The sequence below is a fragment of the Saccharopolyspora sp. NPDC049426 genome, assembly GCF_040676935.1.
GTDB lineage: Bacteria > Actinomycetota > Actinomycetes > Mycobacteriales > Pseudonocardiaceae > Saccharopolyspora.
The window spans coordinates 1-226,083 of the sequence record NZ_JBFAPZ010000004.1 but is presented as its reverse complement, the minus strand read 5'-3'; the positions used below and the strand labels follow the sequence as shown (position 1 = coordinate 226,083).

Sequence of the window (226,083 nt, the reverse complement as noted above, 5' to 3'; positions counted from 1 at the left end):
CTCTCAACGCCGAGCACGGGCGCACCTACTTCCTCGCGACCCGCCTGCTGCCGCCGGATCGGCGGCCCGCGGTGCACGCGCTCTACGGTTTCGCGCGCTGGGTCGACGACATCGTCGACGAGCTGGGCGAGGACTCCCCCGAGCTGCGGGCCGAACGGCTCGACCAGCTGGAGGAGCGGCTGCGCGCGGCGCTGAAGTCGGGGACCAGCGAGCACCCGGTGTTGGCCGCGCTGGTCGACACCGTGGAGCGCCACCAGGTCGATCCGGTGTTGTTCGAGGACTTCCTGGCCTCGATGCGGATGGACCTCACCGTCACCTCCTACCCCACCCGCACCGACCTGGAGAACTACATCCACGGCTCGGCCGCGGTCATCGGCCTGCAGCTGCTGCCGGTGCTGGGCACGGTCGGTCCACCGGCCGAGGCGCGCGCTGCCGCCGCCGCACTGGGCGTGGCGTTCCAGCTGACGAACTTCCTGCGCGACGTCGGCGAGGACCTGGACCGGGGGCGGGTCTACCTCCCCGCCGACGAGTTGGCGGTGTTCGGCGTGGACCGGGAGCGGCTGCTGCGGTGCCGCGCACGGGGGCGCGCTGACGGGCCGGTGCGGCGCGCGCTGGCCGACCAGGTGGCGCGGACCCGGGCGCACTACCGGGCCGCCGAGCCGGGGATCGGGCTGCTCGCGCCGGACTCGCGTCCCTGCGTGCGCACGGCGGCGGTGCTCTACGGGGAGATCCTCGACCACGTGGTCGCTTCCGGCTACGACGTGTTCGCCAGGCGCATCGCCGTGCCCGTCTCGCGCCGGTGGGCGGTCGCCGCGCGTGCGGCCGGTGTGGTGCTGGCCTCGCGGGCGGTGCGCGGAGGCGTGACCTCCCGGTTTCGCGGGTAGTCGAGGGTTGCCCGGGCAAGGCACCGGGCCGGTATTCGCCGCCTGCCTGTTCGACACCGGGGAGCCCGATGATGAACGCACGATCCACGAGTTGGCAGGACGTCAGCGCTACCGCGGACATGGTCACCGTCGCTGGTCAGCGCTTGCACGAGGGGACCCGCGCGATCGCGGGGACCCCGGCGGAGGCGGCGAGGGCGCGGGATGCGCTGCTGGACCTCAGCGCGGCCAGCGCCCGCCTGGCCCGGCAGCTCGACCTGCTCGCGGCCGACAGCGGCGGTGGCGGTTCCGAACCGCCCGAGGTGCACGTGGCGCTCGACCAGGCCGCCGCCGCGGCCGAAGACCTCGGCAACTGCACGCGGGCGGCGGCACGGGCGATCGAGGACGAGCTGAACGGCGAGCGCTGACGGCGCCCGACCTCACCTGGTCAGGGCGCCTGCACGAGCCCGGCGCCGACGTCGGTGGCCGGAAGCGGCAACCGGCGGGCCGACTGCGTCAACCGCGTCCACAGCGCACGCGCGCGATCCGGCGACTGCTGCGCGTGCAGCGCGGCGATGCCGGAGACGTGCGGGGTGGCCATGCTGGTGCCGCTGAGCTTGCGGTAGTGCTCGGCGCCGGGCCAGCTGGAGTAGACGTCCACCCCGGGTGCGGCCAGGTCGACCTGCCCGACCTGGTCGACGGTGCCGCACGAGAAGTCGGCGATCTGCATCTGCGAGTCCACCGCTCCCACCGCCATCACCGACGGGCAGTTGGCCGGGTGACCGACCGGGGCGATGATGCCCGCCGAGCGCTGGCTCTCGTTGCCGGCGGCGGCGATGATCAGCGTCCCGCGCTCCAGCGCGCGACGCGCGACGCGCTCGAACGCCTCCGAGTACGGCGCACCGGGTTCGGTGGGCGAGCCCAGCGACATGGACACGATCGAGCAGCTGTTGGAGATCGCCCACTCGACGCCGGACAGGATCCCGCTGTCCGAGCCCGATCCGTCGTCGCCGAGGACCTTGCCCGCGTAGATGCTGGCCTCGTGCGCGATGCCGTAGCCGGGTCCGGCCTGCGAGGTGCGCGGTCCGCACGCGGTTCCGATGACGTGGGCGCCGTGACCGTGACCGTCGTGGGCGCTCTGGCCCTCGACGAAGGCACCGGTGACGATGTCGCGGCCGGCGAAGTCGGGGTGCTGCTCGTCCAGACCGGTGTCGAGCACGGCCACCCGCACTCCGGCTCCGGTCGCCGCGGCGGCGTCGGCGCGCACCGCCTGAAGTCCCCAGGTGAACTCGCCTTCCGGCGGTGGCGTCGGCTCGCCGATGGCGAAAACTCTGCGCTCGGCCTCGATCCCGGCGATCGGGCCGGTCTCACCCGCCGCCCGCTGCAGGTTGGCGAACTGCTCCTCGTCGGCGTCGATCAGGGCGATGCCGAGCTGGTGCAGCACGATTCCGCCGGCACCGCTGAACAGTTCGCCCGGTGCCGCGCCCGCCGCGTCGGCGGTGTTGGCGCAGCGGATCCCGGTTAAGCGGGTCACCTCTCGGGTGCCGATGATGGTCGAGTCGTCTTCGAGCAGGACCAGGTATCGCCCGGTCTGGCTGGAGGTCATGTCGCTCCTCGTCGGTGGTTGGCGCGGGGATGCGCCTCATCGGTAACCGACCGAGATCGACGATCTCAACGGATTCCCATCCCCTAAACCCGTTCGTGTTAACCGGTGCGGGGATGGCGGGGCCGACACGCCGCGTGAACAGCGTCGGACTGGACGCGGATCAGTCTCCCGTACTTCCATGGAGACAGGGCCAACGCGGGAGGTCGTCATGACGGAGCACGGCAGGATCGTCGTCGGCGTGGACGGATCGGAACCCTCGAAGTGCGCGATGCGCTGGGCGCTCGAACAGGCCAAGCTCACCGGTTCCACGGTGCGCGCGATCAGCGCCTGGGAGTTCCCCGCGTTCTACTCCTGGGAAGGCGGTCCGATGCCGCCCGACGACTTCGAGGACTCCGCCCGGCAATGCCTGGACGACACCGTCGCGGAGTTCAAGCAGGCCACGCCGGAGGTGACCATCGAGCGCGAGCTGGTGCACGGCCACGCAGCGCAGGCCCTCATCGACGCCTCCGCCGACGCCGACCTGCTGGTCGTGGGAAGCAGGGGCCACGGCAGCTTCTACGGCGCGCTGCTGGGATCGGTGAGCCAGCGCTCCGCGCTGCACTCGAAGTGCCCGGTGGTCATCGTCCGGCGCTGATCCCAGCTCGGCTGCGCAACGCATCGGAGACGCGGAAGCCGAGGTGGTCCTCCCGCGAGCAGGAGTACCACCTCGGCTTCGTGCTCCGCGCACTCCGTCAGGCGGTGTGGCCGAGCCTTTCGGACAGCGCGGCGGCACCGTCCCGGACGAGGTCGCGCAGCGCGGCCTCAGTCTCGTCGTTCCAGCGCAGGATCGGCACCGAGATGCTCATGGCCGCGACGACCTCACCGCTGGTGTCGCGCACCGGCGCGGCCACGCACGCCACGGACTCGTTGGACTCGCAGTACTCGCGGGCCACGCCGTCCTCGGCGATCTCGTCGAGCTCTTTGCGCAGCGCCTTGCGGTTGGTGATGCTGTGCTCGGTCATCGCGTCGAGCTTGTGGCCGCTGTAGATCTCGTCGACCTCGGCGCGGGGCAGCGACGCCAGCAGCGTCTTGCCCAGCGCCGTGCAGTGCGCCGGGAGCCTGCGCCCGACGGCGGAGACCATCCGCACCGGGTGGCTGCTGTCCACCTTGGAGACGTAGAGGACGTCGGCGCCTTCGCGCACGCCCACGTGGACGGTCTCCTGGCAGCGCTCGGCGATCTCCTCCGCGACCAGCTGCCCCTCCCGGGCCAGGTCCAGCCGCTCGGCGTAGGCCGACCCCAGCTGGAAGCTGCGCACGCCCAGCCGGTACTTGTTGGTGGCGCGCCCGGTGGGCATCAGATAGCCGCGCTCGTTGAGCGTGCCGACCAGCTCGTGCACCGTGGTGCGCGGCAGCCCGAGCTGCGCGGTGATCTCCGGCGCGCTGAGTTCGTCGGCCTCCAGGAACAGTTCGAGGACGTCGAATGCCCGTTCCACGGCCGGTACCGCTCGTGCCAACGCTGGCGCTCCTTCCGCTTCGAGGCCAACCCCTAGTTGACCGGTATTTCGAACATCGTACCTGATTTCGACGGCGTATTGACCTTCGCTTCATTCCGACCATACGATTTTACGAACGTTGTTCGGAATATCGAACGGAGATTTCACTGGTGCGCCAGACACGTGACTTCCTGCGATCCCTGGGTCTGCCCACCGACGACACCGCGGTCACCAGCGACAAGAGATTCCCCGACGGCGCCCAGTACCGGGTGGAGATCCCCAGCACCGAAGGCCCCGATGTGCTCGACGCGGTGCTGGCCGAGGCCGACGCCCGCGGCGTGCTGGTGCACCGGATCTCCCAAGGCAGCGGCGGCATGCTGCTCACCGACGACGAACTCGCCGCCATGGCCTCCACCGCCGCCGGGCGGTCGGTCGAGCTGAGCCTGTTCGCCCGGCCGCTGGCCGGCTGGGACACCAGCGCGATGGCGGTGTCCTCGGGCGGGGCCCCGGTGGCCGCGCAGGCGCGCGGCACCGAGCAGCTGGTGCACGTGCTGGAGGACATCCGCCGCACGGCCGAATCCGGCATCCGCAGCGTGCTCGTCACCGACCTGGGCGTGCTCAAGGTCGCCTCCGCGATGCGCGAGGCCGGCGACCTGCCCACCGACCTGCAGTTCAAGATCAGCGTCCAGATGGGCCTGTCGAACCCGGCGGCCGTGCGCATCGCCGAGGACCTGGGCGCCGACACCTACAACGTGCCCACCGATCTCAGCCTCGGTCAGCTGGCCGCGATCCGGGCCGCCACGGACCTGCCGCTGGACATCTACGTCGAGGCGCCCGACGACATGGGCGGATTCGTCCGGCACTTCGAGATCGCCGAGATCGTGCGCGTCGCGGCCCCGGTCTACGTCAAGTTCGGACTGCGCAACGCGCCGAACATCTACCCCAGCGGCAGCCACCTCACCCCCACCGCCGTCGCGCTGGGCCGCGAACGGGTGCGTCGCGCGCAGCTGGGTCTCGGGCTGCTCGCGCGCTACTCCCCCGACGCGATCGCCTCGGTGCTGCCCGCCGAGGGCCTGGCCGTGCCCACGGCCGGGTAGCGGCCTATCGTCGGCGCGTGTCCACCGCCGTCGCTCTTCGGTCCGGTTCCGGTCGCTGGATCCTGCTGGCCACGATCCTCGGTTCCGGGGTGGCGTTCCTGGACGGTTCCGTGGTCAACGTGGCGCTGCCGGCCATCGGCCGCGACGTCGGGGGCGGACTGCGCGTCCTGCAGTGGGTGCTGGACGCCTACCTGCTCACGTTGAGCGCGCTGCTGCTGCTCGGCGGTGCGCTGGGCGATCGCTACGGCCGACGCCGCGTGTTCACGATCGGGCTGGTGGTGTTCACCCTCGCTTCGCTGGGCTGCGGGCTGGCCCCCACCGGCGAAGCGCTGATCGTGGCGCGGCTGGTGCAGGGCGTCGGCGGGGCGCTGCTGGTCCCGGGCAGCCTGGCGCTGATCAACGCCTCCATCGACCCGGACGACCGCGGCGAGGCCGTCGGCCGCTGGGCCGGGTTGACCGGCGTGTCCTCGGCGATCGGGCCATTCGTGGGCGGCTGGCTCGTGGACGCCGCGTCGTGGCGGTGGGTGTTCTTCATCAACGTGCCGATCGCCGCGGCCGCGCTGCTGGCGCTGCGCCACGTTCCCGAGACGCGGGGCCCGAACGCCACTGGACGCCTGGACATCGGCGGCGCGGTGGCCGTCACGGTCGGGCTCGCCGGAACGATCTTCGCGCTGATCGAGGTCCCCTCCGCCGGCTGGGACGCGGCCTCCACCACGGCTGCGGTGGTCGGAGTCACCGCGCTCGTGGTGTTCCCGTGGCTGGAAGTGCGCCACCCGAGTCCGCTGCTGCCGCTGTCGCTGCTGCGGTCCTCGCAGTTCACCGGCGCGAACCTGGTGACCCTGACGGTCTACGCGGCGCTGAGCGGTGCGCTGTTCCTGCTGTCGTTGCAGCTGCAGCAAACGATGGGCTACACGGCCTTGGAGACAGGCATCGCCACGCTGCCGATCACGATCATCATGCTGCTGCTGTCGGGCCGGGTGGGTGCGCTGGCGCAGCGCACCGGCCCGCGCGTGCCGATGACGGTCGGGCCGTTCGCCTGCGCGGCCGGGTTGTGGCTGCTCACCCGCGCCGAGGCCGGTGCGAGCTACCTGGGCGGGGTGCTGCCGGGCGTGCTGGTGTTCGGACTGGGTCTGTCGATCACCGTCGCTCCGCTGACCGCGGCCGTGCTGGGCTCGGTCGGGCCGGAACGGGGCGGCGTCGCCTCGGGGGTCAACAACGCGGTGTCACGCCTGGCCGGGCTGCTGGCGGTGGCGGTGCTGCCGGTCGTCGCCGGGCTGGCCGGCACCGGTGACGGCGCACCGCTGGGGCCCGGGTTCGCGACCGCGCTTTACATCTCGGCGGGCATGTGCGCCGCGGGTGGGGTGATCGCGGCGCTGACCATCGACCGCGGGGACCGGGTGGAGACTCCTCCGCTGCCCGGCCTCAACCACGCGTGTCAGGACCCGGCCTGCCAGTGCCGCGACTGATTCGAACGCCTCGTGTCGTGTTCACCCCGCCGAAGCTACGGGCGCCCCGATGCGGAGCGTAAGGTACAAAGTCACCGTTTCAGCGGTGCTTTTCACTGCACCGCGCAGCGCCGATGTGGTGAGATCGAGCCATGAGACGAGGTCGGCGCGGCCATCCGTGCGAGGTGCCCACCCAGATCGGGTTGTACCGGTGCCCGGAGTGCGGCCAGCAGTGGGAGATCCACGGCATCGAGGGCAACCCGCAGGTCCGCAAGGTCAGCCGCGTCGGCTGGTTCTTCGCCAAGCTCCTGGGATGAGGCGCGCGCCCGAGGAGATCCTGGTGGGGACGACGAAGTACCAGGTCTGCCAGGCGTCCCTCGACGACCTCGCCGGAACCGTCGGGCTGCTCGTCGACGACGTGCTCGCCCGCGAGGGCTTCAAGATGCACCTGTGACCTCTGGTTATGCTGGCCGGACCATGCGCCGCAAGCTCCGCTCACCGCTGCCCCAGCGCGACGGCCTGGACCCGGTCCGGCTGCACCTGCCCACCGACGGGCGGTGGGCGACCGTCCGGGACTTCCTCGTCGAGCGGATCCCCAAGCTGGCGGCGGACCGCATCGACGGGATGCTGCGCGCCGGCCGGTTCGTCACCCACGACGGTCCACTGGCACCGGATTCCCCGTACCGGCCGGGCGGTTTCGTGTGGTTCCACCGCGACGTGGCGCCGGAGACCCCGGTGCCGTTCGAGCTGGAGATCCTGCACCGCGACGAGGACATCCTGGTCGTGGACAAGCCGCACTTCCTGGCCACCACACCACGCGGCGGGCACATCACCGAGACCGCGCTCATCCGCCTGCGCAGGCAGCTGGACCTGCCGGACCTCTCCCCCGCGCACCGCCTGGACCGCGCCACGGCGGGCGTGGTGCTGTTCGTGGTCGACCCCGCGCTGCGCGGCGCGTACCAAACCCTCTTCCACGACCGGCGGGTGGACAAGACCTACGAGGCCATCGCCGGCTACGACCCGGACCTGACGCTGCCCCGCACCGTCCGCAGCCGGATCATCAAGCACCGAGGCGTGCTGGCCGCCGTCGAGGAACCGGGCACCCCGAACGCCGAAACCCGCGTCGAACTCCTCGAACGCCGCGACGGCCTCGCCCGCTACCGCCTGCACCCCCGCACCGGACGCACCCACCAGCTCCGCGTCCACCTCAACTCCCTGGGCCTGCCGATCGTCGGCGACGACCTCTACCCCGAGGTCCGCGCGAAGTCCCCGAACGACTTCACCGATCCCCTCCGACTCCTGGCCCGCTCCCTGGAGTTCACCGACCCCAGAACCGGCGAACACCGCCACTTCCACTCCCTCCGAAACCTCGACTGGCCCTAATCCCCACTCCCCTCACCACGAAGGTGCGGTACGCGCATTACCGGGGTCTTCCAGGGACAGCACCGTCCAGACGCGTGGTGGTCACCCACCTTCCGATTTCCACTGAAGCCCGACACCGGATTTCCACTGAAATCCGGCCCTCTGCGCGTCGGGGCCGGGTTCTTCTTGTTCGCCTCAGCATTGATTTCGGTCGGCACTGAAGGGATAGGTGTCAGTAACGGGTGTATGGGGTGTGCGCTGGGCGGATAGAATCCGAGGTGGCTTCCCCCATCACCCGATCCGGCGAGTTCCGCCGGTTGCGCGGAAGGCGAGGGCAGACGATGCAACTTCCGCTGACCACCGAACGGCTCGTGGTCCGGGACTGGACCGCCGACGACGCCGACGTGCAGGCCGCGCTGGACCTCTACGGCCGCCCCGAGGTCACCGAATGGCTGACCCCGGTGATCTCCAACGTCGCCGACCTGGCCGCGATGCGCGCCGTGGTGCACTCCTGGATCGAGTCGCAGCCCAACCTCGTGCCACCGACGGGCCGCTTCGCGATGCACCGCCGCGAGGACTCCCAGGTCGTGGGCGGACTGGTGCTGCGCATGCTGCCGCCCTACGACCACGACCTCGAACTGACCTGGCAGCTGCGGCCCGACGAGTGGGGGCACGGCTACGCCACCGAGGCCGCGATCGCCCTGCTGCACTGGGCGTTCACCTTCGACATCGACGAGATCTTCGCGCTGGCCCGGCCGGACAACACGCGCGCGATCGCCACCGCGCAGCGCATCGGCATGGACTGGGCGGGCGAGACCACGAAGTACTACGACACCTCGCTGCAGGTCTACCGGGTCAGGTACAGCGATCTGCCCGACGTCCCGGGCGTCGGGGACACCGAGGACTGAGCCGGAAACATCACTATCCGTGGCGAAATAAGCCGCCATCGGGTGATCACAACAGGCCCGGACGGCGGTTTCAGGATGTAATCCTGGAGTAGTCGCTCGAGCGCCGAGAGTGGCGCACCCGACGGAGGAACCTTGCCACGGCCACACGACAGGAATCCGGTCCCGCCCCGGCGCCCCAGGGGGCGGCAGCCGGCCAGACCGCTCCCGCCGCGTCGGCGCCGCAAGCCGATCGGTCCTCGGGTCGTCGCCACGATCATGTCGCTGGTGATCCTGCTGGTCACCGGCTACGGCTGGAGCAACTACCGGCACCTGCTCAACGGCCTGGCCACCAGCGACGTCGCCGACGGCGGCGGTGCGGACGGTGCCGTGGACATCCTGCTGGTGGGGATGGACAGCCGCACCGACGCGCACGGCAATCCGCTGCCCGAGGAGGTGCTGCGCGAGCTGCACGCGGGATCCAACGACGCGTCGCTGACCGACACGGTCATCATGCTGCACATCCCCAACGACGGGACCAGCGCGGTCGGCTTCTCCTTCCCCCGCGACTCCTACGTGTCGATCCCCGGACAGGGGAACCACAAGATCAACTCGGCGTACGGGCGCGGCAAGGAAACCGAGATCGCCAGTCAGCAGCAGAGCGGCGTGACCGACCCGGCGGCGCTGGACCGCGCCGGCAACGAGGCCGGCCGCAAGACGCTGCTGCGCACCGTGGAGAACCTCACCGGCTCCTCCATCGACCACTACGCCGAGGTCAACCTGCTGGGCTTCGCCAAGATCACCGAGTCGGTCGGCGGCGTTCCGGTGTGCCTGAACTCGGCCACCAGCGACACCTACTCCGGTGCGGACTTCCAAGCCGGCCAGCAGACCATCGCCGGCCCGGCGGCCCTGGCGTTCGTGCGGCAGCGCCACGGCCTGCCGCGCGGCGACCTCGACCGCGTGGTGCGGCAGCAGGCCTTCCTCGCCGGGCTCACCCAGACCGCCCTGTCCGGCGGCGTGCTGGCCAACCCGAACAAGCTGCGGGAGCTGATCAACTCGGTGCAGGACTCGGTCGTGCTCGACCTGGGTGACGACACCGACGTGCTGTCGTTCGCCGAGCGGCTGCGCGGGCTGGCCGGCGGTGCCATCAAGTTCGACACGATCCCGATCGAGGACGCCGCCTACGACACGCCCGACGGCGAGGCCCTCAAGATCGATCCGCGCGCGGTCAAGGCGGCCGTCCGCGCGGCGTCCGTGCCGCCGAGCGCCCCGGCCTCGCCGACTCCGGAACCGCCACCGACCTCGGCTTCCCAGCAAGCCGCGGCCGCGCGGGTGGACGTGCTCAACGGGACCAGCACCTCCGGTCTGGCCTCGAAGGTCCAGGACCAGCTCAAGACCCAAGGTATCGACGTCGGCACGGTCGGCAACACCAGCAAGCGCAGCTCGTCGGTGATCCGCTACGGCTCGGGCTCGGAAGCGGCCGCGCAGGAGGTCGCCTCGCTGATGGGCGCGATGCCGACGGAGGCCAGTTCGTCGTTGTCCTCCGGTCGCGTCCAGGTGATCATCGGCTCGGACTACGACGGGCCGGCCGCCCCGCGCTTCTCCTCCGGCGGCGCGATGGCGCTGGACGGGACCGCGCGTCAGCAGGAACCGTCGGAGGCACCGATCAGCGCGGCGGGAATTCCCTGCGTGAACTGAGGAATCGGGTGAGCTCGCCGAGGGTCTCCTCGGGCGCCTCCTCCGCGAGGTGGTGGCCGCAGTCCAGCCGGCGGCCCGACACCTGCGGTGCCCGGCTCCGCCAGACCGCGAGCGGGTCCGGGTCACGACCGAGCGGACCGCTGCGCCCCCACAGCAGGAGTGCCGGGCAGTCGATGGTCGCGCCCCGGTCGTCCTCGTCATCGGCGACGTCGATTCTCGCGCCCGCCCGGTAGTCCTGGCACATGGCGTGCACGACCTCGGGTCGGCGCCACGCCGCGCGGTAGCTCTCCAGCGCCTCGGCGGCGAAGGCCTCGGCGGGCCGGAGGAATCCGGTGAAGAAGGCGTCCGGGTCGGCGCCGATGAGGCGTTCCGGGATCTCGGGCTGGGCGAGGAAGAACCAGTGCCACGCTCCGAGCGCGAAGGCCGCGTCGACGCGGGCGAAGACCTCAGCGGTGGGCAGGACGTCGAGCACCGCCACAGCGGTCACGACGTCCGGGTGGTCGAGGGTCATGCGGTAGGCGCAACGGGCTCCCCTGTCATGGCCGACGACCGCGAAGGACTCGTGGCCCAGCGCCGCCATCACCGCGACGAGGTCCGCGGCCATGGCGCGCTTGCCGAACGAGGCGACCTCGGCGTCCGGGGCGGCGGTGCTGTCGCCGTAGCCGGGCAGGTCGGCCAGCACGACCGTGCGGGTGCGGGCCAGCCCGGGTGCGACGCGGTGCCACATCGCCGAGGTCTGCGGCCACCCGTGCAGCAGCAGCACCGGCGGGCCCGCTCCGCCGACCCGGGCGCGGATCGTGGCACCGGAAGGCGTGGGCAGGTCGTGCGGCCGGAAGTCGTCGAGCATCACGTGATTCCGTACCACTGCGCCGCGTTGCCGCGCAGCACCGCCTCGCGCTCGGTGTCGGTCAGCGCCGCCAGGAGGCGTTCTCCACCGCTGCCGTGGTCGTGCGGATGGTCCGTGGCGTGCATCAGCAGCTCCGCCGGGCCCAGCAGGTCGAGGGCTTCGCGGACCTGGACGGGATCCCGCGGCAGGTGCGCGGGCGCGGTGGTCAGCCGGACGTGGTCGGCGATCACCTCACCCGACCGGCGGTTGATCCACGGAACCTCCCGCCAGACGCCCTTCCAGTCCTTGTCGAAGCGCCACAGCAGCGTCGGCAGCCACGAGAACCCGCACTCCAGCAGCGCGACCCGCAGATCCGGCAGCTGCGCGAACACGCCTTCGGCGAGCAGGCTGACCAGCTGGGCCTGGACGACGCTCTGCGAGTTGCCGAGGTAGTCCTCCAGGTAGGTGTGGGTGAACCCGCTGGAGGTCATGGCGTTGCCGACCCTCCCCCACGCGTGCAGCCCCACCACCAGCCCCTTGTCGGCCGCGGCGCGCAGCAGCGGCCGGTGGCGGACGTTGCCCCACGGCTGGTCGCCGCGCACCGGCAGCAGCACCTGCACGATGCCCGGGTGGTCGCCGATGCGCTCGATCTCGGCGACGGCGGCCTCGGTGTGCAGCGTCGGCACGACCATGCTGGCGCGCAGCCCTCCGTCGGCGGCGAGCCAGCGCTCGATGAGCCAGTCGTTGATGGCGCGGGTCAGCGCGGTCTCGTAGTAGGGGTTGCGGTTGCAGCCGAACGACGTGGTGCAGTTGAGGATCGCCGTTCCCGCGTCCAGCTGGGCGCGCAGTGCGGAGACCTCGTGCGGCGGAACGGATCCGGCTTCCCGCGCGGCCGGGGCCGCCGTGGTCGGGGCCAGCGGCGGGTAGGCGCCGCCCTGGGCGTGGTTGATGCGCTGACTGCCGTCGCGCAGGTAGCCGCGCCAGTAGTCGTCCAGGTAGGGCTCCAGGTCGGCGAAACCGGCCGGGGCGCAGTGCACGTCGGTGTCGATCACCGCCGTGCGGGCGGGGGCGCTCATCGAGCCTCCTGAGCTCGTTGCGGAAGGCCGAACAGCCGGCACGCGTTGTCCCCCATCACCTGCTCGCGGATCGCCGCGGGCAGCAGCCGGGGAGCCATCCGCGGCGAGTCGAAGTCCCAGTGCGGGTAGTCGGAGGCGAACATGATGCGGTCGTTCATGTCGACGTGCCGCAGCGCGGTCGCCAGGTGGGCGGGATCGGCCGGTTCCTCGATGGGCTGCGTGGTGAACCAGAAGTGCTCGCGGATGTGCTCCGAGGGCGGTCTGCTCAGGTGCGGGACGTCCTCGCGGAGCATCGTCCAGGCTTCGTCCATCGCCCACATCAGCGGTCCGAGCCAGGCGATGCCGCCTTCGACGCAGATCACCTTCAGCGTCGGGAACTCCTCGAACACGCCCTCGCAGATCATGCTCGTGATCAGCGCGGACATCGTGTTGCCGTTCCAGACGTGCTCTTCCAGGTAGAACGACGGCCAGCCCGGACCTCGGTGCTGCTCCAGGCCACCGGTGTGCGCGGCGATCGGCAGGCCGGCCTCGACGGCCGCGGCGTAGATCGGCCAGTAGCGGCGGCGACCGAACAGCGCTTCGCCCCCGGTCGACAGCAGCACCTGCACGAACCTGGGGTCGCCCGCGCGCCTGCGGATCTCCTCGGCGGCGAGGTCCGGCGATTCCAGCGGGACGGCGATGGAGCTGCGCAGCCTCGGTTCGGGATCGAGCCATTCCTCGACGATCCAGTCGTTGAGGGCGCGGCACAGCGCGTCGGCGAACTCGCGGGCCTCCACGCCCCAGCTGTGCGATTGCAGCGGGATGAGCACCCCGTGGTCGATGTCGAACTCGTCGAGCAGCTGCTGCTGCATCAGGGAGAGGTCGTTGCCGGGGAATCCGCCGTCCGGCCAGGCGTCGAGGCGGTAGCCGCCGTTGCTGACCCTGGGGTAGATCTCCGGCGGTCCGGGTACGCGGCTGCCGAACATCTCGAAGCGGCGCCGGTTGCGGGCATCGAGCCTGGGCAGGATGTCGCGCGGCAGCGCCTGCGGGTGGATGTCGGAGTCGACGAGCGTGCGGGCCGCGCGGTTGCGGGCCGTGCTCTGCGAAGCGACGGTGCTGGTCATCGTTCACCTCCGAGGGCTGGTGTCGACCACGACGTAGGCGTCCTCGACACTGACCGGGAACGTCTCGGCGACGTAGGGGCCGGGCATCCGGCCGTTCTTGGGTTCGGCTGGTTCGTCGGCGGTTTCCAGGCGCACCTCGTAGGTGCGCACGGGTGGTTCGCCGGGGCCGAGGAAGGACTGGCCGGTGGCCAGCTCGTACTCCCAGCCGTGCCAGGGGCAGGCAATGAGCGCGTCCTCCCCCCGCATCGCGAACTCGCCGGGTTGGCTGGAGACCACCCAGGGCTTGGTGTGGCCGACGCACAGCGGGCCGCCCATGTGCGGGCAGTGGTTGTTCAGCGCGTAGAACCGGTCCCCGACCCGGAAGACGCCGATCGAGCGGCGTCCGGCCTCGACGACCTTGCGCGAGCCGGGCGGGAACTCGTCGAGCCTGGCCACCACGATTCTCATGCTCCGACGGTAGGAAGTTCCGCGCTGCCAACGGAAACTGAAAATCGGGATGCGCGGCATCGAGGCGTTCTATACCGGGGTGGCGCGCACCGCTTCGCGCACCGTCTCGCGCATCCACCGGTGACCGGGGTCGGTCTCGTGCTTCTCGTGCCACCACAGGGTTTCCACGATGGGTTCGGGCTCGCCGGGGCAGTCGAGGATGCGCAGGTCGGTCCGGTCGCCGAGGCGCCGGGCGAGCCTTTCCTGCACCACTGCGACCCGCTCGGTGCCGCCCACGAAGTAGGGGGTGGCGCGGTAGCTGTCCACCCGCACCGCCACGTCCGGGACCAGCTGCAACGAGGCCATCAGCGGAGCCAGCGGCGCGGTCGAGGGGTATTCGCGGCCGGGGTGGTGCGGGACGACCCAGGGACGTCGGCGCAGCTCCGCGGCCGGCAGCGCGCGCCATCCCGCGGGAACGGTGGCGGCGTCCACGACGCACACCCAGCGGTCCCGGAACAGTTCGGTGCAGCGCATCCCCGACACCCGCAGGCGCGCGTTGGGCGTGGAGGCCAAGCCGTCCATCAGCCGCAGCGTCTCCACCAGGTCGGTCGGCAGGCGGCCGGTGACGAGCATGATGTGCAGCTTCGCGCCCGGTGCCTGGTGGTGCAGCGCCCGCGAGATCGGTTCGCCGACGGCTTCCAGGACGTAGTCGGGCATCAGCAGGCTGTACTCGCGCTGGGTGCTGGCCGGGTCGAAGGGCGCGGTGGTGAACAGCCGCTCGGTGGCCTCGCACAGCGGCTCGATCTGCGCGTCGAGCTCCACCGCCAGGGGCGACAGGACGTAGCCGCCGCGCTTGCGCACCAGCAGCTCGTCGTCGAAGTGCCTGCGCAGCCTCGCCAGCGCGGCGCTGGCGGTGGGCTGGGTGACGCCGATGTTCTCGGCGGCCCGGGTGACGTTGCGGGCGCGCAGCAGTTCGCGCAGGAACACGAGCAGGTTGAGGTCCAGGTTCGCCAGCGTCGTCGATCCGGACTGCTTCACCTGATCAGCTCCCCGTCGCGCCCTTGCCCGGTCCCCGGGAACATTCACACCCACCGCATTCGCGGTGTCAAGAACCGCTTGCGCCGGTCATCGGGTCTCGATAGCGTGCACGCACGGGTCGTGCTCACAACGTTGCGACGTTGCGCTGATCGGATGGCGACAAGCCTGGGGATTGATGCATTCGGGTTGCGTCGTCGCACGTCACGAATTCGGAGCACCGATTGGTTCCGAAAACGACACTTCCCATTGGTTCGCAGTACAGCTCAACCATTCTACCGGACCGCACGCTCGGTGAACGTGCGCAACGTTGAGGGTGACCAGCCAGACGAGACGTTTGACTCGCCCGTGACGAGCCGGGAACAGGATGCGGTGCGGTTGCTGCTGCTGATCGACGGTGCCGCCGAACAGCTGTCCTTCCCGGTCCCGGACCCGGCGCTGGCCGACGCGGTCGGTGTGGTGACCGGGCAGACGAGGTTGCAGAAGCTCGATTTCTGGCTTCGCAGCCCTGATTTTCTCGCCGACGAACTGCTCAACGAGTACGAGCGGACCGCGGACGGGCACCTGCTCGAACTGGCGGGCCGGATCCTCGATTCCGAAGAACCCGAAGTGCGCCGGTATCCGATGCTGCGCCACCACTTCGGCGCCTACGAACCGCTCGACGACGCGCTGGCGGTGCTGCGCAGCGCCGGCCTGATCGTGCGCCGCCGACGCGGCCGGGTCGGGCACACCAGGCGGCACGACTACTACCTGCTGGAACGAGGCAGGCGGGTTGCCCGCACGATCATCGCCCGAGCACCGGTCTTCCGCTACTACGTCGACCGCGTGACGCTGGTGCTCGACCTCGCCGACGGGCGCGGCGGCAACGAACTACGCAACCGCCAGTACCTGCAAGCCGAGTACGCCAGCACGCGACGCGGCGCACCCATCGCCACCATCGCCGAGCGGGTCCGCGACCGGCTCGCCCGGCTTCGCGCGGAACTGCGAGCCGCGTAGGGGGTTTTGACGATGAGCACCCAACCTTCGCCGATGCACGAACGACTCTCGACGATCACCGGGATGCCCGCTCAGGCCGTGGCCCGCCTGCTCGCCTCCGGCGGCAACTCGCCGACCCCGGACCTGCGGCGCCGGATCACCGAGGCGGAACGCAAGTGGGACCGGCTCGACCAGCTGCACCGGTCGGCCCGCAACCGCAGGCAGGCCGACGAGCGTTCGCTCAACGACAGCGCCGAGAGGGATGTCGCGCGGGTGCTCTTCCACGGCTTGGAACCGCATTCGTGCCCCCGCTGCGACACCCCGATCTCCGAGCAGCGGCGTCGCGAGGAGCGCGAGGACCACCGGTGCGCGGTCTGCACCAGCGACCTGTCGGCCACGGCGTCGGAGGCCGCGGAACCGGAGATCGCCGCACGGCTGCGGCTGGCCTCCAGCGAGGCGGCGGAGACCGCGGCGCTGGGGAGGTTGCGCGGTGCCGAGGTCGCGCTGGCCGAGCTGGTCGCAGAGCTCACCGTGCCGCCCCGGCCGCGGAGCGGCGACAACCCCACCGGCGCTCCCGCGCCGGATCGGCGCCGGTGAGCCCGCAACGACCACCGGGGGCGGTGGCGGCTGGACCGCAGGCCCCGGTTCTGGCCAGGGCTTTGACGGCCGCCGCGGGCCGCGGTGCCCCCGGCTGGCGCGGGACGTTGGCGGAGTTCATCGACGGTCTCCCGGCGCAGCGCAGCCTGCTGGCGCTGGCCTCGACCATCGACGAACTGCTGGCCGGACCGGACGTGGTCCAGGCGCACGGCGTCCGGTTGCACGACGCGCTGCTGCACGATCTCGGCCCGGTCGTCGAGCGCGATCCGCTGATCGCGGCGAGCCGGCTGGAAGGGGCCGTCCGGTTGGCGATCGCCGACGCCGTCTCGCCGTTCACGGTGCTGGGCAGGCTCACCGGGTTCGCACCGACGTCGCCGGAGGAGTTCACCGAGACTCTGCCCCGGCTGCTGGGTGCGGCCATGGACCGCTGGGTCGGCGAACCCGCGATCACCACGCCGCTGCGCGAAGCGCTCGACCGGCTGCGCCACGACGAGGCCGCCGCGATCGACGCGGCGTTCGAGCTGGCCTGCGACGACCTGCAAACGGCGTTGACCGCCACCGAGATGCCCGCCGTGCTCGAATCGCTGACGGCGGCCCGGTCGCGGTTCGCCACGGTCGACGCCGCGGAGCAGGCGCGCCACGACGCCCGCGCCTACGCGGCCGCGTGCGACGCGATCCTGGCGTTCGCGGCCCAGGACCAGGACCGACTGGCCGACGCCGCGGATCGGCTCACCACCGCGCTGGACCAGCGTTCTGCCTGGTTGCGCGGCACTCACCAACCGCGGTGGCTGCGACCTCGGCACGCCGCCGAGCCCGCGTGGCGGCGGCTCGTGCTGCTGTTGCGCGCGGCGGCGGCGCGGCTGGCCGAGACGATCTGGATGGACGTCTGGGAGGCCCTCGGTGCCGTGCTCGACGCCTACACCCAGGTCCGGTCGCTGCAACCGCTCCCCGGAGCGCGCACCGCACCCGGCTTGGCGGTGGTGATCGAGCCGACCATCGAGAACGCGATCGTGCGCAGCCAGAGCCGGCTCGCGGCGCTGCGCCGCACCGTCGTGGAGGCTTCGGCCACCGAGAACCCGCCGCTGCCGCCGCGCACGGTGCAGCTGCTGCTGGACCGCATCGAGAGCACCGGGGCCGATCGCCGCCCGGACCTGCCGCACGCCACCCGGACCCCGCCGGACGTGGATGAGGACGAGGACGGCCATGCTGCGGCCTCCCGCGCCCACAGTCTCGCACCCGCGCTGGTGCGCGTGCTCGGGGAACGCCACGCGACCGGGCTGACCGCAGGCCTGTGCGACGACGATCTGCGGCTGCTGGACGGAGTGGTGCACAGCAGCGAGATCGCGCGCTCCCGCACCGCGCACCCCGTCCTCGACCCGCTGCTGGAGAGGCTGCTGGGAGAGCTCGCCGACTCCCCGGAGTTCACCGGCCGGGTCCGGGCCACGTTCGGGATGCTGCTGGAGCAGACCCTGCGCTTCCTGTTCAGCCGCGCGGACCTGACGTCGACGACCTGGGGCCGCGGGGAGGCCGACTACCGGCGTCCGCTGCGCGAGGGCGAACGACGTCCGCGCGAGTCGGACCTGCAGCGCGACTACCACCAGTGGCTGGCGACCGGGCAGCTCGGTGGCCTGGTGGCGGTGGAGGCCACCGACCTGGCGATGGGCCGGGCGGACGTGACCACCACCTTCGGATCGCTGCGCTACGTCACCGAGATCAAGCGCGAGCTCCGCGACTCCTCGCGCGGCCGCATCGAGGCCGAGCACGTGCCGCAAGCCGCGGAGTACGGCGGCACGAACGTGCCGTTCGGGCAGCTGCTGGTGCTGGACCTGACCCCGCACCCGCACGGCGCACCGCGCGTCGACGAATCCGTCTGGCTCGCCCGGCACCGGCCACCGCACAGCCGAACCGACAGGTACGTGATCGTCGGAGTGGTCACGGGAAACCGCCCCACGCCCCACGAACTCTGAACGGCTCGTCCCGGTTCGGCTGCTGGAGCGCCCGTCACCCGGACCAAACCCGCCGTGCTGCAGCAGATCCCACCACCGGAGGCCACGACAGCGCTTCGTCCGCAACCTGCTCGCAGTGGCAGAGCTGGCCGTGGAGATCACCGGCTGCTCGCACAGGCGCTAGCGGCCGAAGTCCTGGGTCCAGTAGTTGCCGTCGTGATCGACGCCGACTCCGATGGTGCGCAGCGCGCAGTTCATGATGTTCTTGCGGTGGCCGCGCGATTTCAGCCAGCCGTCGACGACCTCGTCCGCGCTGGTGTGGCCGCGGGCGATGTTCTCGGCACCGGGCGTGGGGTAACCGGCGGCCCGCACCCGCTCGTCGAAGGTGACGCCGTCGGGCGTGGTGTGGCTGAAGTAGCCTCGGCGGGCCATGTCGGCGCTGTGCTCGGTGGCGGCCTTGGTCAGCCGGCCGTCGACGGTGAGCGGGGCGCACCCCGCCCCGGCCCGGGCCTTGTTGACCATCGCCACGACCTCGTCCTGCGCCGGGGGTTCCGGTTGGGCGGCCATGGACACCGCCGCGGTGCTCATCCCGGCACCGATCAACAGGGCGGCTGCGACTACGGACAGCGTTGTCTTCGGGGTCATGGCCCCGAAAACTACGGCAGTTCACGGGACGGCATTCAGATCAAAAACCTTGCTGTGCCAACACTTCACACCATCTCGCTACTCAGAGTGATCACCTCGGGCAGCGCAACGCGGGGGCCGCCGCCACGCGTCCCGATGACAGTATCCGGCCACGCGCGCCACACCTGCCACCCTGCGCGGACTCACGTGATGCGGTAGCGCAGAGGCAGGTGCTTGAGCCCGCCGACGAACGTGGTGTCGCTCCACTCCGGTTCCCCCGCAGCCTCCACCCACTGCAGGCGAGGAACCAGTTCGGCGAAGAACGCCCGCGCCTCCATCCGGGCCAGCGTCGCGCCCAGGCAGACGTGCGCGCCGAAGCCGAACGACAAGTGGCGGTTCGGATCACGGCCCACGTCGAACCGGAACGGGTCGTCGAACACCGCCTCGTCCCGGTTCGCCGAGGGATAGCACAGCAGCAGCGACTCACCCGCCTCGATGCGCTTGCCACCCAGCTCGTAGTCGGTCGTCGCCGTGCGCATGAACTCCTTGACCGGCGTGACCCAGCGGATCATCTCCTCGACCGCGGAGGGGATCAGCTCCGGATCCCGTCGCAGCCGCTTCATCTCGCCCGGGTGGGCCACCAGCGCCTGCAAGCCGCCGGCGATCGTGGAGCTGGTGGTGTCGTGCCCCGCGGTGGCGATGAGGACGTACTGCGAGGCCGCGTCGGCCTCCGAGAGGTGCTCTCCGTCGATGCGCGCGTTGGCGATCGTCGAAGCCAGGTCGCCGGTCGGGTTGGCGCGCCGGTCAGCGGTGATGCGGTTGAAGTAGTCGAAGAAGTCCAGCAGGACCTGCAGCAGCTCTTCCGGTGAGCGGCCGCGCCGCAGCTCGGCGTCGTCGCTGCCGAACAGCTCCTGCGTCAGCTGCAGGATCCGGGGGAAGTCCGACTCCGGCAGGCCCAGCAGCGAGAGGATCACGTAGAGCGGGTAGTCGACGGCGATCTGCTGGGCGAAGTCGCACTCACCGCCCAGTTCGGCCATCTTGTCCACGGAGCGCTTGGCCAGGCGCCGGACGTCGACCTCGATCTCGCGCAGGGCTCGGGGCCGGAACCAGTCGGCCACGACCGACCGCATCGCCTTGTGCTCGGGGTCGTCGATGTGGACCAGGGTGCGCAGCATCCGGCCGTGCTCGGCGGTGTAGCGGTCCTGCGCCGCGCTCACCAGGATCGGTCGCGGCTCGTTGATGAAGGTCTCGTGCTGCCGCTCGACCTCGAGCACGTCGGCGTGCCTGGTCACGGCCCAGAACGGGTTGACCTCGGGCAGCGGGTCGACCCGGTGCACCGGATCTTCGCGCCGCAGCGCGCTCAACGCGGCGTGCAGCCGCTGATCGTCGGCGTAGGCGGTCGGGTCGGCGAGCGTCAGGCCGGCGTCGTCGATGTTCACGTGCGCATCCCCCTGGACATCGTGCCCCCGCCTCGACGTTACTCAGGTGATCGCGACACCGACAACAACACCGCGAATCCGGCGAGCCGGTGGTGACCACTCCCCTCGCGCAGGACAGGTGACTACCGTGATCGCCATGCCCGTGCTCAGCCATCCCCTCGTCACGCGCGTCGCCGCCACGCTGATCCAGCGCGCCACGTCGCTGGCCCCGCACCTCCGCCGCCAGCGCCGATTCCCCGACATCGCGTGCGCGACCCGCCGGATCGAGGTTCCCACCCCCTACGGCGTGGTGCCCGCGACGCTGTACCTGCCGCCGAGCGGCGACGCCCCACCGCTGCACATCAACCTGCACGGCGGCGGATTCATCATCCGCTATCCCGAGCAGGACGATCCGCTGTGCCGCTACCTCGCGGCCCACGCCGGGGTCGCGGTGCTCAACGTCGACTACCCGGTCGCGCCGCAGCACCCGTTCCCGATCCCGCCGAAGGCGTGCTTCGAGGTGACGCGCTGGGCGGCCGAGCACGCCGGAGAACTCGGCGTCGATCCGCAGCGGCTCAGCGTCGGCGGGGCGAGTGCGGGTGGTTCGCTGGCCACCGCGGTGGCCCGGCAGGCACGCGACGCCGGTGGCCCGCACCTGGCCCTGCAGGTGCTGCACTACCCGGCGCTGGACCTGGTGACCTCGACGGAGGAGAAGCTCAGCGCCCGCAACCGCACCGAGCCGCCGTTCCTGAAACCGTGGATGTCCGCGGTGTTCCACAACTCCTACCTGCCCGACAAGGCGCTCGGCCTCGACCCGCTGGCCTCACCCGCCCACGGCGACAACGGCGCGGATCTGGCGGGCACAGCACCGGCGCTGCTGATCACCACCGAGCTCGACCTGCTCAACGCCGAGGGGCTGCGCTACGCCGAGGCGTTGCGTCGCGCCGGGGTGCTGCGCGAACACCGCGACCTCCCCGGTGTCGATCACGGATACGACCAGCTCGGAGGCGGTGACGACCTGGCGCGCGCGACCTACGACCTGATCGTCGAGCACCTCCGCCGGGCGCACTTCGAGCACTAGGACGGGCGGTAGAGCAGGCCGAGGAACTCCTGCAGGAGGCGTTCTCGCAGCTTCGGGCGCGCGAGCGCGAGCATCGCGTTGATCTCGGCCATGCGTTCGGGCAGGGCCGCCCCACCACCCATGCCCGCTGCGGCGAGCAGTGCGCCGAACTCCTCCTGCGAGAGCGCGTCCGGGTTGAGGTCGGCGAGGAACGCCGCGATGCTCTCGTCGACCTCCACCGGACCCGCGGCCCGGGCGTCGGCGACCGACTCCCGCAGAGCGGCGCCGAATTCGGCCTCGCCGCCCCGGTTGGCCGCCGTGATCGTCAGGTGGAGGTTCGCGGGCGAGTTCTCGTGGGCGAACTGCGGTTGCACGTACCAGCCGCGAGTCCTCATCTCGTCGGCGACGGTGAACAGGTCGATCCCGTCGTCGGTGGTCAGCGCGAGCAGCGTGGAGTCGGGTTCGGCGAGCAGCCGCACGCCGTCGACGGCTGCGATCTCCGCCCGCACCTTCTCCACCGCGTCGAGCGACGCCTGCGCGAGCGCGAGGTACCCGTCGTCGCCGAGGTGCTGCAGCACCGCCCAGGCCGCGGCCAGCGGGCCGCCGGAACGCGTGGACTGCAGCGTCGAGTTCAGCATCGTGTACCCGGGCCACCCGGCCCCGGCGAAGAAGTGACCTCGGCGCAGTTCGGCGTCGGCGTGCAGCAGCACCGAGGTGCCCTTCGGGCAGTACGCGTACTTGTGCAGGTCGACCGACACGCTGGTGACGCCCTCGACCGCGAAGCCGAACTCGGGCACCGCCTTGCCCAGGCGCCGGAAGTGGGGCAGCACCCAGCCCCCGATGCAGGCGTCGACGTGCATCCGCACTCCGCGCGCGGCTGCGGCCGCGGCGATCTCGGCAACCGGGTCCAGGACGCCGTGCGCGTACGACGGAGCGCTGGCGACCACGAGCACCGTGTTCTCGTCGATGGCCTCGGCCATCGACGACGGGTCGGCCCGGAAGGACGTCGGATCGACCGGCACCACCACGGGACGGACCCGGAACAGGTGCGCGGCCTTGTGGAACGCGGCGTGCGCGGTGGAGGGAAGCACCACGTTCGGCTCGGTGACGCCGGGGTTTCCCTCGCGGGCCGCCAGGACCGCGAGCACGCAGGACTCGGTGCCACCCGAGGTCACCGAGCCGACCGTGCGCTGCGTGCCGCCCAGCAGCCGGGACGCGGCGCCGACCAGGTCGTTCTCCATGCGCAGCAGGCTGGGGAACGCGGTCGGGTCCAGGCCGTTGGCGCTGGAGGCCAGCGCGTGCGCCGCGGCCGCGAGCTCATCGAGCCCGTCGAGCCCGCTGTCGTAGACGTAGGCCAGGGTGCGCCCGCCGTGGGTGGGGACGTCGGCGGCGCGAAGCGCGCGCAGCTCGGCGAGGACTTCGTCGGCGGACCTCATCGTCCCTCCAGCACGTCACGCCGCAGCAGCGGCAGTCCCAGCAGCACCAGCGCGCCCGGCAGCAGCGAGAATCCGAGCACGATCGCGGTCACCGCGCTGCCCGGTTGCGGCACGGATCCGTCCACACCGGACACGTATCCGCCGATTCCGAGCACCAGCCCGAAAAGCCCCGGGCCGAGGGCCATGCCCAAGGTCTCCGCGCCGGTCCACACACCAGCTGCCACGCCCGCGCGGGTCTCGCCGGTCCGTTCTTCCTCGGCGGTGATGAGGTCCGGCATGATCGCCAGCGGGAACACCTGGATGCCCGCGTAGCCGACTCCGGCGAGCGCGACGAACACGAACGACACGCCCACCGGAAGCACCAGTGCCGCGCACAACCCGGCGCAGGCCACGCCGAAGGTGATGCAGGCGGCGCGGAATCCCCACAGCTTGCCCTGGCGCTCGCCGATCCTCGGCCACAGCGGCATCGTCACCAGGGCCGGGAGGACGAACCCGACGAACAGCCACGTCTGCACCGCCGGATCGCCGAAGACGTACCGGGACGCGTAGCTGACCCCGGCCAGCAGCGTCGCCAGCCCGAGAGCCTGCACCGAATAAGCCAGCACCAAGCGGCGGAACGAACGCCACCGCCGCATCGTGCTCACCAGATCGCGCCACCCCTGCGCGCCGGGGCGTCGCCTGCCGACCGGCGCGTCGCGGATGCCCAGGACCATCAGCACCGCCCCGAGCAGAATGACCAGCCCGATCACCACACCCATCACCCGGTAGCCGGCCACGCCCCCGATGCCGTTGGCGATGCCCGGCGCGCCGCCTCCGGCCAGCAGCACCGCCACCGCCAGGAATCCCATCCGCCAGCTGGTGAGCCGCGTGCGCTCGCCGCAGGAGGCGGTGAGTTCGGCGGGCAGCGCGTTGAAGGGAACCTGGAACAGCCCGAACGCGGTGGCGCACAGCAGGTACACGACCATCACGTAGCCGGCGTCCAGCGCGGTGTCACCGAAGCCGGGGTGGGCGAAGATGCACGCGAACAGCACTGCGACGGCCAGTCCGCCGAAGAGCAGGAACGGTCGTCGGCTGCCGTGGCGCACCAGGCTCGCGTCCGAGAGCCTCCCGGCGATCGGGTTGAACACCACGTCCCACACCTTCGGCAGCAGCACGATGGCCCCGGCGACCGCGCTGGGAACGGCCAAGGTGTCGGTCAGGTACGGCAGAAGGAGCAGACCGGGCACGGTAGAGAACGAGCCTGTGACCAGCGAGCCGAACGAGTAGCCGATCCTGGTGCGGGTACCGATCCCGACCTCGACGGGTAGTGGCACTGCAACGTCCTCCAGAATCGCTCGCCTTTCCGCATGGTCGCACCACCGGGGCGGTTTCCGGATCACATCGAATCGTTTCGTTACGCAACTATTCCATTCGGGTTCATCGTCGGGTGAGCCGCGCCAAATTCGGGTGACCGGCCGGATCCGGTGCTTTACGATCCCGGTTGGCTCCTCGAACAGCGAAGCCGTTCCGTGAGGCGCGCCAGCGGCAACACTGCGGCCCGACGCCCCGCTTCTCGTCATCGCCTGTCGTTCCAGGAGCTCTCATGTCCTCTCTTGCCCGCGCCACCCGTATGGACGGGGTCACCAGTTCACCGGTGCGCGACCTGCTCGCGCTCACCCGCCGACCAGGCGTGATCTCCTTCGCCGGCGGGCTTCCCGCCCCGGAGCTGTTCGACACCGACGGGTTGCGCGCCGCGTTCGCGCGGGCGCTCGCCGATCCCGACGCCGCCCGCGCGCTGCAGTACTCGCCCACCGAAGGCGACCCGGCGCTGCGGGAGATCGTGGCCGACCGCCTCACCCGGCAGGGCCTGCCCACCGGATGCGACGACCTGCTGGTCACCACCGGCTCCCAGCAGGGCCTGAACCTGGTCGCCTCGGCGCTGCTGGACCCCGGCGCCGTGGTGCTGGTGGAAGAACCCGTCTACCTCTCGGCCGTGCAGTGCTTCCAGCTCGCGCAGGCCCGGATCGTGCCCGTGCCCTCCGACGAGGAGGGCATCGATCCCGTTGCGCTGGAGCGCATCGCCGCGAGCGAACGCCCGGCGCTGCTGTACCTGGTGCCGACGTTCTCCAACCCCACCGGCCGCACGATCGGCGAGGCGCGGCGCGACCGGATCGCCGACATCGCCGCGCGGCACGACTTCTGGCTGATCGAGGACGATCCCTACGGCGAACTGCGCTACAGCGGACGGCCGTTGAGCCCGTTGTCCGCGCGGGTGCCGGACCGGTCGATCTACCTGGGCAGCTTCTCCAAGATCGTCTCACCGGGCATGCGGGTGGGCTGGTTGCGCGCGCCCGCGCAGCTGCGGCAGCAGCTCACGATCCTCAAGCAGGCCGCCGATCTGCACACCTCCACGATCGATCAGGCCGCGGCGGCGGAATACCTCGCGACCGCCGACCTCGACGCGCGGGTGCGCGTGCTGTGCGAGACCTACCGGGAGCGGCGGGACGCGATGCTGGTCGGGCTGCGCGAGATCGCCCCGGCGGGCACCGAGATCACCGAACCCGAGGGCGGGATGTTCGTGTGGGTGCGGCTTCCCGGCGAGGTCGACACCGCCGAGGTGCTGCAGGAGGCGCTCGGCCACGACGTGGCGTTCGTGCCCGGCGCGGCGTTCCAGGTGAGCGAACCCGACCGCGCGACGATGCGGTTGTCGTTCACCACCTTCGCCCCCGCCACCATCGCCGAGGGACTGCGCAGACTGGCCAAGGCCCTGAGCTGAGCGCGCCTCCCGGGGTGCCGTCCATCCGGAGGATTGCGCACGTCCCCGGAGCTGCAGCAGGCTACCGTGGATCCACCGCTGTGATGGCCATCACTGAGCCGTCCAGCGGGATCACTGGGGAGGTCTGATGCAGGCGATGCAGGGCGGGCGGCCCACTCTGCTGGGTGTTCGCACAGCACGCGTCGAGGACGACAGGCTGCTCACCGGCCGAGCCCGCTACGTGGCCGACGTCGTGCTGCCGGGCATGGTGGAGGCCGCGTTCGTGCGAAGCGACGTCCCGCACGCCCTGGTGCGCGGCGTCGACAAGACCGCCGCGCTCGCCTCACCCGGTGTGCACGCGGTGTTCGACGGAGCGGACCTGGACCTCGACGCGGTTCCCGACCGGATGCCGTGGGTTCGAGCGGTGCAGCACTTCCCGCTCGCGCGCGACCGGGTCCGCTACGTCGGCTGCCCGCTGGCCGTCGTGGTCGCCGATGACCGCTACCTCGCCGAGGACGCCGCCGAACTCGTCGACGCGGATCTGCGACCGCTGTCCACCGTGGACACCGTCGACGACGCCCTCTCCCCCGACGCCGCGCTGCTGTACCCGGACTGGGACGACAACCTGCTGCTGTCGGTCGAGCCCGACGACGCCGAGGTCGACGCCGCGTTCGAGCGGTACCGCACCGTCAGCGGAACGTTCACCACGAACCGCCACTCGGCGGTGCCGCTCGAAGGTCGCGGGGTGGTGGCCGAGTTCCGCGACGACCGGCTGACGGTGTGGACCTCGACCCAGGCGGCCTACGTCGTGCGCGCCATGCTCGCCACCGTCCTCGGCATGCCCGAGCGCGACATCCGGGTGATCACGCCGGACCTCGGTGGCGGGTTCGGGCAGAAGAACGAGATCTACCCGGAGGAATACCTCGTACCGTGGCTGGCGATGCGGTTGCGCCGCCCGGTCCGGTGGATCGAGGACCGGCACGAGCACCTGATCGCCGCCACCCACGCCCGCGACACCAGGATCGATCTGTCGGCGGCCGTTCGCGAGGACGGCACGATCGCAGCGCTGCGCGGCCGGGTGCGCACCGACCTCGGATCCGGCGAGATCTTCCCCGCCGGGTACGGGCCGAGCCTGGTCGCGGTCGGCTCGCTGTGCGGGCCCTACCGGATCCCGCACCAGGCCATCGCGGTGCAGGGCGTGGTCACCAACAAGACGCCGACCGGCGGGTACCGGGGTTTCGGCGCCCCGGAGGGGACCTTCGCGATCGAGCGGCTGGTGGACAAGATCGGACGCGAGCTGGGCATCGACCCGGTGGAGCTGCGGCGCAGGATGATCCTCGCCCCGCAAGACCTGCCCTACGAGACCGCCGCCGGCGCCCGGCTGGTGTCCGGCACCCACCGCGAGGCCTTCGAACGCGCCGTGGAGCTGGGCGAGCGGATGCTGGCCGAGGAACGCGACATCGCCGAACCCGGAACTCACCTGGGCGTCGGCTACGCCACCTACGTCGAGGGCGTCGCCTCCACCACGTTCTCCATCACCGGAACCTGGAGCAGTCAGGACTCGGCCGACGTCCGCTTCGACTCCGACGGCGGCGTCACCGCGGCCGTCGGGATCTCGGCGATGGGCCAGGGCGCGCACACCACGGTCGCCACGCTCGTCGCCGAGTCGCTGTCGATCCCGATCGAGCAGGTCCGGGTCGTCATGGGCGACACCGACACGGCGTCGTTCGGCCTCGGCAGCTGGGCCAGCCGCGGCACGCTCGTGGCCGGCGGAGCGATCGAACGCGCATCAGAGGTGTTGCGCCGCAAGGGAACCGACATCGCCGCACACCTCCTGGAGGCGTCCCCGGACGACCTGGAGCTCACCGAGGGGCGTTTCCAGGTCCGGGGCAGTCCCGGCAGCGCCGTCTCCTGGGCCCAGGTGGCCCAGTCGGCGCTGAACCGGACCTTCGAGCTCCCACCCGGGGTCGAGCCGGGTCTGGAGGCGCGCGCCGTCTACGAGCCGCCCGGCCTGGACCACGTCCCGCGTCCCGACGGCAAGATGAACGCCGCCGCCGGCTACACCAACGCCACCCACGCCGCGGTCGTCCGCGTCGACGCCGACACCGGCGTCGTCGAGGTGGTGCGCTACGCCGTGGTGCACGACTGCGGCCGCGTCATCAACCCGCTGACCGTCGCCGGCCAGATCCACGGCGGGGTCGCGCAGGGCATCGGCGGAACGCTCTACGAACAGCTCCCCTACGAGGACGGTCAACCGCTGGCCACCACGTTCGCGGAATACCTGCTGCCCAGCGCCCGCGAGATCCCCGAGATGGTCGTCGAGGAGTTGGGCGGTCCCGCTCCGGAGACCCCGTTCGGCGCCAAGGGCGCCGGTGAGGCCGGCATCATCGGCCCGCCGGCGGCGATCGCCGGGGCGGTCGAGAACGCGCTCGAACCGCTGGGCGTCACCGGGATCGCCACGACACCGTTGACTCCAACGGTGGTGCGCCGCTTGATCGAGGAGGCCCGCTCGTGAAGCCGCCGCCGTTCGACTACGTCCGCCCCGGCACCGTCACCGACGCGATCGAGCTGCTGGCAGCCGACGAGGACGCCAAGCTCCTCGCCGGTGGGCAGAGCCTGCTGCCGATGATGAACTTCCGGCTGGCCCGGCCCAGCACGCTGGTCGACATCACCCGACTGCCCGGCATGGCCGAACTGCACCGCGACGGCGAGGAGCTGGTGATCGGGCCCGCCACCCGCCAGCGCGCGGTCGAAACCTCGTCGCTGGTCGCCCAGACCTGCCCGCTGCTGGTGGACGCGCTGCGCCACGTCGGCCACCACCAGATCCGCACCCGCGGCACCGTCGGCGGCTCGCTGGCCCACGCCGACCCGGCGGCCGAGCTCTGCGCCGCGGCCCTCGGGCTCGACGCCGAGGTGGTGGCCACCGGTCCGGACGGCCGCCGAGCGATCCCGGCCACCGAGCTGTTCCTGGCCCCGTACCAGACCGCACTGCGGCCGGGCGAGATCGTCACCGAAACCCGCTGGCCGATCCGACCGCACGCCCGTCACGGGTTCGCCGAGATCACCCATCGCGCCGGCGATTTCGCCCTAGCCGGACTCGCGGCCGTCGTCGAGCTCAACGGACCCGAGGTCTCCCGGATCCGGCTGGCGGCGCTGGGCGTCGCGGGCACCGTTCGACGCCTCCCCACAGCCGAGCAGGCGCTGCTGGGCCGCCCGCTCACCGCGGAGTCGATCGACGACGCCGCCGCAGCCGCAGCCTCGTCGGTCGATCCGCCCGAGGACGTGCACGCCGACACCGAAACCCGCCGCGCCGCCCTGCGCGCGGCCACCCGGCGAGCTCTGGAGCAGATCCCCCATGCCTGACACCCCCACCGCGAGCTGCGACGTCACCCTGACGGTCAACGGCCGCGAGATCCGGCGCCCGGTGCCCGCCCGGCGGTTGCTGGTCGACTTCCTGCGCGACGACCTGGAGCTCACCGGCACCCACGCCGGTTGCGAGCACGGGGTCTGCGGCGCGTGCACCGTGCTCATCGACGGTGAGCCCGCGCGGTCCTGCATCACCCTCGCGGTGCAGGCCGACGGCTGCGAGATCACCACCGTCGAGGGCCTCACGCCGGAGAACGGCCTGAGCCCGATGCAGCAGGCGTTCAAGGAGTGCCACGGCTTGCAGTGCGGTTTCTGCACTCCGGGCTTGCTCACGACGCTCGCCGCGGCCGAACCGGAGGAGCACCCGACCGACGCCGACATCCGGGAACTGCTGGGCGGCAACATCTGCCGCTGCACCGGGTACCAGCACATCGTCGACTCGGTGAACAGGGCGTGGGGCCGTTCCTGAGGTGGCGTAACCACCTCAGGACTTGCTCGGTCTGGACTGCCGACGAACTTGGAGCTCAGGCCCTAGCTCCGGGCGTGAAACGCCTGCGAGAGCGCGCTCATGCTGATGTCGATGATCGTGCGGAGCTGCTGCTGACTCGCCCCAGCCCTGCTCATCACGGCCAGCGACTGGTTGACCGCCGCGATGTGAACGGCGAAGTCGTCGGCGTCGCTGTCGGCCAACTTCCCGGCGCTCAAGGCGGTCCGCAGCCGCGCGCGCTGAAGGCCCAGAGCTTCGCTCGCGCGCGCGGCGACGTCAGGTCTCAGCACCGGTATCGCCATCGCGGTCTGGGCGACCAGGCATCCGTCCGGCAGGTCGGGGTCGGCGATGCGCTTCAGCGTGACCGCGAAGAACTCCCGCATCGCCCGCAGCGGGTCCTCGGACGCACTCGACAGCGCCTCGTCGTACCTTTCCCCGTAGCGCGTGACATAGCGATCCAGGCAGCGCAGGTAGAGCGAGTCCTTGTCGCCGAACGAGGAGTAGAGGGAACTGCGGTTCAACCCGGTCGCCCTGGAGAGGTCGTCGAGGGAGGTGTCGGCGTACCCGGCTCGCCAGAACTGGACCATCGCCGCATCGAGCACGGTGTCGACATCGAACTGCTTCTTCCCCGCCATCACGCATGCACCTCGTTCGCGTACCTGCCGTTGTGCCTTGCCCATCCTATCTTGGACTAATCGGTCCAAGATGGTTTAGGCTTGAGACATGCCCGACGCTGCGACCACCGCGAACCGTTCTCATGACCAGGACTCGATCTCCGGGTTGCCGCTGCACGATCTCGCGGGATTCACCCACCGCTGGGTCGACGCGGACGGCATCCGACTTCACGCCGTGGAAGGCGGTCAGCCGAGCGGCCCCGCCGTCGTCCTGCTCGCCGGATTCCCGCAGACCTGGCGGGCTTGGCGCAAGGTGATGCCGGGCCTTGCCGAGCGATGCCACGTGATCGCATTCGACCTGCCAGGACAAGGCCACTCCGACCGCCCCCACGACAGCTACGACACGCACACCGTCGCTTCGCGCGTCCAGGCCGCGCTGACCGCGCTCAACGTCCCGAAGCACTGGCTCGTCGCCCACGACATCGGGGCTTGGGTCGCCTTCTCGCTAGCCCTGAAGCACGAAGACCACCTGCACGGGGTCGCTCTGCTCGACGCCGGCATCCCCGGCATCACCCTCCCGGACGCCATCCCCACGGATCCCGACCGCGCCTGGAAGACCTGGCACTTCGCGTTCCACCTGGTGCCCGATCTTCCCGAGACGCTGCTCGCCGGTCGCGAGCGCGACTACGTCGACTGGTTCCTGAAGGTCAAGGCGCTGTCCCCGAACACGTTCGACAGCGCCGAGATCGACCACTGCGCCGCCGCCCTCGCGGCCGAGGGTGGTCTCCGAGCGTCTCTCGCCTACTACCGCGATGCCGCGGAATCGGCGCGCAAGAATCACGACGCTCTCGGACGAGGTCGCTTGACCGTCCCGACCCTGGGAATCTCCAGCTCCCACGGCTCGATCCCCGACATGGCCGCGTCCATCAGCTCCTGGGCGGACGACGTGTCAGGTGTCGTCATCCCAGATGCCGGGCATTTCATCCCCGACGAGCAGCCCGACGCGGTTGTGGACGCGTTGACCGCGTTCATCGATCGCGGACGTGCGGACTGCCGACGCACCAACCACGAAAGCGGCTGATGCGAATCGCTTTTCAGCGCGCCGCCGACGCGGGCTCGCGGGAGACCATCCCCGCCAACGGGTCGGGAACCGAGTCCACGCAGACCACACCCAGCCTCCGGGTCGCGCGCGTCATCGACACGTAGAGATCGCTGCGCCCGAAACCGCCGTCCCCGAGGATCGCGGCGGGCTCCACGATCAGCACCGAGTCGAACTCCAGCCCCTTGGCCTGGCCCGGTTCCAGCACCACGACCGCGTCGGTCAGGTCGACGGGCAACCCCACGCCCACCACCGAGGCGAGCTCGCTCACCAGGTCCGGCGGCGCGATCACGGCGAGCTGACCCTCCGCGTGCTCGGCCACGACCTCGCCGACCAGATCGCCCAGCGATTCGCGGGAAACCCGCTCCAGCCACGGAACCTCGCCGGAGGACCGGACCGAGCGCGGCGGCCGCAGACCGGTGCCTGCGAGCAGGTCCTCGGTCGCGGCCATGATCTCCGACGGGGTCCGGTAGTTCACGGTCAGCTCGGCCAATCGCCACCGGTCGGCCACGTGCGGTGCCAGCATCCGACCCCACGAACTGGCTCCGGAAGGGCTGCCCGTCTGAGCGAGATCGCCGACGAGGGTCATCGACCGGGAGGGGCAGCGGCGCATCAGCATCCGCCACTGCATCTCCGAAAGCTCCTGCGCCTCATCGACGACGACGTGGCCGAACACGGCCTTGCCCGCGTCGTGCCCGAGCAGCGCGGCGGCCTCGTCGAGCAGCGGCACGTCGGCCGAGGTGCGCGGACCACCGCCGATCAGGTCGGTCACCACGTGCTCGGGCGTCAGCTCCGGCCACAGCTCGTCGAGCGCGCCCACCACGCCGTCGTCGGCCAGCAGCGAGGCGCGCAGCGCGTCGCGATCGGCGGAGTCGATCATCTCCCGAGGGGCGTCGTCATCGGGATCGACGATCACCCCGGCGGCCGAGAGCGCGTTGCGGTCGGCCGCGCTCGGCCGTCCGTCGGCGCTGCCTCCGTCCAGGGCACGACCGTCCTCGCTGAGCACGAGCGATTCCATCCGCTCGACGAGCGATCCCACGAGGGAGCCGACGAGCTCGTTCTGGAACACCAGTCGCGCCTGGTTGTGCGGCAGCGCTGCCTCGCGCGCCCTGCCCGCCGCCCGACGGCACGTCGCCGGGTCCAGCGACAGCACCTGCTCTTCGAAGGTCACCTCGACCGGTTCGTCGGGGACCCGCACCCGCGAGCGGATCGCGTGGGCGATCTCCTCGGCCATCCGGGCCGATCCCTTGCGCTCGGCGTCCGGATCGGCGGACTCGGCGTCGAGGGCACCGCCGAGTTCGGCGATGGTGGAGGCGATCACCCGGTTCTCGCCGAGGCCCGGCAGCACCTGCCCGATGTAGTCGAGGAAGATCCGGCTCGGCCCGATCACCAGCACTCCCCTGTTGCGCAGGTGCTCGTGGGTGTAGAGCAGGTAAGCGACGCGGTGCAGCGCGACCGCCGTCTTGCCGGTGCCCGGCCCGCCCTGCACGACCAGGACGCCGCGCTCCGCCGAGCGGATGATGGCGTCCTGCTCGGCTTGCAGGGTCGTGACGATCTCGCGCATCCGGCCGGTGCGCTCGGCGGTCACGGCCGCCAGTAGCGCGGCTTCGCCGACCAGGTGCTCCTCGGTGCCGTCGGAGTCCAGCAGCTCGTCGTCGACGGTCACCACGGTCCGGCCCCGCGTGGTGATCCAGCGCCTGCGCCGGACTCCCTGCGGATCGGCCGCCGTGGCCGTGTAGAAGGCGCGGGCCAGCGGCGCTCGCCAGTCGACCAGCAGCTGCTCGTCGTCTGATTCTCGGAACACGCCGAGCCTGCCGATGTAGGCGCTGGTCCCGTCGTTCATGTCGAGCCGGCCGAAGCACAGCCCGTGCTCGATCCCGTCCAGGCGCGACACCTCGGCCTTCCAGACGGCGACGGTGTCGGGATCACCGCCGGCTTCGACCCTGGCAGCCGCCTGCGCGCGCAGAGCGTCCACGTGGGCGTACAACTCGGTCAGGTGCTCCTGCTCTAAATCGAGCTCATCGCCGCTCAAAGCCCCAGGACTCCCATGTTCGGACGTTCGACCAGCACAGAGTGCCCGAGAGCGTTCGACAATTCCAGTCGCCCCACGCCGTCCGGTGTGGACGGAGGCCGCTCAGCGGGATTCCGGACGAACGGATCCGTCGGCGATTCGCGGGTGCTCGGGGGCAGATCCGGCATACCGCCCGGGGCCCGATCCCCGTGCGTCGCGGCTGGTGAACGAGTGTTTAGATCGGGTCGGCGTCAACCACGAGGAGGAACAGCACCATGACTGCCGCACGCGGGACCTCGGTGGAGATCACCACGCCGGATGGCGTGGCAGATGCGTACCTCACACATCCGGAGGGCGGCGGGAAGCATCCCGCGGTGCTGTTCTACATGGACGCCTTCGGGCTGCGGCCGCACCTCCGCGCCATGGCGGACCGGCTGGCGGACGAGGGTTTCACCGTGCTGGTGCCCAACCTGTTCTACCGGGCGGGCCGGACCCCGGTGTTCGAACTGCCGGAGTTCATCGACCCGGGTGCGCGGCCGGAGATCTTCCAGACCATCGGCCCGATCATGCAGCAGCTCACGCCGGAGCTGGCGATGCGCGACGCCGGCGCCTACCTGGAATGGCTGGCCGACAGCCCGCTGACCACCGGTGAACCGGTCGGGATCACCGGGTACTGCATGGGCGCGGTGATGGCGCTGCGCACGGCCGGGGCCTACCCCGAGCGCGTGGCGGCGATGGGCGGATTCCACGGGGGCAACCTGGCCACCGAGGCCGAGGACAGCCCCCACCTGGTCGCCGGGAAGATCACCGCTGAGCTGTACTTCGGCCACGCCGATCAGGACCACGCCCTGCCGCCGGAGCAGATCCAGCTACTCGACGAGGCGCTGACCGAGGCCGGTGTCCGGTTCCGCACCGAGGTCTACGAGGGCGCACTGCACGGCTACACCCAGGCCGACACCGCCGCCTACGACGAGGCGGGGGCGGAACGTCACTGGGAGGCCCTGCTGGAGCTCTTCCACCGCACGCTGCGCTGAGCGTCGGCGCCGACGCCGGCGCGGCCGCGTGCCGGGTCGGCGTCGTCAGTCCGCGCCCTCGCCCGCGACGGGGACGCCGGCGAGTTCGTGCGCTCCGCTGTTGCAGGACGGGCAGGTGGGCCACAGCCAGCCGATGTCGGAGTTGTCGGCGGTGACCTTCTTGGAGCACAGCGTTCGCACGGTGACGCCGTGGTAGCCGTGGCGGGGCTTGGCGTCGGTGGTGGCGTGACGCTCACCCTCGGCGGGCACCCAGCTGAACGGATGCGGCCGGTACATCAGGCCACCGCTTCGCGCGGGCGCGGTCCGGGGCACGGCCACCCGCCCCCGGTCGATTCGATCACGCCCGCCACGATCTTGAACGCTACCCGAACAACGCGCGATCACACGCAACCCGTTCGGAGTAGTTGACCTCTCCGCAAGCACGAGAGACCACCCGAGACCACCACTCGCGGTGACAATTCCGTGATTTCCAGCCGCGCTGGAAGCCGCGGACATCCCATTTGCCGCTCAGGTCATCACAGGTGGTCATCGCCGCCCGCCGCGGGTGGACGTCAGGGAAGGGTCAGGATCCGAGGACCGTCGGGGGTGATCGCCACGGTGTGCTCGGAGTGGGCCGTGTTGGAGCCGTCGGCCGAGCGCAGGGTCCAGCCGTCGGGGTCGGTGACGATGCGGGCGGTGGTGCGCGCGAACCAGGGCTCGATGGCGATGGTCAACCCCGGCTGCAGCTTCAGGCCTCGACCGGGCTTGCCGCGGTTGGCCACGTGCGGCCCCTCGTGCATGGTGCGACCGAGACCGTGCCCGCCGAACTCGGTGTTGACCGGGTAGCCGTAGTCGGTGGCGACGGCTTCGATCGCGGCCGAGATGTCGCCGAGCCGGTTGCCCGGCTTGGCGACGTCGATCGCCGCGCGCAACGCCTCCTCGGTCGAGCGCACCAGCCTGCGATCCTCTTCCTCCTCGGTTCCGACGATGACCGTGCGGGCGGCGTCGGCGACCCAGCCGTCGATGCTCACCGCGAAGTCGGCGGTGAGCACGTCACCGTCGCGCAGCACGTAGTCGTGCGGGAGCCCGTGCAGCACGGCGTCGTTGACCGACAGGCAGATGACGTTGCGGAACGGCCCCTCGCCGAAGGACGGCGAGTAGTCCCAGTAGCAGGACTGGGCGCCGCGCTCCTCGACCCGGCGGCGCGCGTGGTGCTCCAGGTCCATCAAGTTGACGCCGACCTTCGCCATGTCCCCGACCTCAGCGAGGATCTCGGCGACGAACGCGCCGGTGACGCGCATCTTGTCGATCTCGGCCGGCGTCTTCAACTCGATCACTCGTACTCCTACGACTCTCAGTGTCGGTATTTTAATACCAATCCTAGCACTTGCAGGTATTTAAATACCACCGTAACCTTCGAGTCGTGGTACGGCTTCCTCTCACCCCTGATCAGGTGGAGTCCGGCGCGCGCGTCGGCAAGATGCTGCGGGACGCGCGCGCAGGACGCGACGCGGTCGAGATCGCCCGCGCGGCGGGAATCTCCCCCGAAACGCTGCGCAAGATCGAATCCGGCCGGCTGCCGACCCCGGCGTTCGGCACCGTGGTGGGCCTGTGCGATGCCCTGGACCTCCCGGTGCACGAGGTCGCCGAGGTCTGGCGCGGTGGAGTGAGCCTGCGCAGCGCCTCCTGACCCTCAGCGCACTCGACGGGCCCTGAGCACCACGTCGTGCGGGTGCTCCTCCTTGCCGGGCCCGGTGCGCGGGCGGGTTTCGTCGACCTCGACCTGCCAGTCCCCGTCCAGGAGCTTGGCGACGTCGGCGGGCATGACGTACTCGGCCGGGTCGAACTCGGTGTCGGGCGGGAACCCGGCGGGGTCGTGACCGACGTAGAGCAACGTCCCGCCCAGCGCCACGGCGGCCAGCAGGGCGCGCAGCGGCTCGTCGCCGCGTTCCTTCTTCAGCGCGAAGTACTGCGCGGAGACCAGGTCGAACGAGCGGGCCGGTGGGTGCTCGGCGGCCAGGTCCGCGCGCACCCACGCGATGTTCGCGGCGACCTCCGGAGCGCGCTCCGCGGCGACCGCGGCACCGCGTTCGACCGCCACCCGTGAGATGTCGGTCGCGGTCACCTTCCAGCCCTGCTCGGCCAGCCAGATCGCGTCGCCACCCTCACCGCAGCCGACGTCGAGGGCCTGCCCCGGCGGCATGCCGGTGACCTCGGCAACGAGGGCGTCGTTGGCGGCTCCGCTGAAGAGCCACTCCTGGCTGCCGTAGCGCTCGTCCCACTCCGCTGCGCTCATGTGCTCCTCCTGGTCGAGCGTCATTCCGTGTCGGCTGTCGCCCATCGCGACCTCGCAGGTCCGGTTCTCCGCCACCGCGCTGAAGGGCTCCCGCGCGGACGCCACGGCGCGGGCGGTCTCCTCCTCGACCAGGTCCATGTTGATCATTCCCCCGACGGTCGCCCCGGCAGCCGCCGCGACGATCACGGTGGCGCGCAGGTCGGTCGTGTTGCCCGCGACCCACACGCCCGGCACGGACGTCCGGCCGCTCTCGTCGGAGGGGATGTGCGCACCGCCGCTGGGGTGCGCCTCGGGTTCCAGACCGAGGCCGGCGGCCGGTTCCGACCGGGCGACCATGCGCGGAGCCACCGCCAACGCCCGCAGCGGAACCACTCGCCCGCCCGCCATGCGGACTCCGGCCAGCTCGTCGCCGACGACCTCCAGCTCCTCGACCGGCTCCGCGACGACGTCGATGCCGCGAGCGGCGAGCTTCTCCGCGTCCTCACCCGACGGCACTCCGGATCCGTTGAGCAGCAACGTGATCCGCTCGCTCCACTGCCGGAACAGCAGGGCCTGGTGCACGCTCATCGGACTGGTCGCCAGCACGCCGATCGGCTCGTCGCGGAACTCCCAGCCGTGGCAGTAGGGGCAGTGCAGCACGTCGCGGCCCCACCTCTCCGCCAACCCCGGCACGTCGGGCAGTTCATCGCGCAGCCCGGTTGCCAGCAGCAACCGTCGCGCGCTCGCCCGCCTGCCGTCTGCCGTCTCCACGACGAAGCCCGAGCCCTCGCGTCGCGCCGAAACCACCTGTCCGGAAAGGACCTCTCCCCCGTAGCCCGCCATCTCGCGGCGACCGGCCGCGAGCAGGTCGGCGGGCGGCTCGCCGTCGCGCGAGAGGAACCCGTGCATGTGGGCGGCGGGGGCGTTGCGGGGCTGCTCGCCGTCGATCACCAGAACGCTGCGGCGCGCCCTCCCCAGCATCAGCGCGGCGTTCAACCCGGCTGCGCCACCCCCGACGACGACCACGTCGTACCTGGTCTGGCCCTCGTTCTCCATCACTGACCACCTCCAGCGACCACCATGCCCAACCCTCGCGAGATTCAGCAACGTTCTTTGCCGATCCAGCAACAAGCGAGCGGGTCCCGCCCTTCGGGACGCCCGGGAACCATGATTGACACCCTCGTTCGAGCACTGGTTCTATCGAGGGCATGACAGCGAACATCGCTCTGGTCGAGCGCCGCTACGTGGATTGCCTCCGCGTCGCCAGCGCCCGCTGTCGCTGACACCTCACCGCCGCTGAACTGATCCGAGCGGCGTCTTCTCCTCACCTCACCCCTTTTCGCGACTGCGCTACGTCGCGCCTGAGCCCCCTCGGCGATTCATCGAGAAGACGGGTCTTCGCACTGTGCCTTCCTCACCACGGCGTCCCCTGGGACGCCGCGACTTCCTACGCCTCGGTCTGTCCACATTGCCCACCGCCGCAGTCCTCAGCGGATGCGCCGCCTCCTCCGCCGCTCCGCGCGGGGAGACGACGGACGTCCGCTACCAGGGGTGGTCCGGTCAGTTGACGTTCCCGGAGCTCGCCGCCGACCTCGGCCTGCTCGGCGACGTGCGCCTGGAGTGGATCGGCAACACCACCAGCGGGCCGCAGGACATCCAGGCCACCGTGACCGGCGACGTCGACATCGGCGGCGCGTTCAACGGCTCGATCCTGCGGCTGGTCGCCGCAGGCGCACCGATCACCGCCGTGGTCTCCTACTACGGGTCCGACGCGCTGAGCAACGCCGGGTACTTCGTGCTCGACGAGAGCCCGCTGCGCGGAGCGGCCGACCTGCACGGCGTGACGGTCGGCATGAACACCGTCGGAGCGCACCACCAGGACGTGCTGGGGATCTACCTGCGCCGCAACGGTTTCTCCGACTCCGAGATCCGCGACGTGCAACCGGTGGTGGTACCGCCGGTGAGCTCGGAGCAGGCGCTGCGCTCCGGTCAGCTCGACGTGTCGACGATGACCGGAGCGATCTCGGAGAAGGCCAAGGCGCGCGGCGGGATCCGCCCGCTGTTCACCGATTTCGAGCTGCTGGGGGCCTTCAGCGCGGGGTGCTACGTGCTGCGCGACGAGTTCATCGCCGCCAACCCAAGCACCACCCGCGCGCTGGTCGCCGGCATCGCGAAGGCGGTGCGGTGGACGCAGACCCGCCCGTACCCGGAGGTCGTCGCCCGCTTCACCGACATCATCCGGCGACGCGGCCGCAACGAGGACACCAAGACCGCTGCGTACTGGCGCTCCAGCGGGGTCGCAGGACCCGGCGGGGCCATCGCCGCCCGCGAGTTCTCCCTCTGGCTGGAGCGGCTGGTCGATTCCGGAGTCATCCGGCCCGGCGCTGTCGACGTCTCCCGCATCCACACCAACGAGTTCAACCCGTTCGCCTGACACGAAGAGGCACACCATGACAGACATCGTTCTGGACGGCGTCACCCGAACCTTCCGGGGACGCGACTCCGAGGTCACCGCCCTCGACCGGGTCGACCTGCGCATCGAGCCGGGCGAGCTGGCCGTCATCGTCGGCCCCAGCGGCTCCGGGAAGTCCACCCTGCTGGACCTGCTCGCCGGGCTCGACTCCCCCACCAGCGGGCAGATCCGCATCGGCGGCGAGCCCATCAACGGTCCCGGGCTCAACCGGGGCGTGGTGTTCCAGCAGTACGCGCTGCTGCCCTGGCGAACCGCTCAGGCGAACGTCGAACTCGGCTTGGAGGCCAACTCCGCGTCCAAGGCGCAGCGCCGCGAACGGGCGCGCGAACACCTCGACCTGGTGGGAATCGCCGACTTCGCCGGGCACTACCCGCACCAGCTCTCCGGCGGGATGCGCCAGCGGGTCGCCATCGCGCGCAGCCTCGCCTTCGATCCCGACGTGCTGCTGATGGACGAGCCGTTCGGCGCCCTCGACGCCCAGACCCGGGAGCGCCTGCAGGAGCAGCTGCTGGACATCTGGCAGCGGACCGGCAAGACGGTCGTGTTCATCACCCACGACATCGACGAGGCCGTCTACCTGGGACGCACGGTCACGGTGCTCACCTCGCGGCCCGGCCGCATCCGGGAGACCGTCGAGGTCGACATCGCCGAGCGCTCCAGCCGCGAGGACACCCTGCTCAGGCCGGAGTTCGCCGCGTACCGGCACCGGATCTGGTCGCTGCTGCACGCCGCGCCGGAGGTGATCGGCGTTGGCTGACACGCTCACCCCACCCCGGCAGGCCGCCAGCTACGCGGCTGTGCGGGCCGGTCGCGCCGCTCGGTCGTCGGTGGCGATCCTGGTGTTCCTCGCGGTGTGGGAGCTGGTGCCGCGAATCGGTTTGGTGGACAGCATCTTCCTGCCCCCGGCCAGCCGGGTGGCCGCGACCTGGTTCGAACTCGCCGCGGACGGACAGCTGTGGGAGAACCTGGCGGCGAGCCTGGCTCGCGCGCTGACCGGTTTCACCATCGCGCTGCTGATCGCGGTGCCCCTGGGGCTGGTCATCGGCTGGTACCGCACGGCCGACGAGCTGCTCACACCGCTGTTGGAGGTCTTCCGCAACACCGCCGCGCTGGCGCTGCTGCCGGTGTTCGTGCTGCTGCTCGGCCTGGGCGAGACCTCCAAGATCTCGCTGATCGTGTTCGCCTGCGTGTGGCCGATCCTGCTCAACACCATCAGCGCCGTGCGCACCGTGGACCCGCTGCTGATCAAGTCGGCGCGGTCGCTGGGGTTCGGCTCGGCGGCGGTGTTCGGCAAGGTCGTCCTGCCCGCTTCGGTGCCCGCGGTGTTCACCGGGATCCGACTGGCCGCGGCCGCCTCGATCCTGGTGCTGGTCGCCGCCGAGATGGTCGGCGCCAAAGCCGGTCTCGGCTACCTGATCAACGCGGCCCAGTACAACTTCGAGGTCCCGCAGATGTACGCCGGGATCGTCACGATCTCGCTGCTGGGCATCGCGTTCAACCACGCGCTCACCGCCGTCGAGCGGCGCCTGTCGCGCTGGCGCAGTTGATTCTTCCGGGCGCGGGAGGGTCCCGCGCCGGGTCCGCACTGATGGAGGAGAAACCGTCATGACCGCTGTTCCGCAGCAGAAGAAGGCCCTCGACGTCGTCAAGCTGGGGGCCAACATCGGCGCCCGCATCGACGGCGTGCGCTTGGGCGGCGACCTCGACGCGTCGACCGTTGCCGAGATCCGTTCGGCACTGCTGGCCAACAAGGTCGTGTTCTTCCGCGACCAGCACCACCTCGACGAGACCGGTCAGCAGGAGTTCGCCTCGCTGCTGGGTGATCTGACGCTCGCGCACCCGACGACCACGAGCCGGGCGATCGGCAACATCCTGCCGATCGACTCCGAGTACGGGAAGGCCAACAGCTGGCACACCGACGTCACTTTCGTGGACCGGGTGCCCGCGATCAGCGTGCTGCGCGCCGTGCAGCTGCCCTCCTACGGCGGCAACACCACGTGGGCGAACACCGCGGCCGCCTACGAAGGCCTTCCGGAGCCGCTGAAGGCACTGGTCAACGAGCTGTGGGCGGTGCACACCAACGACTACGACTACGCCGCGCGGGTGGACGAGACCCGGACCGGCGGGGTGGACGTCAAGGAGCAGACGCACCGCGCGGAGTTCGTCTCCGACCTCTACGAGACCGAGCACCCGGTGGTTCGGGTGCACCCGGAGACCGGTGAACGCGCTTTGCTGCTGGGGCATTTCGTGAAGCGGTTCGTCGGGTTGCGCAGTCCGGAGTCGCAGGCGTTGTTCCGGTTGTTGCAGGACCGGGTGACCAGCCTGGAGAACACCGCCCGCTGGCAGTGGCAGCCCGGCGACGTGGCGATCTGGGACAACCGCGCGACGCAGCACTACGCCCTCGCCGACTACGACGAGCAGGCGCGCAGGATGCACCGGGTGACCGTCGCCGGTGACGTCCCGGTCTCCCTGGACGGCCGCCGCAGCGAGACCCGCGTAGGCGACCCGTCCGCCTACTCCGCTCTGCCGGCCTGACGCTCCGGGCAGCGGGCGGTTTTGGTCCGAACCGACCTGACGTTTCGGTCATTGATCATGGATGGTTCGGACCAAAACCGCCCCTGGGCGACGCGTTCGATGTCGCGTTGCAGACCGTCGCGCGAACACCGGTTCAGGCCGGTGGCGCGAAGAACTCCAGTGCGATGTGGTCGGGGTCCCGGAACTGCACACCGGAACCGTAGTGGGCGTCGACGATGCCGCCGTGCTGGATGTCGAGGTCGTCCAGGCGGTGGCACCAGCTCTCCAGCTCGGCCCGGTCGCGGCAGGCGAAGGCCACGTGGTCCAGTCCGGCGCGGTGCTCGTCGAACGCCCCGCCCTTGGCTCCGCCGGGGTGGGTGTGCAGCCCGAACAGCTGTCCGTCGGCCAGCGCGAACACCGTGTGGTGGAAACCGCCGCTGGTCTCGTCCTCGTCCAGCACGGGTTCGGAGCCGAACAGCGCCCGGTACCAGCGGGTGCTGCGTTCGAGATCGGACACGGTGATCGCCACGTGCGTGATGGGTGGGAACTCGGCCATGCCAGCCTCCTCCGGGAACTGCGCCGGGAGTGCGGCAGGACCGCCCCGGCGCGGTGTGTTCTCATGGTGCCCACACAGCGCCGGTCTCGGAACCTCTTTCGAGTCGCCCGTTCGCGTCAGGCGGGGATCCAGCCCGTTCTCCGGTGGACGCGGCACCGAACTGGGTCAGCTGTTCGAGCGCGACCCCAGTGCGCGGTGGCTCGGCGCCCGTCGAGCGGACCAGCGGCTCATCCATGCTGGTCAGCAGCGCGGATGACGACGACGTCGACTTCCCCCTCTTGAGGTCATCGGATGAGAGGCGGGGTGTCCCAGGGCTGGTCCAGCGCGGCGCGCAGCGCGGTGACGGCGTCGTAGCCGATGCGGGTGGCGAGCTCGCGTTCGATGGCCTCGATGGTGCGCAGGGCCTTGCGGTGGACGCGGGCGCCTTCCTCGGTGACGCGGACCAGCAGGTTGCGGGCCGAGGTGGGATCGGGGACCTGTTCGAGCAGACCCATCCCGATCAGCCCGTGCACCGCCTGGTGGACCGACTGGCGAGTAGTGCCGATGCGCCGGGCCAGTTCGGCGGCGGAGGTTCCCGCGGCGTCGAGGCTGGCGAACACCGCCGCCTGCGCGACCGTGACCGGCTGCTCGCCGGAGTGCCGCATGCTGTTGTGCAGCGCGTCGTCGAACCAGCGCTTGGCCGATGCCAGCAGTTGCGGCACGTTCGGCGGGGTGTCGTCCATGATCCTCAGCTTCCGGGAGCGGTCGGGGTACACGATCGCACGATCTCCCGCCCGGTCGTTCACACCTCGCCGATCGTCAGGTACCTTGACAGTGTAGCCGACCTGGAACGTGGAGGGATCATGACGATCGAGTTCGCGACGCAGCACCGGACGCGCTCGCAGATCCCACCTGAGCCGGGCAAGCCCTACTTCATCGAGAAGGGGCAGGGCGACCGCGCGCACCTGTTCGGGGACCTGTTCACGATCTACGCCGGCGGCGAGCAGACCGAGAACACCTTCAACTTCTTCACCTGCGAAGGCCCGAAGGGCGACATCATCCCCGCGCACTCGCACCCGGAGACCTACGAGGCCTTCTTCATCACCGACGGCGCCGTTCGGCTCTTCGTCGAGGAGACCGGCGGCGCTCAGCACGAGAAGCTGCTGGCGGCGGGCGATTTCGGGTTCGTGCCGAAGAACTGCCCGCACGCCTACCGGATCGAACGCCACCACAGCCGCATCGTCGGCGTGGCGGCCGGGCCGGGTGGGACCTTCGAGCGGTTCTTCGAGAACCTGGGCGCACCCACGGACGAACCGGGATTGCCGACCGCACCGGTGGTTCCCGAACCGGACAGGTTCGGCATCGTGGGCGAGCGCTACGACGTCCGGTTCCTGCCGGAGCACCGGTGGCGCACTCCGTCAGCGAGCGAGCAGCGACCATGACCGGCACCGAACCGCTTCCCGCCGCGACGGCCATCGAGGGCGCGTCGGGAGAACTCCTGCGCGCGGTGCCCTACGCGACTCCGGACGGGTTCCGCCCGCTGCTGGCAGACGTCCACCTGCCACCGGTGCGGAGACCGCCGGTGGTGCTGTTCCTGCACGGTGGAGGCTGGCGGCTCGGCTCGCGGACCTCGTTCTGCCCGACCTGGCGGGACTGGTCACCGAGCCCGTTCGCGCGGCTCGTCGCGGCGGGTTTCGCCGTCGTCTCGGCCGACTACCGGCTCAGCGGCGAGGCGGTCTTCCCCGCCCAACTCGACGACGTGACCGCCGCAGCCCGCTGGATCCGTGACCGCGCCGCCGATCTGGGGGTCGACGCGGAGCGGATCGTGGTGTGGGGCGAGTCCGCGGGCGGGCACCTCGCCGCGCTGCTCGGCCTCACCGCCACCCGGGAGGCTCCGGGCGCGGTGGTGGGCGTGGTCGACTGGTACGGGCCGAACGATCTGAGCGCGATGCCCTCGCGGGGCGACCCGGACTCGCGCGAGGCTCAGCTCCTCGGAGCAGCGGCCTCGCAGGTGCCCGATCTGGCGAGAGCGGCCAGTCCCGTGTCGCACGTGCACGCCGCCGCTCCCCCGTTCCACCTCGCGCACGGCACCGCGGACGACGCCGTTCCCGCGGAGCAGAGCCGACTGCTCGCCGACGCGCTGCGCGCCGCCGGTCGCCCGGTCGACTGCGAGCTGGTGCCCGACGCCGGACATCTGTGGCGCGGGCCGGTCGACGGCGAGCGGATCTTCACCCGAGCCCTGGAGTTCGCCCAGCGGGTCACCGCGCGCTAGCGCTCACAGGGCGTTGAAGCGCGACTGGGTCTTGTCCACCTCGGGCAGGGCTTCGATGACACTGCCCAGGTGGGTGCGCATCGCCGACTCAGCGGCTTCGGCGTCGCCGGCGCAGATGGCTTCGATGATCGCCAGGTGCTGCGGCAGCGACACCGAGGGGCGGCCCGGGTGCATGGCCAGGCGGAACTGGTGCCGGACGTTCTGGCCGCGCAGCCGCCCGAGCACCGCGCACGCCGTCTCCTGGCCGCTGATGCGCAGGATCAGGGCGTGCAGGCGCTTGTTGATCTCGGAGTAGCCGAGCACGTCGCCGGCGGCGACGGCCTGCTGCATCAGCTCGCCGATCTCGCGCAGCTCACCGTGCTCCTGCTCGGAGGCGCGCTCGGCCGCGCGCGCCGCGCACAGACCCTCGACGACCATCCGGACCTCGGTGATCTCGATGGCTTCCTGCAGCGACACCGCGCGCACCCGAGCACCCCGGTTCTGGATGCGCTCCACCAGGCCCTCGGTGGTCAGCTGGACCAGCGCGTTGCGGACGGCGGCGCGGCTGGCGCCGAACTGCTCGGAGAGCTCGGCCTCCACCAACCGCTGGTTCGGGGCGAAGTCTCCGCTGGTGATGGCCTCGCGGATCGCGTTCACGACCGGAGCCTCCTGGCCGACGTCGTCCCGCTTCGCTGTGGTCACTGCCCCTACCCCGAGATTGATAACAATTTTGTCCACCATTCTAGCGGGCGGGGTTCGCGCAGGCCCGCGCCATCCTCCCCAGGCGGAAGATCGGCGCGCGGCTCAGTCGGCGAGGAAGTCCCCGACGAGCTTGCTCGCCACCGGCCGGTTCTCGTGGAAGTAGGCGTGGCGGAGCCCGGGCAGGACGTGCGCTTCGGCACCGGGGATGCGCTGGGCCAGGAGCTCGGCGTTGCTCGCCGGGGTCATCCGGTCATCGGCGCCGTGCACGACCAGGGTGGGCGAGCCGATCTCGCCCAGCCGCTCCCAGGCGTTGTGGCCGTTGCTGGCGGCGAGGTGGTGGCGGCGGGCGTCCGCCGGCATGTCCGGGTCGCCGAGAACGGTGCGCGGGCCGTCGTGCGTGGCCAGCCACTCCGGGCTGTACATCAGCTCCAGCAGCGCCCGTTCGGCCGCGGCCCGGTCCGGCTGCGCGAGGGCGCGGCGGACCGCGGCGTCGCGTTCGACGGCGTGCGGACCGCCGGGTGAGGTGCAGCCGAGGACCAGCCGCCGCACGCGATCCGGGTGGTTGATGGCCAGCCACTGGGCGGTGCGACCGCCCATGGAGGTGCCGTAGACGTCAGCGGAGTCGATGCCGAGCGCGTCCAGCACCGCGATGACGTCTTCGGCGAAACCCGCTGTGGAGCAAGGTTCATCGGGTTTGCCGCTGGCGCCGGTCCCCCGGTAGTCCACGGTGATGGTGCGGTGGACGTCCTCGAAGTCCTCGCGCACGCCGTCCCACCAGCGGTGGTTGTTGGCCTGCCCCGCGAGCAGCACCAGCGGCCGCCCCGCACCGGCGACCTGGAAGGCCAGCGAGGTGCCGTCCTGCGCGCGCGTGAACTCCTGCCCGACTGCCATGCGTTCCCTCCCGAAGACGACCACCCGGGACCCTACGCAGCCCCACCACCACCCGACACGACCTGCGGCACGACTCACGCCCGCTCGTGAGCGATGCGACCTCCCAGGACACGACACCAGGCACTTCGCGAACCCGGTTACCGCGGTATTCCGGCCACGACGCACCGAGGACGAGAGTTCCGGAAGGCCGCACCCGGAAGGTCGTTCACCGCTCAGCCGTTGCGGGGATGCCGGGCTGTTGGCCGGTGTGGCGGTGGAAGGCTTCGGCGAAGGCGGCGGGTTTGCGGTAGCCGACGGACGCGAGGTTCCCGCTAGCCCTCCCGCTCGCGGAACCCGAGGGCGTCTCGCGATCGCTCGTGGCGACTTTCGGATACCGGGGAGCGTTTTCGGGGTTGTGGCGTCAAACTGGTGGTGAGCCGCACGGATCGAGGGGGCCGCGACTCATGAACAGTGCAGAACTCGCCGAACTCATCGCCCGCGACGCCGCCGACGGGATCCGCCAGCACGCCGTCCGCGCGCTCATCATCCGCGCGGGCAAGGCGCTGATGCTGCGTCGTCCGCGGCACGAATCCCGCGGTGGCGTGTGGGAAATGCCGGGTGGCAAGGTCGAACCGCACGACTGCGATCTGCTGGACGCGTTGCAACGGGAGGTCCGCGAGGAAACCGGACTCGCCGTCACCGGATTCACCCGCCATCTGGCCGCTTTCGACTACGTCAATCGCCACGGCCGCTGCGTCCGGCAGCACACGTGGTCGGTGACCGTGACCGGAGAGCACGTGCGACTCACCGAGCACGACGCCTACACCTGGACGAACGCGCACGACACCCATCCGATCAGCCCGCGTGACCGGGACCTCATCAGCAGGCACGCAGTGCGAGGTCCGACACTCCTGTAGGGGTCACCCGAATTCCCTCAGCGAAGTTCTTCCGCACTCTTCCCAGACAATTTCGGCAATTCGCCGTTCTCATTCGGTGAAACTGGGAAAACCGCGAGCGAGACGCCGACGTGTCCTGTTCTGTTCAGATCATTTTCTCCTGTTCCGGTCCGGAATCGATTTATGATCGAACCAATTTCGGATTCGGACGAGAGGAACGATCGCCTGATGAACACTGTGGACGGAACGCCCCGCGCCCGCCCGGCCGGGAAGTTCGCGGCCAGCGTCGCGGGAGCCGCGGTCCTGCTCCTCGCGCTGCCGCCGGCGATCGCCGCCGCCGACCCGCCCACCGCGCTGCCCACCAGCGCCGCCGAAGCGGACGCGAAGTGGCAGCCCGCCTTCGACTACGACGGGGACGGTTGCTACCCGACTCCGGCGATTGGTTCGGACGGCACCATCGCTCCCGGCCTGGACACCACCGGTGCGATCAACGGCAGCTGCCACGACCAGTCGGACCTGGACAACACCAACTCCTACTCGCGCTCCAAGTGCAACAACGGCTGGTGCGCCTACGTCTACGACCTGTACTTCGAGAAGGACCAGGCCGTGGACGGCAGCGGGCTCGGCGGACACCGCCACGACCTCGAACACGTCATCGTGTGGGTGGAGAACGACGAGGCCAAGTACGTCTCGACCTCGGCGCACGGCGACTACTCGACCTACCCGGCCAACGAGGTCCAGTGGGACGGCAGCCACGCCAAGGTCGTCTACCACAAGGACGGCGCGAGCACGCACTGCTTCCGGCTGGCCGGCGCGGACGAGCAGCCGGAGAACCACTACGGAACCTGGCAGTACCCCGCTCTGGTGAGCTGGGACAACTGGCCGGACACCGGTCTTCGCGACAAGCTCACCTCGGCCGACTACGGCAGCGCGAGCCTGGCCATCTCCGACGGGGCCTTCAACGGCAACCTGGAGAGCGCCAAGCCCGAGGGCATCGCCTTCGACCCCCACGCCTGAGCAGGCGGAGGAGTCACCCCGCGTAGGTGCGCACGGGGAGCCCTCGCACCCCGGGGTCGGTGGCGAACACCGCACCGGCGCCGGGGTGGTGTTCGAGGTCGGTGCCGACCTGCGAGGTGGTGATGTAGAGGCGGTCGAGGTCCTCGCCGCCGAAGGTGCAGGCGGTGACCTTCGGTGCGGGGACCTCGACGATCCCGGCGAGCGCGCCGTCGGGCGTGTAGTGGTGGACCGCGCCACCACCCCAGAGGGCGACCCAGACGCCGCCTTCGGCGTCGACGGTGAGTCCGTCCGGGGACCCGTCGGCCCGGTCGATGTGGGCGAACGGCCGCCTGTTGACCAGTTCGCCGTCCTCGAAGTCGAACACGTCGACCCGCTGGGTGGGCGTGTCGGCGTAGTAGGCCCGCGACCCGTCCTCCGTCCACATGAGACCGTTGGAGATGCTGACCTCGGGCACGACGGGTTCGACGCGGCCTTGCGGGTCGAGGCGGTAGAGGGTTCCGGCGCCGGGTGTCTCGTCATAGGCCATGGAGCCGCAGTAGAACGCGCCGTCGGGACCGCAGCCGCCCTCGTTCATCCGGACGTCCGCGCCGCTCCACAGCTCCGGCAGCACCTGGATGTCCTGCAACGCGTCGTCGGCGAAGGCGAACCCGCGTTCCAGCGCCAGCACCGCGCCACCGGATTCCCTCGGGCGCAGCGCTGCCGCGACCGAGCCGACGTGGCGGCGTTGGACCTCACCGGAGGCCTCGAGGGTCAGCACGTCACCGACCAGCATGTCCACCCATCGCAGCCCCGGCCAGCGGCCGAACCACACCGGCCCTTCGCCGTGCCCGGCCAGCGGAGGGGTGATCTGCTCCAGCATCGGTGAACCTCCGCGACGAGTCATGGGTGCAGCAGGACCTTCCCGGTGGGCACCGCCGGGTCGGCGAGGGCGTGCAGCGCCCGCTCGGCATCCTCCAACGCGTACTCGTGCGTGATCAACGGAGCCGGGTCGAGCCGCCCCGTAGCGAAGGCGCGGACCGCGTGCGCCCACGCGCGCGAGGGGGCCCCGAACACGGTGTGCACGGTGACCGCGGCTCCGACCAGCTCCGCCGGGGTGAGCGGTTCGTGCTCCTCCGGTGCGATGCCGGTGAGCACGGTTCGCCCGCCTCGCCGGGTGGAGCGCACCGCGAGCCGCCCGGTTCCCGACGCGCCCGCGGCTTCCAGCACCACGTCGAAACCGTCGCCGAGCTCGTCGGGGGTGCGGAAATCCGTTGCGCCGCATGCCTTGGCGGCCTCAGCGCGGTCGGTTCGCGGATCGACCACCACGAGGCTTCCGGCACCGGCCGCCGCGAAGAGCTGGGTGGCGAGCAGGCCGAGGGTTCCACCGCCGATGACCGCGACGCTCTCCCCCACCCGCACGTCGGCCTTGAGCACCGCCGAGGCCATGCACGCGGCCGGTTCCAGCAGCGCGGCGGCGCGCAGGTCGGCCTCATCGGGCAGCGGGTGCAGCAGTCGGGCGGGGATGCGGAGGTGATCGGCCCACGCGCCGGACTGGGTGAAGCCGGTTTCGTCGTAGGCGGCCGAGCACAGACTGGTGTCGCCTTCCCGGCAGGCCGTGCACCGGCCGCAGTTGCGGAACCCCTCGCCCACCACCTTGCGGCCGACCAGCGCCGGGTCCACGTCGGCTCCTGCCCGCACGACGGTGCCCGACCACTCGTGGCCGGGGACGACGGGGTAGCGGACGAACTCCGGAGGCCGTGTGCCGTGGTAGACCTCCAGGTCGGAACCGCAGATCCCGGACCAGGCGACCTCGACGAGGGCTTCGTCGTGGCCGGGCGGCTCGGGTTCGGCTGCGACGACGCGCAGCGCCTGCGGAGAATCGATCCGGACTGCGCGCGGCATCGCTGCTTCGAACCCCTTCCACGGCGTGACGACTCCGCCGAGCCTGCTCAACGGAACGGCCGCTGTCCAGTGGCTGGTCCCCTCGGCCCCGGGAGGCGGGCGGTTTGGTCTGAACCGACCGGACGAAACGGACTTCGATCACGGACGGTTCGAACCAAACCTGCCCTGCTCCCGGACCACAGCTCCCGAGGGCGGGGTCCGGTCAGGCGCGGGGTGCTCGGCCCGGGACCGTGATGCGGTACTGGGCCATCTTGCGGTAGATCGTGGCCCTGCTGACGCCGAGCTCGCGGGCCGCCTCGCCGACGGTGGTGCCGGGTTCGGTGAGGCAGCGGATGATCTCGTCGCGCTCCACCGATTCGAGCCTGGTCAGCGGCCTTCCCGGGCCGGTGAAGACCTCTGGCGGCAGGTGGTTGAGGTCGATCAGGTCCGCACGGCCGGCGGCTTCGCGGACGACCTGGCGCAGCTGGCGGACGTTCTCCGGCCAGTCGTAGGCGTTGAGGGTCCGGGCCGCCGAGGCCGTGAAGTCCACGTCACGGCGACGCTGCTGACGCGCGAAGTGCCTGGCCAGCGGCTGGATGTCATCAGGCCGGAACCGCAGCGCGGGCACCTCGACGACGGTGTCGATCAGCCGTCGCAGCTCCTCGGGCACGGCCTCGGCGGATTCGGCGGTGAGCACGTAGGGCTGCATGCCGCCGACTGCGCGGACTTCGCCCAACCGCTCGGCGAGCTCGCTGATCACCCAGGCGGGCAGCCGGTCGACACCGGAGATGATCACGCAGGTGCTGTCCTTGCCGAGCTCCGGCGCCCACAGCTCCAGCCACGCCTCGACGTCGTCGGGCGCGGGCGGTCGCACGCTGAGCACTCGCTCGCGGCGCAGTTCCCGGCGGGCCAGCGAGGCCAGCGCGGTCTTGCCGGTTCCGGGTTCGCCGACCACGGCGACGGCGCGGCCGTTGCGGAAGGCCGAGCGCGCCTCGGCGAAGACGCTGCGCCACCCGGGCGTGAGCACCGAGGCCTCCGGCGCGCGCATCCGGTCGGCGTAGACGCGGAAGACCTCCCCGCGCGGCATCGGGTGCGCGCTGCGCCCGGCACCCCGCGCCAGCATCAGCGCGGTGGTGTTGCCCGCCGCCGACTGGGCGAGCGCGAGCAGCAGCTCGGAGGCCGAGTCCGACCAGGTCGTGAGGTTGACGCTGCCCGCCACGCCACCGCTGACCGGGTCCAGCACGGGAGCCGCCGCGCAGGTGTAGCCGCGCAGTCCCGCGCAGAAGTGCTCCTCGGCCCGCACCAGGGACGGGGCGCGGTCGGCCAGCGCCAGGCCGAGGCCGTTGGTGCCCGCGTTCTCCTCGGCGAAGTAGAAGCCCGGCGCCAGGTGCACGCGGTCCAGCGAGCGGTTGATCGTGCCGTCCTCGCAGACGCGGCTGAGCACCAGCCCCTCCGGGTCGGTGATCATCATGCTGACCGGTTCGTTGGCGAGCGTGGCCTGCAGCCCGCGCAGCACCGCGGTACCGCACTCGTAGAGCAGCGAGCCGGTGTCGACCGAGCCGGTGAACACCGGGCGCATCTCCTCCGCGCTGATCCCGTAGCGCTCGCTGCGCCGCCAGGACGCCCGCAACCGAGGAGTGACGGTGGCAGGGCAGGCGGCGGGGTCGGGCGCACTCCGGTGCAGGTGCATCTCGAACCTCCAAGGGACGCGTCGTTGCGCCGGTGGGATCAGGGTAAGCGCAGGACGTGGCCGCCATCACCGATCGCGCTGTCTCAAAGTGAGACACGCAGCGTCCCCCAGCAGGCTCCCGCCGCTCTTAGCGTTCCCTCCCAACGTGCCACGGCTGCCACGTAGCGGAGGAAGCAGATGTACAGCAAGGACGGCGAGAACTACTTCATCGTTGACGCACACGTCGCGCTCTGGGACGCCCGTGCCGAGAACCAGCGCAACATCCACGGCAAGCAGTTCATCGACTGCTTCTACGACTACCACCGCAACCTCAGCCCGGAATCCGAGGTCTGGCCCTACGAGGACTTCCTCTACCAGGGCGGCGAGCGGCTCATGCGGGACCTGTTCACCGACGGCTACGTCGACCACGCGATCTTCCAGCCCGCGCTGCTGAGCGCCTTCTACGGCAACGGTTTCGGACAGACCGAGGAGGCCTTCGCACTGACGCAGAAGCACCCGGACAAGCTGACCTACAACCACTGCTGGGACCCGCGCTTCGAGCAGGCGGGGCTGGACCAGCTGCGCCGCGACGCCGAGCGCTTCGGCCTCAAGGGCGTGAAGCTCTACACCGCCGAGTGGCAGGGCGATTCGCGCGGCTACAAGCTCGACGACCCGTGGACCTACAAGTACCTGGAGGCCTGCCAGGAGCTGGGCGTTCGCAACATCCACATCCACAAGGGCCCGACGATCCGGCCGCTGGACCGCGACGCCTTCGACGTCGCCGACGTGGACAAGGTCGCCACCGACTTCACCGACCTGAACTTCGTGGTGGAGCACTGCGGGCTGCCGCGCCTGGAGGACTTCTGCTGGATCGCCACGCAGGAGCCCAACGTGCACGCGGGCCTGGCGGTGGCCATGCCCTTCATCCACTCCCGGCCGCGCTACTTCGCGCAGATCATCGGCGAGTTGCTGTACTGGCTGGACGAGGACCGCATCCAGTTCTCCAGCGACTACGCGATCTGGACGCCGAAGTGGCTGATCGAGCGGTTCGTGGACTTCCAGATCCCGCAGGACATGACCGAGTACGCCCCGCTGACCACAGAGCAGAAGCGCAAGATCCTGGGCCTCAACGCCGCTCGCATGTACGGCATCGAGGTCCCCGCGGGGCTGGGCGTGGCCGAGAAGGCGGGCGTCTGAGATGGGCGCCGGACTGGAGAGCTCGGCGTGGGAGGCGTTGCACCAGGTCATCGACCCGGAACTGGACGAGCCGATCACCGATCTGGGGTTCGTGCGTTCGCTGCGGGTCGGCGAGTCCGGTGAGGTCGAGGCTCACCTGCGGTTGCCGACGTCGTTCTGCGCCCCGAACTTCGCCTACCTGATGGCCTCGGACGCCAAGGACGTGCTGCGCGCGCTCCCGGGCGTGACCGGGGTGCTGGTGGAGCTCGACGACCACCACGACTCCGAGCTGATCAACGCGGGGCTGGCGGCCGACGCCGGCTACCGCGGCACCTTCCCCGGCGAGGCCGAGCAGGACCTGGAGGAGTTGCGCGCGACGTTCCGCCGCAAGGCGCACGCGGCGGCGATGGAACGCGTGCTGACCAGGCTGCTCAAGGACCGGCCGGAGCTGAACGAGGCCGACCTGCACGCGATCACCGTCGCCGACCTGCCGGAGGAGCCGGCGACGCGCTCGCTGCTGAATCGGCGCGCGGCGGTGGGTTTCGACAACTCCGCGTCCGCGCTGGTCCTGGTCGACGACGAGGGCCGGCCGTGCACGCCGGAGCAGGTGCCGTTCCGGCTGCGCTTCGCCCGCGCGACGCGCATCTCGGTGGAGGGCAACTCGCACTTCTGCCGCGGGCTGTTGCGCACCCGCTACCCGGGCTCCGCGGCCGATCAGGCGCCGCGGGCCATGACTTCGGAAGGACGAGCAGGATGAGAGCAGTGCAGGTGGTCGGCTACCACGAGCCGATGCGGTTGACCGAGGTCCCGGTTCCGGAGGCATCCGGACCGCACGACGTGGTGGTCAAGATCGGTGGTGCGGGCGTGTGCCGCACCGACATCCACATCCTCGAAGGTCAGTGGGCCGAGAAGTCGGGTGTCGCCCTGCCTTACACGATCGGGCACGAGAACGCGGGCTGGGTGCACGCGGTCGGCAGTGCGGTCACCAACGTCTCCGAAGGCGACAAGGTGATCGTGCACCCGCTGGCGACCTGCGGGTTGTGCCGGGCCTGCCGGTTCGGCGACGACGTGCACTGCGAGCAGTCGCTGTTCCCGGGCATCGACACCGCGGGCGGCTACGCCGACTACCTCAAGACCTCGGCGCGCAGCGTGGTGCGCATCGACGACTCGCTGGAGCCGTCGGACGTGGCGGCGCTGGCCGATGCCGGGCTGACCGCATACCACGCGGCGGCGAAGGCGGCGCGCAGGCTGCGCCCGGGCGACAAGTGCGTGGTGGTCGGCGCCGGCGGGCTGGGCCACATCGGAATCCAGGTGCTCAAGGCCATCTCGGCGGCCGAGCTGGTGGTGCTCGACCGCAACCCGGACGCGGTGAAGCTGGCCACCGACATCGGCGCCGATCACGGCGTGGTGGCCGACGGCACGCACGTCGAGCAGGTCCAGGAGCTCACCGGCGGGCACGGCGCGGAGGCGGTCATCGACTTCGTCGGCGAGGGCGGTGCGACCTCCGACGGGGTACGGATGCTGCGCCGCGCCGGCGATTACCACGTGGTCGGCTACGGCGAGAACATCAACGTGCCGACGATCGACATCATCTCGACGGAGATCAACTTCATCGGGAACCTGGTGGGTTCGTACAACGACCTGTGCGAGCTGATGGTCCTGGCCGCCCAAGGCAAGGTCCGCCTGCACACCAGCAAGTACCCGCTGGAGCGCTTCCAGGACGCCATCGACGACCTCGACGCGGGCCGCATCCGCGGTCGCGCGATCCTCACCCCCTGACCCGGAGGAACGACGATGATCTTCATCACCGCGAAGTGGCGGATCAAACCGGAGCACGCGGAGGCGTGGCCGGAGATCTCCCGGTCCTTCACCGAGGCGACCCGCGCCGAGCCGGGCTGCCTGTGGTTCGACTGGTCCCGCAGCCTCGAAGACGAGACCGAGTACGTGCTGGTGGAGGCGTTCCGCGACGGCGAGGCGGGGTCGGCCCACGTCACCTCGCAGCACTTCCACGACGCCCGCGCTCAGCTCCCGCCCTACCTGGCGGAAACCCCGCGCATCATCAACGCCGAGATCGACCAGAACGGCTGGTCGGAGCTGGGCGAGATGGCCGTGGACTGACGGACCGGAGGGGGTGCGCCCGGCGCGCACCCCCTCGACCCCGAATCATTAACTTCGCTAATGGTCTAACGTTCGGCCCATGACCGCTCCGCCGATCACGCGCGCTCCGAACCGCTGGCTGATGCTGGCGATCTCGATGTTCGCGCAGCTGGCAGCGACGGTGTTCACCAACGCCCCGCCCGCGCTGATCCCGAACCTGCACTTCGAGCGCGGGCTGTCGTTGTCCCAAACCGGCTTGATCGCCGCCGCACCGCTGGCCGGGACCATGTGCACGCTGATCGTCTGGGGTGCGATCGTCGACCGCATCGGCGAGCGGGTGTCGCTGCTGATCGGGTTGAGCATGCTCGCCATCAGCGCCGGCGCGGCGGCGCTGGCCGACTCGCTGGTGCTGCTGGCGGTGCTGCTGTTCCTCGGCGGCGCGGGCGGAGCCAGCACGAACTCGGCCAGCGGCCGGGTCGTCTCGGGCTGGTTCCCGCCGCAGCGCCGGGGCATGGCGATGGGGATCCGGCAGACCGCGCAACCGCTGGGTGTGGGCCTGACCTCGGTGCTGGTGCCCAACCTCGTCGAGGCGCGCGGACTCGCCGTGACCATGCTGACCGTGGCGGCCGTGTGCGCGCTGGCGGCGGTGCTGGTGGCGGCGATGATCGTGGACCCGCCGCGGCCGTCGATGGCCGAGTCCCGGCGGACCGGCCATGGCGCGAACCCCTATCGCGGCGACCGGAGGCTGCTGCGCATCCACGGCGTCTCGATCGCGCTCACCGTGCCGCAGCAGACGGTCTGGACCTACATGCTGGTCTGGCTGATCGCGACCCAGCACTGGAGCACCGCCGCGGCCAGCGCCCTGGTCGGCACGACGCAGCTGCTCAGTGCCCTGAGCAGGGTCGGCGCGGGAATCTGGTCGGACCGGATCGGCAGCCGGGTGCGCCCGATCCGCTACTTCGCCTTCGGTTCGGCGATCGCGATGGGCGGGCTGGCGGCGTTCTCCGGCACTCCCCTGGCGCTGACCTTCATGATCGTCGCCTCGATCATCGCGGTGGCCCACAACGGCCTGGCGTTCACCGCGGTGGCCGAGATCGCGGGCCCGCACTGGAGCGGACGGGCCATGGGAGCGCAGAACACCGGTCAGTTCCTCACGGCCACGGCGGTCCCGCCCGTGATGGGAGCCCTCATCGCGGTGGCCGGCTACCCGATCGCCTTCGCGGTGGCCGGGTGCTTCGCCCTGCTCGCGGTCCCGGTGGTTCCCGCTCGCAGCGTCACACCCGAGGCTTGAGCGCCTGCTGGGAGTCGTAGAGCGCCATGACCCCGGGCTGCTCGCCCTCCGGCCAGGTGTCGGGCCGCCAGGCCCCGGATTTGAGCAGCGCCCGGCCGCAGTGCACGAACAGCTCCTCGACGTCGACGACCACGGCCAGCGCCGGGGGCACGCCCTTGAGCGCGAGGTCGGCCATGAACGGCGCGGACCGCACGATGGTGGCGGTGCCGTTGACCCGCAGCACGTGGTTGATGCCGGGGATCAGGAACAGCATTCCCACCTGCGGGTTCCGCAGCAGGTTGTGCAGCCCGTCCATGCGCCGGTTGCCGGGGCGTTCGGCGTAGGCCAGCGTCTTGCCGTCGTCGAAGACCACGACGCTGCGGGTGGTGTCGCCGCGCGGCGAGACGTCGATCCTCGCGTCCTCGCCCGCGGTGGCCACGAAGAACAACCGCGACCGCTCGATGAACCGGCGGCTGGCGCCGTCGATCCCGGAGACCACCTTCTCGGCGATCTCCGGGTGCGGCGGTTCGACGACCTCGCGGAGTTGCGCTTCGGAGGTGACCTGCTCGGCCTCACTCGGATCCCACGAGGGCACGGAATCGTTCTCCTGATCAGCGGTGCGGCGCGGGCTCAGCCCGCCTGGGCCTGCGCGATCAACGGCACGACCTTATCGACCGCGTAGGACATGCCCGCGGCGGTGCCCGCCGAGAACGCCTGCACGGCCTGCTCGTCGTGCAGCACGACGGCGCGGCGTTCGCGGACCGACGGCACCGACTGGAACATCTGGTCCTTGTCGACCTCGACGGCGGACAGGCCGATCGGGAACATCACGGTCAGGTCGGCGTTGAACAGGTCCATGCGCTCGGGCGAGACGCTGACGAAGAAGTTGTCCCCGGCGACCGCCTGCACGGCCGGTGACTGGCGGAAGCCCAGCCGCTCCATGAACTCCAGGCGCGAACCGCCGTTGACGTAAGCGCCGTAGGAGCCGACCATCTTGGCGCCGACGGCCACGGTCTTGCCCGCGAACTGCGGGTGCGCGGCGGCGGCCTGCTGGAACTTGGCCTCCAGGCCGGCCTTCTGCTGAGCTGCTTCGGCGGACTTGCCCAGTGCCTTGCCCACCATGTCCAGCTGCTGGTCCCAGGTGGTCAGGTAGCTCTCCCCGCCCGGCGGGATGCTCACCACGGGAACGCCGAGCCGGTTGAGCAGGTTGTAGCGCTCCTTGTCGCCGCTGGCGCGGGTGTCGAGGATCAGGTCGGGCTGGAGCGCCGCGACGGCCTCCATGTCGACCTCCATGGTGCCGAGCATCTTCGGCGGTGTTGCGTAGCGCTTGTCGGCGGGGATCCACGGCGGGACGCCGTCGCCACCCACCGGCAGCCAGTCGGCGGCACCGACGGGCTGCACCCCGAGGCTCAGCGCGGTTTCGGCGTCGCCCCATCCCAGCGCGACGACCCGCTGGGGACGCTCCGGAACGGTGACGTCACCGAACGCGGTCTTGATGGTGACCGGGAACTGGCCGTCCGCCGATCCGGCGGCGGGCTCGTCGTTCTCGGGACCGGCCGCGCCGCAGCCGGTCAGGGCGATTCCCAGCAGGACTGCCATGATCAGCCCCAGGGTCCGCATCCAGCGCATTTCCACACCTCGCAGCGAGTTAAGTGCGCCTAACCTAACTAACGCTCCGTGTGGCGTCCAGCCCGAGATCCACCCGCTGTGACCGACGTTCGTCACATTCGTCCACACCGGACGATCGACCGCCCCGCCCCGGTTGGTGAGCAACTTCCGGCCGCGTCGTGCGTTGAGCCTCACGAAGGCCCGGTCGGGGCGTTCGAGGGTGCGGAAGGACGCGATCGCGATGGACAGGCTCAACGGCAAGCGCGTGCTCGTGACAGGTGGAGCGTCGGGGATCGGGCAGGCCAGCGTGCTGCGCCTGCTCGACGAGGGCGCCAGAGTGCTGACCACCGACATCGACGAGACCGGGCTGAAGGAGACCTCGCGGCGCGCGGCCGAGGCCGGCACCTGCGACCGGCTGGGAACCCTGCCGCTGGACATCTCCCAGGAGGACGCCGTCGACGCGACGGTACCGGCCGCGGCCGAGCAGCTGGGCGGGCTGGACGTGCTGGTCAACGCGGCGGGGATGCTGCACAGCGCGCACACGCACGAGTGCTCGCTGGAGCTGTGGAACCGGATCCTCGCGGTCAACCTCACCGGCACCTTCCTGGTCACCCGCGCGGCGTTACCCGCGCTGCTGGAGACCGGCAGCGGCGTGGTGATCAACTTCAGCTCGACCTCGGCGAACTTCGCCCACCCCTACATGGCCGCCTACGCCGCCAGCAAGGGCGGCATCCAGTCGTTCACCCACGCCATCGCCCTGGAGTACGCCAAGCAGGGCCTGCGCGCGGTATCGCTGGTGCCCGGCGGAATTCGCAGCGGCATCACCGAGACCACCGCGGACAAACTGCCCGCCGACACCGACTGGGACCTGTTCACCAAGCTCTCCCCCGCCCTCGGCAGCGGCTTCGCACCGCCGGAGCACGTGGCCGGCGTGGTCGCGATGCTCGCCTCCGACGACGGCGCCTTCATCACCGGCACCGAGATCCGCGTCGACGGCGGCACGCACCAGTAGTCCACGGTGGATTTCCGCGCGGACTCGTCGCAGGTCAACAGTGAGGGGTGCGGGCGATTCGGGCGGTCGAGGCGATTCGTCGCAACGGCCGCCGGATCGACCGCACCCCCGCCGGTTAGACTCGATCGCGAGCCGGTCGTGCCACGTGTGGCCGATGGGAATCCGGTCGGAAGCCGGAGCTGACGCGCAGCGGTAGGGGTGACGGACGAGCCCGAGCCACTGGATCGCACTCGATCCGGGAAGGCGGCTCGCCCGGTCGAGCCCGAGCCCGAAGACCTGCCGGCTCCCCGGATCCGCACCCGGCTCCGGGAATCGGCCGACCAGGTCTCGCGAATGGGCCTGGGGTGAGGATTTCCGCACAACGTGTTCTTACGCTGGACGCGCACGGGCTTGATGCTGCTCTGCGCCACCGCCCTCGCCGCCTGCAACGCACCCGCGACGGAGTCGGCTCCGCCTCGGGTGTCGCTGCCCAACTGCGACGCGAACGTCTCGGTGTCCGAACCGCCGCGCCGCGCGGTGAGCCTCAACCAGTCGACCACCGAGATCATGCTGGCCCTGGGACTGGCGGACCGGATGGTGGGCACCGCGACCTGGACCGATCCGGTCGATCCGGCGCTGGCCGCCGAGAACGCCCGGGTGCCGCGGCTTTCCGACAACAACCCGTCGTTCGAATCAGTGCTGGCCACCGAGCCCGACGTGGTGCTGGGCGCCTACCAGGCGGTGTTCACCGACGAGGGCGTGGCCTCGCGGGAGCGCTTCGCCGAGCTCGGAGTCCCCACCTACCTCTCCCCCTCCAACTGCCTGCCCGAGGAAGCACCCCTCGCCGAGCCGGTCGAGCTCGACGACATCTACCGCGAGGTGCAGGAGATCGCCACGATCTTCGACGTCCCGCAGCGCGGCGAAGCGCTGGTGGCGCAACTGCGGCAACGGGTGGCTGACGCCCAGCGCAAGGCCGTCGCCCACCGGGACACCTCGGTGCTGTTCTGGTTCGCCCGCACCGAATCCCCCTACGTGGCAGGCTCGACCGGCTCTCCGGCGATCATGACCCGCACCCTCGGGGTGCGCAACGCCTACGACGACGTGCGCTCGATGTGGCCGCAGGTGTCGTGGGAGGACGTGCTCGCCCGCGACCCCGACCTGCTGGTGCTCGGTGACCTCACCCGCGACGGCGAAGGCGATTCCCTCGCCGCCAAGCAGGAATTCCTGCGCACCGACCCCGCGATGTCACGGTTGCCCGCCGTCGGCGAGAGCCGGTGGATGAGCATGACCGGCACCGAGATGAACATCAGCATGCGCACGATCACCGGGATCGAACGGCTCGCCGACCGGTTGGCCGAGCTGGAGCGGCGGTGAGGACCAGGCGCCTGCCCTCCTCGCTGATCGTGCTGGCCGGGCTCCCGCTGCTGCTGCTGTCGATCGCCGTGGCGGTCACGCTCGGTCCGGCTCCGCTGTCGGTGGCCGACGTGGCCGGCGTGGTGGGCGCGCGGCTGGGTCTGGGCGAGACCGACGTGTCGCGGATCGGGCAGGGCATCGTCTGGCAGCTGCGGTTGCCGCGCGCGGTCCTCGCGGCGATCTGCGGCGCCGGGCTCGGGGTGTGCGGCGCGGTGTTGCAGTCGTTGCTGCGCAACCCGCTCGCCGACCCCTTCCTGCTGGGCGTGTCAGCGGGCGCCTCGACAGGTGCCGTGCTGGTGGTGATCCTCGGGTTGGGCGCGGGCGCGATCGGTTTGACCGCGGGCGCCTTCGCCGGTGCGCTGGTCGCGTTCGCGCTGGTGATGACCTTGGGCGCGGTGGCCGGTGGCACCACGACGCACGTGGTGCTGGCCGGTGTCGCCGGGACGCAGCTGTTCTCGGCCCTGACGTCGTTCGTCGTGATCACCTCGGCGGACGCCGAGCAGACCCGGGGCGTGCTGTTCTGGCTGCTCGGTTCGCTCTCCGGCGCCCGCTGGAACGACGTGGCGGTCTCGGGCGCGGTGTGCGCGGTCTGCCTGCTGCTGTGCCTGTCGCGGGCCGGGGCGCTGGACGCCTTCGCGCTGGGGCAGGACACGGCCGCGGCGCTGGGCGTTCACGTCACGCGACTGCGGATCGTGCTGCTGGTGACCACCGCGCTGCTGACCGCCACGCTCGTCGCGGCGGCCGGTGCGATCGGGTTCGTCGGTCTGGTCCTGCCGCAGGCCGCGCGGCTGCTGGTGGGCCCGCGGCATCGCGCGCTGCTGCCGGTCACGGCCGTGCTGGGCGCGATCCTGCTGGTGTGGGTGGACGTCCTGGCCACCACCGTCGCCGCCCCGCAGGAGGTTCCGGTGGGCGTCATGACCGCGCTGGTGGGCGTTCCGGCCTTCGCCGTCCTTCTGGCCCGGCGCGGCCGAACCTCCTGAGCGTCCCGCAACCGACCACCAAGATCCCCTACGCTGCACGCGTTGCGCCGCATCGAGGAGTCTGCGAGGGATCACCGATGAACCAGCCGGTGGCGTGGGGCGTGCTCGGCTGCTCCGGAATCGCCGAACGACGAATGCTCCCCGCGCTGCACGGGATCGAGGGTTCCCGAGTCGCCGGGGTCGCCAGCCGGGCGCCGGCCAGGGCCGAGCGCTTCGCCGCCGAGCACGGTGGGACCGCGATGAGCTACGAGGAGATGATCGACTCCTCGGCAATCGACGCGGTGTACCTGTCACTGCCGAACTCGCTGCACTTCGAGTGGGCGCGACGCGCGCTGCGCGCCGGGAAGCACGTGCTGTGCGAGAAGCCGATGACGATCTCCGCCGAGCAGACCGGTGAACTGGTGGCGCTGGCCGCCGAGCGAGGGCTGCTGCTGCGGGAGAACTTCGCGTTCCAGCACCATCCGCAGCACGAGGTGGTGCGCGAGCTCGTCGAGCGCGGACGGCTGGGCCGGTTGCGGACCTTCAGCTCGGCCTTCGGCGTTCCGTCGCCGCGCGCCGGGGACATCCGCTACGACCCCGAGCTGGGTGCGGGATGCCTGCTCGACGTCGGGGTGTACCCGATCCGGGCCGCGCAGCTGATGCTCGGCGAGGGGTTGACGGTGGCCGGTGCGACGTTGCGGGTCGACACCGACACCGGTGTGGACATGGCAGGGCACGCGCTCCTGGTGTCGGAGAACGGGGTTTTCGCCGACCTCGAGTTCGGCTTCCAGCACGCCTACCGCTCCCGCTACGCGCTGTGGGGCGATGCGGCGCACCTGAGCCTGGAGCGCGCGTTCACCCCGCCCGCCGAGCACCGCCCTCTGCTGCGGCTGGAGGAGAAGGACCACGTAGAGGAGTTCACGCTCGACGCCTCGCACCAGTTCCGCGATTCGCTGGCCTCCTTCGCCGGGGCGGTGCGCGAAGGCCGGACGCCGGAGATCGAGCGGTCCTGGCTGCGCGGTGCGCGGGAGACGGCGCGGCTGGTCGAGGCGATCCAGGAGACCGCGGTGCGGGTCAGGCAGCGGGGCGCGGTCCCGTCCTGACCTCGGTCGCGGCGCGCGGGTTCCACCCAGTGGTTCGAACCGGTCACGCACTCACAACGCTCCTGCTCGCGGTCTCGACATCCCCATACCTCCGGCTTACCTTCCAGGCCGTTCGTGTCCAACGGCCGTACTAGGAGGATGGGGACAGTGCCTCGTACTGGGCTGCTGCGGACGAAGTCCGTGGAGCAATCGCGCGCCGACACCGATGAACCGGATACTCGGCTGCGCAAGAACCTGTCTGCTTTCGATCTCGTGATGTTCGGTGTGGCCGTCACCATCGGCGCCGGCATCTTCACCATGACCGCTCGGACCGCCGGAAACATCGCCGGTCCCGGTGTGGCTCTCTCCTTCGTGATCTCGGCGATCGCGTGCGGGCTCGCGGCGTTGTGCTACGCCGAGTTCGCCTCGACCGTGCCCGTGGCGGGCAGCGCGTACACGTACTCGTACGCGACGTTCGGCGAGTTCATCGCCTGGATCCTCGGCTGGGACCTGCTGCTGGAACTGGCGCTGGGTTCGGCCGTCGTCGCCAAGGGCTGGTCGGAGTACCTGCAGGAAGCGCTCGGGTTGCTCGGCATCCAGGCCAAGACCACGGTTTCGCTGGCCGGGTTCGACTTCGACTGGGGCGCGGTGGTGCTCACCCTGCTCCTGACCACCGTGCTGGCCGTGGGCATCAAGCTCTCCGCGCGGGTCACGCAGGTCATCACGCTCATCAAGATCGCCGTGGTGCTGCTGGTGATCTTCGCGGGCCTGCAGTGGATCAACACGGCCAACTACACACCGTTCATCCCGGAGCCGACCGGCGGTGACTCCAGCGGGGGCGGGCTCGAGCAGTCCCTGTTCTCCCTGATGCTGGGCGGTTCCACGAGCAACTTCGGCGTGTTCGGCATCTTCGCCGGTGCGGCCATCGTGTTCTTCGCCTTCATCGGCTTCGACGTCGTGGCCACCACCGCCGAGGAAACCCGCAACCCGCAGCGCGACATGCCCCGCGGCATCATGGGATCGCTGGCGATCGTGACCGTGCTCTACGTCGCCGTGGCGCTGGTCGTGACCGGCATGGTCTCCTACAAGGAACTGGCCACCAAGCCCGACGGCACCAAGGCCACCCTCGCGACCGCGTTCACCTACCACGGCCAGACCTGGACGGCGAGCTTCATCATCATCGGCGCGCTGGCGGGTCTGACCACTGTGGTCATGGTGCTGATGCTGGGTCAGATCCGCGTGCTGTTCGCGATGTCCCGCGACGGCCTCGTTCCCCGCGCGCTCGCCAAGACCAGCGATTCCACGGGAACGCCGGTGCGCGCCACGGTCCTCGTCGGCATCTTCGTGGTGATCGCCTCCGGGTTCTTCCCGGCGAGCAAGCTGGAGGAGATGGTCAACGTCGGCACCCTGGCGGCGTTCATCATGGTGTCGGTCGGCGTGATCGTCCTGCGCAAGACCCGGCCGGACCTGCCGAGGTCCTTCCGCACCCCGCTGGTTCCGCTGGTCCCGGTCCTCGCGGTGCTGGCGTGCCTGTGGGTGATGGTGAACCTGACTGCGATGACCTGGGTCCGGTTCCTGATCTGGATGGCCGCCGGTCTGCTGCTCTACTTCGTCTACGGCTACCGGAACTCGCGGCTGGCACAGCAGGAACGCGAGCAGTCCAAGGGAGCGGTGGCGGAAACCCCGTAGGCACCACGATCGACGCGAGCGCCCTCGCCGGTTTCCGGCGGGGGCGCTCTCGCATCTCGGTCGGACACCCTTGGTACCTTGGTTAAGTCACGCGACTTAACCAAGGGGGAACGCTCGTGCCCGAGGCAACCGAGCCCGCCGTCATCGAGGTCAGCCGCCGCCGGAGCGGATTCGGTCCGGCTCCCGACGTGGAGGCCGTCCGCGACGGCGCCGGAATCGTGCGGGCGCCCACCCCGTTCGGGCCGCCCTCGTGGCTGCTGACCCGCCACGAGGACGTGCGCCGGATGCTCGGCGACACCACCGGTTTCAGCAACGGATGGACCACCGCCGACCTCGTCGGTGGCGCGACCCGCGACCCGCGCCACCTCTCCGGCGACGGCAGCGGGAACCTGCTGTCGATGGATCCGCCGGACCACAACCGGCTGCGGCGGATGCTCACCCCGGAGTTCACCGTCCGCCGGATGCGCCGCATGGAGCCGCGCATCACCGAGATCGTCGATGAGCACCTGGACCTGCTGGAACGACACGGCAGCCCGGCGGACCTGGTGGCGCAGTACGCGCTGCCGATCCCGTCGCTGGTGATCTGCGAGTGCTGGGCGTGCCGGTCGCCGACCGCGACGAGTTCCAGGAGCGCACCCGCAAGCAGCTCGACCTCACCGTCTCCGACCAGGACAAGGTCGAGCTCGGGCGCGAAGCGCAGGCGTACATGACCGACCTGGTCGAGCGGGCCCGCCGCGATCCCGGCGACGACCTGATCGGGATGATGATCCGCGAGCACGACGAGGAACTCACCAACGCCGAGCTCATCGGCGTGGCGAACCTGCTGCTCGTCGCCGGCCACGAGACGACCTCCAACATGCTCGGACTCGGCACACTGGCGCTGCTGCGCCACCCCGAGCAACTGGCGGCGGTGCGCGACGAGCCCGAGTCGGTTCCGGGCGCGGTCGAGGAGCTGATGCGGTGGCTGAGCGTGGTCAACTCCGGTTCGCCCCGGCTGGCCACCCGCGACGTGGAGCTCGGCGGCGTGACGATCCGGCGCGGTGATCTGGTGTCGTTCAACCTCCCTGCCGCCAACCGGGATTCAGGCCTGGTGGCCGAGCCGGAGCGCTTCGACATCGCCCGCCCCGCCAGCCCGCATCTCGGGTTCGGTCACGGCATCCACCACTGCCTGGGCGCTCCGCTGGCGCGGATGGAGATGCGCATCGCGTTCCCGGCGCTGCTGCGGCGGTTCCCGACCCTGCGGCTCGCGGACGAGGAGATCGCGTGGGCCAGCGATCACGCCATCTACGGACTCAAGGAGCTCAAGGTCGCATGGTGAACACGCGCTTCCCCGGCTTCGGCACGCCGCGAAGCGAACGCTGGTCGATGAGCAGGCTCAACCCGCCGAGCCCGCTGTGGGGGTCCAACGGCATCACCTTCGGACCCGACGCGCGGCTCTACGTCGCGCAGTTCCTGGCCGGGCAGATCAGCGCCGTCGATGCGACCACGGGCGAGGTCGAGGTCGTCGTTCCCGCCGACGGCCCGGTGCAGGCACCGGACGACCTGGCCTTCGGCTCCGACGGTTCGATGTACATCGCCGACATCACCCCGCAGCGGGTGTGGCGCCGCTCCCCCGACGGCGAGTTCACGTTGCTGTCGGAGGAGATCCGGGTGCCCAACGGCATCACCTGCGTGGGCGACCGGCTGTTCGTCAACGAGATGCGGCCGGGCGGGCGCGTCGTGGAGCTGCTGCCCGACACCGGCGAGATCGTGGTGCTCGCCGAAGGTCTGGCGATGGGCAACGCGATGCAGCAAGGCCCGGACGGTTCCCTGTACTACCCGCACATGATGACCGGCCAGGTCTGGCGGGTCTCCCCGGACGGCGGCGCACCGCAGGAGGTCGCCGACGACGTGCACGAACCGGTGGCCGTGCGCTTCGACCACGACGGCGCGCTGGTGGTGCTGTCGCGGGGCCTGACGGGAATCGTCACCCGCATCGACCCGGACACCGGACGCCGCAGCACCATCGAGACCGGTGTGGCGGGCATGGACAACGCGGCGTTCGACCGGGAGAACCGGATGCTCGTGTCCAGCTACGGCAGCGGTGGCGTGACCCAGGTCGACGCGCTGGGCACCCGAACGGTCGTGGGCCGGGGGCTGCACGGTCCGTTCGGCGTGGCCGCCGACGACGCGGGCCGGGTCTACGCGGGCGACCACTTCCGGCTCGCCGACGGAGATCTGGTGACCGGGGACCTGATCCAGCCGGTCGCAGGCGGCGCCTGCCACGGCGTCGCCGCAGGTGGCGGGCTGGTGCACATCACCTCGATGCACGGCGACGTGCGGACCTTCGACCCCGAGACCCGCGAGGTCCGGATGCGCGTGAAGGACCTCGCCGAGCCCACCGGCATCGCCATCACCGAGAACGGGCTGCTGGTCGCCGAAACCGGTGCGGGCCGGGTGATCCTCATCGACGACTCCGACGCGGTGACCCCGATCGTCGAGCTCCCGCACCCGGTGGACGTCGCGCTCGACGGCGAAGGACGCCACTACGCCTCGGACGATTCCCTCGGCGCGGTCGTCCGCATCGAGGACGGTTCGGTCGTGACCGTCGTGGACGGCCTCGACCAGCCACAGGGCATCACCGTCGACGAGGACACCCTCTACGTCGTCGAGGTCGGCGCCAAACGCCTCGTCTCCATCGTCCTCACCACCGGCGAAACCCGAACCGCGGCCTCGTCCCTCCCCGTAGGCCTCCCACCAGGCCTCCACCGCGAAGACCCGGCCCCCACCCTGTTCCCCCCGGCCAGACCCCGTCCCTTCGCAGGCCTCACCACCACCGCGAACGGGTGCCTCCTCCTCGCCGCCAACGGCGAGGGCACGGTCCAACTCCTCACCCCGCACGAGCAGTCCCCGCCCCAGTGCACCTGAGCAGCACTTTTGGGAATTTCGCGCGAAATTGGACCGCCGAAGTTCGCACTCGAATTTCGCGCGAAATTCGAATCCCCGCCGCGGAAGCCCGTTGTCGTGCGTCACTCGACGTGATGGTCCGCGCATGAGAAACGCCCCCGTTGACGCGGGGCGTTTCTCGTGGGCGAGGGGTTCAGCGGTCGAAGCGACCGGACTTGATCGCTTCGACGAAGTGCTGCCACTGCGGGGCTGTGGTGGTGAAGTGACCGGCGGTGCGGTTCTTGGTGTCGCGGACCGCTGCTCCGGAGTCGGAAGTCCGGCCGACCTCCACGCAGTTCTGCGCCCCCTGGCTGCGACTGGACGTCCGCCAGCCCGTGACCGACTGAAACGGGCGCATGGTGACCACTCCACTAGGTCAGTTCCTTGATCCTCCGATCCAGCATCTTGACCGATGCTCGGTCGGACGCTGCGATCATCCGCAGGGTATCGAACGCTTTGACGTAGCGATCCGTATGGGCGGGTTTGTCGAGGTAGTCACCGCTCGTGAGCGCTTCGGTGTAGACGAAGGTCGCCGACGGCTCGTCCAAGTGCAACAGCGTCCAAGACGACCCGAGCGCGACGTGCTCTCCCGCGTCGAAAGGCAAGACCTGAACGGTGACGTTCGGCCGCGCTGCCGCTTTCCGAAGGTGCTGAAGCTGGTCACGCAGCACGCCACGACCACCGACCTGCCGGAAGAGAGCGGCTTCGCCGACCACGCACCACAGTTGCGGTGCGTCCTCACCGAGCACGCGATCGGCCCTGCGGACCCGTTCAGCCACGGCCGGTTCGACGTCTTGGGTCTCGTCGAGGGGGTTGGACAACGAAGCCCGCGCGGTGTGCTCCGTCTGCAACACGGGAGGAATCACTTCGGGGTCGTAGTACTTGATCTCCGCTGCTGCGCCTTCGAGGGCTACGTAGGTGGCCGCCCAGTCCGGGACTCTGGCGGGCTGATCCCTGCGGCGGGCTTCCTTGGCGAGAGCTCGCAGGCGGTCGGCTTCGTCCTGGTCGTCGAGGCCGAAGAGCCGGACGAGTTCGTTCACCTCGGCCGCGGAGACCGTGAGGTTGCCGGACTCGACCTTCTGGAGCTTGCCGACGTACCAGTCGAGCGTCTCGTTGATCTCCTTGGACTTCACGCCCGACCTCTCGCGCATCGCGCGGAGCATCAACCCGACCTGCACACGCCGGACCGCCGGCCACGTCTTCGACATGGATCCGGATCTTGCACCAGTCCGACTCCGGCAATCAAGCAGATCAACCTATTGGGTTATCGCGAGTTGCAATTGCAGTTCGCTACCTTGCATCCCAAGCTGATCACGAGCGAGAGGACTGGGGATGCACACCGAGCAGGCGCAACGGCACTTCTGGCTTCCGATACCCAACGAGAACGTACCGGGCGGCGTGCGCCACGCGTTCCGCGGAGCCCGCTGGGAGGGCCTCGCCTCGGCCGAGGCGGTGTGCGGCCAACTCGTCGCCATGGCCCAACCCAGCGAGCTCGACTGGATCTACTTCCCCACCTGCGCGGAGTGCAACTCCCGCCTCAAGGGCGAGTGATCACGGGCGCGGTTCGCCCCGGTAGTAGCCGAAGGACCAGAGATTGCCCTCCGGGTCCCGGACTCCGAACTCGCGGTTGCCGTACTCCTGGTCCGCGATCTCCCTGAAGATGTCCGCGCCCGCCGCGCGCACGCGTTGGTAGAGCGCATCGGGATCTTCGGTCACCACGTACATCCCGGCCGTGCCGGGTTGGCGGGACCAGTCGTTGCCGGGCTTGTAGGAGCCGAGCATGATGCCGCCGCCCTCGGGCCAGTCGAGCTGGGCGTGGGCGACCTGATCCCCGTCGGTGTACGCGGCGGTCTTGATGAAGCCGAGCGTGTTCACCAGGAAATCGATGAGCGCGGGTGCGTCGTGTGCTTGCAGCGTTGCCCACACCGTGGGTGCGGGTCTGGTGTTCGTCGTGGTCATGCTGGGAATTCTTCCGCCGGTTGCCCCGCGCCGGCTTGGATGTTTCGGAGCTCCGCGGCGATCCACCGGCTCGGGCTCGACCCGGCGTACTGGTTGAAGTCGCGCACGAGATGCGAGTGGTCGTAGTAGCCGCACGAGTGCGCCACGGCCGCCAGGTCGAGCGGAGCCCCTGCTTGGACGGCGTGGGCGATGCGCTGCCGGGCGTGCTCGAAGCGCATCAACCGCGACGCCGCCTTCGGCGAGACGCCGAGCTCGGCCTTGAACACCGACGTCAGCTGCCGTTCCCCGAGGTGGACGTGCCGGGCGAGCGCGCTCATCGAACCGGTGCCGCGGTGCCAGGCGATCCACTTCCACGCCTCCGCCACCTCCGGGCGCGCGCCCGAGGTCACCTCCGCGGTGTTCGCCCGCAGGTAGGTCACCAGGGCGGCGAACCGCTCGGGCCACGTGGTCAGTTCGGCGAGCCGCTGGCGCAGGTCCTCGACACCGCTGCCGAGGACGTCCCGCGCGTCGATCGCTCGATCCCGCAGTTCCGCCGCCGGGACGCCGAACATCCGGCGCAACGCCAGCGGGCGGACGGCGAGCTGGATGCCGCTCTGCACCTCGGGCTGAGCGATGTAGGCGGGACGGGTGTGCAGGCCCCCGAGCACCAGATGCGTGCTCTCGGCGTCGTCGCCGGAGGGCTGGAAGCCCGAGATCACCGGCTCGTCGAAGGTCAGCACGAGCGTCAACGCGGGCGACGGCATCCCCACGTGCAGGCACGGCCGGTCCAGGCGGGAGCTGTAGCCGACCGCCGAGACGACGGAGTCGGGCAGCAGCCGCCCGCCCTGGACGAACCGCCACTCCTGAGCCTGTTGGGTCACCTCGCCCATTGTCCGCCCACCACCGACAGCAGCCCGCTAGTCGGTTTCCGGGCGTTCCTCGGCGATGCGTTCGTCGAGGGTCCGGCCCTCGCGCTGCTCGCGCGGCGTGGGCCGCTCCCGAGAGGTGGCCGACCAGCCCTCGGGCGGTTCGACGCCGCGCTCCAGCGGGTCGGTACCGAGCTCGTCCTCGTCGAGGTCTTCGGCCGACTGCAGGTTGGCCGGGTCCTCCGGGTCCTGCGGGTCGGGCTTGGTCTCGTTGGGCGTGGGCGTGGAAGCATCCACGGGATCAGACATCTCATCCTCCTCTGTGGACTACCCGAGCCGATCGGCGACGGTGCCGAGGAGTTCGGTCCAGGACTTCTCGAACTTGTCGACGCCTTCGGTCTCCAGGGCGATGAAGACGTCGTCGAGGTCGATGCCGGCCGCGGCGAGGTCGTCGAAGACCTTCTGCGAGGCCTCGGCGGTGCCGCTGACCAGGTCGCCGCGCACGTCGGCGTGGTCGGCGGTGGCCTGCAGCGTCGACTCCGGCATGGTGTTGACCGTGTTCGGCGCGGCGAGCCCGTCGACGTAGCGGGTGTCGGAGTAGGACTTGTCCTTCACCCCGGTCGAGGCCCACAGCGGACGCTGCGCGCGAGCGCCCTCGGCCTGCAGCGCCTTCCACCGCTCGGAGGAGAAGACCTCCTGGTAGGCGGCGTAGGCCAGCCGGGCGTTGGCGATCGCGGCCTGCCCGCGCAGCGGGTGGCCCTCCTGCATCGCGTCCAGCCGCTTGTCGATCTCGGCGTCCACGCGGGAGACGAAGAACGACGCCACCGACTCGATGCTCGCCAGGTCGTGGCCGTTGGCCTTGGCCTGCTCCAGACCGGCCAGGTAGGCGTCCATGACGGCCTCGTAGCGCTCGACGGAGAAGATCAGCGTCACGTTGACGCTGATGCCCTCGGCGATCACCTTCGTGATCGCCGGCAGGCCCGCCACCGTGGCCGGGATCTTGACCATCAGGTTCGGCCGGTCCACGGCCTTCCACAGATCGATCGCCTCGGCGACCGTCTTGTCGGTGTCGTGCGCCAGCCGCGGATCGACCTCCAACGACACCCGCCCGTCCACACCACCGGTGGACTCGTGGACCTTGCGGAAGATGTCCGCAGCATCCCGCACGTCATCGGTGGTGATGATGCGGGCGGCCTGGTCCGTGGTCACGCCCGCCTTGGCGAGCTCGTCGAATTGCCGGTCGTACTCGGGTTCCTTCGACAGCGCGTTGGCGAAGATCGTCGGATTGCTGGTCGCGCCCACCAGGCCGTAGTCCTCGATGAGCTCGTCGAAGCCACCGGACCGGATCCGGTGGCGCGACAGGTCGTCCAGCCAGATCGACACGCCGACGTCGGTCAACGCCTTCAGGTTCGCGTTCGCCACCAGGCGTCCTCCAATCCCACTCGGGCTCCCCACGGCCTACCCGCTCACCCCTCGCGCCATGCGTGCTCACAGGCGCACGTTCGGCCCCCGGAGCAGCGATTCCGCTTCGTGGAACGACATCTTCGGCAGCTCGTCGCGCGGGGGGACGCGGGTGAGCGCGCGGTGCGCGCGGACCAGGCCCGCGAAGTCCCTCGGGTAGGCGGCCGGATCGGCTCCCAGCAGCGTGCCGAACCGGCGGGCGCGACCGACGAGGTGCTGCCAGGTCTCGATCGGGGCGAGCCCGATCGACTCGGTGCCGTGCGAGAACAGCATCATCCGGATCTCGTCGTAGGACACCGCGTCCAGGTGCTCGCGCAGGGTTTCCGGTGAGCGCCCCGCGTTGAACGTCAACCAGAACGGCACCGAACCCGTGCGCAGCGCCCAATGCGGTTCCAACAGCAGGAACGTCTCCACCAGCAAGCGGTCGACCGGCATGCCGTGCGCGGCGTACCAGTCGCGGTGCAGCTCGGCCACCGCCGGGCTCAGGTCCTCCGGGTGGCCGAATCGCAGTCTGCGCACCGGAAAACCCAGTGCGTCCAGGTCATCGAGGAGTTCCGGCTCGAAACCCCACTCCGCCTCCGGCCGTCGCTCGTCGGGCTGCGGCGGGTTCCAGGAGCCGTGCTCGGAGCCGTAGCTGCGCAGGAACTCCCGCACCCGAGGCCCACCGGTGAAGTACTCCTGCTCGTCGGCTCCGCCGAGCGCGCCGAACTGGAACACGTGCCGCTCATCGACCCTGGTCACCGGCCAGTCCAGCGCGCACTCCGAGGTGACCACGACGCCGTCCGGAGCCAGGTGCTCGCGGATGAACCGGCGGTAGGCCACCGGCAGCCGCCGCCACTTGACCCGGAAGTAGGACATGCCGGCGATCATCAGCCGGTCCTGGTTCGGGTCGTGCATGTGGTGCAGCACGAGTTCCGGGTTCATGCGCAACAGCTCGCGTCCCGGATGCCTCCCGGCCTCCAGCTCGGCCGCCGGGTCGTCGCGGTCCACACCGCTGCGCCGGACCGGGATCAGCAGCGTCTGCGGCAGCCACGGCGCGTCCAGCGCGGCGGCCAGGTGCATGAGCGCGCCGTTGGAGGAGCCGATGAACACCACCGGATATCTGCGACGCGGGTAGTGGTCGACGATCCACTCGGCGAGGTCATCGGCATCGATGTCGGCGAGCCTGCCGGGCGAGACCGCCTCGCCGACGCCGCTGACCGCGTACACCTGGTCGGCCAGCGACCTCGGCAGCCGGTTCACCCCTTCCAGCAGCGCCGAGATCACCGGCACCGCCGCGCGCGGAGCCGCACCCAGCGCGGGCGCGTCCTGCCCGGCCAGGCAGTGCGACAGCGCGCGCAGCATGCCGGTCGACGAGTCGAACGAGGCGACCGCGCGGCTCGGCCGCATCACGGCGCCCGGTACCGCAGCACCGCGCCGATGCCGCCGGTGAGGTCGATGGCCTCGGGTTCGGTGATCACCAGGTCAGCACCGGTCCCGGCCAGGGCGCGCACGACGGCCGCGCTAGCGGGCGCGTCACCGATGATCTCGCTCCCGGTGTCCTTGAGCGCGCGTTCGTCCGCGGCCAGCTCGGTGGCACCGGCACCGATGTGCAGGTCGCCCGCGTGGTCGTCGGCGGTCCACAGCAGCGTGCGGACCTGCCCGCGGCGCAGGGCCTCCACGGTGTCCTGCCAGCCCTCCACCGCGCGTTCGCCTCGGCCGCTCTCGCGCTGGAACTCCTCGACCACCTCGGCGACCTCCGCGTCGTGCACGGTGCGGGTCACCTCGTGCCGCAACCCGTCGGCCGACTCCTGCCGGGAAGCCGGTTCGATCACCAGACCCTGGTGATCGCCCAGCAGCGAGTGCACCATGGCGCGTTGCTGGTCCTCACCGGTGAGCACGATGGCCTGCACGCCCATCTTGCCCGCGCGTTCGGTGATCTGACCGGCCACCGCCTCGGCGTTGCGCTTCCAACGCTCCTCGACGGCCATGTGGAACCGCTGCTGGTTCTCCTGCTCGCCCGCGTGGGTCTTGTGCACCGGATGCGTTTCGCCGTCGATGCGGACCCGCGTCGTCTCCCCGGATCCCGAGACCACCGTCAGGTCGGCGCCGGTGTGATCGACGTCGGCCGCCAGGAACGGCACCCGCGTCAGGCAGCGCCGCAGGTAGGGCAACAGGTGCGGGACCGGGCCGACGTGGGCCTGGTCCTCGGTCGGCAGGTCGGTGGGCGGCTCGGGCAGTTCGTCCTGCAGCACCACCTCGGCGCCTTCGCCGACGAGCACCTGCCCCCGCTGACCGGTTTGCGCGTGGTGTTCGCGCACGTGATCGGCGATCGCTTGGACGGTGGCCTCGTCGGCTCCCTGCTGCTGCAACCGCTCGCGGATCGCTCGCCACCGCAGCTCGATCGCCTTGTCAGCGTCCTCCGCGTCCGCCGAGGTGTCCAGGTAGGCGGTCACGAAGGGACCGGGCCGTTCGTAGACGTGCTGGAGGGTTCCCGTCTCCACGGCTACATCACCCTGTTCTGCTGCACGGGATGCCCCCGCAACGCGGAGGCCGTGCCCGAAGAATCCCCGGGTGGTGCAGACGTTTAAACCAGGCGGCCGACAGCGGCGTAGGCGTTGGCGCGGGCGATGTCGTCCTCGGTGGGAGGCAGGTCCGGGTGCCACGAGGGCGTGGGCACCAGGCCCGGCGGGATGAGTTCGTAGCCGTGGAACAGCTCGGCGATCTCCCCCGGCGGGCGCCACCGCACCGGGGTCGGTGTCCGGGCCATGACCTCTTCGGCCGCGGCGACCTGCTCATCGGTGGCGGCGAGCTGCGAGATGTGCGTGGCGGCCAGGTAGCTGCCCGGAGCGCAGGCGTCTCGGTAGGTGGCGGTGAGCGCGGTGGCCTCGTCCTGGTCGGGCACGAACGGCAGGATCGCGACCGCCAGCACCGCCACCGGCCGCCCGAAGTCGATCTTGGCGACGCCGTTGGCGTTCAGCACCGACTCCGGTTCGCGGATGTCGGCCTCGTCCATGGACACCATCGGGTTCTCGCCGAGCAGCGCTCGCGCGTGCGCGACCGCGACCGGTTCGTGGTCGACGTAGGCGATGCGGGCCTGCGGGTTGTGCTGGTGCGCGATCTCGTGCACGTTGCCGACGGTGGGGATCCCCGAGCCCAGGTCGAGGAACTGGTCGATCCCCTGACGCACCAGGTGATCCACCGCGCGGTGCAGGAACGCCCGGTTGGCGACCGCGTAGTCGCGGGCGTAGGGCATCGCTTTCAGCCCGGCCTCGGCGGCTTCGCGGTCGACCGCGAAGTTCGTCGACCCGCCCAGGTAGTAGTCGTACATCCGCGCCGAGTTCGGGCGATCGACGTCCACGCCCTTCGGCTCCGGCAGCACCAACACGCCTCCCCACACCGGCGACCGCAACCTTGTCAGGGTACCGAGCCGCCTAGCGGCTCGGGTACCCCCGAGGCCCCGCCGGTCGGGGTTTCGCAGCAGGGGGCGGTTTTGGCCCGAACCGTCCGTGATCAATGCCCGTTTCGCCCGGTCAGTTCGGACCAAAACCGCCCTCTGCCCCGTCAGGCGAAGCGCGGGTGCTCGCAGCAGGCCCGGTGGGTCCACTCCGGTTCGTGCCACCAGAAGGAGGGGTCGGTCTCCGGGGCGGCGCGGTGCGATGCGGTGATGGGGGCGGCCGTCGTCGCGCCCGGTGATTCGAAGGGGGCCAGGAGGGCGTCCGTCGTGTGCACGACACCGCCCTTGACGACCGTGCGGACCGCCGCTGCGGCGGTGATGTCGGCGAGGGGATCACCGGCGACCAGCGCCAGGTCCGCGTAGGCGCCGGGGCGGATCTCGCCGAGCTCACCCGGAAGACCCAGCCAGCGGGCCGGGTTCCGGGTCGCGGTGGTGAGGGCTTCGAAGGGTGTGAAGCCGTGCGCGACCATCGCGCGGAGGTTCATGTGCAGCGAGACCGCGATGTTGTCCAGCGGCGAGTCCGTCCCCGCGATGATGAACCCACCGCCGCGCTGGATGCGCAGCAGCATGTCGACCTGCCCGGCCAGCTTGAAGCGGGTGACCTCCCCGTCGGGACCGGCCGCGTCCTCGGCTTCGCCGAGCAGGCGCTGGTACTCCCAGGGCGGGAACAGCACCCGCGTCCGCCGGTCCTCGATCAGCGACCGGTCCTGCGCGTACATGCCCGACGAGGTGAACAGCGTGGGCGTGATGGACATGCCGCTGGCGATGAACAGCTCCACGACGTCGTCGTAGGACCTGCCGAGCTCGTCGCAGGTGTGGGAGTAGCCGAGCCTGTTGGTGGCCCCGGTGTGCTCCATCCCGTCCATGCCCAATTGCGCCGCCGGGTAGACGTAGTGGGAGCTCAGCGGCCTGCCCTGCGCGTGGGCCTGCGCGATCGCCGCCTGCTGCATCCGGACCGGCATGCGCACGTAGGTCTTGACCATGTCGTAATCCAGTGCCGACGCGCGCCGCATCTCCAGCCGCAGCTGCTCCTCGCTGAGCGTGGGGCGCATGAAGTTGTAGTAGATGCGCCCGCCGTCGATGGCCTCGCCGGTGGCGAAGTAGCGCGGCCCCACGCGGTCTCCCGAGCTCAGCGCCTCGCGGGTCTCCTGCATCTGGTAGGCCGGATCCCCCGGTGATCGGGTCGTCGTCACGCCGTAGGCCAGCCAGGCGCGCCCCTGCCGGTCGCCCCACTGCCGTCCGCGCAGGTGCCAGTGCACGTGGGCGTCGATGAGACCGGGGATCGCCGTCAGCTCCCGCGCGTCGACCCGGGCACGTCCGTCCTGGGCCGGGAGCACGGCGGCGATGCGCTCCCCCGCCAGCACGATGTCGACGTCGCGGCGCAGCTGGTCGGAGGCGCCGTCCCACAGCGCACCGACGCGCACCACCTGGTTCTCACCGCTGCGCGCGGGCGTCCACCGCAGTTCCAGCGGGATCGAGGAGACCTCACCGGTGCCGATGTGCACCGACCCCAGCTCGCCGCCGTTGAGGAACAGCAGGTGGTCGGCGTCGCGCCAGCTCAACGAGTCGGTCAGCTCGGTGGTGACCTGGCGGGGCGGACCGGTGAACGCCCCGGCCGCGTCGACGGCCACGATCCACGCGGTCGACTCCACGACGAACGCGAGGTGCCTGCCGTCCGGGGACCACACCGGGCCGTCGTCGCCACGCGTGGCCAGCGACCGGAATGGCATCACCTCGGTGTAGTGCAGCGCACCGGTTTCCACGTCGACCCGCAGGATCTGGCTGGTCCCCTCGCGGAACCGCGTCCCGTAGGGCTTGACGGCGGCCAGCACCAGGGTTCGCCCATCAGGCGACCAGTCCGGACGACCGGGCTGGAACAGCGGCGGCGTCACCTGGCGCGGTTGGCCGCCGACCAGCTCCGCGACCCACGTGGCACCGTCCTGGTCCTGGTAGGCGACCCGCTCACCATCCGGGGAGAACCGGGGCGTGATCGCCGCGCCGGCCACGTCGGTGATGCGCCGATCCGATCCGGTGCCCAGGTCGTGCAGCCACAGGTCGGCCGTGCCGGTGCGGTCGCTGCTGTAGAGCAGCTGCCGCCCGTCCGGGGAGAAGTCGGGATCGGACGCGAAATAGCCGTCGGCGACCACTTTTCGAGGCTCCTGGCCGATCGGCATCACCCACAGCGCGTTCAGCGCGCGGAACGCGACCTGCGCGCCGTCGCGTGAGCACACCGGGCTCGCGATGCCGGTGACCTTCGGCCCGCGCACCCCGGGACGCCGCTTCGGGTAGTCACGGCGGGACACCACCGGAACCGTTGCGGTGAAGGGGATCTCGCTGCGCTCCCCGGAAGGTCCGCGCCTGCGGAGCACGCCGTCGGCGGTGTAGAGCAGTTCGCCGGTGCCGAGCCAGCGCGGCGCGAACCCGAAGACGTCCTCACCTTCGGTCGCGGTCCGCCCGTCGATCACCAGGTCCCGCCGAGCACCGGCCAGGCGGACGTGGGCCAACCGGCCGTCGGGAGCCAGACTCGGCCCGTGCAGGGACACCTCGTCACCACCGTCGACCAGCACGGTGACCTGACCGGAGGCGATCTCCACGCGCTCGATCGCGGTGTCCCCGGCGACGTAGACCAGGGCTCGGCCGTCGGGCGACCAGCTCGGCATCGACACGTCCGGCCGATCCCGGGTGACCTGGCTGATCACCCCGGAACCGAGGTCCATCACGAACACCTGGTAGCCGCCCGCGCGATCGGAGGCGAACGCAAGAGCCGTTCCGTCGGGCGAGAACTTCGGTTCCCGGTGGTCCTTCCCGCCCGCGGTGAGCTGCCGCAGCCCGGAACCGTCGGCAGACATCGTCCAGAGGTGGAAGTTGCCATCGCGGTAGGACTGGAACACCAGGTTGCGACCGTCCGGGGAGAAGTCCGGCTGCGTGGCGTCTTGCAGCTCATCGGTGAGCTTGCGCGCCGCACCGCCGCCGGGTTCGAGCAACCAGATCGCGTTGACCAGGTCGAACGCGATGCGTCCGTCCGGTGCCGGGGCGGCGCAGATGTTGGTGCCCTGCCGCAGGGTCACACCGGGTCCGTCGGCCAGCGCCACGCGTGGCGGAGCGAACGCGAAGGCCGCCGCCGCGCCGGTTCCGGCCTGCAGCGCGCGTCGTCGGGTGATCCTGAACCGTGAATCCATCGGCACACTCCCGAAGATCCGTCGAAATCAGCGAATCGATCGATCGTCCGCCCACCGTCGATCACGCACAATCCGCCGACGAGTGAAAACCCGGGAGCCGAACGATCCTGTTGCTCTCACCACCGAGACACGCTTCGAGCACGTCAACGAAGGTCGCGTCGGCGAAAGCGACCGGCACGACGGCGGTTCCGGCAGCCCCGACCGCCAACCCCGCCGCCGAACGCGACTTCCAGCTGCGATCGCGCAGCCACCGCCACAGCTAGGACAGCGCCGGCACCAGCGGCACCCACGCCACCAGGCCCGACGGCGAGCAGCATGAGGTTCGGAACTGAATCGTTCCCGTTTACCAGCTGACTCCGGGCCGCTGACCAGCGGAATCAGATCGCGGCCACTGGTGCGCACCGGGTCGGCCGTTCGCAGTCAGGGGTGCTTCCGGTTCTGGACAGTCGCCTTGATCACCCTTGACATTAGGCTAGCCTAACTTAACGCTCGTCGGGTGTCCGCTCGCACCTGAGGAGCCGCGAATGTCCAGTCTCGACAGGAAAGCAACCACCCTCGCGCCCTACGCCCTCGGCGCCTTCCGGATCGTCGTCGGCGCGCTGTTCGCCAGCCACGGCGCAGCATCGCTGTTCGGCGTCTTCGGCGGCGCCCCGGGAACCGGCGGAGGGACGGTGGCGTTCGGAACCTGGCCGTCGTGGTGGGCCGCGGTGATCCAGCTGGGCTGCGGGCTCCTCGTCGCGCTCGGCGTGCTGCACCGCGGCGCTGCGGTGCTCGCCTCCGGCTCGATGGCCTACGCCTACTTCATCGTCCACCAGCCCGACGGCCTGCTCCCCCTGCAGAACCAGGGAGAGCAGGCGGCCTTGTTCGCCTGGTGCTTCCTGCTGCTGGCCTTCACCGGACCCGGCGCGCTCGCCCTCGGCGCTGCGCCGCTCACCGCAGCTCGCCGCGGCGTGAGTCAGGCGTCGGGCCGACCGTAGCGCTCGGCGACGGTTTCGGAGGACTGCCAGCGGCTTCCGGGGTCTTCGTCGTTCGGCCAGCCCTCCGGGGAGTCCTGCCAGGCTTCGCGGCGACCGTAGGGCAGCGCGTCGATCAGCGAGAAGGTGTGCCCGAGCTGCTCGACGCCCCTGCCCGTGGTGTGCCAGGTGCGGTAGACGGTGTCGCCGTCGCGCAGGAAGACGTTGATGCCGAATCCGCCTCCCGGAGGCGCGCCGACATCAGTGCCGAAGGAGCTGTTCGCGGTGGAGTACCAGGGGAACGCGTTGCCGACGCGGCGCTTGTAGGCCACGGCCTCGTCGATCGGCCCCTGCGTGACGATGACGAACCGCGCGTCGTAGTCGCGGAGGAATTCCAGGCGGGTGAACTGAGAGGTGAACCCGGTGCAGCCGAAGCACTGCCACTGCTCCCCCGGGAACCACATGTGGTTGTACACGATCAATTGGGACGCGCCGTCGAAGATCTCGGCCAGCGAGACCGGTCCCGCTTCGCCTTCGAGGACGTAGTCGGGCATCCGCACCATCGGCAGCCGGCGGCGCTGCGCGGCGATCGCGTCGAGCTCCTGGGTCGCCGCCTTCTCACGGGCGCGCAACGCGTCGAGCTCGCGCTGCCAGGTGCCGGCGTCCACGACGGGCGGCAGAGAGTGCGTGGTGGTCATGATCTCTCCCACGGATGAGTTTCACGGGCGGTCGCGAATGGAGACCGCGACCGCCCGTGAAACTCATCGGTGCCCGGTCGCAGCGACGACCCGGCACCGAGAAGGAACTGATCAGGCGCAGAGCTTCCAGTCGCCGTCCTCCTTGACGAGCTTGAGCTCGGCGGCCTGCGGCTGCTGGCCGGGAACGGTGGACTCCATGGTCGCGGTGCCCGTGTCGCCGTTCTCCTGGACCGACTTGACCGTGGTCTTGACCTGCTTGAGCATCTCCAGGTCCTGCGGCTTGGCGACCTTGAGGAACTCCGCCTTCTGCTTCTGCAGCTCCTCGATCTGTGGCATCGCGCTGTTGCAGACCACCGCGCGGTAGTCGTCGGCCTTGACGCTGCGCGGGTCCTGGGTCTCCTTGGTCGACAGCGCCGCGTAGTCCTCGGCGGTCGACTGAGCGGAGCCACCGCTGAACAGCCAGAAGGCACCGACGGCCACGACCGCGATGACGAGCACGGAGGCCGCCACCGCGACGATCATGCCGACCTTGCTCTTCTTCTTCGCGGGCTCCTCACCGGACTCGGTGGCCGCAGGCGCCTCAGAGGTCTCAGCGGACCCGGACGACTCGGAGGACTCCGACGGCTCAGCGGCCTCCGCGGACTCGGAGGTCTCGGCGGCGGGCTGAGACTTCTCGGTCTGCTCCGCATCGGGCTCGCCCTGCTCGGCACCAGGCTGCTCGGCGCCCGACTTCTCAGCGCCGGACTCGGCGTCGCCGTGGCCGGCTGCGGAGCTCTCCGAGGGCTGCTCCACTGCCGAGGTCTCGGTCTCCTCAGCGGGCTGCTTCTCGGAGCCGCTCTGGCCGGGCTCGTTCGGCGAAGAGGTCATGAACACCTTCCTGGTTCGGACTTGTCAAGTGCTGTCCCCACGTGTACGCGACCCGAGGCCCGAGTTCCACCCGTGTCGAACTTTGGACTCCGCATTTCCCACGCTCGGACATTACGATTCGACCACGCGCGCGGTGGAACTTCGCATTCACGCCACGAGGAAGTCCCGACTCCGTCCGGTGAACGGCGTGACCTCGCCCGAGCCCGCTGCTTTCCAGTCTCCGTTGTGGACGATCCGGTAGCGGCCGGTCGGCACTTCCGCCGGGATGTCCCAGGTGATCGTGGCCGTGGAGGACGCGACACCGCTGCGCTTCCAATGGTACTGGGTGGACCAGTCGCGGTCGTCGGCCACCGGTACCCACCGGCCGTCCACCAGGCGCTGGACCTCAGCGTAGGTACCGCCGCGACGCAGGTCGTTCTTGGGGTGTCCGGTGACGAACTCGACGGTGACGCGCTCGCCCCGGTGGTAACCGCTCGCGGGCTCGGCCAGGACGTCACCGAAGCCGCGGCCGGGAGGCGGGGCGTCGAAGACCACGCCCGGCTGGAAGTTCGGCAGCGTTCCGCTCATGTCGGGCGGCAGGGGCCCGAGCGGAACCCGCCGGCCCGCGCGCATCGCCGCGGCGAGCCTGGCGAACTCCTGCTGGTAGGCGGGAAGCGTGTGGCGGCCGAACAGGGTGGAGGCCCCCTCGTACTGCTGGGAGTCGTACTCCTCGGGCGTGGTGACGTACTGGCTGTAGGCGTTGGCGTAGCCCTGGATCAGCACGTTCTCCAACGGGACGCCGAGTTCGGCGGCGACGCTCCGGCGGATCCGCAGTCCGGCGACGATGGTGAACTCCGCGGGTCCGGCGACCAGGTGGAGCTCGCCGATGCGCATCAGCTGCAGCGGCAGCACCTGCGGGCACCACGGGTGCGGTGGCATCGCTCCGAAGGGCACCGCGACGGGTTTGGGCGCCTGCTCGTCGGCCAGCTCCGGCGGGATGGGAACATCGGCTCCCCCGAGCCAGTCCAGCAGCGGGTTGCGGATCCCCTCGCCGATGGGGATTCCCGGTCCGTCCTCCGTGCTGCCGGCCAGCATGGACAACCCGATGGCCGCGGTGCAGGTGCGATGCGTCTTGCCGTCCGGGGTGAATCGTCCGTCCACAGTGACCTCGGAGAGGTCCACGTAGCACAGCGCGGAGTCGACCGGCCCGCTCATCGGTTCTCGCGCGGATGCGAAAGCCTCTCGCGCTGCCTGGAATTGGCGTTCGCCGATGATCCGGGTGTTGGCGAACTCGTCGTCGGTCGGTCCGGACCCGGGCTCCAGATTCAGGTTGGGCGACATGTCCCCGGCGTTGGTCTGGGCGAAGCAGGCCACGAACTCGGCGTCGCGGTGCTCCCAGGCGAAGGCCGCGTATCCCTTGTTGTCCGAGCTGATCAGGTGGTTCTCGTTGGTCATCGAGGTGCCGTGGGTGGCGAACCAGGTGATCGCGCCGACGTCCCGGCCGCCCTGGGTGAAGCGCAGCACCGTCACCGCCGGGTCGATCGCCTGCGGGAAGTGCTCGGTGTCCTGCGCGGGGTTCAGGTCGAAGGCGCTGCGGGAGCGGTTCACGCTGGCGTCGGTGAGCTCCGCCCGCCCGAGCGCGAGAGCGCCGGGTCGCAGATCGTCGTGCGCCTGGCCGATCGCCTCGGTGATGCCGTCGACGACGGCGTTGAAGGTCTGCTCCTGGAAGCCCAGGGTCGCCAGGTCGTACGCGGCGTAGTGCGAGTCGCCCCCGCAGGCCGCGTGCGTGTGGGTCGCGTTGAGCAGCACGTTCTGCTCGGTGTAGAGACCGCCGTAGGTCTCGGCGAGGCGGCGCAGCACCTCCTGGTGCACCGACTGGAACAGCGCACCCAGCTCGGCGGTCACGAACACCACGCGGTTCGCGCCGTCGTCGACGACGAACGCGCGCGCCAGCGTGCGCAGGTGGATGCCCGCGGTCTGCTGCTGCGGCATGGAGTAACCCATCATGCCGTTCTCAGCGGCCGGACCGGTCACGTCGCCGACACCGCGTCCGACCCGGTAGCCGGTGGCCTCCTGGCCGGACGCGGGGGTGACGCCGAACATCGTGGCGGCGAACGGTGCGACAGCGGCCGTGGCCAGCACCTGCCTCCTGGCAACGGGCATGAGCCTGCCTCTCGGTGAATGTGAAGCACCTTCACGTTCATGGTTGCGGGCAGGCTACGCCGATCAACATCGGGCTGCCAAGACTCACTTCGGCGCGAAGCGCTGGCCGGCGTCCAGCCGCAGGCACTGACCGTTGAGCATCGGGTTGTCGACGATGGCCCGCACCAGCTTCGCGTACTCCTCCGGGCGACCCATGCGCCGGGGGAACGCCGCGTCCTTGACCAGCGCGGCCTTCACGTCCTCCGGAGCTCCCTTCACCAGCCCGGTTTCGAACAGGCTCGGCGCGATCGCCAGCACGCGGATGCCCATCGACCCGAGATCGCGGGCCATGGTCAGGCACATCCCGGCGATCGCGGCCTTGGCCGCGGTGTAGGCGACCTGCCCGATCTGGCCCTCGAAGGCGGCGATCGACGAGGTGTTGATGATGACGCCGCGCTCACCGTCCTCGGGCTCGTTGTCGTTCATGTGCGCCGCCGCCAAGCGGCTGATGTTGAACGTGCCGACCGTGTTGAGGTCCAGGATCCGGCGGAACGCGTCGAGGTCGTGCGGCCCCTGCTTGCCCAGCGTGCGCTGCGCCATGCCGCCGCCGGCCGTGGTCACGGTGATGTGCAGCCCGCCCAGCTCGGCCACGGCCGCGTTCAGCGCGTGCTCGACACCGGCGAAGTCGGTGACGTCGACCGGGTGGAACGTGCCGCCCAGCGCCGCGGCGACGTCCTCGCCCGCCGAGTCGGCGAGGTCGGCGATCGCCACCGACGCGCCCTGCGCCGCGAGCAGTTCCGCGCTGGCCCGGCCCATGCCCGAGGCCCCGCCGAACACGACCGCCTTCTTGCCGTTGATCTCCACTGGTGCTCCTCCTCGTCGAGGTCAGCGAACCCGCTCGCGGAGTTCGCGTTTGAGGACCTTGCCCGCCGTGTTGCGCGGGAGCTCGTCGACCACCAGCACCTGCCGGGGGCACTTGTAGCCGGCGAGATGCGCCGCGCAGAACTCGCGGATCTCGCCTTCGGTGGGGCGGGAATCGCCGTCGGCTTCGATGACGGCGACGACGCGCTCGCCCCACAGCTCGTCCGGCGCACCGACGACAGCGGCAGCCGACACGCTCGGGTGCTGGCGCAGCACGTCCTCGACCTCGCGGGAGTAGACGTTCTCCCCACCGGTGAGGATCATGTCCTTGCGGCGGTCGACGATCGCGAAGCGGCCCTCGGCGTCCCGCCGGGCGAGGTCGCCGGTGCGGAACCACCCGTCGCGGAACGCCTCCGCGGTCGCCTCGGGCCGGTTCCAGTACCCGGAGAAGACCTGATCACCGCGGATCTCCAGCTCGCCGACCTCGTCGGGGCCGAGCTCCACGCCGTCGTCGTCGACGATGCGCGCCGCCGACAGCAGCATCGATCGTCCCGCCGAGGCCAGCAGTTCCGGACGTCCGGACGCTGCCGCTCGGTGTCCCTCCGGGCCGTGCGCGAGGGCGTTGCCGGCGAGTTCGGTCATGCCGAACCCGGCGCGGAACCCGGCGTTGGGGAAGCGGGTCATGGCCTCGCGGAGCGTGGCCACCGGCATCGGCGCAGAGCCGTAGCCGATGCGGGTGATCGAGGCGGTGTCGCAGGCGCCGATGCCGGGATGGCGCAGCAGCATCTCCAGCATCGTCGGCGCGACCGTGGTGCCGGTGACCCCGTGGTGTTGCAGGGCGTCGAGGAAGCCTTCGGCGCCGTACCTGCGCAGCAGCACGACGTTCTCGGCGGCCAGGTGGGCGACGAGCACGTTGTACCCGGCGACGTGGCACAGCGGCCACGGCACCAGCGTCACCGGCCGTTCCTCGGTCGCGCGCGGCCAGCTCAGCACGGCGTTGACCGCGCCCGCGACGACGTTGCGGTGGGTCAGCACGGCGCCCTTGGCCCGCCCGGTGGTGCCGGAGGTGTAGATCAGCCACGCGGGCGAGTTCTCGTCGGCGCGCTCGGGTTCGGTGTCCGGCCGTCCGTCGACCAACGCGCTGAAGGGTGTCGTGCCCGCGACGTCGTCGACGGTGACCACCGTGCGGATCGAAGGCACCGCGTTGGCGGCGTGCCGCGCGGGGTCGAGGTACTTGGCCTCGGTGATCAGCACCGTCGGCTCGGCGTCGGCGAGCAGGTCGGCGATCTCCCGCTGCGCGAGCCGGTAGTTCACCGGCAGCAGCACCATCCCCGCGAGCGGAACGCCGTAGTAGGCCAGCACGTACTCGACGTTGTTCTCGGTGAGCACGGCGATCCGGTCACCGCGCCGGGCGATGTCGGCCAGCCCGTTCGCCAGCCGGCGGACCGACGCGTGGAGCTCGCCGAACGTCCAGGCGGTGGACTCGAACGTCAGCGCCGGAGCTTCGGGCGTTCGCCCGGCAGGCAAGGCCACCACGTCGCTGATCAGCATCACGCCTCCCGCGCCCCACCTCGGACACCGGAGGAACCGTACCAAACAATCGCTTGGTCAGTCGATCACGATCAGCACGACATCATCAGCCCCCGGGAGCCCGAAGGACGCGCGAGAGCACCACCACCTGCGGCCAGAAACTGTCAACGAAGACCCCGCCACTCGGACCGCCGGGCACAGAGATGACGGAATACCGCAGTAATCAGACACCCGAAAACCGCAGTAATCCGTCACCCACCACCGCAGCCTCCGAGCACTGACGTCGTCGGGTGACGGATTACCGCCGTAGTCGGGCACCGACCGCGGAAGGGGTCCTAGACCAGGATTCCGGCGATCGTGGCGCTCAGGAGGTTGGCGAGGGTGGCGGCGAGGACCGCTCGGATCCCGTCCTTGGCGATCCAGCCGCGCTTGGCGGGCACGAGACCGCCGAGGCCGCCGAGCAGGATCGCCAGCGAACCCAGGTTGGCGAAGCCGGTGAGCGCGAAGGTGATGATGGTGGCGGTCTTCTCGCTGAAGTTGCCCGCCTGCGGCCCGAAGTCGCCGAACGCCACGAACTCGTTGATCACCAGCTTCTCGCCGACGAAACCGCCTGCGGCGACGGCTTCGTGCCACGGCACGCCGATCACCCACATCAGCGGCGAGAACACGTAGCCGAGGATCTGCTGCAGGGTCAGGTCCGGCAGGCCGAACAGCCCGCCGAGGGCACCGACGATGAGGTTCAGCAACGCGATCAGCGAGACGAAGGCGAAGAGCATGGCGCCGACGTTGAGCGCCAGCTTGAGGCCGTCGGAGGCGCCGCTGGCCGCGGCGTCGATGACGTTGCGCGGCTTCTCCTCCGGAGCGGGCGCGGCGGTGCCGAAGGCGAGGTTCTTGGACTCCTCGGCCTCGGCCGCGTCGTCGTCCTCGGAGACCTGGGCGTCATCGGAGCTCGGCTCGTCCTTGGGCGCCGGCATGATGAGCTTGGCCATGAGCAGACCGGCGGGAGCGGCCATGAAGCTGGCGGCGATGAGGTTCTCCAGCTTCGCGCCGAGCATGGCGTAGCCGACCATGACGGTGCCGGCCACGGTGGCCAGACCGCCGACCATGACCGCGAAGAACTCGGACCTGTTCATGCTCGCCAGGTAGGGGCGCACCAGCAGCGGCGCTTCGGTCTGGCCGAGGAAGATGTTGCCGGTCGCGTTCAGCGATTCCGCCCGCGTGGTGCCCAGCGCCTTCTGCAGCGCGCCACCGATGATGCGCACCACCCACTGCAGGATGTGCAGGTGGTAGAGCACCGCGGTCAGCGAGGACACGAAGATGATGATCGGCAGCACCTGGAAGGCCACGACCGTGCCCTCGGTGGGCATGATCGGCCCGACCAGGAAGTCGATGCCCTCCTTCGAGGACTCGATGACCTTGGTGACCCCGGCCGCGACGGCGGCGAGCACCTGCTGCCCGAGCGGCCAGCGCAGCACCACGACGGCGAAGACGATCTGGATCGCCAGCGCGCCGAGCACCGTGCGGAGGTTGATCGCGCGCCGGTTGGTCGACAGCGCCAACGCCAGCAGCAGTACGACGACCATGCCGCCGATGCCCCACAAGACCTGCACTGGATCCAGCCTTTCCTCGAACCGCCGCGGCTGCCGCGACGCTGTTGGGTCCGAGGGATGCTCGCACGCAGGACCGCTGCCACGCACCCGGGTGGCGAGTTTGTGACTCCGCTAACGGCAGGTCAGGACGAGGTGATCACTCCACAGTGCACACCCGCTCGCCGCCGAAGATCCGATGACAAGGCCGTGGAGGCGGCCGCTGAACCTCGCCACAACGCTCGGCGAGGAGACCCCTCACGAGATATCTTTCGCTCAAGATGATTGCGTGTAAGATTGTACTTCGGAGCCGTCACCACGTCGGCGAGAACGGAGAGCGCGATGAGTCCGCGGAAGGGAACGGAAGCTGTGGCCCACGAGGTCGATCTGCCCAGCGATGACGAGACCGTCACCTGGTGGGGCCTGGTGATCGAGGGCTACCACACCACCCACAGCCTGCTGATGAACGAGATCATCCAGCGCGTGGACCTCGCCCCGGGCTCGTTCGACATCCTGATCAGACTGCTGCGCTCCCCCGGCCACCGGCTGCCGATGACCCGGCTCGCCGTGGAGGCCGCGCTGAGCAGCGGTGGCTTCACCAAGGTCGCCGACCGGATGGCCAAGGCCGACCTGATCCGCCGCGAACCCTCGGCCGAAGACCGCCGCGTCATCTACGCGGTGCTCACCGATCACGGCCTGGAGGTCGCCGAGGAAGCGCGCAAGGTCTGCGCCGAGATCCTGCGCAACCGCATCCTCAAGCCGCTCGGCGAACAGCAGTCGCAGAGCCTCGCAGCCGCGATGCGCACGCTGCGCGACGCCAACGCCGCCTGATCACGGTCTCAGCGAGCCGCGGCCTCGGCCTTGTTGAACTCGGCCTTCCACTCGCGGAACGCCTCCTCGGTGCGGCCGTGCCGCCAGTAACCGGAGATCGACGCCTGGTCGCGCGCCACACCGCGCTCGCGGAACAGGTACGGGCGGACGCGGCGCATGACCTCCTGGGCCTCGCCGTGCACGAAGGCGTGCACGCGGCCCGGCAGCCACTCCAGCTCGCGCACCGCCTTCTCCAGCGCGCCGTCCTCACCGACGTCCGAGCGGTAGATGAACATGGCCTCGCCGGCCGCGGGCAGCGCCAGGTCCGGCGCCTCGGCGGGCGAGTCGACGAGCATGACCACGCGCACCACGGCGTCGGCGGGCATGCCGGCCAGCGCGGCGGTGATCGCGGGCAGCGCGGACTCATCACCGGCGAGCAGGTGCCAGTCCGCCTCCGGGTCCGGCTTGTAGGCGCCACCCGGTCCGTTGAGGATCAACCTGTCGCCCGGCTCGGCCTTCGCCGCCCACGGACCGGCCACCCCCAGGTCGCCGTGCATGACGAAGTCGATGGCCATGGTCCCGCTCTCGACGTCCGGGAACATCGCGGTGAAGGTGCGCACCACGGGCATGTCTTCGGCCGGGAACGTGCCGCGCATCGCCTTGACGTCCAGCGGCTCCGGATAGGTCACGCCCGCCTTGGGGAACACCAGCTTGACGTAGCGGTCGGTGTGCACGCTCTCGGCGAAGGCCGACAGGTCATCACTGCGGAACCACAGTCGCCGCACCCGGGGAGTCACCATCTCGGCACCGGTCACGGTCAGGTAGGTCGCCACTCGAACTCCTCAACGCACTCTCACAAACACTTAGGCCAGCCTAACTTATCTCTGCGGTAACTCGCAGCATCAACACACCCCCTTTTGTCGCGACATCGAGGAAGCCCGCCTCCCCTGCCTCAACCAGCCACTTCCGCCTCCCCGACCTCATCTCGCACACGCACCACGACCACCTCCCAGCCCCCTCTCGGCGGCGCGCAGGTTCGGACGGGGTCAGGTTCGGTCGCGGCCTGCGTGAAACAGGAGGAGCGGCCTCCCGGGGTCGGGAGGCCGCTCGGCGGACGAGTTGGCTACGCGGCCGGCGGCCGGTAGCGGGCCGAGGTGTCCAGCCAGGCGGCGTGGCCGCCCGGGATGTGGGCGATGACGTCGGTGAGGTGGCCGATCCGCGTCCTCATGTCCTCGGGCTGGCCCGAGAGCTGATCGCGGACCAGCCGTTCGGGAACCTCCGTGCCGCAAGCGGATTCGATGACGTCGAACATGAACATGCCGTTGGACTCCCAGCGCAGCGCCGGGTATTCCTCCGGCGTGGGCAGGATGCCCGCCTGGCGGTGGGCGATCTGGGTGAGGAACGCGTCGCGGTGCCGGTGCAGGTTGGCGATGACGCGGTCCCGCCACCGCACCGACATGCCCGCCGTCGTGCGCGGCCACAGGTCGGTCAGGGCCGACATCAGCGGGTCGCCGACCAGCACCGGCCGCCCCAGCACGAGCACCGCCCCGGCGCCGCGGGCCGGATCGAGGAGGTGGCCCACCTCGTGGTCAACCGGGAGTTCTGAACTCCGCGCCCCACCAGCAGCGGAGGTGCGCCGTGGCGAGCGCGGGCCGGCTCAGCGCTGCAATCGGGTGTGTGCGCCGACCGTCATCAGGGCGATGTCGACGTAGCGAGCCGCGATCTCCTCGGGGCTCAGCGGGCCGTCGGCGTGGTACCAGCGGGCGACCGACTGGCACATGCCCAGCAGCGCCCGGGACGTCTCCACCGGGTCGGCGATGGTGAAGGTGCCGTCGCGGCTGCCGGTTTCGATGACCTCGGTCAGGACGGTCTCCACCGTCTTGCGGCGGGCGCTGTAGCGGCGCCGGTTGCTCGGCGACAGGTAGCGGTTCTCGCTGTCGAGCGCGGCCAGCCGGACCCGGTAGGTCATGTGCAGCACGATGGCTTCGATGACGTTCACGAACTGCTCGCGCGGGGACTCCGGGGCCTCGCGTGCGGCGGCGCGCACCCGCCAGGCGACATCGCCGGTGCCCAGTTCGAGGAGGGCCACGAGAAGCCCTTCCTTGTTCTCGTGGTGGTAGTACAGCGCGGGAACGGTCATGCCGACCCGGCGGGCGATCTGGCGCACGGTCGCGCCGTGGAACCCGCTCTCGCGGAACTCGTCGACCGCGGCGTCGAGGATGGGCGTCAGTTCGAGCGGCCCGAAATCCCGCCACCCGGACGCGGCGTCCGCCTTCGCCGCACTCGCCTGAGCCATCACGTCTCCCTTTCCCCGCCTGCGGGTGACCTTACCGGCCGGTGACGGGCACCGGCCGGTTCGGTCGAGCTCAGCGATCCTGTTCCTGAACTCGTCGTGCGCACCGCCGGTTGCTCAGGTGGCCTTCACGGCTCGCGGCCGCGCCGCTCGCACCACGGTTCGGGAACGCGCTCTCATCGAGGTGCCATGCGGATGGCCCCGTCCAGCCGGATGGTCTCCCCGTTGAGCATGGGGTTCTCGACGACGTGGCGCACCAGGGATCCGTACTCGGCGGGGTCGCCGAGCCGCGACGGGTGCGGGACCTGAGCGCCGAGGGAGGCGACCGCCTCCTCGGGCAGCGCGGAGAACAGCGGCGTGTGGAACAGACCCGGGGCGATGGTCGTCACCCGGATCTTCAGGCTCGCCAGGTCGCGCGCGATGGGCAGCGTCATGCCGACGATGCCGCCCTTGGAAGCCGAGTAGGCGGCCTGACCGACCTGCCCGTCGAACGCGGCGACCGAGGCGGTGTTGACGATGACGCCGCGCTCCTCCCCGACCGGTTCGGTCCGGGACATGCGCTCGGCGGCGAGCCGGAGCACGTTGAAGGTGCCGATGAGGTTGACGTTGATGACCTTGGTGAAGTCGGCGAGCGGGAAGGCGCCCTTCTTCCCGACGGTCTTGGCGGCGTTGCCGATGCCCGCGCAGTTCACCGCGATCCGCAGCTGCCCCAGCCGGTCCGCGGCGTCGAGCGCCGCGCTCACCTGCTCCTCGTCGGTGACGTCGGCTGCGGCGAACACGACGCCGTCGCCGAGCTCCGCGGCCACGGCCTCGCCCTGCGAGGACGGCAGGTCCACGATGACGACCTTCGCGCCCTGGCCGCGCAGTTCCTTCACCGTCGCCAGGCCCAGCCCGGACGCACCCCCGGTCACGAGCGCGACAGCATCCTCGATGTCCACTTTCCGACTCCTCACATGTCCTCCGAGCACTGGAGGGCAGCATACTGAGCGAGCGATAAGTAACCAAGCGTTCGTCGTATTGACACCCCGCGCCTGCTTAGCGAACGTTAAGTGGACTTCGGAGGAGGAGCGCCATGGACGCCGTCATCGTCGACGCGATCAGAACCCCATCAGGCAAGGGAAAACCCGGAGGGCAGCTGTCGAGCATCCACCCGGCCGAACTGCTCACCCGCACGCTGCGCGGGCTCGTCGAGCGGACGGGCATCGACCCCGGTGAGGTCGACGACGTCATCGGCGGCTGCGTCGGCCAGGCCGGCGAGCAGGCGCTCAACATCACCCGCAACGCCGTGCTGGGAGCCGGTTTCCCGGAATCGGTGCCCGCCACGACCATCGACAGGCAGTGCGGTTCGAGCCAGCAGGCAGCGCACTTCGCCGCCCAAGGCGTCCTCGCGGGCACCTACGACGTCGTGATCGCCTGCGGTGTGGAGTCGATGAGCCGGGTGCCGATGGGCACCACCCCGATGGGAACCGACCCCAGAGGCCCGTCGATGGCCGCCCGCTACCCCGAAGGCCTGGTGAACCAAGGCGTCTCGGCGGAGCTGATCGCGGCGCGGTGGAAGTTCGGCCGCGAGGAGCTCGACGAGTTCTCCGCCCGCTCCCACGCCCGCGCCGCGCAGACCGCCGCCGGTGGGGCCTTCGACGACGAGATCCTGCCGGTGGCGGTGACCGGCGAGGACGGCACCGAGCGCGTCGTGAGCACCGACGAGACCGTGCGCGCGTCGACCACCGCCGAAGGGCTCGCGGGCCTGCGGGCCTCCTTCGCCGACGAGGAGCTGGCGAAGCGCTTCCCGGAGATCGACTGGCGGATCACGCCGGGCAACTCCTCGCCGCTGACCGACGGCGCGTCGGCGGTGCTCATCATGAGCGAGGCCAAGGCCGCGGCGCTGGGCGTGCAGCCCAAGGCCCGGTTCCACAGCTTCGCCGTCACCGGCAGCGACCCGCTGCTCATGCTCACCGGCGTCGTACCGGCCACCCGCAAGCTGCTGGACCGCGCCGGTGTGTCGATCGACGAGATCGACGCCTACGAGGTCAACGAGGCGTTCGCGCCGGTGCCGCTGCTGTGGCAGCGCGAGTTCGACGCCGACCCCGCCCGCCTCAACCCGCGCGGTGGGGCCATCGCGCTGGGCCACCCGCTCGGCGCTTCCGGCACGCGCCTGCTGACCACGCTGGTCAACCAGCTGCAGGCCACCGGTGGCCGGTACGGGCTGCAGACCATGTGCGAGGGCGGCGGCATGGCCAACGCGACCCTCGTCGAACGCCTCTGAGCGCTCGGGCGGCCTCCCCCGGGAGGCCGCTCAGGGCTTGACCTTCTCGCCGACGGCGCGGACTCCGCGTTCGACGTCGCCGACGGTGCACATCGCGCCCTTGCGCCCCGCTGAGACCCGGATCACACATCGATCCGGGAAGACCACAGTGGACAGTCCTTCTCCGGCCACCCCGCGTCGCACCGGCCGAGACCGGTGACGCGGTCAGCGAGATCCGATGGCTCTCCTGGGTGGGCTGGGGGCGTTTTTGAACCTAGGCTTCAGACATGTCGATCGCGATCAACGAGGATCACCGGCTGCTGGCTGAGACCGCTTCCGATCTGCTGGCGCGGCGCGAAGCACGGGGCGCCAGCCGCGCGCTGCTGGAATTTGATTCCGAATCCCTGCCTGCGTTCTGGCAGGAGGCCGCTGACCTGGGCTGGCTGGGGCTGCACCTGCCCGAGGAGCACGGCGGCGCCGGGTTCGGACTCGCCGAGACCGCGATCGTCGCCGAGCAGATGGGGCGGGCGGTGGCGCCCGGACCGTTCGCGCCGACCGCGATCGCCTCAGCCCTGATCGATGCCGTCGGCGACGAGGAGACGAAGATCCGGTTCCTGCCCGGCCTGGCCGACGGGTCGGTGCCCGCCGGCATCGCGCTCGACGCCCGGCTGGAGGTCTCCGGAGGGACCGCGTCGGGATCGGCGCCAGCCGTGCTGGGCGGCGGCCTGGCGCGGCTGCTGGTGCTGCCCGCCGGTGACGACGTCGTGGTCGTCGAGGTCGGCGAGGCCGTGAGCGCGGAGGTTCCGGCCAACCTGGACCCGTCCCGCCGCTCGGCTCGCGTCTCCCTGGACGGCGCACCGGCAGCGGTTCTGGCCGGAGGCCGACGAGCGCTGGTCGATCTGGCGCGCGTGATCCTGTCCGCCGAGGCCGTCGGTGTCGCCCGCGAGTGCACCGAGCTCGCCGCCGCCTACGCCCGGGAGCGCGAGCAGTTCGGGCGCGTGATCGGCACGTTCCAGGCGGTCAAGCACCACTGCGCCAACATGGCCGTGGCCACCGAGCTGGCCACCAGCGCCGTTTGGGACGCGGCCCGCGCCGCCGAAACCGGCGGCGACCAGCTCACCTTCGCCGCCGCGGCCGCCGCCGCGCTCGCCGCACCAGCGGCCGACCTGTGCGCCAACCTCACCACCCAGGTGCACGGCGGCATCGCCATCACCTGGGAGCACGACGCGCACCTCTACGTGCGCCGCGCGACGATGCTGCGCGCGATCCTGTCGGCCGACGAGGCCGCCGGAGAGGTCACCGCGCTCACGCGCCAGGGCGTCACCCGCGCCCGGACCGTCGAGCTGCCGCCCGAGGCCGAAGACCTGCGCGCGGAAGTCCGCGCCGTCGCCCGGGAACTGGCCGCACTGCCCGAAGACCGGCAGAAGGAACGCCTGATCGAGACCGGCTACGTGATGCCGCACTGGCCCGAGCCCTACGGCCGGGCGGCCGGAGCCGTCGAACAGCTCGTGGTGGAGCAGGAGTTCGCCTCGGCCGGGGTGCAGCGCCCCCAGTACGGGATCACCGGCTGGGTCGTGCTCACGCTCATCCAGCACGGCACCGAGCAGCAGGTGAGCCGGTGGGTCGGCCCCGCGCTGCGCCAGGACGTCATCTGGTGCCAGCTGTTCAGCGAACCGGCCGCCGGATCCGACGCCGCCGGGATCAAGACCCGCGCGACGCGCGTCGACGGCGGGTGGCTCGTCAACGGCCAGAAGGTCTGGACGAGCGGCGCGCACAAGGCGGGCAAGGGCTTCGCGACCGTGCGGACCGATCCCGAGGTACCCAAGCACCAGGGCATCACCATGATGGTCATCGACATGCGGGCCGAGGGCGTCGACGTGCGGCCGATCAAGATGCCGTCCGGCGCCTCGGAGTTCAACGAGGTCTTCTTCCAGGACGTCTTCGTCCCCGACGAGGACGTCGTCGGTCCGATCAACGGCGGGTGGACCGTCGCGCGGGCCACGCTCGGCAACGAGAGCGTCAGCATCGGCGGAGGTCAGGGCACCATGTCCACCCCGGCCTCGGCGATGGTCCCGCACCTCGACGCGCACCCCGACCGGCTCACCGGCGGCGCCGTACGCATCGGCCGGTACGCCGCCGAGCACCACGCGATGGAGATGCTCAACGTGCGTTCGGCGCACCGCGCCGTCGCCGGGGACGAACCGGGGCCCGAAGGAGCCATCACCAAGCTCGTGCTCTCCGAACTGGGTCACGAAGCCGCGGCCATCATGAACGCCCTCAGCGGGCCTGAGGCGGTCTACCTGGACGGGCCCGGCGCGTTCAGCGGTGCGCTGGCGCTGCTGCACCGCGGGCTGTCCATTGCGGGCGGCACCAGCGAGATCAAGCGCAACCAGATCGGTGAACGCATCCTCGGACTGCCCCGCGACCCGCTGATCAAGTGACGGGCCGAACCGGCGGAAATCCCGCGGCGCGACGGAGATTCCGAAACCCCGAGGCCGCATCGGTCGCCTTCGACGCGGTCTGACGATCACCAACCAGGCGTCCACGGTGAGGACGCTCCAGCAACAGGAGAGGATTCGATGGCGAACCAACGAGCGCAGGTCCAGATGACGCCCGAGGAGATCTCGGCGTTCTTGGCCACCCGCCGCACCGCGACGCTGGCGACGCTGGGCGCCAACGGGCACCCGCACGCCGTGGCGATGTGGTTCGCGCTCATCGACGGCGTGATCTGGTTCGAGACCAAGGCCAAGGCCCAGAAGGCGGTCAACATCGGCCGCGACCCGCGGGTCACCGTCCTGATCGAGGACGGCCTGACCTACGACGTGCTGCGCGGCGTCTCCCTGGAAGGACGCGCGGAGATCGTCGACGACCCCGACGCGCTGTGGGCCGTGGGCGTCAGCATGTGGGAGCGCTACCACGGCCCCTACAGCGACGAGGTGAAGCCGCTCGTGGAGCACATGCTGCACAAGCGCGTCGCCGTCCGCATCGACGTCCACCGCACCCGCTCCTGGGACCACCGCAAGCTCGGCCTCGACCCCATGCCCCTCGGCGGCACCACCGCGGCGCACTACCCGGAATCGGCCGACCGGTAGGCCTCTCGCCTCAGGCGTTGGGGTAGCGGGTCACGCAGAAGGTCTCGAGGCGTTCCGCCAAGGTGCTCAGCGACGCAGCCGCGTGGTGGCCGGGGTCCCACGCGGCGTGGAGGGTGATGCTGAGGTCCTCGCCTCCAGGCTGGGTGATGCGCAGGCCGTGGAGGTCGAAGCGGGGGTCGTCCGAGACGACCGCGATGCCGCGGCCCGCTGCCGCGAGCGCTTGGGCGACCTGGGCGTTGCCGCATTCGACGGGATCGGCCAACGCCTGGCCGACCCCGGCCAGGGCCTGGTCGAGCAGTTGACGCGGCCGGAAGGTGGGGTCGAGCACGACCAGCGGGTGCCCGGCGAGCTCGTCGAGGTCGACGGTGTCGCGGTCGGCCCACGGGTGCTCCTGCGGCACGTAGGCCCACAGCGGCAGGACCGCCAGGGTCCGCGTGCTCCAGAGGGCCGGTGGTTGCTGGGCGACGATCGCGAGGTCGGCACCTCGGCGCAACCGGTCGAGGGCTTCCGGACCGCTCGACTCCTGCACGGTCGGCTGCGGGTCCTGCGGCCCGAAGGTGGCCAGGAACGGGGCGACGACGTCGGTCAGCGTGGTCGGGCTGGCCGCGATGGTCAGGTGCACGAGCCGTCCGGCCGCCAGCGACTCGGCGGCCGCGGTGGCGGCATCGGCGCGGTGCAGCACGTCGCGCACGACGGGCAGGAACCCGCGCCCGGCCGCGCTGAGCTCCAACCGGCCCTCGCGGCGGTCGAACAGGGTCACCCGCAGCTCGCGTTCGAGCAGCCGGATCTGCCGGGACAACGCCGGCTGGGTCACGTGCACCCGCTTGGCGGCCTCGCTCACGGTTCCCGCTTCGGCGACGGCCACGAAATACCTCATGCTGCGCAGCTCCACACCTGCGAGTATGCCTGGACGTACTAGGTGGCGTGCGAAACAGGCATTCGACGGCATGGCCTCGCGTGCCGAGGATGGGGCCATGACCGCCATTCCCGACACGGGTCTTCACCAGAACCGCCACCTCGTGACCGAGATCCCCGGTCCCCGTTCACGAGCGCTCATGGCGCGCAAGGAAGCCGCCATCGCCCGAGGCGTCGGCACCACGATGCCGGTGTTCGCCGCGCGTGCCGCCGGTGGCGTCGTCGAGGACGTCGACGGCAACGTGCTCATCGACCTGGGCTCCGGCATCGCCGTCACGACCGTCGGGGCCAGCGCGCCCCGCGTGATCGACGCCGTCGAGCAGCAGGTGCGGGAGTTCACCCACACCTGCTTCATGGTCACCCCCTACGAGGGCTACGTCGCCGTCGCCGAGCGGCTGAACCGCCTCGCTCCCGGCACGCACGAGAAGCGCTCGGTGCTGTTCAACTCCGGTGCCGAGGCCGTCGAGAACGCCGTGAAGATCGCCCGCGCCGCCACCGGCAGGTCGGCGGTCGTGGCCTTCGACCACGCCTACCACGGCCGCACGAACCTGACGATGGCGCTGACGGCCAAGGCGATGCCCTACAAGCACGGCTTCGGCCCGTTCGCCCCCGAGGTCTACCGCGCGCCGCTGTCCTACCCGTTCCGCGACGGCCCGGACGTCGACGGCCCGGAGGCCGCGCGACGCGCCATCGACGTCATCGACAAGCAGGTCGGTTCGGAGAATCTCGCGGCGCTGGTCATCGAGCCGATCCAGGGCGAGGGCGGGTTCATCGTGCCCGCCGCCGGTTTCCTGCCCACGCTGCAGCAGTGGTGCCGCAGCCGTGGCGTGGTGCTCATCGCCGACGAGGTGCAGACCGGCTTCGCCCGCACCGGCGCGATGTTCGCCAGCGAGCACGAGGACGTGGTCCCGGATCTGCTGGTCAGCGCCAAGGGCATCGCCGACGGTCTGCCGCTGGCGGCGGTCACCGGGCGCGCCGAGCTCATGGACGCCGCGCACGCGGGCGGACTCGGCGGGACCTACGGCGGGAACCCGCTGGCCTGCGCGGCAGCCCTGGCCACGATCGACACGATCACCGAGGACGGGCTGATCGAGCGCGCCCGCGAGATCGAAGCGCTCGCGCTGCCCCGGCTCTCGCGCATGCGCGACGCCGACCCGCGCATCGGCGACGTGCGCGGCCGGGGCGCGATGCTGGCCGTGGAACTCGTCGATCCGGCGACGGCGGCACCCGACCCCGAGCTCGCCCGCGCGGTCGCGACCGCCGCGCACGCCCAGGGCGTGATCGTCCTGGTGTGCGGAACCCACGGCAACGTCCTGCGCTTCCTGCCGCCGCTGACGATCAGCGACGAGCTGCTCCACGAAGCCTTCGACGTGCTCTCCGCCGCGTTCGCCGACCTCCGCTCCTGAAAGGACGATCACGTGCTCACCCCCGACACCCTCGACACCGACCGCGCGCTGCACATCGCAGGGCGGTGGCAGGCCGGACGCGCGGGCCGGTTCGACGTCGTCGACCCCGCCACCGGCGAGGTCCTGACCGCCGTCGCCAACGGCGCGGCCGAGGACGCCACCGCCGCCGTCGACGCCGCCTCCGCAGCAGCCGCGTCCTGGGCGGCGACACCACCCCGGGAACGCTCCGACGTGCTGCGCCGCGCCTACGAGCTCATGCACCGCGACCACGACGCCCTCACCCGGCTGATCACGGCGGAGAACGGCAAGTCCCTGGCCGACGCGCGCGCCGAGGTCACCTACGCCGCCGAGTTCTTCCGCTGGTTCGCCGAGGAGGCCGTGCGCGCGGAGGGCCGCTACTCCACCGCTCCCGCCGGGGGCGCCCGCACCCTGGTGACCTACCGGCCCGTGGGCGTGGCCGCGCTGGTCACGCCGTGGAACTTCCCCGCCGCCATGGCGACCCGCAAGATCGGACCTGCGCTGGCGGCCGGGTGCACCGTCGTGCTCAAACCCGCCGCGGAAACACCGCTGACCGCGTTGGCGATCACCCGGCTGCTGGCCGAAGCCGGTGCCCCGGACGGGGTCGTCAACCTCGTCCCGACCGATGACGCCGCCGCGGTGGTCGGCGCGTGGATGGACGACTCCCGGGTCCGCAAGCTGTCGTTCACCGGCTCGACCCGGGTCGGCAGGTTGCTGCTGCACCAGGCGGCCGATCGGGTCGTCAACACCTCGATGGAGCTCGGCGGGAACGCACCGTTCATCGTCACCGCCGACGCCGACCTCGACGCGGCCGTGGAGGCCGCGGTGGTCGCGAAGTTCCGGGGCGGAGGGCAGGCCTGCGTGTCCGCCAACCGGTTCTACGTGCACGCCGACGTGGCCGAGGAGTTCACCGCGCGACTGGGCAAGGAGGTCGAAGCCCTGCACGTCGGTCCCGCCTCCGACTCGGGCAACCAGATCGGCCCGCTGATCAGCTCCCAGGCCGTCGCCGACATCACCGCGCTGGTCGACGACGCGCTCGCGCGCGGTGCTCGCGTCGCCGCTCGCTCCGAGGTCCCCGACGGCCCGGGGTTCTTCCTGGCCCCGACCGTGCTCACCGACGTGCCCGCCGACGCGCGCGTGGTGCGCGAGGAGATCTTCGGTCCCGTGGCGCCCGTCGTCACCTGGCGCGACGAAGGCGAGCTGCTGCGCGCCGTCAACGACACCGAGATGGGTTTGGCCGCCTACGTCTTCGCCGGTGAGCTCCAGCGCGCCGTCGACCTGGCCGAGCACGTCGACGCCGGGATGGTCGGCATCAACCGGGGCGTCGTCTCCGACCCCTCCGCTCCGTTCGGCGGCACCAAGCAGAGCGGACTCGGCCGGGAAGGGAGCCACGAAGGCCTCCACGAGTTCACCGAGACCCAGTACCTCAGCCTCGCCTGGTGAACCCCGACCTCTCGTCCTGCCGCCGCTGACCGGGTTTCCACGGAGATCCGGTCAGCGGTGCGGGTGGAGCGGGGTGGGTTCGGGGTATAACCGGCGGGCCGGTGCTCGTGGTGGGGCACCGAGCCGGTCGGTCGGAGTTGCGGAGGTTGCCGGTTGCGAGTCGACGATCTGCTGGGCACCCCCGAACTCGCGCTGGAGGTGCGGGTGCGCGGTCAGGTGGGCCGGCCCATCCGCTGGGTCCACACGATCGAGGTGCGCGCTCCGGGCAGGTTCCTGCGCGGTGGCGAGGTCGTGCTCACCGCCGGCGTGTGGCGTTCGGCCGGGATCACCGCCGAGGCGTTCATCGACGACCTCGTCGAGGCCGACGTCGCCGCGGTCGGGTTCGGGATCGTGCCGCCCGAGACCGCGGTTCCCGAGGACTTCATCGACGCCGCCCGGCAACGCGGCCTGACCTGCTTCGTCGTCCCGGTCGACGTCGCGTTCCTGCAGATCGTCGAGGCGTTCGTCAGCACCAAGCGGGCGGAGTGGGAGCGCCCGCTGCGGCGCCACCTCGGCCAGCACGACGCGATCGTCGCCGCGCTGCGCGTCCGGCGCGGCGTCGAGACGGTGCTGCGCACGCTGGCCGGTCAGCTCGGGCAGCCGGTGGCGGTGCGCGGTGGCGGCGGGCTGATCGAGGGCGAGGAGCCGCACCCCAGCCATCCGCTGCCCCTCGTCGGCGAGGGGTTGGCCGACGCCGAGCTCCTGCTGCCGCGACCGATGGACGAGCTGGACGTCGAGCAGCACGCGGCCGTGGTGCAGGCGATGCCGTTCATCGCCATGGAGATCGAGCGCGTGCGGGCGGTGCGCGCCACCGAGGTCCGCTACTCGTGGGAGCTGTTCGAGTGGGTCCACAGCGCCACCGTCGACACCGCCGCCGTGCGCACCCGGCTGCACTCGCTGGGGCTGCCGCCGGACGGGCCGCTGGCGGCGGTCGTGCTGCGCAGCCGGGACCCGGCGACGCACTCGGTGCGGTTGGGCGAGCTGCTGGGCACCAACGGCATCGCGGTGCAGCGCGGCCGCGAGGTGGCCGCCTTCGCGCACGTGCGCGGCACCGAGACCGAGCTCGCCCGCCGCGTCCACGACGCGTTCGCCGAGTCCGGCGACGTCGTGCACCTCGGTGTCGGCAAGCCGGGCGGGGCCGGTGATCTGCGGGTGAGCCTGCTGCAGGCGGCCCACGCCGCCGAGGCGACCTCGTCGCGCGCCGACGGCGGCTGGATGACGCACGACCAGCTGAGCAGTCCGGCGCTGCTGCTGTCGGTGCAGGATCCGGAGCTGCTGACGGCCACGGCGAAGGCCCTGCTCGGTCCGGTGCTCGACCACGACGAGAGCCGGGGCGGAGATCTGCTGCCCTCGCTGGCGGTGTTCCTCGACGCCGGGGGCCGCTGGCAGGAGGCCGCGCAGCGCCTGCACGTGCACATCAACACGCTCCGGCACCGGATGAGCCGGGTCGAGGAGCTGACGGGGCGCAGCCTCTCCCGCACCTCGGACCGAGTCGACCTCTACCTGGCCCTGCGCGGGCTGTCCCAGGGCTGACCGGCGGATCGCGCACCGGCGTTGTGCGATCGTCCAACGGGGCCTCCCGACTTCGGAGGATCGGTCACTATCCGATGCCCGGTGAGGTCGACCACTCTGTGCGGAAGCCACGGCCAACGACGGCCGATCGGAGCCCTCACAGGAGGTCATGCGCTGATGCATCCGGATAAGCGGCGCGACTCGGGTATCGAGAAGCACGGGGTCGACACCATCCCGGAAACCGACCGCACCGGACGACCGCGCGATGTCGCGGGAATCCTGCTCGGTTCCAACATGTGTCTCGGCGTGGTCATCTTCGGCTGGTTGCCCGCGTCGTTCGGACTCGAGTTCTGGCCGGCGATCGCTTCGATGGTCGCCGGAACGCTGCTGGGTACCGTGCTGGTCGCCCCGCTCGCACTGGTGTCCTTCCGCACCGCCACCAACCTCTCGACCAGCAGCGGCGGCACGTTCGGCGTCCGGGGCCGGCTCATCGGCTCGATGATCGGGCTGCTGCTGTCGCTGGGCTACGCGGCCCTGACGGTGTGGACCGGCGGCGCGGCGATCGTCGGCCCGCTGCACCGGCTGTTCGGCCTTCCCGACGGCGGCGCCAGCTTCTCCGTCGCCTACGCGGTGCTGGCGGTGCTGTCGGTGCTCATCGCGATCTTCGGGTACCGGCTGCTCACGCGGATGAGCAAGTGGGTGGCGGCCGGGACGCTGGCGCTCATGGCGCTGGGGATCATCGCCTACGCCGGGAAGTTCAGCACCGCACCGGTCACCGACGCCGGGTACGCGATGGGCGATTTCTGGACCACCTGGGCGCTTTCGGCGGTCGCCGCCGGGCTCAGCGGCCCGATGGCCTTCATCACGCTGCTCGGCGACTACAGCCGCTACGTCTCGCCCCAGCGCTACTCGGGGCCGTCGGTGTTCGTCGCCTCGGCCGTGGGCATGGTCCTGGGCCTGCTCGTGCCGCAGCTGTTCGGCACGTTCACCGCGTTCGCCTCCGGCGCCGCCGACGACTACGTCGGCCCGCTGGTGGCGGCGGCACCGGTGTGGTTCCTGATCCCGCTGCTGCTCAACGGCGTGTTCGGCACGATCGGCAACGCCGGTGCGTTGATCTACAGCATGGGCTTGGACCTCGACGCGATCCTGCCGCCGCTGTCGCGGGTCCAGGCCACGATCCTGACCTCGGTGGCCTCGACCGCCCTGGTGTTCCTGGGCTACTTCGTGTGGGACGCCGAGGACGCGGTCACCGCCTTCGTGCTGCTGCTGACCGCCATCGGCACCCCGTGGGCGGTCATCACGCTGATCGGCTTCCACCGCTGCCGAGGCCGGTACGACCCGGACGCCCTGCAGGTCTACAACCGGCGCTCCCGAGGCGGGCTCTACTGGTTCACGGCGGGCTGGAACCTGCGAGCCGTGGCGGCGTGGGCGATCGGCTCGGCGGTCGGCCTGCTGTCGGTCGACACCGCCCTCTTCCGGGGGCCGCTGATCGAGTGGACGTTCGGCCTCGACCTGAGCTTCGCGCTCGCGGCGGTGACCACCGCAGCGGCCTACCTGCTGCTGACGATCGGCTCCCCGCAACCGGTCCCGGACGCGGCGAAACAAGAAGTCCCGGCCCAGGCCGCATCCGCCTGAGGCACCTGAAGATGAGGAAGCAAGAGATGGACCACTTCGACGTCATCGTCGTCGGCGCCGGGTTCTCCGGACTCACCGCCGCACGCGATCTGCGGGAAGCAGGCAAGAGCGTGCTGATCCTGGAAGCCAGGGACCGCATCGGCGGATCGACCTGGTACCGGCCGGACGCGCTCGGCGGGTTCGGCCTGGAGATGGGCGGCACCTGGATCGTCCCGCAGCAGACCCACGTCTGGGGCGAGGTGCAGCGCTACGGCATCCCGGTCGTCGACAGCGAACTTCCCGGCCGGATGACCTGGTCGGACCACGGCGAGGTGCTCGACTCGCTGCTCCCGGTCCCGCCCGAGCAGTACGGCGCGCTGGAACACGCGCTGCGCGCTCTCGTCGAAGCCGGTTCCCGGCTCGACCCGCAACGCCCGCTGTCCGAGCAGGACCTCGCCGATCTGGACGTGCCGATCCGGCAGTGGGCCGAGGACGCGGGCCTGACCGGCAACGCCCGGGAACTGCTCATCTCGTGGTTCTGCGGTTGCGCCAACGCCAGCGAGGAAACGGGTTCGGCGCTGGACATCCTGCGGTGGCTGTCCTCGATGGACAACTCGCTGTGGGGCATGGTGCAGGCCAGCGTGCTCGGCCACACCTTCGCCGAAGGAACGGTGTCGCTAGCCGAGGCGATCCGCGCGGACGGTGCCGCCGAGCTGCGGCTGTCCAGCCCGGTCCGCGGGGTCAGCGCCGACGCCGACGGCGTGACCGTCGAGCACGACGGCGGCTCCGCGAGAGCCGACCGGGTGCTGATGACCACCCCGGTCGGCGTGTGGCGCGACATCGAGTTCACCCCACCGCTCACACCCGCCAAGCGGGCGATCGGCGAGGAGAACCACGCCGGGCAGGGCCAGAAGGTGTGGGCGCTGGCCCGCGGCGTCGACCCCGAGATCAGCGGCTTCGGCTGGGGCACCAGCTTCGACTACGTCGGCGCCATGGGCACCACCGACGACGGTGTGGTGCTGGTGTGCTTCGCCCCGGAGCACGACCGGGTCGACGCCACCGACCTCGGCGACGTGCAGCGCGCGGTGCGCGAGTTCGCGCCGGACGCCGAGGTGCTCGCATCGGAATCGCACGACTGGGTCAACGACGAGTTCAACAGGGGAACCTGGGCGACGTTCCGCGCCGGCCAGTTCGCGCGGTACGAGATCGCCGTCGGCGAGCCGGAAGGCCGGGTGCACTTCGGCGGTTCGCACACCGCTCGCCGGTGGCGGGCGTTCATCGACGGTGCGATCGAGTCCGGCAAGCGCGCCGCCGCGGAGATCGTGGCAGCCCAGTCCGAAGGAGACCGGAAGTGACCGAACCCATCGGCCCGGTGGACGCCACCCGCGTCCCCCGATACGGCGGAGACACCACGTTCGCCCGGCTCCCCCGGCTCAGCGAGGTCGGCGACGCCGATGCGCTGGTGTGGGGCGTGCCGTTCGACACCGGGGTCAGCTACCGGCCAGGTGCCCGGTTCGGGCCCAACCACGTCCGGCAGAGCTCCCGGCTGCTGCGACCCTACAACCCGGCTCTGGACGCCGAGCCGTTCGCGGTGCGCCAGGTCGCCGACGCCGGCGACGTGGGGATCAACCCGTTCGACATCGACGAGGCGATCAGCACCATCGAGACCGCGGCCCGCGACCTGTCGGGCACGCGGCGAACCCTGCTCACCGTGGGCGGCGATCACACCATCGCCCTGCCGCTGCTGCGCGTGCAGCACGAACGGCACGGCCCGGTCGCGGTGCTGCACTTCGACGCGCACCTGGACACCTGGGACACCTACTTCGGCGCGCCGCACACGCACGGCACGCCGTTCCGCAGGGCCGCCGAGGAGGGGCTCATCGACTTCGACCACTCGATGCACGTGGGCATCCGGGGTCCGCTGTACTCGCGGCTGGACCTCGACGAGAGCGAGCGGATGGGCTTCGCCGCGGTGCACTGCCGCGACTTCGCCAGGACCCCGCTGGACACGATCATCGAGCGGATCCGGACCCGGCTGGGCACGCGTCCGGTGTACGTGTCGGTCGACATCGACGTGCTCGACCCCGGTTTCGCGCCGGGCACCGGCACTCCCGAGGCGGGCGGGTTGTCCAGCCGCGAACTGCTGGAGATCGTTCGCGGCCTCGACGGTCTCAACCTCGTCGGCGCCGACCTCGTGGAGGTGGCGCCCGCCTACGACCACGCCGAGATCACCGGGATCGCAGCGGCTCACGTCGCCTACGAGCTGCTCAGCGTGCTGCCCAACGGAGGTGCCTGATGCGCGCGGTTCACAACGTCGTCGACGGCAAGTCGGTCCCGGCCGAAGGCGGGCGGACGACCGCTCTGATCGCCCCGGCCACCGGCGAGGTGTTCGGCAACGCCCCGCTGTCCTCGGAGAACGACGTCGACGCCGCCTACCGGTCGGCCGAGCGCGCGTTCCGGGACTGGAAGCTGAGCACTCCGGCCGAGCGGCAGCGGCTCCTGCTGCGGCTGGCCGACGAGCTGGAGCGCCGGGCGGATGAGTTCGTCGCGGCCGAGACCGAGAACACCGGGAAGCCGGTGGAGGCCACCCGCACCGAGGAGGTCGCGGCCTCGGTCGACCAGATCCGCTTCTTCGCCGGTGCGGCACGCGTCCTGGACGGATCGGCGGCGGCGGAGTACGCGCCGGGGCGCACCTCGTACGTGCGGCGCGAACCGGTCGGCGTGGTCGGTCAGGTCGCGCCCTGGAACTACCCGCTGATGATGGCTGTGTGGAAGGTCGCGCCCGCCCTGGCGGCGGGCAACGCGGTGGTGCTCAAGCCCGCCGACACGACGCCGGTCACCGCGGCGCTGCTCGGCGAGCTGGCCGCCGAGATCCTGCCGCCCGGCGTGCTCAACGTGGTCTGCGGCGACCGCGACACCGGCCGCGCGGTGGTCTCCCACCCGGTGTCGGCCATGGTGTCGATCACCGGCTCGACGCGTGCCGGGCAGCAGGTCGCCAGAGCAGCAGCGCAGGACGTCAAGCGGGTGCACCTGGAACTCGGCGGCAAGGCTCCCGCGCTGGTCTTCGCCGATGCCTCCCTCGACTCAGCGGCCGAGGGCATCGCCGATGCCGGGTTCTTCAACGCGGGCCAGGACTGCACCGCCGCGACCCGCGTGCTCGTCGAGGAATCGGTGGCCGAGGAGTTCACCGCCAAGCTCGTCGAGCGGGCGACCGCGCGGCGCTGCGGACCTCCGTCCGATGTGGACGCCGCGTTCGGTCCGCTGAACAACGCCGCGCAGCTGGACCGGGTGCGGGCGATCGTGGACGGGCTGCCGGACCACGCCTGGGTGCTCACCGGCGGCCACCGCGTCGGGGACGCCGGGTTCTTCTTCGCGCCCACCGTGATCGGCGGCGTGCGCCAGCACGACGAGGTCGTGCAGGAGGAGATCTTCGGCCCGGTGCTGACCGTGCAGACCTTCCGCGACGAGCAGGAGGCGCTGAGCCTGGCCAACGACGTCGACTACGCGCTGGCCTCCAGCGTGTGGACGACCGATCACGGCCGAGCCCAGCGCCTGACGGCCGGACTCGACTTCGGGTGCGTCTGGGTCAACACGCACATGGTCCTGGTCGCCGAGATGCCGCACGGCGGTTTCAAGCACTCCGGCTACGGCAAGGACCTCTCCAAGTACGGCCTCGACGACTACACCCGGATCAAGCACGTCATGCACGAGTTCGCCTGAGGCGCTACTTCGTTCCGGTCGGGCCCGGGTCGAGCAGTTGGGCGAGGTGCAGCCCGGGCCTGGACGGGGCGAGCTGCTCGACCTGCCGAGCGCACGAGAAGCCGTCGGTGAGCACCGCGTCGTCGCGGCCCGTGTCCCGAAGCGCCGGTGCGAGGGCGTTCTCGGCGACGCGCATGCTCACGTCGTAGTGCTCGGCTTCGAAGCCGAAGTTCCCGGCCACGCCGCAACATCCGGTCGCATCGACGACCTCGCCGACCCCGGCCGCCTCGAGCGCTCTCCGTTGCGCGGAGGCTCCGAACACCGAGTGCTCGTGGCAGTGCGTCTGGAGCACGGCCCGCTGCGGCGCGGGCCGTGCCGGCGACGGCACCCAGCCTCCCGACACCCGGTCGGCGACGTGCGCGGCGAAGCTGCGCACGCGGGAGGCGACACGTCTGGCCTGCTCGGTGTGGACGAGTTCGGGCAGGTCCTTGCGCAGCGCGGCGGCGCAGCTCGGTTCGACGACGACGATCGGCCGGTCCGTGCCGTCGTCGAGCGCGGCGGCCGTCTTGGCGAGCAGGCGCTTGGCGGTGCCGAGCTGGCCGGTGGAGATCCAGGTCAGACCGCAGCAGGCGTCCGCCGAGCACGCGACGGTCTCACCGGCGTCACCGAGGACGCGGGCGGCGGCACCGGCGACCTCGGGCCGGAACCCCCGGGTGAAGGTGTCGACGAACAGCACCGCCGAACCCCGGGCTCCGGCGTCGGTGATCTCGCGACGCCACTCCCCCGCACCGGCGAACCGGGGCAGCGCGCGCTTGGTGGTGAGCCCACCCGCTGCCGCCGCGGCCTTGCCCAGCGGTGTCGCCAGGACCGCGTTGACCAGACCCGAGACGCGACCGGTCAGCTTCAACCAGCGCGGCAGCCAGCCCAGCGAGTAGTGGGACCGCGGCCTGCGACGACGGCGGTAGTAGTGGTCGAAGAACTCCGACTTGTAGGTGGCCATGTCCACGCCCGCCGGGCAATCGGTCGCGCACGCCTTGCACGACAGGCACAGGTCCAGCACCTCCCGGGCCTCCTCCGACCGCCAGCCCTCCTCCACCGTGCGGGCGCCCCGGACGACCTCCTGCAGCACGCGGGCGCGGCCGCGCGTCGAGTCCTTCTCGTCCCGGGTGGCGCGGAAGCTCGGGCACATCACTCCCCCGGTGTCCGCGCGGCACCGACCCACGCCGATGCACCCCTGCACGGCGTGGACCCACGGATCCCGCCCGGCCGAGGCCGGGCTCAGCTCGAAGCTGGTGCGCCATTGGCGTTCCGGCACACCGGCGAGAGCCAGGTGGCCGTCCATCGGGTCGGGATCGGTCACCGAACCGGGGTTGAGGATTCCCGCGGAGTCCCACAGCTCTCGGCACTCGGCGAAGGCGGCCATCACCTCCGGTGAGTACATGATGGACAGCAGTTCGGACCGGGCGCGGCCGTCGCCGTGCTCGCCGGAGAGCGAACCGCCGTGCCGGACGACGAGTTCCGCTGCTTGCCGGGTGAACTCGCGGAAGACCCGGCGCCCCTCATCGGTGCGCAGGTCGTAGGTGATGCGGATGTGCATGCAGCCGGCGCCGAAGTGGCCGTACATCACCCCGGTGAGCTCGTGCTCGGCCAGGAGTTCGCGGAGATCGGCGAGGTAATCGGCGAGCCGTTCCGGGGCCACGGCGGCGTCCTCCCAGCCGGGCCAGGACTCACCGCCCGAGGCCAGGCGGGAGGACAAGCCAGCGCCGTCCTCCCGGACCCGCCACAGCGACGCGCGCTCAGCGGGGTCGGCGGCCTTGCGGCCCTGCACGAGCCGACCGTTCTCGCCGAGCCGGTCGAGCAGCCGGTCCGCCTGGGCGCGCACCGATTCCGGGTCGTCGCCGTCGAGGTCCACGAACAGCCACGCCTGACCCTCGGGCAGCCCCAACACCGAGTCGGGGCCCCGGCGGTGGCGCATCGTGGCGACGATGGCCTCATCGGTGCCTTCGACCGCGGCCGGGGAGAACTCCAGGATCGTCGGGACGTCGCGGGCGGCGTCGACCACGTCCCGGTAGCCGAGGCACACCAGCAGCGCGCTGGCCGGTTTCGGCACCAGCTTCATGCGCGCGCCGACCACCACGGCCCACGTTCCCTCGGAGCCGACGACCGCGCGAGCGATGTTGAACTTCTCCGGCAGCAGGTTCTCCAGGTGGTAGCCGGAGACCTGCCGGGGGATGCGGCCGAGTTCGAGGCGGAACGCGCTCAGGTGCTCCTGGGCGAGCGCGGCCAACGAGGCGACGAGGGCGTCCGCTCGCGCTGCAGAGAAGGAGTCGGCCGGGTCGGTGGCGCGCAGACCTGCATCGGTGGCCGTCAGCCGCGCGCCGTCCGAGGTCACGAGGTCGATCTCGGCGACGTGGTCGGACGTGCGCCCGTAGCGCACGGAGTGGTTGCCGCACGCGTCGTTGCCGATCGCCCCGCCCACCGTGGCGCGGTTCTTCGAGGAGGGATCGGGCGCGAACGTGCGGCGGCCGCCGGTGCCGCGCTCGACCTCGCGCGACAGCGTCGCGAGGACGACGCCGGGTTGCACGTCGACCGTTCCGGCGTCCTCGTCGATGGCGCGCACCTGGTCCATGTGCCGGGAGAAGTCGAGGACCAGCCCAGGGCCGACGGCGTTGCCCGCCATCGAGGTCCCGCCACCTCGGGCGATGATCGCGGTCCCGGTGGCCCGGCACGCCTCGACGGCTGCCACGACGTCGTCGACGGTGCGCGGGAACACGACCGCCAGCGGCTCGACGCGGTAGTTGGAGGCGTCGTAGGAGTACTCGGCACGCCGGCGAGGTGAGGCATCCGCCGGCACACCGGCATCCGCGAGCGCTCGGAGCAACGTCGACTCCGGAGCGCTGCCGCTGTTGACATCACCTCGCTGCGGCGTCTCGGTGGCGGGCACCGGAGAGCCGGCGGAATCGGTCATGCGTCGAGTCCCTTCGCGCGGACGAGAAGCGGTCGCGGGTGGCTACCGTGCTGCACGGTACCGACTCTCCCGCACAGCACCGGAGAAGTCATGGAGGAGCGTGTCGACAGCAGCACTCCACAGTGGACCGAACAGGCGCGGCGCGAGCCCCCGCCCAGGGCTTTCGGCCCTGGTGGACTCCACGCCGCGGTGGACATCGTGGAGGCGAACGGCGGCCGACCGTCCAGGTCCGCCCGCCGGGAACCGACCGTGGAGGAGCCCGCCATGGCTACGCGTGGAGCCCACCCCGCTCGCACGGGATGGGCCGGATGGATCTACTTCGGTGCGCTCGTGCTGGTGGCGGTCGGGATCGTCCAGTTCATCAACGGGCTGACCGCGCTCACGCGCTCGGATTCGATGTACGTGGTGTCCTCCGGGACGTCGGTGCAGGTCAGCGTCGCAGGCGTGGGCATGGGCCTGCTGGTCATGGGCGCGGTGCTGGCCGCTGCCGGGATCGGCGTGATGAGCGGGAAGACCTGGGCGAGGGTCCTGGCGATCGCGCTGGCCGCGCTGAGCTTGCTGACCAACATCGCGTTCTTCTCGGCCTACCCGCTGTGGTCGGCGATCGTCATCGTGCTCGACGTCGTGGTCATCTACGCGCTCGTGGCCCACGGCAAGGAGATCCGCCGCAGCTGAAACCGGCGCGACCCGGCAGGTGCTCCCACCGCTCTCGGAACACCGCGTGTCCCGACCCGGTCACCGGGCGTGTGCGCCCGGTTCCAAGGCGGGTTCGACGCCGCGGCCGGAGACCGCCCCGCGCGCCTGGGGGCTCGTCCTGGCCGGTAAGCTCCCTTCCCGCTCCCGGCGAGCTTGACCAGCGCGAACGTCGTCGCCGCTGCTGCGAGCAACGGCAACATCCCAAAACCGCAGCGCACGCGTCCGCCGGTGATCCCCCGCGCAACGGCCCAACCCCGTCCCCACGCCGCCGACCCAGTCACGGAGACCTCTTCCGAAGCACGAGCGTCATGTCGGTCCCGGCGTCACGGTCTTCTTCCCCGCGACGGCGTCACGCGTGCCCGCAACAGGTCGCCCCACCGTCGTTCCCCCAGTTCACGGAGTCACCGATTGTCTGAATCACCCACCGCGTCGCCCGATCACCGGCGGCCCGGACCGGTCCTGTACGTCTCGCTCGCCCTGGCGCTGGCGATCGCCGTGTGGGGCGCCGCCGCCGGCGACTCGCTGTCGCGGGTCGGCTCCGCCGCGCTCGACGGCATCACGCGGGGCTTCGGCTGGGCGTACCTGCTGGTCTCGCTCGGGTTCCTGGCCTTCCTGGCCTTCCTCGCGTGCAGCCGGTACGGCAGCCTGCGCCTCGGCCGCGACGACGAGCGGCCCGCATTCCGCCGCGTCACCTGGTACGCGATGATCCTCTCGGCGGTGATGGGGATCGGCCTGATCTCCTACGGCGTCACCGAGCCGACCTCCCACCTCGCGGAGCCACCGCACGGCCTGGCGCAGCCGATGACGCCGGGCTCGGCGGTCACCGCGATGCAGTTCTCGTTCTTCGACTGGGGCTTGCACGCCTGGGGCATCTTCGCGGTCGTCGGCCTCGCGATGTCCTGGTCGATGTTCCGCCGAGGCCGTCCCGGACTGGTCAGCGCCCTGTTCCGGCCGCTGCTCGGCCGTCGCGTCGACGGAGTCGCGGGCGGGGCGATCGACGTGTTCGCGGTCCTGGCCACGCTGTTCGGCACCACCACCTCGCTCGGGCTGGGAGCCCTGCAGATCAACGGCGGGTTCACCGCCCTGTTCGGCATCCCCGACTCCCGGCCGGTGCAGTTCGCGATCATCGCCGTCATCACGCTGCTGTTCACCGCCTCGGCCCTGACCGGCGTCGCACGCGGGATCCGGTTCCTCTCCGAGACCAGCATGGGACTGGGGGCGCTGCTGTTCGTGTTCGTCCTGGTCGTCGGCCCCACCATCTACCTGGTCGACCTCTACGTGCAGTCGATCGGCCGCTACGTCAGCGAGCTGGTGTCGACGAGCCTGATCACCCCCGCCAACGGCGACCTCGACTTCATGCAGTCGTGGACCTACTTCATGCTCGCCTGGTGGCTGTCGTGGGCGGCCTTCGTCGGCGTGTTCCTGGCCCGGATCTCGCGAGGCCGCACGATCCGGGAGTTCGTCGTGGGCGTGCTGCTGGTGCCCAGCGTGGTGTTCTCCCTCTGGTTCACCGCCTTCGGCGGCACCGCGATCCACAGCGATCTGGTGGGCAGCACCAAGATCGCGGTGGCCGCGGCCGGGGACGAGAACTCGGCGTTCTTCGCGACCCTCCAGTCGCTGCCGCTGTCGACGGTGACCTCGCTCGTGACGATCGTGCTCGTCGTACTGTTCTTCGTCTCCGGCGCCGACGCCAACACCTTCGTGCTCAGCATGCTGACCAGCCGGGGCACCGAGAACCCGCCCTCGTGGATCCTTGCCCTGTGGGGCGCGGTGACCGGTGCGGCGGCGATCGCGCTGCTGGCCGCGGGCGGCCTGGACTCGCTGCAGCAGATGGTGATCGTCAGCTCAGCACCGTTCCTGCTCATCCTCATCGGCGTCGCCGTCGGCTTCTGGAAGGACCTGACCACGGAGTTCGTCCCACGCCAGACACCCGTACCCGCCGAACCGGCACCGGCACCGGCACCGGCCGAGGAGCGAACACCGCAGACGCTGCACTAGGTCCTGTTCAGGATTGCGGCGGAGCCGCTGTTTCAGGTGTGGGACTCAGCCGGCACCGCTGCGGGTTCTGAGGTGGTTCTCCTGTGAGGACGCGCCGACGTGGTGTATTGGCATACATGAGTCGGTGCACCCGGAGCAGGAGGGCCGCAGCGGTTTCCCGTTCGGGGGTTTCCGCCACCTGCACCGCCAAGCAAAGCAGTTCCTCAACGGCTTCCAGGTCCTTGCCGACTGATCGACGGCGACGCATGCTCGGGTGCGGTACAGCAGAGTGAAGGAGACACCATGACCGACAGCGTCCTCACGGAGTTCGCCGACGGGGTAGCCCTGATCACGATCAATCGCCCCGAGGCCCGCAACGCCGTCGATCGCTCGGTCGCCGACGGCATCGCCGCCGCCATCGACGAGTTCGAATCGCGTTCGGACCTGACCATCGCCATCCTCACCGGGGCAGGCGGCACGTTCTCCGCGGGCATGGACCTCAAGGCCTTCACCCGCGGCGAACGGCCCAGCATCCCCGGCCGGGGTTTCGGCGGCCTCACCGAGAAGCCACCGACCAAACCCCTCATCGCGGCGGTCGAAGGCTGGGCGCTGGCCGGTGGCTGCGAGCTCGCGCTCAGCGCGGACCTCATCGTGGCGGCCCGCGACGCCAAGTTCGGGCTGCCCGAGGTCAAGCGCGGCCTGGTCGCCGCCGCGGGCGGGCTGCTGCGACTGCCCAAGACGCTGCCCTACCAGCTGGCGATGCAGGTCGCGCTCACCGGTGACCCGCTCACGGCCGAGGTCGCTCACCAGCACGGCATGATCAACGCCCTCACCGAACCCGGACACGCCCTCGACGAGGCCCGGGCGCTGGCCGCGCGGATCGCCGAGAACGGGCCGCTCGCGGTGCGCGCCACCAAGCAGATCGTCGCCGGCGCCGTGGACTGGACCGACGCCGAAGCGTTCAGCCATCAGTCCGAGATCGCGTCACCGGTCTTCGGCTCCGCCGACGCCCAAGAAGGCGCCCGCGCCTTCGCCGAGAAGCGCCCCCCGGTCTGGCGCGGCGCCTGACCAGGCATCTCCCACGGCCCGTTGGTCCGCCCAGGCGGATCAACGGGCCGTTCGCACATCCACGAGCGGATCAGCCGGCCAGCACGGCGTAGGTCACGTGGGTGACGCGGCTGGTGCTTCGTGAGGTCAGCTGCTCGAGCTTGAGCGGTGGCACGCCCTCGAACACCCGGGTGCCTGCGCCGAGGGTGAGCGGCACGATGTGCAGCCGCAGCTCATCGAGCAGGCCGGCGGCGAGGTACTGGTTGATGGTGGTCGCGCCGCCCTGGACCGACACGTTGCGGTCCCCGGCGGCGGCACGTGCCTGGGCGAGCGCCGACTCGATCCCGTCGGTGACGAAGTGGTACGTGGTGCCGCCCTCCATCGGCTGCGGCTCGCGCGCGTGGTGGGTGAGGACGAAAACGGGCGCGTGGAACGGAGGATCGTCACCCCACCAGCCGTTCCAGGGACGGTCCCACTCGCCGCGCAGCGGCCCGAACATGTTGCGGCCCATGATGAACGCGCCCGCGTCGGCCACCTTGTCGATCTCGGCGCGGTTGTCGTCGGCGTCGTCGAACATCCACGCGTGCAGTTCGCTGCCCGAGCCGTCACCGCCGTCGTCGCCGAACGGCCGCTGCTCGCTCTGGTTCGGCCCCGCGGCGTACCCGTCGGCCGAGACCGTGATGTCGCTGATCACCCTGCCCATGCGCCGCTCCCCGGTCCGGACGTCACCCCGAGTCTGCGCCACCCGGGAGAGCGTTGCACGGGCGATGCGAGAGGTGAGCGGGTGTTCGAGACCTCTCGTCAGACGGGTTCGTCGCCGAGTTCTGCCAGGACCGCGTCGGTGTGTTCGCCGACGTCGGGGATGCGGTCCATGCGGGGTGCGCGGCCGGCGAGAGTCACCGGGGGTTGCAGAGCCCGCAGGGGACCCACCGGCGAATCGACCTCGTGCCAGCGGTTCCGGTCCGCGAATTGCGGGTGGTCGGCGAACTCCTCGACGGTGCGCATCCGGGCGTTGGCGATCTGCGCGCGGTCCAGGCGAGCGACGACCTCCTCCGCCGCTAGGTCGGCGAACGCGGCCTCGATCGCCGCGGTGAGTTCCCGCTCGTTGTCGACGCGATCCGGGTTGGTCGCGAACCTCGGGTCCTCGACGAGGTCGGGGAGCATCAGCACTTCCTCGCACAGCTTGCGCCACTCGCGGTCGTTCTGAACCGCCAGGAACACCTGCGCTCCCCCTCCCGCGCCGAACGGGCCGTACGGGGCGATCGCGGCGTGCCGCGCACCGGTGCGCGAAGGGGACTTGCCGCCGTACACCGTGTAGTAGTACGGAAAACCCATCCACTCCGCGAGCGCGTCCAGCAGGGACACCTCGAAAGCGCTTCCCTCGCCGGTGCGTTCACGCTCGTAGAGTGCGGTGAGCACGCCGCTGTAGGCGTACATCCCGCCCGCGATGTCGGCCACCGAGATCCCGGACTTCGCGGGCTCGTCGCGGCCTCCGGTGATGGAGACCAGCCCGGCTTCGCACTGGACGAGCAGGTCGTAGGCCTTCTTGTCGCGGTAGGGGCCATCGCTGCCGTAACCGGACAGGTCGCCGACGATCAGCCTCGGGTGGCGGGAACGCAGCTCATCAGCGCCGAAGCCCAGCCTCGCCGCCGCACCGGGCGCGAGGTTCTGCAGGAACACGTCCGCCTTGGCCAGCAGCTTGTCCATCGCCCGCCGCCCCTCGTCGGACTTCAGATCCAGGACGACGCTCTCCTTGTTCCGGTTCAGCCACACGAAGTGGCTGGCCATGCCGTTGACCGTGGTGTCGTAGTCGCGGGCGAAATCGCCACCGGCCCGTTCGACCTTGATCACCCGCGCGCCGAGGTCGGCCAGCTGGCGGGTCGCGAACGGGGCGGCCACGGCCTGTTCCAGGGCGACCACGACGATGCCCTCCAGCGGAAGCATGGGCTTTCCTCCCGGTGTCGAACGACGCAGCGCTAGTGGGTGCTGCGGCGGAGTTTCACGCGATACGAGTACTGCTCGGGCAAGAAGTGGTTGATGGCCAGCTCGACGGGCTGCTGATCGGTGGTGAGGTAGATCCGGTCCACCCGCAGCAGCGGATCACCGACGTCGCACCCGAGCGCGTCGGCGAGCGTCTGATCCGCGGAGGCGGCCGTGATGCTCTGCTCCGCCTCGGCGATCGGCGTCGGCAACCGCGTGTCGAGCAGACCGATGATCGTGGCGTCGCTGACGGCCCCCACCTCCCCCAGCTCCGGCACGTCGCCGAGCGCGGCGGCCGCCGCCGGATGCAGGTGCACCGTCGTGTGGCAGAAGGAGTCGCCCTCGTGGGTGCGGCGGAAGACCACGGTGTGCACGACGTCGCTGTCCAAGCGGAGCCTGCTGGCCGCGTCGATGTCGACCTTGCGCCGCAGCGGCCGGAGCACCTCCAGCTGGGTGTCCAGCGACAGCCCCATGAGGTCCTCGATGGAACCGAACTGGCGCAGGTACTGGCCGTCCCGGGGCGCGGCGAACGTCCCCCGGCCTGGCACGCGGTAGACCATGCCTTCGGCCACGAGGTCGTGGAAGGCGCGGCGCACCGTCTGGCGGCTGACCTCGTACTCGTCGGCCAGTTCCGCCTCGGTGGGCAGCCGCGTGCCGTCGACGTAGCGGCGTTGCAGGATCGCCTGCCGCAGTTCGCGGGCGAGGACCTTGTACGCCGCTTCGCCGCTGTGCTCCCTGATGCTCATAGCCGACAGCCCGTCGGTCGTCGCGGATGCGCGGTGATCATGAGCTGATCATGCATCGAGTCCCCCGCGCGCGACCAGCTGGGAGGCGATGACGTTGCGCTGGATCTCGTTGGTGCCCTCTCCGACGATCATCAGCGGCGCGTCGCGGAAGTAGCGCTCCACGTCGAACTCGGTGGAGTAGCCGTAGCCGCCGTGCACGCGGACCGCGTTGAGGGCGATCTCCATGGCGGCTTCGGAGGCGAACAGCTTGGCCATGCCCGCTTCCATGTCGCACCGCTGTCCGCTGTCGTAGCGCTCCGCAGCGTGCAGCACCAGCTGGCGCGCGGCGGTGTACCGGGTGGCCATGTCGGCGAGGTGGTTGCCGACGGACTGGTGCTTCCAGATCGGCTTGCCGAAGCTCTCCCGTTCCTGGGAGTAGCGCAGCGCGTCGTCGAGCGCGGCGCGCGCCACGCCCAGCGCGCGGGAGGCCACCTGGATGCGGCCGATCTCCAGGCCCTTCATCATCTGGGCGAAGCCGCGGCCTTCCTCCCCACCGAGCAGCGCGTTCGCCGGGGCGCGGTGGTCGGTGAACGACAGCTCGCAGCTCTCCACGCCCTTGTAGCCGAGCTTGGGCAGGTCCTTGGAGACGGTGAAGCCCTCGCCGTGCTCGACGAGGATGATGCTGATGCCCCGGTGCTTGGGCTCGGCCTGCGGATCGGTCTTGCACAGCAGAGCGACCAGCTGCGAACGGCGGGCGTTGGTGATCCAGGTCTTCGAACCGTTGATCACGTAGTGGTCGCCGTCGCGGCGCGCGCTGGTGGTCAGCGCCTGCAGGTCGGAGCCTCCGCCGGGTTCGGTCAGCGCCATGGTGGCGCGGATCTCGCCGGTGGCCATCTTCGGCAGGTAGCGCTGCTTCTGCTGCTCGGTGCCGAAGGTGTGGATCAGCTTGGAGACCACCGTGTGCCCGCCCATGGCCCCCGCCAGGCTCATCCAGCCGCGGGCGAGCTGCTCGGTGACCTGCACGTAGCACGCCGTGGACACCGCGACCTCACCGTAGGGTTCGGGGATGGCCAGGCCGAAGATGCCGAGCCGCTTCATCTGCTCGATCAGCTTCTCGGGGTAGTCGTTGGCGTGCTCCAGCTCGCGAGCCACCGGGCGCACGTCGCGGTCGACGAAGTCGCGGACGGTGTCGACGATGGCCTGCTCTTGTTCGTTGAGGCTGTTCACGCGGGTTCCTTCTCCTGTTCGTGGACGGCGGCCCCGGGAAGATGCTCGGCCAGGACCTCCGCAGCCCGCTTCCAGTCCACATCGGACAGGAGGGCGGGGACGTCTTGGCCGCAGTCGGCGATCTTGGCCGTCATGTCCTGTTCGGATGGTGGCCGTCCGGGTGATCCCGGGGGCAGCTGCAAGGCGACGGCGTGCCGCGTCCCGTCCGCCAGCGTCACGGTGATGTCGACCTCTCCTGCGAGAAGCCAATCACCACCGGGTGTTTCGGTCATCTCCACGAGCTTCAGCAGGCGCTGGGCCTCGGGCCGGTTGACCGACCCGTCGGTGAAGCTGCCGAAACCGGGATGGTCGTCCAGCAACGCGGTGGCCACGGCGTACTCCATGCTGAACTTGCCCTGCAGACCGGTGTTGGGGCGGTGGTGGATCAGCGGCTGCACCGCGCAGGCCGGTGTGCGCACGTCGATCTCGGTCACCTCGGCCGGGGTGATCGGCGCGGGGAGCTGTTCGCGCAGCGCGCTGATCGGCCGCTGCAGCGCGTAGCAGCAGGGGAACATCTTGATCGCCAGGCCTCCGGGAACCGCCGGTCCGGTCACCTCGATCCGCTCGGGATCACCTCCGACCAGGCGCAGCCAGGCGTCCACCGCGGACGGATCGGCCGTGGCACCGGCGGCGGCCAGCCGGGCCGCGCGAACACCGGCATCCGCGGCGAACCCGACCTGCAACGACTTGCCGGAAGACCCGAACGCTCGCTGCACGCCACCGGCGGCCGGAACCGCCAGAGCCATCGCCGTCGCGATCTGCTCGCGCGACAAGCCGAGAGCCACGGCGGCGCAGACGGCGGCAGCGGGCGCACCGGCGGTGCAGGTCGCGTGCCACCCGCTCGCGTAGTGCGACCAGCCCAAAGCCGTCCCGATCCGCGCCATGACACCCGCTCCGGCCAGGTAGGCGCGCGCGTCGCCCCCCGCCGCGAGCGTCGCGGGCACGCACACCACGCTGATGTGGGTGGTGGACTCCATGTGCAGGTCGTCGAAGTCCAGGACGTGCCCCACCGCCGCCCAGCGCGCCGCGTCCGGCAGCCCGGCGGAGATCCGCACCAGGTCGTCATCGCGGGCGGCAAGGGTGACCGCGAGGGTGTCGACCAACGAGCGCTGCGCGAGTGCCAGGTCCTCGGCATCGGGGACCAGTTCGTGCGCCCATCGCGCCAACGTCTCAGCTGCCGATTCCATCCGCGCTCCCGATCGTGCGCGGCGCCGGCGAGCCCGGAACCGGGCTCGCCTCGAACACCGCGCAGTTCGACGACAATGTACGGCCAATCCTGCAAGCGCGAACGCACGCTGTCAACGCCCGCTTCCTGCGAAAATGCCGCACGCTCAAATCCAGCGCCCCAATTTCGGTTTGACACTCCCCCAACCCGGCGCGACACTATCCGAGCTTTGGCCGTACATATCTGAAGGCCGGTTCCCGGTAGTCAGCCGGTGCCACCCTCCGGCTCGAACCTCAGAATCCGCCGGCACCGACGTCACTGCAGGAACGAGGGCCGTGCACCACCCGGCCCCGCCACCAGCGTCCTCGCACTTCCACAACGCCCCGCAGAGGTGATCAATGAAGACCCGTGCTGCAGTCCTGGAAGAGGGAAGCAAGGAGTTCGAGATCGTCGAACTCGACGTCGACGAACCACGTGTCGGCGAGGTGCAGATCAAGTTCACCGCTTCCGGCTTGTGCCACTCCGACCTCCACCTGACCGACGGCGTCTACGGCAATTCGCCCCGGTATCCCATCGTCGGTGGCCACGAGGGCGCCGGGATCATCGAGGCGGTCGGGCCCGGCGTGACCCACGTCGAACCCGGCGACCACGTCGTGTGCAGCTTCATGCCCAGCTGCGGCGTCTGCCGGTACTGCGCCTCCGGACATTCGAACCTGTGCAACCTGGGCGCGAACATCCTCAAGGGCAACATGCCCGACGGCACCTTCCGCTACCACCGCGACGGCCGCGACCTCGGCGGGATGTGCATGCTCGGCACATTCTCCGAACGCGCCACGATCCCCGCCCGCTCGGCGGTCAAGGTCGACCCGTGGCTTCCGCTGGAAGTCGCGGTGCTGGCCGGCTGCGGCGTTCCCACCGGTTGGGGCTCGGCGGTCAACGCCGGCGGCGTGAAGGTCGGCGACACCGCGGTCATCTACGGATCCGGTGGCGTGGGGATCAACTCCGTGCAGGGCGCGGCCTACGCCGGCGCCAAGTACGTGGTGGTCGTCGACCCCGTCGAGTTCAAACGCGAGACCGCGCTGAAGCTCGGCGCGACCCACGCCTTCGCCGACGCCGACGAAGCCGCCGCCAAGGTCAACGAGCTGACCTGGGGAGAAGGAGCCGACCAAGCGATCCTGACGGTCGGCGTCATGGACGAGATCGTCGTCCGCCAGGCCTTCGACATCGTCGGCAAGGGCGGCACCATCGTCGTGGTCGGTCAGGCCAACCCGGAAAACCTGACCATCCAGCTCCCCAGCGCGATGTTCACCCGCAACGAGAAGGTCATCAGGGGCGCGCAGTTCGGCTCGTGCAACCCGCAGTACGACATCGTCAAGCTCCTGCGGCTGTGGAACGCAGATCGTCTCAAGCTCGACGAGCTCATCACCAAGAACTACACCCTCGACCAGGTCAACGAGGGCTACCAGGACCTCAAGGACGGAAAGCTCATCCGCGGGGTCATCGTGCACCAGTGAGGGAGGCTCGCCATGTCCGACAACGACAAGATCAAGGTCACGATCATCCCGACGGGAACGATGCACGCCGACCTCACCTGGCTGTTGATCGACCCCAACCGGATGGCCACCCAGAACCAACCGGACAAGGGGCGGGACTGGGTCGAAGTCCCGACTCATGTCGTCTACCTGGAGCACCCGAACGGCCAGAAGCTGATGTGGGACGCAGGAGTCCCGCGGGACTGGGAGACTCGCTGGGGCCCCACAGGTCTCGACCAGTTCTTCCCCGTCGACACCGCCGCGGAGGATGATTGGTTGGACTCTCGTCTGAAGCAGTTGAGGATCGAGCCCAACGACATCGACTACCTGGTCCTGTCCCACCTGCACCTCGACCACGCGGCCAACGCGAAGTTCTGGCAGCAGGCGAACACCCAGATCATCGTCGACGAGAAGGAGAAGGAAGGCGCGTTCTCCTTCGACGGCTACAACAAGGGCGCGCACATCAAGTCCGACTACGACGGCCTGGAACTGGACACGGTCAACCGCGACACGGAATTGCTGCCCGGCGTCACGCTGCTGCGAACCCCCGGGCACACGTGGGGAACCATGAGCCTGCAGGTCGACTTGGCCGACAGCGGGACCATGATCTTCGCCTCGGACGCGTTGTACCGCAAGGAGTCCTACGGTCCACCCGCCGTCGGCGCGGGCATCGTCTACGACTCGGTCGCCTGGCTCGAATCCGTGGAGAAGATTCGCGGCATCCAGGAGCGGACGAACGCGCAGGTGATCTACGGGCACGACCCGGAACAGATCACCCAGCTCCGCACCGGTCCGGGCAACTACTACACGTGATCCGCCGCCCGGCCTGCTCGCGGTGCGGGCCGGGCGTTCCACTCGGAGGTGAGCCGGTCATGCCGATGTACGACTACGCCTGCACCTGCGGCACCAGGTTCGAGCTCATGGTCCCCTCCTGGTCTTCGCTGGCGCCCGATTGCCCGGACTGCGGCGCGACGACCAGGCGCCGCCCGCCCTCCCCCTCGATGCACGGGCACGCCGCACCCCCGGCGCCGATGACGTCCGCCCCGCGATCCTGGGAAGGCCTGAACAACGGCGATCGGGACACCGTCACGCACTGGCGCCGGGCGGTGGAGGCGCGCAGGGATTTCGAAGCGCGCCACCCCGAGCACCGGCAACCACGGGATGCCATCGCCGCTCATGAGGGCCGGTTCGAGCGCACTCCGCTCACCTACCGAGAACTGGCTTCACGCGCGGCGACCAGCGGCGACGCCAACCAGGCAGCGGCCGAGGCCAGCCGCGACAGGCGAAGCGCCCCGCGGCCGGACGGCGGACCGGGTGGCCGGAGAGGATCGAGACCCGGTTGACGGCGTTGATGGTGATCACCCGCCCGAACGGTGCGAGCGGGCGATCGCGGGCCGATCAACCCTGCGGCAGCGAACCCAGCAACCGAGTGGCGTTCCCGCCCCGGATCGCTTCGGTGGTGGTGACGTCCAGGTCGGCGGCCAGCAAGCGGTGCACCGGGTCCTCGACGCCCATGTCGAACGGGAAGTCGCTGCCCAGCGTCACCTGCCCGGCGCCCATCGCGTCGACCAGGTGGCGCAGCTGCTGCGGGGTGTAGACCAGCGAATCCACGAAGGTGCGGCGCAGGAGCTCGCTGGGCGGTGCTTCGGTGGTGCGCGCGTCGCCCCGGACCTTCCAGGCGTGATCGGCTCGCACGAGGTAGCTGCCGAGGTAGCCGCCGCCGTGCGCCGACCAGATCCGCAGCCCCGGGTGGCGTTCGAGCAGGCCGGAGAAGGCGAGCCGCGACAGCGCCAGGGCCGTTTCCACCGGGTTGCCGACGGTGTTGAACAGGTAGTAGGCGTTGAGCCGTTCACCCAGCGTGCAGCCCCATGGGTGGATCAGCACCGCGGCGCCGAGCTCCTCCGCCGCGGCCCAGAACTCCGCCAGTGACGGGTCGTCGAGCTCCGCCCCGGGCGCGGCCGAGGTCGAGATCTGCACGCCGCGCAACCCCAGCTCCCGCACCCCGGACCGCAGCTGCTCCACCGCCAGATCCGGGTGTTGCAGCGCGACCGCGCCGATCCCGACCAACCGGTCCGGCCGCCGCGAGCAGCACTCCGCGACCGCTTCGTTGGTGAGCGCGGTGATGCGCTCGGCGAGCGCGCGCTGCGCCCAGGCGTGCGGCAGCGGCACCGGGCTCACCGCCTGGACGTCAACGCCGGCGTGATCCATGGCGGCGATGCGCACGTCCACGTCGGTGAGCTTCACCGCGAGCGAGCGGATCTGCTCGACGTTGCAGGCCGCCGACTCCGGTCCGAGCGCGGCGGCGTCGGCAGCCCGCTGCCGCGCCAGGCCCGGTTCGTCGGCGATCAGCTCGTCGACGGCCGGCACTCCGAGGTGGGCGTGCACATCGACACTGGGCATCGGTTCTCCTCCAAGCTCGGTCACAGCGGAGCCATCGCCGCCATGGTGACCTCGTAGGCCGCGGCGTCGGGGTCGATGTCGAGGCTGTGGTCCTGCTCCCAGCGGCCGATGCGCTCGGAGCCCTCGACGACGGTCTTGCAGCGCTCGAAGCGCCGCCGCATGAATCCGTCGAGGACCTGCTCGACGGATTCGTGCGCGGCGACCTCCTCGGCGAGCACGACACCGTCTTCGATGGCCTGCGCGCCGCCTTGCCCGCAGTGCGGGGAGGTTCCGTGCGCCGCGTCGCCGATCAGCAGGACTCGGCCCCGGTACCACGGCGCGGGCAGCAGGATGTTGTCCACCGGGCGGTAGACGACCTCGGCGTCGTCGCGCACCCTCTCGCGGTGCTCGGCCACCGCTCCCCCGTACTCGGCGAGCCGCTTGCGGTACTCGGCGGCCAGCCCTTCCTGCGGGAGCCACAGCGGGGCGCCGTCGGGCACCTTCTCGATGGTGAGCATGTACATCAGGTCCGGGGCCAGCGGGACGAATCCCGCCGTTCCCCTCGAACCCCGGTACACCCACAGCCGGTCGAGCTCGGGGATTCGGGGCAGGTTGATGCGCCAGGCGACCTGCCCGGTGAACTTCGCCTGGAGGTGCTCGCCGAACAGCTGCTCGCGGAGCCGCGAGTACAGGCCGTCGGCGCCCACCACCAGGTCGTAGGAGCTCTGCCGCCCATCGCTGAACCCGACGTGCACCTCCTCCGGCGTCTGGTCCACCGCGGACGCGGTGACGCCGGTCCGGATGTCCGTCCCGGCCTCCCGCGCGGCTGAGACGAGGATGTCGTGCAGCCTGCGGCGGGTGATGCCGTTGTTCGGCGGCAGGCCCGGGACGGCCGAGGGCAGGGTGTCGTCCCGCAGCACCGTTTGGCCGTCGGCGGTCAGGCTGCGCACGCCGCGCATCGGATATCCCTGCGCCGCGCACTGCTCGGCCAGGCCGAGCTGGTCCAGAGCGCGCAACGCGTTGCCCGGCTGGATGATCCCGACGCCGTAGACCGTCCACTCGGCGTTCTTCTCGATCAGCTCGACCTCGACACCGGTCCGGCGCAGCGCGATGGCGGCCGAGAGGCCACCGATCCCGCCGCCGATGACGAGAACGCGTCGCACGCTCATCGCGACGTGCCCGCCTGCTCGCCGAAGAAGTCGCGCACGTTCTCGCCCGCGACGGCCGCGTTCTGCTTCTCGGCGGCATCGCCCGCGGGCAGCGGCCAGGACTCGTGGAACCCCTCGGGCGCTTCGACGTTGCGCCAGATGCTCTGCCCCGGGTTGCCGCCCGCGGCCTGGTAGGTGGTGGTCTCCCAGTCGGGCATGGTGTTGACCCAGCCGCCGGCGTTGATCTCCATTCGGAACCCGCCGGGCTCGCGGACGTAGAGGTAGGTGATCTCGTCGATGCCGTGCACCCCGGGCCCGAACTCGATCGGCGTGTCGTTGGCCAGGAAGACCTCGGCCGCGCGCTCCACGTCCTGGCGCTGGTCGACCCGGAAGGCGATGTGGTGGGCGCGCCCGGTCATGCCGCTGAAGTCGGGGACCAGCGCGAGGTCGTGCGTGGAGCGAATGCCGTTGCAGGTCAACGTGGAGAACACCTCGAAGCCCGGTTCGACCTCGGTCTGCGCGGTGTGGCGGGCGCCGAGCCGCTTGTAGAAGTCGATGTCGCCGCGCATGTTCTGGGTCGGCATGGTGACGTGGTCGAGGTAGCGGGCCCCGATCCCCTTGCCGGAGAAGCGCTGCGGCCGGTTCTTGATCACCGGGTCCTGCTGCTCCGGCGGGGCCTGGTAGCGGTCGACGTCCCAGAACACCTCGTGCAGGTGCCTGCCGTGCGGGGCTCGGTACCGGTAGGTGGCGCCGTGCCCGGTCCAGTCGTCGACCCAGCCCACCGCTTCCTCGGTGTCGGCCAGCCGCTTCGCGACGATCTCCGGGTCCTCAGGGCCGTAGGTGCGCCACCCGATCCGGCCGACACCGGGTTCGCGGCCCTCGGTGATGATCAGGCTCGAGTGCAGCCATTCGGCCCAGCCCCGCAGGTAGACCGACTGGCCCTCGCTGGTGGTCTCCTCCAGCCCGAAGACCTCCTTCATCCACTCGACGGTCTCCGCGGGCTTCGGGCTGATCAGCTCGACGTGGGCGAGCTGGGACAACAAGATCTCGGACATTCAACACTCCTCTGCGGTGCGGGAAAAGGTCTTTCAAGCGAGGCAGGTCAGGGGACGGCCGCCGTTGTAGGCGACCATGTCGCGCAGCGCGGCTCCGGCGTCGAGCGGCTGCCCGGATTCCTCGGCGTAGGCGCTGTGCAGGTTGCCGACGATGCGCTCACCGTCGGTCCAGTCGGCGAACCTGCCGAGGTCGGTCTCCCGAGCCAGCTCCAGCGGGCTCAAACCGGCTTCCCGGCCGCGCGCGGCGAGGTCGAGGACGAAGCGCAGGTAGTCCAGCACCTCGTCGATGACCTCCGGTCCGCACACCGGGCCGTGGCCGGGCACGATCGTGGTGGCCCCCAGCGGGGCCAGGAAGTGTTCGAGGACGTCGATGGAGCCCCGCACCGATCCCGAGAGCAGGAACGGGGTCCCGCCGTTGAACACCAGGTCGCCGGCGAAGAGCACGGAGCGCTCCGGGATCCACACCACGACGTCGTTGGTGGTGTGCGCGGTCCGTCCGGGGTGGATCAGCTCGCAGCGCAGGTCGTCGACCCACACCGCGATCCGCTCGGTGAAGGTCAGGAACGGCAGCTGGAGTTCGAGATCGCCGTAGTCCACATCGGACCAGATGCCGTCGTTCCCGGGCAGGCCGAGCGCCCGCATCTCCGGGCGGGCCTGCTCGTGCGCGACGATGGTGGCGTTCGGGAAGAACCCGTTGCCCGCGGTGTGATCGGGGTGGTGGTGGGTGTTGACCAACGTGCGCACGGGCGCCGCCGTCATCTCGGCGATGGCGGCGAGCAGGTCCCGGGTGCGGCGTTCGGTCGCGCACGCGTCCACGCACAGCACTCCGGAGGTTCCGGCGACGAACCCGCTGTTGTTGATCATCCAGCTGCCGTCGGGCTGCACGAAGGCGTGGACCCCGTCGGAGACCTCCTGCGCCCGTCCCGGGCCCGGCCGGTTCATCGGGGCTCCGGGACGCAGGTGTTGCGCTGCGCGCCGATGCCCGAGATCGCCGCTTCCAGCACGTCGCCCGACTGCAGCCAGCGCTGCCACTTGCCGCCGTTGCCCGCAGGGCTGCCGGTGAGGATGAGATCGCCCGGGTGCAGCGTGGTGGCCGTGGAGATCGCCGATACCAGCGCTTCGACGTCGAAGAGCAGGTTCGCCGCGACGTCGGACTGCTTGCGCTCCCCGTTGAGGTCCAGGGTGATCTCCAGTTCCCGGTAATCCGGCAGCTGCTCGGTCGGGACGATGAACGGCCCGGTCGGCAGGAAGGTCGGGCGGTTCTTCGCCCGGATCCAGTCACCGCCCAGCGGCCGGTGCTCAGCCGGGAACTGGAGGTCGCGTGCGCTGACGTCATTGCACACGGTGAAGCCGGCGACGTGCTCCATGGCGCGTTCGCGCGGCACTCGGTGCGCGGTCTTGCCGATGACGGCGGTCAGCTCGACCTCCCAGTCGACCTGCGAGGACTCGGCCGGCAGCAGCACGTCGTCGTCCGGTCCGCAGATCGCGGCGGGCAGGCCGCTGAAGAAGAACGGGCTTCCCGTGCGGGCCTTGTCGTCCATCATGCGCTCGGCGTCGCGGCGCAACTCCTCGTCGCTGCGGGTGTCGTCGGCTTCCCGGCCGGACAGGACGATCTCGGCGACGTGGCTTCGGTAGTTGGCCCCCGCCTGGATGATCTGGCGCGGCTCCACCGGCGCCTGAACGGTCAGCTCCGCCAGCGGTGTCCCGCCGCCGCTCGACAGCGTCGCCGCGAGCTCCGGCAGCGCGCTCCGCTTCGCCTCCCAGTCGTCCAGCAGGTCCCGAACGGTCCCCACATCGTCCAGCCGCAGCACCCGGTCACCCACGACGAGACCGGCGAAACTGCCGGAACCGTCCGAGAAAGTGCCCAGGGCGCAGCCGTCCACCCGTCGCGTCATCGCGTCCTCCTTCGACGCGTTCGACGCTAAGGGCGCGTGGGGTGGGCGCGGAAATACGTGGTGTGAATACCAGCTATGGCAGGACGGCCAGCAGCTGCTCGCGCAACCAGCGGTGCGCGGGGTCGGCGTCCCGGCGGCTGTGCCAGTAGGCGGATTCACGCACCGGGCGCAGCGGGAACTCCGGTTCCAGCAGTTCGATTCCGGCCGCGGGCGCGAGCTGCTCGCCGAGGCTCTCCGGGATGATGGTGACCAGGTCGGTGCCCGCCATCAAGAACGGCATGGTGATGAAGTTGACCGAGGTGACCTCGACCCTCGGGGTGACTCCGGCCCGCTCGATGTCCTCGTCCATCAGGCTGCACCCGTTCGGCGGTGCGTAGGCCAGGTACGGGTAGCGGGTCAGGGCTTCCAGCGGGAGCGATCCGCCCGCCAGCGGGTGCTGCGACCACACCGCTCCCACGTATCGGTCGCGGACCACCGGCGCGCTGGAGCACGACGCGGACACCATGTTCTCGGCCAGCACCTCCGGCAGGATGACCAGGTCGATCTCGTCGCGCTCGATCATGCGCGCGGCGTCGCCGGACAGCGCACCCATCTCCAAGCGGACGTTGGGCATCAGTCCGTTCACCCGTTCCAGCAGCGGGCGCATGATCACGACGCCGACGTAGTCGCTGGAGGCCAGGTTGAAGGTCCGCTCGTCGTGGGCGGGGTCGAAGTCCGGGGGTGCGACGATGTGCTGCTCGATCGTCCCGAGCACCTCGCGCACCGGCTCGACGAGCGCTTCACCGCGCGGCGTCAACCGCAGGTAGCGCCCCTGCTTGACCAGCAGCGGATCGCCGAGGAGCTTGCGCAGCCGCGCCAGGGCGGTGCTCGTGGCGGGCTGGGACATGTGCAGCCGCTCGGCGGCGCGGGTGACGTTCTGCTCGCGCAGCAGAGCGTCGAGCACGACCAGCAGGTTGAGATCGACCTGTCCCAGATTCACGCCCGTACCTCCCGCGTCGTCACCGGAGCGATCCTACGAGCCATCCACCGCGCGAATACCAGCCAGCCGATCCGCGCATTTCCGCCGAGGTGCTCCGGCTGCCTAGCATCGCAGTGGATCATCGAGGAGGCATCATGCGCATCGTCCGGCACCGGTCGGATCAAGGCCCGAGGCTCGCCGTGCTCGACGACGAGGACGTCCTGATCGACCTGCCCGCAGGACTCGACCTGCCGACGCTGCTGGCCGACGACGGCAGGCTGGCCGACACAGCCGACACCTCGCTGCGCACCGCCGCCCGCGGGGTGCGTCTCGACGAGGCCGACCTCCTGGCGCCGCTGGAGCCGCCGACCGTGCGGGACTTCTCCACCTTCCCCGAGCACACCGCGGGCATCGCCAGGAACCTGGATCCGAACGCCGTGGTCCCGGAGGAGTTCTGGGAGATCCCCGCGTTCTACTTCTCCAACCCCTATGCGACCGTCGGCCCGCACGACGACGTGCCCGTGCCGCCCGGTTGCGAGCGGTTCGACTTCGAGTTGGAGGTGGCCGCGGTCGTCGGCCGCGCGGGCCGGGACCTCACCGTCGCGGAGGCGGCCGAGCACATCGCGGGTTTCGTGGTGTTCAACGACTTCTCGGCGCGCGACGTGCAGTTCCACGAGATGCGGCTGAGGCTCGGCCCGGCCAAGGGCAAGGACACCGCCACTTCGCTGGGCACCGTGTTCGTCACCGCCGACGAACTGCGGGACCGGGCCTCGGGCACCTCCTACGACCTGACCATGCGCGTGCTGGTCAACGGCGAGGAGATCGGCACCGACCGGCTGGACAACATGGCCTGGAGCTTCCCCGCGCTGGCCGCTTACGCCTCGCGCGGCACCTCGATCCGGCCCGGTGACCTGCTGGGATCGGGCACCTGCCGCAACGGGTGCCTGGCCGAGCTGTGGGGCCGGTACGGCCAGGACTTCCGCCCGCCGCTGCGGCCCGGCGACGTCGTCACCACCGAGGTGGAGCTGCTCGGCGGCACCCGCAACCGGATCGTGCCGGGAACGCCACCGCACGAGATCCGCCCCGGCGCCTGATCCCGCTATCAAGCGTCCGGGAACTGAAAGCCGATCAGGTCCTCGGAGATCTTCCACATCCGCTGGGCGTCCTCGGCGCTGCGCAGGCGGGAGTACAGCTTCTGCTCCCCCGGCGGACCGGAGAGGTGCCGAAAACCGCTGGGCCCGTACAGCCGACCACCGGCGTCGGGCGCGGTCGCGGCGAGAAGCGCTGGCAACAGCGCCGTTTCGATCTTCCCGACCAGGACTCCGCGAGCCGACAGCGCTCGGATGACCCGCACTGCCGCGGTGTCGCGCCCCCGGCCCACCTCCGGACGCGCGGACAGGAGGTTGGTGGGCGTCACGCCGGGGTGGGACAGGTTGCTCGTGATGCCCCAGCCGCTCTCCCGGCTGCGGCGGTCGAGCTCCAGCCCGAACAGGCCGAACGCGATCTTCGACTGGCTGTAGGCCCGGTTGCCGTTGTAGCGCCGTTCCCACTGGAGATCGTCCCAGTTGATGGAGTGCCGGTCGGCGGCAATGCTGATCTGCGAGGTTACCCGCGCCTGGCCCGCGCGCAGGAGCGGGAGCAGGCGGGCCACCAGGGCGACGTGCCCGAGGTGGTTGGTCCCGAGCTGGAGCTCGAAACCGTCCTCGGTGACCTGCCGCTCGGGCGGGGTCATGACACCGGCGTTGTTGACCAGGACGTGGATCGGCCTGCCCTCGCCGGCGAGCTGCTCGGACAGCTCGGCGACCGACGCCAGCGAGGACAGGTCCAGGTCCCGCAAGGAGACCGCGGCCTGCGGGTGCCTGCGGCGGATCTCCGCGAGCGCGGCCTCGCCCTTGCGCCGGTTGCGGACCGGCATGACGACCTCGGCGCCCGCCGCGGCGAGCCGGGCCGCCAGTCCCAGGCCGACGCCGTCGCTGGCGCCGGTGACCAGGGCGAGCCGGCCGGTGAAATCAGGGACCCGGATGTCCGGTGCGTCCTGCGCCATGAGCTCTTCCTCCCCGAACACGAGATGACACCTGTCAGATTAGACGTATTCTGACAGCCGTCAAGTCGCTCCTGGGAACAGGCGCCCACGACCGCGGGGAGAATGAGCGCATGACGGCAGAGGAGTCGGTGACCACGCGCGGCCCGGGACGTCCCTCGGCGGCCTCGCCATCAGCACCCGCCGAAGCCGAGGTCCTCCGGCTCGGCATGGAGGCGTTCGCCGAGCTCGGCTACGACCGCACCTCGGCCAGGGAGCTGGCGCGACGGCTCGGCGTCAGCCACAACTTCATCAACGACCGCTACGGTTCCAAGGCCAACTTCTGGCGCGCCGTGGTCGATTCGGCGCTGGCCGACGACCAGCGGGAACGACAGCGGCTCCTCGACGCCGACCTGGGCGACGCCGAGCTGGTCCGGACCGTGATCACCCACTTCTACCAGGCCGCCGTGGAAGCCCCGCTGCTCGGACGCGTGCTTGCCGACGAATTCGCCCACGAATCCGAACGCCTCGATTACCTCTACGACAACTACGTCAACCCCACGCTGGCGCCGCTCGTCCCCGCCGTCGAACGGCTCATGGCCGACGGACGCATGCCCAGCGTTCCCGTGGACGTGCTCTTCTTCGCCGTCATCAGCCCCGTTGCGGCCCTGGTGCAACTCCCGCTCGCGCACCGGCTCGGCCGCGCCCGGCCCGTGACCCGGGAGAGCCAGGAGAACACCGCGCGCCACATGGCCGAGCTCATCACAGGCGGTCTCCTCGACCGGGCCTGAAGATCTCCCAGCCGTCCGCGGGCACGACCCCGTCGGCGGAAGTGTTCTGCGCCACCGGCCGGAATTCGTGGTCGTGCCCGTTGTTGAACGGCATGCGCAGCCGTGCGACGTCCGGAGAGCAGCATGCAGGTGTCCCCGAATCCCGCGAAGTCCCGCGCGGCGACGGTGGTGGTCATCGGTGGAGGCCAGTCCGGACTTTCCGCGGGCTACCACCTGCAGCGCCGGGACTTCCGCAGCGCGCTGGAGAGCCCCGAGGCCGAGGAGACCTTCGTCGTGCTCGACGCCGGCCAGGCGCCGGGCGGGGCGTGGCGGCACCGCTGGGAGTCGCTGCGCATGGCGACCGTGAACGGCATCTTCGACCTGCCCGGGTTCGCCCAGCCCCCGATCGACCCGGACGAGCCCAGCCGCGTGGCGGTGCCGCGGTACTTCGACGCCTTCGAGGAGGCGACCGCGCTTCCGATCCTGCGGCCGGTGACCGTCACCGCCGTGCGCCCCGGTCTCGACGGCACCCTGGTGGTCGAGACCGACCGCGGGTCGTGGATCGCGCGCGCGATCATCAACGCCACCGGGACCTGGTCCAACCCGGTCCTGCCCCACTACCCCGGACAGGAGACGTTCACCGGCACCCAGCTGCACACCCGCGACTACGTCTCCGCCGAGCGGTTCGCCGGATCACGGGTGGCCGTCGTCGGCGGCGGCATCTCCGCGCTGCAGCAGCTGGAGGAGATCTCCCGGGTGGCGACCACCTTCTGGTACACCCGCCGCGAACCGGTGTTCCGCGACGGCGAGTTCGACAGCTCCGCCGGGCGCGAGGTCGTCGCCAAGGTCGCCGCCGACGTGGAGGCCGGCAGGCCCGCCGGAAGCGTCGTGTCCTACACCGATCTCCTGTGGACGCCGTACGCGCTGGCCGCCCAGGCGCGCGGAGCGCTGCAACGCCACCCCATGTTCACCGCGATCGAACCGACCGGTTTCCGAGAAGCAGACGGGACTTTCACCCCGGTGGACACGATCCTGTGGGCCACCGGGTTCAAGCCCGCCCTCGCCCACCTCGATCCGCTCGGCCTGCGCAACGAGCTCGGCGGCATCCAGGTGCGCGGCACCCAGGTCGTCGGAGAGCCGCGGATCCACCTGACCGGTTTCGGGCCCTCGCAATCCACGGTCGGTGCCAACCGAGCGGGCCGCGAGGCGGTCACCGCCCTCGTCCGGCACTTCCGCTTGCAGGGCAAGGGGAATCTCACCCGGGCTTGAACCCGGCGGAGAGATCCCGCAGGCCATTCGCGCGTTCCCGTTCACCGTTGGTTCTCAGGTACCACTGGCGCTGACACCTCGCGCAGATCGCCACTGCCGTCACCACATCGTCCGATTTCGAACATTTCGAAAGGTTTTCCTCCAGGTCGGCGTTTCCTCAAGTACGGATTCGCATGACATGCGGGAGGAGACCGTGATGTCCAGTAGCAAACGAGCACGCACGGAGAGAACGCGTCGCACGGCAGCAGTAATCGCCGCTGCCGGCGCGAGCGGCGTGCTGATCGCGATGGGTGGTACCGGGATTGCCCAGCCACCGCCACCGCCACCGGCTCCGCCTGCTCCGGCACCCCCTGCACCGCCGCCCCCGGGCCTCGAGGAGCAGCCTCCTGGTGGTCAGCAGCCCGGCCAGGACGAGGGTCGTGGCGATCAGATGAACGGCGGGATCGACACCGGCATGACCGTTGAATCGGTGGAGGTCGTCAGCCAAGACCTCGACGACAACGCGCCTGAGCAGGTGGAGTACCGCTTCGCCAAGTCCGTCAGCGACGTGGGAGATCCGGCGTCCTTCCAGCTGTCCGGCTTCGCCACCAACGCCTCGGTCAAGGCGCAGAGCGCGCAGATCAAGAATGGCGACACCAACACGGTGCTCACCGAGTACGCGCCCGGAACCGATGTCGAGGCGTTCACGGTGGCGATCACCGATTCCCAGGCGGTGGAGAACGAGAGCGGTCGCACCAACCTGCCCAACACCGTCGAGCTCCAGGGCGGCGAGGGCGGCGTCAGCGGCACCGACGCTCCGCGGCTGGAGAGCGCGCGCTCGAACGACACCCTCGATCAGGTGACCTACACGTTCGATCGCAACCTCAAGGAGAACGGCGGCGGAGCCGACGCCTCCAAGTTCGGTCTCTACACCCGCGACGGCCGGGCGATCGACGGGCAGTCCATCGTCACCTCCAACGACGACACGGTCACCGTCCAGTTCGACTCCCAGGTCGGGGACGGCGTGCGGCAGTTCGTCAAGGCCGATGCCGTCAGCGACACCCGGGGCGTGAAGAACGCACCGACGTCCACGGGCGAGGACACCACCGGGCCGAACCTGGCCTCCATCAGCGGACTCGTCGGCAAGACGCAGTTCGACTACAAGTTCGATGAGCCAGTGACCGCCGAGGACGCCAAGAAGTTCACGGTCTACACCGCGGACGGCAAGGCAATCCAGGGCGACAGCATGGTGCAGCCCTCACCGGACACCATTCGGGTCGCGTACCCGGACATCCAGAACTACGGCGACCAGATCAGCTTGGCCGCAGTGGACGAGGGTGCCGCTGAGTCGTCCGATGGCTCCGCCACCCCGAACGCCGTGGGTGACCAGAGCGTCGGCGGCGACAGGTCGGGCAGCCTCACCTCGGGTCCGGATCTCACGGGCTCCTCGGTCGACTCCGAGACCGGCCAGGTCCGCCTGGACTTCGACGAGAAGATCGACGACAGCAAGGAATACGACAAGGCCGGCTTCCAGCTGGTCACCTCGGCCGGCGACCGGATCGAAGCCAGGGACGTCGTCGAAGTCGACGAAAACAGCGTCGTGGTCAGCTTCAACCGGGCATCCGCTGAGGCTTCCGACTCCGTGACGATCAAGAGCAACGCGGTCCAGGACGAGCAGGGCAACGGCAACCTGCTTTCCAACCGGGGCCTGGGCGGCGGCGACACCACCGCTCCCGCACCCGACCAGCCGGGCCAGTCCGATCAGGACGGTCTCGAGGAGCAGGCACCTGCAACTCAGCAGAGCGACGAGCAGGACAACCTGAACCGCGACAACGACCAGAATGATCAGAACAACAACCTGGACGACAACCAGAACGACAGCAACCAGGACAACGACCGGACCGATCAGAACAACCAGCACAACGATCGGGACAACGACGGTCCCAACTGATAACCACCCGGTGTGCCTCGCTGCGACTCATTCGGAGCGAGGCACACCACTACAGCGGAGGAGGCGCAACGATGTCGGAGACACCGTCGCGCGCCACCGGCGGACCGGCCCCGTCGCCGAGCTCGAAGGGCCCGATGACGGGGCCATCGGCCGCCTACCCGGCGCCGCACCGGGATCCCCTCTCCGGGACGTCCTCATTCATCGATCAGCAGCTGCGCACCGCACTTCGGGTGCTCGCGCCCAATCTGCGGCACCACAGCCTCTCACCCGGCGATCGCATCTTCGGCGTGGGAGCGACCGTCGGGGCGGTATCCATCATCGAACGGGGACTCGTGGCACTGCGCAGCCCCGGTTCGGCGACGCTGATGCTGCTGCGGGAGAGCGGGATCGTCGGCGACGTCGAGGTGATGACCGAGATTCGGGCGGAGAAGGAAGCGATCGCTCTGCTCGACACCGACATCATCCGCCTGCCCGGCGACGAGTTCCGGTGGCTGATCCAGCGCTACCCGGAGTTCGCCCTGCGGTGGAGCGATGCGATGGCGTGCCGGATGGCCGGGTACGAACGCCGACTTCTCGACATGCTGGCCGGCGATCTGCGGGCGCAGGTCTCATCCCTGCTGCTGCACGAGTTCGCCGATGCCAACGTCACGCACCTGACCCACCAGATGATCGCCGAACTGCTCGGCGTGCAGCGCACCAGCATCAGCCGCGTGGTGAGCCAACTCGCCCATCACGAGATCGTCGAAAGCGGTTACGCGCACATGCGATTGCGCGACCGCGCCGCGCTCGCCCGCGTCGCGCTCGGATATTCGGCGGGCAGCCACACCTGAGATCTCTACCAGGCGGGAGTTCGACCAATGAACGAGAACACGGCGTGGAACCTGGGTGAGGAGTCCGAGATCCTCCGCCATCGCGAAGGCGAGGTGATGCGCGGACTGCTCTGGGAGCTCAAGAAGGTCATCGTCGGCCACGAGGCGGAAACCGAGGAGATCGTCGTATGCCTGCTCGCCGGTGGGCACTGCTTGCTCGAAGGGCTTCCCGGAGTCGCCAAGACGCTGACCATCAAGACGCTCGCCCAGGCTGTGGACGTGGATTTCACCCGCATCCAGTTCACGCCCGACCTCGTACCGTCGGACATCGTCGGGACGCGCATCTACCGGGCGTCGCGCGAGGAGTTCGACATCGAACTGGGTCCGGTGTTCACCAACTTCGTGCTCGCCGACGAGATCAACCGCGCACCGGCGAAGGTGCAGTCGGCGATGCTGGAGGTCATGGCCGAGCGGCAGGTCAGCATCGGCGGGCAGACGTGGGCGATGCCGCGCCCGTTCCTGGTGATGGCGACGCAGAACCCGATCGAGACCGAAGGCGTCTACCCGCTGCCCGAAGCGCAGCGCGACCGCTTCCTCGTCAAGATCCTCATCAACTACCCGCAGGCGGGCGACGAATTGGAGATCGTGCGGCGGATGAGCACCGGGACACCCGTCCCGAAGCAGGTGCTCGACGCCGAGCGGCTCACCGCGCTGCAGGACGCCGCCACCCAGGTCTACGTCGATCCGCTGGTGATGGAGTACGCGGTGGCGCTGGTGATGTCCACCCGCACGCCCAGCGAACTCGGTTTCGCCGACATCGCGCCCTACCTCTCGGTCGGCGCGAGCCCTCGCGCCAGTCTCGGCCTGATCGCCGCGGCGCGGGCGTTCGCCCTCATCCACGGCCGCGGCTACGCGGTCCCCGAGGACGTCCACCACCTCGCGCCGGCGGTGCTGCGGCACCGGCTGGGCCTGACCTACGAGGCGCTGGCCGACGGGGTCACCGCTGACGACATCATCCACAAGCTGCTGGATCGCGTGCACCAGCCCCGGCCGGCCAAGAGCAGGTCTTCGCTGTGGGGTCGTTCCTGATGCGGGCGCATCACGAGCAGCCCGCCACCCGGCGGGTGCTGGCTCAGCTGGAGCTGCTCATCTCGCAGCGGCTGGCCGGTGCCGTGCACGGCGACTACCAGGGTTTCTTCCCCGGGCCGGGCGACGAGGCCGGCGAGGGTCGGCTCTACGTGCCCGGCGACGACGTGCGCATGATCGACTGGAACCTCTCCGCCCGCACCACGCACACCCACGTCCGCGACCCGATTCGCGACCACGAGCTCGACGTGTGGCTGGTCGTGGACCTGTCCGCGAGCCAGTCCTTCGGCACCCGGGGTGGGGAGAAGCGGGAACTCGCGCTGTTCGGTGCTGCCGCCTTCGGGTTCGCCGCCACGTGGCTGGCCAACCGCATTGGGGCGGTGCTGCTCATCGACGGCGACTCCGAGGTCAGGCCCCTGCGCTCGGGGAAGATCCACCTGCAGGCGACCTTGCACCGCATCGCGCAGCTCAACACCCGCAGCGCCCGGCCCGAACGACCCGTCGGCCGCACCGACCTCAGGCCCGCACTGACCCAGGTCGGGACGGTCGCACGTCGCCGCGGGTTTGTCGCGGTCATCTCCGACTTCCTCGTCCAGCCGGGCTGGGCCAACGATCTGCACCGGCTGTCCCAACGCCACACGGTGGTGGCCGTCGAACTCGTCGATCCGCTCGAACTGCGGCTTCCCGCGGTCGGGTCGCTGGCGGTCGAGGACCCGGAAACCGGTTCGAAGCTGACCATCGACACCCTCGACGGCCAGCTGCGCGAGCGCTACGAGGAGGCGGCCCGGCAGCAGAGGGAACGGATCGCCCGCATCATCCGCGACGCCGGAGCCGAGCACCTGCAGCTGCGCACCGATCAGGACTGGATCGGCCAGCTGGTCCGCTTCTTCCAACTCCGGCGGCACCGACAATACGGCTATCGGCGGTCATCATGGGTGGTCTGAGCTTCGCGACACCGGCATGGTTGTGGCTTCTCGTGCTCGTCGCGGCCCTGGCAGTGGGTTATTTACTCGTCCAGCGCCGGCGTCTTCGATACACGGTCACGCTGACCAACCTCGACCTGCTCGCCTCGGTGATGCCTCGGCGACCGGCGTGGCGCCGCCACGTGCCGCCCGCGCTGATGCTGCTCGCCACGCTGATCATGGTGCTGGGCCTGTCCGGGCCGACGGTCCGGATGCCCGATCCTGCGCGGAACAGCGTCGTCATGCTGGCCGTGGACGTGTCGCCCTCGATGTTGGCCAACGACGTACCGCCGAACCGCTCCGAGGCCACAAAGTCCGCGGTCCGCGACTTCCTGACCTCGGTGCCGGAGGACACCCAGGTGGGGCTGGTCAGCTTCGCCGCCTCAGCCAACGTCGACGTCCCGCCCACGCGAGACCACCAAGCGATCACCGATGCCCTCGGCAGGCTGAACTTCCAGTCGAACACGTCGCTGAGCCAAGCCGTGCTGACCGCGCTCAACACCGTGCGCACCACGGGCGGCGGTTCCGCGGGCATCGTGCTGCTCTCCGACGGCGCGAGCAACACAGGACCACCGCCGGAGGCGGCGATCGACGCGGCCCGCGCCGCCCGGGTCCCGGTGTCGACGATCGCGCTGGGAACGCCGACCGGGAAGGTCCAGCTCGCCAGGGGACCTGTGGACGTTCCCCTCGACACCCGGGAATTGGAGCGCCTGGCCCGGGACACCGGCGGACTGACGTTCACCGCCGCCAACGAAAGTCAATTGCAGGCCATCTACAGCAACATCGGTGAGTCGGTCTCGCCGCCGATCGTTCCCGTCGACATCAGCAGCTGGTTCTTCCTCTCCGCGCTCATCGCGATGGTCGCGGCAGCCGGGTTGTCGCTCGTCTGGTTCGCAAGAATGCCGTGATGTCGGTGAATTTCAGTCCCGGTAGCGCAAGTCCATCGCGAAGCGCCGCAAGCGGGACGATGCCGCTTCGTCGAAGCACTTCCTGCGGTCCGCGAGGCTGCTCTTGATGTCGAGGTACAGCCGCGTTTCCGCTTCGCATGCCCGGCACGTGTCCAGATGACGCTCGAATTCCTCGAGCTCCGACGGGTCCAGTTCCCGATCGATGTACCGCTGCAGCAAGGAAAGCGTCTCCACGCATTGCCTGGTGCGCTCGTCCTTGGCGCGCTGCGCCCACTGCTGTGACCGATGATCTCGCCGCAGGGGTCCGAACCATGCTGGCACGGCACACCACCTTCCCGGCTCTCACCTCGCGTGAGTGCAGACAACGCTCATTCTACACCGCGGTCATCCGCCGCATTTCCGCTTCGGGCGGCAGACTTCCGCATCCTCGGAGTGTGACTTTGTGCCCTTATTGCCATCTCTATTACCCAGGATCCTTGGGCTTAAGCCGGATAGCTCCAAGAACAACACGATTGGCACTGAATGGAAGGCCCGATCCCTGCCCCCGGTAGAGGTGAACGCTCTCGCTCAACGCGGTCACGCACTCCGCGGTCAGGCGTCTTCCACGAAGAAGGGGGTGTCGAGACAGTGGACAAGTCCGACACTTTCTCCGTGGTCGAAAAGCAGCAGTTGTTCGACCGGTACATCGTCCCCGAGATCCCACTGCTGCTGCGGGTGGCGCGGTCGCTCACCAACCAACCCGCTGACGCCGAGGACCTGGCTCAGGACGCGCTGCTGCTGGCATACCGCGGAATTACGAGTTTCGACGGCTACTACCCACGAGCGTGGCTGTTGCGGATCCTGCACAACACCCACGTCAGCAGGGTTCGCCGCCGCACTCCTCTGCTGATCTTCGGCGCAGCCGATCGCGACGAGACCATCAGCGATCCCGCACCGCACGTGTCACCGGAGGACGTCGTTGTTGACGACTCCTTCGACTACGCCGTCGAGCAGGCCCTCGGCATGCTGCGACAGCCGAACAAGAGGGTGATCGACCTCGTCGACATCGAGGGCCTCTCGTACGCGGAGGCCGCCATCGCGCTCGACGTCCCGATCGGAACCGTGGTGAGCCGCCTTCACCGCGCCCGCAAGCAGATTCGCGAGCACCTGGCCGACCACGGCGGGGGCCCGCACCGGCGGGCCCACCGGTGACTCCTCCTACCGGGCCGGCTGCTCGATCAACCCGCGAGCCTGGTCGATCGGCACGGTGAACCCGAGCCCGGCCGCCTCGTCGCCCTGCTTGGTACCGGCGACGGCGGTGTTGATACCGACGACCTCACCGTCCATGTTGACCAGCGGTCCGCCGGAGTTCCCGTGGTTGATCGCAGCATCGGTCTGAATCGCGTTGCCGAGTCCGGTGCCCTTCCCGGTCGGGACGGTGCGGTGCAGCGCGCTGACGATCCCGCTGGTGACCGTGCCGGGCAGGCCCAGTGGTGAACCGATGGCGATGACCTGCTGACCGACCTCGGGCTCCGACCCGTAGGCGAGCTTCGCGGGCGTGAGGCCCTGCACCCCGTCGGCCTGGACGACCGCGAGATCGGCGCGGGGATCCTGCTGCAGCACCCGGGCGGGTGCCTTCTTGCCGTCGTTGAACGTCACCGTCAGCGCTGCGCCGCTCGCCGCCTTGGCCACGACGTGGTTGTTGGTCAGGATGCGCCCGCCCTCGTCCACGACGACACCGCTACCGGTGCTCTTGCCCTGCGGGCCGGCGAGGTCGAGGGACACGACACTGGGCTGCACCGCAGCCGCGGTCGCCTGCGGGGATGCGGCGGGCTGCGAAGCGTACGAGGCGAATCCGTAGGTCGCGACGGCGGTGGCTCCGCTGCTCAGCAGCGCCGCGGCCACCACCACGGCGGTCACGCCGTGACGCTTGGGCGAACGCTTCAGACCGACGTGCTCGGGAATTCGGGGGCGGGGCATCTGCTTGAACCGCTCGCTTAGCCTCTGCATCGACGACGGCCGGGGAGCCTCGTCGAGCGACGGATCAACAGCTTCGGTGTTGGTCTCCGCGGGCCCGGTCGAACCCCACGGGTCATAGCTGAAGGGGTAGTCGTTGCGCGCCCGCTGGTACTGAGCGGGTGTGTACGGAGTGTGTGTGGGGGCTTGCTCCATGGCCGAAAGTCTCCGCAACACACCCAAAGATCGCCAGGCTTTCTTACGTAGAGTGCATCACTCCACGCCTGACCGGGACTAAATACCCGGAAATTCGTCATCCGTTAGAGTGAAGATCCAAGTGTCACCCTCGGGCACTGGTCGGAAGCACCCGCTGAGACAGGTGGGAATGGAGTTGTTTCTGCGTCAGCCGGGGCGAATGTGACCACGTTCCAACGCGATCCGCTCGGCCGAGGAGTCACCCTACGTGGGCTCGCGCTGACCAGGATTCACGACAATGACTGCACGGCGGGCATTTCCCAACACGTTACCAACGTGGTGCGAACGAGTCACCTCGTCCGCCGTCCACGATGGAAACCAGGCCATCGTCGCGCATTCCTCGATCTCGCCGAACATCAGGGTTGCCCTCTCACGACTTCGGTGATCGGGAGCGGGTCAGGTGGCACTTCTGGTCGCTCTGCGGGGGTACGTGGCGGCATCGGTGGTGTACTCGGGGTTTCCGTACTCGGCGAGGCGCTGCTTGACCACGCGGGTGGTGTAGCAGTCGGTCAGCTTCCGCAGGAAGGGTTGTCCGGCGACCACCGACATCGCCACGAAACGGCCGAGCACGAACGGCGCGGTGGCGGCCACGCACGCGGCGTCGACCGGCCCGAACTGGACGCTCATGGCTTCGGCCCGCTTGAGGTCGCCGCCGCAGATCCCCAGGAAGAAGGCCCTGCTCCAGCTGCGCTCCACGGTTTCGGCGGCCTGGTCCAGCAGCGAGTTCCCCTGCCGGAGGTCGGCGGCCATGGTGGAGCGGACCAGCTGCCCGCAAGTCGCGTCGTCGAAACCGCGGCGCAGCGTCGCCGCCCGCGCGTGGAAGACATCGATGATCCCGGCCGCCGTGGTGGGCAGGAGTTCTTCGGGCAGGCCGAGCAGGAAGCACCGGTACCGGCTGAACTCCAGCATCGCGCGCTCGCGCGGGGAGAACTCGTCACGGCCGGCGCTCTTGGCGAGCACCGCCGCCAGGTACATGTTGAACATTCCGGCCGGCATCTGGTCCACCTGCGGCACCGGCACCCCGTAAACCTCCGGGTCCCAGCCCTCGGGGCTGGTGAGCGCGTTGCAGCGCACCATCGAATGCATCAGCCGCACCATGGCGGCGGCCTGGAAGCCTTCTCCGTAGCGGTCCAGGGCTCCCGGCAACGTCGTCACCGCGAAGAAGTTCGCGGTCTCGTTGACCCGGCGGGAGGCCCGGCGCCCGGTGAGCGCACCGGTCAGCGCCATCGGGAGGGCGGCGTAGGTGTTGATGAAGGTCGCGAGGAACGCACCGCGGGTGATGTAGGGCGACAGGAACGCCGCACCGATGCGCAGCTGCCGCGCACCCTCCTCGACCAGCTCCACGTCGAGCCAATCCGGCGTCGCTTCCATCGATTCGATGAACGCGCGCAGCTCGTCGGGGGCGTCGGCGACGGAATCGACGCCCGAGCGGCACGCCTCCCGCAGCATGTCGATCAGACCTTTGGCGCCGTACTGCTTCGCCAGAGCCGCGTAGGGGTCGGCCACCACGTCGCCGAGCATGGTGGTCGTGCGGATCAGCTCGACGACCCGCCGGTCGGCGAGGACGGAATCGCGATCGGCGACCCAGGCGGGCAGGTCGGACCTCACCTGCGGGTCGGTCGTGAACCGGTGCGGAGTGCGGTCGAAGTCGATCGAGCCGTAGAGATGGGGCAGCCGTCGGCGTTGCTCGCGGACGCGCTCGGCGAGTTCAGGATGGTGGAGCGCCATTGCGACACCTCAACTTTCAACCTGCCACTGAACACTGACAGGTTGTCAGTTAGAGTGTCAAGGGTGAGCGGATCCCCCAGCGCGCGCAGGCGGATGAGCGCGGCCGACCGCCGCGAGCAGATCCTCGACGTCACGCACGACATCGTCGACGCGGAGGGGTTCCACGCCGCGACGCCCAACCGCATCGCCGAGGCTGCGGGCATCACCCGCCCGGTGCTCTACCAGCTCTTCGGCGACCTCGCGGGCCTGTTCGTCGCGCTCGTCGACCGCGAATCCGAGCGAGCGGGGATCCAGTTCGCGAGAGCCACGTCGCAGCTGACCGGATCCCCGGAGGACGACCGGCTCGTGAGCACCTTCTACGGCGTGCTCAACGCGGTCGACGAGCATCCCGCGACCTGGCGGCTGTTCCTGTTCCCGCCGCAGGGCGCTCCCCCGCGGCTGCACCAGCGGCTCGCCGAATCCGAGGAGCTAGTCCTGCAGTTCCTCCAGCAGGAGCTCGCACGCGCCTTCCCGCGCATGCCCGACCCCGAGTACACCGCCAGGATGGTGCACGCCTCCGGCCGCGAACTGCTGCAACGCCGCCTCGTCGATCCCACCCACGCCACCACCGAACGCCTCGTGAGCCTCGTCCGGCACGTGCGTACCTGGGTGCTGCCGACGCGGGACCTCCCGGCGTGACAGCGCCGCCGGCTCGGGAGTCCCGAGCCGGCGGCGCTTCCGATCAGAGGGAGGCGGGCACGACCAGGAAGCTCCAGGCCAGGATCGGGCCGATGCCCACGATTCCCGCGGTGTAGCCGATGATCTGCTTGTAGAACCGCTCCCGGTCGACGCCTCGGGCGTTGCTGAGCACGAGCGCGCCGTTGGTGGAGAACGGCGAGGTGTCCACGATCGTCGTCGAGATCGCCAGCGCCGCGACGACTCCGACCGCGCTGAGGTGGCTGGCCAGCAGTAGCGGTACGGCGATCGGGATGATCGCAGTGAGGATCGCCGTCGACGAGGCGAACGCCGACACCACCGCCACGACCAGGCACAGCAGCAGCGCGACGAACAGCGGAGCTCCCATTCCCGCGGCACCGTGCGAGATCGTCTCGATCGTGCCCGCCTTCTCCAGGATCTCCACGTAGGTCACCATGCCCGCGACCAGCAGGATGGTCGACCAGCTGATCCCCTCGACCGCCTTGGACTGGTTCTTCATGTCCACCAGAGCCAGCACCGCTCCCGCGGCCAGGGCCAGGAACCCGATCTCCAGGTGGAACACCAGCGCACCCACCACCAGCGCCGCGAGCGCGACCAGCGTGAGCCCCTGCCGCCACGTCACCTTCGGCTCGGTCGCGGACTCCGCGTCCTCCGCGACGGATTCGGGAGAGGCCTCCGGGGTCTTGCGGCGCAGGAGCAGGAAGGTCAGCACCGACAGCAGCACGTTGAACCCGAAGCTGGCGAGGAACAACGCCAGCGGGGACACCGCGAGCGGGGTGGTGCCGACCATGCCCAGCACGAGCGCACCCGAGACCGCGATCGGCGAGAAGGCCCCGGCGTGGGCGCCGCTGATGACCATCATGCCGACCATCAGCTGGCTGATGCCGTAGCGGTAGGCGAAGTTCATGCCGATCGGAACCAGCAGCGCCACCGCGGCCGGGGTGAAGGTGCCGAAGGCGGTGAGCACCGCCGCGACGCCGAACAGCACCCACGGCACCAGCGCGGCCTTGCCGCGCACGAGCCTGATCCCGACCCGCACCAGCAGGTCGATCGTGCCGTTGCGCTGCGCCACGGAGAACAGGTAGGTGACACCGACGATCGTGACGAACAACGAGACGGGGAACCCCTCGAAGATCTCGTCCTCGGTGAGCCCGAGCGAGGAGGTGCCCACGACGAACGCGCCGATGAAGGCCAGGATTCCGATGTTGATCGGTAACAGGGACGCGACGACGAACATCACGCCGAGCGCGCCGATGGAGATCATTTCAGCAGACATCTTTGTCCTTGAGGTGGGAATCAGGCGGAATGCTAGGCGGGAATCGACTCGGGAACCACGATGTCGGCCGCGCAGAGGATGCGGGCGGCGCGGCGGACGGTGACCCGCAGCGGCCCCGACGTGGTGAGATCACCGCTGGTGACGGCGATGACACCGGCTGCAGTCGCGATTCGGAGCTCGGTCGCGCCGGGGGCGCTGGACGCCGAGCGGACGACGGAGCCGTCGAGCAGGTTGGCGACCGCGACGCCGACCGCCGAGGTGAGCCCGATGGCCGGGTGCGGGGCGTTCATCGACAGCATCCGCACCGACACGTCGTGCTCGGCAACGGAGACCGCGTCGCCCAGCTGAGTCCGGTAGGGGCACGGCGGCCCGACGACGCCGACCTTCGGCACCGCGTCGTTGACGGCCGCGCCGGGTGAGGTCAGACCCATCCGCTCGGCCGCGCGGTGCCGGAACCGCCGCAGCGGTTCCACGAGGTCGTCCATCTCGCGGAGGCTTTCGGCGCCGGTGAGGCCTTCGGCGTCCAGCAGGATCATCGGCGCGCCGGCGTCGATCATCGTGACCCGGGCCCGCAGCCCGCCGATCTCCCACTCCTCGACCACGTCGCCCGCGGGAAGCAGCGCGCCGGTGGTGCCACCGGCCGGGTTGAGGAACGTCAGCCCCACCGCCACTCCCCCGGCGCGGGTGCCCGGAACGGTCTGGGTGCCGAACTCGGACACCTGCCCGCGCGGCGTGTCCACTTCCGCTTCGAGGACCGCGTCGGTGTTGGTGTTGCGCATGACCACGCGGGTGCGGTCACCGCTGACCGGGACCAGGCCCCGGGCCACCGACCACAGCGCGATCGCCGTCGCGCAGTTGCCGCAGTTGCTGCCCCACTCGACGCGCCCGACCCCGATGCCGACCTGCGCGAACAGGTAGTCCACGTGCACTCCGGGCGCGCCGGAGGGCCGCACGACCGCGGCTTTCGACGTGGTCGGGGTGGCACCGCCGATGCCGTCGAGCTGAACGGGATCAGCGGCGCCGTAGGCGTTGACCAACAACGCCTCGATGTCGCTCACCGACGTGGGCAGCTCGGCTTCGTCGAACAGCCAACACTTGCTGGTGCCACCGCGAACCAGCGTTGCCGGAACGTGCACGCCAACCTTCTTCCTCGCTCCGAATCGTTGGCGCTCACCCTGACAAAACCAGCGACTTCAGTACAATGTTCATATTCTTACGTTGGCTTAAGCAGTGCTAAAGGTTCTTGGGAGGCTCGTTGCTCGACGTCCGCAGGGTGTTGCTGCTGGTGGAGGCCGCCGAACTCGGTTCGCTCACCGCCGCCGCCGACGCGCTGGCCATCACCCCGTCCGCCGCTTCGCAGCAGATGTCCCGGCTGGAAGCGGAGGTCGGACAGCCGCTGCTGCACCGCTTGCCACGCGGCGTCCGGCTCACCGATGCCGGGCACGCCCTGGCCGAGCGCGGCCGCGCCATCCGCCGCGAACTCCGCGGCGCACAAGCGGATCTGGAGTCTCTGGCGCAGCTCGACCGGGGCACGCTGCGCCTGGGGTCGTTCCCGACGGCCAGCGCCTCGCTGCTGCCCCTGGCGCTGACCCGGTTCTCACGCAAGCACCCGGGGATGCGGACCGCGGTGCGCTCGGCGCTGTTCGCCGAGCTGCTCGATCTCCTCGACACCGGCGAGGTCGAGCTGGCGCTGCTGTGGGACTACGAGTGGCACCGCACCGACGAGCAGGCGCTGCACGTCGAGCACCTCCTCGACGACCCGACCGTCCTCGTCGTGCCCGCCAACTCCGAGCTGCTGGAGGAGCCGCGCATCAGCCTGGCCGACCTGGCGAGCCAAGAGTGGATCATCCGCGCCGACAACCACCCGGTCGCCGAGGTGCTGCGGCGCAGCTGCCGGCTCGCCGGTTTCGACCCGAAGATCTCCTACGAATCCCACGACTACCAGGAAGCGCAGGCGATGGTGGCGGCAGGTTTGGGAATCGCGATCGCACCGCGCCTGGCGCTGACCAACCGCCGCCACGACGTGCGGCTGGTGCACTTCGCCGACGACGTGCCCGCCCCGACCCGGCGAATCCTGCTGGCCCGCAACGCGAACAGGCCACCGACGCCGGGCGCCTCGGCCATGACCGACATCATCCGCTCGGTCTCCCAGCGGTTCACCGAGTCCAACCTCCACCGCACCCAGCTCGGCACCGTGCGCACCAGTTGACCCCGCGTCTCCGGGAAGCCGTCTCGGGGTGTCGTGCCTAGGCTGGTGCCATGCCGCTGCTGCACGCCAACTCCTCGGTCCTGCTGGTCGTGGACCTGCAGGAACGCCTCATGCCGGCCATCGCGGGCCGTTCTGCCGTGCTCGAGAACAACGCGCGGCTGATCCGCGCTGCGACGCGGCTGGGCGTCGACGTGCGGGCCAGCGAGCAGAACCCCGCAGGACTGGGCACGACCGTCGGTGAGATCGCCGAGCTGCTGCCGCGGCCGGCTCAGCCGAAGACGTCCTTCGCCGCCGGGTTCGACCCCGGACCCGGCACCGTCGTCGTGACCGGGTGCGAGACGCACGTCTGCGTGCTGCAGACCGTCTTGGCGCTGCTGGAACGGGGCCGGGACGTCGCGGTGGTCGCCGACGCCGTCGGCAGCCGCGTCGAGTCCCACCGCGAGCGCGCGCTGGACCGGATGCGCGCCCACGGCGCCGACGTCGTCACCACCGAGATGGTGCTCTTCGAATGGCTGCACGACAGCGACAACCCCGCCTTCCGCGAGGTCCTGGAGCTGATCAAGTAGCCGCGTCAATCCTGTTGCGGCAGGCCGGGGTTGTTGCGGGCGGCGAGTTCCGCGCGGGAGCGGATGCCGAGCTTCGCGTAGACGCGGGTCAGGTGGTACTGCACGGTCTTGCTGGACAGGAACAGCTCCGCCGCGACCTCCTTGTTGGACAGTCCGCGGGCGACCAGCCGCGTGACCGATTCCTCCTGCGGGGTCAGGGCGTCCGCGGTCGGTTCCGGCCTGGTCCGGTGCACGCCACCGGCTTTGAGCTCGCGGTCGCAGCGCTCGACGTAGGTCGTGGCGCCCATGGCCGCGAAGCCGTCCCGGGCGGCGCTGAGCTCGACGTCGGCGCGGGCGCGGCGGCGGAGGCGGCGCAACGTCTGGCCGTAGCTGAAGTTGATGCGGGCCTGGTCGTAGCGCAGCGGCAGCGCGCTGATCAGCTCCAGCGCCTCGTCAAACGATGCCGATGCCGCCGCGACGTCGCCGCGCGCGCCGTGCAGGCGGCCGCGGGCGGCGGTGAGACGAGCCCGCATCGAGGTGTGGCCGCGCTTGACGGCCAGCTTCTCGTGCGGGACCAGGAACTCGTCGGCCTCGTCGAGGCGGCCGAGCAGGACCAGGGCGTGGGCGTACATGTCCTGCCAGGGCCAGTGACCGGGTTCGTCGGTGCTGGCGCTCGGTGACGGTCTGGTCAGCGGGTACAGCGCGCGCAGCACGCCGTCGGAGTCGGCGCGGGCCTCGGCCACGTGCGCTCGGGCGAGCTGGCTGGGGACGCGCATGATCTGGTAGTCACCCGCGCCGGTCGCGCTCCGCAGCAGCACCTCCTCGGTCTCGGCGAACTCGCCGCGCAGCGCGTGCACCGCCGCAGCCGTCCACAGCAGCAGCGGGCCGGTCACCAGGATTCCGGTGCGCTCCTGCATGTCCATCGCTTCGCGCGCGGTGGCCATTGCCTCGTTCCACTCGCCGGTGAGGAACTGGACCCTGGCGAGCCAGGCGCGGGCCCACAACGAGATCCGGGCGGACCCGCCGAGGTAGGCGGTGGGGATGGAGCTCTCGAAGTCGACCCGGGCGTCGTCGACCCGGTCGGCGATCAGGTTGATCCAGCCGCGGGCCATCGTGGCCCGCTGCCACTGCGCGCCATGGCGCAACCGAGCGGTGAGCTCGTCGTAGTGGCGCTGGCCCTGCGTCACGCTGCCGGTCGCGGCCAGGCCGATGCCGCGGATGGCCTCGGCTTCGACCGCGGCCGGCGTGTTCGGTCCCGCCAGCTCGATGGCCCGATCCGCCCACAGGACCAGGTCGCGACCGTCGTAGCGGCACAGCGCGTCCAGCACGTAGCGCTGGCAGATCAGCGCTGCGGTCTCGGGTTCGCGGTCGGTGTTGACGATGTCCCAGGCTCGCCGGAACCTGCTGCCCGCTTCGGCCGCGCGGCCCCGGACCATGGCGAGGTAGCCGAGAACGGCGTCCCGCAGCGGAGTTTCGCGGATGCTCTCGACCTCGGGGATCAAGGCCGTGGCGCGAAAGACGTCCCCCGCGCCGATGAGCGCGTCGACCGCGCGGGTGATCAGCGCCTGCTGGTGCTGCGGATCGTCGGTGAGCCGACTCGCGTCGCTGAGCAGGGTGGCGGCGGTCCCCCAGGCTCCTTCGGCCGCGCGCTCACCGGCCAGCGCTTCGAGCCGACCCGCCACCTCGGCGTCCGGCACGGGACTGGCCGCGACCAGCAGACGCAGGGACCGGACCGGGTCGTCGACCAGCTCGGCCGCTCGGCGTTGCAGCGCGGCGCGACTCGCCGGTCCGACAGCGGTGAGCACAGCGGCGCGCACCATCGGGTCGGGCGGGCTGACGTAGGTGAGTCCGCGCGGGGCCAGCGCCACGAGCCCGGCGGCCGTGGCTTCGTCCAGCAGCGGCAGCGGTTCGCCGTCGAGCTCCGCCAGGGACATGACGTTGCGGACCGGGGCGTCGGTCCCGAGCACGGCGGTGGCCTCGGCGAACCCGCGTGCGCCCGGCGTGCACGTCTCCAGGCTCTCGCGCACGAGGGCCTGGACGGAGGCGGGCGCGGGCAGGGTGGGCTCGAACTGCGACCAGGTCGCGCGGGGAAGCTCGGTGAGCAGCTGCACGGCCGGTCGCGGCCTGCCGAGGGTGTGCCGCCGCAGGCGTTCGGCCATCGACGGGTGCAGCGCGACTCCCCGCGCGGCAGCCAGCTCGCTCATCTGCGCGGCGTCCAGCGGCGGGATGCGCGGCACGTCGGTCGCGATGCGCGGCAGCAAGTCCAGGACCTCCGCCGAGGCCCGCCGATCTCCGGTGGTGGAGGTCGCCACCACCCGCAGCGCGGCCTCCGGGTGGTGGCGCTGGGCCGAGGCGAGGGTGCGCAGCGAGTCGAGGTCGCCGAACTGCGCGTCGTGGATCACCAGCGCCGTGCGCGGTGCGAGCCGCGCGACGAGTTCGGCCGCCGCCGCGAGCGGGTTCGCCGTCGGCAGGCCGGGGACGAGCTGGGCCAGCAGCGAACCGGGCTGCTCCGCCTCCCACTCCGCCGCGGTGGCGCGCAGGACCGGGCCGTCGTGACGGCGGGCGAGGTGTTCGGCGAGCGTCGAGCTGCCGATACCGGGCGGCCCGCTGAGCAGCACGAAACGGCTCTGGCCGGTCTGGAGCGTCTGCTCCAGACCGGCCACGAGCTCGGCCCGCCCGATCAGCGGCTGCGCTGGTCGTGTCACGTCCACCTCGTCGTTGGTCCCAGGCCCGAGGCCGCCGGTGGGTCCACGGTGACTCATCATGTCGGCGATGGTCGAGTCACGCGGCCGGGACCCCGAGCGGAACAGCCTAGACCGGCTTCGGGCTGCCGGCCGCCGCTGCGGCCAGCGGCCGTTCCGCCTCCTGCTCGTCGCGCGAGCGGGGCACCAGCAAGGTCACCACCGCCGCACCCGCGGCGACGGCGGCGAAGAGGTAGAACGCCGTGGTGCCGCCGAGGCCCGCTCCGACGAGTAGGCCGCCGACGACGGGACCGACGATGCCGCCGATCCTGCCGAAGCCCGCGCACCACGCGACACCGGCCGCGCGCGCCCTGGTCGGGTAGTAGTTCGACACCAGGCCGTAGATGAGCACCTGCGTTCCGATCGTGCCGATCCCGGCCACCGCGACGGCGAGCAGCAGCACGATCAGGGGCAGTTTCAGCGGGAGCAGCGCGAGGGTGCCCGCCGCGAGGACGAACGTCGTGGCGACCACGCGCTTGGCCCCGGCCCGGTCGGCCCACAGCGAGGCGAACAGGCCGCCCACGATGGCGCCGAGGTTCAGCACGAGCAGGAACGCCAGCGAGTACGTCTTGTCGTAGCCGTTGTTGGCCATGATCTGCGGCAGCCAGGTGTTGAGCCCGTAAGTCAGCAGCAGACCTGCGAAGCTCATCAAGCCCAGGAGCGCCGTCGGCCACGCGAGATCCTTCGACGCCAGCGCGGGGAATCCGGCGCGGGTGGTGCCCGCCGGTGCCACCGGCTCGGCGCGCAGCTCGATCCCGGTGCGCTCGGCGAGCGCCTTCGCCTGCTCGACCTTGCCGCGCGAGGCGAGCCACTTCGGTGATTCCGGCAGCTTCATCACCGCCAGCGGGAGCACGAGCACGATCGGCAGCGCCCCGATCCAGAAAAGACCGCGCCAGCCGACCACGTCGTCGAGCACCAGGGCGAGCAGACCGGCCAGCACGCCACCGGCGGGCACCCCGCTGTAGACGATGGCGTTGAGCCGGTTCCGCCGCCCGGGGTCGGCGAACTCCGCCACCAGCGGACCGACCGTCGCCACCAGCGCACCGACACCGATACCGGTGAAGAACCGTCCGACGCCGAAGGCGGCGACGCTCTGGGTGAGCGCGGTCGCGCCCATCCCGATGGAGAACCAGGCGAGGTTGATCAGCATGATCCGGCGACGGCCGATCAGGTCACCGAGGGCGCCGGCGACCAGCGCGCCCACGAGCACTCCGATGAGCGCGTAGCTGCCGAGGGTGCCCGCCTGGCCGGGTGTGATCGCCCCGAGCTGGGTCGGGTCCTTGAGCAGGGTGGGCAGGATGGTGCCGTAGACGACGAGGTCGTACCCGTCGAACACGAGCACGATGGTGGACAGGGCCACGACCCAGGAGACGGTTCGTTGGCGCCGACGCATCGTTGAGTCGGTTTCGGACATGAGGAACTCTCGATTCGTTCGGAGGGAGAAAGCGGCCTGACCAGGCCGAACCGGCGGCGCGCGGCCGCACGTGGGGGGAGGGGACGGGGGCTCTTCTCGCCCCCGTCCCGACCGGCGTCAACCGAGGTCGCCGCCTGCGACCGGCAGGACGCTGCCGGTGATGTAGGACGCCTCGTCGGAGGCGAGGAAGGCGATCGCCGCAGCCTGCTCGTCCAGCGTGCCGTAGCGCTTCATCAGCGAGGTGCTCACGGTCTGGTCGATGTGGGCCTGGAACCAGGCGCGTTCCTCGTCCGTCTCCAGCGCGGACCCTCCGCGCGAGATCCGCCGAGGCGGCGCCTCCGTCCCGCCGGGAGCCGTGGCGACCACGCGGATTCCCGAGTCGGCGCACTCCAGGGCCAGCGACGCGGTGACCGCGTTGATCCCGCCCTTGGCCGCCGAGTAAGGGATGCGGTGCACGCCACGCGTGGCCGCGGACGAGACGTTGACGATCACACCGCTGCCGCGCTCGCTCATCGAGGGCAGCACGGCCCGGCAGGTGAACAGCGTCGTCAGCAGCGACCGGCGCAGCTCGGCCTCGATCTGCTCCGGGGTGAACTCGGTGAAGGGCTTGAACCAGATCGCGCCCCCGACGTTGTTGATCAGCACGTCGACGCGGCCGTGGCGGGCGATCGCCTCGTCCACCACCGCCTGCGCGCCCTCCCAGGTCTCCAGGTCGGCGACCACGGGCACGCCCGACAGCTCCTCGGCCAGGCCCTCGACCAGCTCCGACCGGTCGGCGAGCACGAGATCGCCGCCCTCGGCGGCGACCCGGCGGGCGGTCCACTCCCCTATGCCCTGGGCCGAGCCGGTCACGACGACGACCTTGCCCGCGAAGCGTCCCGGGGTGATGAACCGCGGCCGCTTCGCCGACTCGGCGTCGGCCATGGCCCGCCGCGTGGTGACCTTCGAACGGTCCGCGTGCTCGGCGATCAGCCGGCGAGCGGTCGTGCGATCGCCCGCCTCGAAGGCGCTGACGATGTCGAGGTGGTCCTGCGTGCACCGCGGGTGGCACCAGGTGGCGTTGCGCAGCGTCGTCTCCATGTGGCCCTTCACGCCGAGCGCGCGGTAGGCCTGCAGGAGGTGCTCGTTGCCGGTGAGGGTGAACAGGTAGTCGTGGAAGGCCGCGTTGGTCTCGGTGTACTCGGCGGCGTCGACGAACCTGTCGCCGTCGACGTAGGGCACAGCGGACTCGGCGAGCAGCCGGTAACCGGCGAGCTGCTGCGAGGTGAGCCTGCCGATGGTGAGTTCGAGCGCGCCCAGTTCCAGCGCCTGGCGCGCCTCGAACACCGCGTCCGACTCGTGCACCGACGGGTGCTCCTCGCCGATCTCGTACCCGCCGGGCGCGGGTGCGGTCAGCGGTTCCAGATCGGACCGCGGCGGCAGCACCTCCTGACCGGCGATGGATCGCGCCTCGGCGTTCTCGATCAGGGCTGCACCGGAATCGAGGGCACGGCTACCGCGACCGGTGCCCTGCCAGATCCGCTGCCCGGCGATGAGGCTCGCGGTGACCGCGTCCTCCTCGGCCGACCGCTCGGATCCGGCGTGCAGAGGTGCGATCGCGACGTCCGGGAAGAGGTTCTGCCCGGCGACCTCCCGGCTCCCACCGGGGTTCTCGTCCAGCACGAGCTCGGGTTCGGGTTCGGGTTCGGGTTCGACCTCGGCGGACGGTTCGGGTTCGGGCTGGGGTTCCGGAGCGGCCTCGGGCGGCGGTTCCTGGCTCCCGGTGGCGGCGAGGGCGAACTTCTCGTAGTAGAAGCCGGTCGGCTCGAACCCGTCGTCGGCGAAGTGCTTGCGCACCGCCTCCACCATCGGCGGCGGTCCGCACAGGTAGACCGCGACGTCGCCGCCGTGCAGGTGCTCGTCCCGGATCAGCTTGGTGACGTAGCCCTTGTTGGGCGCTGCGCTGTCGGGGTCGGCGACGCAGTAGTCCCAGGTGAGGTTCTCGATGTCGGCCGCGAGCTCCTCCACCGCGTCGGTCTCGACGAGGTCGTCGTCGGTCGTCACGCCGTAGATCAGGTGCGCGGGGCGCTTGGATCCGCACGCCCGCATCTTGCGCAGGATCGACAGGATCGGTGCGAGCCCGGTCCCACCGGCCAGCAGCAGCACCGGGCGGTCGGTCTCGCGCAGGAAGAAGCTGCCGTGCGGACCCGTGAACGACAACTCGTCGCCGGGCTTCGCGCGCTCGGTGAGGTATTCCGACATCACCCCGCCCGGAGTGATCTTGACCAGGAAGCTCAGGTGGTCCTCGTCGGGCGCGCTGCTGAAGGAGTACGACCGCGTCTGATCGGTGCCGGGCACCGCGATGTTGACGTACTGGCCGGGCAGGAACGCCAGCTTGTCGCGGTCCGGCGTCTTCAGCGTGACCGACACCGTGGTCGGCGAGAGCCGTTCGAGCGCGGTGAGCGTCGCCGGGTAGGTCGCCGCCTGCGTCTTGGCCACGGCCGAGGTGCTGGCGATGCGCAGCACCAGGTCGGACTTCGGGGACATGCTGCACGGCAGCACGTAGCCGCGCTCGGCCTCGTCGGAGGTCAGCGCGTCGTCGATGTAGGTCCCGCCGTCGTACTCACCGGACTCGCAGAACGCCTTGCACGTGCCGCAGGCACCGTCCCGGCAGTCCAGCGGGATGTTGATGCGCTGCCGGTAGGACGCGTCGGCCACGGTCTGGTCGGGAGCGCACGTGATGAACCGGGTGACACCGTCCTCGAAGGACAGCGCGACTTGGTGAGTCATGGCCGCCTCGCTCAGATGTGGTACACGTCGACGACGTGGTGGATGTAGTCGTTCTTGAGCACCACGGTCTTCCGGCGGATCAGCGGCGCCGGGCCGGAGAAGTCGATGGTGTAGAACGAGGTCCCGTAGTAGGGGTCCACGGTCTTGTACCGGAAGTACATGGTGTGCCAGTTGAAGCGCACGTCCACGAGGTCGCCGCGGCGCTCGATCAGCTCGACGTTGCTGATGTTGTGGCTGGTTCGCGGTTCCGGGATTGAGGTGGCGCTGGAGCGCTCGGTGCGGATGCGGAACACCCGGTCCTCCAGGCCGCCCTTGTTCGGGTAGTAGATCAGCGAGATGTCGGTCTGCGGATCCTCGGTGAGCAGGTCGTCGTCGCCCCACGAGGGCATCCAGTAGACGACGTCGTCGGCGTAGCACTCCAGCCACTTCTCGAACTCGCGGTCGTCGAGGTAGCGGGCTTCGCGGTAGAGGAACTGCTCGATGTCCTGCTGGGTGATCAGCTTTCCGGTGGTGGCGGGGGCGTCAGCGTGGACGGTCATCGGGAACTCTCCTGGCGCAGAGGGGGTCACTGGGATTCGGCGGCGCGTTCGGCGGCGATGGCGGCCTGCATGGTCTGCTGCCAGTAGCCGTGCTGAACCGGGTAGAGGCCCTCGTCCTCGTTCTTCTGGCCCGCCGAGATCACGCCCTTCATGTCGAGGGCTTCGGCGACCTCGTCGGGACCGGTGAGCCAGTGCTCGGCACCGCGGCTCATGTCGTTCCACGGCGCGGCGGTGGCCCGGAAGGTGAGCTGGCAGGAGCGGAACTCCTCCAGGTCGTCCGGGGTGGCCATGCCGGAGGCGTTGAAGAAGTCCTCGTACTGGCGGATCCGCCACGCCCGCGCCTCGGCGCTCTCGCCCTTGGGGGCGATGCAGTAGATCGTGACCTCGGTCTTGTCCGGCGCGATGGGCCGGAAGTGCCTGATCTGCGTGGAGAACTGGTCCATCAGGTACACGTTGGGGTACAGGCACAGGTTGCGGGATCCGCGAACCATGAACTCGCCCTTGGCCTCGCCGAACTCCTCCTTGAGCTCGTCGATGCGGCCCCACAGCGGACGGTCCTGCGGGTTGCCCGCCCACGTCCACAGGCACAGGTGGCCGTTCGGGTAGGACCAGTAGCCACCACCGGACTTGCCCCAGCTGCCCGCGTCGAGGGTCTTGGTGCTGTTCTTGGACTCGCCGGTGCCGCGCCGGGCGGTGGTCGCCGCGTAGTTCCAGTGCGTGGCGGTGACGTGGTAGCCGTCGGCGCCGTTTTCGGCCTGCACCTTCCAGTTGCCGTCGAAGGTGTAGGTCGACGCGCCGCGCAGCACCTCCAGCCCGTCCGGGGACTGGTCGACGAGCATGTCGATGACCTTGGTGGTGTCGCCCAGGTGCTCGCTCAGCGTCGCCACGTCCGGGTTGAGGCTGCCGAACAGGAACCCGCGGTAGGAGTCGAAGCGGGCGACCTTGGTCATGTCGTGCGAGCCGCCGTTGTCGAACGAGTCCGGGTAGCCGGCGTCGTCGGGGTCCTTGACCTTGAGCAGCTTGCCGTCGTTGCGGAACGTCCAGCCGTGGAACGGGCACGTCAGCGTGCTCCGGTTGTCGGCCTTGCGGCGGCAGATCATCGCACCGCGGTGAGCGCAGGCGTTGATCAGGCAGTGCAGCTCGCCGTCCTTGTCGCGAGTGATCACGACCGGCTGGCGGCCGATGTAGGTCGTGAAGTAGTCACCCGGGTTCGGCAGCTGGCTCTCGTGGGCGAGGTAGATCCAGTTCCCCTCGAAGATGTGCTTCATCTCGAGTTCGAAGATCTCCTCGTCGGTGAAGATCCGGCGGTTGGCCCGGTACACCCCGGCCTCGCGGTCCTCCACGACAGCGTCTGCGACGACGGCGGACACGTGGTTCAGCATCTCGGTCATGGATCCTCCAACGGCCCAGATCGACTCTGATCGGCCTCGCGGCGACAACTGGACGCCGTGGCATGACTGGGAACCATGACACCTCGTGGTGCCGGTCACACCAGGCAAATACCCAGACCTGACTTAGGGTGTTATTCATCCATTCCGTTTATCAATCGAGCGAAACCAAGTCTTTGTCTTCGATGAGCGGGTTGCCTACCGTGAGAAAAATCGGCGACGAGGACGAGGGAGGAGGCCCGCCGTGGAGCTTCGCCACCTGCGCTACTTCGTCACCGTCGCCGAGACGTGCCACTTCGGCCGCGCCGCCGAGCAGCTGCACATCGCCCAGCCCGCGCTGTCGCACACCGTCCGCCAGCTGGAGGACGAGCTCGGCGTCGCGCTGCTGGCCCGCACGACCAGGCAGGTCCGGGTGACCCCGGCGGGCGAGTTCTTCCTGGGCGAGGCCCAGCGGGTGCTCTCCGCCGTGGAATCCGGGGTGCGCGGGGTGCAGCGCATCGGCGAGGGACAGCTCGGGCTGGTCCGGGTCGGGTTCACCGGCACGGCCGCGTTCTCCCACCTGCCGCACCTCGCCCGAGCGCTGGCCCAGCGCGTTCCGCAGGTCGAGCTGGAGGTGCACGCCGAACTCCTCACCGCCGAGCAGTGCGAGCAGCTGCGCGACGGTTCGCTGGGCATCGGCGTGCTCCGGCCGCCGGTGACCGGTGACGACATCGACTACCGCGTGATCGAGGTCGAACCGCTGGTTCTGGCGGTGCCCGCCGACCACCGGCTGGCCGTCGAGCCCGTGGTGGCCACGACCGACCTGCGGGCCGAACCGCTGGTGACCTACGACGGGCGCAACTCCGTCGTGCACGCGGCAGTGCTGCGCAGCTGCCGGGACGCCGGGTTCACCCCGCACCAGCAGCACCAGGCCCCGGGCACCGCCGCACTGCTCGCGCTCGTCGCGGGTGGTCTGGGCGTCGGGGTCGTTCCGGCTTCGGCGCGCTCGTTGCCGCTGGCCGGGGTGGTGTTCCGGGACCTCGCCGGTGCGGCGACCGTCGAGCTGGCGCTGGCCTGGCACCGCGAGACCAGTTCGCCCCTGGTCAACACAGTCCTCGCCGAACTAGAGGACGTCTTCCCGTCCGCACGACCACCAGCAGAGGCCGGTTCATGAAGATCACCCAGGTGGAAGCGATCCCGTTCGCCATCCCGTACCGCAAGCCGCTGCGCTTCGCCTCCGGCGAGGTGCACGCCGCCGAGCACGTGCTGGTGCGGGTGCACACCGACGACGGGATCGTCGGCGTGGCGGAGGCGCCGCCCCGCCCGTTCACCTACGGCGAGACCCAGGCCGGGATCGTCGCCGTCATCGACTCGATCTTCGCACCGCAGCTGGCGGGCCTGAGCCTGCTGGACCGCGAGACCGCGCACGCCCGGCTCGGCCGCACCGTGGGGAACCCGACCGCGAAGTCGGCCATCGACATGGCGATGTGGGACGCGCTCGGCCGCAGCCTCGACGTGTCGGTAACCGAGATGCTCGGCGGCTTCACCGACCGCATGCGGGTCTCGCACATGCTCGGCTTCGACGAGCCGGCCGCGATGCTCGCCGAGGCCGAGAAGATGCGCGACAGCTACGGAATCACGACCTTCAAGGTCAAGGTCGGCCGCCGCCCGGTGTTCCTGGACACCGCCGTGGTGCGCGCGCTGCGCGAAGGGCTCGGCGACTCCGTCGAGCTCTACGTCGACGGCAACCGGGGCTGGACGGCCGCCGAGTCCGCGCGCGCCATGAAGGAGATGGCCGACCTCGACCTGCTCTTCGCCGAGGAGCTGTGCCCTGCCGACGACGTCCTCGGGCGGCGCTGGCTGGTGCAGCAGCTCGACGTGCCGTTCATCGCCGACGAATCCGCCGTCTCCCCCGCGGACGTCACCCGCGAGATTTTGGGCGGCTCGGCCACCGCGGTGAGCATCAAGACCGCGCGGACCGGGTTCACCGGCTCCCAGCGCACCCACCACCTCGCCGAAGGGCTCGGGCTGGAGGTCGTGATGGGCAACCAGATCGACGGCCAGCTCGGTTCCCTGTGCAGCGTCGCCTTCGGCGCGGCCTACCCGCTGACCTCCCACCGGGCCGGCGAGCTGTCCAACTTCCTGGACATGAGCGACGACCTGCTGGCCGAACCGCTGCGCATCAGCGACGGTGAACTCACCGTCCGGCCCGGCGCCGGTCTCGGCGCCGAACTCGATCCCGACAAGCTCCGGCACTACCGCCAGGACTCCTGACCCACCACGAATCAAGGAGGATTCCATGACCACCGCTTCTGACTCGGCCACCGCCGCCGCTTCCGGCGCCAACGCGACCGAGCGGTTCAAGAGCGACAAGCTGGTCGGCGTGGAGGGCACGCCACCCGAGCGCGTCAGCCTGCTCGCCCGCGAGGTGCTGGAGGCCGTGCACGAGACCATCCGCAAGCACAAGGTGACCTACGACGAGTACAACGCGCTCAAGGCATGGCTGATCAGCGTCGGTGAGGACGGCGAGTGGCCGCTGTTCCTCGACGTCTGGGTCGAGCACGTCGTCGAAGAGGTCGCCACCGAACACCGCGAGGGCAACAAGGGCACCATCGAGGGCCCGTACTACGTCCCGGACGCCCCCGAGCAGGGCGCCAGCGGGGCGGTCCCGATGCGCGACGACGAGCCGGGCACACCGCTGACCTGGACCGGAAAGGTCACCTCCACCGACGGCTCCGCGCTGTCGGGGGCGAAGGTGGAGCTGTGGCACGCCGACGCCGACGGCTACTACTCGCAGTTCGCGCCGAACATCCCGGCGTGGAACCTGCGCGCGTCGTTCACCACCGACGCCGACGGCAACTTCGAGATCCGCACCGTGCGCCCGGCTCCCTACCAGATCCCCACCGACGGGGCCTGCGGCAAGCTCATCTCCGCCGCCGGGTGGCACGCCTGGCGCCCGGCGCACCTGCACGTCAAGGTGTCGGCACCGGGTTACGAGCTGCTCACGGCGCAGCTGTACTTCCCCGGCGACGAGCACAACGACGACGACATCGCCTCGGCCGTCAAGCCCGAGCTGATTCTCGCCCCGAAGCCCATCGCCGGTGGTGAGGCCATCGAGTACGGCTTCGTCCTGGACCCCGCCTGATCAGTCCACAGGAGACAGATTCGTGCTCTACCACATCCGCATGGACGTGAACCTCCCGCCGGACCTCGATCCGGACGTGCGCGCCGACCTCATCGCGCGCGAGAAGGAGTACAGCCAGAAGCAACAACGCGAAGGCAGGTGGCCGCACCTGTGGCGGATCGCCGGGGAGTTCGCGAACGTCTCGATCGTCGACGTCGCCGACCACGACGAGCTGCACGCGGTGCTGTCCGGCCTTCCGCTGTTCCCGTACATGGACATCGAGGTCACGCCCTTGGCGGTGCACCCGAACAAGATCGCCGACTGAGATTCCTCTCGAGTCATCGCCGTGCGCGGCGGTGCGGGTAGCGGAACCCGCGGCGGTGCGAGCTGTGTCCCACGCCTGAAACACCGCCGCACACCTCAACAGCTCAGCAGGACTCCACCGATGCCGGGTGTCCCTCGTGGACGCCCGGCATCTCCACTGCCCGAGGGGGATTCGTGACGAGCACGATCGACGACATCGACACGGAGAAGCCGGTCTGCCGCGAACGATTCGAACGCCCCTCCCCCGCCGGAGCACGCCAAGTGCTGCGGGACCTCAGCGGAGGGTCGGTCGCGGGCGGGGTGGTCGGTCTCGTCTTCTCGGCCACCGGCCCGATCGCCGTGATCCTCTCGGCGGGCGCCCACGGCGGTCTCAGCTCGGCGCAACTGGCGTCGTGGGTGTTCGGGGTGTTCTTCCTCAACGGCATCCTCACCGCGATCGCCTCCTGGGTCTACCGGCAACCGCTGGCGTTCTTCTGGACGATCCCGGGCACCGTGGTGGTCGGCGCGTCGATGAACCACCTGAGCTGGCCGGAGGTGCTGGGCGCGTTCGTCGTGACCGCGCTGCTGATCCTCGCGATCGGTCTCACCGGCTGGGTGCGCACGATCATGGCGGCGTTGCCGATGCCGATCGTGATGGCCATGGTCGCCGGGGTGTTCCTGCGGTTCGGGCTCGACCTGGTCACCGCGACCGGGTCGGACATGAGCGTAGCCTTGCCCATGATCGCCGTTTTCGCGCTGCTGAGCGCATTTCCCCGCGCGGGACGGATGGTGCCGCCGATCCTCGGCGCGCTGGCCGCCGGTGCGCTCGCCGTCGCCGCGTCCGGCCGGTTCGCCCTCGACAGCGCGGGATGGCTCGCCCAGCCGGTGTTGCAGGCCCCGGAGTTCTCTTGGCGGGCGATCACCGAGCTGGTCGTGCCGCTGGCGATCACGGTCCTGGTGGTCCAGAACGGTCAGGGCACAGCGGTTCTCAAACAAGCAGGTCACAACCCGCCGACGAACGTGGCGGCGGTCCTGTGCGGGCTGTGGTCGTTGCCGGCCGCCGCGGTCGGCGCGGTCTCGACCTGCCTGACCGGTCCGACCAACGCCCTCCTGGTCGCCTCGACCGAACGCTCCCGCCAGTACACGGCGGGCATCGTGTGCGGGCTCGGCGCGATCGTCGTCGGACTGTTCGCCCCGGCGTTCGTCAGCTTCATGCTGGCCACACCCCCGGCGTTCATCGCCGTGCTGGGAGGTCTGGCCATGCTGCGCGCGCTGCAAGGCGCCTTCGTCGCGGCGTTCAGCACGAACTTCACCCTCGGCGCCCTGCTGGCCTTCCTCGTCACCGTCTCAGGCGTGAACCCCCTGAACATCAACTCAGCGTTCTGGGGCCTGCTCGCAGGAGGCCTCGTCGCCCTCGCCCTCGAACGACGAGACTTCAGCCAGCGCAGTGCCTGACCGACGAGCCCGCTAGGTGTATGAGGGCTGGACGTTGGTGACGCCGTCCCGGAGTCGGGATGCTGGCGGCCGTCCACCAGCTCCGCTGTGCGGGCGGTGGTAGTTGTAGTGGATCGTGGAAGAGCGGGCATCTTCGCCTCGCCCACGGCATCACCCACATCCACCGTGTCGTCACCGACAACGGGGCCTGCTATCGATCTGGTGACTTCGCACGGATCGTCGGCCAGAGCACGCGGCGCGGGGTTGATGAACTTTCGCCTGCCCGGTCCGAGCCTGCTCAGGTGGCGGGTGACGGCGCGGCGGTTGATCGTGAATCCGAGGTCGGCGAGCTCATCGGTGATGCGCTGGACGGACCACTAGTGCTCGCGCCGGCAGGACCCGATCTTCTCGATGGTCCAGGCTGGTGTCGCGTTCGGGCTCCGGTGTGGGCTCGATGGGCGGTCGAGCAGTCCGGCGTCGCCGTGACGCCGCCACCGGTTAACCCACTTCGACGCGCAGGCACGCGAGATGCCCATCTCGGCGGCCACGTGCGCGATGGGGCGCGTTTAGCAGCGCTCGACCAGCCGGCGGCGTCCCTCGATGCTCAATGGGGCGTTGGCGTGGCTCATGCATCCATCGCGTAGGAGCGCTCCATCAGGTCGGTCATCGCCTGCTGGAAGTCGTGGCGTTTCTTGTCGCTCCAGCCTGTGGTCAGCTGAACGAAGATCTCCTCCTGCCAGCGATGTGCCTGTTCCAGCATGGACCGGCCTGCGGGGGTGAGTGATGCTTCGCGTCGTCGACCATCGGCCGGAGACGCCGCCATGGCCAGGTAGCCGGCTGCTGTGGCGCTCTTGATCAACCGTGACGCGCCGCTCTGGTCGATCCCGATCTCGTGTGCGATCGCGTTCACGGTTACAGAGGCCCCGCGCTGACTGAGCGCATGGACTGCCTCGCAGACCAGCACGAGTCGCCCCTGCTCGCCACCGGCATCTGCTGCGACGGGTCGGCGCGCCCAGTGTCGGACGAAGTGGAACAGGGCCTGTCCCGGGCCTTGGTCTGTCATTCGGTTGCTGCCATCTCGCGGCAGATGTAGGCCAGCTCGAGCGCGGCCTTGAGGTCGGGCAGCCTCAGCGCAGCCGTGATCTTCCCGCCGGAGGCACGGAAGACCGTCGCTACCCGCGTGGGCTTCGTGTTCTCGGGCCAGGTGGCGTCCTCCTCGACCACCATCAGACGCTCGCTGACCGGGTGCCAGGACCGCGGGGTCAGCTTGATCCCGGAACGCTCCACCCACTCAGCGAACTGCGCAGGCGTGATCGGGCCCGCGCCCTTCGGCCCCAGAACGACGACTGGATCACCGACCGCTCCCGCCGACCGCTGCAGGTCGCCAGCGTTGACGCTGGCGTGCCACTCGTTGATTGCTACTTCAAGGCTTGAATCCATACCTGAACTATATGCGATTCGCATACATTCACGCCGGGTGGGCGCGACGTCAACGTCCTGCCCCGCAACAGCTAGGCCAAGACCGCGAACAGTCCACCGACCACGGCCACACCCACCACCGAACCGCCCACGACCTGCGCCGCCGTGTGGTCACCAAGCCGAACCCGCGACCACGAGATCACGACGACGACCAGCGATGACAGCAACCACGCCGGGCCGTGCAGGACCACCAGCACCGCCGTCGCACCGGCGGCCACGGCGGCGTGCATGGACACCTTCCACCACATCGTGATCGCGCCGGTGATCACCAAGGCGGCCACCATCGTGACGTCCAGCGCCACCAGCATCCACGGCGCGCCCAGAACCATGAGCAGCGCCAAACCGATGCTGCTCAGCACGATCAGGGTCAGGAAGGGCACGAGCCTGCCCTTCCGGTCACGGACGTGGTGCCCGTCCCACCGCCCCGAACGCGCACCCCACACGATCACCGCCATCGGCAGCACGCTGCTGGTGAGCGCAACCAGCAGTCCCCATCCCAGCGCCGGACCCACAGCACGGGTCGCCTGCCACGCCACGACCAACGGCAGCACCGTCACGAGCACGGACGGCGCCAACACCTCGGTGACCACCCGCGCGACCCGATCAACCCACGTCCAGCGCGCGAGTTCACCCACTGCTCGCAACTCGGTTCGCCTCTCCAGCCAGCACTTCTCGACGTTCACGGCAGCAAGGCCGGATCTTGCCCGGCCGAGCGCAGGGTCCTGCATCGTGGCGTTCTTCCCGCGGGTGCCCGCCTCACGGCACGCGGTGGCCCGCTGCTTGGAGGAGCCCGTACCACTCGCCCCGGGTGAGCCGGATCTCCGAGCCCGCGGCGGCATCGGTGACGCGCTGCGGGGTGGTGGTGCCGAGGACCACCTGCATTCCGGCCGGGTGGCGGGTGATCCAGGCCGTGGCGATCGCGATGGGCGTGACGCCGTACTTGGCGGCGAGCTTGCCGAGCAGCGCGTTGAGCTCCGGGAACTCCTCGTCCCCCAGGAACACTCCGCCCTGGGCGCCCTTCTGGAACGGCGACCACGCCTGGACGGTGATCCCGTTGATGCGGCAGTAGTCCACCAGACCACCGCCGTCGCGGGTGAGCGCATCGTCGACGGCCATGTTGGCGGCCAGGCCCTGCGCCACGATCGTCGAGTGCGTCACCGACAACTGCACCTGGTTGGCCACGATCGGCTGCCGCACCGCAGTCGTCAGCAGGTCGATCTGCCGCGGCGTGTAGTTCGAGACGCCGAAACTCCGCACCTTCCCGGCCGATTCCAGCTCGTCGAAGGCCCGCGCCACCTCCTCCGGCTCGACCAGCGCGTCTGGGCGGTGCAGCAGCAGCACGTCGACGTGGTCGGTGCCCAGCGCCCGCAGCGACTCCTCCACGGACGACACGATGTGCTCGTACGACGAGTCGTAGTGCCACTCGTCGTCCACGATGCTCGCCTTGGTCTGCAGCGTGATCTGCTCGCGCTCCGCAGCCGAGAGCCCCAGCGCCTCGTTGAACCTCCGCTCGCAGTGGTGCGTGCCGCCTCCCGGGTGCCGGAAGCCGTAGAGGTCCGCGTGGTCGAAGAAGTCGATCCCGGCCTCGCGGGCCGTGGTGTAGAGCTCGCGGATCTGCTCATCGGTCTTGTCCGCGATCCGCATCATCCCGGAGATGACGTTGGGGACATGAGCACCGGTCGTTCCGAACGGAACAGTCCGCATGGGTCGTTTCCCAATCAGTAGACGTCAGCGAGAGCCCGGACGTGTCCGAGGCAGCACCGGGATTCTTCACGAACGCACCGCGGTTCGGCCAGGCCGCTCTCCTGTTCCCGTCCCGGGCTCCGGACGGAGGGTCTATCGGCCCTACCCACGAGGGCTGCGGAGTCGCCATGGTGGCCACAACAGACCTGCCGACCGCCGGAGGGACCTCATGCTTCGCCGACATGAAATCCGCATCCTCGGAGAGATGGAACGGCAGCTGCGCACCGACGATCCCGCGCTGGCCGGCGAGTTGACCCACCCCCGGACCCGGTTCCGCGACTGGGGGACCACGCGCAGGATGCTGGGGTTCACGACCGCGGCTCTGTCCCTGCTGTGCCTCGCGCTCGGCGAGGGCACGGCCTTCTTCACCACCGCAGCCCTGGCGGCAGCGCTGATCGTGTTCAGCCGGTGGTCCGTCCGAACCGGGTGACCGCACCGAGCCGGTGGTTCAGCGCGGCGTTCGAGGTGCGCGGCGGAGGTCGGCGGCGCTCGTGATGTTGCGGACCATCCCGCCGAACACGAGACCGTGGAACGGGGAGATCACCGCCCAGTAGAGCTGTCCGGTCAACCCGTGCGGTTCGAACACCGCGCGCTGCCGGTAGAGCGCACCGCCGCCGTCCGCGGGTTCCACGGCGAGCTCCAGCCAGGCACGACCGGGCACCTTCATCTCCGCCCGCAACCGCAGCAGCCTGGGCCGGTCGACGTGTTCGACCCGCCACCAGTCCAGCGCCTCCCCCGCGTGCAACCGGTGCGGGTCCCGGCGGCCTCGCCGCAGGCCCACCCCACCGACCAGCCGGTCGACCCAGCCGCGCACCGACCAGGCCAGCGGGAACGAGTACCAGCCGTTCTCACCGCCGATCGACTCGATGACCTCCCACAACGCCTCCACCGACGCAGTCGTGCGCTGCTCACGAACGTCCTCGCGCACGCTGCCACCGGTCCACTCCGGGTCGCTGGGCAGCGGATCCGACGGCGCGGTCGGTCCGGTGGCGTCCGACCACCGCGTCGGCACCTCGGCGCTGCGCATCCGCGCCAGCGCGAGCTCCACCGCGCGTTCGTAGCTGGTCAAGCCCCCCTCGGGGTCCGGGATGTGGTTCGCCACCGCGTGGTCGCGGCAGACGACCTCGTGCACCAGCGATTCGATCAGCGGGACGGCGATCGCCTTGGGCACCGGCGTGACCAGGTTGACCCACTGCGCCGACAACCAGGGCGTCAGCACCGGCACCGGGAGCACCACCCGCCGCGGCAGGTCGGCGACCTTCGCGTACCGGTGCATCATGTCCAGGTAGGTCAGCACGTCCGGACCACCGATGTCGAAAGCACCACTGGTCTCGGCGGGAATCTCGGCGGCGCGCACGAGGTAGTGCAGCACGTCGCGCACCGCGATCGGCTGGATCCGGTTGTGCACCCAGCGGGGCGTGACCATCGCCGGCAGCCGATCCGACAGGTACCGCAACATCTCGAAGCTCGCCGACCCCGAGCCGATGATCACCGCCGCCCGCAGCACGATCGTCGGCACACCCGAGTCCGCGAACACCCGGCCCACCTCGGTCCGCGACGCCAGGTGCGGCGAGAGCTCCTCCTCGCCCGGCACGATCCCGCCCAGGTAGACGATCCGCCCGACTCCCGCCTCCCGCGCGGCGTCGGCGACGGTGCGCGCCGCAGCGCGATCCAGCGCGACGAAGTTCCGGCTGGTCAGCGAGTGCACCAGGTAGTAGACGACCTGCTGCTCCGACAGCGCCCGCGCGACGCTCCCGGGATCGGAGACGTCACCCTGCACCACCTCCACCTGGTCGCGCCACCGCATGTCGTCGAGCTTCTCCGGGGTGCGGGCGAACACCCGCACCCGGTGCCCGGCAGCGAGCAGCTCGGGCACCAACCGCCCACCGATGTAACCCGTCGCACCCATGACCACGCACCGCATACCGCGATGGTTCCCCGAACCGAGGCGTTCCGCAAAGCATCCGCGACGCGCCGCGGCACGCAGGCGGGTCTTGCTGAACCATTCGGGCATGCTGGTGAACTCGCACGACCGAGACCCGTGAGGTGCCTTCCGATGACCGTCGCCGTCGCCCTGTTCACCCGTGACCTGCGGGTGAACGACAACCCCGTGCTGCACGCCGCGGCGACCGGCGCGGACCGGGTGATCCCGGTGTTCGTCCTCGACCCCGCGATCACCGGAACGGGCTTCCCCGGGCCCAACCGCGCCGCTTTCCTCGCCCGCAGCCTGGCCGACCTGGACGACGCCCTGCGCGAACGGGGTGCCGCGCTGGTCGTCCGGCGCGGCGATCCGCTGCAGGAGCTGGCGGAACTGGTCGCCGAGCACGACGTCACCGACGTCCACCTCGCTGCCGACGTCAGCGGTCACGCGCAGCGCAGGCAGGACACGCTGGTCGACGAGCTCGACGTGAGGGTGCACCTGCACGAGGCGTCGATCACCGCCGTGGCACCCGGTGCGGTCACCCCGTCCGGCGGCGGCGCGCACTTCGCGGTGTTCAGCCCCTACCTCCGGCGCTGGCAGGAGACCGGGAAGCGGTCACCGCTGCCCCCACCGGACCGGCTGCGCATGCCCGACCTCGACCCGGGGAAGGTTCCGGAGGCCGCTGAGATCAGCGACGGCGACCCGGCCGTGGACCCGACCTGGTCCGAGGCGGTGAGCGCAACGGCCGGAGCCTGCTGTCGGAATGGGCCGACGAGCTGGTCGACGACTACTCGTCCGGGCACGACGACCTCGCCGGCGATCGCACCTCGCGGTTGTCGCCCCACCTGCACTTCGGCACGCTCTCGCCGACCGAGGTGGTGCACCGGGTGGGCACCCGCACCCAGGGGGCGCAGGAGTTCGTCCGGCAGGTGGCGTGGCGGGACTTCCACCACCAGGTGCTGGCCGCGAACCCGCGCACCTCGACCGAGGACTACCGCCCGCGCGGCGACGACTGGCGCGACGCGCCGGAGGAGCTGCGCGCCTGGGCGGAGGGACGCACCGGATATCCGATCGTCGACGCGGGCATGCGCCAGCTGCTGCGGGAGGGCTGGATGCACAACCGCGCCCGGATGATCACCGCCAGCTTCCTGACCAAGACCCTGCACCACGACTGGCGGGTCGGCGCCCGGCACTTCCTCTGGCACCTCGTGGACGGGGACGTGGCGAACAACCAGATGAACTGGCAGTGGGTGGCCGGGACCGGCACCGACACCCGGCCCAACCGGGTGCTCAACCCGCTGCGCCAGGCCGAGCGCTACGACCCGCGCGGGGACTACGTGCGGCGATACGTACCGGAACTGCGCGACATCGACGGCCCTGCGGTGCACACGCCGTGGAAGCTGCCCGCCGACCAACGACGCGCGCTGTCCTACCCGGAGCCGATCGTGGACCTGGACCTCGGGCGGCGCCGCTTCCTGGAGGCCCGCAAGGCCGACTGAGGGTCGCGGATCGCCGCTGACCTGGGCCGCGCACCCGCTTGGCCGGACGAGGCCGTTCCCGGGCACGCACGACCCGGTACGTCCGGTTAGGGTAGATCAGATGCGTGAAGCGTTCCACGGCGAACTCGTGGCGCTCGGCGAGCAGCTGGCCGCGATGGTCGGCCAAGCGGCCGAGGCCATGCGTCTCGCCACACAGGCTGCCACCACGGCTGACGTGTCGCTGGCCGAGCAGGTCCTCACCGCCGATGCCGAGCTCGATACCGCGCGCAACACCTGCGAGGACCACGCCCAGCGGCTGCTCGCGCTGCAATCACCCGTCGCAGGTGATCTGCGCACCGTCCTGGCCGTCCTCTACTGCGGGGTGAAGGTCGAGCGGATGGGTGATCTCGCCGCCCACGTCGCGGGTCTGGTCCGCTACAGCCACCCGGACCCGCTCGTCCACGACGAGGTCGCCGACACCGTGGGCGCCCTCGGCGAGGTGACCGTGACCATGGCCCGTTCCCTCCAGGAGCTGATCCGGGGTTCAGGCCCCGCGGACTCCGCCTGGCTGAGCGGCACCGACGACGAGGTCGATGCTCTGAGCAGCCGGCTGGACGCCGCGGTGCGCAGCGAGAGCTGGCCTCACGGCGTGGCCTCGGCGATCCACCTCGCGCTGCTCGCCCGGTTCTACGAGCGCTTCGCGGATCAGGCCGTGTCCGTGGCCCGCCGCCTCGAGTTCGCCACCACCGGCGCCATGCCGGACTGAAGCGGACCCGGACACCTCAGGGCTGCCCTCGGCGATCGTGCCGGCCGGTGCGGACGGCGTACCGGCGTTCGGCGTAGGCGAGGTCGTCCCGCCAGAGCCTGCGCGCCGCCCGCACCATGGCCGGCCGCAGCACCGTCGCCGCGTTCCTGGCGATCCGGAAGCCCGTCCTGCCCGAGGACGCGACGACGGCTTCGACGACCTTCGTGAGCGGACGGCCATCGGCCGTGCTCCCCACCGGTGTGGCGTGCGTTTCGACCACGCTGCCCGCGCCTTCCCCGGAGAGGATGCGCATGAGCACCGTTCTCGCCTCCGGGCAGGTGAACTCGGCGAGGACGGGAACGCCGAGGCGTCCCGCCACGCGGAAGGTGACCTCGACGAGGTAGCGGTCCTTCTCGGGTTCCGCGCCGTCGAGCGGCGGGGTTTCCAGGACGCGGAGCCGGGTGAACGAGTACGGGTGGAACCACGCCCCGTGCCACGGATCGAGGCGGTTGGCGACCACATCGGACGGTTCGCAGACACCGGTCGCGGTCATGACCGCGTCGATGCTGCCGCGGGCCAGCGGACGGGCGGCGATCACCGGCTCGTCGAGCGGCTCCTCGTCGCCCGCGGTGTCGAGCCGGACCCAGGCGAGCACGCCGTCGTCGTGGCTGGGCAGCGGATTCCACCCCGGGCGGCCGCGGTGCCCCAGGCGCATCCCGTGCCACCGGCACACGAGAGCTCCGCAGTGCACGGCGGCCTCGCTCAGCGGAGCCCCGAGGTGCGGGCAGGCACCCGGCCCGACCCGCAGCGCGCCCGACCGATCGCGCCACGCCACGAGTTCGGTGCCCGCGACGTGGAAACCCAGCGGCCGGTCGCCGCGAACCTGGCGGCTGCCTGCGAAGACGTACCAGTTGCCGCCGGATCGGCGTTCGGCCCTGGCCAGCGCGGCCCGGATGATGCGCGGCTCGGCCTCGGGGAAGGTCGGGTGCTGCTCGGCCCACGCGGACCTGGGAACGGGTTGCAGGGGCCACCTCTCGGGCCACTGATCGAGGATGTTCACCGCCGAGTGCTCCCTTCTCGCTGGGCGAGCCGCCGCAGCGGGCCGTTGCGACCGCGGGTGGGAACCGAGCGCAGCTCGTGCCCGCGAAGACCCCAGTGGGCGAGGAGCCGGTTGGCAGCGTGCCAACCGGTGGTCGCGGCCCGTTCCATGAGCGCCACGGGCAGGTCGACCCGGATGCCGTCCCCGGCGAGCACGAGACCCTCGTGCGGAGTGGTCACCCCAGGCCGCCGGAGGAAATCGCCGACTCCGAACAGCGGGCAGTCCTGACGCCACAGCACCGACTCCGCGACGACACCGGCTCGCGCGGTCTCGGGGTAGAGCTCGTGGAGCCGCCGCACGAGTTCGCTTCCCAGCCGGCGCGTCCCCGCGCAGTCCCCCGGGTGATCGGCCACGGCGTAGGCGTGCAGCTCGACCACGGATCCACCGCGCCGGGCCGCCCAGTCGCGGGCTTCGCCGTCGTAGCGGTCGAGCACGCTGATGTTGTCGAGCGGGCCGTGGCCGCTGGTGGCCAGGAACGCCGATCGGTGCGGCTCGACGGGCCTGTCAAGCCAGAGCCGCTGGACGAAGAACGAGGGAGCACTTCGCAACCCGCGCACCGACTCCGACCAGCCGGGCACCTCGAGGTCCTGCGAGTCGTCCAGGAGTTGTCGCAGCGCTCGCACGTCAGCGGCGATGACCACGCCGTCGGCGTCCAGAGGTGCGCCGCGGTCGCGGCGCACCCGGTAGGTGCCGTCGGCGCCGCGTTCGATTCCCGACGCCGCGGTGCCCAGGTCGAATTCGACTCCGAGCGCGCTCAGGTACGTGCGGAGCGGATCCCACAGGCTCCGCTCGAAACCCGCGTCCGGGACGTCGAACAGCAGTCCTTCGCTGGAGCCGAGGAAGAAGATGTGGAACATCGTGGCGAGCTCCGCCGCCGACATCTGGTCCGGGCTCGCGAAGAAGCTGCGGGAGAACACCTCCAGCGCCAGGTGCCGGGCCGCTTCGGGGAAGCGGATGCGGTCGAGGAACGTCGCGGCGTCGACGTGGTCGAGCCGGTCGTAGGTCTCCGGGACCGACACGGCCGCCAACGGCGCCGCGGCGCGCGGATCCAGTCTGGCGAGGTCGGAGAGGCGGAACGTGGGGCTGCGCAAGGCGAACAGCAGCGCGTTCCACGGTGGCGTGCGGGGCAGGCCCTGGAAGGTGTCGGTCCGGCCTTCGGCGTCGACCAGCGGGTAGTCGGGCAGGGCGACGAGGCGTTCCAGGCCGGGGTCGGATCTGCGCAACAACTTCCGCAGGTTGTAGTACTGGCGGAAGAAGGCGTGGAAACCGCGGCTCATCGCGACCTCCTCGCCGTCGGGCAGCCGCTCGGTCCAGCCACCGACGCGACCGCCGAGGTAGCTGTTGCGCTCGACGAGCTCGACCGCCACGCCCCGCTCGGCCAGGCCGGTCGCCGCGCACAGCCCGGCGATCCCACCCCCGACGACCACGGCGCGGGGTCTGCGCCCGAGCGCACCCGCGTCCGCTGCTCCCGGCGGTGCCCGGTGCCGCACCGCCCGCGGGTCCGCGCAGCCCTGGTCACGCATCGGTGGTGTTCCCGGACGGTGTCCTGGCGAGGAAGGTGTGCACCACGCGCCGCTGCCACCCCGACATCGTCCGGGTCTCGACGTCGGTGAAACCGCAGTCCAGCAGTCGCCGCTGGAAGCGCTCGACCCCGTCGAACGACCGGACGCTGCGCCACAGGTACCGGTACAGCGCGGAACTCCCGCTCGCCGCGGTGCCGGCGGGGATGATGATCGTCCAGCACACCAGGTTCCAGACCGCGCGCGCCCGCATCGAATCGCGCACCGAGAACTCGTGCACGACGAGCCTGCCGCCGGGGCGCAGCAGCCTCCGGAACGCGCGCAGCTGCCCGTCGGGATCGTCCAGGTTGCGGACCAGGTAGGCGGCGAAGACGGCGTCGAACGGGCCGTCTTCGCCCGCGCTGGGCAGGTCTTCGACCCGGCAGTGCGCGAAGCGCACCGAAGGCGGCCACGTCTTCAGCCGAGCACGGCGCAGCATCTGCTCGGACGCGTCGACCGCGACGACCTGCGCCAGCGGTGCGGCGTTGAGCACCGCTTCCGTGGACGCACCTGTGCCGCACCCGGCGTCGAGCACCCGCAGCCCGGCACCGTTTCCGGGCAGTCCCATGCGGAGGGCAGAAGCGCGGAGGTGGCGGTGGTAGCCGGGGTCGGCCGCCACGAGGGCGTCGTAGGACGCGGCTGCGCCGTCGAAGGCCGCCGGAACGGCGCCGGTTCGGAGCGTGGTCTGCCTGCGCCTCATCGCGCGGCCCCCGTTCGACCACGTCGGTGGCGCTGCCGCTCCCACCCCAGCAGCACCGCCGTGACCAGGGAGAAGCCGAAGAGGAAGTCCTCGACCGGGATGTCCCACGGGAACCTGATGCCGCTGAGGTGCGCGGGATCGTAGACGACGATCGGCGCGTCGAGCTTGGTCAGCCAACCGTCGACGGGGACCTGGAACGCCAGCACGATGACCAGGGAGATCCAGTAGGCCGGTTTGGCGAACAGCCCGGTGCGCAGCACGGCGCACTCCAGGAGGATCACGACGCCCACCGACAGCAGCGCCGGGACGGTGTACCCGAGCCCGGTCACCGGTGCACCTCCAGGTCGCCGCGGGTGCCTCGGACGCGCCGCGTCAGCGCTTCGACGGACTGGTAGGTCAGCAACGCGCACAGCGGGATGACGAGGAAGAAGAGGAACTCCTCCAGCACGATCCCGGCCAGCGAGACCCCCAGCGTGTAGCGCGGGTTGAAGCTCCACACCTCGGCCCAGACGGCCACCGCGTCCCACACCAGGAAGATCAACGCCACGGGCAGCACTGCGGCGGCGATCCTCCCTGGTTGGCGAAGCACGCGTGCGCCGAGGCACTCCAGCGGGAGCACCAGGAGAAGGCATCCTGCCATCACCAGCAGGTACTGCCACTGGTCGGCCTTCACGACCGAGCACCTCTCGTGGGTGCGGGCCGGCGCGCACCGCGCTCGCGCGCCCGGACGGCCCGGAGCAGCGCGGCACCGGCGATGCGCGCGCGGTAGGCCTTGCCCACCACCGCGCGGCGCGTGAACACCGCGAAGTCGTCGGCTTCGATGCGCTCGAGGATCCGCGAGTACAGGGCGTACGCGGTCTCCACGCACGGCCGCGACACCGGGTCCAGCATCCTGATCCCGACCCGGGCGAACCGGTAGATCTCCCGGGTGAGCGCGTGCTGTTCGACGAGCGCCGCACGCACCCTCGGATCCGTGCGGCGGTGCCGGTGGCACCACAGGAGCAGGTCCCGGTCCACTCCGTGCGCGGCGAGCTCGTCGGCCGGGAGGTAGACGCGACCGCGTTCGAGGTCTTCGGCGACGTCGCGCAGGAAGTTCGTCAGCTGGAACGCCCGGCCGAGCGCTGCCGCGTGCGGCGCGGCTTCGTCGAGCGGAACGACAGCGCCCAGCACCGGCAGCACCTGCAGTCCGATCACCTCGGCGGAACCGCGCATGTAGCGGCCCAGCGCGGCGCGGTTCGGGTAGTCGCGCACCGAGAGGTCCATGCGCATCGACCTCAAGAAGTCCTCGAAGAGATCGCTCGACAGCTCGTGCCGCACGGCGGTGTCGACCACGGCGGCCAGCAGCGGATCGGAGCAGCTCCCGCTCCGGATGCCCGAGATCAGTGCGGCGCCCAGCCCGCTGAGCCGGTCCGCGCACCGCTCGGGCCGCTCGTGCTCGCGCGGCTCGTCGACGATGTCGTCGGCCCAGCGGGCGAAGCCGTAGAGGGCGTGCACCGAGGGTCGTTGCGCGGCCGTCAGGAGGCGGGTGGCCAGGAAGTAGGTCCTCCCGTGGCGGGCGTGGAGGCCGCGGCAGAGCTCGTAGGAGCGGCGCAGGGCGGGGTCGGTGATGTGCGCGGCGTCCAGCTCAGCTCGTGGCACGGCACCTCCCCTCGCCCGCGCGGCCGGACCGCCCACTCGTCTGGTGCATCCGCCCCATTGCAGCCCGGCGGCCAACTGATCGCCATTCCGCGCGACGACGGTCCGGCGGCCGGGGGATCTCGGCGGCGAGGGCACCGAGACCTAATCCGGCCGCCGTCGCCGGTCAGGTGCCCGCGGGAACCGGTTGGTGGACGGGAGCTCCCGTCTTGGCCCGCACCTCCTCCGGGGTGACTCCCGGTGCCACCGACACCAGGTGCAGGCCGTCCGGGGTCACGTCGAGCACGGCCAGGTCGGTGACGATCCGGTCGACCACGCCGGCGCCGGTGAGCGGCAGGGTGCAGCGCTCGACGAGCTTCGGGGTGCCGTCCTTGGCCACGTGGTCGGTGAGCACGACGATGCGACGAGCGCCCACGACCAAGTCCATCGCACCGCCCATGCCCTTGACCAGGGAACCCGGGATCGTCCAGTTCGCCAGGTCGCCGGTGCTGCTGACCTGCAGCGCGCCCAGCACGGCGATGTCGATGTGCCCGCCGCGCATCATGCCGAACGATGCGGCCGAGTCGAAGTAGCTGGCGCCCGGGTTGACCGTGACGGTCTGCTTGCCGGCGTTGATGAGATCGGCGTCCTCCTCGCCCTCCCACGGGAACGGGCCCACGCCGAGGATGCCGTTCTCGCTCTGCAGGGTCACCTGCACGCCGTCCGGGACGTGGTTGGCGACCAGGGTCGGGATGCCGATCCCGAGGTTGACGTAGTCGCCGTCGCGCAGCTCGGCGGCGGCGATGGCGGCCATCTCGTCACGGGTCCAGCTCATGTGCTGCTCCTAGTTCGTCGAGGCGGTGGTTCGGGGGCGCACGGTGCGCTTCTCGATGTCCTTGACCCGCGGCTTGGCCCGCACCAGGCGGTCCACGTGGATGCCGGGAGTCACGATCCGCTCGGGGTCCAGGTGCTCCTCGGCGAGGTGCTCGACCTCGACCACCGCCACCCGCCCGCACGTGGCCACGACCGGGTTGAAGTTGCGGGCGCTGGCGCGGTAGACGAGGTTGCCCGCCGGGTCGGCGGTGTGGGCGTGCACCAGCGCGACGTCAGCGACGATCGCCCGCTCCTGGACGTAGGTCATCCCGTCGAACTCCGCCACCGGCTTGCCCTCCGCGACCGGGGTGCCCACGCCCGCGCGGGTGTAGAACGCGGCGATGCCCGCGCCACCGGCCCGCAACCGCTCCGACAGCGTCCCCTGCGGCGCGAACTCCACCTCCAGCGTCCCGTCCAGGTACTGCTGGGCGAACCGCTTGTTCTCACCCACGTAGGACGCGATCACCCTGGACACCTGCTCGTTCTCCAGCAGCAGCCCGAGGCCCTTGCCGTCCACGCCCATGTTGTTCGACACCACCGTCAGATCCCTGACGCCGCTGTCGCGCACGACCTCGATCAGATCGTTCGGAACACCGCACAGGCCGAACCCACCGACGGCGAGCGTCATGCCGTCCGTGAGCACACCGCGCAGCGCCACCTCCGCGTCGGAACGCAGCTTCGACACCTCATCACCTCTCCCACGTCCACTTGACGGACGTCGGGGAGTAAAGAGCCCGCGAGGCCGTTACCGCAACGTTCCGGGTTTGTTCGGGCGCGATCCGCTCGCTCGGTGACCGGCTCGGCCGGAACGCGTCCACTCAGCGGACGCTACGATGGCTCCATGAGCGACGGCCCGAACGCCCACCTGGTCGGCAAGATCGGCGCCGTGCTGCGCGCGCTGTCCGCCACGAACGCGGAGGGCACGACGACGACCGACCTCGCACGCGGCGCCGGGCTCCCGCGCCCGACCGCGCACCGGCTGCTCAGCTCGCTGGCGGAGGAAGGATTCGTCGACCGCGACCTGCACACCGGCAACTGGTTCCTCGGACCCGAGCTCTACCTGCTCGGCCAGACCGCGGGGAGCCGGTACGACGTCACCCACCACGCGCGCGACAGCGTGCACCGGCTGGCCGCCAAGACCGGTGAGAGCGCGTTCTTCTCTGCACTGCGCGGCCAGGAGACGGTGTGCCTGCTGCGCGAGGACGGCGACTTCCCGATCCGCTCGTTCGTGCTCTACGAAGGCGCGCGCTTCCCGCTCGGGGTCGTCTCCGCGGGCCTGGTGCTGCTCGCCTTCCAGGACGACGCCGACATCGACTCCTACCTCGGAGGCACCGATCTGACCGCCCGCTGGGGCCAGGACCACTCCCCCGAGGCGATCCGCACCCGCATCGACCGAACCCGCCGCCGCGGCTACGCCGTGAACCCCGGCTTGGTCGTCGAGGGCAGCTGGGGCATGGCCGCCGCCGTGTTCGACCACACCGGCAAGCCCGCCTGGGCCCTGACCCTCACCGGAATCGAGTCCCGGTTCAAACCGGCCCGCCAACCGGAGCTCGGCGCCCTCCTGCTCCACGAGGCCCACGTCCTCACCCGGCACCTGACCGGCAACGGGCGAGGCCGGTGAGCACTCCTCAGGTCTGGTCGCCGAGGGCGATGTCGGCTTCGATGAGGGCGGTGATCTGCTCGTCGCTGCAACCGAGCGAGGCGAGGATGCGCCGGGTGTCGGCGCCCTGCTCGCGCGGCGCCGATCGGACGTTGCCGGGAGTCCTGCCGAGCTTGATGGGAAGCCCGATGCCGCGGTAGTCGTCGTGCTCGACGACCATGTTCCGGTGCCTGACCTGCGGATCGGTCAGCGCTTCTCCGACGTGGTGCACCGGGGTCGCGGGCACGCCCCGGCCCACCAGCGCCTCGCTCAGCTCGTGGCGCTTCCTGGTGCTGATCCGCTCGGCCAGCAGCTCGCGCAGCGTGGCGATGTTGCGCACCCGGTCTGCGTTGGTGGTGAACCTGGAGTCCTCGGCGAGGGCCGGGATCTCCAGCACGTCCACCAGGGTCTGGAACTGGCGATCGTTCCCGCCGCTGATGAAGATCAGCCCGTCCGCCGCTTCGAAGGTGTCGTAGGGCGCGATCGAGGGGTGCGCCGATCCGGTGCGCTGCGGGGTCTGCCCCGAGGCTAGCCACGCCGAGGAGTGCGGGTGCAGCAGGGACACGGCGGTGTCCAGGAGGGCGCAGTCCACCAGCTGGCCGCGTCCGCTGGTGCGCCGATCGTGCAGCGCCAGCAGGATGCCGGAGAAGGCGTAGATGCCGGTCACCACGTCGACGATCGGCACGCCGACCCGCAGCGGCGGACCAGTCGGCTCGCCGTTGACGCTCATCAACCCGCCGTAGGCCTGCAGGATCGCGTCGTAGCCGGGAGCGGACCCCATCGGCCCGTCGGTGCCGAAACCGGTGATGCGGCAGTGCACCAGCCGGGGGAAGCGCGTGCCGATCTCCTCGTCGGAGAACCCCCACTTGGCCAGCGTGCCCGCCTTGAAGTTCTCCACCACGACGTCGGCTCCGGCGAGCAGTTCGCCGAGCAGCCGCTGACCCTCCGGCTCGGTGAGGTCCAGGCAGATGTTGGCCTTGTTGCGGTTGATCCCGGCGTGGTAAGCGCTCATCGAGTCGGTGACGAACGGCGGTCCCCAGGTGCGGGTGTCGTCGCCGGCCGGCGGCTCCACCTTGATCACCTCGGCTCCGTGGTCGGCGAGCATCTGCGCGCACAGCGGACCGGCGAGGATCCGGGACAGGTCCAGGACGCGGATTCCGCGCAAGCTGCCGGCGGGTTCAGGTGTGGTCATCGGTGGTGGTCCTGTTCGTCTGGTCCTTCGACGGTTCGTGCTTCGCCGGGTGGCGGGACGGTTCGCTCCGCCGCGCGCTCAGTAGGACTTGGGCAGGCCGAGGACGTGGTGGGACACGTAGTTCATGACCATCTCCTGGCTGACCGGGGCGAGCCGGAGGATCCGCGACTCCCGGAAGTAGCGCTCCACGTGGTACTCCCGGGCGTAGCCCATGCCGCCGTGGGTCTGGATCGCCTGGTCGGCGGCGTGGAAACCCGCGTCGGCGCACAACCACTTCGCCATGTTCGACTCCTTCCCGCACGACAACCCCTGGTCGTAGCGCCACGCGGCGTTCCGCGCCATCAGCTCGGCGGCGTCGAGCCGGGTCGCCGCCTCGGCGAGCGGGAACGCGATCCCCTGGTTCTGGCCGATCGGGCGGTCGAAGACGACGCGCTCCTTGGCGTAGCGCACGGCCTTGTCCAGCGCCGCGCGGCCGATGCCCAGCGCCTCGTGGGCCAGCAGGATCCGCTCCGGGTTGAGACCGTCCAGGAGGTACCGGAAACCGTCGCCTTCGGCTCCGATCCGCGCGCTCTCCGGCACGAACAGGTCGTCGATGACCACCTCGTAGGAGGAGACCGCGTTGCGGCCGAGCTTGGGGATCGGACTCAGGTGCACGCGCTCGGGGTCGATGTCGATGAGGAACAACGACATGCCGTCGGTCGACCGGGCCACGTCCTCACGCCGCGTGGTCCGCGCGATGAGCACCATCTTCTGCGAGTCGCCCGCCTTGGTGATCCACACCTTGCGGCCGTTGATCCGGTAGCCGCCGTCGACGCGCTCGGCGAAGGTCGAGATGCGGGTGGTGTCGGTGCCCGCGTCGGGTTCGGTGACCCCGAAGCACACGTGCAGCGAACCGTCCGCGGCCGCGGGCAGGACCTCCTCGCGCAGCCGCTCGCTGCCGTGCTTGACGATCGTGTTCAACCCGAAGATGGTCAGGTGCATGGTGCTGCACCCGTTCATGCCGGCACCGGAGGCCGCCACCTCCTCCAGCAGCAGCGCGGCTTCGAGAACTCCGAGCCCGCCACCGCCGTACTGCTCGGGGATGGCGATGCCGAGCCAGCCGCCCTCGGCGAAGGCGTTGTAGAACTCCCACGGGAACCGGTTGTCCGCGTCGCAGTCGGCCCAGTAGTCGTCGGAGAAGCTGCGAGCCAGCTCGCGCGCCCCCGCCCTGAGGTTGGCCTGATCCGCGGACAGTTCGAAGTGCATTCCCTGGTCCTCTCCCAACCCAGATGTTCTTATTTGCGAACACCACGACTGATATGGGACACAGACTCGTGCGCGGCGGCGCTGGTGTCAACTGCTTGACAGTGACTCGCTTCACTCCATATGTTCCCGTTTGCGACACCTCGTTGGTATTTGCGAACGCCCTTTCCGCGGCTTCTCACGCGATCTCCGCGACCACCACCGTCGAAGAGGATTCGAGCAATGACGCTGAACAACGCCGCCTCGGCACCGCCAGATCCGTCCTCCCGCAAGTCCGTCGGGCCCGCGGTGGTGATCGGCTCGGCATTGGAGTGGTTCGACTTCTACCTCTACGCCTCGATGGCCGCGCTGGTCTTCGGCAAGCTGTTCTTCCCCGCGAGCAACCCGACCACGGCGACCTTGGCGTCGATGGCCACCTTCGCGGTCGGCTTCCTCGCCCGACCCTTCGGCGGCATCGTCTTCGGCCTGATCGGCGACAAGTTCGGCCGGAAGACCGTGCTGTCGGCCACTTTCCTGCTGATGGGCATCTCATCCGGACTCATCGGCCTGCTGCCGACCTACTCCTCGGTGGGCCTCGTCGCGCCGATCCTGCTGGTGCTGCTGCGCCTGCTCCAGGGGCTTGGCGCCGGGGCCGAGCTGGGCAGCGCGACGGCGGTGGCCTACGAGCACGCCGACGCCAAGACCCGCGGGCGGAAAGGATCGCTGCCCGCGCTGGGTGTCAACATCGGACTGTTCGGGTCCTCGCTCACCGTCACCGTGCTGACCAGCTTCAGCGACGAGTTCCTCTACGACTGGGGATGGCGGATTCCGTTCGTGGCCACCTTCGCCCTGGCAGGACTCGGTTTCTGGGTGCGCCGCCAGATGCCGGAAACCCCGGAGTTCGAGAAGGCGGCCCGCACGGCGAGGGTCGGCGCGAAGGCCAGGCCGCTGCGCTCGCTGCTGCAGTCCAACTGGCGCGGTCTCGCCGTGGTCATGGCGGTCACCCTGGGCTACAACGGGGTCAGCTACATCTTCAAGACGTTCTCGCTGTCCTACCTCACCACGTTCCGCGACGTGCCCGCCAACGTCGGCGCTTTCGGCATCACGCTGGCCAGCGCCTGCGCCATCATCACGGTGCCGATCGCCGGCCGGATCTGCGACGTCGTCGGCGCCAAGACGGTCATCCTGGTGGGCGCGGCCGCCACCGCGGCACTGGCCTTCCCGTTCTTCTGGCTGCTGGACACCGGGCAGCACGTGGCGATCTGGACCGCGCTCATCCTCGCCACCGGCGTGGTGGTGCCCGCCATGCTCAGCGCCCAGGGCGCGTTCCTCTCGCAGCAGTTCCCGACCCGGACCCGGGTCTCCGGGCTCGGAACCGGCCGGGAGGTCGGCGGCGCGTTCTCCGGAGGACTCGCACCGGTGGCCGCGCTCGCCCTGGTCACGGCCACCCCGGGGCACGCCACCTGGGCGGTGTCGCTGATGTTCATCGGCGGAGCCGCACTCATCGCCGTGGGCGCGCTGTTCGACCAGATCAAGGCGGTCGAAGCCGACGAGGCGCAGCCCGCCGCAGCAGTGGGCGGCCGGTCCTGAACCACCGGCGGTAAGTTCGACACCGGACGCGGTCGGTCAACACGATGGGGAACGCAGTGCCACTTGCCGAATCGGGAGCAGCCAAAGCGCACCGGACCGTTTCGCGGATCACCACGATCCTCGAACTCGCCGCATCGCGCCGGTCCGGGGTGCGGCTGTCCGAGCTCGCCACCGAGCTGGACGCACCCCGGTCCTCGCTGCACGGCCTGGTCAAGGGCCTGGTCGCCGACGGTTACCTGCGCGAGCAGGGCGGCGCGTACACCATCGGCCCGGCGATCAACACTCTGCTCGCGGCGGCGCCGCCCACGATCGCCGAAGCCGCCCGCCCCGCCATGGAGGAGCTGCACCGCCAGTTCAACGAGACCGTCATGCTGGCCTCCCCGGTCGGGAGCTCCCTCGTCTACACCGATGCCATCGAATCCACGCAACCCATCCGCTATTCCGCCCCGCTGCGCATCCGGCGCCCGCTGTACCCGACCAGCTCCGGCAAGTGCCTGCTGGCCTTCGGCACCGAGCGTTTCCGGGAGAACTACCTGACCGGCCACCTCGCCGACATGCCCCGGAAAGACCAGGTCCGCCACGAGCTCGACGAGGTCGCGCAGGCCGGGGTGGCGATCAACCGCGGCGAAACGCTCCCCGACATCACCGGGGTCGGAGCACCGATCTTCGGCAAGGGCCGCGTCGTGGCGGCCATCGCCCTGGCGGGCCCGACCTCCCGCCTCGGCGAGGTCGTCGCCGACATCGCCGAAGCCACGAAGGCCGCGGCCCACGAGGTCACCGAACGCCTCGCCGGCCGCTGAGCGACGCGGACTGCCGGCCTCGCATATTCCCGTCAGGTGTCCATCACGGACGAACACGAGGCCGATCACACCGGATCTGAAACCCCGTTGGAACTCCCATCCCGTCCCGGGTTTTCGCGCGGCTCGCCCTCGTCGGGCTCAGGTGTTGGAGGCGAGGAAGCGCCGCCAGCGCTCCCACGTGCCCCGCAGGGCCTCCTCGGCGCTGTGCGCGTGCGGGGCGAGCGAGCGGGCGATGGATCCGGGACCCGCGAGGGGCGTTTCCGGTGGGGAAACCCGCTCGCCCGGGCGAGCACCGAGCAGCGCGGCCGTGGCGAGCACCCGGCAGTCACCGAGGATTCCCGGCGCCTTCCTCAGCTCCGGCGAGCGCAGGTCGAGGTCTTCGACCAGGAGGTCCCGCCCCGCCAAGGCGCACCGCAGCTTCGAGCGCAACCCGCCGCCCTCTTCGCCGCTGCGCCCGAGCACCAGGGTTTCGGACAGGAGAGCGACCGCGCCGTCGTCCAGGACGATGCCGGTGCGCCGCTCGACGTCGGCGCCGCCGGAAACCACGAACGGTGCCGTGGCCCAGACGAGCGAACCACCGCTTTCAACGTGCACGTCGGCCGCCCAGCGCTGGTGACCGCCCCGCGCGTCGTAGGCGACCATGCCCGAGGGTTCGACGAGTTCGAGGTGCGCACCGCTGCCGACCGCGACCTCCACTCGCAGGTCGTCTCCGGCGAGCAGGGTGGCGCACACGCCGACGAGCGCGATGCGCACGCGCGGTCCGTCGATTCCGAGCAGCCGGGGGCGCAGGTGGTCCCCGGCCCGCAGAACCGCGGCCCGCGCGACGCCGTCGACGAGTTCGACGGACACCGTTGCCATCGCGCGGTCACCCGTGGTGGACGTGCGGGGCCATCGGGCCCGGGTCCGAGGCGGTGTGCGCACCCCGGCGGTGCTCGGCCACGAGGTGGTGCACCCACTCGCACAGGTCACCGACGGCCGTCGGATCCGTGCGCGACAGCGCGAGCGTGGGCAGTCCGGAGCGCACCGACTCGGCGTCGATGATCATCTGGGCGACGTCGACGTCCACGTGCGGGGCGAGGTCGGTCTTGTTGATCACGAGGAGGTCGGCTCGTTCGATGCCGGGACCTCCCTTGCGCGCGACGTCGCCGCCACCGGCCACGTCGATGCAGAAGATCTGGGCGTCGACCAGCGCGGGGCTGAAGGTAGCCGTGAGGTTGTCGCCGCCGCTCTCGACGAGGACCACGTCCAGCGGACTGAAGGCGCGTTCCAGATCTTCCACGGCGATGAGGTTGGCGGTGACGTCGTCCCGGATCGCCGTGTGCGGACACGCTCCGGTCTCCACGGCGCGAATCCGCTCCACCGGCAGAACGCCTGCGGCGCGCAGCATCCGGGCGTCCTCGTCGGTGTAGATGTCGTTGGTGACCACCGCGAGCTCCAGCTGATCGGCGAGCTGCCGGCACAGCGTGGCGATCAGGGTGCTCTTGCCGGTGCCGACCGGCCCGGCGATCCCCAGTCGCAGCGGACGGGACGCGGCGCTGGTGTCGCGGTGTTCGTGCTCAGGCAACGAAAATCCTCCTCGTGCTGTTCTCGTGCTGCAGAGCCCAGTGCTCTGCCAGCGGTGCGGTCACGGCGGGCATCTCGGCCGGGCAGGTGACCGCGACGGCGATCTCCGCGGATTCGCTGACGACCGCCGCCGACTCCCATATCCAGCGCGCGGTGTCGACGGGATCGACGGGCAGCAGCTTGAGCGCCGCCGCCGCGACCGTCTGGGCGTCCTCGTACAGGCACGCCCGCGCGACGCGCGACTCGTCCAGCCCCATGACGGCCGCGACCACGCCGAGGGCCACCGGGCGCTGCGGCCCCGGCCCGATCGCGCCGAGAGCGGCCACGGCCGGATGGTCCGGCCACAACCGCTCGGCGAGCCGGACCAGTCCCCGCCCGAGCAGGGCGGAGGCCGCGCGCACCGGCTCGGTCGGCGTGCGCGCCAGCAGCGCCTCGTGGATCTCGTCGAGCCGGACGTGCTGCTCCCCGGCCGCCCGCAGGGTCAGGACGGCGGCCGCGGCGTCGACCAGTGCCACCGAGCGCAGTCGAGCGCGGATGTACTCGGGCACCTCCGCGCGCTCGAGACCGGCCGCCAGCGCCGGTTCCAGACCGGCGGAGTGCGCGTGCCCGCCGGTGGGAAGCCGCGCGTCTGCCAGGAGCATCGCTCCCAGATCCGGGTCCATCACCCACTCCTCAGAACAACGAGTAGCGCTGGGCGAGCGGGAGGGTCTCGGCGGGGTTCGGGCGGACGCGCTCACCGTCGATGCTGATGCCGAAGGTTTCCGGGTCGACCTCGATCCGCGGCAGCGCCGTGTTGTTCGGCAGGTCGTGCTTGGTGACACCGCGGGTCTCGCGCACCGCGGCGAGCCTGCGCCGCAGGCCGAGCTTGTCGGCCAGACCATCGTCGAGCGCCGCCTGCGCCACGAAGCTCACCGACAGGTGCGGCGCGGACGCCGGTCCCTGGGGCAGCGCCGGGCGCATCATGACCGGCTGCGGTGTCGGGATCGTGGCGTTGGGATCTCCGAGCGCGCCCCACACGGCGGCGCCGCCCTTGATCACGGTGAGCGGGCGGATGCCGAAGAAGGCCGGGTCCCACAGCACGAGGTCGGCCAGCTTGCCCGGTTCGATCGAACCGACCTCGTGGTCGATGCCGTGCGCGACGGCGGGGCAGATCGTGTACTTGGCGACGTAGCGGCGGGCGCGTTCGTTGTCGGCGGGCAGCGACGAGCCCAGCGGTCCGCGCTGGTTCCTCATCACGTGCGCGACCTGCCACGTGCGGCACACCACCTCGCCGATGCGTCCCATAGCCTGCGCGTCGGACGAGGTGATCGACATCGCGCCGATGTCCTGCAGGATGTCCTCGGCGGCCATCGTCGTCGGGCGGATGCGCGACTCGGCGAACGCGAGGTCCTCGGGCACCTGAGGGTTGAGGTGGTGGCACACCAGCAGCATGTCCAGGTGCTCGGTGGCGGTGTTGATCGTGTGCGGCAGGGTCGGGTTCGTCGAGGCCGGCAGCACGTTCGGCTCCCCCGCGACGACGATGATGTCGGGCGCGTGCCCGCCACCGGCGCCTTCGGAGTGGAACGCGTGGATGCCGCGGCCGTCGATCGCGTCGAGGGTGTGCTGCACGTAGCCGGTCTCGTTGAGGCTGTCCGAGTGCAGGGCGACCTGCAGGCCGTACTCGTCGGCGGCGCGCAGCGCCGCGTCGATGGCCGCCGGGGTGGCGCCCCAGTCCTCGTGCACCTTGTACCCGCCCGCACCGGCCAGGGCCTGCTCAGCGAGCCCCTCGGCGCTGACCGTGCTGCCCTTGCCGAAGAGGATGACGTTGAGCGGGAGGTGGTCGAGGGCCCGGTGCATCATGGCCAGGGACCAGGCTCCCGGGGTGACGGTCGTGGCCTTCGTCCCCTCGGTCGGCCCGGTGCCGCCGCCCACCACGGTCGTGGTGCCGGTGGCCAGCGCTTCGGCCAGCTCGATCTCGGTGAGCAGGTGCACGTGGGTGTCGACCGCACCGGCGGTGAGGATCCTGCGCTCCCCCGCGATGACGTCGGTGGTCGGTCCGATCTTCAGGTCCGGGTGCACGCCGTCCATCACGTCCGGGTTCCCGGACTTGCCCACCGCGACGATGCGTCCGTCGCGGATGCCGACGTCACCGCGGACGACGCCCCAGTGATCGAGCACGATCACGTTGGTGATAACCAGGTCGAGAGCGCCCTCCGCGCGCGTGGTCGTGCCCTGCGCGCCGGACTCGCGGATGCTCTTCCCACCGCCGAACACCGCCTCGTCGCCGCCGACGCAGAAGTCCTGCTCGATCTCGATCCACAGGTCGGTGTCGCCGAGCCGGACCTGATCACCCGTGGTCGGCCCGTACAGGTTCGCGTACTCGCGACGACCGATCTGGCTCACTGCCCCTCCTCGGAGTGCTGCTGCTCGCCACCGCGCTCGTCGGTGGCCGATTCGTCGTTGACCGCTTCGCCGGTGACGTTCCGATCGCGGATCTGCAGGCCGGCCACGCGCCCGGTCCCGCCCAGCGCCACGAGCTCCACGAGCCTGCTCACGCCGGGCTCGAAGCGCACCGAAGTCCCCGCGGGGACGTCCAGGCGGAAGCCGCGGGCGGCGTCGCGGTCGAAGGTCAGCGCCGGGTTGGCGTCCGGGAAGTGCAGGTGCGCCCCGATCTGGATGGGCCGGTCACCGTCGTTGACCACCAGCAGCGTGCGCCGCTCGCGCCCGGCGTTGAGCTCGACGGGCGTTTCGCGAACGCGGACCTCTCCTGGGATCACGAGATCGGCTCCGTGATCGTGACGAGCTTGCGCCCATCGGGGAAGGTCGCTTCGACCTGCACGTCCGGGAGCATCTCGGGGACGCCCTCCATCACTTCGTCTCGCGTGAGCACGTGCCTCCCCTCGTTCATGAGCGCGTCCACGGTGAAACCCTCCCGGGCGCGCTCGATCGCCCAGCAGGACAGCAGGGCGACCGCTTCTGGATGGTTGAGCAGGACGCCGCGTTCCCGTCGATCTCGGGCGATCATTCCGGCGACGCTCAACAACAACTTCTCCGTGTCAGACGGAGTGAGATTCATGAAAGCACCTCGCATCACCGCAGTTCGCGACCGACTGTAAGGCACACGCCGATCATGCGCACAACGCGCTCGGACATCGCGAAACCGCGCGTCAAAAACGGCGAAACCGCTGTTCATGACTCCACTAGCACTGCGCCCGAACGACTTTCACGCCGGAAAAGCGACCCGTGACGGATTTCGTCCGGTCAGGATAATTTGGCGACTCTCGCCACACAACGCAGTTTCGGGAAACTTCATCGGAGACCGATTTCAGAAACACGCGCGCCACATCCGCGAAACACGAAGATCCGAACAAACTTCCACATTCCGCCCCGCCGGGTTGAAAAAGTGCGCACCTGAACCCCGGAGGAAGCAACTCCTCCTCGAAAACCGCGCGCGTCAACCCCGCCCACGTCCGGTGAGCACGTTGCGCAGCCGGACCGCCACGTGCAGGTCGCCGAGCTTCTCGGGGTCGGTCACGTCGATCCCCAGCGACGCCGACAGCTTGTCCAACCGCTGGTAGAGGGTCTGCCTCCGCACGTGCAGCCGCTCGGCGGCCCGGGTCTTGTTGGCCCCGCAGTCGAAGAAGACCTCGAGGGTCCGCAGCAGGCGGTCCCGGGTCTCGCGCGGCTCGTCGAGCAACGCCCCGAGCTGCTCGCGGACGAACCCCTGCAGCACCTCATCGGCGTCGAGCTGGTGCACGAGCCGGTGCAACGACCAGTCAGCGGCGTCGACGACCCGGGTCGCCTCGCCGTCGGCGAGATCCAGCTGGAGGCAGCGACGCGCTTCGGCCACCGCGTGCGGGATTCCGCCGCTCCCGCTGACCAGCGGTCCGATCCCGACGGCCGGGTGCTCCGGGCCCAGGACTCCCAGCTGGCGCACGTCGTCGATCAGATCCCGCCGGGAGCGTTCGGGCCGCCGCGAATCCAGCGCGACCAGGGCGAGGTACTCCTGCCCATCGGCATGACCGACCGCCATCCGCCCGTTCCGCTGCAACTGCTGCTCCAGCGCTTCGCGCACCCCCGGGTCATCGCCACCGGTGACGACGGCGACGAAGGCGTCCGTGCCCGCCAACCCGGAGTTGGCGAGCAGGACGTCGAGGTCCTCGTGCGCGGCGGAGGGATCGCGGAGGTGCTGGAACAGAGCGCGGGTGGCCCGCATCCGGGGAGTGGGCGGTTGCGCGCGCAGCAACGCCAGGGCGAACGCCTGCGGCGCGCGGCCGAGCGCGGCTTCCAGCACCAGCGGATCAGCACCGGGAGCGGCCAGCACTTCCAGGTTCGCCGTGCTGATGCCGTGCACGGCGACGGTGGCGCGCCAGGTCACGACCTCGCTCGCATCACCTGCTGCCCGCTCCGGCGCTCGGGACAGCACGGCGCCCGAGCGATCCCGCACGACGACCGCAGCGCCGGTGAGCTCCGCGAGCGCGCCGGTGAGCTCCTGCAGACCGGCGCCGGAGGTCAGCTCCGCCGACAGCGCGTCGGAGATCGAGTCGGCCAGGCGCAGCCGTTGCACCGAATCGTTGATGATCAGGCCGTTGATGCCCTCCGTGATCTCCACGAAGGGGACAGCGCGGTCGAACCGGATCAGCGGGAAGCCGTGCTTGGCGCACTCGTCGATCAGGGCGTCCGGCACTCCGAGACCGCTGCTGGCGGTCTCGACCGCGAGCGCGGTCACACCGCGAGCGGCCAGTTCGCGGACGTAGGAGCGCTGCCGCGACGGCGAGACCTCCGAGAGCACCACTCCCCCGGTGAGCAGCAGCTCCCCGCCCCGGAGCAAGGGGGCGATGTCGATGACCTCGCTGGAGTGCACCCACCGCACGCTGCGCGAACCCGCCTCGGAACCGACCAGGAGCACCGGTTCCCCGCGTTGCACGCTGCGGTGGCGCAGCACCTCGTCCAGCGACATCTTCATGACAGATCGTCCACCTGCGATCGACATTTGGTTGACGGAATGTACCTTGTTTCCTCCTCCCCCGGCCAGAAGCATGAGATCTCGCCAAGGCCAGCGTGGAGGGGAGATCCGATGACGAGTCCGGCAGGTGACGACCCCGCAAGAGGTGACCTGGAGGAATGCCTCCAGCCGATCCCCGACGAGTCCAGGACGCGCCGGGTCTCGGGGCAGTTCTGGATCTGGGCCGGAGCGAACATCGCACCGATCAACTGGGTGCTGGGGGCGCTGGGCATCGAGCTCGGTCTCGGATTGTCCGACACGTTGATCGTGCTGATCGCGGGCAACTTCGTCGGGATGGCCCTGTTCGGACTGTTCGTGCTGCTCGGTCAGCGGACCGGCGCTACCGGGATGGTGCTGTCCCGTGCCGCGTTCGGCCGCCGGGGGGCGTACCTGCCCGCGGCGATCCAGGCGCTGCTGGCCGTGGGGTGGTGCGCGGTCAACACCTGGATCATCTTGGACCTGGTCATGGCGCTGCTCAGCGAGCTCGGGGTGGTGGACCCGGCCGCCGAGAACCACGCCGCCAAACTCGCCGTGGCGGCGGTGATCATGGTCGCTCAGGTGCTCATCTCCTGGTTCGGGTACCGCGCGATCTCCAGCTTCGAACGCTGGACCGTCCCACCGACGATCGCCGTGCTGGTCCTCATGTCGCTGGTCGCGTGGACCGGGCTGGAGATCGACTGGAGCTACGCGGGCCCGCCGGGGCAGGTGCTGACCGGCATCGAACGCCTCAGCGCGATGACCGCGGTCATGACCGCCATCGGAATCGGCTGGGGCATCACCTGGTTCACCTACGCGGCCGACTACTCTCGCTTCGTCAGCACGACCGTGCCGCGACGCAGGCTCTACCTCGCCAGCACGCTGGGGCAGTTCCTCCCGGTCGTCTGGCTCGGCGTCCTCGGCGCCTCGCTGGCCACCAAGAACGGCGAGGCCGATCCCGGACGCCTGATCGTCGACAACTACGGCTCACTGGCCGTGCCCGTGCTCTTCCTGGTGGTGCACGGGCCGATCGCCACGAACATCCTCAACATCTACACCTTCGGCGTCGCCGCGCAGGCCTTGGACATCAAGGCCTCGCGCCGGACGCTGAGCGTCCTGGTGGGCGTGTTCTCGATGCTGTGCGTGGCGCTGTTCGTCTTCCACGGCGACCTCGCGTCCGTGCTGGACTCCTGGCTCGTCTCGCTCGTCGCCTGGGTCGCCTCCTGGGCCGGGATCATGCTCGTCCACTTCTTCGCGCTCGAACGCGACAACCACCGGACGGGCCGGTTGTTCGCACCGGTCGGCAGCGATCTCCTGCCGGACGTCAACTGGGCGGCGGTGGTCTCCTTCGGCGCGGGCGTGGTCTCCACCTGGCTGTTCATGCACGGCGTCCTTGAGGTCTTCCAGGGACCGATCGCCGGTGCGATGGGAGGCGTCGACCTGTCCTGGCTGGCCGGTGGCCTGGTCTCGGCGGTCCTCTACGCCGTGCTGGGACCGCGCGCGCACCGCCGTCACCTGCCCGAGCAGCCGCCGAAGCGCGCGGGCGATCACGCCCCCTCCTGAGCAGTGCCATTCCGATGTGGAACGAGGTGACCATGTCCGGAACTCCCGGATCCTTCCCGTGGCAGCGCGGTGTTCGCGCCGCGGCCGCGCTGACCTTCGACGTCGATGCCGAATCCTGCGCTCTGGTCCAGGATCCCGGCTCGGTGGAGCGCATGTCCCTGATGGGGCACCAGTCCTACGGCCCTCGCGTCGGCGTGCCGCGCCTGCTGAGCGTGCTGCGGCGTCACGACGTGCGGGCGACCTTCTTCGTCCCTGGCTACACCGCCGAGTGCTACCCCGACGCGGTGCGCGCCATCGTCGACGACGGTCACGAGGTCGCCCATCACGGGTACGTGCACGAGTCGATGCGCGGGCTCGGCGAGCGCGAGGAGGCCGACTACCTGGACCGCGGGCTCGAGGCGCTCGAACGCGTCGCCGGTGTCCGGCCGACCGGCTACCGCGCGCCGTGGTGGGAGATGAACTGGCACACCCCGAAGCTGCTCGCGGACCGCGGTTTCACCTACGACTCCAGCCTGCTCGACGACGACGTCCCGTACCTGATGACCAGCTCGGGGGCGGGTTCGACAGAGCTGGTCGAGATCCCGGTGGACTGGTCGCTGGACGACTGGGAGCAGTTCGCGTTCTACCCCGGCTGGACGGGCAGCGGTGTCATCGAAAGCCCGCTGAAGGCGCTGGAGATGTGGTCGCTGGAGGCCACGACGCGCCACGCCGAGGGCGGCTGCTTCGTCCTGACCGCCCACCCGTTCCTGTCCGGACGCCCGGCCAAGGCCAACGTCCTCGACCAGTTGCTGGAGCTGCTCCGGTCGCTCGACGGCATGTGGGTGACCTCGCTCGCCGAGATCGCCGCGCACGCGCGACCGGTCTGCGGTCCCGCCCGGACGCACGAGCGGCTGACCGACGTGCCGGTGTGACCGCGCGGCCGTTCAGGGGTGCGGCGGCACGTCTCCGCCGCGCCCCGGAGCGCCCAAGCGGGTGGAGATCTCCACGGCGGTCTCGCGGACGACTCCCGCCAGCTGGTCGCGCAGCTGTTCCGACACGCGGAAGCTGGGCGCCGACAGCAGCAGGGCGGCGACGAGGTGGTCGCGGTGGTCGCGCACCGGAGCACTGATGCCGACTTCCTCCACGTGGGTCTCGCCGGCGTTGATCGCCACTCCCGAACTCCGCACTGCGGCGAGTCGTTCGAGGTAAGCGCTCACCTGGGCATCACCCCCGTGCTCCGAGCACACCAGCCCCCGTTCCAGCAGTTCTCGGGCGCGTCCTTCCGGCAGCTCGGCCAGGAAGACCTGCACCGACGAGCTCGCCGCGGTGGTGTAGCGCGTCCCGATCGGGGTGGTGTGCTTGACCTGCTTCGGGCTCGGGACCTGCTCGACCGAGACGGACTCGTGGCCGCTCCACACCACGAGGGCGCTGGTCTCGCCGGTGCGCTCGGTGAGTCGTTCCAGCGACGGGTAGGCCAGGCGGCGGACGTCGAGGTTGGCCAGCAGCGGACCGGCGATGCCGATCAGACCGAGACCGAGCCGGAAGCGCCCGCTCTCCGGGTCGCGCAGCACCAGGTCGAGCTGTTCGAGCTGGTTGAGCAGCCGGGACACGGTGCTCTTGTGCAGGTCCACCCTGCGGGCGATCTCGGTGACACCGAGCGCGGGCTCGTCCACCGAGAACGAACGCAGCACGCGGATGCCGTTGTGCAGCACCGAGTTGGCGCTCCTGGCTTCCTGCCGGTCGAGTTCGTCGTTGTCGCTCATCGTCGTGTCCTCCTGCACCACCGCACACCGCCCGGGACCGCGACGACGCCGGTCTCCGGACCCGGAGACCGGCGTGGCCTGCGATCCGCCGTCAGGCGGGGAGGACGTTGTGGTCGGGTCCGTAGGGGAAGCGGGTGATGTTCTCAGCGCCGTTCTCGGTCACCACCAGGATGTCATGCTCGCGGTACCCGCCCGCTCCTTCCCGCCCCTCCGGGACGGTGATCATCGGTTCCATGGACACGACCATCCCGGGTTCGAGGACGGTGCTGATGTCCTCACGCAGCTCCAAGCCCGCTTCCCGGCCGTAGTAGTGCGACAGCACGCCGAAGGAGTGGCCGTATCCGAAGGTGCGGTTCTCCAGCAGTCCTTGCTCGTCGTAGATCTTGTTCAGCTCCGCGGCGATGTCACCGCAGACCGCTCCCGGGCGGATGAGCTCCAGGCCGCGTTCGTGCACCGCGGTGTTGACCTCCCAGTACCGCAGCTGGGCCGCGCTGGCTTCGCCGTAGACCAGGGTGCGTTCCAAGGCCGTGTAGTAACCGGCGATCATCGGGAAGCAATTCAGGCTCAGCAGGTCGCCGCGCTGGACCTTCCGGGAGGTCGGCCAGTTGTGGGCGCCGTCGGTGTTGACCCCGGACTGGAACCACACCCAGGTGTCCCGCAGCTCGGCGTCGGGGAAGGCGCGGGCGATCTCGCGGACCATCGCCTGGGTGCCCGCGAGCGCCACTTCGTACTCAGGCACGCCTTCGGCGACAGCGGCGGTCACGGCGGCTCCGCCGAGGTCCGCGATGCGCGCACCCTCCTTGATCAGCGCGATCTCTTCGGGTGACTTGACCATCCGCTGGGCCATGGCCGTCGTGGAGACGTCGGTGAACTCGAACCCGGGCAGGACCTGGGCGATCCGCGCGCGCAGGGCCGGCGCCAGCTGGTCGTCCTCGACGCCCAGCCGCCCCGTGGTGACTCCGGCGTCGGAGAGCACCGTGGCGATGGCGTGCTCGAAGTTGTCGCGCTGCCAGTCCGTGTAGACGACGTTGTCGCCGAAGCTGCGCCGCCACGGCTGCCCGGCGTCGATGTTGGCCGACACGGTGACGTGGCTGCCCTGCGTGACCACCAGCGCGTAGTTGCGCCCGAACGCCGTGTAGAGGAAGTCGCTGTAGTAGTTGATGTTGTGGTAGCTGGTGAAAACGACCGCGTCCACGCCCGTTTCGATCATGCGCCGGCGCAGCACGTCCACGCGACGCCGCATCTCCGCCTCGGAGAACGTCGGTGCGACGCGCTGTCCGTTGTGGATGGTCTTGAGGCGTTCCATGCTCATCGAGCAGATCCCTTCTCGTGATCAGTGCTGGACCGTGCGGACCCCGGTGCCGACCGGTCGGGGCCGGCACCGGGTGGAACGTGACGCGCGGCGCGCATGACCAGCACCGCGGCGACCCCTGCGGCGGCGAGGTACCAGGCCGGGGCGACCGGGTCCGAACTCGCCTGGATCAGGGAGGTGGCCACGAACGGAGCCGTCCCGCCGAACAGGGCGTTGGCCGTGTTGAAGCTGAGCGCGAAACCGCTGTAGCGCACGTGCGTCGGGAACAGCTCGGACAGGAACGCCGGGAGCGTGCCGTCGTTGGTGCTGAGCACGATGCCCAGCGCCGTGTGGATCAGCACGACGCCGACCACCCCGACGGTTCCCAGGAGCAGGAAGACCGGGATCGCCAGCACGGCGAACAGCGCCCCGGCGAGGGTCAGCATCCTCGCGCGACCGACCCGGTCGGAGAGGCGACCCATGAGCAGCACGGCCCCGATGTAGACCACGAGCGTCACGCCGGTCGACACGAACGAACTCGTCTTTCCCAGTCCGAGCTCGGTCGACAGGTAGGTCGGCATGTAGCTCAGGAGCATGTAGAACCCGACGGCGTTGAGACTGGTCACCCCGAACGCGACGAGGAGCCGTCGCTTGTTGTGCGCGAAGGCGTCCCGCAGCGGCGCCTGCACCGCGGACTGCCGGCCTTCCAGCTCCCGGTACTCAGGGGTGTCTTCGAGTTTCAGCCGGATGTAGCGGCCGATGAGTCCCAGCGGCGCGGCCAGCAGGAACGGGACGCGCCACCCCCAGGAGGCCATCACCTCGTCCGAGAGCGTCGAGGTCAGCGCGGTGACCACGACCGAGCCGAGCAGCAGTCCGCAGGCGGTGCTGGCGGGAACGACGCTGGTGTAGGTGCCCTTCCGCCCCTTCGGCGCGTACTCGAACAGGAACGCCGAGGCTCCCGCGTACTCGCCCGCCGCGGAGAAGCCCTGCACCAGCCTGGTGGCCAGCAGCAGCATGGGCGCGGCGATTCCCGCGGCGGCGTAATCGGGCAGCAGGGCGATCACGCAGGTGGCGGCGGACATGATCAGGATCGACAGGGACAGCGCGTTGCGCCTGCCGAACTGGTCGCCGAAGTGCCCCCAGAAGAGACCACCCACTGGACGGATGACGAACGACAGCGCGAACACGCCGAACGTGGCCAGCAGCCCGGCGGTCGGCGAGGTGCCCGGGAAGAACACGCTCGCGATCGTGGTGGCGAGGTAGCCGTACACGGCGTAGTCGAACCACTCGACGAGGTTGCCGATGAAGCTGGCGCTGACGACGCGGCGCATCGTCGACGGTGCAGGCGTTCTCCGCCCGGGATCGGACGTGCTGGAAGGCATGCTTGCCCACTCCCCGATGGGTCGAGTCGGCGATGCAGGCGCGAACCCGCACCGTCCCCTTTCACCTAGCGTGACTCACTTGAAACAACACAGTTGCGATTCCTGCAACGTAGGGACATCCCGTCTCACTGTCAACGCCCTCCCGAGACCGCAGGAGGCACCGAAGTCACGTTTAACCAGATGAAAAGCGTGTTTCAGGAAGCTGCCGAAGCAAAGCCAAACTCGCAGTCAGTCGACGCTGAACGCAACTTGATTGCGTCCAGCGCAACCCTGATTCCGGGACACGAACGCCACCTGGCTCACGTGCGGTGAGCCGGCGCGTGTGGGCGACCGACTCGTCGGCAACCTCGACGAACACTCGAGCTGCCGCAATGTCACACCCGTAGCGTGACGTTTTCAGTCACGTCCGAATCGTTCGTTGTTCCAACGCACCGACGGCTCTACATTTCTCGCCACCAGAAAGAGATCCAGTCGGAGGTTCGCGCAGATGTTCGTGGTGTCAACGGAAGTTCGTGACGCGGTCGCCGCCGGTCGCCCGGTGGTCGCGCTCGAGTCGACGATCTTCACGCACGGGCTGCCGCGCCCGCGCAACCTGGAGGTCGCCAGGGCAGCCGAGACCCGGCTCCGGGACGCCGGCGTGGTCCCGGCGACGATCGGCGTCGTCGACGGCGTGCCGACGATCGGGCTCACCGACGACCAGATCGAGCTGCTGTCCAACGAGGACGGCGCGGTCAAGATCAGCGTGCGCGACCTGCCGGTCGCTGCGGTCAAGAAGCTCTCCGGCGGCACCACCGTCGCGGCCACGGCGATTCTCGCGCACAAGGCCGGCATCGAGGTGTTCTCCACCGGCGGTCTCGGCGGTGTCCACCAAGGCGCAGGCACCAGCTTCGACGAGTCGGCCGACCTGTTCACGCTCGCCGACGTGCCGATCCTCGTGGTCAGCGCGGGCGCGAAGTCCATCCTGGACATCTCCGCCACGTTGGAACGGCTGGAGTCCCTCAGCATTCCGGTCGTGGGCTACCGGACGAACCGGTACCCCGGCTTCTACGTCGCGGATTCCGGCCATGAGATCGACTTCTCGGTCTCCGACCCCCGGGAAGCGGCAGCGATGGCCCGCGCCCGTCGGGAGCTGGACCTGCGGGCAGCGCTGCTGATCGCCAACCCCGTCCCCGAGGATGAGCAGCTCCCGCCCGAGTTGCACGATCGCGTGGTCGCGGAGGCGTGGCAAGCGGCTCACGAGCAGAACATCACCGGTCAGGACACCACACCGTTCCTGCTCGACCACATCGTCAAGGCGACCGGTGGGCGCAGCCTGGACGTCAACATCGCCGTGTACCGCAACAACGTCTCCCTCGGCGCCGAGATCGCCAAGGCGATGGGGGCGTGATGGGGCGCAAGGTGCTCGGCGTGCTGGGTGACCTCGTCGAGGACGTCGTCGTCTGGCTGCGCGAACCTCTGCAGCAGGCCACCGACACCGACGTGGAGATCCACCGGGTGCGCGGCGGGAGCGCGGCCAACGTCGCTGCGTTCGCAGGATGCGCGACGCGCTGGTGGCCGAGCTGTCCTCGCACAGCGTGGACGTCCGGGTACAACGCCACGGCCGCACCGGCACGATCGTGGTGCTTATCGACGAGCGCGGCGAGCGGGCCATTCGTCCTGGTCGAGCGGCGCCGCTCGGGCTCGCGGTGTCGTTCGTCCTGCCGGCCGGGCCACGGCAGTAGGTGGCCTGCGCGGTCTCCTGATCCCGCGGGTGATCGGGGGACCGCGTGCTTCACCCGACGGCCTGGGGCGAACGGGGACGCGCGGTCCAGGCCACGGCCGGGATGATCGCGAGCGCGAGGACTCCGCCCAGGATCGTGAGCGTGGCGTAGCCGCTGCCTGCGACGACGAGACCGGAAGCCATGCCGCCGCCCGCACCGGAGAGGGCGATGGCGACGTCCACGGTCCCCTGGGTCTTGGCGCGAGTCGCGAGCGGAACGGTGTCGGTGATGATCGCCGTGCCGCTGACGAGGCCGAAGTTCCAGCCGAGACCGAGCAGGCCGAGGGCGAGCGCCAGCAGGAAGACCGAGTGGGTCGGAGCCAACGCGGCGAGCAGACCGGCCGCCAGGAGGGTGACGGCCGCGGCGGTCGCCACGGGCAGGCGACCGAACCGGTCGGCGAGCAGACCGCTGATCGGCGAGGGCAGGTACATGCCGGCCACGTGCACAGCGATGACCAGCCCGGCGGCACTCACGCCGTGGCCGTGGTGCTGCATGTGGATGGGGGTCATCGTCATGATGCCGACCATCACGAGCTGGGTGAGGACCATGACCGACGCACCCAGCACGAGTCGACCACCACCCCCGGGAACGCGGTGCCGCGCACCGGTGTCGGCCGCGTCCTGCGGAGCGTCGGCGGCGAGCTCGCGCGCGGTCAGCAGCGGGTCCGGCCGCAACATCACCCAGAGCACGAGCCCCGCAGCGGCGTAGGCGGCCGCGGCGAGCAGGAACGGCCCGGCCAACCTCGGGATGTCGAGCACATCAGCCAGATCGCCGGTGATCGCGGCCAGGTTCGGTCCGGCGACGGCGCCGAGCGTGGTGGCCATCAGCACGGTGCTCACGGCCCGGCCCCGGCGCTGCTCGGGCGCGAGATCGGCTCCTGCGTAGCGGGCCTGGAGATTGGCGGCGGTACCGGCGCCGTAGACGAACAGCGCGAAGAAAAGCAGGGGCACGTTGCCGAGAGCGGCTGCCACGACGACACCGAGGCTGCCGGCGGCCCCAACGCCGTAGCCCAGCGATAACCCCGCGCGCCGCCCCCACCGCTGCGAGATGCGCCCGACGAGGACGGCCGCGGCGGCGGAACCGATGGTGAACAGAGCGCTGGGAATACCGGACAGGCCGGTGCTGCCGAGCAGGTCCTGGGCCAGCAGGGCTCCGACGGTGATGCCGGCAGCGAGCCCGGCTCCGCTGAGGACCTGGGCGGCGACGAGCACCCCCACGACACGGCGGTGAGCGGGGTGAACAGCGGCGTTCGACACGTCATGCCTTTCCGGAACCGGGACGGGACGCGCGTCGAGCGCCGGGCGAGTTGACCTTCCGACGCCGTGACGGCAACAACCCGCAGCATTCCAGCCGAGGCCGTCACCCGGCACCCCTCACGGACGCACACCGCTGCGGCAGCGCCGGACGGACTCGAAATCCATCCGGCGCCCGGGGGGCACGACCGCTCCAGTGGCGTCGCTACTTCGTCTCCCCCGCGAGGTCGACCGCACGCCCCTCCCGGGTCATCAGCACGCAGCCGGCGGAGACCAGGAACGACAGGGCCCACACCAACGCCACCAGCCACAGCCGGCCTCCTGCCGCGAGCACCAACCCGGAGGCGATCGCCGGGGTGAACCCGGCTCCGAGGGTCGAGGAGGTCTGGTAGGCCAACGACGCGCCGGTGTAGCGCATCCGGGTGGGGAAGAGCTCGGCGACGAACGCACCGAACGGCCCGAAGATCACGCCCTGAACGATGCCGTTGGCCAGGAAGAGCCCGATCGCGAAGCCCCACAGTGTGCCGGACTGCAGCAGCCAGATGATCGGGTGCGCCAGCACCGCTCCGGCGAGCATGCCCGCGAACATCACCGGTTTGCGGCCGAACCGGTCGGACAGGCGTGCCGCGAACCAGATCGCCACGATGGTCAGCGTCGCCCCGACCGCCTTGACGTTGAGCACTCCGGTCCGGTCCACCCCCAGCTCGATCACGTGCGCCACCGCCCACACCGTCATCAAGCCCTGCACGGTGTAGGAGCTCATCCCGGCGACAATGCCAAGCACGAGGTTCCGCGGGTACTGCGTGATCACCTCGACCAGCGGGATCTTGCGCCGTTCGGCCTTCTCCCCCAGTTCCAGGAACATCGGCGTTTCGGAGACCTTCAACCGGATGAGCAGTCCGATCGCGATCAGCACGATGCTGAGCAGGAAGGGCACCCGCCAGCCCCAGCTGAGGAACTGCGCGTCCGGCAACGTCGACACCGCCGACATGACCAGGGTCGCGAGCACGGCACCGGCCGGGCCACCCATGTTGGCGAAGCTCGCCGCGAAGCCGCGTCGCGTCGACGGGGCGTGTTCGAGCGCGACGAGCATCGCGCCGCCCCATTCACCACCGACGGCAAGGCCTTGCACCAGCCGCAGCACGACCAGCAGGATCGGCGCCGCGACCCCGATCTGCGTGCTGGTCGGCAGCATGCCGATCGCGCTGGTGGCGACGCCCATCAGCACCATGGACACGATCAGCACGCCCTTGCGTCCGAGCCGGTCGCCGAAGTGGCCGAAGATCGCTCCGCCGAGCGGACGCGCCACGTATCCGACGGCCAGCGTGCTGAACGAGGCGAAAAGACCCACTGCGGGCGGCATCCCGGCGAAGAACAACTTGCCGAACACGAGGCTGGCGGCGGTCGCGTACAGGATGAAGTCGTAGAACTCGATGGCGCTGCCGATGAAGCTCGACGCCAGGATGCGCCGCATTCCTCTGGTGTTGAGGTTGTCCGAAGTGGATTCCTGCCGTGCGGCCCCGGTTGTCCGGTTCATGGTGCGACCACCCCTTCGCGCGCGAGGTGAGGTCCGGCGTGCGACGTCCCGAAGGGCAGCACGTCGAGGTCGCCGGGAACGAAGAAGGCGGCGTGGCACCGCTCGGCTGCGCTCTCCCAGACCGATCGCGGCGCGGTGCCGGGCACCAGGTGGTGCAGGGCGAGCGCCTTGGCGCCCGCGGCGTTGGCGATGTCCACCGCCTGCTGCGGGCTGGTGTGCGACTTGGTGTGGTGATCGATCGAGGCCTGCGCGGTCGGTCCTCCCCCCGAGTAGGTGCGGTGCACCCAGTCGAAGTCGATCGCCTCATGCAGCAGCAGGTCCGTGCCGCGGGCGAGGCGGACCAGGTTGTCGCAGGGCGCCGTGTCACCGGAGATGGTGACTGAGCCCTGAGCGGTGTCGAAGCGGAACGCGAACGCCGGTGCGATCGGTGGGTGGCACACGAGGGTCGCGGTGACAGTGACCAGTTCGTCGGCGTAGATCTCGAAGGGCAGCATGCCGTCCGGTGTCGGGTTGTCGTTCGGGTGGTACCCGAAGTCCTCCGGGACGCGGATGTCTTCGGGGAGGAAGTGCTCCAGCGGGCTCGGGCGCAGGGCGTCGAGCACGCGGTCGTTGAGATCGGTGGCGTGGGCGGCCATCAGGTGGTGGAACATCGCCGCGGTGCCGGGAGTGGGCTGCTCGGCGAACACCGGGGACGGCGGCACCACCGCGCGGGCGGCGACGGGCGGCAGCGCACCGCGATCGCCGGGTCCGATGATCCGGATCGGGTGCTGGTCCGCGCCAAAGGTGAACATGCCGAAGATCGCCAGGCTGGCCAGGTCGACTGTGTGATCGGAGTGCAGGTGCGTGAGGAACACGGCGCGCAGGGAGCTGACCTGGATGCCCGCCAGGTTCAGCTGCCGCCCGACCCCGTGACCGGCGTCGACGAGGTAGGCGCGGTCGCCGACGACGACGGCGGTGGCGATACCGGAACGCTCGCCGGCGTCCACGCCGGGCCACCAGCGGGGCCCTCCTGCCGTACCGAGGGTGACCACCTTCGGCCGGAGATCGGCGACGCTGCCGCGGAGGATTTTGGTGGTGTCAGTCACAACGGCGATTGGACCTCGACCGGTCGAACGACACAAAGACGAATTTTCGGGGCATCCGATAGTGCCCTTCTATCGCTGCTGGTGAAGCAGCAACCGCTGAAACTCCTGCGCGGCGGGAGAAAGCCTGCCTGGGCGCTGGAAGACGTTGATCTGACGGTTCAGCGGCGGTTCCATCGAGCAGAGCACGGCGCCCTTGAGCTCGGCCAGACGTGCCAACGGGTGCGGAAGGACCGCGCACCCGGCGCCTGCGACCACGAGGTGCAGCGCTGATTCGCGGTGCCCGACCTCCACCACGACGTTGAGCTCCACACCGCGGCGATCGGCCTCGGCGCGCAGGAGGTCGCGCACCAGCGTGCCCTCGAACCCGGTCACCACGTCCCTGGCCAGCAGTTCTCCGACGGTCATCCGCCCCTTCGGCGGCAGGGCGCTGCCCGGCGGCAACGCGACCACGAGCTCCTGCTCACCGACCGGGGCGCTCTCCAGTTCATCGGCCGGACGGGGAATCGCGTCGGCCAGGCCCAACTCCGCCTCACCGCTGCGCACCGCCGCGTGCACGCCCTCGCCGAACTCCAACTGCCTCAGGCGCACCCGAACCTGCGGATGACGCGCGCGGAACTGCCCGATCACCTCGGCCAGCGGGTCGAGCGCGAGCGTGGGCAACGTGACCAGGTCCAGCCGTCCGGCCATCAGCCCGGTCACGTCGCGCACCGCCGCCCGGCCGATCTCCAGCTCGCGCAGCGCCCTGCGCGCGGAGTCGATCAGCGCGTCGCCCGCCGAGGTGAGCTGCACGCTGCGGGGCAGCCGGTGGAAGAGTTCCGCGCCCAACTCCCGTTCGAGCACCTTGATCGAGTGCGACAGGGAGGGCTGCGCCACGTGCAGCGCGGCGGCGGCCGCGGTGAACCCGCCGTGGTCCACCACGGCGAGGAAGTACTCCAGCTGACGTCGTTCCACGCACCTACGGTAGGCGTCCCTGGCTCGACGAGGACCGCCGCGCGCATGCTCGATCAGCTACCGGCTAGCGCGAGGAGCACTGGCTCAGCTGTCCGTGGAAGGATCGGGGCGGACGTCGGTGTTCGGGTCGTCGTCCGCGGGCGGTTCGGCCTCGAGCGCCTCGTCGGCTCGCTGACTGGCGCCGCGGCGGAGGTGCCCCTCCATCTCCTTCTCCAGCTCGTCGTCCTTCATCGGTCCGTGCTTGTCCGAACCTCGCTGCATGGTGCCCACTCCTTCCGGTCGAGAACCCGCAGCCCACCAAGCCCTACCCGGCCGACGACGCGGGAAAACGGACCACCGGGCAGGCGCTCACTCCGCCGGGAGCACCGCCACCGGGCAGTTCGCCTGGTTGAGCACCGCGTGACTGACCGATCCGAGGAAGGCGCGGCGCACCGGTCCCCTCCCGTGGCTGCCCACCACCAGCAGGTGCGCACCGTCGGCCTCGCCGAGGAGGAGGTGCGCGGGCTGGTCCGCGCCGACCACGTGGCGGACCCGCACGTCCGGGTACTGCTCAGCCCACCCGGCCGTCGACTCGGCGAGCACCTCGTTGGCCCTGTCCCGGAACTCGCTGCGGTCGGTGTCCCACTCGTCGACGATGTCGAACGGGTTGAACGCCGATTCGCCCCACGAGTGCACGGCCACCAGCGGGCGGTTGCGCCGGGCGGCCGACTCGTAGGCGAAGCCGATCGCCCGGGTGCTCACGGCGGAACCGTCGACCCCGACGACCACCGGAGCATCCGCCCCCGAGTCGGTCTCGCCGCGAACCACGACGATCGGGGCCGCGGCGCGACGGGCGATCACCTCCGCCGCGGTGACCCCCAGGCGATCCGTGCCGGCTCCCACCAGCGGCCCGCCGAGCACGACCAGCTCCGCTTCGCCGGCGAACTCGATCAGGATCTCCGCCGCATCGCCGATCGGGATGCTCTTGCGCACCTCGATCTGGGGGTCGATCGCCTTGCACGAATCCTCCAGCGAATCCAGCTCCCGACGCACCGCGTCCCCCAGCTTGCCCATGACCTCTTCCTCGTCGGGGATGCGCATCGGGATGGAGTGCTGGAAGGGCCGCGCCAGGACGTGCACCAGCAGCAGCGGCGAACGCCTGCTGGAGGCCTCCCGCGCGGCCCAGCGGACCGCTTCGCGAGACGCCTCCGTCCCGTCGAAACCTGCCACCACCGCTGAGCGAGCTTCCTCGGCCATGCGAACCTCCTCCGTTCGAACCGCAGCGCGACTGCGGGCCTCGAATACCCGCTCGGCCTCGCGGTCAACCGGGCAGAGCCACGACGAGGTGAACACCGTCGTGGCCGGGGCGTCCTACCGCTGGTGCCCCGAGCTCGGGTGGTCGACGCGCAGCGCGATGCGTTCGAACGGCCCCGTCCGTGCGTCCGAGGGCGCGAGCAGCAGTGCGTCGTGGCGTCGTTCGGCGACTGCCCTGCCGTCGGCGAGGCGGGCCTGGACGAGCTCGTACATCCGCGTGCCGCAGCGCCGGTAGAACTCCAGTTGGGTGGCTCGGCCGAAGACCCGCCACCCGAGCCGGAGCACCGGATCGAGCGCGGGGGCGTTCTGGGAGAACCCGGTGATCACGAACTCCACCGCCCCCGAACTCATGTCCTTGACGACCTCGTAGGTCATTCGACCGCGTTCGAGATGACCTTCGAGCGTCTCGTACCCCCAGCCCCACACCCTGCGGTCGTCCTCGCGCGTCTCGTCGATCACCACGGTGACCCGAACGCCCATGTCGAAGCGCAAGCCGTAGAACCGCCCCTCCAGCAGCATGTTCCGGCCCAGCAACTCCTCGCGGCCGTCGTAGGCGGCGCGGACGCGGTCGGGATCGGAGAACTCGTAGTCCCGCACGAGCGCGCGAGCGATGTCCCACGCACCGCCCGGTTCCGGAGGCCCCGGCGCTTCGCGGGCGAGGAAACGCCGGTGGGTGTCGAAGTTCCACTCACCTCCGGTCGAATGCGGTTCGTCGACGGTGAAGTTCACGCTCCTGCTCCGCAAGCCCGCCAGCAGGCGAGCACGCTGCTCGGCGCTCGTGGGACGAGGAATTCGCACCGTCACTCGAACTCGCGCAACGAGTCACCGATCAGCCACAAGGTCGGAGGCCACAACCCGGTGAACAGGGCACGGCGTTCGGCGTTGCCGCGCTCCTGCTGATCCACGGTCTTGGCCCGAACCCACAGGCAGAGGCACAGCGCGACCCCGCCCATCGACGCCAGGTGCAGCTGTGCGCTGCGCAGTCCGATCCGGTGAAGCGACCGCACGAACATCGATCCTCCCGAAAAGCCTGGGTTTCGCCTGCCACCCGGAGGGGCACACCTTCACCATGCCCGTCTGAGGACGTCCACGCGAAAGGAACGAGGTGACCGCCGACCTCTCGCCCACGCGCATCGTGCCGATCGTGGTCCGCTCCGCGTTCGGGCTGGCGATGGTCTCCTGGCGCTACCTCTGGCTGACCACTCCCCTGCACCGGCGCGAGGAACCCGGCGACGAGTCGGACCTGCCCCTCGACGTGCCCGAGGATCACCTCGACGAGCGCTGCCAGCAGCTCTGCGATGGAGCGGGCCCGCTGTTCCACCGGCACTTCAGCGTTGTCATCGAGGAGCCCGACCTGGACGCGCCGGAGCTGATGGCGATGGTGATGGCCGACTTCAACCGCGCCCTGCCCAGCGAGGTCGCGACGTTCGACCGCCCGCAGAACCAGCGGAGGCCGCTGCAGCTCGGGGAGGATTGCGTCGTGCGCATGCCGGGGCCGTGGAACGGTCCGGTTCGCGTCATCGATCGTGCGGACACCTCGTTCCGCTTCGCCACCTTGCGCGGGCACCTCGAAGCAGGCCAGATCGAATTCAGCGCCGCGCCGGAGGGAAACGCGATCGTCTTCGAGATCGAAACGTGGGCGCGGCCCGGCAGTCGACTCGTCCACCTGCTCTACACCCACCTGCGGCTGGCCAAGGAGATCCAGCTGAACATGTGGGTGCGCTTCTGCCTCCAGGTCGCCAAGATGGCCGGCGGGCGCCCGCGCGACGGCGTCCGCATCCACACCCGCGAACTCATCCACCACTTCCCCGCGAGCACCGCCCATTCGACGACGCACGGATGACAAGACCCGCGCCTCGAAGGGGGTTGCGGTTTCCGGACAGCGGGTGCGTCTTGCGGATCGCGGGGTGTTCGACGGCTGCTTAGCGTCTGCGGAGAACCGCGGTCGGCGCAGGGTCGACCGCGGTTCCACCAGAGCACATCCCGAAAAACGTTGGGGGTAGCCGTGGTCCGCGACGCTCTCCGGCAGCGCACCGTGTGGCGCGGGCTCAGCGATGTTCCCGCTGACTGGCCGTCCTGCGCGGTCACCATCGGCGTGTTCGACGGCGTGCACCGCGGGCACGCCTGGCTGATCGAGAACACGCTGCGCGCGGCGGCCGAGAGGGGCCTTCCCACGGTCCTGGTCACCTTCGATCCCCATCCGGCCCGGGTGCTCGGGCTGCCGCGCGACACCTCAGCGCTGAGCAGCATCGAGCGCAGAGCCGACATCGCTCGCGAACTCGGCGTCGACCGCGTGTGCGTCCTGCCGTTCACCCCGGAGCTGGCCCGGATGGGCCCCGCGGAGTTCGTCGAGAACGTGCTGGTCAACGCGCTGCACGCCAGCAGCGTGGTGGTCGGCGCCAACTTCACCTTCGGGCATCGCGGCGCCGGTGACGTCGCCACGCTGCGGCACCTCGGCGCACGCCACGGCTTCACCACCCGCGGCGTGCACCTGATGCCCACCGACGGAGCGGAGTGCTCCTCGACCCACGTCCGCGGCTGCCTGCGGCGCGGCGACGTCCTCGCGGCCAGCCGCGCGCTCGGCCGTCCGCACGAAGTGGAGGGCGTGCTCACCAGCGACCACGAGGTGGCCATCTCGGAGGGCACCGCGCTCCCGCGCCCGGGGCGCTACGCGGGGCTGGCCTCCGGGCACCCCGTCGAACTCGTGGTCACCAGCTCTCCTCGATCCGATTCCGAGACCCTGGAACTTCAATGCCCCGACATTCCCGGCGCGCTCGGCGAGACCGTCCGGGTTCAATTCCTGGAACAGCGCGGCACCTGACTCGCCGCGCACGAATGATCAGAAAAGACGCTCGAAGACGCACATCAACAACTGCTCGAGAATGAGCTGGCCGTCTCAGATGAATTCGGGGCACTTGACGCGGTGGCTAGAATTTCGCAATCAATGAGAACGCTTTGCCCTGATCAGGGCGTTGCGATTCACCTCACCCCGAAATTTCCGGAGGAGACGTGGCAAGGCGCGTTGGAAAGCTGCTCGTTCCCGTCACCGGCATGTCCGGCGTCACATACCCCGTTGGCACCACGGTGGTCACCCACGGCCGCGGCTCCGCCGTCGACGCCTTCGTGAGCGGCGACTGGCTACCGCTCGCGTGGTGGGAGTTCGCCGACACCGCCCACCACCAAGTGGACTCCTCACACCCCTGATGACGTCCGGACGGAGCTCCTAGCCGGGTTCACCGCGACGTTTCCGGTGGAGCACCCAGGTGAAGTCGATCAAAGCGGCGACCGCGAGCACGACCAGGACCCAGGCGAACCACGCCAGCGGCGGAACGAGCACGAACAGCCCGACCGCCGCTGCGGTGCAGAAGACGAGGCCGAACCCGGCCAGCCACAGTCGCAGCGTCAAGGCGCTCCGCGCGGCGGGCGCCCCCAGGTAGCGCACCCCGGGATCGTGGTAGCCGGGCAGCCCCCGCTCGTAGTCGCGCCGCTCACGTCTCCGCTCCATGCGCGAGGACTACCCAGCACGCCTGCCGATGAACATTCCCAGCCTCGCCGCCGGAGCGCTGCGCGCGAGTCCACCGCCTCCGCCTCCGGTGGGCTTGGTGATGGTGACCTCCGCGTTCCCGCTCTGACATGCGCCGGTGTCAGAGATGCGGTGGGTAAGATTCCGCACAAGCCGACCCGAGGAACGTGCGATGACGCAGAACGCCGGGCACCAGCAGCGACCGGGGCGCCGCTACTCCGGGCTCGACGCCCCCGAGCGCACCCGGCAACGGCGCGAGGCGCTCCTGGACGCTTCGCTGGAGCTGTTCGCCTCCCAGGGGTACTCGGCGACCTCCGTCAAGCAGCTCTGCCGACAGGCCGGGCTGACCGAGCGCTACTTCTACGAGTCCTTCCGCGACCGGCACGACTGCCTGGTGGCGCTCTACGACGAGCTGGTCGACCGGCTGCGCGCGACCACCGTCGCCGCGCTCGATGACGAGCGCGAAGCCGACGCGGTGACGTGGCGCGGGCTCTCGGCGTTCGTGGAGCACCTCACCGCCGACACGCGCCGCGCCCGCGTCGTCCTGCTGGAGGTCGTGGGGGTCTCGGCGGAGCTGGAGAACCGCAGGCACGCGGTCCTGCGGGAGTTCGCCGAGCTCACCACCGCGGTGTGGCTGCGCATCGACGACCAGGCCGCCCCGACCGACCGGCAGCGGCTGGCCGCCGTCGGACTCGTCGGCGCGGTCAACCACCTGCTCGTCGACTGGCTCCACCGCGGGCAGCAGGAACCGCCGACCGTCCTCGTCGAGACCTGCTCCGCCCTGTTCGAAGGCGCCCGGCGCCAGCTCGACGCCTGAGGCGGACGAGCGCCGTTAAGCCCCGCGGAACTCCGCAACACCCCAGGTCATGGGCGGTGCGCGTTGTGAGAGCATGGCGCCATCATGGAAGATCTTCTGCTCGACAGCCCGGTCATCGCCAGCGTCAAGGACGATGCCGGGCTGGACGCCGCGCTCCGGTCGGAGTGCCCGGTCGCGTTCCTGCTCTACGGCTCGGTGCTCACCGTGCCGTCGCTGGTGGAACGGCTCAAGAACGCCGGCAAGATGGTCCTGGTCAACGTCGATCTCGTCGAGGGCTTCGTCGCCAAGGAGATCGTCGTCGAGTTCGTGCGGGAGAAGACCGGCGCCGACGGGATCCTCAGCTCCAAGGCCGCGCTGGTCAAAGCCGCTCGCGCGCGCGGACTTCTGGGCGTGCACCGGTTCTTCCTGGTCGACTCGTTCTCCTACCACAACCTCGGCAGGCAGATCGCGATCTCCCAGCCCGACTACGTCGAGATCCTGCCCGGCTGCGTGCCTCGCGTGATCACCTGGCTGCGGGCGGACATCGACGTGCCGATCATCGCCGGCGGCCTGGTGTGCGACAAGGACGACGTGGTCGCCGCCCTCGGAGCGGGGGCGGCGGCCATCGCCTCCTCGAACACCGATGTCTGGGCGATGTGAGTCACCCGAAGATCCGGGCGGACCGGCGGAACACCTCGTCGGTGTGCCGGGTGATGTCCCGGTAGACCTCGTGCTGTCGCGCGTGGAGCTCGTGGTTCGCCTCGTCGGGCCGGAACTCCTCGCCGACCGAGACCATCGCGGCCACTGCCTCGTCCACACCGGTGAACCGGCCGAGACCGACCCCCGCGCAGATCGCGGCACCCAGCCCGGCGCCGTCGTTGACCGCCGTGCGGACCGCCGGAACGCCGAAGACGTCGGCGATGATGCCCATCATCACGTCGGCACCCGCTCCGCCACCGGAGACGATCACCCGCTCGAAGCCGGTGCCCAGCTCGTCGGCCATCGCGCCCGCCCGGTCGTACATCGTCAGCGCGATCGCCTCCAGCACCGAGCGGTAGAGGTGGAACCTCCCCTGCCGCCCGTCGAAGCCGAGGAACGCGCCCTTGCGGTGCGGCGCGTCGGTCGGCGCCAGCCAGTCCAGCACCGCCATCAGCCCGTCGCAGCCCGCGGGCACCTGCGCCGCGCCCGCGTTGAGGTGCTCCTCGGGGCTCAGACCGGCTCGCTGCGCGCCCTGGACGACCTCTTCGCCGAGCAGGTCCCGCAGCCAGCTCGCGGTCCACATGCCGCGCCGGATGCCATCGCTCTCGTAGAGGTACTCGTGCGCGACGCTGCCGAAGTTGGTCCAGAAACTCGTGGCGCCCTGGATGTTCCGCTCGCCGACGGTCATGCTCGCGATGTAGGTGCCCAGCGAGATCAGCAGGTCCCCCGGACCGCGCAACCCGCACCCCAGCGCCTCGACGGCCTTGTCGTTGGCGGTGGCCACGACAGGCAGCCCGACCGGCAGCCCGGTGTGCTCGGCGGCCGCCGCGGTAACCCGGCCCAGCGTCTCCCCGGGCATCGCCAGCTCGAAGAGCATCTCGGGCGGGATGCCCGCGGATTGCCGCACCTCCGGGTCCTGCGACCACTGCCAGGTGTCGGTGTCGATCGGCCACATGCCCTGGTAGTTCGCCGCGGTGTCCCGGAACTCCCCGGTCATCCGGTGGGTGATGTAGCCCGAGGAGGTCGTGACGCGGGCGACCGACTCATCGGTGTGGGCGTAGGGCCGGGAGACCCGCTCGTCCATCCAGCTCAGCACCGGATGCGCGAGGGTCCCGTCGGCGCGCAGCAGCGCGCGGCAGAAGCGGATGGTGCACAGCCCGACACCCGCGATCTCGGCCGGATCGCCCGGGAAACCAGCCATCGCCTCGCGGCACGCGGCCCCCACCGAGGACCACAGGTCGTCGTCGGGGTGCTCGACCACACCGGGACGCGGGGTGTGGTTGGGGCGCAAGGCCTGGCGCCCCTGGCTGACGGGGTTACCGCGCTCGTCGAAGATCGTCACCTTCGTGCTCTGCGACCCGTTGTCGACGCCGATCAGGTAGCCCGTCATCGCCTCTCCAAGCTGGAATCCATGTCCGAAGTGGCGGAGCCACTGCGCTTGCCCCTTCGGGGTCTCGCCCGCCCCTGAGCAGAACGGACCGCGTGGGGCGCGCCGCGCCGTTGCGGCCGCCCCGCCTGCTCAGTCCGCGGGGAAGATCGTCCCGCGGTTCATGATCCCCCGTGGGTCGAACGCTTCCTTGAGCCGAACCAGCATCTGGTACGCGCTGCCGTGCTCCTGCTCGGTCCACTGCGCGCGGTACTTGCCGATGCCGTGGTGGTGCACCATCGAACCGCCGTGCCGCAGGGCTTCCTCGACGATGATGGCGTTGAGCGGCTTGTGGTACTTCTCGATCTCCTCGCGGGGTTCGCAGTTGATCGCGTAGTCGTAGACGAAGTACATGTTCGTGCCGGTCTGGTAGCTGTGCGAGGAATGCCCGCCCAGCATCGTCAGATCCGCGGCGTGCGGGTACTCGGTGCGGATCCGGTGCATCACCGCGTCGTAGATCGCACCGACGCTGGACCAGTCGGCCGAGACCTCGGTGGTGTAGCCCAGGCGCTGCTCGGCGAGCATGGTGTCCTGCTCGGCCTTGATCTTGTCGGGTCCCCAGTTGAGATCGTCGAACCAGGCCTGGACGAGCGCCGGGTCTACGGCGGTGTGCGGGTGCTGGGAGACGATGCGCTCGATCTCGGCGCTGGTGGCCTCCACGATCCCCTTCGGACCTTCGGAGACGAACACCAGCACGCACTTGCCGTCGGCGAAGTGCGAGAAGTGCTGCGCGGCGTCCTCTTCGGAGTACACCCGCGCCACCGATGGCCGGAAGCCCTCGGTGATCACCTCGCGCAGGATCGACACACCGGTGTGCACGTCGTCGATCAGGTAGCCGTGGAAGCGGTTGTTCTCCGGCTGGTGCTTGAACACCTTGACCGTAACCTCGGTGACGAAGCACAGCGCGCCCTCGTTGCCGATCACGACGTGCCGGATGTCCGGCCCGGCCGCGCGGCGCGGGACGTTCTTGATCCGGCTGATGGTGCCGTCCGGGAACACCGCTTCCAGACCGACCACCATGTCCTCGATGCCGCCGTAGAGGGTCGAGAACTGGCCGATCGAGCGGGTCGCCACCAACCCGCCCATCTGCGCCAGCGGCTTGGACTGCGGCGAGTGCCCGGTGGTCAGGCCCTGCTCGCGCAACGCGTCCTCCAGCACCTGCAGCGGGACACCGCACTGGGCGGTGGCCTGCATGTTCTCCTCATCGATGCGCACGATGGAGGCCATCTCGGAGCCGTCGAGCACGATGGTGCCCTCCACGCTGGTCTCCAGCCCGCCTTCGGTGCCGGTGCGGCCGGTGCGCGGCACCACGTTGATGCGGTGCTCGTCGGCGAAGGCCAGCACCTCGGCGACCTGCCGGGTGTCGGCGGCGCGCACGACCGCGCGGGGAAGCGGGCCGTCGAAGATGCCGTGGACCGCGGTGTACTTTTTGAACCGGTCCACGCTGGCCTCGCGCAGCACCTGCTCGTCGGTCACCACCCGTTCGTCGCCCACGATCTCGCGCAGTCGCGCGATGATCTCGTCGTTCTCGAATGCCGTTGATGCGGTCAAGGTTTCCTCCGTGCGGGTTGCGGGATGGGTCAGCGGGTGAGGTAGCCGCCGTCGACGGTGAGCACGTGCCCGTTGACGTAGTCGGAAGCGCGGGAGGCCAGGAAGACGGTGGCGCCCATCAGGTCGGCGACCTCGCCCCAGCGCCCGGCCGGGATGTGGTCCAGGACGCGCTGGTTGGCTTCCGCGTCGGCCCGGGTGCGCTCGGTGATGGCGGTCGCGAAGTAGCCGGGGGCGATGGCGTTGACTTGGATGCCGTGCTGGGCGAGCTCGTCGCAGTAGGCCTTGGTGAAGCCGACGATGCCGTGCTTGGTCGCGGCGTAGGCCGGGGACCACTGGCCGCCGAGGAACGAGAACAGCGACGCGATGTTGATGATCTTGCCGGAGCGCTGCTCGGTCATGAACCTGGCCGCCTCTCGGCCCAGCTCGAACGGCGCGGTGAGGTTGATGTCGAGCATCGGGTCCCACTGCTCGCGGCCGAAGTCCTCCACCGACGCCATCCGGCAGATCCCGGCGGAGTTGACGAGCACGTCCACCGAGCCGAGCCGGGAGGCGCAGGCCTCGATCACCCGGCGAGGTGCCCCGTCCTCGGTGATGTCGACGTCCAGGAACTCCATCCGCCGGCCCTCGGCCTCGACGAGCTCGCGGGTGGTGCCGTCGTCGTCGAGCAGGCTGGGCACGAACACGTCGGCGCCCGCCTTGGCCAGGGCCAGGGTGAACGCCTGCCCCAGGCCGGTGTTGCCGCCCGTGATGACGGCGTTCTTGCCCGCGAGGGAGAACGCGTCGAGCGAGAAGTCGCGGAGGTCCATGGATCGCCCTTCTTCAGGGTTGGCGGTGTTCACGCGGCCGGTGTTCTCATCGTGGCCACCTCGTCGTGGCCGGCGCGGGAGTGCTCGGGATCGGCGGGAGACCGGTTCCGGGCATGAAAAAAGAGAACAGTCCCCCGGTGCGTGCACGGGTTACTGTTCTCTGCGTCTCTAGTAACCACTCGCGGCGAGCCGCGAGCGAATGTTCGGTTGTGCGACGGGGCCTGCCCGTCGGGCGGGAACGTTAGCCAGACCGCTCGAAGAGTGTCAAGTCCCCGCGTGAGGCGGAACACGAGCCCTCACGCGGGGAGACGACGGGCAGCGTCAGTAGCCGATGCTGCGGAGGTACTCGCGGGAGTCGCGCAGGCAGTCCATCGGGTCGCGGCCGTACTGGTCGTCCTGTTCGACGAAGAAGTACTCCGCTCCCGCGCGCTCGGCCGCGGGCAGCAGGTCCGGCCAGTTCATGTTGCCCTGGCCGACCTCGGCGAACTGCACGTTGGTGTTGAACAGGGTCATGAACCTCGCGCGGTCCTCGGGATCTCCCGAGGTGATGAGCTCCACCGACTCCGGCGGCAGCGGCAGCACCCGGAAGTCCTTGACGTGAACCGTCTTGCACACGCCCGAGTACTCCCGGAGCATGTCCAGCGGGGCCATGCCCCCGCGCTGCACCCAGAACAGGTCGACCTCGAAGGCCACCGTGGCCGCCACCCTGCGGACGAGGTCGAAGATCCGCTCACCGTCGAACTGGGCGAGGTCGACGTGGTGGTTGTGGTAGAGCAGCGTGATCCCCTCGTCGGCCAGTCGCCGAGCCTGCTGCTCGCACTCGCCCGCCCACGCCTCGCAGGCGTCCTTGGACGCCATCGCCTCGTAGGGCATCATCCCGATCCGCACGTAGCGGGTGTTCAGGCGCGCGCAGTCGGCGATGATCTTGTCGAAGTCGGTGTCGAGGCTGTCGCCGGTGGCGAACGCGTTGCGCTTGAGCGCGACGGACAGCGCTCCGACGTCGAGTCCCAGTTCGGTGACGCCCTTTTCGAGGTCGGTGGTGTTGGCCTCGTCCATCGGGATCTGCGAGACCTCGACCGCGTCGTAGCCGAGAGCGCGCAGCTGCCGCAGGACCGGGAACATGCCCTGCTCCGCGACCTGCTGCTTGAGCATCATCATCTGGACGCCGAGGACTGCCATGCGTTCTCCCATCGTTGTAGGGGCTTGCGAGATCCGGTCAGAAGGTCCCTGCTTCGACGGCTGCCGTGCGCTCGGCCTGCCTGGCGACGTCCTTCGGGTAGGTCTTGTAGAAGGCGAACCAGTACACGGCGTTGAGCAGGTACGGCACGGTCACGAGGTAGAGCATGACCTGGGTCAGGCCCAGTGTTTCGCCGAGGAATCCCATGGCCAGCGTCAGCAGCGCCGCGAGTCCGCCCTGGATCAGGGAGAACAGCACGGCGAAGGCCGTCGCGGACAGCTGCTTGGGGGCGACCGCGGAGACCATCGGCAGCACGCAGGCGGAGAAGCCGATGAGCATGATCAGGCCGAACAGGAACATCACGACGTAGACGGCGATGCCCTTGCCCCAGTCGATCTGCAGCGCCACCACCGACATCCCGGACACGGCGACCAGGTAGATCTGCATCAGCATGATCCGTCCCTTGTGGCCGAAGCGCCGGACGAACCAGTCCCCGAGGAATCCGCCGAGCAAGGACGACAGTGCCATGCCGCCGGAGAGCACCGAGAACAGCAGCGCGGCCGAGGGCACGCCCCAACCGCGGGCGTCGACCATGAAGGTCACGAAGTAGGTGAACAGCACGAGGCTGGTCACCATCGGGAGCATCCCCGCGAGCAGCGCGATCGTGGGGATCTTGAACAGCTTCACGGCGTCGGCGACGCGGAACCGGCCCACATCGGGGTCTTCGGAGATAGCCGTGCGGCGCTCCGGCTCCCTGACGAAGATCAGGATGGCGAAACCGGAGAGCACGCTCAGCCCGCCCATGGCGAACATGCCGTAGCGCCAACCGTTGGGATCGTTGGCGAACAGGGCGAGGGCCGGTCCGAGCCCCATGCCGATCAGCGATCCGAGGGAGCGGACCGTGCCGAACGCCCGGCCGCGCTGCTCGTCGTCGAAGAGATCGCTGAGCAGGCCGTTGGTGATCGGTTCGGAGGCGACGGTGCCGAGGACGCCGATGCTGTAGAGGATCAGCAGCGTCGTGAAGTTCGGTGCGAGGCCGGCCGCCGCGGTCCACACGCCCCAGAGCCCGGTGACGATGAACAGCACCTTCTTGCGGCCGAACCGGTCGGCGGCCATGGCCCACAGCGGTCCGGCGATCATGCGGGCGAACCGCGACAGGCTCGCCATGATGCCCAGGGCGCCGAGGCTGAGCCCGAAGGCGTCGCGGATCAGCGGGAAGAACGTGTTGATCAGGCTGTTCTCGGAGTTGTCGACCGCGCTGGCCGCCGCGAGGGAGCCGATCGCCTTGCCGCGGCCCTTCACCGGAGCCGCGCCGGGTTCCTCCGGAGCGGAGGTGAGGTTGCCGGTGTTCGCTCTGCCGGAGGAGTCGGAACCTTCCGCGTGGTTCACGCTCATCGGGTGTGTCCTTTCGCCGGGCGCTCGTCGTTGGGCGACCGCGGGTGCGAGGGGCTGAGCGGCGGTGGCGGTCGGTGCTCACCCGTCCAGCCCGAGGTGCACACCATTGCGACAGACGTCACAGGCTGACAGAAGCGGTTGCCAGTAGTTGCAGCCGAACCCCCTCCTGACCTGCCATCTCAGCGCGCAACAGGACGCCCTGGCTCCGCCTGCGGGAGGCGGGGCCAGGGCGTCCTGCCGGGTCGGTGTCAGGCGCCTGCCGGGCGTTCGGGGAACTTGCCCTCCGAGCGGATGCGCTTGTTGAGCTCGGCCAGGTAGACGTCCTCGTCGAAGTCGAGCGGGACCTCCTGTCCGAGCCAGCTCGACAGGTGGATCGCGTTGGCCAGCCGCACCCCGTTGACGCCCTCGCTGCCCGGCGCGAGCAGCGGTGTGCCGTCGAGGACGTTCGCCGCGAAGTTCTCCAGCACGCCCGAGTGCTGTGCGCCCCAAGCGGATTCGAACTCGATGACCTCCTGCGAGTAGTAGGTGGTCGGGTCCACCTCGCCCTTGAAGAGCTTGCGCACGTCGTCCATGCCCATGCGGTCGGACAGCGCGCGCTCGTCGTCGACCAGGCGGGTGACCGTGGCGGTCTTCGAGCCGTCGACGACGATCTTGCCCCGGTCGCCCAGGATCTCCAGCCGGTCTGTCCCGGCGAGGTCGTGGACGGCCGTGACGAAGGTGCCGGTGGCCCCGCCGCCGTAGTCGACCAGGGCGGTGACCTCGTCCTCCACGGCGATGTCCCGGCGGAAGCCGTAGGCGACCTTGGCGTACACCGACTTCGGGACTCCGCAGATCCACTGCCACAGGTCGAGCTGGTGCGGGGCCTGGTTGACCAGGACGCCGCCGCCCTCACCGCCCCAGGTGGCGCGCCACGCCGACTGCTCGTAGTAGCCCTGCGGGCGCCACCAGGTGGTGATGATCCAGTTCGTCCGCCGGATCGCGCCGATCTCGCCGGCGTCCACGATCTGCTTGATGCGCTGGTAGAGCGGATTGTTGCGCTGGTTGAACATGATCGCGAACGTCAGCTCGGGGTGCTGGGCCGCGCACTCGTTGAGCTCCTCGACCTGCTTGGTGTAGACCCCGGCGGGTTTCTCGACCAGCGCGTGGACACCCGCCCGCAGCGCGTCGATCCCGATCTGCGGGTGCAGGTAGTGCGGCACCGTCGTCACGACGGCGTCCACCTCTCCCCCGGCCAGCAGCGACTCGTGGTCCTCGTGCACGGGCACGCCGTGCTCGGCGGCTGCGGCCTCCCGCCTGGCGGCCTCGACGTCGGCGATGGCGCCGATCTCGACGTTGGGGACCAGGCCGTCCTCGATGAACTTCGCGTACGCCGAGCCCTGGGCGCCGAAACCGATGATCCCGAGCCGGACCTTCCTGGACATGGGCGTTTCTCCTTCGTCTCGCGAGCGAGTGGCCGCGCCTCGTGCCGACGAGGCGCACTCGTGACTCTGCGCGCTCGCCCCCGGTTCGGCCACGGGTTGCCAGCTGTTTCCGGCCGGGCGTGGCAACAACCGGCAACACCTGGGAGCGCGATCGATCACCCATCATGGTGGGTGGTAGACCTCTCCACCCGGCTCAGTGAGGAGCACCCCGCATGTGGACGCTCTCGGGATTCTCCGACGAGATCTCGCCCGACCTGCAAGAGCAGGCTTCCCTGCTCGGCGAGCTTGGATTGTCGTACCTGGAGTTCCGCAGCGCGTGGGGCACCAACGTCCTCGACCTCGACGACGAGCAGCTCACGCGGGCGAAGGGCCTGCTCGACGCCCACGGCCTGCGGGTGTCGAGCATCGGATCGCCGATCGGCAAGATCTTCCTCGACGAGGACTTCGAGGCCCACCTCGACCGCGCCCGCCACGCCGTCGACGTCGCGCACCGCTTCGACGCCCCCTACATCCGGATCTTCTCCTTCTTCATGCGCCCGGGCACCGATCCCGACGACGCCCGCGACGAGGTGCTGCGCCGCATGCGCGCCCTCGCCGACGTGGCGGAGCGGGGCGGCGTCGTCCTGCTGCACGAGAACGAGAAGGAGATCTACGGCGACATCCCCCGCCGCTGCGTCGACGTCCTCGAATCGGTCGGTTCGCCGAACCTGCGCGCGGCATGGGATGCCGCCAACTTCGTCCAGGTGGGCGTGCGGCCCTTCACCGACGGCTACGCCGCGCTGCGCCCGCACCTGGAGTACGTCCAGATCAAGGACGCGCACCTCGTCGACGGTGAGGTGTGCGCCGCGGGTCGCGGCGACGGCGAGGTCGCCGAGACCGTCCGGGCGCTGCGCGAGGACGGCTTCGACGGGTTCTTCTCCCTCGAACCGCACCTGTCCCAGACGCACAGCCTCGGCGGGTTCTCCGGTCCCGAGCTGTTCACCGAGGCGTGGCAGGCGTTCACGGCCCTGCTGAAGGAGGAAGGGATCGAGCACCGATGATCACAGCGGCCGTCATCGGGTGCGGCGACGTCTCGACCGTGCACCTCGAGGCGATCCAGGCGTTGGAGGACGTCGAGCTCGTCGCCGTGTGCGACACCGATCCCGCGGCGCTGGCCACGACCGCCGAGCGCGTCGGCGTCGCCGGGTTCGCCGACCACCGCGCCCTCCTGGAGGCCCTGCGCCCCGACGTCGCCCACGTCTGCACCCCGCACCACCAGCACGCGCCCGTGGCCCTGGACCTGCTCGACGCCGGGGTGCACGTGCTCGTCGAGAAGCCGCTCGCCCACACCCTCGACGAAGCCGAGCGCCTCGTCGAAGCCGCCGAGCGGGGTCGCAGCCGCGTCGGCGTGTGCTTCCAGAACCGATACAACGCCACCGCGCAGGCCGCCCGCGAGCTGCTCGACTCCGGCGAGCTGGGCCCGGTGCTCGGCGCGACCGCGACGGTGATGTGGACCCGCACCCCGGACTACTACCGCGCCAAGCCGTGGCGGGGCAGGTGGGCCACCGCCGGCGGTGGGCTGCTCATCAACCAGGCCATCCACACCCTCGACCTGGTGCAGTGGCTCGTCGGCGACGTCGTCGGCGTCCAGGGCCACGCCTCGACCCGCCAGCACGTCGTCGAGGTCGAGGACACCGCCGAGCTGCTCCTGACCCACGACGGCGGAGCGCGCAGCCTGGTGTTCGGCTCGCTGGCCAACGTGGTCCACGCACCCGTCACCATCGACATCACCACCGAGCGCGGCGCCCTCTCGATCCGCGGTGACCTCACCATCACCCACGCCGACGGACGGGTGCGAACGGTGGCCGAACGCCGGTCGTCGTCGAACGGACGCTCCTACTGGGGCGTGTCCCACGAAGCGCTCATCCGCGACTTCTACGCCCGGCTCGGCGAGGACGAACCCTTCTGGATCAGCCCGCGCGAAGCGACGAAGGCGCTGCGCGTCCTCACCGAGGTCTACGCCCAGAGCAACCTCGCCGGACCAGCGCACCTGGGCTCCCACGCTGTTTAGTGTGTGCCTTTGCGTGGTGGTGCGGGTTGAATCAGCGGCTCCGCCGCCGGCTTCCCGTCAGCCCAGGCTCAACGCCTCTTCCGCGGCGTCGGTGGCGAGCTCGCGGTCCGCCGCGACCAGGCCGAGCCGGGTGCGCCGGTCGAGCAGGTCGGAGACGTCGAGAGCGCCCTCGTGCCGCACCGCGAAACGGAGTTCGGCCGGGGTGACGTCCACGCCGTCGATCGGTTCCAGGAGCCGGCGGTCGCCACCCGCCTCGGCGACCACGGCCGTCGCTTCCGTTCCGTAGCGGGAGATCAGGCGCCGCGGAGCGTCCACGGTGGACAGATGCGCGGAGCTCGCCGCGCCGACGAGGGGCAGCTCGCGCGTGCGGCACGGCCGGGTGGTCAGCGCGGTGGCGTCCACGGCGTCCTGCGCCATCTTGCGGTAGGTCGTCAGCTTCCCGCCCACGACGCTGATCACGCCGTTGTCGCCGGTGATCACCGCGTGCTCGCGCGAGAGGTCCGAGCTCCGACCGTCACCGGCGTCCAGCAGGGGGCGCAGGCCGGAGTACGTGCCGAGCACGTCCTCCTCGCGGATCGGCCGGGCCAGCACGGAGTTGACCGTCTTCAGCAGGAACGAGACCTCCTCGGCCGAGGCGGTCGGCACGTCGGGGATCGGGCCTTCCTGCTCCTCGTCGGTGAGTCCGATGTAGACCCGGCCGTGCCCGGCGGGCAGCGCGAACACGAACCGGTTGGTGGTGCCCGGAATCGGCACGGTGAGCCCCGCGTCAAGACCGCCGAACACCGCGTCGGAGACCACCAGGTGCGTGCCACGGCTCGGGCGCAGCCGCAGTCCCGGCGCCACTTCGCCGGCCCACACCCCGGCCGCGTTGATCACCTTCCGGGCTCGGAGGTCGACGGTCTCGCCGGTGAGCCGGTCACGCAGCACGGCACCGTCGCCGGTGACCTGCTCGGCCGCGCAGCGCGTGAGGACGCGAGCCCCATGCGACGCCGCGGTCCGCGCGAGGCCGACCACCAGCCGCGCGTCGTCGACGAGCTGACCGTCCCAGGACAGCAGGCCGCCGCGCAGCCCTTCCTGCCGGACGGTCGGCACCATCCGGCGCGTCTCCACGCGGGAGACCCGGCGCGGCGGGGCCAGCACCGACCCGGCGGTCCCGGAGCCGCGGCGCAGCAGGTCGCCCGCGACGAACCCGGCGGCCACCAGCGCCACCTGCTTCGCCCCGACTCCCGAGACCAGCGGCACCAGCTGCGGGAGCGGGCGGATCAGGTGCGGCGCGGTGCGCTCCATCAGGACGCGGCGTTCCACGGCGCTCTCGTAGGCGATCCCGACGTTGCCGGAAGCGAGGTAGCGCAGTCCGCCGTGCACCAGCTTCGAACTCCACCGGCTGGTGCCGAAGGCCAGGTCGTGCTTCTCGGCCAGCACCACGCTCAGGCCGCGCGAGGCGGCGTCGAGCGCGACGCCCGCGCCGGTGACCCCGCCGCCGACGACGAGCAGGTCGACCTCGTCTCCGTCGGCGAGTTCGGTCAGGTCCCTGGTGCGCCGGGCGGCGTTGAGCGAGATCATCAGATCACTCCTCGGGGCTGAGGTAGGCGTCGAGCACGGCGCGCAGCTGCGCGTCGAGGCGTTCCGGGGGAAGCGCGTCGGAGACGATGCGGGCGGACAGGACCGCGGACTGCGCCAGCAGCAGAACCATCGCGGCGATCTCGTCCGGGTCTCCCGCGCGGATCGTGCCGCCCGCCTGCCCGCTGCGGATGGCGGCGGCGAGGACGTCGAGGATGCGCTGCTGGCTGGCCCCGAGCCGGTCGAACACGTAGGTGGTCAGCAGCTCCGGGTCGGTTTCGAGGATCTTGAGGAACAGCGGGTGCTGCCGCACGGCCGAAACGGTGCGCACGATCCCGTCGACCCCGTGCTCGCGCGCCCCCTCCCAGGTGTCGACCGGGAGCAGGGCGACGAGCTCGCGGGTGAGCAGGTCCGCGGACAGCGTTCGCACGTCCGGCCAGCGCCGGTAGACCGTCGGGCGGCTCACCCCCGCTCGGCGGGCGATCTCCGCCAGCGTGGTGCGCCGCATGCCGACCGAGAGCACGCACTGCTTCGCGGCGTCGAGGATGGCATCGTCGTTACGGCTTGACGTCATGTGTAAAACTGTAACGCATGACTGAGCTTGAGCACCGCACCCCGGAGCAGGAGTGGAACGCCTGGGGCACCGCCGAGGGGGCCAACCCCGTGTCCGAGCAGGTGCGCGCCCTGATCGAGCAGGGCCTCGGCGTGGAACGCCGGGACACTCCCTCGGTGAGCCGCTGCGAGGTGCGCGTCGGGCAATCGCGACTGCCCGCCGAGGTCCGCTCGGCGCTGGCCGCGATCGTCGGTGACGACGGCGTGCGCACCGACGACGACACCCGGCTGCTGCACTCGGGCGGCAAGAGCACCCCGGACCTGCTGCGCCGCCGGGCCGGCGAGGCGGAGTCCGCGCCCGACGCCGTGGTGCTGCCCGGCTCCCACGAGCAGGTGTGCGCGGTGCTGGCGCAGTGCGCCGAGCACCGGGTGGCGGTGGTCCCGTTCGGGGGTGGGACCAGCGTCGTCGGCGGCGTGGAGCCCGAACGCGGCGGCTTCGGCTCGGTCATCGCCCTGGACCTGCGACTGCTGGACGGCCTGCTGGAGGTCGACGCCGAGTCGCAGACCGCGACCTTGCAGGCGGGCCTGCGCGGCCCGGAGGCCGAGGCCCTGCTGTCCGAGCACGGCTTCACCCTGGGTCACTTCCCGCAGAGCTTCGAGCACGCCAGCATCGGCGGCTTCGCGGCGACGCGTTCCTCGGGCCAGGCGTCGGCCGGGTACGGCCGGTTCGACGGCATGGTGGTGCGGCTGCGCGTCGCGACCCCGAACGGCGAGCTCGACCTCGGCCGGGCTCCCGCGTCCGCGGCGGGGCCGGACCTGCGGCAGCTCTTCCTCGGCTCGGAGGGCGCGCTGGGGATCATCACCGAGGTGACCGTCCGGGTGCACCCGAAGCCCGAGGAGGTGCAATCCGAGGCTTGGTCGTTCCCGGACTTCACCACCGGCGCGACGGCGTTGCGGATGCTCGCCCAGGAAGGCGCGCTGCCCACCGTCGCCCGGCTCTCCGACGAGGCCGAGACGATGATCAACCTCGCCACCGCGCACGACGTCGGCAGCGGGGAGCAGGCCGGCGGATGCCTGATGATCACGCGCTACGAAGGCTCCCGGATCGCAGCCCGCGAGCGGGTGGTGGAACTGCTGGCCGAAGCAGGCGGCTCCTCGCTGGGCGCCGCGCCCGCCGAGAAGTGGGACCACGGCCGCTACCACGGCCCGTACCTGCGCGACGCGCTGCTCGACGTCAACACCGTGGTGGAAACCCTGGAAACCGCGTGCACCTGGTCCCAGCTGACCGCGACCTGCGACGCCGTGCGCGGGGCGCTCACCGAATCGCTGCAGGCGCAGGGCACCCCTCCCCTTGTCATGTGCCACATCTCGCACGTCTACCCGACCGGCGCGTCGCTGTACTTCACGGTGGCCTGCGGGCGCGGCGAGGACCCCGTGGCGCAGTGGCGACGGGCCAAGCGCGCGGCGGGCGACGCCATCAGCCGATCCGGAGCCACCATCACCCACCACCACGCCGTGGGCACGGACCACCTGGAGTGGCTGACCGACGAGATCGGCGAGCTCGGCGTGCAGGTGCTGCGCGCCGTCAAGTCCACTGTGGATCCGTCCGGTGTGCTCAACCCGGGCAAGCTGATCCCGTGATCACCGACATCGCCCTGCTGGTCAACCCGCGCTCCGGGCAGGGCCGCACCGCTGCCGCCGCGCTGCGCGCGCTGCGGCACCTGCGGGCCTCCGGCACGACGGCGACGGTACTGGTCGGCCGGGACGAGGCGGATTCGCTCGCGCTCGCTCACCGAGCCGTCGCGGCGGGAACGGGGGCGCTGGTCGCCTGCGGCGGCGACGGAGTGGTCAACACCGCGCTGCAAGCGGTCGCCGGGACGGACACGCCCTTCGGCGTCATCCCGGCCGGAACGGGCAACGACCACGCCCGGATGCTGGGGATCCCGCGCCACGACCCGGTGGCCGCCGCGCAAGTGGTGCTCGACGGCGCCGTGCGCCCGATCGACCTGGGACGCGTCGGCGACCGCTGGTTCGGCACGGCGTTCGCCGGCGGCTTCGACGCCCTGGTCACCGAGCGCACCAACCGGCTCACGTGGCCGCGCGGCAAGCTGCGCTACAACCTCGCGACGCTCATCGAGCTGGCCGCATTGCGTCCGCTGGACTACGCCCTGGAACTCGACGGCCGGAAGCTGACGACGCAGGCCATCCTGGTCGCGGTCGGCAACGGCCAAACGTACGGCGGCGGCATGCGGATCTGCCCCGACGCGGTGCCCGACGACGGCCTGTTCGACATCACCGTCATCGGACCGGCACGGCGCAGCCAGATCGTGCGCCTGCTTCCCACGATCTACCCCGGAACGCACGTCCAGCACCCGCAGGTGACCACCTACCGGGCCCGCCGAGTGCACCTGTCGACCCCGGGAATCACCGGTTACGCCGACGGCGAGCGGTTCGCGGAGCTGCCGGTGACGTGCGAATGCGTCCCGCTCGCCGCCAAAGCCCTCGTGCCGTCCTAGACGAGCGGGCTCACTCGGGCGGAACGCGTTGCTGCGACCCGGGACTCGGCCGGGTCGCAGCAACCGCGTCGTCGCCTACTGGGTCAGCAGGGTCAGACCGTAGGCGGAGAGGGCTTCTCGGACCGGCTGGTAGTAGGTCTCGCCGCCGGTGCGGCAGTCGCCCCAGCCTCCGGAGGTCATCCCCTGGGCCTGGTTGCCGGAGATGAACGAGCCGCCGGAGTCGCCGGGTTCGGCGCAGACGTTGGTCCGGGTGAGCCCGCTGACGGTGCCCTCCTGGTAGCGCACCGACTGGTTCTTGGCCAGCACGGTGCCGCAGTGCCAACCCGTGGTGGACCCGGAACGGCAGATCGACGAACCCAGCGGTGCTTCCGCGGACCCGGAGACCCGGACGTACCCGCCGCTGTAGTCGTAGACGAGGGGGTGTCCGGTGTCGTCGGTGCCGGTGTTGACGAAGGCGTAGTCGTTGCCGGGGAAGGACGACCCCGCGAAGTAACCGGTCGGCTGGGTGGTGCCCTCACCCGGCGCCCCGCAGTGGCCCGCGGTGACGAATCCACCTTGGACGGCGAAGCCCATCGAGCACCGCGCACCTGCGGCGGTGTAGTAGGCGTAGCCGCCGACGACATCGGCGTAGGTCTCCGGCCGCGCGGGGGACTCCAGCACCCGCACCGACTCCTGTGACACCTGCGCGTCGCGCACGAAATCGGTTGCCTGCTGCGAGGTCCCGAGCTGGGTGGTCACCACCACCGCGTTCTCCCGCACGTCGGCGTACCAGCCGGTCACCGCCGCGGGTGCCTGCGCGCCGCGGCGGTCGAGGGCTTCGACGATCTCGTCGAGCTGCCGCTGGCTCGCGGCGACCTGCCGGGGTTCGGCACCGGCCGCGCGCACCTCGTCGGAGAGGGCTGCGTCGGTGGTCCCGACGACGAGCTTGCCCAGGTTCGCGTCGAAGTAGGAGCCGCCGTAACTGCCCGCGAGCGCGTCGCGCAGCGCGCTGTCGGCTCGTGCCGCGACGGTTTCCTGGTCGAGCCGCACCCTGGCCTGGTCAGCGGTGAGGCCGAGATCGCGTTGCATGGCGGTGACCAGCTCCGGCGACACCGGCGCGTCGGCGGGGTCGGCGATGGTCGCGGGCGCGGTCAGCGCTGCGACCGTTCCAGCGGCGACGAGCGCCGCTCCGGTGATTCGTGCTGCGGTTCTGGGTTTCATCGGACGCCTTTCGCTCAGGGATCACCGGCCCGATCTGGGCGCGCGGGATCCGCTGCAATGGAGTCGATCAAGGCGATCGGTCAGATCACCGATCAAGGAGTGAGCCGATAAAAATGCCAGTGAGGCCAGAAAAATCATCGGACGAAAGAAGATTAACCCGGTTTCATCCGCAATCAACTATTCGTCGCGGGAACGAGCAGTTCTCGCCAAAACCTTGCGGATCTCGCCATAATTCGCCCAAAGCAGGCGCCGTGGAGCCGTTCGCAGCAACCGCGAGCCGCGAACGGCACCCGCGCGGGAGAATCGGATGGCCGACCCCGATTCGATCCCGGCGCGAAAGGAGCCGATCAACTCAAGGGAAATCGGAACCACATGCTCCGCTTCGCCATTCCGCATCTCGCGACCGGATCAATTCGACGAGCACCCGGAACGCGCGGTGGGCCGGAGCGCGAGAGGGGATCGCGCCCCGGCCCACCGGGGACCGCCGTGCAGCACGACGATCAGTGTGCGGACGCCTTCTCAGCGCCCGCGCCGGTCAACGAGCGAACCTCCATCTCGGCGTACTTGTCCTCCAGGTGCTCCTTGGACAGGACCGTGCCCAACCACCCGAAGAAGAACGCCGCCGGGATCGAGACCAGACCCGGGTTCTGCAGCGGGAACCAGTGGAAGTCCACGTTCGGCAGCATCGACTCCTCGGTCCCCGACACCGCCGGGGAGAACACGATCAGCACCACGGTGGTGACCAGACCGCCGTAGATGCTCCACAGCGCCCCGGAGGTGTTGAAACGCTTCCAGAACAGCGAGTACAGGATCGTCGGCAGGTTCGCCGAGGCGGCCACGGCGAAGGCCAGCGCCACCAGGAACGCGACGTTCTGGTTGCGGGCCAGGATGCCGCCGACGATGGCGACCGCGCCGATGACCACCGCGGTGATCCGCGCGACGCGGACCTCGGCGTCCTTGTCCTCGACCTTCCCGCGCTTGATCACGTTGGCGTAGATGTCGTGGGCGAACGACGCCGACGCGGTGATGGTCAGGCCCGCCACCACGGCCAGGATCGTGGCGAAGGCGACCGCGGCGATGAACCCGAGCAGCAGCGGGCCGCCCAGCGCCTGAGCGAGCAGCGGTGCCGCGGCGTTCGACGAACCCGGCGCGTTCTTGATCGCCTCCGGACCCACGATGGCCGCCGCGCCGTAACCCAGCACCAGCGAGAACAGGTAGAACAGGCCGATCAGCCAGATCGCCCACACCACCGAGCGCCGCGCTTCCTTGGCGGTCGGCACCGTGTAGAAGCGCATCAGCACGTGCGGCAGACCCGCGGTGCCCAGCACCAGGGCGATGCCCAGCGACAGGAAGTCCAGCTTGCTGGTGTCCGATTTCCCGTACTTGGCACCGGGGTTGAGCAGCTTCTCACCCGAGGACGCCCGGTCGACCGCCGCCTGCAGCAGGCCGGAGAAGTCGAAGCCGTGCAACGCCAGCGTCCACACCGTCATCACGGCCGCGCCGCTGATGAGCAGCACCGCCTTGATGATCTGCACCCAGGTGGTGCCCTTCATGCCGCCGACCAGCACGTAGACGATCATGATGACGCCGACGATCGCGATCACCAGCGCCTGCCCGCTCCCGCTGGACACGCCCAGCAGCAGCGAGACGAGCACGCCCGCGCCCGCCATCTGCGCCAGCAGGTAGAAGAAGCTGACCATCAACGTCGAGGTCGCCGCCGCGGCGCGCACCGGGCGCTGGCGCATGCGGAACGCCAGCACGTCGCCCATCGTGTACTTGCCGGTGTTGCGCAGCAGTTCGGCCACCAGCAGCAACGCCACCAGCCATGCGACCAGGAAGCCGATCGAGTACAGGAATCCGTCGTAGCCGTAGAGCGCGATCGCGCCGACGATGCCGAGGAACGACGCCGCCGACAGGTAGTCACCGGCGATCGCGATCCCGTTCTGCGGCCCGGAGAACGCGCGACCGCCCGCGTAGTAGTCCGCGGCGGTGCTGGTGTTCCGGCTGGCGCGCAGCACGACGACCAGCGTCACCACGACGAAGGCCGCGAAGATTCCGATGTTGAGCAGCGGGTTGCTTCCTTGCAACCCCTGCGCGAGGTGGTACATCCCTGCTACTCCTTGGGGTTTCAGGCAGTGTCTTCGACCTTGACGCGGATGCGTTCGGCCACCGGGTCCAGGCTCCGGTTGGCGTAGCGCACGTAGAGCGTGGTGATGACGAAGGTGGACACGAACTGCAGCAGGCCCAGCACCAGCCCGACGTTGATGTTGCCGACGAGCTTGATCGACATGAATGCGTGGGCGTAGTCGGCCAGCAGCACGTAGACCAGGTACCAGACGAGGAACAGCGCGGAGACCGGGAAGACGAACGCCCGCAGCCGCCGGCGCAGCGTGGCGAAGTCCTCGCTGGCGTGGGCCTCGTGCCACACATCTCCGGTGGGCGGCGGATTGGCCGAGTCGGTGGTGCTCACGGATCCTCCCTAACGTGTGAGGAGCGCCACGTTAAGGAAGCCCCGAGCCGCAGCGGGAGCCGTCCGAGACCGATGACGGCCGCACGAGACGAACGGTCGACGAACGGCCCGCCGACTGGGACGAGCGGTCGCGCCCTTCTCCTGCTCGTTACCTGCGCGTGAACATCGCGTTCAGGTGCGCGATGGTTCGTCCAGGTGCAGGCGCAGCATGGCCGTCTCGGCCCACGTCGGGGTCTTCCCGCGCAACGAGATCGCGATCATGGTGGCGAAGGACAGCGGAACCGCCCAGGGAGCGGGCTGGGCGAGCAGGATCGCGGGCACGCCGTCGAGCTGCGGGCCGAACAGGGTCGCGCCGATGGCTCCCGACGTGGCGGTCAGCCCGACCAGCACGCCCCACAGCGCTCCGGTCCTGGTCAGCCGCGGCCACCAGATGCCCAGCACCAGCAGCGGGCAGAACGTGGCGGCGGCAACGGTGAACCCCCAGGTCACGAGCACGCCGGCGGACAGGTGGGCGGCCTGCAGCGCGAGCAGGACGACCACCGCCGCCGCACCCAGCACGGTCCAGCGCAGCTGACCCAGACCGCCCGGGGTGAGGTCGTGGGAGATCGCGCCGGAGACCACCAGCAGCAGGCCCAGCGAGGTCGCGAGAAACGCCGCGAACGCCCCGCCCGTGAGCAGCGAGGTGAACACCGTCCCGACCCAGCCGGTGTCGACCTGCGCGGGCAACCCGACCACCACCGAGTCGGTGACGCCGGAGAGGTACAGCTGCGGCACGAGCACCCGACCGAGCGCGCCGTAGATGCCCGGGAACAGGTAGAAGCTGCCCAGCAGCAGCACGGTGATCGCGGCGGCCCGCCGTGCCGCACGCCCGTCGGGGCTGGTGTGGAACCGCACGATGACGTGCGGCAACCCCATCGTGCCGAACATGGTGGCCACCAGCACCGCCCAGGTCCCCAGCAGCGGGTGGCCGGCGTTCTCCAGGTCCAGCAGCGGCCGCCGCCAGTCCGGCCCGCCCGGCACGTCCACGCCGTCGATCTCGGGGACCGCCGCACCGGCGGGGAACGTCAGCGTCCGCCCCGCCTCGATCTCGTGAGCGCCCGGCGGAAGCGGCACCGGCCGTCCCTCGGCGTCGCGCGCGGTCACCGGTTCGGTGATGTCGAGGTCCACGGCGACGCGGAACGTCACGGGGGTGTCCTCGGCGAAGTGGGTGAACTGCACCGGGTGCAGCGCGTCGTGCCGCACCGCCGGGCCGACCTGCAGCACCAGCCACACCGCGGGGATCACGAACAGCAGCAGCTTCAGGCAGAACTGGAACGCCTGCACGTAGGTCGCCGCCCGCATGCCGCCCAGCGCGAGGGTCACCGACACCGCGGTCCCGGCGATGACCACGCCCACCCAGTACGGCGTCCCGCTGACCACGCTGAGCACCAGGCCCGCGGTGCGGAACTGCGGGACCAGGTACAGCCCGCCGATGATCAGCACCACCACCGCGGCCAGCCGCCGCAGCTCCGGCGAGGCGAAGCGGGCCTCGGCGAAGTCGGGAACCGTGAGGGCTCCGGACCGGCGCATCGGGGCGGCGACCAGCACCAGCATCGCCACGTACCCGGCGGTGAACCCCACCGGGTACCACAGCGCGCCCACGCCGTTGGACAGCATCAGCCCGGCCACGCCGAGGAAGGACGCCGCCGAGAGGTACTCCCCCGAGACCGCCGCCGCGTTGACCAGCGGTGACACCTGCCGGGACGCGACCAGGAAGTCCGAGGTGGTGCGCATCGCCGCCACCCCGCGCAGCCCGATCAGCAGCGTGAGGAGCACGATGACCGCGACGGTCAGCAGGGCGAACACGGCTCAGCGCTCCTCGACGCGCTCGGCCGCGCGCAGCTGCCAGCGCGCCAGCACCGCCATCGCCGGGAACGGCAGCAGCACTAGCAAACCCCAGGAGACGGGAACGCCGAGAACCCGCACCTCGTCGAGCGCCGGAACCGCGGCGAACACCAGCGGCAACCCGAAGACCAGCGCGAACAGCAGGAGCAGCGTCACCGCGCCGAGCCTGCGCTGCGCCCGGTGCAGGGACCTGGCCCGCAACGCCTCCCCCGGTTCGAGGCGCGGCGCCCGCCAGCGCCGCCGCATCACGCGGCGAGCGTGCGCCACCCGGGTCTGCGGGCTGGTCACCGCCACCCGCTTCGGACCACCGCTCATCCCCGCCCCCGCGGGTCGGCGATCTCGGCCTGCCGGGCGTTGTCCAGCAACCGCTCCCGCAGATCCCGCGCGTGCCTGCGGCTGACCGGGACGTCACCGGCGTCGGTGTGGGCGTTGAGCGCCCCGGCGGAGTCGCTGCGCAGCTCCCGCACAGCACCCAGCGATAGCAGGAAGCTGCGGTGCACCCGCACGAAACCGGCTCCCTCCCAGTACTCCTCGAGCCGGGACAGCGGCATGCGCACCACGTGCACGCCGCTGCGGGTGTTGAGCCGCACGTAGTCGCCGTGCGCCTCGACGAACAGCACCTCGCTGCGCCGCACGTAGCGTGTCCGCCCCGCCGTCTCGACCGGGAGCGCCACCATCGCGTCCGGCTGCGCCGGAACGGGTTCCGCGACGTCCTCGGTGGCCAGCAGCCGCGCCACCCGGTCCAGCGCAGCCGAGAGCCTTTCCGCGCGAACGGGTTTGAGCAGGTAGTCAACGGCTCCGATGTCGTAGGCCTGCACGGCGTGCTGCTCGTAGGCGGTGACGAACACGATCACCGGCGGCTCGCTCATCTTCGCCAGCAGCGACGCCAGCTCCATGCCGTCCAGCCCTGGCATGGAGATGTCCAGGAACACCACGTCGAACCGGTCGCTCTGCAGCGTGCGCAGCGCGCTGAGCGAATCCGAGGCCGACACGACCTCGGCGACCTCGGGTGCTTCCCGCAGCAGCCTGCACAGCTCGTCGAGCGCGGGCGGGAGATCGTCCACGGCCAGCGCGCGCAGTCCTTCGCTCAACTCGGCACCACTCCCGGATGGAATCGCGGGACGCGGACCACCACTCGGGTACCCGCTCCCTCGGCGGTTTCCACGACCAGCCCGTACCAGGCCCCGTAGACGCTGCGCAGCCGCCGGTCGACGTTGGCCAGCCCGACCGAGTCGGCCGGCCCGTGCCCGGCGAGGATCGCCTCGGCGTGGGCGGGATCCATGCCGACCCCGTCGTCCTCGACGCTGATGACCAGATCGTTCCCCTCGGCTTCGCCGCGCACCTGCACGGTGCCGACTCCTTCCGAACCCGGGGTGAACCTGGGTTCCATGCCGTGCCGCACGGCGTTCTCCACCAGCGGCTGCAGCACCAGGTACGGGATCGCCACGGCCAGCACCTCGGGCGCGACGCGGATCTGCACCCGCAGCCGCTCCCCCAGCACCGCGCGCTGCAGGGCGAGGTAGGTCTCGATGGCGTGGAACTCGTCGGAGACGGTGGTGTAGTCGCGGTGCCGGGCCAGCCCGTAGCGGATGAACTCGGCGAAGTCGAGCATCAGCTCGTGGGAGCGCTCCGGGTCGGAGCGCACCAGCGAGCCGATCACGGTCATCGCGTTGTACATGAAGTGCGGGGAGATCTCGGCCCGCAGAGCGCGCAGCTCCGATTGCGCGGCCAGCTCCGCCGAGTGCTCCAGCCTGCCGTGCTCCAGCGCGTCCTCGACCCAGGCGGTGGCTTCGCGCACCGCCGACATCCGGACCTCGCCGTCGATGACCAGCACCCCGGCGAGCTCGTCCTGCACCAGCAGCGGCATCGCCACCAGCGGCGGGCGGCCGCTGCGGGTTTCGGTGTGCAGCACGTCGGCCACCGAGGTCACCGCGTCCGGCTCGGCCTTCGACCGGCCGGACCACTGCAGCGACCCGGACAGGTCGCTGATCCCGACCGCGTCGACGTCGAGGAGCCGGCGGAGGTCGCGCAGCGCGCTGGGCACTCCGGGACCGGCGGGACCGGCGCGCAGGTTCACGGCCAGGCGGCGCGCGGTGCGCAGCACCGATTCGGATGCCGGGCGCCGCAACGACCACGCGCCCGAGGGCGTGCGGTTGGTCGGTGCCGGCATCGAAAACCCCAAATCGCCATTGATGGATGCTGGGATGCTAATCCGTTCGGCTGACGTGAGCGAGACCGCTCATCCGCCGCTCGTCGCGCAGCGGGGGCGTTCGGACGCGTCAGCACGACGATCGGTCGCGCAGGTGGTGCCACAGATCACGGGAGTTGCTTACGTTGCGGGCCCAGTACCCCGCACCGATCATCAGGGAGTTGTCCGTGAGCAACGAAGCCCACGACCGATTCGCACCGTCCGAGGATTTCGCGGCGCAGGCCAACGCCACGTCGGCGCTCTACGGCCAGGCCGATGCGGACCGCGAGGCGTTCTGGGCCGAGCAGGCATCGCGGTTGCGGTGGGACACCGAGTGGGACCAGGTCCTGGACTGGTCCGGCGCGCCGTTCGCGAAGTGGTTCGTCGGCGGCAAGCTCAACGTGGCCTACAACTGCGCCGACCGGCACGTCGAAGCCGGCCACGGCGACCGCGTCGCGATCTTCTGGGAAGGCGAACCCGGCGACACCCGCGCCATCACCTACGCCGAACTGCAGCGCGAGGTCTCCCGCACCGCCAACGCCCTCGCCGAGCTGGGTGTCGGCGCCGGTGACCGGGTCGCGATCTACCTGCCGATGCTGCCCGAGGCCGTGTTCTCCATGCTGGCCTGCGCCCGCCTCGGCGCCCTGCACAGCGTCGTGTTCGGCGGTTTCTCCGCCGAAGCGCTGCGCTCGCGCATCAACGACGCCCAGGCCAAGGTCGTCATCACCGCCGACGGCCAATACCGCCGCGGCAAGGCCATGCCGCTCAAGGCCGCCGTCGACGACGCCGTGGCCGAGGCCCCCAGCGTCGAGCACGTGCTGGTCGTCCAGCGCAC

218 protein-coding genes, 3 pseudogenes and 1 riboswitch (1 of these 222 only partly in view) are annotated in these 226,083 nt (G+C 70.4%); of the genes and pseudogenes, 100 read left to right on the top strand and 121 right to left on the bottom strand.

The features are described from left to right. Together AB0J78_RS10005 and AB0J78_RS10000 are read left to right on the top strand one after the other, a co-directional pair. Positions 1–884: the 3' portion of a phytoene/squalene synthase family protein gene (locus AB0J78_RS10005; RefSeq protein ID WP_363788361.1), read on the top strand. It extends 97 nt beyond the left edge of the window; the window shows 884 of its 981 coding nt (coding positions 98–981); its start codon lies off the left edge, out of view; its stop codon occupies positions 882–884. A gap of 71 nt (positions 885–955) precedes the next feature. After that, positions 956–1,288, top strand: a complete 333-nt coding sequence (locus AB0J78_RS10000; RefSeq protein WP_363788359.1) for a hypothetical protein — start codon at positions 956–958, stop codon at positions 1,286–1,288. Between the two features lie 20 nt (positions 1,289–1,308). Here AB0J78_RS10000 and AB0J78_RS09995 read toward each other — a convergent pair whose 3' ends face one another. Beyond that, positions 1,309–2,466: a S8 family serine peptidase gene (locus tag AB0J78_RS09995; RefSeq protein ID WP_363788358.1), complete on the bottom strand. Its 1,158-nt coding sequence runs from the start codon at positions 2,464–2,466 to the stop codon at positions 1,309–1,311. 208 nt (positions 2,467–2,674) lie between these two features. On the opposite strand from AB0J78_RS09995, the gene AB0J78_RS09990 reads away from it, so the two are divergent. Further along, positions 2,675–3,100 carry a universal stress protein gene (locus AB0J78_RS09990; RefSeq protein WP_363788357.1) on the top strand — a complete coding sequence of 142 codons (426 nt, stop codon included), beginning with the start codon at positions 2,675–2,677 and terminating at the stop codon, positions 3,098–3,100. Positions 3,101–3,197: 97 nt separating this feature from the next. Here AB0J78_RS09990 and AB0J78_RS09985 read toward each other — a convergent pair whose 3' ends face one another. Beyond that, positions 3,198–3,959: an IclR family transcriptional regulator gene (locus AB0J78_RS09985; protein WP_363788356.1), complete on the bottom strand. Its 762-nt coding sequence runs from the start codon at positions 3,957–3,959 to the stop codon at positions 3,198–3,200. Between the two features lie 149 nt (positions 3,960–4,108). On the opposite strand from AB0J78_RS09985, the gene AB0J78_RS09980 reads away from it, so the two are divergent. The 7 genes from AB0J78_RS09980 to AB0J78_RS09950 all read left to right on the top strand — a co-directional run bounded on the left by AB0J78_RS09980 (position 4,109) and on the right by AB0J78_RS09950 (position 10,424). Continuing rightward, the gene (locus AB0J78_RS09980; protein WP_363788355.1) at positions 4,109–5,035 is read left to right on the top strand and encodes a U32 family peptidase; all 927 of its coding nucleotides are present in this window, start codon (positions 4,109–4,111) and stop codon (positions 5,033–5,035) included. Positions 5,036–5,052: 17 nt separating this feature from the next. Then, entirely contained in the window at positions 5,053–6,501 is a 1,449-nt protein-coding gene (locus tag AB0J78_RS09975) for an MFS transporter (protein WP_363788354.1), read from the top strand. A 131-nt stretch (positions 6,502–6,632) separates the two neighbouring features. Next, entirely contained in the window at positions 6,633–6,797 is a 165-nt protein-coding gene (locus AB0J78_RS09970; RefSeq protein ID WP_363788353.1) for a hypothetical protein, read from the top strand. Next, entirely contained in the window at positions 6,794–6,934 is a 141-nt protein-coding gene (locus tag AB0J78_RS09965; protein ID WP_363788352.1) for a hypothetical protein, read from the top strand. Before AB0J78_RS09970 ends, AB0J78_RS09965 begins: the two co-directional genes overlap by 4 nt. A 23-nt stretch (positions 6,935–6,957) precedes the next feature. After that, a complete protein-coding gene (locus tag AB0J78_RS09960) occupies positions 6,958–7,863 on the top strand; it encodes an RluA family pseudouridine synthase (RefSeq protein ID WP_363788351.1) in 906 nt (301 codons plus the stop codon). A gap of 320 nt (positions 7,864–8,183) precedes the next feature. Further along, positions 8,184–8,750, top strand: a complete 567-nt coding sequence (locus tag AB0J78_RS09955) for a GNAT family N-acetyltransferase (RefSeq protein WP_363788350.1) — start codon at positions 8,184–8,186, stop codon at positions 8,748–8,750. A 255-nt stretch (positions 8,751–9,005) separates the two neighbouring features. Continuing rightward, complete coding sequence (locus AB0J78_RS09950; protein WP_363788349.1) at positions 9,006–10,424, top strand: LCP family protein; 1,419 nt, start codon at positions 9,006–9,008, stop codon at positions 10,422–10,424. Here the strand turns inward: AB0J78_RS09950 and AB0J78_RS09945 are convergent. The 5 genes from AB0J78_RS09945 to AB0J78_RS09925 all read right to left on the bottom strand — a co-directional run bounded on the left by AB0J78_RS09945 (position 10,393) and on the right by AB0J78_RS09925 (position 14,893). Beyond that, a complete protein-coding gene (locus AB0J78_RS09945; RefSeq protein ID WP_363788348.1) occupies positions 10,393–11,271 on the bottom strand; it encodes an alpha/beta hydrolase in 879 nt (292 codons plus the stop codon). The genes AB0J78_RS09950 and AB0J78_RS09945 overlap by 32 nt on opposite strands. Then, positions 11,271–12,326 (bottom strand): amidohydrolase family protein, encoded by a 1,056-nt coding sequence (locus tag AB0J78_RS09940; protein ID WP_363788347.1) that lies wholly within the window; start codon positions 12,324–12,326, stop codon positions 11,271–11,273. Before AB0J78_RS09940 ends, AB0J78_RS09945 begins: the two co-directional genes overlap by 1 nt. After that, complete coding sequence (locus AB0J78_RS09935) at positions 12,323–13,429, bottom strand: amidohydrolase family protein (protein ID WP_363788346.1); 1,107 nt, start codon at positions 13,427–13,429, stop codon at positions 12,323–12,325. Before AB0J78_RS09935 ends, AB0J78_RS09940 begins: the two co-directional genes overlap by 4 nt. A 3-nt stretch (positions 13,430–13,432) precedes the next feature. Continuing rightward, the gene (locus tag AB0J78_RS09930; RefSeq protein ID WP_363788345.1) at positions 13,433–13,876 is read right to left on the bottom strand and encodes a Rieske 2Fe-2S domain-containing protein; all 444 of its coding nucleotides are present in this window, start codon (positions 13,874–13,876) and stop codon (positions 13,433–13,435) included. Between the two features lie 69 nt (positions 13,877–13,945). Then, a complete protein-coding gene (locus AB0J78_RS09925) occupies positions 13,946–14,893 on the bottom strand; it encodes a LysR family transcriptional regulator (RefSeq protein ID WP_363788344.1) in 948 nt (315 codons plus the stop codon). A gap of 297 nt (positions 14,894–15,190) precedes the next feature. Between AB0J78_RS09925 and AB0J78_RS09920 the strand changes: the two genes are divergently transcribed. Genes AB0J78_RS09920 through AB0J78_RS09910 form a run of 3 tightly spaced genes read left to right on the top strand, consistent with a single transcriptional unit; the run spans position 15,191 to position 18,429 of the window. Continuing rightward, positions 15,191–15,886 carry a hypothetical protein gene (locus AB0J78_RS09920; protein WP_363788343.1) on the top strand — a complete coding sequence of 232 codons (696 nt, stop codon included), beginning with the start codon at positions 15,191–15,193 and terminating at the stop codon, positions 15,884–15,886. Positions 15,887–15,919: 33 nt separating this feature from the next. Beyond that, on the top strand, positions 15,920–16,462 hold the full coding sequence (locus AB0J78_RS09915; protein ID WP_363788342.1) for a hypothetical protein: 543 nt from the start codon (positions 15,920–15,922) through the stop codon (positions 16,460–16,462). Continuing rightward, positions 16,459–18,429, top strand: coding sequence for a hypothetical protein (locus AB0J78_RS09910; RefSeq protein WP_363788341.1), 1,971 nt, complete (start codon positions 16,459–16,461; stop codon positions 18,427–18,429). The genes AB0J78_RS09915 and AB0J78_RS09910 overlap by 4 nt, the downstream gene beginning before the upstream one ends. A 159-nt stretch (positions 18,430–18,588) precedes the next feature. Here the strand turns inward: AB0J78_RS09910 and AB0J78_RS09905 are convergent, their stop codons facing one another. Together AB0J78_RS09905 and AB0J78_RS09900 are read right to left on the bottom strand one after the other, a co-directional pair. Then, on the bottom strand, positions 18,589–19,053 hold the full coding sequence (locus AB0J78_RS09905) for a CAP domain-containing protein (protein ID WP_363788340.1): 465 nt from the start codon (positions 19,051–19,053) through the stop codon (positions 18,589–18,591). 182 nt (positions 19,054–19,235) lie between these two features. Beyond that, positions 19,236–20,471 (bottom strand): cytochrome P450, encoded by a 1,236-nt coding sequence (locus AB0J78_RS09900; protein WP_363788339.1) that lies wholly within the window; start codon positions 20,469–20,471, stop codon positions 19,236–19,238. Positions 20,472–20,607: 136 nt separating this feature from the next. Between AB0J78_RS09900 and AB0J78_RS09895 the strand changes: the two genes are divergently transcribed. Continuing rightward, positions 20,608–21,531 (top strand): alpha/beta hydrolase, encoded by a 924-nt coding sequence (locus tag AB0J78_RS09895; protein WP_363788886.1) that lies wholly within the window; start codon positions 20,608–20,610, stop codon positions 21,529–21,531. Here the strand turns inward: AB0J78_RS09895 and AB0J78_RS09890 are convergent. After that, complete coding sequence (locus tag AB0J78_RS09890; RefSeq protein ID WP_363788338.1) at positions 21,528–22,946, bottom strand: aminotransferase class V-fold PLP-dependent enzyme; 1,419 nt, start codon at positions 22,944–22,946, stop codon at positions 21,528–21,530. The two genes, AB0J78_RS09895 and AB0J78_RS09890, sit on opposite strands and share 4 nt — an antisense overlap. Beyond that, positions 22,943–24,259 (bottom strand): MFS transporter, encoded by a 1,317-nt coding sequence (locus tag AB0J78_RS09885; protein ID WP_363788337.1) that lies wholly within the window; start codon positions 24,257–24,259, stop codon positions 22,943–22,945. The genes AB0J78_RS09890 and AB0J78_RS09885 overlap by 4 nt, the downstream gene beginning before the upstream one ends. Before the next feature lie 269 nt (positions 24,260–24,528). On the opposite strand from AB0J78_RS09885, the gene AB0J78_RS09880 reads away from it, so the two are divergent. The 4 genes from AB0J78_RS09880 to AB0J78_RS09865 all read left to right on the top strand — a co-directional run bounded on the left by AB0J78_RS09880 (position 24,529) and on the right by AB0J78_RS09865 (position 29,515). After that, positions 24,529–25,701: a PLP-dependent aminotransferase family protein gene (locus AB0J78_RS09880; protein WP_363788336.1), complete on the top strand. Its 1,173-nt coding sequence runs from the start codon at positions 24,529–24,531 to the stop codon at positions 25,699–25,701. A gap of 127 nt (positions 25,702–25,828) precedes the next feature. Then, on the top strand, positions 25,829–28,195 hold the full coding sequence (locus tag AB0J78_RS09875; RefSeq protein ID WP_363788335.1) for a xanthine dehydrogenase family protein molybdopterin-binding subunit: 2,367 nt from the start codon (positions 25,829–25,831) through the stop codon (positions 28,193–28,195). Next, the gene (locus tag AB0J78_RS09870; RefSeq protein WP_363788334.1) at positions 28,192–29,043 is read left to right on the top strand and encodes a xanthine dehydrogenase family protein subunit M; all 852 of its coding nucleotides are present in this window, start codon (positions 28,192–28,194) and stop codon (positions 29,041–29,043) included. The genes AB0J78_RS09875 and AB0J78_RS09870 overlap by 4 nt, the downstream gene beginning before the upstream one ends. Then, on the top strand, positions 29,036–29,515 hold the full coding sequence (locus AB0J78_RS09865) for a (2Fe-2S)-binding protein (protein ID WP_363788333.1): 480 nt from the start codon (positions 29,036–29,038) through the stop codon (positions 29,513–29,515). The genes AB0J78_RS09870 and AB0J78_RS09865 overlap by 8 nt, the downstream gene beginning before the upstream one ends. Before the next feature lie 62 nt (positions 29,516–29,577). On the opposite strand, the gene AB0J78_RS09860 is transcribed toward AB0J78_RS09865, so the two are convergent. Further along, on the bottom strand, positions 29,578–30,168 hold the full coding sequence (locus AB0J78_RS09860) for a TetR/AcrR family transcriptional regulator (RefSeq protein WP_363788332.1): 591 nt from the start codon (positions 30,166–30,168) through the stop codon (positions 29,578–29,580). 88 nt (positions 30,169–30,256) lie between these two features. Between AB0J78_RS09860 and AB0J78_RS09855 the strand changes: the two genes are divergently transcribed. Further along, positions 30,257–31,228: an alpha/beta hydrolase gene (locus tag AB0J78_RS09855; RefSeq protein ID WP_363788331.1), complete on the top strand. Its 972-nt coding sequence runs from the start codon at positions 30,257–30,259 to the stop codon at positions 31,226–31,228. A gap of 13 nt (positions 31,229–31,241) precedes the next feature. On the opposite strand, the gene AB0J78_RS09850 is transcribed toward AB0J78_RS09855, so the two are convergent. Continuing rightward, on the bottom strand, positions 31,242–33,278 hold the full coding sequence (locus tag AB0J78_RS09850) for an AAA family ATPase (RefSeq protein ID WP_363788330.1): 2,037 nt from the start codon (positions 33,276–33,278) through the stop codon (positions 31,242–31,244). A gap of 254 nt (positions 33,279–33,532) precedes the next feature. On the opposite strand from AB0J78_RS09850, the gene AB0J78_RS09845 reads away from it, so the two are divergent. Further along, a complete protein-coding gene (locus tag AB0J78_RS09845; protein WP_363788329.1) occupies positions 33,533–34,291 on the top strand; it encodes a dienelactone hydrolase family protein in 759 nt (252 codons plus the stop codon). A 45-nt stretch (positions 34,292–34,336) separates the two neighbouring features. On the opposite strand, the gene AB0J78_RS09840 is transcribed toward AB0J78_RS09845, so the two are convergent. Both AB0J78_RS09840 and map read right to left on the bottom strand, forming a co-directional pair. After that, positions 34,337–34,567: a zinc finger protein gene (locus AB0J78_RS09840; RefSeq protein ID WP_363788328.1), complete on the bottom strand. Its 231-nt coding sequence runs from the start codon at positions 34,565–34,567 to the stop codon at positions 34,337–34,339. A 275-nt stretch (positions 34,568–34,842) separates the two neighbouring features. Beyond that, positions 34,843–35,607: a type I methionyl aminopeptidase gene (gene map / locus AB0J78_RS09835; protein ID WP_363788327.1), complete on the bottom strand. Its 765-nt coding sequence runs from the start codon at positions 35,605–35,607 to the stop codon at positions 34,843–34,845. An 86-nt stretch (positions 35,608–35,693) separates the two neighbouring features. Between map and AB0J78_RS09830 the strand changes: the two genes are divergently transcribed. After that, the gene (locus tag AB0J78_RS09830) at positions 35,694–35,960 is read left to right on the top strand and encodes a helix-turn-helix transcriptional regulator (protein WP_132673455.1); all 267 of its coding nucleotides are present in this window, start codon (positions 35,694–35,696) and stop codon (positions 35,958–35,960) included. Between the two features lie 3 nt (positions 35,961–35,963). On the opposite strand, the gene AB0J78_RS09825 is transcribed toward AB0J78_RS09830, so the two are convergent. Further along, the gene (locus AB0J78_RS09825) at positions 35,964–37,601 is read right to left on the bottom strand and encodes an FAD-dependent oxidoreductase (RefSeq protein WP_363788326.1); all 1,638 of its coding nucleotides are present in this window, start codon (positions 37,599–37,601) and stop codon (positions 35,964–35,966) included. 412 nt (positions 37,602–38,013) lie between these two features. On the opposite strand from AB0J78_RS09825, the gene AB0J78_RS09820 reads away from it, so the two are divergent. The 4 genes from AB0J78_RS09820 to AB0J78_RS09805 are packed head-to-tail and all read left to right on the top strand — an operon-like array spanning position 38,014 to position 41,553. Beyond that, a complete protein-coding gene (locus AB0J78_RS09820; RefSeq protein WP_363788325.1) occupies positions 38,014–38,979 on the top strand; it encodes an ABC transporter substrate-binding protein in 966 nt (321 codons plus the stop codon). 16 nt (positions 38,980–38,995) lie between these two features. Beyond that, the gene (locus AB0J78_RS09815; RefSeq protein WP_363788324.1) at positions 38,996–39,775 is read left to right on the top strand and encodes an ABC transporter ATP-binding protein; all 780 of its coding nucleotides are present in this window, start codon (positions 38,996–38,998) and stop codon (positions 39,773–39,775) included. After that, complete coding sequence (locus tag AB0J78_RS09810; protein WP_363788323.1) at positions 39,768–40,565, top strand: ABC transporter permease; 798 nt, start codon at positions 39,768–39,770, stop codon at positions 40,563–40,565. Before AB0J78_RS09815 ends, AB0J78_RS09810 begins: the two co-directional genes overlap by 8 nt. Positions 40,566–40,623: 58 nt before the next feature. Next, on the top strand, positions 40,624–41,553 hold the full coding sequence (locus AB0J78_RS09805) for a TauD/TfdA family dioxygenase (protein ID WP_363788322.1): 930 nt from the start codon (positions 40,624–40,626) through the stop codon (positions 41,551–41,553). A 133-nt stretch (positions 41,554–41,686) separates the two neighbouring features. On the opposite strand, the gene AB0J78_RS09800 is transcribed toward AB0J78_RS09805, so the two are convergent. Beyond that, complete coding sequence (locus tag AB0J78_RS09800; protein ID WP_363788321.1) at positions 41,687–42,088, bottom strand: VOC family protein; 402 nt, start codon at positions 42,086–42,088, stop codon at positions 41,687–41,689. A gap of 284 nt (positions 42,089–42,372) precedes the next feature. Next, on the bottom strand, positions 42,373–42,810 hold the full coding sequence (locus AB0J78_RS09795) for a MarR family transcriptional regulator (protein WP_363788320.1): 438 nt from the start codon (positions 42,808–42,810) through the stop codon (positions 42,373–42,375). 120 nt (positions 42,811–42,930) lie between these two features. On the opposite strand from AB0J78_RS09795, the gene AB0J78_RS09790 reads away from it, so the two are divergent. Next, complete coding sequence (locus AB0J78_RS09790; protein WP_363788319.1) at positions 42,931–43,509, top strand: quercetin 2,3-dioxygenase; 579 nt, start codon at positions 42,931–42,933, stop codon at positions 43,507–43,509. Beyond that, the gene (locus tag AB0J78_RS09785; RefSeq protein WP_363788318.1) at positions 43,506–44,339 is read left to right on the top strand and encodes an alpha/beta hydrolase; all 834 of its coding nucleotides are present in this window, start codon (positions 43,506–43,508) and stop codon (positions 44,337–44,339) included. The genes AB0J78_RS09790 and AB0J78_RS09785 overlap by 4 nt, the downstream gene beginning before the upstream one ends. A gap of 3 nt (positions 44,340–44,342) precedes the next feature. On the opposite strand, the gene AB0J78_RS09780 is transcribed toward AB0J78_RS09785, so the two are convergent. Beyond that, entirely contained in the window at positions 44,343–45,020 is a 678-nt protein-coding gene (locus AB0J78_RS09780) for a GntR family transcriptional regulator (protein WP_363788317.1), read from the bottom strand. 102 nt (positions 45,021–45,122) lie between these two features. Further along, positions 45,123–45,911 (bottom strand): alpha/beta fold hydrolase, encoded by a 789-nt coding sequence (locus AB0J78_RS09775; RefSeq protein WP_363788316.1) that lies wholly within the window; start codon positions 45,909–45,911, stop codon positions 45,123–45,125. A 443-nt stretch (positions 45,912–46,354) separates the two neighbouring features. Here AB0J78_RS09775 and AB0J78_RS09770 point away from each other — a divergent pair, with 443 nt between their 5' ends. Beyond that, entirely contained in the window at positions 46,355–46,807 is a 453-nt protein-coding gene (locus AB0J78_RS09770; RefSeq protein ID WP_363788315.1) for an NUDIX domain-containing protein, read from the top strand. A gap of 207 nt (positions 46,808–47,014) precedes the next feature. Next, complete coding sequence (locus AB0J78_RS09765) at positions 47,015–47,803, top strand: NPP1 family protein (RefSeq protein WP_363788314.1); 789 nt, start codon at positions 47,015–47,017, stop codon at positions 47,801–47,803. 13 nt (positions 47,804–47,816) lie between these two features. On the opposite strand, the gene AB0J78_RS09760 is transcribed toward AB0J78_RS09765, so the two are convergent. From AB0J78_RS09760 to AB0J78_RS09750, 3 genes are all read right to left on the bottom strand, one after another. After that, a complete protein-coding gene (locus AB0J78_RS09760) occupies positions 47,817–48,662 on the bottom strand; it encodes an SMP-30/gluconolactonase/LRE family protein (RefSeq protein WP_363788313.1) in 846 nt (281 codons plus the stop codon). Positions 48,663–48,682: 20 nt separating this feature from the next. Then, positions 48,683–49,684 carry an alcohol dehydrogenase catalytic domain-containing protein gene (locus AB0J78_RS09755; protein ID WP_363788312.1) on the bottom strand — a complete coding sequence of 334 codons (1,002 nt, stop codon included), beginning with the start codon at positions 49,682–49,684 and terminating at the stop codon, positions 48,683–48,685. Positions 49,685–49,886: 202 nt separating this feature from the next. After that, positions 49,887–51,353, bottom strand: a complete 1,467-nt coding sequence (locus AB0J78_RS09750; RefSeq protein WP_363788311.1) for a helix-turn-helix domain-containing protein — start codon at positions 51,351–51,353, stop codon at positions 49,887–49,889. A 177-nt stretch (positions 51,354–51,530) separates the two neighbouring features. On the opposite strand from AB0J78_RS09750, the gene AB0J78_RS09745 reads away from it, so the two are divergent. From AB0J78_RS09745 to AB0J78_RS09725, 5 genes are all read left to right on the top strand, one after another. Then, a complete protein-coding gene (locus tag AB0J78_RS09745; protein WP_363788310.1) occupies positions 51,531–52,529 on the top strand; it encodes an amidohydrolase family protein in 999 nt (332 codons plus the stop codon). Between the two features lies 1 nt (position 52,530). Then, on the top strand, positions 52,531–53,265 hold the full coding sequence (locus AB0J78_RS09740) for an iron-sulfur cluster assembly protein (protein WP_363788309.1): 735 nt from the start codon (positions 52,531–52,533) through the stop codon (positions 53,263–53,265). Further along, positions 53,262–54,287 carry an NAD(P)-dependent alcohol dehydrogenase gene (locus AB0J78_RS09735; protein ID WP_363788308.1) on the top strand — a complete coding sequence of 342 codons (1,026 nt, stop codon included), beginning with the start codon at positions 53,262–53,264 and terminating at the stop codon, positions 54,285–54,287. The genes AB0J78_RS09740 and AB0J78_RS09735 overlap by 4 nt, the downstream gene beginning before the upstream one ends. 15 nt (positions 54,288–54,302) lie before the next feature. After that, positions 54,303–54,626, top strand: coding sequence for a putative quinol monooxygenase (locus AB0J78_RS09730; protein WP_363788307.1), 324 nt, complete (start codon positions 54,303–54,305; stop codon positions 54,624–54,626). Positions 54,627–54,705: 79 nt separating this feature from the next. Continuing rightward, complete coding sequence (locus tag AB0J78_RS09725) at positions 54,706–55,896, top strand: MFS transporter (protein ID WP_363788306.1); 1,191 nt, start codon at positions 54,706–54,708, stop codon at positions 55,894–55,896. On the opposite strand, the gene AB0J78_RS09720 is transcribed toward AB0J78_RS09725, so the two are convergent. Beyond that, complete coding sequence (locus AB0J78_RS09720; RefSeq protein ID WP_363788305.1) at positions 55,880–56,470, bottom strand: MSMEG_1061 family FMN-dependent PPOX-type flavoprotein; 591 nt, start codon at positions 56,468–56,470, stop codon at positions 55,880–55,882. The genes AB0J78_RS09725 and AB0J78_RS09720 overlap by 17 nt on opposite strands. A 35-nt stretch (positions 56,471–56,505) precedes the next feature. Continuing rightward, on the bottom strand, positions 56,506–57,504 hold the full coding sequence (locus AB0J78_RS09715) for an iron-siderophore ABC transporter substrate-binding protein (protein WP_363788304.1): 999 nt from the start codon (positions 57,502–57,504) through the stop codon (positions 56,506–56,508). Between the two features lie 220 nt (positions 57,505–57,724). Between AB0J78_RS09715 and AB0J78_RS09710 the strand changes: the two genes are divergently transcribed. The 8 genes from AB0J78_RS09710 to AB0J78_RS09675 all read left to right on the top strand — a co-directional run bounded on the left by AB0J78_RS09710 (position 57,725) and on the right by AB0J78_RS09675 (position 66,524). Then, a complete protein-coding gene (locus AB0J78_RS09710) occupies positions 57,725–58,495 on the top strand; it encodes an SDR family NAD(P)-dependent oxidoreductase (protein WP_363788303.1) in 771 nt (256 codons plus the stop codon). A gap of 116 nt (positions 58,496–58,611) precedes the next feature. Next, a riboswitch (cobalamin riboswitch) is annotated at positions 58,612–58,794 on the top strand. 64 nt (positions 58,795–58,858) lie between these two features. After that, a complete protein-coding gene (locus AB0J78_RS09705; protein WP_363788302.1) occupies positions 58,859–59,848 on the top strand; it encodes an ABC transporter substrate-binding protein in 990 nt (329 codons plus the stop codon). Next, a complete protein-coding gene (locus AB0J78_RS09700; protein WP_363788301.1) occupies positions 59,845–60,867 on the top strand; it encodes an iron chelate uptake ABC transporter family permease subunit in 1,023 nt (340 codons plus the stop codon). Before AB0J78_RS09705 ends, AB0J78_RS09700 begins: the two co-directional genes overlap by 4 nt. A gap of 77 nt (positions 60,868–60,944) precedes the next feature. Next, a complete protein-coding gene (locus AB0J78_RS09695; RefSeq protein WP_363788300.1) occupies positions 60,945–61,949 on the top strand; it encodes a Gfo/Idh/MocA family oxidoreductase in 1,005 nt (334 codons plus the stop codon). A 147-nt stretch (positions 61,950–62,096) separates the two neighbouring features. Further along, positions 62,097–63,617 (top strand): amino acid permease, encoded by a 1,521-nt coding sequence (locus tag AB0J78_RS09690; protein WP_363788299.1) that lies wholly within the window; start codon positions 62,097–62,099, stop codon positions 63,615–63,617. A gap of 116 nt (positions 63,618–63,733) precedes the next feature. Then, positions 63,734–64,327: a hypothetical protein gene (locus AB0J78_RS09685; RefSeq protein ID WP_363788298.1), complete on the top strand. Its 594-nt coding sequence runs from the start codon at positions 63,734–63,736 to the stop codon at positions 64,325–64,327. Then, on the top strand, positions 64,216–64,935 hold the full coding sequence (locus AB0J78_RS09680) for a cytochrome P450 (protein WP_363788884.1): 720 nt from the start codon (positions 64,216–64,218) through the stop codon (positions 64,933–64,935). Before AB0J78_RS09685 ends, AB0J78_RS09680 begins: the two co-directional genes overlap by 112 nt. Next, positions 64,929–66,524, top strand: a complete 1,596-nt coding sequence (locus tag AB0J78_RS09675) for a PQQ-binding-like beta-propeller repeat protein (RefSeq protein WP_363788297.1) — start codon at positions 64,929–64,931, stop codon at positions 66,522–66,524. The genes AB0J78_RS09680 and AB0J78_RS09675 overlap by 7 nt, the downstream gene beginning before the upstream one ends. Positions 66,525–66,696: 172 nt before the next feature. Here AB0J78_RS09675 and AB0J78_RS09670 read toward each other — a convergent pair whose 3' ends face one another. Further along, positions 66,697–66,900 (bottom strand): DUF397 domain-containing protein, encoded by a 204-nt coding sequence (locus tag AB0J78_RS09670; RefSeq protein ID WP_363788296.1) that lies wholly within the window; start codon positions 66,898–66,900, stop codon positions 66,697–66,699. 13 nt (positions 66,901–66,913) lie between these two features. Continuing rightward, on the bottom strand, positions 66,914–67,750 hold the full coding sequence (locus AB0J78_RS09665; protein WP_363788295.1) for a helix-turn-helix transcriptional regulator: 837 nt from the start codon (positions 67,748–67,750) through the stop codon (positions 66,914–66,916). A gap of 124 nt (positions 67,751–67,874) precedes the next feature. On the opposite strand from AB0J78_RS09665, the gene AB0J78_RS09660 reads away from it, so the two are divergent. Further along, positions 67,875–68,093: a hypothetical protein gene (locus tag AB0J78_RS09660; protein ID WP_363788294.1), complete on the top strand. Its 219-nt coding sequence runs from the start codon at positions 67,875–67,877 to the stop codon at positions 68,091–68,093. Here the strand turns inward: AB0J78_RS09660 and AB0J78_RS09655 are convergent, their stop codons facing one another. The 8 genes from AB0J78_RS09655 to AB0J78_RS09620 form a co-directional block, all read right to left on the bottom strand. Continuing rightward, positions 68,094–68,501, bottom strand: coding sequence for a VOC family protein (locus AB0J78_RS09655; RefSeq protein WP_363788293.1), 408 nt, complete (start codon positions 68,499–68,501; stop codon positions 68,094–68,096). Further along, positions 68,498–69,361, bottom strand: a complete 864-nt coding sequence (locus AB0J78_RS09650; protein WP_363788292.1) for a helix-turn-helix domain-containing protein — start codon at positions 69,359–69,361, stop codon at positions 68,498–68,500. Before AB0J78_RS09650 ends, AB0J78_RS09655 begins: the two co-directional genes overlap by 4 nt. 36 nt (positions 69,362–69,397) lie before the next feature. Further along, a complete protein-coding gene (locus AB0J78_RS09645) occupies positions 69,398–69,655 on the bottom strand; it encodes a hypothetical protein (protein WP_363788291.1) in 258 nt (85 codons plus the stop codon). An 18-nt stretch (positions 69,656–69,673) separates the two neighbouring features. Next, positions 69,674–70,771, bottom strand: a complete 1,098-nt coding sequence (gene tal, locus AB0J78_RS09640) for a transaldolase (RefSeq protein ID WP_363788883.1) — start codon at positions 70,769–70,771, stop codon at positions 69,674–69,676. A gap of 63 nt (positions 70,772–70,834) precedes the next feature. Continuing rightward, positions 70,835–72,196: a hypothetical protein gene (locus AB0J78_RS09635; RefSeq protein ID WP_363788290.1), complete on the bottom strand. Its 1,362-nt coding sequence runs from the start codon at positions 72,194–72,196 to the stop codon at positions 70,835–70,837. Then, the gene (locus AB0J78_RS09630) at positions 72,196–73,290 is read right to left on the bottom strand and encodes a hypothetical protein (RefSeq protein ID WP_363788289.1); all 1,095 of its coding nucleotides are present in this window, start codon (positions 73,288–73,290) and stop codon (positions 72,196–72,198) included. Before AB0J78_RS09630 ends, AB0J78_RS09635 begins: the two co-directional genes overlap by 1 nt. Before the next feature lie 83 nt (positions 73,291–73,373). Further along, positions 73,374–74,198 carry an SAM-dependent methyltransferase gene (locus AB0J78_RS09625; protein ID WP_363788288.1) on the bottom strand — a complete coding sequence of 275 codons (825 nt, stop codon included), beginning with the start codon at positions 74,196–74,198 and terminating at the stop codon, positions 73,374–73,376. Positions 74,199–74,350: 152 nt separating this feature from the next. After that, positions 74,351–77,422, bottom strand: coding sequence for an amidohydrolase family protein (locus tag AB0J78_RS09620; RefSeq protein WP_363788287.1), 3,072 nt, complete (start codon positions 77,420–77,422; stop codon positions 74,351–74,353). 524 nt (positions 77,423–77,946) lie between these two features. Here AB0J78_RS09620 and AB0J78_RS09615 point away from each other — a divergent pair. Beyond that, positions 77,947–78,399 (top strand): DoxX family protein, encoded by a 453-nt coding sequence (locus tag AB0J78_RS09615; RefSeq protein WP_363788286.1) that lies wholly within the window; start codon positions 77,947–77,949, stop codon positions 78,397–78,399. Here the strand turns inward: AB0J78_RS09615 and AB0J78_RS09610 are convergent. The 6 genes from AB0J78_RS09610 to AB0J78_RS09585 all read right to left on the bottom strand — a co-directional run bounded on the left by AB0J78_RS09610 (position 78,378) and on the right by AB0J78_RS09585 (position 86,062). Further along, positions 78,378–79,073 carry a DUF899 family protein gene (locus AB0J78_RS09610; protein ID WP_363788285.1) on the bottom strand — a complete coding sequence of 232 codons (696 nt, stop codon included), beginning with the start codon at positions 79,071–79,073 and terminating at the stop codon, positions 78,378–78,380. The genes AB0J78_RS09615 and AB0J78_RS09610 overlap by 22 nt on opposite strands. A gap of 111 nt (positions 79,074–79,184) precedes the next feature. Continuing rightward, positions 79,185–79,940 carry a hypothetical protein gene (locus AB0J78_RS09605; RefSeq protein WP_363788284.1) on the bottom strand — a complete coding sequence of 252 codons (756 nt, stop codon included), beginning with the start codon at positions 79,938–79,940 and terminating at the stop codon, positions 79,185–79,187. Positions 79,941–80,087: 147 nt separating this feature from the next. After that, positions 80,088–82,082 carry a neutral/alkaline ceramidase gene (locus AB0J78_RS09600; protein ID WP_363788283.1) on the bottom strand — a complete coding sequence of 665 codons (1,995 nt, stop codon included), beginning with the start codon at positions 82,080–82,082 and terminating at the stop codon, positions 80,088–80,090. Positions 82,083–82,166: 84 nt separating this feature from the next. Then, complete coding sequence (locus AB0J78_RS09595; protein WP_363788282.1) at positions 82,167–82,925, bottom strand: SDR family NAD(P)-dependent oxidoreductase; 759 nt, start codon at positions 82,923–82,925, stop codon at positions 82,167–82,169. 21 nt (positions 82,926–82,946) lie between these two features. Continuing rightward, positions 82,947–84,473, bottom strand: a complete 1,527-nt coding sequence (locus AB0J78_RS09590) for an AMP-binding protein (RefSeq protein WP_363788281.1) — start codon at positions 84,471–84,473, stop codon at positions 82,947–82,949. 314 nt (positions 84,474–84,787) lie between these two features. Further along, positions 84,788–86,062 carry a NupC/NupG family nucleoside CNT transporter gene (locus tag AB0J78_RS09585; RefSeq protein WP_363788280.1) on the bottom strand — a complete coding sequence of 425 codons (1,275 nt, stop codon included), beginning with the start codon at positions 86,060–86,062 and terminating at the stop codon, positions 84,788–84,790. A 318-nt stretch (positions 86,063–86,380) separates the two neighbouring features. On the opposite strand from AB0J78_RS09585, the gene AB0J78_RS09580 reads away from it, so the two are divergent. Continuing rightward, on the top strand, positions 86,381–86,869 hold the full coding sequence (locus tag AB0J78_RS09580) for a MarR family transcriptional regulator (RefSeq protein ID WP_363788279.1): 489 nt from the start codon (positions 86,381–86,383) through the stop codon (positions 86,867–86,869). Positions 86,870–86,877: 8 nt separating this feature from the next. Here AB0J78_RS09580 and AB0J78_RS09575 read toward each other — a convergent pair whose 3' ends face one another. The 4 genes from AB0J78_RS09575 to AB0J78_RS09560 all read right to left on the bottom strand — a co-directional run bounded on the left by AB0J78_RS09575 (position 86,878) and on the right by AB0J78_RS09560 (position 90,079). Beyond that, positions 86,878–87,681: a siderophore-interacting protein gene (locus AB0J78_RS09575; protein WP_363788278.1), complete on the bottom strand. Its 804-nt coding sequence runs from the start codon at positions 87,679–87,681 to the stop codon at positions 86,878–86,880. 290 nt (positions 87,682–87,971) lie between these two features. Continuing rightward, positions 87,972–88,430 (bottom strand): terpene synthase family protein, encoded by a 459-nt coding sequence (locus tag AB0J78_RS09570; RefSeq protein WP_363788277.1) that lies wholly within the window; start codon positions 88,428–88,430, stop codon positions 87,972–87,974. 75 nt (positions 88,431–88,505) lie between these two features. Then, positions 88,506–89,144, bottom strand: a complete 639-nt coding sequence (locus tag AB0J78_RS09565; RefSeq protein ID WP_363788276.1) for a TetR/AcrR family transcriptional regulator — start codon at positions 89,142–89,144, stop codon at positions 88,506–88,508. Between the two features lie 173 nt (positions 89,145–89,317). After that, entirely contained in the window at positions 89,318–90,079 is a 762-nt protein-coding gene (locus tag AB0J78_RS09560) for a 3-hydroxyacyl-CoA dehydrogenase (protein ID WP_363788275.1), read from the bottom strand. Between the two features lie 134 nt (positions 90,080–90,213). On the opposite strand from AB0J78_RS09560, the gene AB0J78_RS09555 reads away from it, so the two are divergent. Then, complete coding sequence (locus AB0J78_RS09555; RefSeq protein ID WP_363788274.1) at positions 90,214–91,404, top strand: thiolase family protein; 1,191 nt, start codon at positions 90,214–90,216, stop codon at positions 91,402–91,404. Positions 91,405–91,434: 30 nt separating this feature from the next. Here the strand turns inward: AB0J78_RS09555 and AB0J78_RS09550 are convergent, their stop codons facing one another. Continuing rightward, complete coding sequence (locus AB0J78_RS09550; protein WP_363788273.1) at positions 91,435–91,575, bottom strand: hypothetical protein; 141 nt, start codon at positions 91,573–91,575, stop codon at positions 91,435–91,437. A 95-nt stretch (positions 91,576–91,670) separates the two neighbouring features. On the opposite strand from AB0J78_RS09550, the gene AB0J78_RS09545 reads away from it, so the two are divergent. Both AB0J78_RS09545 and AB0J78_RS09540 read left to right on the top strand, forming a co-directional pair. Further along, on the top strand, positions 91,671–93,824 hold the full coding sequence (locus tag AB0J78_RS09545; RefSeq protein WP_363788272.1) for an acyl-CoA dehydrogenase: 2,154 nt from the start codon (positions 91,671–91,673) through the stop codon (positions 93,822–93,824). A gap of 138 nt (positions 93,825–93,962) precedes the next feature. Further along, positions 93,963–94,475 carry a PPOX class F420-dependent oxidoreductase gene (locus AB0J78_RS09540; protein WP_363788271.1) on the top strand — a complete coding sequence of 171 codons (513 nt, stop codon included), beginning with the start codon at positions 93,963–93,965 and terminating at the stop codon, positions 94,473–94,475. A 10-nt stretch (positions 94,476–94,485) separates the two neighbouring features. On the opposite strand, the gene AB0J78_RS09535 is transcribed toward AB0J78_RS09540, so the two are convergent. Then, positions 94,486–95,352: a LysR family transcriptional regulator gene (locus AB0J78_RS09535; protein WP_363788270.1), complete on the bottom strand. Its 867-nt coding sequence runs from the start codon at positions 95,350–95,352 to the stop codon at positions 94,486–94,488. A gap of 97 nt (positions 95,353–95,449) precedes the next feature. On the opposite strand from AB0J78_RS09535, the gene gabT reads away from it, so the two are divergent. The 7 genes from gabT to AB0J78_RS09500 all read left to right on the top strand — a co-directional run bounded on the left by gabT (position 95,450) and on the right by AB0J78_RS09500 (position 105,142). After that, positions 95,450–96,796 (top strand): 4-aminobutyrate--2-oxoglutarate transaminase, encoded by a 1,347-nt coding sequence (gene gabT / locus AB0J78_RS09530; RefSeq protein ID WP_363788269.1) that lies wholly within the window; start codon positions 95,450–95,452, stop codon positions 96,794–96,796. 12 nt (positions 96,797–96,808) lie between these two features. Continuing rightward, positions 96,809–98,257, top strand: a complete 1,449-nt coding sequence (locus AB0J78_RS09525) for an NAD-dependent succinate-semialdehyde dehydrogenase (RefSeq protein WP_363788268.1) — start codon at positions 96,809–96,811, stop codon at positions 98,255–98,257. A 153-nt stretch (positions 98,258–98,410) separates the two neighbouring features. Then, the gene (locus AB0J78_RS09520; RefSeq protein ID WP_363788267.1) at positions 98,411–99,829 is read left to right on the top strand and encodes a helix-turn-helix domain-containing protein; all 1,419 of its coding nucleotides are present in this window, start codon (positions 98,411–98,413) and stop codon (positions 99,827–99,829) included. 156 nt (positions 99,830–99,985) lie between these two features. Next, positions 99,986–101,443 carry a cytosine permease gene (locus tag AB0J78_RS09515; protein WP_363788266.1) on the top strand — a complete coding sequence of 486 codons (1,458 nt, stop codon included), beginning with the start codon at positions 99,986–99,988 and terminating at the stop codon, positions 101,441–101,443. Positions 101,444–101,454: 11 nt separating this feature from the next. Next, on the top strand, positions 101,455–102,777 hold the full coding sequence (locus AB0J78_RS09510) for an NAD(P)/FAD-dependent oxidoreductase (RefSeq protein WP_363788265.1): 1,323 nt from the start codon (positions 101,455–101,457) through the stop codon (positions 102,775–102,777). Next, positions 102,774–103,718 (top strand): agmatinase, encoded by a 945-nt coding sequence (gene speB, locus AB0J78_RS09505; protein WP_363788264.1) that lies wholly within the window; start codon positions 102,774–102,776, stop codon positions 103,716–103,718. Before AB0J78_RS09510 ends, speB begins: the two co-directional genes overlap by 4 nt. Next, on the top strand, positions 103,718–105,142 hold the full coding sequence (locus AB0J78_RS09500) for a gamma-aminobutyraldehyde dehydrogenase (protein WP_363788263.1): 1,425 nt from the start codon (positions 103,718–103,720) through the stop codon (positions 105,140–105,142). Before speB ends, AB0J78_RS09500 begins: the two co-directional genes overlap by 1 nt. A gap of 4 nt (positions 105,143–105,146) precedes the next feature. Here the strand turns inward: AB0J78_RS09500 and AB0J78_RS09495 are convergent, their stop codons facing one another. Further along, a complete protein-coding gene (locus AB0J78_RS09495; protein ID WP_363788262.1) occupies positions 105,147–108,089 on the bottom strand; it encodes an FAD-binding and (Fe-S)-binding domain-containing protein in 2,943 nt (980 codons plus the stop codon). Between the two features lie 264 nt (positions 108,090–108,353). Here AB0J78_RS09495 and AB0J78_RS09490 point away from each other — a divergent pair, with 264 nt between their 5' ends. From AB0J78_RS09490 to AB0J78_RS09480, 3 genes are all read left to right on the top strand, one after another. Continuing rightward, positions 108,354–108,764 (top strand): hypothetical protein, encoded by a 411-nt coding sequence (locus AB0J78_RS09490; RefSeq protein ID WP_363788261.1) that lies wholly within the window; start codon positions 108,354–108,356, stop codon positions 108,762–108,764. Positions 108,765–109,193: 429 nt separating this feature from the next. Continuing rightward, on the top strand, positions 109,194–110,783 hold the full coding sequence (locus tag AB0J78_RS09485; protein WP_363788260.1) for a BCCT family transporter: 1,590 nt from the start codon (positions 109,194–109,196) through the stop codon (positions 110,781–110,783). A gap of 282 nt (positions 110,784–111,065) precedes the next feature. After that, the gene (locus AB0J78_RS09480) at positions 111,066–111,830 is read left to right on the top strand and encodes a crotonase/enoyl-CoA hydratase family protein (RefSeq protein ID WP_363788259.1); all 765 of its coding nucleotides are present in this window, start codon (positions 111,066–111,068) and stop codon (positions 111,828–111,830) included. A gap of 70 nt (positions 111,831–111,900) precedes the next feature. On the opposite strand, the gene AB0J78_RS09475 is transcribed toward AB0J78_RS09480, so the two are convergent. The 5 genes from AB0J78_RS09475 to AB0J78_RS09455 are packed head-to-tail and all read right to left on the bottom strand — an operon-like array spanning position 111,901 to position 116,967. After that, positions 111,901–112,554 (bottom strand): dihydrofolate reductase family protein, encoded by a 654-nt coding sequence (locus AB0J78_RS09475; RefSeq protein ID WP_363788258.1) that lies wholly within the window; start codon positions 112,552–112,554, stop codon positions 111,901–111,903. Between the two features lie 56 nt (positions 112,555–112,610). Beyond that, a complete protein-coding gene (locus AB0J78_RS09470; protein WP_363788257.1) occupies positions 112,611–113,753 on the bottom strand; it encodes a CaiB/BaiF CoA-transferase family protein in 1,143 nt (380 codons plus the stop codon). Between the two features lie 32 nt (positions 113,754–113,785). Further along, a complete protein-coding gene (locus AB0J78_RS09465) occupies positions 113,786–114,535 on the bottom strand; it encodes a GntR family transcriptional regulator (protein WP_363788256.1) in 750 nt (249 codons plus the stop codon). A gap of 48 nt (positions 114,536–114,583) precedes the next feature. Continuing rightward, positions 114,584–115,741 (bottom strand): acyl-CoA dehydrogenase family protein, encoded by a 1,158-nt coding sequence (locus AB0J78_RS09460; RefSeq protein WP_363788255.1) that lies wholly within the window; start codon positions 115,739–115,741, stop codon positions 114,584–114,586. Further along, complete coding sequence (locus AB0J78_RS09455) at positions 115,738–116,967, bottom strand: MmgE/PrpD family protein (RefSeq protein WP_363788254.1); 1,230 nt, start codon at positions 116,965–116,967, stop codon at positions 115,738–115,740. Before AB0J78_RS09455 ends, AB0J78_RS09460 begins: the two co-directional genes overlap by 4 nt. A 376-nt stretch (positions 116,968–117,343) precedes the next feature. Between AB0J78_RS09455 and AB0J78_RS09450 the strand changes: the two genes are divergently transcribed. From AB0J78_RS09450 to AB0J78_RS09440, 3 genes are read left to right on the top strand one after another with little or no spacing between them, the layout of a single operon-like run. After that, the gene (locus AB0J78_RS09450) at positions 117,344–118,459 is read left to right on the top strand and encodes an NDMA-dependent alcohol dehydrogenase (RefSeq protein WP_363788253.1); all 1,116 of its coding nucleotides are present in this window, start codon (positions 117,344–117,346) and stop codon (positions 118,457–118,459) included. Between the two features lie 12 nt (positions 118,460–118,471). Beyond that, complete coding sequence (locus AB0J78_RS09445) at positions 118,472–119,290, top strand: N-acyl homoserine lactonase family protein (protein WP_363788252.1); 819 nt, start codon at positions 118,472–118,474, stop codon at positions 119,288–119,290. 59 nt (positions 119,291–119,349) lie between these two features. Beyond that, positions 119,350–119,820: a zinc ribbon domain-containing protein gene (locus tag AB0J78_RS09440; RefSeq protein ID WP_363788251.1), complete on the top strand. Its 471-nt coding sequence runs from the start codon at positions 119,350–119,352 to the stop codon at positions 119,818–119,820. A gap of 55 nt (positions 119,821–119,875) precedes the next feature. Here the strand turns inward: AB0J78_RS09440 and AB0J78_RS09435 are convergent, their stop codons facing one another. From AB0J78_RS09435 to AB0J78_RS09410, 6 genes are all read right to left on the bottom strand, one after another. Beyond that, positions 119,876–120,877 carry an amidohydrolase family protein gene (locus AB0J78_RS09435; protein ID WP_363788250.1) on the bottom strand — a complete coding sequence of 334 codons (1,002 nt, stop codon included), beginning with the start codon at positions 120,875–120,877 and terminating at the stop codon, positions 119,876–119,878. Between the two features lie 20 nt (positions 120,878–120,897). After that, a complete protein-coding gene (locus tag AB0J78_RS09430; protein WP_363788249.1) occupies positions 120,898–122,025 on the bottom strand; it encodes an FAD-dependent monooxygenase in 1,128 nt (375 codons plus the stop codon). Then, positions 122,022–123,059 carry a VOC family protein gene (locus AB0J78_RS09425; protein ID WP_363788248.1) on the bottom strand — a complete coding sequence of 346 codons (1,038 nt, stop codon included), beginning with the start codon at positions 123,057–123,059 and terminating at the stop codon, positions 122,022–122,024. Before AB0J78_RS09425 ends, AB0J78_RS09430 begins: the two co-directional genes overlap by 4 nt. 33 nt (positions 123,060–123,092) lie before the next feature. Beyond that, complete coding sequence (locus AB0J78_RS09420) at positions 123,093–124,001, bottom strand: MBL fold metallo-hydrolase (protein WP_363788247.1); 909 nt, start codon at positions 123,999–124,001, stop codon at positions 123,093–123,095. After that, a complete protein-coding gene (locus AB0J78_RS09415) occupies positions 123,998–124,954 on the bottom strand; it encodes a fumarylacetoacetate hydrolase family protein (protein WP_363788246.1) in 957 nt (318 codons plus the stop codon). Before AB0J78_RS09415 ends, AB0J78_RS09420 begins: the two co-directional genes overlap by 4 nt. Before the next feature lie 73 nt (positions 124,955–125,027). Continuing rightward, entirely contained in the window at positions 125,028–125,933 is a 906-nt protein-coding gene (locus AB0J78_RS09410) for a LysR family transcriptional regulator (protein WP_363788245.1), read from the bottom strand. A 134-nt stretch (positions 125,934–126,067) separates the two neighbouring features. Between AB0J78_RS09410 and AB0J78_RS09405 the strand changes: the two genes are divergently transcribed. Continuing rightward, a complete protein-coding gene (locus tag AB0J78_RS09405) occupies positions 126,068–127,006 on the top strand; it encodes a fumarylacetoacetate hydrolase family protein (protein ID WP_363788244.1) in 939 nt (312 codons plus the stop codon). 8 nt (positions 127,007–127,014) lie between these two features. Here the strand turns inward: AB0J78_RS09405 and AB0J78_RS09400 are convergent, their stop codons facing one another. Beyond that, positions 127,015–127,956 (bottom strand): SDR family oxidoreductase, encoded by a 942-nt coding sequence (locus AB0J78_RS09400; RefSeq protein ID WP_363788243.1) that lies wholly within the window; start codon positions 127,954–127,956, stop codon positions 127,015–127,017. A gap of 110 nt (positions 127,957–128,066) precedes the next feature. Here AB0J78_RS09400 and AB0J78_RS09395 point away from each other — a divergent pair, with 110 nt between their 5' ends. From AB0J78_RS09395 to AB0J78_RS09365, 7 genes are all read left to right on the top strand, one after another. Beyond that, positions 128,067–128,723: a TetR/AcrR family transcriptional regulator gene (locus tag AB0J78_RS09395; protein WP_363788242.1), complete on the top strand. Its 657-nt coding sequence runs from the start codon at positions 128,067–128,069 to the stop codon at positions 128,721–128,723. Between the two features lie 123 nt (positions 128,724–128,846). Continuing rightward, a complete protein-coding gene (locus AB0J78_RS09390; RefSeq protein WP_363788241.1) occupies positions 128,847–129,971 on the top strand; it encodes an NAD(P)-binding domain-containing protein in 1,125 nt (374 codons plus the stop codon). Between the two features lie 196 nt (positions 129,972–130,167). Beyond that, entirely contained in the window at positions 130,168–131,901 is a 1,734-nt protein-coding gene (locus AB0J78_RS09385; protein ID WP_363788240.1) for a hypothetical protein, read from the top strand. A 71-nt stretch (positions 131,902–131,972) separates the two neighbouring features. Continuing rightward, complete coding sequence (locus AB0J78_RS09380; protein ID WP_363788239.1) at positions 131,973–132,731, top strand: Crp/Fnr family transcriptional regulator; 759 nt, start codon at positions 131,973–131,975, stop codon at positions 132,729–132,731. A 27-nt stretch (positions 132,732–132,758) separates the two neighbouring features. Beyond that, positions 132,759–133,799, top strand: coding sequence for a MoxR family ATPase (locus AB0J78_RS09375; protein ID WP_363788238.1), 1,041 nt, complete (start codon positions 132,759–132,761; stop codon positions 133,797–133,799). Further along, positions 133,784–134,740, top strand: coding sequence for a DUF58 domain-containing protein (locus AB0J78_RS09370; protein ID WP_363788237.1), 957 nt, complete (start codon positions 133,784–133,786; stop codon positions 134,738–134,740). The genes AB0J78_RS09375 and AB0J78_RS09370 overlap by 16 nt, the downstream gene beginning before the upstream one ends. After that, positions 134,728–135,666 (top strand): VWA domain-containing protein, encoded by a 939-nt coding sequence (locus AB0J78_RS09365; protein WP_363788236.1) that lies wholly within the window; start codon positions 134,728–134,730, stop codon positions 135,664–135,666. Before AB0J78_RS09370 ends, AB0J78_RS09365 begins: the two co-directional genes overlap by 13 nt. 12 nt (positions 135,667–135,678) lie before the next feature. Here the strand turns inward: AB0J78_RS09365 and AB0J78_RS09360 are convergent, their stop codons facing one another. After that, complete coding sequence (locus AB0J78_RS09360; RefSeq protein ID WP_363788235.1) at positions 135,679–135,987, bottom strand: anti-sigma factor; 309 nt, start codon at positions 135,985–135,987, stop codon at positions 135,679–135,681. A gap of 330 nt (positions 135,988–136,317) precedes the next feature. Between AB0J78_RS09360 and AB0J78_RS09355 the strand changes: the two genes are divergently transcribed. Then, entirely contained in the window at positions 136,318–136,857 is a 540-nt protein-coding gene (locus AB0J78_RS09355; RefSeq protein ID WP_363788234.1) for a sigma-70 family RNA polymerase sigma factor, read from the top strand. A gap of 6 nt (positions 136,858–136,863) precedes the next feature. Here AB0J78_RS09355 and AB0J78_RS09350 read toward each other — a convergent pair whose 3' ends face one another. Both AB0J78_RS09350 and AB0J78_RS09345 read right to left on the bottom strand, forming a co-directional pair. After that, positions 136,864–137,817: a trypsin-like peptidase domain-containing protein gene (locus AB0J78_RS09350; protein WP_363788233.1), complete on the bottom strand. Its 954-nt coding sequence runs from the start codon at positions 137,815–137,817 to the stop codon at positions 136,864–136,866. A gap of 435 nt (positions 137,818–138,252) precedes the next feature. Beyond that, positions 138,253–139,584, bottom strand: coding sequence for an oxygenase MpaB family protein (locus AB0J78_RS09345; protein WP_363788232.1), 1,332 nt, complete (start codon positions 139,582–139,584; stop codon positions 138,253–138,255). Between the two features lie 63 nt (positions 139,585–139,647). On the opposite strand from AB0J78_RS09345, the gene AB0J78_RS09340 reads away from it, so the two are divergent. Then, positions 139,648–140,262, top strand: a complete 615-nt coding sequence (locus AB0J78_RS09340) for a TetR/AcrR family transcriptional regulator (protein ID WP_363788231.1) — start codon at positions 139,648–139,650, stop codon at positions 140,260–140,262. Between the two features lie 43 nt (positions 140,263–140,305). Here the strand turns inward: AB0J78_RS09340 and AB0J78_RS09335 are convergent, their stop codons facing one another. Both AB0J78_RS09335 and AB0J78_RS09330 read right to left on the bottom strand, forming a co-directional pair. Continuing rightward, positions 140,306–141,556 (bottom strand): SLC13 family permease, encoded by a 1,251-nt coding sequence (locus tag AB0J78_RS09335; protein ID WP_363788230.1) that lies wholly within the window; start codon positions 141,554–141,556, stop codon positions 140,306–140,308. Positions 141,557–141,588: 32 nt separating this feature from the next. Further along, a complete protein-coding gene (locus AB0J78_RS09330; protein WP_363788229.1) occupies positions 141,589–142,692 on the bottom strand; it encodes a PrpF domain-containing protein in 1,104 nt (367 codons plus the stop codon). Positions 142,693–142,811: 119 nt separating this feature from the next. Between AB0J78_RS09330 and AB0J78_RS09325 the strand changes: the two genes are divergently transcribed. Continuing rightward, a complete protein-coding gene (locus AB0J78_RS09325; RefSeq protein WP_363788228.1) occupies positions 142,812–143,765 on the top strand; it encodes a LysR family transcriptional regulator in 954 nt (317 codons plus the stop codon). Positions 143,766–143,815: 50 nt separating this feature from the next. Then, positions 143,816–144,331, top strand: a complete 516-nt coding sequence (locus tag AB0J78_RS09320; protein ID WP_363788227.1) for an isochorismatase family protein — start codon at positions 143,816–143,818, stop codon at positions 144,329–144,331. A 5-nt stretch (positions 144,332–144,336) separates the two neighbouring features. On the opposite strand, the gene AB0J78_RS09315 is transcribed toward AB0J78_RS09320, so the two are convergent. The 5 genes from AB0J78_RS09315 to benA all read right to left on the bottom strand — a co-directional run bounded on the left by AB0J78_RS09315 (position 144,337) and on the right by benA (position 153,164). Continuing rightward, positions 144,337–147,015 carry a LuxR family transcriptional regulator gene (locus AB0J78_RS09315; protein WP_363788226.1) on the bottom strand — a complete coding sequence of 893 codons (2,679 nt, stop codon included), beginning with the start codon at positions 147,013–147,015 and terminating at the stop codon, positions 144,337–144,339. 106 nt (positions 147,016–147,121) lie between these two features. Continuing rightward, a complete protein-coding gene (locus tag AB0J78_RS09310; RefSeq protein ID WP_363788225.1) occupies positions 147,122–148,465 on the bottom strand; it encodes an MFS transporter in 1,344 nt (447 codons plus the stop codon). A 117-nt stretch (positions 148,466–148,582) separates the two neighbouring features. After that, entirely contained in the window at positions 148,583–151,234 is a 2,652-nt protein-coding gene (benC, locus tag AB0J78_RS09305; RefSeq protein WP_363788224.1) for a benzoate 1,2-dioxygenase electron transfer component BenC, read from the bottom strand. A gap of 11 nt (positions 151,235–151,245) precedes the next feature. Continuing rightward, positions 151,246–151,773: a benzoate 1,2-dioxygenase small subunit gene (gene benB, locus AB0J78_RS09300; protein ID WP_363788223.1), complete on the bottom strand. Its 528-nt coding sequence runs from the start codon at positions 151,771–151,773 to the stop codon at positions 151,246–151,248. Positions 151,774–151,799: 26 nt separating this feature from the next. Next, on the bottom strand, positions 151,800–153,164 hold the full coding sequence (gene benA / locus AB0J78_RS09295; RefSeq protein ID WP_363788222.1) for a benzoate 1,2-dioxygenase large subunit: 1,365 nt from the start codon (positions 153,162–153,164) through the stop codon (positions 151,800–151,802). Positions 153,165–153,405: 241 nt separating this feature from the next. On the opposite strand from benA, the gene AB0J78_RS09290 reads away from it, so the two are divergent. From AB0J78_RS09290 to AB0J78_RS09270, 5 genes are all read left to right on the top strand, one after another. Further along, complete coding sequence (locus tag AB0J78_RS09290) at positions 153,406–154,314, top strand: LysR substrate-binding domain-containing protein (RefSeq protein ID WP_363788221.1); 909 nt, start codon at positions 153,406–153,408, stop codon at positions 154,312–154,314. Continuing rightward, positions 154,311–155,414 carry an enolase C-terminal domain-like protein gene (locus AB0J78_RS09285; RefSeq protein WP_363788220.1) on the top strand — a complete coding sequence of 368 codons (1,104 nt, stop codon included), beginning with the start codon at positions 154,311–154,313 and terminating at the stop codon, positions 155,412–155,414. The genes AB0J78_RS09290 and AB0J78_RS09285 overlap by 4 nt, the downstream gene beginning before the upstream one ends. 25 nt (positions 155,415–155,439) lie before the next feature. After that, complete coding sequence (gene catA / locus AB0J78_RS09280) at positions 155,440–156,285, top strand: catechol 1,2-dioxygenase (protein ID WP_363788219.1); 846 nt, start codon at positions 155,440–155,442, stop codon at positions 156,283–156,285. Positions 156,286–156,307: 22 nt separating this feature from the next. Further along, positions 156,308–156,589 (top strand): muconolactone Delta-isomerase, encoded by a 282-nt coding sequence (catC, locus tag AB0J78_RS09275; protein WP_363788218.1) that lies wholly within the window; start codon positions 156,308–156,310, stop codon positions 156,587–156,589. Positions 156,590–156,762: 173 nt separating this feature from the next. Next, positions 156,763–158,022, top strand: a complete 1,260-nt coding sequence (locus tag AB0J78_RS09270) for a benzoate/H(+) symporter BenE family transporter (RefSeq protein WP_363788217.1) — start codon at positions 156,763–156,765, stop codon at positions 158,020–158,022. A gap of 12 nt (positions 158,023–158,034) precedes the next feature. Here the strand turns inward: AB0J78_RS09270 and AB0J78_RS09265 are convergent. The 6 genes and pseudogenes from AB0J78_RS09265 to AB0J78_RS09240 all read right to left on the bottom strand — a co-directional run. After that, positions 158,035–158,136: pseudogene (locus AB0J78_RS09265) on the bottom strand (IS481 family transposase); the annotation flags it as partial. 122 nt (positions 158,137–158,258) lie between these two features. Next, a pseudogene (locus AB0J78_RS09260) lies at positions 158,259–158,630 on the bottom strand (leucine zipper domain-containing protein); the annotation flags it as partial. Continuing rightward, on the bottom strand, positions 158,627–159,064 hold the full coding sequence (locus AB0J78_RS09255; protein ID WP_363788216.1) for a MarR family winged helix-turn-helix transcriptional regulator: 438 nt from the start codon (positions 159,062–159,064) through the stop codon (positions 158,627–158,629). The gene AB0J78_RS09255 and the pseudogene AB0J78_RS09260, both read right to left, overlap by 4 nt. Further along, positions 159,061–159,441, bottom strand: a complete 381-nt coding sequence (locus AB0J78_RS09250; RefSeq protein WP_363788215.1) for a hypothetical protein — start codon at positions 159,439–159,441, stop codon at positions 159,061–159,063. Before AB0J78_RS09250 ends, AB0J78_RS09255 begins: the two co-directional genes overlap by 4 nt. 71 nt (positions 159,442–159,512) lie before the next feature. Next, complete coding sequence (locus AB0J78_RS09245) at positions 159,513–160,115, bottom strand: hypothetical protein (RefSeq protein WP_363788881.1); 603 nt, start codon at positions 160,113–160,115, stop codon at positions 159,513–159,515. Positions 160,116–160,236: 121 nt separating this feature from the next. Beyond that, on the bottom strand, positions 160,237–161,184 hold the full coding sequence (locus tag AB0J78_RS09240) for an aldo/keto reductase (protein ID WP_363788213.1): 948 nt from the start codon (positions 161,182–161,184) through the stop codon (positions 160,237–160,239). Here AB0J78_RS09240 and AB0J78_RS09235 point away from each other — a divergent pair. After that, the gene (locus tag AB0J78_RS09235) at positions 161,183–161,653 is read left to right on the top strand and encodes a DUF3040 domain-containing protein (RefSeq protein ID WP_363788212.1); all 471 of its coding nucleotides are present in this window, start codon (positions 161,183–161,185) and stop codon (positions 161,651–161,653) included. The two genes, AB0J78_RS09240 and AB0J78_RS09235, sit on opposite strands and share 2 nt — an antisense overlap. Positions 161,654–161,671: 18 nt before the next feature. Here the strand turns inward: AB0J78_RS09235 and AB0J78_RS09230 are convergent, their stop codons facing one another. After that, positions 161,672–163,147: an SDR family oxidoreductase gene (locus AB0J78_RS09230; protein WP_363788211.1), complete on the bottom strand. Its 1,476-nt coding sequence runs from the start codon at positions 163,145–163,147 to the stop codon at positions 161,672–161,674. A gap of 6 nt (positions 163,148–163,153) precedes the next feature. Between AB0J78_RS09230 and AB0J78_RS09225 the strand changes: the two are divergent. The 3 genes and pseudogenes from AB0J78_RS09225 to AB0J78_RS09215 all read left to right on the top strand — a co-directional run. Beyond that, a pseudogene (locus AB0J78_RS09225) lies at positions 163,154–163,717 on the top strand (deoxyribodipyrimidine photo-lyase); the annotation flags it as partial. 260 nt (positions 163,718–163,977) lie between these two features. Continuing rightward, the gene (locus AB0J78_RS09220) at positions 163,978–164,643 is read left to right on the top strand and encodes an FAD-binding domain-containing protein (RefSeq protein ID WP_363788210.1); all 666 of its coding nucleotides are present in this window, start codon (positions 163,978–163,980) and stop codon (positions 164,641–164,643) included. A gap of 100 nt (positions 164,644–164,743) precedes the next feature. Further along, positions 164,744–165,388 (top strand): PhoU domain-containing protein, encoded by a 645-nt coding sequence (locus AB0J78_RS09215; RefSeq protein WP_363788209.1) that lies wholly within the window; start codon positions 164,744–164,746, stop codon positions 165,386–165,388. A 16-nt stretch (positions 165,389–165,404) separates the two neighbouring features. On the opposite strand, the gene AB0J78_RS09210 is transcribed toward AB0J78_RS09215, so the two are convergent. The 8 genes from AB0J78_RS09210 to AB0J78_RS09175 form a co-directional block, all read right to left on the bottom strand. Continuing rightward, complete coding sequence (locus tag AB0J78_RS09210) at positions 165,405–166,421, bottom strand: DUF5914 domain-containing protein (RefSeq protein ID WP_363788879.1); 1,017 nt, start codon at positions 166,419–166,421, stop codon at positions 165,405–165,407. A gap of 2 nt (positions 166,422–166,423) precedes the next feature. Further along, positions 166,424–167,989: an FAD-dependent oxidoreductase gene (locus tag AB0J78_RS09205; protein WP_363788208.1), complete on the bottom strand. Its 1,566-nt coding sequence runs from the start codon at positions 167,987–167,989 to the stop codon at positions 166,424–166,426. Then, positions 167,982–168,725 (bottom strand): class I SAM-dependent methyltransferase, encoded by a 744-nt coding sequence (locus AB0J78_RS09200; RefSeq protein ID WP_363788207.1) that lies wholly within the window; start codon positions 168,723–168,725, stop codon positions 167,982–167,984. The genes AB0J78_RS09205 and AB0J78_RS09200 overlap by 8 nt, the downstream gene beginning before the upstream one ends. Then, positions 168,722–169,054 carry a lycopene cyclase domain-containing protein gene (locus AB0J78_RS09195; RefSeq protein ID WP_363788206.1) on the bottom strand — a complete coding sequence of 111 codons (333 nt, stop codon included), beginning with the start codon at positions 169,052–169,054 and terminating at the stop codon, positions 168,722–168,724. Before AB0J78_RS09195 ends, AB0J78_RS09200 begins: the two co-directional genes overlap by 4 nt. Further along, the gene (locus tag AB0J78_RS09190; protein WP_363788204.1) at positions 169,051–169,398 is read right to left on the bottom strand and encodes a lycopene cyclase domain-containing protein; all 348 of its coding nucleotides are present in this window, start codon (positions 169,396–169,398) and stop codon (positions 169,051–169,053) included. Before AB0J78_RS09190 ends, AB0J78_RS09195 begins: the two co-directional genes overlap by 4 nt. Continuing rightward, positions 169,395–170,363, bottom strand: coding sequence for a phytoene/squalene synthase family protein (locus tag AB0J78_RS09185; protein WP_363788203.1), 969 nt, complete (start codon positions 170,361–170,363; stop codon positions 169,395–169,397). The genes AB0J78_RS09190 and AB0J78_RS09185 overlap by 4 nt, the downstream gene beginning before the upstream one ends. 163 nt (positions 170,364–170,526) lie before the next feature. Further along, complete coding sequence (locus tag AB0J78_RS09180; protein WP_363788202.1) at positions 170,527–171,174, bottom strand: CoA transferase subunit B; 648 nt, start codon at positions 171,172–171,174, stop codon at positions 170,527–170,529. 9 nt (positions 171,175–171,183) lie between these two features. Then, the gene (locus AB0J78_RS09175; protein ID WP_363788201.1) at positions 171,184–171,897 is read right to left on the bottom strand and encodes a CoA transferase subunit A; all 714 of its coding nucleotides are present in this window, start codon (positions 171,895–171,897) and stop codon (positions 171,184–171,186) included. 156 nt (positions 171,898–172,053) lie between these two features. On the opposite strand from AB0J78_RS09175, the gene AB0J78_RS09170 reads away from it, so the two are divergent. Beyond that, positions 172,054–172,833 (top strand): IclR family transcriptional regulator, encoded by a 780-nt coding sequence (locus tag AB0J78_RS09170; RefSeq protein ID WP_363788200.1) that lies wholly within the window; start codon positions 172,054–172,056, stop codon positions 172,831–172,833. A gap of 7 nt (positions 172,834–172,840) precedes the next feature. Here the strand turns inward: AB0J78_RS09170 and AB0J78_RS09165 are convergent, their stop codons facing one another. Together AB0J78_RS09165 and AB0J78_RS09160 are read right to left on the bottom strand one after the other, a co-directional pair. Continuing rightward, positions 172,841–174,043: a CaiB/BaiF CoA-transferase family protein gene (locus tag AB0J78_RS09165; RefSeq protein ID WP_363788199.1), complete on the bottom strand. Its 1,203-nt coding sequence runs from the start codon at positions 174,041–174,043 to the stop codon at positions 172,841–172,843. A 78-nt stretch (positions 174,044–174,121) separates the two neighbouring features. Beyond that, entirely contained in the window at positions 174,122–175,288 is a 1,167-nt protein-coding gene (locus AB0J78_RS09160) for an acyl-CoA dehydrogenase family protein (RefSeq protein ID WP_363788198.1), read from the bottom strand. Positions 175,289–175,507: 219 nt separating this feature from the next. On the opposite strand from AB0J78_RS09160, the gene AB0J78_RS09155 reads away from it, so the two are divergent. Further along, positions 175,508–176,854 (top strand): MFS transporter, encoded by a 1,347-nt coding sequence (locus AB0J78_RS09155; RefSeq protein WP_363788197.1) that lies wholly within the window; start codon positions 175,508–175,510, stop codon positions 176,852–176,854. A gap of 56 nt (positions 176,855–176,910) precedes the next feature. After that, positions 176,911–177,654, top strand: coding sequence for an IclR family transcriptional regulator (locus AB0J78_RS09150; protein ID WP_363788195.1), 744 nt, complete (start codon positions 176,911–176,913; stop codon positions 177,652–177,654). A gap of 138 nt (positions 177,655–177,792) precedes the next feature. Here the strand turns inward: AB0J78_RS09150 and AB0J78_RS09145 are convergent, their stop codons facing one another. The 7 genes from AB0J78_RS09145 to AB0J78_RS09115 all read right to left on the bottom strand — a co-directional run bounded on the left by AB0J78_RS09145 (position 177,793) and on the right by AB0J78_RS09115 (position 184,162). Next, positions 177,793–178,512, bottom strand: coding sequence for an urease accessory protein UreD (locus AB0J78_RS09145; RefSeq protein ID WP_363788194.1), 720 nt, complete (start codon positions 178,510–178,512; stop codon positions 177,793–177,795). Positions 178,513–178,519: 7 nt separating this feature from the next. Next, complete coding sequence (ureG, locus tag AB0J78_RS09140; RefSeq protein ID WP_363788193.1) at positions 178,520–179,218, bottom strand: urease accessory protein UreG; 699 nt, start codon at positions 179,216–179,218, stop codon at positions 178,520–178,522. Continuing rightward, complete coding sequence (locus AB0J78_RS09135) at positions 179,211–179,879, bottom strand: urease accessory UreF family protein (RefSeq protein WP_363788192.1); 669 nt, start codon at positions 179,877–179,879, stop codon at positions 179,211–179,213. Before AB0J78_RS09135 ends, ureG begins: the two co-directional genes overlap by 8 nt. 10 nt (positions 179,880–179,889) lie before the next feature. Continuing rightward, complete coding sequence (locus AB0J78_RS09130; RefSeq protein WP_363788191.1) at positions 179,890–181,599, bottom strand: urease subunit alpha; 1,710 nt, start codon at positions 181,597–181,599, stop codon at positions 179,890–179,892. Beyond that, entirely contained in the window at positions 181,596–181,973 is a 378-nt protein-coding gene (locus AB0J78_RS09125) for an urease subunit beta (protein ID WP_363788189.1), read from the bottom strand. The genes AB0J78_RS09130 and AB0J78_RS09125 overlap by 4 nt, the downstream gene beginning before the upstream one ends. Beyond that, positions 181,970–182,272, bottom strand: a complete 303-nt coding sequence (locus AB0J78_RS09120) for an urease subunit gamma (RefSeq protein ID WP_363788188.1) — start codon at positions 182,270–182,272, stop codon at positions 181,970–181,972. Before AB0J78_RS09120 ends, AB0J78_RS09125 begins: the two co-directional genes overlap by 4 nt. Before the next feature lie 378 nt (positions 182,273–182,650). Next, positions 182,651–184,162, bottom strand: a complete 1,512-nt coding sequence (locus AB0J78_RS09115; RefSeq protein WP_363788187.1) for a PucR family transcriptional regulator ligand-binding domain-containing protein — start codon at positions 184,160–184,162, stop codon at positions 182,651–182,653. Between the two features lie 111 nt (positions 184,163–184,273). Between AB0J78_RS09115 and AB0J78_RS09110 the strand changes: the two genes are divergently transcribed. Together AB0J78_RS09110 and AB0J78_RS09105 are read left to right on the top strand one after the other, a co-directional pair. Next, positions 184,274–185,740 carry a cytosine permease gene (locus tag AB0J78_RS09110; RefSeq protein WP_363788186.1) on the top strand — a complete coding sequence of 489 codons (1,467 nt, stop codon included), beginning with the start codon at positions 184,274–184,276 and terminating at the stop codon, positions 185,738–185,740. 32 nt (positions 185,741–185,772) lie between these two features. Next, positions 185,773–186,651 carry a polysaccharide deacetylase gene (locus AB0J78_RS09105; RefSeq protein ID WP_363788185.1) on the top strand — a complete coding sequence of 293 codons (879 nt, stop codon included), beginning with the start codon at positions 185,773–185,775 and terminating at the stop codon, positions 186,649–186,651. 12 nt (positions 186,652–186,663) lie between these two features. Here AB0J78_RS09105 and AB0J78_RS09100 read toward each other — a convergent pair whose 3' ends face one another. The 3 genes from AB0J78_RS09100 to AB0J78_RS09090 form a co-directional block, all read right to left on the bottom strand. Further along, complete coding sequence (locus AB0J78_RS09100; protein WP_363788184.1) at positions 186,664–187,482, bottom strand: IclR family transcriptional regulator; 819 nt, start codon at positions 187,480–187,482, stop codon at positions 186,664–186,666. A 91-nt stretch (positions 187,483–187,573) separates the two neighbouring features. Beyond that, positions 187,574–188,794, bottom strand: a complete 1,221-nt coding sequence (locus tag AB0J78_RS09095; RefSeq protein ID WP_363788183.1) for an aminopeptidase P family protein — start codon at positions 188,792–188,794, stop codon at positions 187,574–187,576. Further along, positions 188,791–190,155: an MFS transporter gene (locus AB0J78_RS09090; RefSeq protein ID WP_363788181.1), complete on the bottom strand. Its 1,365-nt coding sequence runs from the start codon at positions 190,153–190,155 to the stop codon at positions 188,791–188,793. The genes AB0J78_RS09095 and AB0J78_RS09090 overlap by 4 nt, the downstream gene beginning before the upstream one ends. 487 nt (positions 190,156–190,642) lie before the next feature. Between AB0J78_RS09090 and AB0J78_RS09085 the strand changes: the two genes are divergently transcribed. Both AB0J78_RS09085 and AB0J78_RS09080 read left to right on the top strand, forming a co-directional pair. Next, complete coding sequence (locus AB0J78_RS09085; RefSeq protein ID WP_363788180.1) at positions 190,643–191,542, top strand: pseudouridine-5'-phosphate glycosidase; 900 nt, start codon at positions 190,643–190,645, stop codon at positions 191,540–191,542. Positions 191,543–191,690: 148 nt separating this feature from the next. Then, positions 191,691–191,876, top strand: coding sequence for a hypothetical protein (locus AB0J78_RS09080; protein WP_363788179.1), 186 nt, complete (start codon positions 191,691–191,693; stop codon positions 191,874–191,876). Between the two features lie 50 nt (positions 191,877–191,926). Here AB0J78_RS09080 and AB0J78_RS09075 read toward each other — a convergent pair whose 3' ends face one another. The 8 genes from AB0J78_RS09075 to AB0J78_RS09040 form a co-directional block, all read right to left on the bottom strand. Beyond that, positions 191,927–193,126, bottom strand: coding sequence for an MFS transporter (locus AB0J78_RS09075; RefSeq protein ID WP_363788877.1), 1,200 nt, complete (start codon positions 193,124–193,126; stop codon positions 191,927–191,929). 247 nt (positions 193,127–193,373) lie between these two features. Further along, positions 193,374–194,705 (bottom strand): MFS transporter, encoded by a 1,332-nt coding sequence (locus AB0J78_RS09070; protein ID WP_363788178.1) that lies wholly within the window; start codon positions 194,703–194,705, stop codon positions 193,374–193,376. Continuing rightward, the gene (locus tag AB0J78_RS09065; RefSeq protein WP_363788177.1) at positions 194,702–195,790 is read right to left on the bottom strand and encodes an MBL fold metallo-hydrolase; all 1,089 of its coding nucleotides are present in this window, start codon (positions 195,788–195,790) and stop codon (positions 194,702–194,704) included. The genes AB0J78_RS09070 and AB0J78_RS09065 overlap by 4 nt, the downstream gene beginning before the upstream one ends. A 69-nt stretch (positions 195,791–195,859) precedes the next feature. Then, positions 195,860–196,741 carry a LysR family transcriptional regulator gene (locus AB0J78_RS09060; protein ID WP_363788176.1) on the bottom strand — a complete coding sequence of 294 codons (882 nt, stop codon included), beginning with the start codon at positions 196,739–196,741 and terminating at the stop codon, positions 195,860–195,862. Between the two features lie 84 nt (positions 196,742–196,825). Then, the gene (locus AB0J78_RS09055; RefSeq protein ID WP_363788175.1) at positions 196,826–197,002 is read right to left on the bottom strand and encodes a hypothetical protein; all 177 of its coding nucleotides are present in this window, start codon (positions 197,000–197,002) and stop codon (positions 196,826–196,828) included. Between the two features lie 87 nt (positions 197,003–197,089). Further along, positions 197,090–197,977: a universal stress protein gene (locus AB0J78_RS09050; protein WP_363788174.1), complete on the bottom strand. Its 888-nt coding sequence runs from the start codon at positions 197,975–197,977 to the stop codon at positions 197,090–197,092. Between the two features lie 114 nt (positions 197,978–198,091). Continuing rightward, on the bottom strand, positions 198,092–198,763 hold the full coding sequence (locus AB0J78_RS09045) for a DUF1990 family protein (RefSeq protein ID WP_363788173.1): 672 nt from the start codon (positions 198,761–198,763) through the stop codon (positions 198,092–198,094). Between the two features lie 71 nt (positions 198,764–198,834). Beyond that, a complete protein-coding gene (locus AB0J78_RS09040; protein WP_363788172.1) occupies positions 198,835–199,047 on the bottom strand; it encodes a hypothetical protein in 213 nt (70 codons plus the stop codon). Between the two features lie 92 nt (positions 199,048–199,139). Between AB0J78_RS09040 and AB0J78_RS09035 the strand changes: the two genes are divergently transcribed. From AB0J78_RS09035 to AB0J78_RS09025, 3 genes are all read left to right on the top strand, one after another. Continuing rightward, positions 199,140–199,877: a DUF1990 family protein gene (locus AB0J78_RS09035; protein WP_363788171.1), complete on the top strand. Its 738-nt coding sequence runs from the start codon at positions 199,140–199,142 to the stop codon at positions 199,875–199,877. A gap of 162 nt (positions 199,878–200,039) precedes the next feature. Further along, a complete protein-coding gene (locus AB0J78_RS09030) occupies positions 200,040–200,855 on the top strand; it encodes a cytidyltransferase (RefSeq protein ID WP_363788170.1) in 816 nt (271 codons plus the stop codon). Between the two features lie 230 nt (positions 200,856–201,085). Further along, positions 201,086–201,238, top strand: coding sequence for a hypothetical protein (locus AB0J78_RS09025; protein ID WP_363788169.1), 153 nt, complete (start codon positions 201,086–201,088; stop codon positions 201,236–201,238). A gap of 19 nt (positions 201,239–201,257) precedes the next feature. Here the strand turns inward: AB0J78_RS09025 and AB0J78_RS09020 are convergent, their stop codons facing one another. Beyond that, positions 201,258–201,539 (bottom strand): DUF6343 family protein, encoded by a 282-nt coding sequence (locus AB0J78_RS09020; RefSeq protein ID WP_363788168.1) that lies wholly within the window; start codon positions 201,537–201,539, stop codon positions 201,258–201,260. On the opposite strand from AB0J78_RS09020, the gene AB0J78_RS09015 reads away from it, so the two are divergent. The 3 genes from AB0J78_RS09015 (at position 201,538) to AB0J78_RS09005 (ending at position 203,013) form a co-directional block, all read left to right on the top strand. Beyond that, complete coding sequence (locus tag AB0J78_RS09015) at positions 201,538–201,666, top strand: hypothetical protein (RefSeq protein WP_363788166.1); 129 nt, start codon at positions 201,538–201,540, stop codon at positions 201,664–201,666. The genes AB0J78_RS09020 and AB0J78_RS09015 overlap by 2 nt on opposite strands. A gap of 63 nt (positions 201,667–201,729) precedes the next feature. After that, positions 201,730–202,374, top strand: coding sequence for a TetR/AcrR family transcriptional regulator (locus AB0J78_RS09010; RefSeq protein WP_363788165.1), 645 nt, complete (start codon positions 201,730–201,732; stop codon positions 202,372–202,374). An 84-nt stretch (positions 202,375–202,458) separates the two neighbouring features. Beyond that, complete coding sequence (locus AB0J78_RS09005; RefSeq protein WP_363788164.1) at positions 202,459–203,013, top strand: glycerol-3-phosphate responsive antiterminator; 555 nt, start codon at positions 202,459–202,461, stop codon at positions 203,011–203,013. 1 nt (position 203,014) lies between these two features. Here the strand turns inward: AB0J78_RS09005 and AB0J78_RS09000 are convergent, their stop codons facing one another. The 6 genes from AB0J78_RS09000 to AB0J78_RS08975 form a co-directional block, all read right to left on the bottom strand. Then, a complete protein-coding gene (locus AB0J78_RS09000) occupies positions 203,015–204,442 on the bottom strand; it encodes an FGGY family carbohydrate kinase (protein WP_363788163.1) in 1,428 nt (475 codons plus the stop codon). Positions 204,443–204,571: 129 nt separating this feature from the next. Next, complete coding sequence (locus AB0J78_RS08995) at positions 204,572–206,029, bottom strand: FAD-binding oxidoreductase (protein ID WP_363788162.1); 1,458 nt, start codon at positions 206,027–206,029, stop codon at positions 204,572–204,574. 29 nt (positions 206,030–206,058) lie between these two features. Continuing rightward, positions 206,059–206,835 carry an SDR family oxidoreductase gene (locus AB0J78_RS08990; protein ID WP_363788161.1) on the bottom strand — a complete coding sequence of 259 codons (777 nt, stop codon included), beginning with the start codon at positions 206,833–206,835 and terminating at the stop codon, positions 206,059–206,061. Between the two features lie 321 nt (positions 206,836–207,156). Then, positions 207,157–208,014 (bottom strand): sugar phosphate isomerase/epimerase, encoded by an 858-nt coding sequence (locus AB0J78_RS08985; protein WP_363788160.1) that lies wholly within the window; start codon positions 208,012–208,014, stop codon positions 207,157–207,159. A 37-nt stretch (positions 208,015–208,051) separates the two neighbouring features. After that, on the bottom strand, positions 208,052–209,407 hold the full coding sequence (locus tag AB0J78_RS08980) for an MFS transporter (RefSeq protein ID WP_363788159.1): 1,356 nt from the start codon (positions 209,405–209,407) through the stop codon (positions 208,052–208,054). A gap of 248 nt (positions 209,408–209,655) precedes the next feature. Next, complete coding sequence (locus AB0J78_RS08975; RefSeq protein ID WP_363788158.1) at positions 209,656–210,828, bottom strand: Gfo/Idh/MocA family oxidoreductase; 1,173 nt, start codon at positions 210,826–210,828, stop codon at positions 209,656–209,658. A 212-nt stretch (positions 210,829–211,040) separates the two neighbouring features. On the opposite strand from AB0J78_RS08975, the gene AB0J78_RS08970 reads away from it, so the two are divergent. Continuing rightward, on the top strand, positions 211,041–211,868 hold the full coding sequence (locus tag AB0J78_RS08970; protein ID WP_363788157.1) for a sugar phosphate isomerase/epimerase family protein: 828 nt from the start codon (positions 211,041–211,043) through the stop codon (positions 211,866–211,868). After that, positions 211,865–212,878, top strand: a complete 1,014-nt coding sequence (locus AB0J78_RS08965; protein WP_363788156.1) for a Gfo/Idh/MocA family oxidoreductase — start codon at positions 211,865–211,867, stop codon at positions 212,876–212,878. The genes AB0J78_RS08970 and AB0J78_RS08965 overlap by 4 nt, the downstream gene beginning before the upstream one ends. Before the next feature lie 57 nt (positions 212,879–212,935). Here AB0J78_RS08965 and AB0J78_RS08960 read toward each other — a convergent pair whose 3' ends face one another. After that, positions 212,936–214,441, bottom strand: coding sequence for a glycerol-3-phosphate dehydrogenase/oxidase (locus tag AB0J78_RS08960; protein WP_363788155.1), 1,506 nt, complete (start codon positions 214,439–214,441; stop codon positions 212,936–212,938). A 4-nt stretch (positions 214,442–214,445) separates the two neighbouring features. Beyond that, positions 214,446–215,012, bottom strand: coding sequence for a TetR/AcrR family transcriptional regulator (locus AB0J78_RS08955; protein WP_363788154.1), 567 nt, complete (start codon positions 215,010–215,012; stop codon positions 214,446–214,448). A 17-nt stretch (positions 215,013–215,029) separates the two neighbouring features. On the opposite strand from AB0J78_RS08955, the gene AB0J78_RS08950 reads away from it, so the two are divergent. Further along, complete coding sequence (locus AB0J78_RS08950; protein ID WP_363788153.1) at positions 215,030–216,631, top strand: FAD-binding oxidoreductase; 1,602 nt, start codon at positions 215,030–215,032, stop codon at positions 216,629–216,631. After that, positions 216,628–217,506, top strand: coding sequence for a diacylglycerol kinase (locus AB0J78_RS08945; protein ID WP_363788152.1), 879 nt, complete (start codon positions 216,628–216,630; stop codon positions 217,504–217,506). The genes AB0J78_RS08950 and AB0J78_RS08945 overlap by 4 nt, the downstream gene beginning before the upstream one ends. Positions 217,507–217,581: 75 nt before the next feature. On the opposite strand, the gene AB0J78_RS08940 is transcribed toward AB0J78_RS08945, so the two are convergent. The 7 genes from AB0J78_RS08940 to AB0J78_RS08910 form a co-directional block, all read right to left on the bottom strand. Further along, positions 217,582–218,706: a S1 family peptidase gene (locus tag AB0J78_RS08940; RefSeq protein WP_363788151.1), complete on the bottom strand. Its 1,125-nt coding sequence runs from the start codon at positions 218,704–218,706 to the stop codon at positions 217,582–217,584. Between the two features lie 500 nt (positions 218,707–219,206). Beyond that, a complete protein-coding gene (locus AB0J78_RS08935; RefSeq protein WP_363788150.1) occupies positions 219,207–220,814 on the bottom strand; it encodes a cation acetate symporter in 1,608 nt (535 codons plus the stop codon). Between the two features lie 20 nt (positions 220,815–220,834). Next, entirely contained in the window at positions 220,835–221,176 is a 342-nt protein-coding gene (locus tag AB0J78_RS08930) for a DUF485 domain-containing protein (RefSeq protein ID WP_363788149.1), read from the bottom strand. Positions 221,177–221,347: 171 nt separating this feature from the next. Continuing rightward, positions 221,348–223,021 (bottom strand): cation acetate symporter, encoded by a 1,674-nt coding sequence (locus AB0J78_RS08925; RefSeq protein ID WP_363788148.1) that lies wholly within the window; start codon positions 223,019–223,021, stop codon positions 221,348–221,350. 3 nt (positions 223,022–223,024) lie between these two features. Beyond that, positions 223,025–223,375 carry a hypothetical protein gene (locus AB0J78_RS08920; RefSeq protein WP_363788147.1) on the bottom strand — a complete coding sequence of 117 codons (351 nt, stop codon included), beginning with the start codon at positions 223,373–223,375 and terminating at the stop codon, positions 223,025–223,027. Next, positions 223,372–224,151, bottom strand: coding sequence for a LytTR family DNA-binding domain-containing protein (locus tag AB0J78_RS08915; protein ID WP_363788146.1), 780 nt, complete (start codon positions 224,149–224,151; stop codon positions 223,372–223,374). Before AB0J78_RS08915 ends, AB0J78_RS08920 begins: the two co-directional genes overlap by 4 nt. After that, positions 224,148–225,230 carry a histidine kinase gene (locus AB0J78_RS08910; RefSeq protein ID WP_363788145.1) on the bottom strand — a complete coding sequence of 361 codons (1,083 nt, stop codon included), beginning with the start codon at positions 225,228–225,230 and terminating at the stop codon, positions 224,148–224,150. Before AB0J78_RS08910 ends, AB0J78_RS08915 begins: the two co-directional genes overlap by 4 nt. A gap of 206 nt (positions 225,231–225,436) precedes the next feature. On the opposite strand from AB0J78_RS08910, the gene AB0J78_RS08905 reads away from it, so the two are divergent. Then, on the top strand, positions 225,437–226,083 hold a 647-nt coding region (locus tag AB0J78_RS08905; protein ID WP_363788144.1), incomplete at its 3' end, for an AMP-binding protein.

Excerpts from the sequence above, each read along its gene's own strand:
- AB0J78_RS09895 (WP_363788886.1), top strand. The coding sequence starts at position 20,608 with ATGCCCGTGCTCAGCCATCCCCTCGTCACGCGCGTCGCCGCCACGCTG.
- AB0J78_RS08950 (WP_363788153.1), top strand. The coding sequence starts at position 215,030 with ATGACTGAGCTTGAGCACCGCACCCCGGAGCAGGAGTGGAACGCCTGG.
- AB0J78_RS09050 (WP_363788174.1), bottom strand. The coding sequence starts at position 197,977 with ATGGCCGAGGAAGCTCGCTCAGCGGTGGTGGCAGGTTTCGACGGGACG.
- AB0J78_RS09345 (WP_363788232.1), bottom strand. The coding sequence starts at position 139,584 with ATGGCGCTCCACCATCCTGAACTCGCCGAGCGCGTCCGCGAGCAACGC.
- AB0J78_RS09230 (WP_363788211.1), bottom strand. The coding sequence starts at position 163,147 with ATGCGGTGCGTGGTCATGGGTGCGACGGGTTACATCGGTGGGCGGTTG.
- AB0J78_RS09170 (WP_363788200.1), top strand. The coding sequence starts at position 172,054 with ATGAGCGACGGCCCGAACGCCCACCTGGTCGGCAAGATCGGCGCCGTG.
- AB0J78_RS09500 (WP_363788263.1), top strand. The coding sequence starts at position 103,718 with ATGCGCGCGGTTCACAACGTCGTCGACGGCAAGTCGGTCCCGGCCGAA.
- AB0J78_RS09000 (WP_363788163.1), bottom strand. The coding sequence starts at position 204,442 with ATGACGGGCTACCTGATCGGCGTCGACAACGGGTCGCAGAGCACGAAG.
- AB0J78_RS09155 (WP_363788197.1), top strand. The coding sequence starts at position 175,508 with ATGACGCTGAACAACGCCGCCTCGGCACCGCCAGATCCGTCCTCCCGC.
- AB0J78_RS09890 (WP_363788338.1), bottom strand. The coding sequence starts at position 22,946 with ATGAGGTCCGCCGACGAAGTCCTCGCCGAGCTGCGCGCGCTTCGCGCC.
- AB0J78_RS09415 (WP_363788246.1), bottom strand. The coding sequence starts at position 124,954 with ATGACGCGACGGGTGGACGGCTGCGCCCTGGGCACTTTCTCGGACGGT.
- AB0J78_RS09875 (WP_363788335.1), top strand. The coding sequence starts at position 25,829 with ATGCAGGCGATGCAGGGCGGGCGGCCCACTCTGCTGGGTGTTCGCACA.
- AB0J78_RS09100 (WP_363788184.1), bottom strand. The coding sequence starts at position 187,482 with ATGAGCGACAACGACGAACTCGACCGGCAGGAAGCCAGGAGCGCCAAC.
- AB0J78_RS09995 (WP_363788358.1), bottom strand. The coding sequence starts at position 2,466 with ATGACCTCCAGCCAGACCGGGCGATACCTGGTCCTGCTCGAAGACGAC.
- AB0J78_RS09960 (WP_363788351.1), top strand. The coding sequence starts at position 6,958 with ATGCGCCGCAAGCTCCGCTCACCGCTGCCCCAGCGCGACGGCCTGGAC.
- AB0J78_RS09965 (WP_363788352.1), top strand. The coding sequence starts at position 6,794 with ATGAGGCGCGCGCCCGAGGAGATCCTGGTGGGGACGACGAAGTACCAG.
- AB0J78_RS09255 (WP_363788216.1), bottom strand. The coding sequence starts at position 159,064 with ATGACAGACCAAGGCCCGGGACAGGCCCTGTTCCACTTCGTCCGACAC.
- AB0J78_RS09160 (WP_363788198.1), bottom strand. The coding sequence starts at position 175,288 with ATGCACTTCGAACTGTCCGCGGATCAGGCCAACCTCAGGGCGGGGGCG.
- AB0J78_RS09040 (WP_363788172.1), bottom strand. The coding sequence starts at position 199,047 with ATGTTCGTGCGGTCGCTTCACCGGATCGGACTGCGCAGCGCACAGCTG.
- AB0J78_RS08920 (WP_363788147.1), bottom strand. The coding sequence starts at position 223,375 with ATGAGCGGTGGTCCGAAGCGGGTGGCGGTGACCAGCCCGCAGACCCGG.
- AB0J78_RS08970 (WP_363788157.1), top strand. The coding sequence starts at position 211,041 with ATGTGGACGCTCTCGGGATTCTCCGACGAGATCTCGCCCGACCTGCAA.
- AB0J78_RS08980 (WP_363788159.1), bottom strand. The coding sequence starts at position 209,407 with ATGAGCGTGAACCACGCGGAAGGTTCCGACTCCTCCGGCAGAGCGAAC.
- AB0J78_RS09695 (WP_363788300.1), top strand. The coding sequence starts at position 60,945 with ATGAACCAGCCGGTGGCGTGGGGCGTGCTCGGCTGCTCCGGAATCGCC.
- AB0J78_RS09310 (WP_363788225.1), bottom strand. The coding sequence starts at position 148,465 with ATGTCCGAAACCGACTCAACGATGCGTCGGCGCCAACGAACCGTCTCC.
- AB0J78_RS10000 (WP_363788359.1), top strand. The coding sequence starts at position 956 with ATGAACGCACGATCCACGAGTTGGCAGGACGTCAGCGCTACCGCGGAC.
- benB (WP_363788223.1), bottom strand. The coding sequence starts at position 151,773 with ATGACCGTCCACGCTGACGCCCCCGCCACCACCGGAAAGCTGATCACC.
- AB0J78_RS09880 (WP_363788336.1), top strand. The coding sequence starts at position 24,529 with ATGTCCTCTCTTGCCCGCGCCACCCGTATGGACGGGGTCACCAGTTCA.
- AB0J78_RS09240 (WP_363788213.1), bottom strand. The coding sequence starts at position 161,184 with ATGCGGACTGTTCCGTTCGGAACGACCGGTGCTCATGTCCCCAACGTC.
- AB0J78_RS09805 (WP_363788322.1), top strand. The coding sequence starts at position 40,624 with ATGACCGCTGTTCCGCAGCAGAAGAAGGCCCTCGACGTCGTCAAGCTG.
- AB0J78_RS09725 (WP_363788306.1), top strand. The coding sequence starts at position 54,706 with ATGACCGCTCCGCCGATCACGCGCGCTCCGAACCGCTGGCTGATGCTG.
- AB0J78_RS09815 (WP_363788324.1), top strand. The coding sequence starts at position 38,996 with ATGACAGACATCGTTCTGGACGGCGTCACCCGAACCTTCCGGGGACGC.
- AB0J78_RS09250 (WP_363788215.1), bottom strand. The coding sequence starts at position 159,441 with ATGGATTCAAGCCTTGAAGTAGCAATCAACGAGTGGCACGCCAGCGTC.
- AB0J78_RS09115 (WP_363788187.1), bottom strand. The coding sequence starts at position 184,162 with ATGAAGATGTCGCTGGACGAGGTGCTGCGCCACCGCAGCGTGCAACGC.
- AB0J78_RS09770 (WP_363788315.1), top strand. The coding sequence starts at position 46,355 with ATGAACAGTGCAGAACTCGCCGAACTCATCGCCCGCGACGCCGCCGAC.
- AB0J78_RS09480 (WP_363788259.1), top strand. The coding sequence starts at position 111,066 with ATGACCGACAGCGTCCTCACGGAGTTCGCCGACGGGGTAGCCCTGATC.
- AB0J78_RS09430 (WP_363788249.1), bottom strand. The coding sequence starts at position 122,025 with ATGAGCGTGCGACGCGTTCTCGTCATCGGCGGCGGGATCGGTGGCCTC.
- AB0J78_RS09580 (WP_363788279.1), top strand. The coding sequence starts at position 86,381 with ATGAGTCCGCGGAAGGGAACGGAAGCTGTGGCCCACGAGGTCGATCTG.
- AB0J78_RS09755 (WP_363788312.1), bottom strand. The coding sequence starts at position 49,684 with ATGCCGCGCGCAGTCCGGATCGATTCTCCGCAGGCGCTGCGCGTCGTC.
- AB0J78_RS09390 (WP_363788241.1), top strand. The coding sequence starts at position 128,847 with ATGCAGGTGTCCCCGAATCCCGCGAAGTCCCGCGCGGCGACGGTGGTG.
- AB0J78_RS09105 (WP_363788185.1), top strand. The coding sequence starts at position 185,773 with ATGTCCGGAACTCCCGGATCCTTCCCGTGGCAGCGCGGTGTTCGCGCC.
- benA (WP_363788222.1), bottom strand. The coding sequence starts at position 153,164 with ATGACCGAGATGCTGAACCACGTGTCCGCCGTCGTCGCAGACGCTGTC.
- AB0J78_RS09665 (WP_363788295.1), bottom strand. The coding sequence starts at position 67,750 with ATGTCGAAGACGTGGCCGGCGGTCCGGCGTGTGCAGGTCGGGTTGATG.
- AB0J78_RS09440 (WP_363788251.1), top strand. The coding sequence starts at position 119,350 with ATGCCGATGTACGACTACGCCTGCACCTGCGGCACCAGGTTCGAGCTC.
- AB0J78_RS09710 (WP_363788303.1), top strand. The coding sequence starts at position 57,725 with ATGGACAGGCTCAACGGCAAGCGCGTGCTCGTGACAGGTGGAGCGTCG.
- AB0J78_RS09235 (WP_363788212.1), top strand. The coding sequence starts at position 161,183 with ATGGGTCGTTTCCCAATCAGTAGACGTCAGCGAGAGCCCGGACGTGTC.
- AB0J78_RS09715 (WP_363788304.1), bottom strand. The coding sequence starts at position 57,504 with ATGCGCTGGATGCGGACCCTGGGGCTGATCATGGCAGTCCTGCTGGGA.
- AB0J78_RS09545 (WP_363788272.1), top strand. The coding sequence starts at position 91,671 with ATGTCGATCGCGATCAACGAGGATCACCGGCTGCTGGCTGAGACCGCT.
- AB0J78_RS09200 (WP_363788207.1), bottom strand. The coding sequence starts at position 168,725 with ATGAGGCGCAGGCAGACCACGCTCCGAACCGGCGCCGTTCCGGCGGCC.
- AB0J78_RS09335 (WP_363788230.1), bottom strand. The coding sequence starts at position 141,556 with ATGTCTGCTGAAATGATCTCCATCGGCGCGCTCGGCGTGATGTTCGTC.
- AB0J78_RS09750 (WP_363788311.1), bottom strand. The coding sequence starts at position 51,353 with ATGCACCTGCACCGGAGTGCGCCCGACCCCGCCGCCTGCCCTGCCACC.
- AB0J78_RS09600 (WP_363788283.1), bottom strand. The coding sequence starts at position 82,082 with ATGCCCGTTGCCAGGAGGCAGGTGCTGGCCACGGCCGCTGTCGCACCG.
- AB0J78_RS09940 (WP_363788347.1), bottom strand. The coding sequence starts at position 12,326 with ATGAGCGCCCCCGCCCGCACGGCGGTGATCGACACCGACGTGCACTGC.
- AB0J78_RS09070 (WP_363788178.1), bottom strand. The coding sequence starts at position 194,705 with ATGAACCGGACAACCGGGGCCGCACGGCAGGAATCCACTTCGGACAAC.
- AB0J78_RS09655 (WP_363788293.1), bottom strand. The coding sequence starts at position 68,501 with ATGACCACGACGAACACCAGACCCGCACCCACGGTGTGGGCAACGCTG.
- AB0J78_RS09800 (WP_363788321.1), bottom strand. The coding sequence starts at position 42,088 with ATGGCCGAGTTCCCACCCATCACGCACGTGGCGATCACCGTGTCCGAT.
- AB0J78_RS09795 (WP_363788320.1), bottom strand. The coding sequence starts at position 42,810 with ATGGACGACACCCCGCCGAACGTGCCGCAACTGCTGGCATCGGCCAAG.
- AB0J78_RS09615 (WP_363788286.1), top strand. The coding sequence starts at position 77,947 with ATGTCCAGTCTCGACAGGAAAGCAACCACCCTCGCGCCCTACGCCCTC.
- AB0J78_RS09450 (WP_363788253.1), top strand. The coding sequence starts at position 117,344 with ATGAAGACCCGTGCTGCAGTCCTGGAAGAGGGAAGCAAGGAGTTCGAG.
- AB0J78_RS09015 (WP_363788166.1), top strand. The coding sequence starts at position 201,538 with ATGCGCGAGGACTACCCAGCACGCCTGCCGATGAACATTCCCAGCCTC.
- AB0J78_RS09495 (WP_363788262.1), bottom strand. The coding sequence starts at position 108,089 with ATGACCGATTCCGCCGGCTCTCCGGTGCCCGCCACCGAGACGCCGCAG.
- AB0J78_RS09915 (WP_363788342.1), top strand. The coding sequence starts at position 15,920 with ATGCACGAACGACTCTCGACGATCACCGGGATGCCCGCTCAGGCCGTG.
- AB0J78_RS08955 (WP_363788154.1), bottom strand. The coding sequence starts at position 215,012 with ATGACGTCAAGCCGTAACGACGATGCCATCCTCGACGCCGCGAAGCAG.
- AB0J78_RS09135 (WP_363788192.1), bottom strand. The coding sequence starts at position 179,879 with ATGGACCCGGATCTGGGAGCGATGCTCCTGGCAGACGCGCGGCTTCCC.
- AB0J78_RS09165 (WP_363788199.1), bottom strand. The coding sequence starts at position 174,043 with ATGACCACACCTGAACCCGCCGGCAGCTTGCGCGGAATCCGCGTCCTG.
- AB0J78_RS09465 (WP_363788256.1), bottom strand. The coding sequence starts at position 114,535 with ATGAGCATCAGGGAGCACAGCGGCGAAGCGGCGTACAAGGTCCTCGCC.
- AB0J78_RS08960 (WP_363788155.1), bottom strand. The coding sequence starts at position 214,441 with ATGATCTCGCTCAACGCCGCCCGGCGCACCAGGGACCTGACCGAACTC.
- AB0J78_RS09865 (WP_363788333.1), top strand. The coding sequence starts at position 29,036 with ATGCCTGACACCCCCACCGCGAGCTGCGACGTCACCCTGACGGTCAAC.
- benC (WP_363788224.1), bottom strand. The coding sequence starts at position 151,234 with ATGACTCACCAAGTCGCGCTGTCCTTCGAGGACGGTGTCACCCGGTTC.
- AB0J78_RS09825 (WP_363788326.1), bottom strand. The coding sequence starts at position 37,601 with ATGGAGAACGAGGGCCAGACCAGGTACGACGTGGTCGTCGTCGGGGGT.
- AB0J78_RS09285 (WP_363788220.1), top strand. The coding sequence starts at position 154,311 with ATGAAGATCACCCAGGTGGAAGCGATCCCGTTCGCCATCCCGTACCGC.
- AB0J78_RS09510 (WP_363788265.1), top strand. The coding sequence starts at position 101,455 with ATGAGGAAGCAAGAGATGGACCACTTCGACGTCATCGTCGTCGGCGCC.
- AB0J78_RS09090 (WP_363788181.1), bottom strand. The coding sequence starts at position 190,155 with ATGCCTTCCAGCACGTCCGATCCCGGGCGGAGAACGCCTGCACCGTCG.
- AB0J78_RS09490 (WP_363788261.1), top strand. The coding sequence starts at position 108,354 with ATGGCTACGCGTGGAGCCCACCCCGCTCGCACGGGATGGGCCGGATGG.
- AB0J78_RS09745 (WP_363788310.1), top strand. The coding sequence starts at position 51,531 with ATGTACAGCAAGGACGGCGAGAACTACTTCATCGTTGACGCACACGTC.
- AB0J78_RS09970 (WP_363788353.1), top strand. The coding sequence starts at position 6,633 with ATGAGACGAGGTCGGCGCGGCCATCCGTGCGAGGTGCCCACCCAGATC.
- AB0J78_RS09840 (WP_363788328.1), bottom strand. The coding sequence starts at position 34,567 with ATGTACCGGCCGCATCCGTTCAGCTGGGTGCCCGCCGAGGGTGAGCGT.
- AB0J78_RS09540 (WP_363788271.1), top strand. The coding sequence starts at position 93,963 with ATGGCGAACCAACGAGCGCAGGTCCAGATGACGCCCGAGGAGATCTCG.
- AB0J78_RS09205 (WP_363788208.1), bottom strand. The coding sequence starts at position 167,989 with ATGCGTGACCAGGGCTGCGCGGACCCGCGGGCGGTGCGGCACCGGGCA.
- AB0J78_RS09025 (WP_363788169.1), top strand. The coding sequence starts at position 201,086 with ATGTCCGGCGTCACATACCCCGTTGGCACCACGGTGGTCACCCACGGC.
- AB0J78_RS09080 (WP_363788179.1), top strand. The coding sequence starts at position 191,691 with ATGCGCGACGCGCTGGTGGCCGAGCTGTCCTCGCACAGCGTGGACGTC.
- gabT (WP_363788269.1), top strand. The coding sequence starts at position 95,450 with ATGACCGCCATTCCCGACACGGGTCTTCACCAGAACCGCCACCTCGTG.
- AB0J78_RS09055 (WP_363788175.1), bottom strand. The coding sequence starts at position 197,002 with ATGCAGCGAGGTTCGGACAAGCACGGACCGATGAAGGACGACGAGCTG.
- AB0J78_RS09670 (WP_363788296.1), bottom strand. The coding sequence starts at position 66,900 with ATGCGCCCGTTTCAGTCGGTCACGGGCTGGCGGACGTCCAGTCGCAGC.
- AB0J78_RS09420 (WP_363788247.1), bottom strand. The coding sequence starts at position 124,001 with ATGAACCGGCCGGGCCCGGGACGGGCGCAGGAGGTCTCCGACGGGGTC.
- AB0J78_RS09455 (WP_363788254.1), bottom strand. The coding sequence starts at position 116,967 with ATGGAATCGGCAGCTGAGACGTTGGCGCGATGGGCGCACGAACTGGTC.
- AB0J78_RS09930 (WP_363788345.1), bottom strand. The coding sequence starts at position 13,876 with ATGAGAATCGTGGTGGCCAGGCTCGACGAGTTCCCGCCCGGCTCGCGC.
- AB0J78_RS09610 (WP_363788285.1), bottom strand. The coding sequence starts at position 79,073 with ATGACCACCACGCACTCTCTGCCGCCCGTCGTGGACGCCGGCACCTGG.
- AB0J78_RS09110 (WP_363788186.1), top strand. The coding sequence starts at position 184,274 with ATGACGAGTCCGGCAGGTGACGACCCCGCAAGAGGTGACCTGGAGGAA.
- AB0J78_RS09145 (WP_363788194.1), bottom strand. The coding sequence starts at position 178,512 with ATGGCAACGGTGTCCGTCGAACTCGTCGACGGCGTCGCGCGGGCCGCG.
- AB0J78_RS08940 (WP_363788151.1), bottom strand. The coding sequence starts at position 218,706 with ATGAAACCCAGAACCGCAGCACGAATCACCGGAGCGGCGCTCGTCGCC.
- AB0J78_RS09790 (WP_363788319.1), top strand. The coding sequence starts at position 42,931 with ATGACGATCGAGTTCGCGACGCAGCACCGGACGCGCTCGCAGATCCCA.
- AB0J78_RS09555 (WP_363788274.1), top strand. The coding sequence starts at position 90,214 with ATGGACGCCGTCATCGTCGACGCGATCAGAACCCCATCAGGCAAGGGA.
- AB0J78_RS09095 (WP_363788183.1), bottom strand. The coding sequence starts at position 188,794 with ATGAGCATGGAACGCCTCAAGACCATCCACAACGGACAGCGCGTCGCA.
- AB0J78_RS09385 (WP_363788240.1), top strand. The coding sequence starts at position 130,168 with ATGTCCAGTAGCAAACGAGCACGCACGGAGAGAACGCGTCGCACGGCA.
- AB0J78_RS09935 (WP_363788346.1), bottom strand. The coding sequence starts at position 13,429 with ATGACCAGCACCGTCGCTTCGCAGAGCACGGCCCGCAACCGCGCGGCC.
- AB0J78_RS08990 (WP_363788161.1), bottom strand. The coding sequence starts at position 206,835 with ATGGACCTCCGCGACTTCTCGCTCGACGCGTTCTCCCTCGCGGGCAAG.
- AB0J78_RS09470 (WP_363788257.1), bottom strand. The coding sequence starts at position 113,753 with ATGCTTCCGCTGGAGGGCATCGTCGTGGTCGCCCTGGAACAGGCCGTG.
- AB0J78_RS09590 (WP_363788281.1), bottom strand. The coding sequence starts at position 84,473 with ATGCTGATCAGCGACGTGGTGGCCTTGCCTGCCGGGCGAACGCCCGAA.
- AB0J78_RS09765 (WP_363788314.1), top strand. The coding sequence starts at position 47,015 with ATGAACACTGTGGACGGAACGCCCCGCGCCCGCCCGGCCGGGAAGTTC.
- AB0J78_RS09215 (WP_363788209.1), top strand. The coding sequence starts at position 164,744 with ATGCGTGAAGCGTTCCACGGCGAACTCGTGGCGCTCGGCGAGCAGCTG.
- AB0J78_RS09785 (WP_363788318.1), top strand. The coding sequence starts at position 43,506 with ATGACCGGCACCGAACCGCTTCCCGCCGCGACGGCCATCGAGGGCGCG.
- AB0J78_RS09735 (WP_363788308.1), top strand. The coding sequence starts at position 53,262 with ATGAGAGCAGTGCAGGTGGTCGGCTACCACGAGCCGATGCGGTTGACC.
- AB0J78_RS09515 (WP_363788266.1), top strand. The coding sequence starts at position 99,986 with ATGCATCCGGATAAGCGGCGCGACTCGGGTATCGAGAAGCACGGGGTC.
- AB0J78_RS09425 (WP_363788248.1), bottom strand. The coding sequence starts at position 123,059 with ATGTCCGAGATCTTGTTGTCCCAGCTCGCCCACGTCGAGCTGATCAGC.
- AB0J78_RS09945 (WP_363788348.1), bottom strand. The coding sequence starts at position 11,271 with ATGCTCGACGACTTCCGGCCGCACGACCTGCCCACGCCTTCCGGTGCC.
- AB0J78_RS09535 (WP_363788270.1), bottom strand. The coding sequence starts at position 95,352 with ATGAGGTATTTCGTGGCCGTCGCCGAAGCGGGAACCGTGAGCGAGGCC.
- AB0J78_RS09405 (WP_363788244.1), top strand. The coding sequence starts at position 126,068 with ATGCGCATCGTCCGGCACCGGTCGGATCAAGGCCCGAGGCTCGCCGTG.
- AB0J78_RS09395 (WP_363788242.1), top strand. The coding sequence starts at position 128,067 with ATGACGGCAGAGGAGTCGGTGACCACGCGCGGCCCGGGACGTCCCTCG.
- AB0J78_RS09020 (WP_363788168.1), bottom strand. The coding sequence starts at position 201,539 with ATGGAGCGGAGACGTGAGCGGCGCGACTACGAGCGGGGGCTGCCCGGC.
- AB0J78_RS09845 (WP_363788329.1), top strand. The coding sequence starts at position 33,533 with ATGACTGCCGCACGCGGGACCTCGGTGGAGATCACCACGCCGGATGGC.
- AB0J78_RS09620 (WP_363788287.1), bottom strand. The coding sequence starts at position 77,422 with ATGGATTCACGGTTCAGGATCACCCGACGACGCGCGCTGCAGGCCGGA.
- AB0J78_RS09180 (WP_363788202.1), bottom strand. The coding sequence starts at position 171,174 with ATGAGCTGGACCCGTGACGAGATGGCCGCCATCGCCGCCGCCGAGCTG.
- AB0J78_RS09010 (WP_363788165.1), top strand. The coding sequence starts at position 201,730 with ATGACGCAGAACGCCGGGCACCAGCAGCGACCGGGGCGCCGCTACTCC.
- AB0J78_RS09565 (WP_363788276.1), bottom strand. The coding sequence starts at position 89,144 with ATGGCTCAGGCGAGTGCGGCGAAGGCGGACGCCGCGTCCGGGTGGCGG.
- catA (WP_363788219.1), top strand. The coding sequence starts at position 155,440 with ATGACCACCGCTTCTGACTCGGCCACCGCCGCCGCTTCCGGCGCCAAC.
- AB0J78_RS09955 (WP_363788350.1), top strand. The coding sequence starts at position 8,184 with ATGCAACTTCCGCTGACCACCGAACGGCTCGTGGTCCGGGACTGGACC.
- AB0J78_RS09375 (WP_363788238.1), top strand. The coding sequence starts at position 132,759 with ATGAACGAGAACACGGCGTGGAACCTGGGTGAGGAGTCCGAGATCCTC.
- AB0J78_RS09605 (WP_363788284.1), bottom strand. The coding sequence starts at position 79,940 with ATGACCTCTTCGCCGAACGAGCCCGGCCAGAGCGGCTCCGAGAAGCAG.
- AB0J78_RS09645 (WP_363788291.1), bottom strand. The coding sequence starts at position 69,655 with ATGTCTGATCCCGTGGATGCTTCCACGCCCACGCCCAACGAGACCAAG.
- AB0J78_RS09860 (WP_363788332.1), bottom strand. The coding sequence starts at position 30,168 with ATGGCGGGGAAGAAGCAGTTCGATGTCGACACCGTGCTCGATGCGGCG.
- AB0J78_RS09350 (WP_363788233.1), bottom strand. The coding sequence starts at position 137,817 with ATGGAGCAAGCCCCCACACACACTCCGTACACACCCGCTCAGTACCAG.
- AB0J78_RS08975 (WP_363788158.1), bottom strand. The coding sequence starts at position 210,828 with ATGTCCAGGAAGGTCCGGCTCGGGATCATCGGTTTCGGCGCCCAGGGC.
- AB0J78_RS09400 (WP_363788243.1), bottom strand. The coding sequence starts at position 127,956 with ATGGCGCAGGACGCACCGGACATCCGGGTCCCTGATTTCACCGGCCGG.
- AB0J78_RS09660 (WP_363788294.1), top strand. The coding sequence starts at position 67,875 with ATGCACACCGAGCAGGCGCAACGGCACTTCTGGCTTCCGATACCCAAC.
- AB0J78_RS09905 (WP_363788340.1), bottom strand. The coding sequence starts at position 19,053 with ATGACCCCGAAGACAACGCTGTCCGTAGTCGCAGCCGCCCTGTTGATC.
- AB0J78_RS09675 (WP_363788297.1), top strand. The coding sequence starts at position 64,929 with ATGGTGAACACGCGCTTCCCCGGCTTCGGCACGCCGCGAAGCGAACGC.
- AB0J78_RS09950 (WP_363788349.1), top strand. The coding sequence starts at position 9,006 with ATGTCGCTGGTGATCCTGCTGGTCACCGGCTACGGCTGGAGCAACTAC.
- AB0J78_RS09635 (WP_363788290.1), bottom strand. The coding sequence starts at position 72,196 with ATGCGGCCGAGCCGCGCGGTCGCCTCGTTCGACTCGTCGACCGGCATG.
- AB0J78_RS09990 (WP_363788357.1), top strand. The coding sequence starts at position 2,675 with ATGACGGAGCACGGCAGGATCGTCGTCGGCGTGGACGGATCGGAACCC.
- AB0J78_RS09445 (WP_363788252.1), top strand. The coding sequence starts at position 118,472 with ATGTCCGACAACGACAAGATCAAGGTCACGATCATCCCGACGGGAACG.
- AB0J78_RS08965 (WP_363788156.1), top strand. The coding sequence starts at position 211,865 with ATGATCACAGCGGCCGTCATCGGGTGCGGCGACGTCTCGACCGTGCAC.
- AB0J78_RS09005 (WP_363788164.1), top strand. The coding sequence starts at position 202,459 with ATGGAAGATCTTCTGCTCGACAGCCCGGTCATCGCCAGCGTCAAGGAC.
- AB0J78_RS08910 (WP_363788145.1), bottom strand. The coding sequence starts at position 225,230 with ATGCCGGCACCGACCAACCGCACGCCCTCGGGCGCGTGGTCGTTGCGG.
- AB0J78_RS09120 (WP_363788188.1), bottom strand. The coding sequence starts at position 182,272 with ATGAATCTCACTCCGTCTGACACGGAGAAGTTGTTGTTGAGCGTCGCC.
- AB0J78_RS09380 (WP_363788239.1), top strand. The coding sequence starts at position 131,973 with ATGTCGGAGACACCGTCGCGCGCCACCGGCGGACCGGCCCCGTCGCCG.
- AB0J78_RS09730 (WP_363788307.1), top strand. The coding sequence starts at position 54,303 with ATGATCTTCATCACCGCGAAGTGGCGGATCAAACCGGAGCACGCGGAG.
- AB0J78_RS09740 (WP_363788309.1), top strand. The coding sequence starts at position 52,531 with ATGGGCGCCGGACTGGAGAGCTCGGCGTGGGAGGCGTTGCACCAGGTC.
- AB0J78_RS09085 (WP_363788180.1), top strand. The coding sequence starts at position 190,643 with ATGTTCGTGGTGTCAACGGAAGTTCGTGACGCGGTCGCCGCCGGTCGC.
- AB0J78_RS09760 (WP_363788313.1), bottom strand. The coding sequence starts at position 48,662 with ATGCTGGAGCAGATCACCCCTCCGCTGGCCGGGCACGGCGAAGGGCCG.
- AB0J78_RS09320 (WP_363788227.1), top strand. The coding sequence starts at position 143,816 with ATGCCGCTGCTGCACGCCAACTCCTCGGTCCTGCTGGTCGTGGACCTG.
- AB0J78_RS08935 (WP_363788150.1), bottom strand. The coding sequence starts at position 220,814 with ATGTACCACCTCGCGCAGGGGTTGCAAGGAAGCAACCCGCTGCTCAAC.
- AB0J78_RS09855 (WP_363788331.1), top strand. The coding sequence starts at position 30,257 with ATGCCCGACGCTGCGACCACCGCGAACCGTTCTCATGACCAGGACTCG.
- AB0J78_RS09435 (WP_363788250.1), bottom strand. The coding sequence starts at position 120,877 with ATGCCCAGTGTCGATGTGCACGCCCACCTCGGAGTGCCGGCCGTCGAC.
- AB0J78_RS09775 (WP_363788316.1), bottom strand. The coding sequence starts at position 45,911 with ATGGCAGTCGGGCAGGAGTTCACGCGCGCGCAGGACGGCACCTCGCTG.
- AB0J78_RS09365 (WP_363788236.1), top strand. The coding sequence starts at position 134,728 with ATGGGTGGTCTGAGCTTCGCGACACCGGCATGGTTGTGGCTTCTCGTG.
- AB0J78_RS08985 (WP_363788160.1), bottom strand. The coding sequence starts at position 208,014 with ATGGCAGTCCTCGGCGTCCAGATGATGATGCTCAAGCAGCAGGTCGCG.